This window comes from Burkholderia cenocepacia, assembly GCF_014211915.1.
GTDB lineage: Bacteria > Pseudomonadota > Gammaproteobacteria > Burkholderiales > Burkholderiaceae > Burkholderia > Burkholderia orbicola.
Genome location: NZ_CP060040.1, coordinates 57,672 through 288,357 on the forward strand (window position 1 = coordinate 57,672; position 230,686 = coordinate 288,357).

Annotated in this window: 195 protein-coding genes, 1 tRNA gene, 7 pseudogenes and 1 riboswitch (1 of these 204 running past the window's edge); of the genes and pseudogenes, 121 read left to right on the plus strand and 82 right to left on the minus strand. The window is 65.8% G+C overall.

The features are described from left to right. Positions 1-264: the beginning of a TetR/AcrR family transcriptional regulator gene (locus tag SY91_RS16855; RefSeq protein WP_023475010.1), read on the minus strand. 357 nt of this gene lie to the left of the window's left edge; only the first 264 of its 621 coding nucleotides appear in the window; the start codon lies at positions 262-264; its stop codon lies off the left edge, out of view. Between the two features lie 95 nt (positions 265-359). Between SY91_RS16855 and SY91_RS16860 the strand changes: the two genes are divergently transcribed. After that, positions 360-1,601 carry a glycosyltransferase gene (locus SY91_RS16860; RefSeq protein WP_023475009.1) on the plus strand — a complete coding sequence of 414 codons (1,242 nt, stop codon included), beginning with the start codon at positions 360-362 and terminating at the stop codon, positions 1,599-1,601. Between the two features lie 20 nt (positions 1,602-1,621). On the opposite strand, the gene hutC is transcribed toward SY91_RS16860, so the two are convergent. The 3 genes from hutC to SY91_RS16875 all read right to left on the minus strand — a co-directional run bounded on the left by hutC (position 1,622) and on the right by SY91_RS16875 (position 4,077). Next, positions 1,622-2,317, minus strand: coding sequence for a histidine utilization repressor (gene hutC, locus SY91_RS16865; RefSeq protein ID WP_012338557.1), 696 nt, complete (start codon positions 2,315-2,317; stop codon positions 1,622-1,624). Positions 2,318-2,498: 181 nt separating this feature from the next. Beyond that, positions 2,499-3,626, minus strand: a complete 1,128-nt coding sequence (locus SY91_RS16870; RefSeq protein WP_043886658.1) for a porin — start codon at positions 3,624-3,626, stop codon at positions 2,499-2,501. Between the two features lie 136 nt (positions 3,627-3,762). Beyond that, positions 3,763-4,077 (minus strand): hypothetical protein, encoded by a 315-nt coding sequence (locus SY91_RS16875; RefSeq protein WP_012338555.1) that lies wholly within the window; start codon positions 4,075-4,077, stop codon positions 3,763-3,765. Positions 4,078-4,747: 670 nt separating this feature from the next. On the opposite strand from SY91_RS16875, the gene SY91_RS16880 reads away from it, so the two are divergent. The 6 genes from SY91_RS16880 to SY91_RS16905 all read left to right on the plus strand — a co-directional run bounded on the left by SY91_RS16880 (position 4,748) and on the right by SY91_RS16905 (position 8,424). Next, positions 4,748-5,437, plus strand: a complete 690-nt coding sequence (locus SY91_RS16880) for an ABC transporter permease (RefSeq protein ID WP_043886656.1) — start codon at positions 4,748-4,750, stop codon at positions 5,435-5,437. Then, complete coding sequence (locus SY91_RS16885) at positions 5,434-6,147, plus strand: ABC transporter permease (protein WP_023475008.1); 714 nt, start codon at positions 5,434-5,436, stop codon at positions 6,145-6,147. The genes SY91_RS16880 and SY91_RS16885 overlap by 4 nt, the downstream gene beginning before the upstream one ends. Positions 6,148-6,179: 32 nt before the next feature. Continuing rightward, on the plus strand, positions 6,180-6,947 hold the full coding sequence (locus tag SY91_RS16890; RefSeq protein ID WP_043886654.1) for an ABC transporter ATP-binding protein: 768 nt from the start codon (positions 6,180-6,182) through the stop codon (positions 6,945-6,947). An 83-nt stretch (positions 6,948-7,030) separates the two neighbouring features. Continuing rightward, positions 7,031-7,465, plus strand: a complete 435-nt coding sequence (locus SY91_RS16895; RefSeq protein WP_006479584.1) for a cupin domain-containing protein — start codon at positions 7,031-7,033, stop codon at positions 7,463-7,465. Positions 7,466-7,759: 294 nt separating this feature from the next. Beyond that, positions 7,760-7,897 (plus strand): HHHH-motif protein, encoded by a 138-nt coding sequence (locus SY91_RS16900; protein ID WP_185921271.1) that lies wholly within the window; start codon positions 7,760-7,762, stop codon positions 7,895-7,897. 62 nt (positions 7,898-7,959) lie between these two features. Next, positions 7,960-8,424, plus strand: coding sequence for a DUF3761 domain-containing protein (locus SY91_RS16905; RefSeq protein WP_011548278.1), 465 nt, complete (start codon positions 7,960-7,962; stop codon positions 8,422-8,424). 106 nt (positions 8,425-8,530) lie between these two features. Here SY91_RS16905 and SY91_RS16910 read toward each other — a convergent pair whose 3' ends face one another. Next, a complete protein-coding gene (locus SY91_RS16910; RefSeq protein WP_012338549.1) occupies positions 8,531-9,886 on the minus strand; it encodes a polyhydroxyalkanoate depolymerase in 1,356 nt (451 codons plus the stop codon). A gap of 287 nt (positions 9,887-10,173) precedes the next feature. On the opposite strand from SY91_RS16910, the gene SY91_RS16915 reads away from it, so the two are divergent. From SY91_RS16915 to SY91_RS16975, 13 genes and pseudogenes are all read left to right on the plus strand, one after another. Then, positions 10,174-10,836: a glutathione S-transferase family protein gene (locus tag SY91_RS16915; protein WP_006479581.1), complete on the plus strand. Its 663-nt coding sequence runs from the start codon at positions 10,174-10,176 to the stop codon at positions 10,834-10,836. 241 nt (positions 10,837-11,077) lie between these two features. Then, on the plus strand, positions 11,078-12,328 hold the full coding sequence (locus SY91_RS16920) for a cyclic nucleotide-binding domain-containing protein (RefSeq protein WP_023475006.1): 1,251 nt from the start codon (positions 11,078-11,080) through the stop codon (positions 12,326-12,328). Between the two features lie 14 nt (positions 12,329-12,342). Then, on the plus strand, positions 12,343-13,107 hold the full coding sequence (locus SY91_RS16925; RefSeq protein ID WP_023475005.1) for a flagellar motor protein: 765 nt from the start codon (positions 12,343-12,345) through the stop codon (positions 13,105-13,107). A 70-nt stretch (positions 13,108-13,177) separates the two neighbouring features. Further along, positions 13,178-13,849, plus strand: a complete 672-nt coding sequence (locus tag SY91_RS16930; protein WP_023475004.1) for a flagellar motor protein MotB — start codon at positions 13,178-13,180, stop codon at positions 13,847-13,849. Positions 13,850-14,021: 172 nt separating this feature from the next. Further along, positions 14,022-15,884 carry a methyl-accepting chemotaxis protein gene (locus SY91_RS16935; protein WP_023475003.1) on the plus strand — a complete coding sequence of 621 codons (1,863 nt, stop codon included), beginning with the start codon at positions 14,022-14,024 and terminating at the stop codon, positions 15,882-15,884. Between the two features lie 482 nt (positions 15,885-16,366). Then, positions 16,367-18,873: pseudogene (locus SY91_RS16940) on the plus strand (type VI secretion system Vgr family protein). 194 nt (positions 18,874-19,067) lie between these two features. Further along, positions 19,068-19,565, plus strand: coding sequence for a hypothetical protein (locus SY91_RS16945; protein ID WP_185921272.1), 498 nt, complete (start codon positions 19,068-19,070; stop codon positions 19,563-19,565). Between the two features lie 17 nt (positions 19,566-19,582). Further along, entirely contained in the window at positions 19,583-21,325 is a 1,743-nt protein-coding gene (locus tag SY91_RS16950; protein ID WP_185921273.1) for a hypothetical protein, read from the plus strand. A 20-nt stretch (positions 21,326-21,345) separates the two neighbouring features. After that, entirely contained in the window at positions 21,346-22,215 is an 870-nt protein-coding gene (locus SY91_RS16955) for a hypothetical protein (protein ID WP_185921274.1), read from the plus strand. Between the two features lie 173 nt (positions 22,216-22,388). Beyond that, entirely contained in the window at positions 22,389-23,255 is an 867-nt protein-coding gene (locus SY91_RS16960; RefSeq protein ID WP_185921275.1) for a hypothetical protein, read from the plus strand. A 157-nt stretch (positions 23,256-23,412) separates the two neighbouring features. Beyond that, positions 23,413-23,664 (plus strand): PAAR domain-containing protein, encoded by a 252-nt coding sequence (locus SY91_RS16965; RefSeq protein ID WP_185921276.1) that lies wholly within the window; start codon positions 23,413-23,415, stop codon positions 23,662-23,664. A 273-nt stretch (positions 23,665-23,937) separates the two neighbouring features. Beyond that, a complete protein-coding gene (locus tag SY91_RS16970) occupies positions 23,938-26,190 on the plus strand; it encodes an AAA family ATPase (protein ID WP_043886644.1) in 2,253 nt (750 codons plus the stop codon). Beyond that, entirely contained in the window at positions 26,187-28,142 is a 1,956-nt protein-coding gene (locus tag SY91_RS16975) for a UvrD-helicase domain-containing protein (RefSeq protein ID WP_023474999.1), read from the plus strand. Before SY91_RS16970 ends, SY91_RS16975 begins: the two co-directional genes overlap by 4 nt. Before the next feature lie 196 nt (positions 28,143-28,338). On the opposite strand, the gene SY91_RS16980 is transcribed toward SY91_RS16975, so the two are convergent. Beyond that, entirely contained in the window at positions 28,339-29,352 is a 1,014-nt protein-coding gene (locus SY91_RS16980) for a hypothetical protein (RefSeq protein WP_185921421.1), read from the minus strand. Positions 29,353-29,768: 416 nt separating this feature from the next. Between SY91_RS16980 and SY91_RS16985 the strand changes: the two genes are divergently transcribed. Then, positions 29,769-30,065: a hypothetical protein gene (locus tag SY91_RS16985; protein WP_043886642.1), complete on the plus strand. Its 297-nt coding sequence runs from the start codon at positions 29,769-29,771 to the stop codon at positions 30,063-30,065. Positions 30,066-30,265: 200 nt separating this feature from the next. Here the strand turns inward: SY91_RS16985 and SY91_RS16990 are convergent, their stop codons facing one another. The 3 genes from SY91_RS16990 to SY91_RS17000 all read right to left on the minus strand — a co-directional run bounded on the left by SY91_RS16990 (position 30,266) and on the right by SY91_RS17000 (position 33,887). Further along, entirely contained in the window at positions 30,266-31,507 is a 1,242-nt protein-coding gene (locus tag SY91_RS16990) for a metal-dependent hydrolase family protein (protein ID WP_023474997.1), read from the minus strand. 12 nt (positions 31,508-31,519) lie between these two features. Beyond that, the gene (locus tag SY91_RS16995; protein WP_023474996.1) at positions 31,520-32,836 is read right to left on the minus strand and encodes an MFS transporter; all 1,317 of its coding nucleotides are present in this window, start codon (positions 32,834-32,836) and stop codon (positions 31,520-31,522) included. 139 nt (positions 32,837-32,975) lie between these two features. Beyond that, positions 32,976-33,887 carry a LysR substrate-binding domain-containing protein gene (locus SY91_RS17000; protein ID WP_034174917.1) on the minus strand — a complete coding sequence of 304 codons (912 nt, stop codon included), beginning with the start codon at positions 33,885-33,887 and terminating at the stop codon, positions 32,976-32,978. A 192-nt stretch (positions 33,888-34,079) separates the two neighbouring features. On the opposite strand from SY91_RS17000, the gene SY91_RS17005 reads away from it, so the two are divergent. From SY91_RS17005 to SY91_RS17030, 7 genes are all read left to right on the plus strand, one after another. Continuing rightward, positions 34,080-34,490 (plus strand): TIGR02594 family protein, encoded by a 411-nt coding sequence (locus SY91_RS17005; RefSeq protein WP_006496036.1) that lies wholly within the window; start codon positions 34,080-34,082, stop codon positions 34,488-34,490. Positions 34,491-35,029: 539 nt separating this feature from the next. Further along, on the plus strand, positions 35,030-37,582 hold the full coding sequence (locus tag SY91_RS17010; protein WP_043886632.1) for a type VI secretion system Vgr family protein: 2,553 nt from the start codon (positions 35,030-35,032) through the stop codon (positions 37,580-37,582). Between the two features lie 10 nt (positions 37,583-37,592). Next, positions 37,593-38,396 (plus strand): DUF4123 domain-containing protein, encoded by an 804-nt coding sequence (locus SY91_RS17015; RefSeq protein ID WP_043886630.1) that lies wholly within the window; start codon positions 37,593-37,595, stop codon positions 38,394-38,396. A gap of 30 nt (positions 38,397-38,426) precedes the next feature. Next, a complete protein-coding gene (locus SY91_RS35065) occupies positions 38,427-40,028 on the plus strand; it encodes a T6SS effector BTH_I2691 family protein (protein WP_260632467.1) in 1,602 nt (533 codons plus the stop codon). Continuing rightward, a complete protein-coding gene (locus tag SY91_RS35070) occupies positions 40,001-41,002 on the plus strand; it encodes a hypothetical protein (RefSeq protein ID WP_260632468.1) in 1,002 nt (333 codons plus the stop codon). The genes SY91_RS35065 and SY91_RS35070 overlap by 28 nt, the downstream gene beginning before the upstream one ends. A 12-nt stretch (positions 41,003-41,014) precedes the next feature. Continuing rightward, positions 41,015-41,983, plus strand: coding sequence for a DUF6708 domain-containing protein (locus tag SY91_RS35075; protein ID WP_011694664.1), 969 nt, complete (start codon positions 41,015-41,017; stop codon positions 41,981-41,983). Further along, complete coding sequence (locus SY91_RS17030) at positions 41,980-42,264, plus strand: PAAR domain-containing protein (protein WP_012338534.1); 285 nt, start codon at positions 41,980-41,982, stop codon at positions 42,262-42,264. The genes SY91_RS35075 and SY91_RS17030 overlap by 4 nt, the downstream gene beginning before the upstream one ends. 361 nt (positions 42,265-42,625) lie before the next feature. Here SY91_RS17030 and SY91_RS17040 read toward each other — a convergent pair. The 6 genes and pseudogenes from SY91_RS17040 to SY91_RS17065 form a co-directional block, all read right to left on the minus strand. Next, a pseudogene (locus SY91_RS17040) lies at positions 42,626-43,062 on the minus strand (transposase); the annotation flags it as partial. Between the two features lie 75 nt (positions 43,063-43,137). Next, positions 43,138-44,580, minus strand: a complete 1,443-nt coding sequence (locus SY91_RS17045; protein ID WP_023474992.1) for an efflux transporter outer membrane subunit — start codon at positions 44,578-44,580, stop codon at positions 43,138-43,140. An 18-nt stretch (positions 44,581-44,598) separates the two neighbouring features. Continuing rightward, positions 44,599-46,173 (minus strand): DHA2 family efflux MFS transporter permease subunit, encoded by a 1,575-nt coding sequence (locus SY91_RS17050; protein ID WP_023474991.1) that lies wholly within the window; start codon positions 46,171-46,173, stop codon positions 44,599-44,601. A gap of 13 nt (positions 46,174-46,186) precedes the next feature. Next, the gene (locus SY91_RS17055; protein ID WP_023474990.1) at positions 46,187-47,281 is read right to left on the minus strand and encodes an HlyD family secretion protein; all 1,095 of its coding nucleotides are present in this window, start codon (positions 47,279-47,281) and stop codon (positions 46,187-46,189) included. Positions 47,282-47,345: 64 nt separating this feature from the next. Further along, positions 47,346-47,777, minus strand: a complete 432-nt coding sequence (locus SY91_RS17060; RefSeq protein WP_043886629.1) for a MarR family winged helix-turn-helix transcriptional regulator — start codon at positions 47,775-47,777, stop codon at positions 47,346-47,348. A gap of 109 nt (positions 47,778-47,886) precedes the next feature. Beyond that, entirely contained in the window at positions 47,887-48,807 is a 921-nt protein-coding gene (locus SY91_RS17065; protein WP_023474988.1) for a LysR family transcriptional regulator, read from the minus strand. Positions 48,808-48,899: 92 nt separating this feature from the next. Between SY91_RS17065 and SY91_RS17070 the strand changes: the two genes are divergently transcribed. The 3 genes from SY91_RS17070 (at position 48,900) to SY91_RS17080 (ending at position 51,228) form a co-directional block, all read left to right on the plus strand. Further along, entirely contained in the window at positions 48,900-49,328 is a 429-nt protein-coding gene (locus SY91_RS17070) for a MarR family winged helix-turn-helix transcriptional regulator (protein ID WP_027809052.1), read from the plus strand. A 210-nt stretch (positions 49,329-49,538) separates the two neighbouring features. After that, positions 49,539-50,786, plus strand: a complete 1,248-nt coding sequence (locus SY91_RS17075) for an aconitase X (protein ID WP_023474986.1) — start codon at positions 49,539-49,541, stop codon at positions 50,784-50,786. After that, positions 50,779-51,228 carry an aconitase X swivel domain-containing protein gene (locus SY91_RS17080; RefSeq protein ID WP_006479561.1) on the plus strand — a complete coding sequence of 150 codons (450 nt, stop codon included), beginning with the start codon at positions 50,779-50,781 and terminating at the stop codon, positions 51,226-51,228. Before SY91_RS17075 ends, SY91_RS17080 begins: the two co-directional genes overlap by 8 nt. Positions 51,229-51,252: 24 nt before the next feature. Here the strand turns inward: SY91_RS17080 and SY91_RS17085 are convergent, their stop codons facing one another. The 3 genes from SY91_RS17085 to SY91_RS17095 form a co-directional block, all read right to left on the minus strand. Next, the gene (locus SY91_RS17085; protein ID WP_023474984.1) at positions 51,253-51,855 is read right to left on the minus strand and encodes a hypothetical protein; all 603 of its coding nucleotides are present in this window, start codon (positions 51,853-51,855) and stop codon (positions 51,253-51,255) included. Next, positions 51,852-52,313, minus strand: coding sequence for a hypothetical protein (locus SY91_RS17090; protein WP_260632469.1), 462 nt, complete (start codon positions 52,311-52,313; stop codon positions 51,852-51,854). The genes SY91_RS17085 and SY91_RS17090 overlap by 4 nt, the downstream gene beginning before the upstream one ends. Before the next feature lie 181 nt (positions 52,314-52,494). Beyond that, complete coding sequence (locus tag SY91_RS17095; RefSeq protein WP_023474982.1) at positions 52,495-53,577, minus strand: AraC family transcriptional regulator; 1,083 nt, start codon at positions 53,575-53,577, stop codon at positions 52,495-52,497. Positions 53,578-53,652: 75 nt separating this feature from the next. On the opposite strand from SY91_RS17095, the gene SY91_RS17100 reads away from it, so the two are divergent. Continuing rightward, on the plus strand, positions 53,653-55,686 hold the full coding sequence (locus tag SY91_RS17100) for an NADPH-dependent 2,4-dienoyl-CoA reductase (RefSeq protein ID WP_023474981.1): 2,034 nt from the start codon (positions 53,653-53,655) through the stop codon (positions 55,684-55,686). Between the two features lie 187 nt (positions 55,687-55,873). Here the strand turns inward: SY91_RS17100 and SY91_RS17105 are convergent, their stop codons facing one another. Beyond that, positions 55,874-56,278: a DUF2471 family protein gene (locus SY91_RS17105; RefSeq protein WP_006479558.1), complete on the minus strand. Its 405-nt coding sequence runs from the start codon at positions 56,276-56,278 to the stop codon at positions 55,874-55,876. A 171-nt stretch (positions 56,279-56,449) separates the two neighbouring features. Beyond that, the gene (locus tag SY91_RS17110; protein WP_006479557.1) at positions 56,450-57,343 is read right to left on the minus strand and encodes a LysR family transcriptional regulator; all 894 of its coding nucleotides are present in this window, start codon (positions 57,341-57,343) and stop codon (positions 56,450-56,452) included. Positions 57,344-57,429: 86 nt separating this feature from the next. Here SY91_RS17110 and SY91_RS17115 point away from each other — a divergent pair, with 86 nt between their 5' ends. Continuing rightward, positions 57,430-58,215, plus strand: coding sequence for an NAD(P)H-dependent oxidoreductase (locus tag SY91_RS17115; RefSeq protein ID WP_023474980.1), 786 nt, complete (start codon positions 57,430-57,432; stop codon positions 58,213-58,215). A gap of 10 nt (positions 58,216-58,225) precedes the next feature. Here the strand turns inward: SY91_RS17115 and tssE are convergent, their stop codons facing one another. The 6 genes from tssE to tssK form a co-directional block, all read right to left on the minus strand. Beyond that, a complete protein-coding gene (tssE, locus tag SY91_RS17120; protein ID WP_023474979.1) occupies positions 58,226-58,648 on the minus strand; it encodes a type VI secretion system baseplate subunit TssE in 423 nt (140 codons plus the stop codon). Next, positions 58,645-61,359, minus strand: a complete 2,715-nt coding sequence (gene tssH / locus SY91_RS17125) for a type VI secretion system ATPase TssH (protein ID WP_023474978.1) — start codon at positions 61,357-61,359, stop codon at positions 58,645-58,647. Before tssH ends, tssE begins: the two co-directional genes overlap by 4 nt. 137 nt (positions 61,360-61,496) lie before the next feature. After that, positions 61,497-61,982, minus strand: coding sequence for an Hcp family type VI secretion system effector (locus SY91_RS17130; protein WP_006479553.1), 486 nt, complete (start codon positions 61,980-61,982; stop codon positions 61,497-61,499). A 94-nt stretch (positions 61,983-62,076) separates the two neighbouring features. Further along, complete coding sequence (locus SY91_RS17135; RefSeq protein WP_023474977.1) at positions 62,077-63,825, minus strand: OmpA family protein; 1,749 nt, start codon at positions 63,823-63,825, stop codon at positions 62,077-62,079. Further along, positions 63,822-64,562 carry a DotU family type IV/VI secretion system protein gene (locus SY91_RS17140; protein ID WP_043886626.1) on the minus strand — a complete coding sequence of 247 codons (741 nt, stop codon included), beginning with the start codon at positions 64,560-64,562 and terminating at the stop codon, positions 63,822-63,824. The genes SY91_RS17135 and SY91_RS17140 overlap by 4 nt, the downstream gene beginning before the upstream one ends. Then, positions 64,559-65,911 (minus strand): type VI secretion system baseplate subunit TssK, encoded by a 1,353-nt coding sequence (tssK, locus tag SY91_RS17145; RefSeq protein WP_006479551.1) that lies wholly within the window; start codon positions 65,909-65,911, stop codon positions 64,559-64,561. Before tssK ends, SY91_RS17140 begins: the two co-directional genes overlap by 4 nt. A 198-nt stretch (positions 65,912-66,109) precedes the next feature. Here tssK and SY91_RS17150 point away from each other — a divergent pair, with 198 nt between their 5' ends. The 16 genes and pseudogenes from SY91_RS17150 to tssJ all read left to right on the plus strand — a co-directional run bounded on the left by SY91_RS17150 (position 66,110) and on the right by tssJ (position 86,970). Continuing rightward, the gene (locus tag SY91_RS17150) at positions 66,110-66,256 is read left to right on the plus strand and encodes a hypothetical protein (protein WP_185714660.1); all 147 of its coding nucleotides are present in this window, start codon (positions 66,110-66,112) and stop codon (positions 66,254-66,256) included. A gap of 218 nt (positions 66,257-66,474) precedes the next feature. After that, the gene (gene tssB / locus SY91_RS17155; protein WP_043886624.1) at positions 66,475-66,987 is read left to right on the plus strand and encodes a type VI secretion system contractile sheath small subunit; all 513 of its coding nucleotides are present in this window, start codon (positions 66,475-66,477) and stop codon (positions 66,985-66,987) included. A 73-nt stretch (positions 66,988-67,060) separates the two neighbouring features. After that, complete coding sequence (gene tssC / locus SY91_RS17160) at positions 67,061-68,593, plus strand: type VI secretion system contractile sheath large subunit (protein ID WP_006479549.1); 1,533 nt, start codon at positions 67,061-67,063, stop codon at positions 68,591-68,593. A gap of 83 nt (positions 68,594-68,676) precedes the next feature. Beyond that, positions 68,677-71,346 (plus strand): type VI secretion system Vgr family protein, encoded by a 2,670-nt coding sequence (locus SY91_RS17165; RefSeq protein ID WP_023474972.1) that lies wholly within the window; start codon positions 68,677-68,679, stop codon positions 71,344-71,346. Then, positions 71,343-73,358: a phospholipase D-like domain-containing protein gene (locus tag SY91_RS17170; protein WP_023474971.1), complete on the plus strand. Its 2,016-nt coding sequence runs from the start codon at positions 71,343-71,345 to the stop codon at positions 73,356-73,358. The genes SY91_RS17165 and SY91_RS17170 overlap by 4 nt, the downstream gene beginning before the upstream one ends. A gap of 3 nt (positions 73,359-73,361) precedes the next feature. Next, complete coding sequence (locus SY91_RS17175) at positions 73,362-74,657, plus strand: DUF6396 domain-containing protein (RefSeq protein WP_221902381.1); 1,296 nt, start codon at positions 73,362-73,364, stop codon at positions 74,655-74,657. 716 nt (positions 74,658-75,373) lie between these two features. Further along, a pseudogene (locus SY91_RS35485) lies at positions 75,374-75,624 on the plus strand (DUF6396 domain-containing protein); the annotation flags it as partial. Between the two features lie 6 nt (positions 75,625-75,630). Further along, a complete protein-coding gene (locus tag SY91_RS35490) occupies positions 75,631-75,978 on the plus strand; it encodes a hypothetical protein (RefSeq protein ID WP_313771545.1) in 348 nt (115 codons plus the stop codon). Positions 75,979-76,126: 148 nt separating this feature from the next. Next, positions 76,127-76,375, plus strand: coding sequence for a PAAR domain-containing protein (locus tag SY91_RS17185; protein WP_034174908.1), 249 nt, complete (start codon positions 76,127-76,129; stop codon positions 76,373-76,375). Positions 76,376-76,586: 211 nt separating this feature from the next. After that, entirely contained in the window at positions 76,587-77,600 is a 1,014-nt protein-coding gene (locus SY91_RS17190) for a hypothetical protein (protein WP_023474967.1), read from the plus strand. 20 nt (positions 77,601-77,620) lie between these two features. Next, positions 77,621-81,115, plus strand: a pseudogene (locus tag SY91_RS17195) (ImcF-related family protein); the annotation flags it as partial. Positions 81,116-81,346: 231 nt separating this feature from the next. Further along, positions 81,347-82,867 (plus strand): type VI secretion system protein TssA, encoded by a 1,521-nt coding sequence (gene tssA, locus SY91_RS17200; RefSeq protein WP_313771544.1) that lies wholly within the window; start codon positions 81,347-81,349, stop codon positions 82,865-82,867. An 88-nt stretch (positions 82,868-82,955) separates the two neighbouring features. Continuing rightward, entirely contained in the window at positions 82,956-83,324 is a 369-nt protein-coding gene (locus tag SY91_RS17205; RefSeq protein WP_185921277.1) for a DUF805 domain-containing protein, read from the plus strand. Positions 83,325-83,364: 40 nt separating this feature from the next. Next, entirely contained in the window at positions 83,365-85,179 is a 1,815-nt protein-coding gene (tssF, locus tag SY91_RS17210; RefSeq protein WP_006479539.1) for a type VI secretion system baseplate subunit TssF, read from the plus strand. Then, entirely contained in the window at positions 85,176-86,321 is a 1,146-nt protein-coding gene (gene tssG, locus SY91_RS17215) for a type VI secretion system baseplate subunit TssG (RefSeq protein WP_043886636.1), read from the plus strand. Before tssF ends, tssG begins: the two co-directional genes overlap by 4 nt. A 118-nt stretch (positions 86,322-86,439) precedes the next feature. Further along, positions 86,440-86,970 carry a type VI secretion system lipoprotein TssJ gene (gene tssJ, locus SY91_RS17220; protein ID WP_185921278.1) on the plus strand — a complete coding sequence of 177 codons (531 nt, stop codon included), beginning with the start codon at positions 86,440-86,442 and terminating at the stop codon, positions 86,968-86,970. A 149-nt stretch (positions 86,971-87,119) separates the two neighbouring features. On the opposite strand, the gene catC is transcribed toward tssJ, so the two are convergent. Genes catC through SY91_RS17235 form a run of 3 tightly spaced genes read right to left on the minus strand, consistent with a single transcriptional unit; the run spans position 87,120 to position 89,522 of the window. Next, complete coding sequence (gene catC, locus SY91_RS17225; protein WP_006479534.1) at positions 87,120-87,410, minus strand: muconolactone Delta-isomerase; 291 nt, start codon at positions 87,408-87,410, stop codon at positions 87,120-87,122. Positions 87,411-87,453: 43 nt separating this feature from the next. Then, on the minus strand, positions 87,454-88,356 hold the full coding sequence (gene catA, locus SY91_RS17230; RefSeq protein WP_023474963.1) for a catechol 1,2-dioxygenase: 903 nt from the start codon (positions 88,354-88,356) through the stop codon (positions 87,454-87,456). A 32-nt stretch (positions 88,357-88,388) separates the two neighbouring features. After that, complete coding sequence (locus SY91_RS17235; RefSeq protein WP_023474962.1) at positions 88,389-89,522, minus strand: muconate/chloromuconate family cycloisomerase; 1,134 nt, start codon at positions 89,520-89,522, stop codon at positions 88,389-88,391. Positions 89,523-89,613: 91 nt separating this feature from the next. On the opposite strand from SY91_RS17235, the gene SY91_RS17240 reads away from it, so the two are divergent. Further along, on the plus strand, positions 89,614-90,504 hold the full coding sequence (locus SY91_RS17240; protein WP_023474961.1) for a LysR family transcriptional regulator: 891 nt from the start codon (positions 89,614-89,616) through the stop codon (positions 90,502-90,504). A 167-nt stretch (positions 90,505-90,671) separates the two neighbouring features. Here SY91_RS17240 and andR read toward each other — a convergent pair whose 3' ends face one another. Then, positions 90,672-91,637 (minus strand): anthranilate 1,2-dioxygenase regulatory protein AndR, encoded by a 966-nt coding sequence (andR, locus tag SY91_RS17245; RefSeq protein WP_023474960.1) that lies wholly within the window; start codon positions 91,635-91,637, stop codon positions 90,672-90,674. 212 nt (positions 91,638-91,849) lie between these two features. On the opposite strand from andR, the gene andAc reads away from it, so the two are divergent. The 5 genes from andAc (at position 91,850) to SY91_RS17270 (ending at position 96,622) form a co-directional block, all read left to right on the plus strand. Next, a complete protein-coding gene (gene andAc / locus SY91_RS17250; protein WP_023474959.1) occupies positions 91,850-93,121 on the plus strand; it encodes an anthranilate 1,2-dioxygenase large subunit AndAc in 1,272 nt (423 codons plus the stop codon). A gap of 14 nt (positions 93,122-93,135) precedes the next feature. After that, complete coding sequence (gene andAd, locus SY91_RS17255) at positions 93,136-93,612, plus strand: anthranilate 1,2-dioxygenase small subunit AndAd (RefSeq protein WP_023474958.1); 477 nt, start codon at positions 93,136-93,138, stop codon at positions 93,610-93,612. 35 nt (positions 93,613-93,647) lie between these two features. Further along, a complete protein-coding gene (gene andAb / locus SY91_RS17260; RefSeq protein WP_006479527.1) occupies positions 93,648-93,974 on the plus strand; it encodes an anthranilate 1,2-dioxygenase ferredoxin subunit AndAb in 327 nt (108 codons plus the stop codon). Further along, a complete protein-coding gene (andAa, locus tag SY91_RS17265) occupies positions 93,964-95,184 on the plus strand; it encodes an anthranilate 1,2-dioxygenase system ferredoxin--NAD(+) reductase (RefSeq protein ID WP_023474957.1) in 1,221 nt (406 codons plus the stop codon). The genes andAb and andAa overlap by 11 nt, the downstream gene beginning before the upstream one ends. Before the next feature lie 151 nt (positions 95,185-95,335). Then, the gene (locus SY91_RS17270; RefSeq protein ID WP_043886619.1) at positions 95,336-96,622 is read left to right on the plus strand and encodes a DUF445 domain-containing protein; all 1,287 of its coding nucleotides are present in this window, start codon (positions 95,336-95,338) and stop codon (positions 96,620-96,622) included. Between the two features lie 48 nt (positions 96,623-96,670). On the opposite strand, the gene SY91_RS17275 is transcribed toward SY91_RS17270, so the two are convergent. Both SY91_RS17275 and SY91_RS17280 read right to left on the minus strand, forming a co-directional pair. Continuing rightward, positions 96,671-96,970, minus strand: a complete 300-nt coding sequence (locus tag SY91_RS17275) for an addiction module antidote protein (protein WP_006479525.1) — start codon at positions 96,968-96,970, stop codon at positions 96,671-96,673. A gap of 3 nt (positions 96,971-96,973) precedes the next feature. Further along, positions 96,974-97,312: a type II toxin-antitoxin system RelE/ParE family toxin gene (locus SY91_RS17280; RefSeq protein ID WP_023474955.1), complete on the minus strand. Its 339-nt coding sequence runs from the start codon at positions 97,310-97,312 to the stop codon at positions 96,974-96,976. Positions 97,313-97,690: 378 nt separating this feature from the next. On the opposite strand from SY91_RS17280, the gene SY91_RS17285 reads away from it, so the two are divergent. The 7 genes from SY91_RS17285 to SY91_RS17315 all read left to right on the plus strand — a co-directional run bounded on the left by SY91_RS17285 (position 97,691) and on the right by SY91_RS17315 (position 107,928). After that, positions 97,691-99,331: an acetolactate synthase large subunit gene (locus SY91_RS17285; RefSeq protein ID WP_023474953.1), complete on the plus strand. Its 1,641-nt coding sequence runs from the start codon at positions 97,691-97,693 to the stop codon at positions 99,329-99,331. A 28-nt stretch (positions 99,332-99,359) separates the two neighbouring features. Then, complete coding sequence (locus SY91_RS17290; RefSeq protein ID WP_006479522.1) at positions 99,360-100,793, plus strand: aldehyde dehydrogenase family protein; 1,434 nt, start codon at positions 99,360-99,362, stop codon at positions 100,791-100,793. 231 nt (positions 100,794-101,024) lie between these two features. Further along, complete coding sequence (locus SY91_RS17295; protein WP_006479521.1) at positions 101,025-102,608, plus strand: Na+/H+ antiporter; 1,584 nt, start codon at positions 101,025-101,027, stop codon at positions 102,606-102,608. 477 nt (positions 102,609-103,085) lie between these two features. Next, positions 103,086-104,219, plus strand: coding sequence for a hybrid sensor histidine kinase/response regulator (locus tag SY91_RS17300; RefSeq protein ID WP_006479520.1), 1,134 nt, complete (start codon positions 103,086-103,088; stop codon positions 104,217-104,219). Between the two features lie 123 nt (positions 104,220-104,342). Beyond that, positions 104,343-106,019 carry a methyl-accepting chemotaxis protein gene (locus SY91_RS17305; RefSeq protein WP_034174901.1) on the plus strand — a complete coding sequence of 559 codons (1,677 nt, stop codon included), beginning with the start codon at positions 104,343-104,345 and terminating at the stop codon, positions 106,017-106,019. Further along, positions 106,016-106,528, plus strand: a complete 513-nt coding sequence (locus SY91_RS17310) for a chemotaxis protein CheW (protein ID WP_023474950.1) — start codon at positions 106,016-106,018, stop codon at positions 106,526-106,528. Before SY91_RS17305 ends, SY91_RS17310 begins: the two co-directional genes overlap by 4 nt. Further along, complete coding sequence (locus SY91_RS17315) at positions 106,525-107,928, plus strand: CheR family methyltransferase (RefSeq protein ID WP_124478327.1); 1,404 nt, start codon at positions 106,525-106,527, stop codon at positions 107,926-107,928. Before SY91_RS17310 ends, SY91_RS17315 begins: the two co-directional genes overlap by 4 nt. Before the next feature lie 63 nt (positions 107,929-107,991). Here SY91_RS17315 and SY91_RS17320 read toward each other — a convergent pair whose 3' ends face one another. Next, a complete protein-coding gene (locus SY91_RS17320; protein WP_185921279.1) occupies positions 107,992-109,044 on the minus strand; it encodes an RNA-guided endonuclease TnpB family protein in 1,053 nt (350 codons plus the stop codon). 92 nt (positions 109,045-109,136) lie between these two features. Between SY91_RS17320 and SY91_RS17325 the strand changes: the two genes are divergently transcribed. The 4 genes and pseudogenes from SY91_RS17325 to SY91_RS17340 all read left to right on the plus strand — a co-directional run. Further along, positions 109,137-109,832 (plus strand): chemotaxis protein CheW, encoded by a 696-nt coding sequence (locus SY91_RS17325; protein WP_185921280.1) that lies wholly within the window; start codon positions 109,137-109,139, stop codon positions 109,830-109,832. After that, positions 109,829-112,138 carry a hybrid sensor histidine kinase/response regulator gene (locus tag SY91_RS17330; RefSeq protein ID WP_108725677.1) on the plus strand — a complete coding sequence of 770 codons (2,310 nt, stop codon included), beginning with the start codon at positions 109,829-109,831 and terminating at the stop codon, positions 112,136-112,138. Before SY91_RS17325 ends, SY91_RS17330 begins: the two co-directional genes overlap by 4 nt. Beyond that, the gene (locus SY91_RS17335; RefSeq protein ID WP_006479514.1) at positions 112,135-113,154 is read left to right on the plus strand and encodes a chemotaxis response regulator protein-glutamate methylesterase; all 1,020 of its coding nucleotides are present in this window, start codon (positions 112,135-112,137) and stop codon (positions 113,152-113,154) included. The genes SY91_RS17330 and SY91_RS17335 overlap by 4 nt, the downstream gene beginning before the upstream one ends. Positions 113,155-113,233: 79 nt before the next feature. Continuing rightward, positions 113,234-113,338: riboswitch (Fluoride riboswitch) on the plus strand. Between the two features lie 79 nt (positions 113,339-113,417). Next, positions 113,418-114,638 (plus strand): annotated as a pseudogene (locus SY91_RS17340) (voltage-gated chloride channel family protein); the annotation flags it as partial. Positions 114,639-115,334: 696 nt separating this feature from the next. Here the strand turns inward: SY91_RS17340 and SY91_RS17345 are convergent. After that, entirely contained in the window at positions 115,335-116,048 is a 714-nt protein-coding gene (locus tag SY91_RS17345; protein WP_023475403.1) for a riboflavin synthase, read from the minus strand. 227 nt (positions 116,049-116,275) lie between these two features. Next, positions 116,276-118,120 (minus strand): annotated as a pseudogene (locus SY91_RS17350) (ABC transporter ATP-binding protein); the annotation flags it as partial. Positions 118,121-118,604: 484 nt separating this feature from the next. Here SY91_RS17350 and SY91_RS17355 point away from each other — a divergent pair. Then, positions 118,605-119,486: a Dyp-type peroxidase gene (locus SY91_RS17355; protein ID WP_043886979.1), complete on the plus strand. Its 882-nt coding sequence runs from the start codon at positions 118,605-118,607 to the stop codon at positions 119,484-119,486. Between the two features lie 104 nt (positions 119,487-119,590). Here SY91_RS17355 and SY91_RS17360 read toward each other — a convergent pair whose 3' ends face one another. Both SY91_RS17360 and SY91_RS17365 read right to left on the minus strand, forming a co-directional pair. Next, positions 119,591-119,992 (minus strand): OsmC family protein, encoded by a 402-nt coding sequence (locus SY91_RS17360; RefSeq protein WP_006479508.1) that lies wholly within the window; start codon positions 119,990-119,992, stop codon positions 119,591-119,593. Positions 119,993-120,089: 97 nt separating this feature from the next. Further along, positions 120,090-121,013, minus strand: a complete 924-nt coding sequence (locus tag SY91_RS17365; RefSeq protein WP_023475407.1) for a LysR family transcriptional regulator — start codon at positions 121,011-121,013, stop codon at positions 120,090-120,092. Between the two features lie 485 nt (positions 121,014-121,498). Here SY91_RS17365 and SY91_RS17370 point away from each other — a divergent pair, with 485 nt between their 5' ends. From SY91_RS17370 to SY91_RS17395, 6 genes are all read left to right on the plus strand, one after another. Continuing rightward, the gene (locus tag SY91_RS17370) at positions 121,499-122,563 is read left to right on the plus strand and encodes a helix-turn-helix domain-containing protein (RefSeq protein WP_023475409.1); all 1,065 of its coding nucleotides are present in this window, start codon (positions 121,499-121,501) and stop codon (positions 122,561-122,563) included. Continuing rightward, complete coding sequence (locus SY91_RS17375; protein WP_043886980.1) at positions 122,512-123,828, plus strand: Nramp family divalent metal transporter; 1,317 nt, start codon at positions 122,512-122,514, stop codon at positions 123,826-123,828. The genes SY91_RS17370 and SY91_RS17375 overlap by 52 nt, the downstream gene beginning before the upstream one ends. Before the next feature lie 80 nt (positions 123,829-123,908). After that, a complete protein-coding gene (locus SY91_RS17380; protein WP_006479504.1) occupies positions 123,909-124,499 on the plus strand; it encodes a phosphatase PAP2 family protein in 591 nt (196 codons plus the stop codon). 482 nt (positions 124,500-124,981) lie between these two features. Next, on the plus strand, positions 124,982-125,770 hold the full coding sequence (locus SY91_RS17385; protein ID WP_023475411.1) for an SDR family oxidoreductase: 789 nt from the start codon (positions 124,982-124,984) through the stop codon (positions 125,768-125,770). 37 nt (positions 125,771-125,807) lie between these two features. After that, complete coding sequence (locus SY91_RS17390) at positions 125,808-126,824, plus strand: NADP-dependent oxidoreductase (protein ID WP_023475412.1); 1,017 nt, start codon at positions 125,808-125,810, stop codon at positions 126,822-126,824. A 195-nt stretch (positions 126,825-127,019) separates the two neighbouring features. Beyond that, a complete protein-coding gene (locus tag SY91_RS17395) occupies positions 127,020-127,532 on the plus strand; it encodes a hypothetical protein (protein WP_043886982.1) in 513 nt (170 codons plus the stop codon). Between the two features lie 46 nt (positions 127,533-127,578). On the opposite strand, the gene SY91_RS17400 is transcribed toward SY91_RS17395, so the two are convergent. The 4 genes from SY91_RS17400 to SY91_RS17415 all read right to left on the minus strand — a co-directional run bounded on the left by SY91_RS17400 (position 127,579) and on the right by SY91_RS17415 (position 132,054). Further along, a complete protein-coding gene (locus SY91_RS17400) occupies positions 127,579-128,631 on the minus strand; it encodes an AI-2E family transporter (RefSeq protein WP_023475414.1) in 1,053 nt (350 codons plus the stop codon). Between the two features lie 235 nt (positions 128,632-128,866). Beyond that, a complete protein-coding gene (locus tag SY91_RS17405) occupies positions 128,867-129,451 on the minus strand; it encodes a YSC84-related protein (protein WP_006479499.1) in 585 nt (194 codons plus the stop codon). A gap of 59 nt (positions 129,452-129,510) precedes the next feature. Next, positions 129,511-129,897, minus strand: coding sequence for a YqjD family protein (locus SY91_RS17410; protein ID WP_011548207.1), 387 nt, complete (start codon positions 129,895-129,897; stop codon positions 129,511-129,513). A 297-nt stretch (positions 129,898-130,194) separates the two neighbouring features. Continuing rightward, positions 130,195-132,054: an ExeM/NucH family extracellular endonuclease gene (locus SY91_RS17415; protein WP_043886983.1), complete on the minus strand. Its 1,860-nt coding sequence runs from the start codon at positions 132,052-132,054 to the stop codon at positions 130,195-130,197. 206 nt (positions 132,055-132,260) lie between these two features. Here SY91_RS17415 and SY91_RS17420 point away from each other — a divergent pair, with 206 nt between their 5' ends. From SY91_RS17420 to SY91_RS17445, 6 genes are all read left to right on the plus strand, one after another. After that, the gene (locus SY91_RS17420; protein WP_023475416.1) at positions 132,261-132,614 is read left to right on the plus strand and encodes a YciI family protein; all 354 of its coding nucleotides are present in this window, start codon (positions 132,261-132,263) and stop codon (positions 132,612-132,614) included. 125 nt (positions 132,615-132,739) lie between these two features. Then, positions 132,740-133,159 carry a YciI family protein gene (locus SY91_RS17425; protein WP_006479495.1) on the plus strand — a complete coding sequence of 140 codons (420 nt, stop codon included), beginning with the start codon at positions 132,740-132,742 and terminating at the stop codon, positions 133,157-133,159. 26 nt (positions 133,160-133,185) lie between these two features. Then, positions 133,186-133,602 (plus strand): VOC family protein, encoded by a 417-nt coding sequence (locus tag SY91_RS17430; protein ID WP_006479494.1) that lies wholly within the window; start codon positions 133,186-133,188, stop codon positions 133,600-133,602. Next, entirely contained in the window at positions 133,599-134,867 is a 1,269-nt protein-coding gene (locus SY91_RS17435; protein WP_011548203.1) for an RNA polymerase sigma factor, read from the plus strand. The genes SY91_RS17430 and SY91_RS17435 overlap by 4 nt, the downstream gene beginning before the upstream one ends. Before the next feature lie 253 nt (positions 134,868-135,120). After that, the gene (locus SY91_RS17440) at positions 135,121-135,543 is read left to right on the plus strand and encodes a rubrerythrin family protein (protein WP_006497294.1); all 423 of its coding nucleotides are present in this window, start codon (positions 135,121-135,123) and stop codon (positions 135,541-135,543) included. Between the two features lie 124 nt (positions 135,544-135,667). Then, positions 135,668-137,005 (plus strand): heterodisulfide reductase-related iron-sulfur binding cluster, encoded by a 1,338-nt coding sequence (locus tag SY91_RS17445; RefSeq protein WP_023475417.1) that lies wholly within the window; start codon positions 135,668-135,670, stop codon positions 137,003-137,005. 46 nt (positions 137,006-137,051) lie between these two features. Here SY91_RS17445 and SY91_RS17450 read toward each other — a convergent pair whose 3' ends face one another. Next, entirely contained in the window at positions 137,052-138,104 is a 1,053-nt protein-coding gene (locus SY91_RS17450) for an RNA-guided endonuclease InsQ/TnpB family protein (RefSeq protein ID WP_185921281.1), read from the minus strand. Positions 138,105-138,193: 89 nt separating this feature from the next. On the opposite strand from SY91_RS17450, the gene SY91_RS17455 reads away from it, so the two are divergent. Both SY91_RS17455 and SY91_RS17460 read left to right on the plus strand, forming a co-directional pair. Continuing rightward, positions 138,194-138,775 carry a DUF3501 family protein gene (locus tag SY91_RS17455; RefSeq protein ID WP_124591511.1) on the plus strand — a complete coding sequence of 194 codons (582 nt, stop codon included), beginning with the start codon at positions 138,194-138,196 and terminating at the stop codon, positions 138,773-138,775. Between the two features lie 734 nt (positions 138,776-139,509). Continuing rightward, positions 139,510-140,451, plus strand: a complete 942-nt coding sequence (locus SY91_RS17460) for an IS5/IS1182 family transposase (protein WP_027812635.1) — start codon at positions 139,510-139,512, stop codon at positions 140,449-140,451. A gap of 118 nt (positions 140,452-140,569) precedes the next feature. On the opposite strand, the gene SY91_RS17465 is transcribed toward SY91_RS17460, so the two are convergent. Then, a complete protein-coding gene (locus tag SY91_RS17465; protein WP_185921282.1) occupies positions 140,570-142,126 on the minus strand; it encodes a mannose-1-phosphate guanylyltransferase/mannose-6-phosphate isomerase in 1,557 nt (518 codons plus the stop codon). Positions 142,127-142,557: 431 nt separating this feature from the next. On the opposite strand from SY91_RS17465, the gene SY91_RS17470 reads away from it, so the two are divergent. From SY91_RS17470 to SY91_RS17515, 10 genes are all read left to right on the plus strand, one after another. Then, positions 142,558-143,931, plus strand: a complete 1,374-nt coding sequence (locus SY91_RS17470; RefSeq protein WP_027808973.1) for an undecaprenyl-phosphate glucose phosphotransferase — start codon at positions 142,558-142,560, stop codon at positions 143,929-143,931. A 74-nt stretch (positions 143,932-144,005) separates the two neighbouring features. Then, on the plus strand, positions 144,006-145,418 hold the full coding sequence (locus SY91_RS17475) for a UDP-glucose dehydrogenase family protein (protein WP_006479486.1): 1,413 nt from the start codon (positions 144,006-144,008) through the stop codon (positions 145,416-145,418). 30 nt (positions 145,419-145,448) lie between these two features. Continuing rightward, on the plus strand, positions 145,449-145,892 hold the full coding sequence (locus SY91_RS17480) for a low molecular weight protein-tyrosine-phosphatase (RefSeq protein ID WP_011548197.1): 444 nt from the start codon (positions 145,449-145,451) through the stop codon (positions 145,890-145,892). Then, a complete protein-coding gene (locus SY91_RS17485; protein ID WP_012338500.1) occupies positions 145,886-147,064 on the plus strand; it encodes a polysaccharide biosynthesis/export family protein in 1,179 nt (392 codons plus the stop codon). The genes SY91_RS17480 and SY91_RS17485 overlap by 7 nt, the downstream gene beginning before the upstream one ends. 50 nt (positions 147,065-147,114) lie before the next feature. Next, on the plus strand, positions 147,115-149,340 hold the full coding sequence (locus tag SY91_RS17490; RefSeq protein WP_034174887.1) for a polysaccharide biosynthesis tyrosine autokinase: 2,226 nt from the start codon (positions 147,115-147,117) through the stop codon (positions 149,338-149,340). A 59-nt stretch (positions 149,341-149,399) separates the two neighbouring features. Beyond that, positions 149,400-150,350, plus strand: a complete 951-nt coding sequence (locus tag SY91_RS17495) for a glycosyltransferase family 2 protein (protein ID WP_185921283.1) — start codon at positions 149,400-149,402, stop codon at positions 150,348-150,350. Positions 150,351-150,401: 51 nt separating this feature from the next. Beyond that, positions 150,402-151,547 (plus strand): glycosyltransferase family 4 protein, encoded by a 1,146-nt coding sequence (locus SY91_RS17500; RefSeq protein WP_185921284.1) that lies wholly within the window; start codon positions 150,402-150,404, stop codon positions 151,545-151,547. A 10-nt stretch (positions 151,548-151,557) separates the two neighbouring features. After that, on the plus strand, positions 151,558-153,024 hold the full coding sequence (locus SY91_RS17505) for an O-antigen ligase family protein (RefSeq protein ID WP_006479479.1): 1,467 nt from the start codon (positions 151,558-151,560) through the stop codon (positions 153,022-153,024). After that, positions 153,021-154,205 carry a glycosyltransferase family 4 protein gene (locus SY91_RS17510; RefSeq protein ID WP_074803970.1) on the plus strand — a complete coding sequence of 395 codons (1,185 nt, stop codon included), beginning with the start codon at positions 153,021-153,023 and terminating at the stop codon, positions 154,203-154,205. The genes SY91_RS17505 and SY91_RS17510 overlap by 4 nt, the downstream gene beginning before the upstream one ends. Then, the gene (locus SY91_RS17515; RefSeq protein ID WP_027808979.1) at positions 154,205-155,371 is read left to right on the plus strand and encodes a glycosyltransferase family 4 protein; all 1,167 of its coding nucleotides are present in this window, start codon (positions 154,205-154,207) and stop codon (positions 155,369-155,371) included. The genes SY91_RS17510 and SY91_RS17515 overlap by 1 nt, the downstream gene beginning before the upstream one ends. Before the next feature lie 246 nt (positions 155,372-155,617). Here the strand turns inward: SY91_RS17515 and SY91_RS17520 are convergent, their stop codons facing one another. Continuing rightward, on the minus strand, positions 155,618-156,853 hold the full coding sequence (locus tag SY91_RS17520; protein ID WP_185921285.1) for an MFS transporter: 1,236 nt from the start codon (positions 156,851-156,853) through the stop codon (positions 155,618-155,620). 153 nt (positions 156,854-157,006) lie between these two features. On the opposite strand from SY91_RS17520, the gene SY91_RS17525 reads away from it, so the two are divergent. After that, positions 157,007-157,477 carry a winged helix-turn-helix transcriptional regulator gene (locus SY91_RS17525; RefSeq protein WP_185921286.1) on the plus strand — a complete coding sequence of 157 codons (471 nt, stop codon included), beginning with the start codon at positions 157,007-157,009 and terminating at the stop codon, positions 157,475-157,477. Here SY91_RS17525 and SY91_RS17530 read toward each other — a convergent pair. From SY91_RS17530 to SY91_RS17540, 3 genes are all read right to left on the minus strand, one after another. Continuing rightward, a complete protein-coding gene (locus SY91_RS17530) occupies positions 157,466-157,663 on the minus strand; it encodes a hypothetical protein (protein ID WP_185921422.1) in 198 nt (65 codons plus the stop codon). The two genes, SY91_RS17525 and SY91_RS17530, sit on opposite strands and share 12 nt — an antisense overlap. A gap of 74 nt (positions 157,664-157,737) precedes the next feature. Then, complete coding sequence (locus SY91_RS17535) at positions 157,738-158,511, minus strand: helix-turn-helix transcriptional regulator (RefSeq protein WP_006479475.1); 774 nt, start codon at positions 158,509-158,511, stop codon at positions 157,738-157,740. Between the two features lie 25 nt (positions 158,512-158,536). Continuing rightward, positions 158,537-158,878: an FKBP-type peptidyl-prolyl cis-trans isomerase gene (locus tag SY91_RS17540; RefSeq protein WP_006479474.1), complete on the minus strand. Its 342-nt coding sequence runs from the start codon at positions 158,876-158,878 to the stop codon at positions 158,537-158,539. 580 nt (positions 158,879-159,458) lie between these two features. Here SY91_RS17540 and SY91_RS17545 point away from each other — a divergent pair. Together SY91_RS17545 and SY91_RS17550 are read left to right on the plus strand one after the other, a co-directional pair. Next, the gene (locus SY91_RS17545; protein WP_006479473.1) at positions 159,459-160,376 is read left to right on the plus strand and encodes a metal-dependent hydrolase; all 918 of its coding nucleotides are present in this window, start codon (positions 159,459-159,461) and stop codon (positions 160,374-160,376) included. Positions 160,377-160,829: 453 nt separating this feature from the next. Continuing rightward, on the plus strand, positions 160,830-162,320 hold the full coding sequence (locus SY91_RS17550) for a sigma-54 dependent transcriptional regulator (RefSeq protein WP_011548183.1): 1,491 nt from the start codon (positions 160,830-160,832) through the stop codon (positions 162,318-162,320). A gap of 37 nt (positions 162,321-162,357) precedes the next feature. On the opposite strand, the gene SY91_RS17555 is transcribed toward SY91_RS17550, so the two are convergent. Beyond that, complete coding sequence (locus tag SY91_RS17555) at positions 162,358-162,744, minus strand: GtrA family protein (protein ID WP_011548182.1); 387 nt, start codon at positions 162,742-162,744, stop codon at positions 162,358-162,360. A gap of 608 nt (positions 162,745-163,352) precedes the next feature. On the opposite strand from SY91_RS17555, the gene SY91_RS17560 reads away from it, so the two are divergent. Further along, positions 163,353-163,601, plus strand: a complete 249-nt coding sequence (locus tag SY91_RS17560; protein WP_074803957.1) for a hypothetical protein — start codon at positions 163,353-163,355, stop codon at positions 163,599-163,601. A gap of 227 nt (positions 163,602-163,828) precedes the next feature. Here SY91_RS17560 and SY91_RS17565 read toward each other — a convergent pair whose 3' ends face one another. Continuing rightward, positions 163,829-164,611: an ABC transporter substrate-binding protein gene (locus SY91_RS17565; RefSeq protein ID WP_034175296.1), complete on the minus strand. Its 783-nt coding sequence runs from the start codon at positions 164,609-164,611 to the stop codon at positions 163,829-163,831. Positions 164,612-164,845: 234 nt separating this feature from the next. Between SY91_RS17565 and SY91_RS17570 the strand changes: the two genes are divergently transcribed. Further along, the gene (locus SY91_RS17570) at positions 164,846-165,265 is read left to right on the plus strand and encodes an MbcA/ParS/Xre antitoxin family protein (RefSeq protein ID WP_006490694.1); all 420 of its coding nucleotides are present in this window, start codon (positions 164,846-164,848) and stop codon (positions 165,263-165,265) included. Further along, complete coding sequence (locus tag SY91_RS17575; RefSeq protein ID WP_011548178.1) at positions 165,262-165,963, plus strand: RES family NAD+ phosphorylase; 702 nt, start codon at positions 165,262-165,264, stop codon at positions 165,961-165,963. Before SY91_RS17570 ends, SY91_RS17575 begins: the two co-directional genes overlap by 4 nt. A 74-nt stretch (positions 165,964-166,037) precedes the next feature. On the opposite strand, the gene SY91_RS17580 is transcribed toward SY91_RS17575, so the two are convergent. Then, on the minus strand, positions 166,038-166,769 hold the full coding sequence (locus SY91_RS17580) for a metallophosphoesterase (protein ID WP_006479468.1): 732 nt from the start codon (positions 166,767-166,769) through the stop codon (positions 166,038-166,040). Between the two features lie 133 nt (positions 166,770-166,902). Here SY91_RS17580 and SY91_RS17585 point away from each other — a divergent pair, with 133 nt between their 5' ends. Next, the gene (locus SY91_RS17585) at positions 166,903-167,556 is read left to right on the plus strand and encodes a DUF1345 domain-containing protein (RefSeq protein ID WP_034174884.1); all 654 of its coding nucleotides are present in this window, start codon (positions 166,903-166,905) and stop codon (positions 167,554-167,556) included. A gap of 6 nt (positions 167,557-167,562) precedes the next feature. Here the strand turns inward: SY91_RS17585 and SY91_RS17590 are convergent, their stop codons facing one another. Together SY91_RS17590 and SY91_RS17595 are read right to left on the minus strand one after the other, a co-directional pair. After that, positions 167,563-168,231 carry a glutathione S-transferase gene (locus SY91_RS17590; RefSeq protein ID WP_185921399.1) on the minus strand — a complete coding sequence of 223 codons (669 nt, stop codon included), beginning with the start codon at positions 168,229-168,231 and terminating at the stop codon, positions 167,563-167,565. A 97-nt stretch (positions 168,232-168,328) separates the two neighbouring features. After that, positions 168,329-169,036, minus strand: coding sequence for a class I SAM-dependent methyltransferase (locus tag SY91_RS17595; protein ID WP_185921287.1), 708 nt, complete (start codon positions 169,034-169,036; stop codon positions 168,329-168,331). Between the two features lie 315 nt (positions 169,037-169,351). Here SY91_RS17595 and SY91_RS17600 point away from each other — a divergent pair, with 315 nt between their 5' ends. Continuing rightward, positions 169,352-171,004 carry a DUF3459 domain-containing protein gene (locus SY91_RS17600; protein WP_185921400.1) on the plus strand — a complete coding sequence of 551 codons (1,653 nt, stop codon included), beginning with the start codon at positions 169,352-169,354 and terminating at the stop codon, positions 171,002-171,004. Between the two features lie 72 nt (positions 171,005-171,076). Here SY91_RS17600 and SY91_RS17605 read toward each other — a convergent pair whose 3' ends face one another. The 5 genes from SY91_RS17605 to SY91_RS17625 form a co-directional block, all read right to left on the minus strand. Beyond that, the gene (locus SY91_RS17605) at positions 171,077-171,661 is read right to left on the minus strand and encodes a thiamine phosphate synthase (protein WP_124591521.1); all 585 of its coding nucleotides are present in this window, start codon (positions 171,659-171,661) and stop codon (positions 171,077-171,079) included. 22 nt (positions 171,662-171,683) lie between these two features. Next, entirely contained in the window at positions 171,684-173,027 is a 1,344-nt protein-coding gene (locus SY91_RS17610; RefSeq protein WP_006479462.1) for a hemolysin family protein, read from the minus strand. A gap of 76 nt (positions 173,028-173,103) precedes the next feature. Then, positions 173,104-173,883 (minus strand): sensor histidine kinase, encoded by a 780-nt coding sequence (locus tag SY91_RS17615; protein WP_105798255.1) that lies wholly within the window; start codon positions 173,881-173,883, stop codon positions 173,104-173,106. 67 nt (positions 173,884-173,950) lie between these two features. Further along, positions 173,951-174,874: a DMT family transporter gene (locus SY91_RS17620; protein WP_006479461.1), complete on the minus strand. Its 924-nt coding sequence runs from the start codon at positions 174,872-174,874 to the stop codon at positions 173,951-173,953. Between the two features lie 40 nt (positions 174,875-174,914). Next, positions 174,915-175,772 carry a LysR family transcriptional regulator gene (locus tag SY91_RS17625; protein ID WP_011548168.1) on the minus strand — a complete coding sequence of 286 codons (858 nt, stop codon included), beginning with the start codon at positions 175,770-175,772 and terminating at the stop codon, positions 174,915-174,917. A gap of 113 nt (positions 175,773-175,885) precedes the next feature. Between SY91_RS17625 and SY91_RS17630 the strand changes: the two genes are divergently transcribed. From SY91_RS17630 to SY91_RS17640, 3 genes are all read left to right on the plus strand, one after another. Beyond that, entirely contained in the window at positions 175,886-176,269 is a 384-nt protein-coding gene (locus tag SY91_RS17630; RefSeq protein WP_006479459.1) for a tautomerase family protein, read from the plus strand. Positions 176,270-176,408: 139 nt separating this feature from the next. Next, positions 176,409-178,031 (plus strand): CHAD domain-containing protein, encoded by a 1,623-nt coding sequence (locus tag SY91_RS17635; protein ID WP_006479458.1) that lies wholly within the window; start codon positions 176,409-176,411, stop codon positions 178,029-178,031. Positions 178,032-178,084: 53 nt separating this feature from the next. Next, entirely contained in the window at positions 178,085-178,921 is an 837-nt protein-coding gene (locus tag SY91_RS17640) for a TOBE domain-containing protein (protein WP_034175294.1), read from the plus strand. A 181-nt stretch (positions 178,922-179,102) separates the two neighbouring features. Here SY91_RS17640 and SY91_RS17645 read toward each other — a convergent pair whose 3' ends face one another. From SY91_RS17645 to SY91_RS17660, 4 genes are all read right to left on the minus strand, one after another. Further along, positions 179,103-179,804, minus strand: coding sequence for a sulfate/molybdate ABC transporter ATP-binding protein (locus SY91_RS17645; protein WP_006479456.1), 702 nt, complete (start codon positions 179,802-179,804; stop codon positions 179,103-179,105). 64 nt (positions 179,805-179,868) lie between these two features. Next, positions 179,869-180,546, minus strand: a complete 678-nt coding sequence (gene modB, locus SY91_RS17650; protein WP_023474414.1) for a molybdate ABC transporter permease subunit — start codon at positions 180,544-180,546, stop codon at positions 179,869-179,871. 10 nt (positions 180,547-180,556) lie between these two features. Then, positions 180,557-181,351, minus strand: a complete 795-nt coding sequence (modA, locus tag SY91_RS17655) for a molybdate ABC transporter substrate-binding protein (RefSeq protein ID WP_023474415.1) — start codon at positions 181,349-181,351, stop codon at positions 180,557-180,559. A 128-nt stretch (positions 181,352-181,479) separates the two neighbouring features. Continuing rightward, positions 181,480-182,178 carry a phosphatase PAP2 family protein gene (locus tag SY91_RS17660; RefSeq protein ID WP_006479453.1) on the minus strand — a complete coding sequence of 233 codons (699 nt, stop codon included), beginning with the start codon at positions 182,176-182,178 and terminating at the stop codon, positions 181,480-181,482. Positions 182,179-182,436: 258 nt separating this feature from the next. On the opposite strand from SY91_RS17660, the gene SY91_RS17665 reads away from it, so the two are divergent. Both SY91_RS17665 and SY91_RS17670 read left to right on the plus strand, forming a co-directional pair. Beyond that, complete coding sequence (locus tag SY91_RS17665; RefSeq protein WP_023474416.1) at positions 182,437-183,534, plus strand: PHB depolymerase family esterase; 1,098 nt, start codon at positions 182,437-182,439, stop codon at positions 183,532-183,534. A gap of 80 nt (positions 183,535-183,614) precedes the next feature. Further along, entirely contained in the window at positions 183,615-183,791 is a 177-nt protein-coding gene (locus SY91_RS17670) for a DUF3563 family protein (RefSeq protein ID WP_011548159.1), read from the plus strand. A 115-nt stretch (positions 183,792-183,906) separates the two neighbouring features. Here the strand turns inward: SY91_RS17670 and SY91_RS17675 are convergent, their stop codons facing one another. The 5 genes from SY91_RS17675 to SY91_RS17695 all read right to left on the minus strand — a co-directional run bounded on the left by SY91_RS17675 (position 183,907) and on the right by SY91_RS17695 (position 187,411). Beyond that, positions 183,907-184,326 carry an organic hydroperoxide resistance protein gene (locus SY91_RS17675; protein WP_006479451.1) on the minus strand — a complete coding sequence of 140 codons (420 nt, stop codon included), beginning with the start codon at positions 184,324-184,326 and terminating at the stop codon, positions 183,907-183,909. Positions 184,327-184,482: 156 nt separating this feature from the next. Continuing rightward, positions 184,483-184,935 carry a MarR family winged helix-turn-helix transcriptional regulator gene (locus tag SY91_RS17680; protein WP_006479449.1) on the minus strand — a complete coding sequence of 151 codons (453 nt, stop codon included), beginning with the start codon at positions 184,933-184,935 and terminating at the stop codon, positions 184,483-184,485. Positions 184,936-185,122: 187 nt separating this feature from the next. Continuing rightward, positions 185,123-185,932 (minus strand): BPSS1780 family membrane protein, encoded by an 810-nt coding sequence (locus SY91_RS17685; protein WP_006479448.1) that lies wholly within the window; start codon positions 185,930-185,932, stop codon positions 185,123-185,125. Beyond that, positions 185,923-186,921, minus strand: a complete 999-nt coding sequence (locus tag SY91_RS17690; protein WP_023474417.1) for a homoserine kinase — start codon at positions 186,919-186,921, stop codon at positions 185,923-185,925. The genes SY91_RS17685 and SY91_RS17690 overlap by 10 nt, the downstream gene beginning before the upstream one ends. 94 nt (positions 186,922-187,015) lie before the next feature. Beyond that, complete coding sequence (locus SY91_RS17695; RefSeq protein WP_006479446.1) at positions 187,016-187,411, minus strand: hypothetical protein; 396 nt, start codon at positions 187,409-187,411, stop codon at positions 187,016-187,018. 129 nt (positions 187,412-187,540) lie between these two features. Here SY91_RS17695 and SY91_RS17700 point away from each other — a divergent pair, with 129 nt between their 5' ends. After that, the gene (locus SY91_RS17700) at positions 187,541-189,067 is read left to right on the plus strand and encodes an AMP nucleosidase (RefSeq protein WP_011548157.1); all 1,527 of its coding nucleotides are present in this window, start codon (positions 187,541-187,543) and stop codon (positions 189,065-189,067) included. Positions 189,068-189,112: 45 nt separating this feature from the next. On the opposite strand, the gene SY91_RS17705 is transcribed toward SY91_RS17700, so the two are convergent. From SY91_RS17705 to SY91_RS17715, 3 genes are read right to left on the minus strand one after another with little or no spacing between them, the layout of a single operon-like run. Continuing rightward, a complete protein-coding gene (locus SY91_RS17705; protein WP_023474419.1) occupies positions 189,113-190,084 on the minus strand; it encodes an aldo/keto reductase in 972 nt (323 codons plus the stop codon). A gap of 26 nt (positions 190,085-190,110) precedes the next feature. Beyond that, positions 190,111-190,914 (minus strand): SDR family NAD(P)-dependent oxidoreductase, encoded by an 804-nt coding sequence (locus SY91_RS17710; RefSeq protein WP_023474420.1) that lies wholly within the window; start codon positions 190,912-190,914, stop codon positions 190,111-190,113. 41 nt (positions 190,915-190,955) lie between these two features. Further along, positions 190,956-191,417, minus strand: coding sequence for a cupin domain-containing protein (locus tag SY91_RS17715; RefSeq protein WP_034175293.1), 462 nt, complete (start codon positions 191,415-191,417; stop codon positions 190,956-190,958). Between the two features lie 164 nt (positions 191,418-191,581). On the opposite strand from SY91_RS17715, the gene SY91_RS17720 reads away from it, so the two are divergent. Next, complete coding sequence (locus tag SY91_RS17720) at positions 191,582-192,514, plus strand: LysR family transcriptional regulator (RefSeq protein ID WP_023474421.1); 933 nt, start codon at positions 191,582-191,584, stop codon at positions 192,512-192,514. A gap of 170 nt (positions 192,515-192,684) precedes the next feature. On the opposite strand, the pseudogene SY91_RS35495 reads toward SY91_RS17720, so the two are convergent. After that, a pseudogene (locus tag SY91_RS35495) lies at positions 192,685-192,971 on the minus strand (hypothetical protein). Between the two features lie 380 nt (positions 192,972-193,351). Beyond that, the gene (locus SY91_RS17730) at positions 193,352-194,110 is read right to left on the minus strand and encodes a TIGR00730 family Rossman fold protein (protein WP_006479437.1); all 759 of its coding nucleotides are present in this window, start codon (positions 194,108-194,110) and stop codon (positions 193,352-193,354) included. Position 194,111: 1 nt separating this feature from the next. On the opposite strand from SY91_RS17730, the gene polA reads away from it, so the two are divergent. From polA to SY91_RS17745, 3 genes are all read left to right on the plus strand, one after another. Next, the gene (gene polA, locus SY91_RS17735) at positions 194,112-196,865 is read left to right on the plus strand and encodes a DNA polymerase I (protein ID WP_043886231.1); all 2,754 of its coding nucleotides are present in this window, start codon (positions 194,112-194,114) and stop codon (positions 196,863-196,865) included. 277 nt (positions 196,866-197,142) lie between these two features. Then, entirely contained in the window at positions 197,143-198,477 is a 1,335-nt protein-coding gene (locus SY91_RS17740; protein WP_006479436.1) for an NAD(P)/FAD-dependent oxidoreductase, read from the plus strand. A gap of 368 nt (positions 198,478-198,845) precedes the next feature. Beyond that, on the plus strand, positions 198,846-199,721 hold the full coding sequence (locus SY91_RS17745) for a dienelactone hydrolase family protein (protein ID WP_011548153.1): 876 nt from the start codon (positions 198,846-198,848) through the stop codon (positions 199,719-199,721). 84 nt (positions 199,722-199,805) lie between these two features. On the opposite strand, the gene SY91_RS17750 is transcribed toward SY91_RS17745, so the two are convergent. Both SY91_RS17750 and SY91_RS17755 read right to left on the minus strand, forming a co-directional pair. Continuing rightward, on the minus strand, positions 199,806-200,675 hold the full coding sequence (locus tag SY91_RS17750) for a sulfurtransferase (RefSeq protein ID WP_023474424.1): 870 nt from the start codon (positions 200,673-200,675) through the stop codon (positions 199,806-199,808). Between the two features lie 117 nt (positions 200,676-200,792). Continuing rightward, the gene (locus SY91_RS17755; RefSeq protein ID WP_011548151.1) at positions 200,793-201,899 is read right to left on the minus strand and encodes an aromatic ring-hydroxylating oxygenase subunit alpha; all 1,107 of its coding nucleotides are present in this window, start codon (positions 201,897-201,899) and stop codon (positions 200,793-200,795) included. A 269-nt stretch (positions 201,900-202,168) separates the two neighbouring features. On the opposite strand from SY91_RS17755, the gene SY91_RS17760 reads away from it, so the two are divergent. From SY91_RS17760 to folE2, 4 genes are all read left to right on the plus strand, one after another. Continuing rightward, positions 202,169-202,462: an exodeoxyribonuclease VII small subunit gene (locus SY91_RS17760; protein ID WP_006479428.1), complete on the plus strand. Its 294-nt coding sequence runs from the start codon at positions 202,169-202,171 to the stop codon at positions 202,460-202,462. Continuing rightward, complete coding sequence (locus tag SY91_RS17765; RefSeq protein ID WP_006479426.1) at positions 202,459-203,343, plus strand: polyprenyl synthetase family protein; 885 nt, start codon at positions 202,459-202,461, stop codon at positions 203,341-203,343. Before SY91_RS17760 ends, SY91_RS17765 begins: the two co-directional genes overlap by 4 nt. Positions 203,344-203,424: 81 nt before the next feature. Continuing rightward, a complete protein-coding gene (dxs, locus tag SY91_RS17770; RefSeq protein WP_023474426.1) occupies positions 203,425-205,329 on the plus strand; it encodes a 1-deoxy-D-xylulose-5-phosphate synthase in 1,905 nt (634 codons plus the stop codon). A gap of 154 nt (positions 205,330-205,483) precedes the next feature. Then, positions 205,484-206,293, plus strand: coding sequence for a GTP cyclohydrolase FolE2 (gene folE2, locus SY91_RS17775; RefSeq protein ID WP_006479422.1), 810 nt, complete (start codon positions 205,484-205,486; stop codon positions 206,291-206,293). A gap of 94 nt (positions 206,294-206,387) precedes the next feature. Here folE2 and tsaD read toward each other — a convergent pair whose 3' ends face one another. Beyond that, entirely contained in the window at positions 206,388-207,428 is a 1,041-nt protein-coding gene (tsaD, locus tag SY91_RS17780) for a tRNA (adenosine(37)-N6)-threonylcarbamoyltransferase complex transferase subunit TsaD (protein WP_006479420.1), read from the minus strand. 130 nt (positions 207,429-207,558) lie between these two features. On the opposite strand from tsaD, the gene SY91_RS17785 reads away from it, so the two are divergent. From SY91_RS17785 to SY91_RS17815, 7 genes are all read left to right on the plus strand, one after another. Continuing rightward, positions 207,559-208,779, plus strand: a complete 1,221-nt coding sequence (locus SY91_RS17785; RefSeq protein ID WP_023474428.1) for an NAD(P)/FAD-dependent oxidoreductase — start codon at positions 207,559-207,561, stop codon at positions 208,777-208,779. A gap of 104 nt (positions 208,780-208,883) precedes the next feature. Then, positions 208,884-209,096, plus strand: coding sequence for a 30S ribosomal protein S21 (rpsU, locus tag SY91_RS17790; RefSeq protein WP_006479415.1), 213 nt, complete (start codon positions 208,884-208,886; stop codon positions 209,094-209,096). Positions 209,097-209,290: 194 nt separating this feature from the next. Then, the gene (locus SY91_RS17795; protein ID WP_006479409.1) at positions 209,291-209,737 is read left to right on the plus strand and encodes a GatB/YqeY domain-containing protein; all 447 of its coding nucleotides are present in this window, start codon (positions 209,291-209,293) and stop codon (positions 209,735-209,737) included. 70 nt (positions 209,738-209,807) lie between these two features. Next, positions 209,808-211,700, plus strand: a complete 1,893-nt coding sequence (dnaG, locus tag SY91_RS17800) for a DNA primase (RefSeq protein WP_043886277.1) — start codon at positions 209,808-209,810, stop codon at positions 211,698-211,700. Positions 211,701-211,788: 88 nt separating this feature from the next. After that, complete coding sequence (rpoD, locus tag SY91_RS17805) at positions 211,789-214,206, plus strand: RNA polymerase sigma factor RpoD (RefSeq protein WP_074803934.1); 2,418 nt, start codon at positions 211,789-211,791, stop codon at positions 214,204-214,206. Positions 214,207-214,344: 138 nt separating this feature from the next. Continuing rightward, positions 214,345-214,423 (plus strand) — tRNA-Ile (locus SY91_RS17810). Positions 214,424-214,680: 257 nt separating this feature from the next. After that, positions 214,681-216,231 (plus strand): phospholipase D family protein, encoded by a 1,551-nt coding sequence (locus SY91_RS17815; RefSeq protein WP_006479403.1) that lies wholly within the window; start codon positions 214,681-214,683, stop codon positions 216,229-216,231. A gap of 7 nt (positions 216,232-216,238) precedes the next feature. Here the strand turns inward: SY91_RS17815 and SY91_RS17820 are convergent, their stop codons facing one another. After that, the gene (locus SY91_RS17820) at positions 216,239-217,705 is read right to left on the minus strand and encodes a PLP-dependent aminotransferase family protein (protein ID WP_006479401.1); all 1,467 of its coding nucleotides are present in this window, start codon (positions 217,703-217,705) and stop codon (positions 216,239-216,241) included. A gap of 234 nt (positions 217,706-217,939) precedes the next feature. On the opposite strand from SY91_RS17820, the gene SY91_RS17825 reads away from it, so the two are divergent. Continuing rightward, complete coding sequence (locus tag SY91_RS17825; RefSeq protein ID WP_006479400.1) at positions 217,940-218,590, plus strand: pyridoxamine 5'-phosphate oxidase family protein; 651 nt, start codon at positions 217,940-217,942, stop codon at positions 218,588-218,590. Between the two features lie 69 nt (positions 218,591-218,659). On the opposite strand, the gene SY91_RS17830 is transcribed toward SY91_RS17825, so the two are convergent. From SY91_RS17830 to SY91_RS17860, 7 genes are all read right to left on the minus strand, one after another. Beyond that, on the minus strand, positions 218,660-220,339 hold the full coding sequence (locus SY91_RS17830; protein WP_043886318.1) for a DUF3300 domain-containing protein: 1,680 nt from the start codon (positions 220,337-220,339) through the stop codon (positions 218,660-218,662). A gap of 456 nt (positions 220,340-220,795) precedes the next feature. Then, positions 220,796-222,628: a protease pro-enzyme activation domain-containing protein gene (locus SY91_RS17835; RefSeq protein ID WP_006479398.1), complete on the minus strand. Its 1,833-nt coding sequence runs from the start codon at positions 222,626-222,628 to the stop codon at positions 220,796-220,798. Positions 222,629-223,257: 629 nt separating this feature from the next. After that, entirely contained in the window at positions 223,258-223,818 is a 561-nt protein-coding gene (locus SY91_RS17840) for a histidine kinase (RefSeq protein WP_234621162.1), read from the minus strand. 62 nt (positions 223,819-223,880) lie between these two features. Further along, on the minus strand, positions 223,881-224,573 hold the full coding sequence (locus SY91_RS17845; RefSeq protein ID WP_043886321.1) for a response regulator: 693 nt from the start codon (positions 224,571-224,573) through the stop codon (positions 223,881-223,883). A gap of 101 nt (positions 224,574-224,674) precedes the next feature. Further along, entirely contained in the window at positions 224,675-226,105 is a 1,431-nt protein-coding gene (locus tag SY91_RS17850; RefSeq protein ID WP_043886323.1) for an efflux transporter outer membrane subunit, read from the minus strand. Positions 226,106-226,109: 4 nt separating this feature from the next. Further along, positions 226,110-229,253 (minus strand): efflux RND transporter permease subunit, encoded by a 3,144-nt coding sequence (locus SY91_RS17855; protein WP_023474437.1) that lies wholly within the window; start codon positions 229,251-229,253, stop codon positions 226,110-226,112. Positions 229,254-229,273: 20 nt separating this feature from the next. Next, entirely contained in the window at positions 229,274-230,434 is a 1,161-nt protein-coding gene (locus tag SY91_RS17860; RefSeq protein WP_023474438.1) for an efflux RND transporter periplasmic adaptor subunit, read from the minus strand. Between the last annotated feature and the right edge of the window lie 252 nt (positions 230,435-230,686).

Genomic DNA, 230,686 nt, shown 5'->3' on the forward strand with positions numbered 1-230,686 from the left:
CTTGCGCCGCGCGACGTCGCGCTGCAGATGCGCGAGATCGCGCGCGAGTTCGCCTTCGAGCCAGTGCGCGAGCACGGCTTCCTTCGTCGGAAAGTGGTTGTACAGCGTGCGTTTCGCGACATCGGCCTCGGCGGCGATCTGCTCCATCGTGACGGCCTCGTAGCCGTGCGCATCGAACAGGCGGGCGCCGGTCGCGGCGAGATGCGCGAGCATCTGGATGCGTTTGCGCGCGCGGCGGCCCGGATCGTCGGTCGGAATCGTCATGGCAGGGCGGTTTACGGAAAGTGCACGAATTGCATTAGTATACGACGTGCATTTTTACGAAACCATTCTTTTCCGTCGTGCACCAGGAGCCCCGCATGAAACTCGTCATCGCCACCTACGGCACCGAAGGCGACACGCGTCCGCTCGCGGCGCTCGGCCGCGCGCTGCTGGATGCCGGGCACGAGGTCCGACTGCTGGCCGATGCGGCGACGCTTGGGTCGGCCGCCGCGCTCGGCGTGCCGTCGGCGCCGCTGTCCGGCGATATCCGTCGTGCGATTGCGCCGGAGGGCGCGTTGGCCGATGCGGTGCGCGGGCGCGGCGGCTTCAACGACACCTCCAAGGCGCTCGCGGCAATCGCGAATGCGAACACGGCCGCGTGGATGCGCGAAGTGGCGGACGCGTCGGCCGGCTGTGACGCGCTGCTCGTGTCGGGGCTCGTGTCGTTCGTCGGCTTGTCGGTGGCAGAATATCGCGGCATCCCGGCAATCGGCACGGGCATGATCCCGATCACGCCGACCGCCGAATTCGCGTCGCCGTTCCTGCCGCCGGGGAAGCTGCCGCGCTGGCTGAATCGCGCGAGCCATCGGCTAGTGAATGCGCTGCTGTGGCAGGCGTTCAGGAAGTCGACGAATGCCGCGCGCGCCGGCGTATGCGGATTGCCACCGCGCCAGCACGTGTGGACCGATCATCCGATGCTGTATGGCGTGTCGCCGGCGCTGCTGTCCGGCCCGGCCGACTGGCCGGCGAACGTGCAGGCTTGCGGCCAGTGGCGGATCGATGCGCGTGCGTGGGCGCCGTCGCCCGAACTCGCGGCGTTTCTCGACGCGGGCGAGCCGCCCGTGTACATCGGTTTCGGCAGCATGGCCGGCTTCGATCGCGCGGCGATGGCCGCGGCGCTGACGCAGGCGCTGGCTGGCCGGCGCGCGTTGTTCTATCCGGGCTGGAGCGGCATCGACGCGTCGCTGCTGCCCGCGCACGTTCGCGTGATCGGCGACACGCCGCACGACTGGCTGTTCCCGCGCGTCGCGATGGCGGTGCATCACGGCGGCTCGGGCACCACGCATTCGGCCGCGCGGGCCGGTATTGCGTCGGTGGTCGTGCCGTTTGCGGGCGATCAGTTCTTCTGGGCGAACCGGCTGCAACGGCTCGGTGTCGCGGCTGCGCCGGTCGCGGGGCGGCGTATGGAAGCCGTCGCGCTGGCGCGGGCCATCGCGTTTGCCGAACGGGGCGAGACGAAGGCGCGGGCGACGGCACTCGGTGCGCGCCTCGCGCAGGAAGATGGCTTGAAGCGGGCCGTCAGTGCGATCGAACGATGGGTACGACCGCGCGCGAGGTGAGCCCGCGCATCGGCATCGGATCAGAAATGCCCGGTGAACCGGTAGCGGCTGCCCGGGTGCCACAGATTGGCGACCGATGCGACCAGCCCCTGCGACCACGTGCGCCGATGCAGCAGCAGGCACGGCTCGCGATCGTCCATCGTCAGGTGACGGCGCGTTTCGGTGTCGGGCATCGCGGCCTCGATCCGGTATTCGACGCGCTGCAGCGGCGCGACGCGCGTCAGGTACTGGTTCGGCGTCGTCGTCGTGAAGTCCTGCAATGCATATTCGGGCGCGCAGGCCGGGTTGACCCAGCGTTCCTCGAGTTGCACCGGCGTGTCGTTCTCGAAATGCAGCACGCGCGAATGGAAGATCGGGCTGCCGGTGTCGAGCTGCAGTTCGTCGGCGAGCTTCGCATCGGCGACGGCCGCGCCGACCTGCAGCACCTGCGCGCGATAGCCGTGGCCGCGCGCGGCGACTTCATCGGAGATGCTGCGGATCGCGACGAGCGTCGATTCGTATTTCGGCGACGCGACATACGTGCCGGAGCCGCGCGTGCGCGTGAGCACCTGTTCGGCCGTCAACTCGCGCAGCGCGCGATTGACGGTCATCCGCGCGACGTTGAATTCGCGCGCGAGCTCGTTCTCCGACGGCACCTGGTCGCCTTCCGCCCACTCGCCGGCATGAATGCGCGCGAGGATGAAGTCCTTGATTTCCTGATAGATCGGTGTGGTCATGGGATCACGATTCAGAGTCGGCAGCGGGCCGCCGCCGAATGCCGATCCGGCGCGCGCCCGGCGCCGAGTGTACCGGTTTCGCGGGCGCGCCGGCCCGGATTCCCTGAATGATCCCCGTTCGGCCGGTGCGCGTCCATGCGGGATTGCACAGAGCGGCCGGCCTTCCGCGGCCCGCTTGCGCTCAGAACCGATGCCGGATGCCGGCCGTTGCGACCACCTGCGTACGCGTCGACGAAGCCGCGAGCCCCGTGACGTTCGCGAACCCGAGCGTCGCGCCCGACGGCACGCCGAACGCGTGCTGGTACACGGTTTCCGCATACACGTCGGTGCGCTTGCTCAGCGCGTAGTCGGCCATCAGCGTCGCCTGGTGCCACTTCGGCCGGTGGCTGCCGGTTGCGTCGTCGTAGCGGCCGTCGGTGAACGTATAGGCGCCCGTGAACGAAACCGCCGGCGTCAGCGCATAGCGCGCATTGACCTCGTAGTTGTCGAAACGCAGCGCATTCAGTGCGCCGGGCAGCGACGACGCGGCCGTTTCGTCGAACATCGCATGCGTCCACAACGCGCCGATCGTCAGCCGGTCGAACGCATAGCTGCCGCCGGCGCCCATCACGCGCTGCCTCGCGGCCGGGAAGTTCGGCGCGTCGTTCGCCGACAGTGCGCCGCCCGTCGTCAAGCCGCCGCGATTGAGTTGCAGGTACGCGGCGCCGACGCTGACCGGCCCGTTCGCATACGACACGCCCGCACTGTATGCGCGATTGTTCGCGAAGCCGCCGGCCGCGTTGCCGAACCCGTACAGGCCGCCGAACTGCCAGCCGGCGAGCGTCGGGCTCGTGTATTTCACCGCGTTGTCGATATAGAACGAATCGTCGAGGTTGTCGTTGTCGAATGGATGCGACGCGAGGTTGTTGCCGTCGCCGTTGTTCGCCATCGCGAGCGGGCCGAGATAATCGACCACGGCATCGTACTGGCGGCCGAGCGTCAGCGTGCCATATTGATCGCTCTGCAGGCCGACGTACGCACGGCGGCCAAACAGCGTGTTTCGATAGGACTGCGTGCCGTTGTTCAGGTTGAAACCGCTTTCGAGGCGGAACAGCGCATGCAGGCCGCCGCCGAGATCCTCGTTGCCGCTCAGCCCGAAGACCGTATTCGACAGCAGGCCGCTGCCTTGCTGCCACGCGCTTTTGCCTGACTGGTTGTTCGTATAGGCGATACCGGCATCCAGCATCCCGTAGAGCGTGACGCTGCTTTGCGCATGCGCGACGGCGCTGACGAAGGCGAGCGAGAGGGTACCGACGACTGCTTTTTTCATTACGTGTGTTTCCTGGAAAGACCCGTTGCGACGGGAACGGCGATCCGCCGCGCGTGGCCGTGCGGACATGCGCGTTCGAATCGATGAAAAGGGGAAGCGCGTGACGCGTGTCGCGCGCGGCGGCGGCGAACGCCGGCTAGTGCTGCAACAGGCGGATCGTGCCGAACTCGGCGGCCGGCAGCACGCGCAGGATCGACAGGATCGCGCGCGATGCCTGCGAACGCGGGACTTCGAACTCGATGCACGCGCACCCGGTGTGGTGGTCGAGCGCGGCCGTATAGAAGTTGAGCGCCGCGCCGACAGCCTGATGCAACCGGCGTCGCACGAGCGCGAGGTCGTCCGCTTCGATGCGGATCGACAGCAGCACGAGCGCGTCCGCGGAGGAGCGGCGCCGCGAGCGATCGGGCAGCAGATCGCATGAAGCGGCAAGTTCCGTTCTGGTCGGTGTCATGTGCTCATCCCCGTCACGTCGTGCTCCGCACTGCGGAGGCCTCGTCTTGGACATGAAGCCCATTCTAGGAATCGCCGCGGCGAAACGGTGTATAGACTCGCCGCGCGTCTGCAAAGGGGGCGTAAACGCCCCGTGCGGTACCGGCGCTCGAGGGCGAGGGGCATGACGAGCGCGCGGCGGCCACGCCGTCGTGGGATGACCGGCTGGCCGGCGTGGAAAATTCGTCGCAGCCGGGGGAAGTCTAGACAGCCGCCGCGCGTCGCTCGGCGGCTTCCGTACGCCGCAAGAAAGCCGTCATGCAGCTTCGCGTAACCAATAATTAATTGAAAATTAAGGAAAATCATGCGCGCAGCCCTAATCCGCCGACAATTAGAGATAAACACGGATTGCTGACCCTATCCCGGAAAAGGCAAAGTTGTATGTACAACTCGGGCGTCGCCGAAGGAGCCGATTCCACGGTTGGAAGGGCGGGTAGCCCGACCGGAACCCGCCCCGGTTCGCCTCTGACAGGAACGCCATGAAGAAACTCGCACTCGGTATTGCCCTCGCCGCGCCGTTCGCGTGATACGTCCGGCTTGATGAGCCGGCAGCATCACGTCGTGCGTAGAACTCGTTTGATGCGCCGTTAATGGCTATCGACAATCCAGTCACCTCGTTCTGGGTCCCTCATATGATCTTCCAAGGATTTGGCCCGCTGCTGTGGGCCGGCACGGTCGAGACCGTGAAGCTCGCGGTGCTGTCGCTCGCCGCGTCGCTGATACTGGGCCTTGCAGGCGCGGCCGCGAAACTGTCGGCCAACGGCGTGCTCAAGTCGGTCGGCACGTTCTACACGACGCTGATCCGCGCGGTGCCCGATCTCGTGCTGATGCTGCTGCTGTTCTACGGGATCCAGATCCTGCTGAACGACGTGACCGACCTGCTCGGCTGGGACCAGATCGACATCGACCCGTTCGCGGCCGGCGTCGTCACACTGGGCTTCATCTACGGCGCGTACTTCACCGAGACGTTCCGCGGCGCGTTCCTGTCGGTGCCGCGCGGCCAGCTCGAAGCCGGCTTCGCATACGGGATGAGCGGCTGGCGCGTATTTCACCGCATCCTGTTCCCGCAGATGATGCGCTTCGCGCTGCCGGGCATCGGCAACAACTGGCAGGTGCTCGTGAAAGCCACCGCGCTCGTGTCGATCATCGGCCTCGCCGACGTCGTGAAGGCGTCGCAGGACGCGGGCAAGAGCACGCTCGATTTCTTCTTCTTCACGCTGGCGGCAGGCGCGATCTACCTCGCGATCACGACGGTGTCCAACGTCGTGCTGCATCACCTCGAGAAGCGTTATTCCATCGGTGTCCGGAGGCTCGCACTGTGATCGAACTCGTCGGCCAGTACTGGCAAAGCTATCTCTATTCCGACGGCTACCGTTTCAGCGGCCTCGCGATCACGCTGTGGCTGCTGGTCGTGTCGATCGCGCTCGGTTTCGCGCTTGCGGTGCCGCTCGCGATCGCGCGGGCATCGTCGAACCGCTGGATCTCCGGCCCCGTGTGGCTCTATACGTACGTGTTCCGCGGCACGCCGCTCTACGTGCAGTTGCTGATGTGCTACACGGGCATCTACAGCCTGCAGGTCGTGCACGACCACGTGCTGCTCGACACGTTCTTCCGCAATGCGATGAACTGCACGCTGCTCGCGTTCGTGCTGAACGAATGCGCGTATGCGACGGAGATCTTCGCAGGCGCGATCAAGGCGACGTCGGCCGGCGAGGTCGAGGCCGGGATGGCCTACGGGATGTCGCGCTTCAAGCTCCATACGCGCATCATCCTGCCGTCCGCGCTGCGTCGCTCGCTGCCGAGCTACAGCAATGAAGTGATCCTGATGCTGCACGCGACGACGCTCGCGTTCACCGCGACCGTGCCCGACATCCTGAAGGTCACGCGCGATGTCAATTCGGCGACGTACATGTCGTTCCAGGCCTACGGCATCGCGGCCGTGCTGTACGCCGTCGTCGTGTTCGCGCTCATCTGGGCGTTCCGCAAGCTGGAGACGCGCTGGCTTGCGTATCTCTCGCCGCGCGGCCACTAACGTATTCGCACGATCCGCAACGAAGGACCCGCATGTACAAGCTTACCGTTGACAACCTGCACAAGAAATTCGGCGACAACGAGGTGTTGAAGGGCGTGTCGATGAAGGCGAAGGCCGGCGACGTGATCAGCATCATCGGCTCGAGCGGCTCCGGCAAGAGCACGTTCCTGCGCTGCATCAACTTCCTCGAACAACCGTGCTCGGGGCAGATCACGATCGGCAGCGAGCCGATCCAGACCACGCGCGACCGCAACGGTTCGCTGCGCGTGGCCGACCAGAAGCAGCTGCAGCGCATGCGCACGAAGCTGTCGATGGTGTTCCAGCACTTCAACCTGTGGGCGCACATGACGGTGCTGGAGAACGTGATCGAGGCGCCGATGGCCGTGCTCGGCGTCGGCAAGGACGGGGCGATCGACCGGGCGCGCAAGTATCTGGAGAAGGTCGGCCTCGCGCCGCGCGTCGAGGGCATGTATCCGTCGCACCTGTCGGGCGGCCAGCAGCAGCGCGTGGCGATTGCGCGTGCACTCGCGATGGAGCCCGAAGTGATGCTGTTCGACGAACCGACGTCGGCGCTCGACCCGGAACTGGTGGGCGAAGTGTTGAAGGTGATGCAGAAGCTCGCGGAGGAAGGCCGCACGATGGTCGTCGTCACGCACGAGATGGGCTTCGCGCGCAACGTGTCGAACCACGTGATCTTCCTGCATCAGGGGAAGATCGAGGAAGAGGGCGATCCGCAACAGATCCTCGTGAATCCGAAGAGCGAGCGGCTCGGGCAGTTTCTGTCGGGGCGGTTGAAGTAAGTACGCACACGGTTTCGCACCGCCGCAAAACTGGAACGCTTAATGCTTGTCTCGCGTGATCCTTTCGATGAAGGAGCACCGCGATGAGCACGCCGACCACCACCGCTTTTTCCCATGTGAAGCCGCAGGACACCGTCTTTCAAGGCGAGGGCCTGCGCGACTTCTTCCTGTACCGCGATCTCGGTATCGCGGCCGCGACGAACGGCAAGGTCGTCGCGCAACTCGTCAGGGCGAATCATGCACCGGAGGCGGGCACCGGCTGGCACCGTCACGAGGCCGAGTTCCATATCGTGATCATGCTGAAAGGCTGGGCGCGCTTCATGTACGGCGAACAGGAAACGCTGGTGGCGGCCGGCGACTGCGTGCACCAGGCGCCGGGGATCGTCCACTACCTGTTCGACTACTCGCCGGATATGGAATACCTGGAGATCGTCGGGCCTGCCGACTTCAAATCGATCGACGTCGACGGCCCGTGCGCTGTGCCGGAGCCGACGCCGTGGGGCGAAGCTGGTGCGTAGCGTGCCGGTTGGGTGTGCGTTTTCGACGAACCGCCTGCATTCAGGCGGTTTTTTCTTGCTCCGCTGACTTTCGCGAACGGCCTTTCGCTTAGACACATTCCTTCGAATTCCAAACGATCGCGAAGCTGAAGAACCAGAAAGAAAAGAAAGACATTCGTCAGCTTCGAGCATCGATTGACGAGGCGATGTCAAAGATCGTCAATTGCACACGGGTGCGGTGCACGGCCCGTCGACGACCGGCGTTAAGGAGGTACCAGCCGGATCGCCGGCTGACCTGTCCGGGAGAGTTTCACCATGAACCGCATCGCGAAGATCCTGACGGCCACCGCACTGGCTTGCGCCGTGCTCGTGCCGGCACTGGCCGAAGCGCATTCGCACCGCGTGTGCCACCTCGATCATCACCATCACCGCGTGTGCCGCTGGGTGCGGTAACCGTCGCTGTTGCCGGGAAGGCCCCGGAAGTTTTCGTCATTCAGGCAAATCAGGAGAGGACCATGAAAAAAACGATGTTGATCGCCGCGCTGGTCGCCGGCATGGGTGTGTCGATCGGTGCGTTCGCGCAGGTTCCGGCCAGCGCGCCGGCCGGCACGACCGGGCTGTGCAAGGACGGTTCGTTCTACTCGGGCGCATCGAAGAAGGGCGCGTGTGCTGGTCACAAGGGCGTGAAGACGTGGTACGGCGCATCGGCCGCCGCCGCGGCGAGCGCACCGGCCGCCGCGCCCGCAACGGCGGCTTCCGCCGCGCCGGCATCGGGCACCGCACCCGCGAAGAGTGCGGCCGCGACGACTGCCGCAGCGCCGGGCGGCGGCGCGGGCAAGGTGTGGGCGAATGATGCCTCGAAGGTCTATCACTGCTCGACCGACAAGTACTACGGCAAGACGAAGCACGGCAGCTACATGTCGGAAGCCGACGCGAAGGCGAAGGGCTACCACGCGTCGCACGGCAAGGCCTGCTCGTAACGAGCCGGCCGGCGCGCGGGTGGTTTCGCTCGCGCGCCGTCCTGATGCCGCAGCAAACATCGCCCCGCCTCTCCGGCGGGGCGATTCGCTGTGTCGCTAACCGCGTTCAGTGCGCGTGATCCGATTGCGCTTCGGTCGCCGCATCGATCGCGGCTGCGCGCGCATCGAGCAGCGCACGCAGCGTGACGTAGTGAGTGCCGCTGGTGTCGCCTTGCGCATCCGCGGTGCGATCGTACGGCTCGTTGTCGTGGATCGTCGCCCGCACGATCGGATAGATCTGCGTTTCCCACCGGCTACCGTTGAACACGCCGTAGTGCCCCACACCCGTCTGTACATGGTGCGTCTTCAGGTACGACGGCAACCCCGAACACAGTTCCTGCGCCGCCACCGTCTGGCCCACCGCGCAGATGTCGTCCTTCTCGCCTTCGATCGTCAACAACGCGGTGCGATGGATCGCCGCCGGTTCGACGAGCGTGTCGCCCACCGCCAGCTCGCCGCGCGCGAGCGCGTACTGCTGGAACACCTTCTCGACCGTTTCCAGATAGAACTCCGCGGTGAGATCAGCCGTCGCGAAATATTCGTCGTAGAAGTGCCGCAACGTGTCGGCTTTCGCGGGGTCGCCTTTCGCGCGTTCGTAGTACAGATCGGCGAACGACGCCGCATGCCGGTCCGGGTTCATCGACATGAACGCGCCGACTTGCACGAAACCCGGATACACGCAGCGCTGCGCGCCGACGAAACCCGTCGGCACGACGCTGATCAGGTTGCGCGCGAACCATTCGATCGGCTGGCTCGTCGCGAGCTCGTTGACCTTCGTCGGATTCACGCGGCAGTCGATCGGGCCGGCCATCAGCGTGAGGCTCGCGGGCTGCGCCGGATCGCCGCCGGCCGCCATCAGCGAGACTGCCGCCAGCGACGCGACGGTCGGCTGGCAGATCGCCAGCACGTGCGCGTCCGGGCCGATGTGGCGGATGAAGTCGATCACGTGCGTGACGTACTCGTCGAAACCGAAACGCCCGGCCGCCAGCGGGATGTCGCGCGGGTTGTGCCAGTCGGTGATGTATACGTCGTGGTCGGCCAGCATCGTGCGTACCGTGCCGCGCAGCAGCGTCGCGAAGTGCCCGGACATCGGCGCGACGATCAGCACGCGCGGCTGGCGCGCGACCGGCCGGGCCTTGCGGAAATGCAGCAGCGTCCCGAACGGCGTGGTCGTCGCGGCTTCCTCGACGATCGGCACCGTTTCGCCGTCGACGACGACCGACGCGATGCCGAACGGCGGCCGCCGGTGCGAGAACGCGCAGCATTCGAGCAGTTCGCACAGCGCGTCGACCATGCGGCCCGTCGGCGTCGAAGTCGCCGGCGGCCACAGCGACATCGTCGCGCGCGTCGCGGCCGCCCAGGCACGCGCCGGGCGCAGGCATTCCGCAGACCATTGATAAAACGGATAGGCAAGCAGATTCATGACCGTCGCTCGTGACGCCGCAGTGAAGGGAACGAGGCAAGCCGTATGCCAGCATGCTCGCTGGCACGCGCGTTGCACGTGGTTCCGGACCGCGGCGGCGCGCGGTACGTGATCGCGGCAGGGCAAAGGCCGTGCATAGCCGCGCTGGTCGGCGTGCGATACGTGCCGCGATGCCGTGCCGCGTTGCGCCAGTTCGGCGAACGGACCGCACAGGCGTGGTGCGGCCGGTCATGCGGCGCGTCCGTTTACGGTGCAGGGGCACGAACGACATTCAGCAGGGGAGCAACATGGAATCCAACGCACGGACGACGCTGACCATCAGCAGCCGCAATTATTCGTCGTGGTCGATGCGCGGCTGGTTGCTCGCGAAGCTGAGCGGGCTCACGTTCGAGACGATCAGCGTGCCGATCGATGCGACGTCGCGCGCGGAGCTGCTGCTGCTGTCGCCATCGATTCTCGTGCCGTGCCTGACGCATGACGGCAACGCGGTGTGGGACACGCTCGCGATCGCCGAATATCTGAACGAGATCCGCCCGCAGGCGCGGCTGCTGCCCGACGACCGGCATGCACGCGCGCATTGCCGGTCGATCTGCGGCGAGATGCATTCCGGTTTCAGCGCGTTGCGATCCGCGCTGCCGATGAACCTGCGCGGGCATTTCCCCGGCTTCCGGATCTGGTCGCGCGCGCAGCACGACATCGAGCGGATCGTGACGATCTGGCGCGAGTGCCTGGCCGAGTACGGCGGCCCCTGGCTGTTCGGTGCGGAGATCGGCATCGCCGACGCGATGTATGCGCCGGTCGTCACGCGCTTCCTGACCTATGACGTGAAGCTCGAACCGGACGTCGCCGAGTACTGCATGCGCGTCCTCGCGCATCCGTTCGTCGCCGAGTGGATCGAGGAGGCGAAGGCCGAGCACGAAGACATCGACGAGCTCGACATGGAGTTCTGACCTGGCGCGGTCGATCGCGGCAGGCTTTCAATTTCACTACTTGCGCAAGCGGCGAAACGAACGATCGTTGTGCCCGCGCAATCCGCAAACGTTTCACCTTGATTTCGGTTCGAAACGAGTACGAATGCCCTAAAGGATGTTGCGCACGATGACGTAAACGAGTCACGGGGACGACTCGTGATCGCATGCTGCAGACGTGCGACGCGCGGTCCGCAATAACCAGCGCAGCAGGGGAATCGACTTGAATCGTCAGCAATCGTGGACGCGTACCGCGGCGCCCGGAGAAATCATCTATTCGGAGGGCTTCGCGGGCGAGCCCGTCCTCTTCCTCATTACCGACGGCAAGGTCGAGCTGTCCACGCGCTGCGACGACAAGCGCGTGATCATCGCGACGCTTGGCCGCGGCGAGTTCTTCGGCGAATCGGCGCTGCTCGCCGCCGAACCGCGTGCGCATACCGCGAAGGCGCTGTCGTTCTGTCAGCTCACGGTCGTACCGGCCGGCGTGCTCGATGAAGAAATCGAGCGCGTGTCCGCGCTGCTGCGCCATATCGTGCGAACGATGATCCGCCGCGTGAAGCGCAAGGACGATCAGCTCGCGACCTATACGCATGCGGACTTCATGCCGGGCGTGCTGTCGTATGCGCACGTGCTGTCGCTGATGGCCGGCGCCGACGCGCGCGAATCGGGTGATACGTGGGCGCGCCGGCCGATGCAGGCGCATGCGGCCGAAACGTCCGTGCCGCTGGCCGAAGTGATCCGCAAATGCCGCGCGATTGCCGGCCATTCCCGGCCGCACGTGCTCGCGATGCTGCGACGCATGGAGAAGCTCAACCTCGTCACGATCGAAGCCGCGCAGGCCGACGGCCCCGGCGGCGCAAGCGACTACGCGGCTTCGTCGGATGCGCGCCAGGTCGTCACGTTCGACGCCGCGCGCTTGATCGACCGCGCGCAACAGGTCGCCGATCACGATCTCGACGTGTCCATCAACAGCGAACTCGAACTCATCGAACTGGCCGATCTCGAATCGCTGATCGGCGTCGACAAGACGCTGCTGCTCAACAAGCTGTCGAATGGCGAGATCGCGGAAGAAGTGTTCGCGTTCCGCAAATCGAAGGTGCTCAACTACGTCGAACAGAAGGGCGTGGCGTACTTCTCGCGCCGCAACGGGCGCCGCGGCGGCGACGTGCGCGCGCTCGAGGATCTTGTCTGGATCGACCAGCGCACGCTGTTCGACGTGATCAGCGCGTTCGATACCTATGACCTCGCGAAGCTGATCGCGAACCTCGACGATCGCGCGGTGGCCGACAAGCTGTTTTCCGTGATGACCGAGGCGCGGCGCAACGAGGTGTCGTGGGTGATGCGTCGCGAACTCAAGCTCGATCCGGTCGAGATCGACGAGATTGAACAGCGCGTGCTGGAGGCCGTACGTGTGGCGAAGGCGCCTGCCGCGGGTGCGACGGCCGTCGCATCGGCTTCAGCGTCGGATGCGTGATACGGAGAACGCATATGGATCTGTTGACCCTGGTCGGCGTGGTGCTGGGCGGCGCGGCGATCGTGTTCGGGTTCGCGCTGGAAGGCGGGCACTTCTCGATGCTGTTCCAGTTCGAGGCGCTCGTGATCGTGCTCGGGGGCACGCTCGGCGCGGTGATGATCCAGAACACGTGGGCGCGCTTCTTCGACGCGGTGAAGCAGTTGCGGCTCGCGTTTGTGCGGGCGCGCGAAGTCGATCGCAAGAACCTGTCCGACCTGCTCGAATGGGGCGATCGCGCGAAGCTCGACGGGCTGCTCGCGTTCGAATCGATGGACGTGAGCGGCATTCATCCGTTCGCGCGACGCGGGCTCGAACTGCTGGCGAACGGCGTGTCGACCGCGGTGCTCGAAGATGCGTTGCAGCGCGAACTCGACGCGTACGAACGCAGCCGCCTCGCCGCCGTGCGCGTGTGGCAGCAGGCCGGCGGCTATGCGCCGACGTTCGGCATTCTCGGCTCGGTGCTCGGGCTCGTGCAGGTGACGAGCCATATTCTCGAACCGGCGCAGCTTGGGCCGGGCATCGCGGTGGCGTTCATCGCGACGCTGTACGGGCTCGCGTTCGCGAACCTCGTGTTCCTGCCGCTGTACGGCAAGCTGCGCGCGCAGATCGATAGCGAGATGCGCTTCCGCAAGCTGTATCTCGATGGCTTGCTCGCGATCTCGCGCAAGGAATCGCCGCATACGATCGAAACGCGGTTGACCGGCGATGTGCGCGGCCGGGCGGCGGAAACGCTGGCGTGATGTGCGTGTGCTTCGTGCTTGCGCCTGGGCCTGTATCTGTATCGCATGACGAACCCGGATTCCCGACAGCATGACTGCTCGAACTGACGGCGCATCGGCTGCCGATCGCGACGATGACGAACTCGAAGGCGCGCAGTCCGGACGCTGGCTGATTTCGTACGCGGATCTCATCACGACGCTGATGGTGCTGTTTCTCGCACTGTATGTGCTTCAGCTCGCGAAATACAACGCGCTCGATGCGCGGTATCAGACGCTTGCGCGGCAGGCTGGGGGTGCTGCGACTGCTTCCGTCGATGCTGCCAAGTCCGATCCTGCGCCGCCGTGGCTCGCGTTGCTCGATTCGTTGAAGTCGAATGGACGCATTTCGCTGGTGAAGGCGCCGCATGGCGTCGAGATCGGTATCGACGCGAAGATACTGTTCAACGTCGGCGATGCACGCTTGCTGCCCGATTCGTCGCCGGTGCTGAACCAGATCGCGCAGGCATTGAGCGCGCATACAACCGGCGACATCCTCGTCGAAGGCCACACGGACAGCGTGCCGATCGCGAACGCGAAATACGAATCGAACTGGGAGCTATCGTCGGCGCGGGCGGGGAGTGTGGTGCGCTACCTGGCCGAGCGCGGTGTCGCGCCGCATCGGCTGGCGGCGATCGGGCGAGCCGATACGCAGCCGCTTGTCGCGGGGGACGATGCGGCTTCAAGGGCGCGAAATCGACGGGTGACGATCTTCGTTGCGTATTGATCAGTGCCTCGTATTTGCGCTGTTCCTCGTGCATATAGGCGGCCGCGTATGCCTGCCCATCAATAACATAACGAATCTCGAATGATCGCTATCTGAAATCAGCGATGCGTTTCTGCGCCCGCCTGCCGATAACCCAATCTGGCTCAGACCGAGCGGTTATCGAGGGTTCCCCATGCATTTCTGGCGAAAGCTTTCCATTCAGAACAAGCTGATTCTCAGCATGACGAGTTGCCTGCTCGTGTTCGTCGCGATTTCGAGCGGGCTCAGCGTTCGTCTGATCGGCAACGCGGTGCGCGATCGCGTCGTCCGCGAAGAGCTGCCGACCGCCGTCAACGGCATTCGCGCCGACGTGCAGCGCCAGATGGCCGGCCCGATCGCCGCGTCGCGCATTCTGGCGCGCGATGCGTTCCTGCTGCAATGGGAAGCCGACGGCGAACCCGATGCCGGCACGCGCAACTGGATTCAACTCGCGAAGAACGTGAAGGACGAGCAGAAGGCCGCGTCCGTGCAGTGGGTGTCGGTGAAGAGCGGCAACTACTACAACGAAGCCGGCCTGCAGCGGAAGGTGACCGACAAGGATCAGTGGCTGACCAGTTTCCTGTCGTCCGGCAAGGCGTACGACGTGAACATGGATCGCGAGGTGACCGTCGGCGGCTACATGATGTTCATCAACAGCCGCGTGGAACTCGACGGCGTGCCGATCGGCGCGGCGTGCATGAGCCTGTCCGTCGATGCGCTCGCGAAGGGTTTTTCGGCTTATCGGATCGGCGAGACCGGGTTTGCTTACCTCGTGCGACCCGACGGCGCGATCATGATGCATCGCGATATGTCGCTGATCGACGGCAAGCATTTTATGAAGGACGAGCCGGGACTGCCGGGCGAGGCGTCGTCGACGTTGCTTGCGGGCAAGCCGTATGCGTACCTGAGCTACGAGGGTGATGGCGGCGCGCGGTTTATCGCGACGTCGTTCATTCCGGAACTGAATGCGTATGTGGTCGTTCAGGTGCCGCAGGCCGAACTGCTCGGGCCGGTAACGCGCGCGATCCGCAGCGCGGCGCTGGTGGCGGCGGTGGTGGGGCTTGGAGTTGCGTTGCTCGTGATCTGGCTGGTGGGGCGCGCGATTGCCGCGCCGATTCGTCGGGCGGCTACGTTGTTGTCGGAGATTGCCAGCGGGCAGGGGGATTTGACGCGCCGCATGACGGTGGAGAGCGAGGACGAGATCGGGCAGTTGTCGGATGCGTTCAATCGGTTCGTGTCGTCGCTGTCGACGCTCGTTCATCGGATTCGGGCGGCTTCGGCTTCGATCGCGACCGGATCGGCGCAGATTGCGTCAGGGAATGCGGATCTGAGCGAGCGCACCGAAGGGCAGTCGAGCAACCTGGAGCGAACGGCTTCGTCGATGGAAGAGATCACGGCCGTGGTGCGCAACAACACCGAGACGGCGACGACGGCCGCGAAGATGATCAATGGCGCGGCGGATACGGCGGCGCGTGGTGGGCAGGTGGTGGGCGAGGTCGTGACGACGATGGAGCAGATCAGTGACGCTTCGCAACGGATTTCCGAGATCATCGTGATGATCGACAGTATTTCGTTTCAGACGAATATTCTGGCGTTGAATGCCGCGGTGGAGGCGGCGCGGGCGGGAGAGCAGGGGCGTGGGTTTGCTGTTGTTGCTTCGGAGGTGCGGAATCTGGCGCAGCGTAGTGCGCAGGCGGCGAAGGAGATTAAAGCGCTGATCGAGCACAGCGCGGGGACGGTGGGTGCCGGGTCGCGGCTCGTTAGTGAGGCGGGGAAGGTGATGAGTGATGTGGTGTCGCAGGTTCAGGGCGTTAGCGCGATGATGAGCGAGATTGCAGAGGCTAGCCTGGAGCAGAGTGCTGGCATTGATCAGATCGGGGATGCGGTGCAGTCGCTCGATCAGATGACGCAGCAGAATGCGGCTTTGGTCGAGGAAAGTGCGGCGGCAGCGGAGAGTTTGAAGCAGCAGGCGGCGGAATTGACCAAGTTGGTTTCGGCTTTTAAGGTGGATGAGTAAGGGCTGGTTGGTGGTTTGAGTTTGGGGCGTTTCTGAGGGACGGCTGCCGTGGGGTCACGGCGGCCGTTTTTGCTTGTTGGCGACGGATTCTGTGACGTTCTTTAACGATGAGCTTCGTTTCCAACTCGAAGATCGGGGAGGGGCGTGGTACTTCTCGCGACCGCTCCGACAGAGTGGTTAAAGGTGGAGCGGTACTAGAGAAGTGCGGTCACAGGTGAATGGGGCTTAACAATCGCTGATATTCCGTCTGATGGGTCACTCTACGATGGAATACACGTATTATCATATGATTCTAGTGGGGCTTCGTCGAAGGATGATTTGAAATAGCGCATTATCCGAGACGAATTTAATTAGCGCCTGATTCGTATGGTAATTGAAGGAATAGAAAGTTACATTACAAAGGCGTCGAATTTAATATTTGCAAGTGCGGCTCTGAGAGGGTAGTGACAGCCGGACTTGTCGACACGTGACGGGGTATCCTCATGGGCGGGGGAGTATTACTGAAGGCCCTGCGTGGTGGGCACACGCAGTTCGATCGCATAATCAAGCTCGACACGCCGCTCGGCGAGGATTGGCTCGTTCCGTTGTACGTTAAGCTCCATGCTCGTCTGGGACGCAATTTCGAGGTGGTTGTCGACGCCTCATCGATCATGGGTGACAAGATCAAGCTCAATGAGCTGATCCTGAAGCCCGTCACGCTTTGGATTCGACAGACGGACGGCAGTTACTTGCCAATTCATGGCTATGTGCAACGGGCTCGTCGGTTGGGATACGACGGAACCGTGTCCTACTTTCAGCTTCAGTTCTCGTCCTGGTTGAGCTTTTTGAAGCTCAGCAGCGATCGGCGCGACTGGCAGGAAGCCAGCGGCTGGCAGATCCTGACAGATGTATTGAACAAGCACCCGCAGGCCTCTGGTAATTACGGGCAGGAGCTGCGCGGGGTGATGCGCTCGTATTCGCATCGCGTGCAGTGGGAGACCGACTGGAATTTCGTGCACCGGAGTCTGGAGGAAGTCGGGGTATTTATGCGCTTCGATTTCGCGAGCGATGGTCAATCGCACAAGGTCGTCATGATGGACGATCTTTATTTCGGCCCTCCCTTGCCGAATTCCGAGATGAAATTCAGTCATGCCGGTACGGATGAAGATTTTGACGGACTCACTCAGTTGAGTGAGCAGCAAGACGCACAAAGCGAGACCCTGACCATTGGTACAGCCGACTACAAACGGCCCGATCTCGACAAACAAGTCAGCATGCCGGCGGCGAGCCTGGAGGAATTTCCAGGTCAAGGCGAAGACTACCTCTATACCGGCTCACAGACTTGGGCTGCTTCCGACGTTGGCGAACAACAGGCCCGAATCCGCACCGAGGAGTGGGCGTCCCGATCGAAGCGCTATTTCGCGATCGGTAGTCCGCGCTATGCGCTGCCCGGTTACTGGTTCAAGGTGTCGGGGCATCCGGTTTTGGACATGCAGCCGGAGGAAGAGCGCGAGTTGTCGATCATTGCGAGCGACTGGCTAATTCAGAACAACCTTCCGGGCATGGACGCGCTCACGCGGTTTCCGCGCAGCTTGCGCAGCGAAATAGAGCAGGTCCAGGCGACCGGGACCGGTGCGACCGTGAGCCACCGCGATGGAGGTGTCGGATTCTTCCATGTTGAGATTGAAGCGCAACGCCGTAAGACGCCGTTCCGCAGTCCGTTTGAGCACGAGAAGCCGGAAATGCACCTGCAGACGGCGATCGTAGTGACGGACAGCGATGAGGAAATCCTGACCGACGACGGTAACCGTGTGCGGGTCCGCACATCGAACAGCCGGAACGATCGCAATACGAAGTCCACGTCGTGGATTCGTGCGGCGATGCCGGACGCCGGTGCAAAGCGTGGCGGCTACTTCCCATTGCGCAAGGGTGACCAGGTACTCCTAGGGTTCGTGAACGGTGATTGTGACCGGCCGGTAATCATATCGAGACTGCATGGGGGCGCAACAATGCCGGTCTGGCATACGCACGGCCTGCTGTCTGGATTCCGGTCCCGTGAATACGGCGGCGACGGTTTCAACCAGTTAGTCCTGGACGACGCGAGCGGTCAGAACCGAGTTCACCTTTACTCGTCAAGCTACAGCTCGCATCTGCATTTGGGTTACCTGATTGAGCAGTCCGACAACACGCGCGGGTCGTTCGTCGGTAGCGGCTTCGATCTCAAGTCGGAGGCGCATGGTGCGATTCGGGCGGTGCAAGGCCTGTCGATCTCGACCCACGCGGCTGCCGTGCAACCGATGAACGTGTCGGCAGCAACGGATCAGCTTGCGGCCGCGGAAGCCGTGTTCGAGACCGTCTCGCAGGCGAGCGAAACGAACCGCGCTGAGAGCCTGCAGGACGGAAGTGATGCGCTGAAGGCCTTTACGGAGATGACGCAGGGTAGCGTTCCGGGCGTCACCAAAGGGGGCGAACGGCCGGTGGTGGTACGGGCAATGCCAACGGCTTTGCGAAGCCGGCCATGCTGCTGTCGAGTCCGGCCGGCGTCGGTATTTCAAGCCAGCAATCCCTTCACGCTTCGGCGAATCAACAGGTCAATCTGGTATCGGGAAAGAATGTCAACCTCGCGGCCGGGAAGTCGCTTCTCGCGAGCGTCATGGACAAGATCAGTCTGTATGCTCAAAACCTTGGAATCAAGATATTCGCCACCAAAGGTCCTGTCGAAATCCAAGCTCAGAACGATGCGCTGACGATGCTTGCACAACAGGACATCATGATCGAGAGCGCGTCCGGAAGGGTGGTTCTACGCGCGGAAAAGGAGCTGATTCTCAACGTCGGTGGGTCGTATATCAAGATCACGCCGAGCCTGATCGAGAACGGAACATCTGGTCAGATTCTCGAAAAATGCGCGTCATGGGACAAGCCGGGAGCTTCGACCATGACGTTACGCGATCCGCTGAACGGCACGCCGGTGTCTAAGCACGGCGGTTACGCGGACGATTTTTCAGGCTGACCGGGATTCAACCTGTTCCCTAAACGCGATCACGAATTGCTATTCCAACTGCGATGACGAACAAGCACGCCCCCCATTATCCTCCCAAGAAATCCGCACCAGAAGGGAAGCCCGCGTCCGACTCCGCCAAGCCTGCATCTGGACCGCTAGCGTGGAGCTACCCGTTCTCGCCGACTGCGACGGCCGATGCCGCGATGGACGCGACGAGCTCGGCGAACGCGACCGATCCGACGGATTCGATGACCTACATGAAGGTGCTTGCAAACGCCGAGGACGGGTTCTATCCGCTTGGAGCGAGCGGCATCTGGCACGGTGGCATTCACTTCGGGCAGAAAACTGCCGAGAGCCTGAAACAGGACGAGGGCGTACACGCGATTGCAACCGGTGAGGTGGTTGCGTATCGGCTCGACAAGAAATATCCAGAGCTGAATTACCAGGATAAGCGCCGCGCACTTTACTCGACGGGCTTTGTACTGGTCCGGCACACCCTGACGCTTCCTCCCGCGCCGAAAAAGCAGGATCCTGCGCCGACGCCTTCAAATGGAGCACCCGCATCGCCGGCGTCGACTTCACCGAACGGTGCGTCCGCGCCAACTGCGGCACCGGGGGCCAACGGCACGCCCCCTGCATCAGCGGCACCCGCTCCAGCGCCGGCCCCAGCACCATCGAGCCCACCCCCGATGAAACGCTGACGTTTTTCAGCTTGTACATGCACACGCTTGATTGGGAAAGCTATAAGGCGGCCCTCGATAAGGCTAAAGCGCCGGGCGCGGATCCCAAGGCCCCCAAGCTTACGCCGCCAGCGTATTGGCAAGCTGACCGCACGTATAAGGCGCTGAAGCCGAACCAGCAAGACTTACCTAAACCGAAGTCGGACGATTCGGACAAGCTCCGTGGGCAGCAATGTGACGCAAATACGCCGCTGCCGGGCCCAGTATCGGGTGTTCGGGTGCGCATTACTCCAGGTAAGGGCAAGATTCTTGGCTTGCTGCCGGAGGGCACAGAGCTCTCGGTGAACGAATCCGACAATGGGGGCGTGCACGGTTGGGTCAAGATCACGAAGATCATAGCGGGCACGCCGGTAGGCCCGATGGTAGGGCAGCAGCCCGACCAGCAACTGCCGTGGGGTTACGTATTCAAGTCCGAACTTGAGGCTATTCCCCAGCCAGGCCCGCTCGATCAGGTAGTCGTGCTGCAGAAGCCCTTCCGCGTGAATGCCGGCGATGTCATTGCCCATATCGGTCAATATCAGCGCTATCGGGAAGCGAAGCTCAGCCCTCCGCAGCCGAGCCGACCGTTGCTGCATCTGGAAGTATTTGCAGGGCCGGATTTGCCAGCATTCGTCACGAAGAGTCAGGCGCGTGCGAAGGAGTTGCCGGATACGGATTCCGATAAGCCGTTTCTGGAAATCCTTACTGGCGCGAAGCTTGTCACGAAGATTCCAGATCCGGACTACACGCTCGAGCAGACGAATTTGAAGTTGGTGCCGGTCAGTGATCCGAAATCACGATGGGTCAAGGTACAGCCCAAGACCGTCACCATTCCTGCTGCCCAGCCGGCGCCGGCTGTTCCTGCTGGCAAGGGGAAGAAGTCCAACGCGAAGCCGCCGTCAAAACCGGAGCCGCTCGAGACGCCGACCGGTGATCCGTTCTGGGTCGAAAGCAGCCTGGTCAATAAGACTACGACGGCGCCCGTCAAGGGCTGGAAAAACTTTCCGTTGAAAGTGAGCCTTGCGGACGGTCCAGAAACGGACTTCCGTGACGTCTTCCGGGTGGCCGATCTCAATAAAAAGGCACCGCAAGATGTAGCCCGCGAGGACAAGGATGCGAGCGGAAAAGTGAAGCGCTGGTGGAACGTGATCGTTGGTACGAAGGATGGAAAGTCACTTCAAGGCTGGGTGCGTGAGAAGGATCATCCCAAAGTAAATTTGTGCAGCCCTTGGGATTGGCCGGGGTTCGAGTTCGTCGACAACAGTTCGGTGACAATGGCCGATATGTCGAAGCGATATCTGTTTGTCGCAGGGCTGGCAATGGAGGATGATCTGGCAGAGTTCAAGCCTAGCGCTGACAAACTGGCTACTTCCGATCTCATTCAGAAGCTCGAAAAAGCCATTGACGCGAATCATGACGGCACGGTTACCGCTACAGAGCTCGCTGACGCACAGAGAACGCCGTGGTTGGCGGAGGCGATCTCTCACATGGTCGTCAAATGTGAGAGCGAATGGGGCGGCAACATGGGGAAGTGGGAAGAAATCACCCCGCTCGTGAAAGCCGTCCCTTGGAAGTGGCAGAACGAAATGGAGCGAATCAAAAAGCTGCAATGGTGGGAGGACGTTCAATGTACGGACATAAAGATCCTTCCGAAGGACCCAAAACCGTGGCATTTCCATCCGATCGGTTTGATCGGGAATTTCATTCAGAGCGGGGGGAGTGCGATTGCGGCTGCTGCATGACCGTCACGGGAACGCGCTACATGCATACCAAGACTGATCCTTGGTATGGGCCACAGCACTCAGGCAAAATCTCGCTAGGTAGTTGCCCAGCGCTAGCAACAATGCGTGCCAAAGGAACTTTAGGCGACGTAGAAGAGAAGATTCTGCGCGCCATGTCTCAGAATGAAGGCTGTGTGGATACCGTTCAGGCGATCGATATCGCTATCATCAGCGCGGGTGCGATGCAGAAGACTATTCGAGGTGACGCTAGTGGGGGCGAGTTAGCCGTTCAGATCGCGGTGTTTCGCGACACGCACCCTGACGCGTATCAGCAATACTTTGCTAATTGCGGCTGGACCGTGACCGGTTCTGGTAGCGACGCACAGTTGGGTTATTCGCATCCCACATTCACGAATGGCGTTCGGCTAATCGGCCCCGAACTTTACAAGGCACTCCGACGTGACTGTTCCAAGGACACCATGGGTAAACCGGTGAAGTGCCCACCAGTTGCATCGATGGCTCACGGAGTATCATCTCCGCTATATCAGGAACTGCAGATTAAGGATTTCGTCGATCGTCTCAATCAGGCTATCAGTAAGTATCCAAACGGTTATCCTTATCGGATCAAGGATTATCTACAGTCTGCGCTCGGGCGCGCCACCGTCTTGGATCAGGATGTGAATTGGCCCGGTGAGACGGCGGAGAGCATGAGAGGATCGTTAGAGCGGTTTTTTAGTCACAATCCACAAGTGTCGCGGAATCCAGCGGATTGGGGGGCGAACAGGGGGGCGTACGAATCCAGTATTTTGCAGGATTATGGGCCGACTCGCGCTATGGCGAAGGTAAATGGCGCGTCCGTTGCGCCGGGACGTTATCAACGTTTGGTCCAAGCTTTGGGAATGCCATCTTGAAAAAATCAGCGTTAAAACTTACGACTACGCGTGTTCCGTTGTTTCGGGAAGGTACCCCGTGCATACTTATCACGCATGCCGCAACTATGCTTGCGATGACGATGCTTTGGTCGGGTCTAGCAAGCGCAGCACCACAGTCCACTCTGCGCTTTGCATTGCCTGGCGGAGCTGCAGTGATCTATAGCAACGCGGCGAACCCTCAAGATCCATTGCCCCGTCGGGCCTGGAAGAAAGCAGTTTTCTCCTTTCCCAATGGAACGACGTTTGGCTTGCTGCCACGAGCAGGTGAGCCGAACACCGACGGTGGAACGCAGATGGAGCCGCCCAACAAATGGAATATCTCCCCTTCAGGTCAATATGTAATCGTTATGCGTAACGACCAGGGGACAGTGTCCACGGGGCAAGGGCAACCGGAAACGGTACTAAACCGGGAGTACTGTTCCATGATTGAGATAAAGACAGGTTGCATTACGGCCGAGCAAACCGGAGAGATTTGCGGAGCGGGATGGCAACCGAGTCAAGGTGCACAGTGGGGAACAGATTCCCAAACCTCGATGATGCTCACGCACGATCGTCCGTCGGCAAGCAACAAGTTAGCGTCCATCGATGCAGGACAGCCCCCGCATTTGCTGATGCGCAATGCTTCAGGGGCCGACAATCTCTTGCGGTGTGACCCACCTTCATCGACGAATCGCGAGGCCTATCGGAAAATTGCTGCGGCTCTGAAGGCGGATGGGGCGCGCTTCGATGCGCAACTGATCGATACCGCACTTTCGAAAGGCTCTAGTAGCTCTGCAGGTACGGCAGTAGCGCAAGAAGCGGTGGCTGATGGCCTGACCGCCACGGTGTCGGTAGCAAAAGCGACTCTGTTTACGGCTCCCGATGACGGGAACGCTAGTCGAGCCTATCTCGTCCAGAATGATGTGGTAACCGTATTGAGGCAGTCTCCGAATGGGTGGGCCTACGTGGACTACGTTAGCGCATCGGGTAAGCATTTGCTTCGTTGGATTAAAGCCGATCAGATATTGATAAAGCAATGATGAAAGTTACCAAGCTCTAATCCTGAATATGAATTTCGTTCAGGACCGTCGACTTGGAATTTCGAACGGGATAGTGCATTGAGCGGTTTTGGGGTATGACGTTAATGATGGACAACCGGGGTAGTTCCTTCGGAGATCAACGATTTGAGGAGGCTGAGTGATTAATCTGATTCGAATTGGGGATGCCACTGACCACGGTGGCAAGGTAGAAACCGGCTCAACGAAGATGCGCTTCGATGGGCGCTTTGTAGCTCGCAAAGGCGACCTTGTCTCTTGTCCGCAGCACCCCGGTGTCTCACCGAATGTCATCGAGGAGGGCGATGCTTCGATGACGGATGACGGTATCCCGATTGCGCGGCACGGGCATCGGGCCACGTGTGGGTGTCACGTGCTCTCGAGCCTAATCTGACTTTGATTATGGAAGGTTGCTGTTACTGAGAGAGTAGTTCTAGCGGTAAAGTGACAGTATTCTTTATCTATTGACCACCCGGTTATCGCACCAGGGCGATCTCGCAACTACTACAACAATCGCCGCCAACAAGCGCGGCGTCCGCAAAGGGGTGCCATGTTTCCGCACGAGATTTCTGCTTCGTCTCCCGCTGTCAACTCGGCCGCGGACTCCCCGCAGATCGCGCCTGCGGCACCGTCCGCCGAAGCAGCGGCACCTCGGAGTACTTCACCAATCCGACTCGCCTGCGTCGAGGTCTGCAACTTCCGGCGTTTGTCAAAGACCCGTCTTGAGCTCGATCAGGCCACTACTATCTTGGTAGGTGCCAACAATAGCGGCAAGACTTCCCTTCTTACGGTTCTTCGCAATTTTCTTAGCGAGTCGCCCGGCTTCCGTGCTTTCGACATCAGCCTTTCGCAGTGGGCGAAACTGCGCGAGTTAAGCCAACTCTGGGAGGCGCTCGACGAGGACCCCACTACAGATTCGAAGGATGCAGAGAAATGGGACGAGCAGTTTCGGCAACTCCTCGCATGCATGCCGTTTATCGACCTTTGGTTCGATGCAAAGGAGGGTGCGTACAACCATGTTGCTCCCTTCATCACGTCGCTGAAGTGGTCGGGTGGCGCGGTTGGCGTGCGAGTTCGGCTTGAACCCGTTGCAGACGCGAATGAGCTTCGTAAGTTGGCGTGGCGCTACCGCGAAGCGCGTGCGCATGTGCGAAAGCTTCCGAAGGATGGCCACGCCTGGCCAATGGACCTGCTTGATTACTGGCTCAGGCATTCAGCGGACCTGCGCCGCATCGCCGCATACCGCCTTGACCCAGCGAAGGGGCTTCCTCCAGCCAAGAAGCATTGCGATCCGCAGGAACTGCCGCTTGGCTCGCAGCCCGTCGAGCTGCAGTTTCTGCGCAAGCTTATTCGCGTGGATTTTGTGCCCGCTCAACGAGGGCTCGGTGCCGAAGAGGACGAAGCGCGGTCGGAGTCGGCGAATGCGCGTCCTGGACTGTTCTCGAGCCAGCTTCTCAAGTTCGCCCGACAGCACCTGAACGTCGCTCCATCTGGTCACGGGCACCGCGAAGACTTGGTGACCGCCATCGCCAAGGCCCAGGCTGAGCTTGACGAATCAATTTACAAGGCGCTCCAGCCGGCGATGGAGGACGTGGAGGTTCTGGGGTATCCGGGATTGCATGACCCACAGCAATTTCACTTCCGCACGCGTATTCAGACCGCGGACCTCCTTGCTCACAGCACCGCGGTCCAATACAGCCTAGACAAGACTGCCGTCGACGAGTCCTTGCCTGAGCACTCTATCGGACTCGGATATCAGAATCTGCAGTCGCTAAGTTTCATGCTCGTGTCGTTCCGCGCCGCGCGCCTCAATCCGCCACAGGGCACTCCAGCCGCAGTTCATCTTGTGATGGTCGAGGAGCCTGAGGCCCATCTGCACGTTCAGGTCCAACGCAACTTTTCGTCGAATGCTCACGAGCTCATTCGTCCGAAGGAGCCTGTACATAGTAATCTTCGAAGCCAGATGCTCATCAGCACGCATTCAAGCCATCTGGCCCACGGAGACAGTTTCACACGACTGAGATATGTGAAGCGCGTAGCAAGTACCGGAGTGGCCGTTAAGCCTAGTACTGAGGTCGTCAATCTGGGTGATGCCTTCGGCGACGACAATGAAACCAGGATATTCGCAGAGCGATATTTCCAGGTTCAACACACTGATCTCCTCTTTGCTGATGCGGCCATATTCGTGGAGGGCACCGCAGAACGAATGCTGGTGCCACTTTTCATTGAGCGGGACTTTCCCAAGCTTGCGAAGAAGTATGTGTCCTTCCTTGATGTTGGAGGCAGTCATGCTCACCGCCTCCGGCCGTTGGTAGAGCGGTTGGGGATCCCAACGGCCGTTATCACTGACTTGGACCCGGTGGTACCAACGAAAAACAAAAAGGGGCGCATTGTGCGTGCGGCGGTGCACATCGCGGATCAAGCGGACCTTGAGTGCGGGAATGACACGCTGACCTCGTGGCACCCCCAACTGCCGGACTTCCCTGCTTATGGGAAACCGACACCCGCTCAATTGGAGTGGACGTCGGATTCAGGAGTCAAAGTCCGTTTTGCATGGCAGCTTCCCGTTGCAGTCGCAAGTGATCAATGGCCCAGCTCGTTCGAGGACGCTCTCGTCCTTTCCAACATTGATTGGTTCAAGGCGTTGGATGAAGAAAAGAACCCTGTTTCCGGAAAGAAGAAGGACCACCGTGGTGCACTAGGGAAGGTGATAGGTCTCGTGCTTGACTACCCTGACCACGCCGAGCTACTTAGGGAGCTGCATGCGATGCTGCGCGGGAATTTCAGCAAGGGCGATTTTGCGGCGACACTGTTCGAACGGCTGAACGCAGGCGAGCCTTTGGCATGCCCCGCATACATCGCTGACGCGCTCGCCTGGCTGAGCTGCCAACTCAATGTCGCGGCCGGAGAGACCCCTTGAGCGCCGCACTGGATTCCCTTGGAAACGATCGCGATGCTCATGTTGTTGAAGACATCTGCGGCTACATCACTGCGACCCCGCCTCGCTGCTTCTTCCTTTTCGCTGGCGCAGGGTCCGGGAAGACTCGCACGTTAGTCGAGGTCCTGCGTCGCATCACAGGAGTGGTCAAGCATGAAACGGGTGGCGGGTATGCAGAGCGGCTCCGGTCCCGTGGACAGTCGGTTCGAGTCATCACGTATACCAAGAACGCGACCGCCGTCGTAAACGGTCGACTCGGAGAGAACTACCTAACCGCAGTATCGACCATCCATTCCTTCTGCTGGGAACTCATCCAGGATTTCAACGAGGACATCAGAGACGCTCTGCTCGCTCGCAATGCCAAGAGGCTTGCTGCAGCAAAGGCCTATGCGATGGGCAAGGTAAAGGGAGAGTCAGACAAGGACCGGGAGAAATACGCCGAAATCGAGGCGGAGGCCGAGGAAATCCGGAAGATCGACGCGTTTATCTACCACCCAGACCGGAACACTTACGGCCTCGGCGCGTTGTCACATGCCGAAGTTCTGGAAGTAACGGCGTGGCTTATTCGCGAGCGCCCGACGTTGCAGCGCATCTTGGAGGACCGACACCCCTTGATCCTCATCGATGAGTCGCAAGACACGATGAAAGGAGTGCTTGACGCGCTGTTTGAGCTCTCGAAGAATCGCTCAGGTCACATCACGCTAGGACTCGTGGGCGACCATCGACAGCGCATCTACCCGGACGGTCACGACGACCTTCCCTCGCATGTGCCCGTAGACTGGGCACGCCCCGCGCTGCAGATGAACCATCGCAGTCAGGAGCGCATCGTAAAGCTGATCAATAAGATTTGGGATGCGGATATTGACGGCCGCACTCAACCCAAGAATGGTGTCGCCCAGCACGCTCGGACGGAGAAGAACGGTGGATTCGTTCGCATCTTTGTAGGCGATACCAATACGAGTACCGCCGAGAAGATTCAGAAGGAGACTGAGTGCGCGCTGGCTATGGCGCGCGGGACAGCTATTGCGGCGTGGCAGGATGGAGCGCGGGGCTACAAAACGCTAGCCCTTGAGCACAAGCTTGCCGCTAAGCGAGGCAACTTCTTTGAGGCATACAGCGCGATGGACCTACTGGACAAGGACTCCGCGATGCCCAAGAGCAACGGGGAGCGGACCGGTCCTGCCATGGTTCGGCCGCTCCTCGGCCCAATGCTTGAACTTGCTGAGTGCCGGCAGCCGGATGGCTCACTGAACGAGTTTGCCGCCACTGACATATTGCGCTTGCACGGCGCGCTTGCAAGGGTGCCGCAGGCCAGCGCCGAGCGCCAAGCAGCGTTGGAAAATATTCACGCTGCAGTCATGCGGTTCATCGACGCCACTTCCAAGCCGGGAGCAACCGTGCGGGAGGTTTTGGTACCGGTCCTTGAAGGCGGGCTCTTCGAAGCAGACTTCCGATTGATCCAAGCATTTGGCGATACGTCACCTCCACCGCCCGAACCAAAGGCAAGAGGTAAGGAAGCCAAGGAGGACCGACGCAAACGCGGATGGCACGCCCTCTTCAATACGCCGTGGCGAGAGATTGCTCGGTATCGCGCCTACCTTGGTGGAGAAGCGGAACTTGCGACTCATCAAGTCGTCAAGGGTTCTGAATTCAAGCATGTCATGGTTGTCATGGACGATGACGAGGCCGGCGGCACGCAGTTCTCCTACGACAAACTCTTCGGTGCTGAGGACCTGAGTCCGACAGATCGGAAAAATGTTGATGATGGAAATGAGACCATCATTGATCGAACCCTAAGGCTTCTGTACGTTACTTGCAGTCGCGCTGAGGAAAGCCTCGCTCTAGTTCTTTGGGCTAAGAACCCAAATGCGGTGCTCAATTCAATCAAGCGGTCCGAATGGTTCTCCGTGGACGAGGTGACCGTTTTGAAGTAGCTATCGATCAGATTATTTCAGCAGTCGAACAGAGGGTGACAACGACCGCTACTGTTGCATTGGTGTAAGTCACGACATAGATGAGGGGCGACACGTGGTCGTTAGAGCCGGTTATGGCAAGCTGAGGTACGTCGGTGTCGAAGGATTGCCCGAAAGTCAAACTAAACGCCGTAGTGGGGGGATAAATCGTGGTGCTTTAATCAACAAGCTTGCAATCTCTGTCGATTGCGATCGCTTTTGGTGTGATGGCAGCATAGTCTTCTGGTTGCCATTTAATGATGGGATTTGGGATGCGCGGCCGAGCTGCGTTGACATGGTTGCTTGGGGCGGTAGGAAGAGCAAATACGATTGCCTGCTCTCGATCGTCGCTTCGAAATAAGATCTTATTGCCATTGCCATTGCCATTGCCATTGCCATTGCCATTGCCATTGCCATTGCCATTGGGTTTTTCTTTGGATCGTCCGGTGCACGCGGACTCTGGGAGAAGGTCGGTTTCGAATCCTACGCGTGCGACGCTGGAACGAACTGGTTGGTCGTTAAAGGCTAGAACTGACGCTGCGCTAAGAGAAAGACCCGCGGAGAGCATCACTGCAAATGTGTTGAATAGTGCAATCCATCCACGGGCACGCGATGTTTCATTTTCGGGTACAGATTTCCCGAATATTTGTTCGAATCCAAAATAAAGGAGAATGGCGGAACCTTCGGCAAGAAGCATTACCGCGGCCATCGCTAACGATACGTGTCCGAAGGCGCGTAGGAACACACCTACATTGGAAGCCAAGGGTAGTTTGTCAGATACCGCACCGAATGTTGTCGCAAGGTCGATTTGGGTGCGTGCGCGACCAAACCAAATTGCAACAAGTACGAGGAGACCCCAGAGCCACTGACACCCAGGACAAGTGGCGAGCGAGCTATCGGACAGCACACGGCAACCAAAGTAAAGAGACACCGCTACGCCGACAAATGACACGATGAACAACGATTGAATACCGTCCTCGACCGTGATGGCATGGCGCCAGCTGATGGTACTTATGCCCTGTATAAACAATACGAATACGACGGCTACCGTGATTCTTCCAGACGATGCATTGGTCGCATGTTCACGTAGGTGAGAGATTGCTTTTTCTCTGGCCTTTACCGTTGCGCTCCACTTTGGAATTCCGGCGACCGCGAACCACGATGCAATGATCGGAATCGCTATAACGAGCACTGCAGCCCAAAATATCTTAATAATTGTAAGAATTTGAATGGACGTGACTCTTCATGGAGCAGGCACTAGTATATGGTTTATGTACTGTCGAAGCTGAGACGATATGGGAACATAACCTGACGAATTCTCAACATCCGTCTTGAGTTGGTACGCCCTATGCCTAACGGCCAATCTCCCTCATTTCCCCGTTTCTGAGATGCCAGCCCGACTACACTGGTCATGAAGCGATGCTTGTCACCATCGGAAGCTGAACGCAGCCCTCTCCGAACCGATGGTCGAAAGAAAGCCGTCTTGCCCAACAAGACACAGCGAAGAGGGGGAGAAGGGGAAATCCGAAGGACCAAAGAAGCGCGGGCCGCATGGGCGGCAACCCACACGACCCGCTGACCACCACCAACTCATCTCAGGAGTCGGAAATGGCTGACGCCAATACTAAGCCACGTCGTAGAAAGAACAAACCCGTCAACATGCAAAAGACGTTTGAGCTGGTCCTGCGTAACTACCCGGACCTTCCCAAGCGTGGCTGGCCGTACCTGCCGTGGATGCAGGCGATCGACATTGATTTCAAGATCTTCGGATTCAAGCCTGGCGACCGCGTATACCTGAACACCAACTACGTGACTCGGCAGATCACGATCACGCCGGACTACAGCCAGTTGGCGCTGCGAGAGCAGCCGTACCACGATCCTGACCGGGGACCATCGCCGCTCTAACACCTGCAAGGGCCGCTTGTTGCGGCTCTAACGGGCGGAGCGCAAGCGTTTCCGGAACGCGATTGAAAGCCGGGGCGACACCGCCCCGGCCATTGCCGCAAACGCCGTGACCCGCACCTAAAGCGACCTTCAACAACTGTCACGACCGCAAGGCCCGTGAGGCCGCACCGCGCCTGCTGAAATAACCGAATGGCGTCAAATCACCGCCCGCCAGCCCGCCGCTTCACAACCGCCCCCCGCTGCAACACATACTCGACCCGCGCGCTTTCATCGGCCACGACGCCAATATCCTCGAGCGGATTCCCATCCACCACGACGAGATCAGCGATCGCTCCCACCGCAACGACCCCAAGCTCCCCCGTCATATTCACAATCTCCGCCGCCACCGTCGTCGCCGACCTAAGCGCTTCCAAATTCCCAAGCACCTCCGCCCGAATCCGAAACTCCCCGGACTGAAACGCATGCATCTCGCCGAGCAGGTCCGATCCGAACCCCATCTTCACCCCGGCCTTTGCATAGATCTCAAGCGATTCACGTCCTTTCTGCTGCACAGAAGCCACCTTCGCGATGGAGTCCGCCGGCATCCCGAATTCCGCCCCATATTTCGCCAGCGCGTCATAAGTCACCAGCGTAGGCACCACAAACGCCCCCCGCTCATGCATCAGCGCCGCGGCTGTTTCATCCACAAGATTCCCATGCTCGATCGTCCGCACGCCGCACCTCACAGCCCGCGCAATCGCCCGCCCCGTATACGCATGCGCCATCACATAAGTATTCGCGGCCTCGGCCTCATCAACAATCGCCCGAATCTCGTCCTCCGAATACTGCGTGTTCGCAATCGGATCGGTCGGCGAAGCCACGCCGCCTGAAGCCATGATCTTGATCTGCGTCGCGCCTTTCTGAATTTCCTCACGCACGGCGAGCCGCACCCCTTCGACGCCATCGACGACGCGCGCAATCGCCCCCGTCCTGAAACAACAGGAGCAGGGCTCCAGCACATCGCCCCGAGGCCGGAAATCCCCATGCCCACCAGTCTGCGACAGCGCTTTCCCCGACGGAAAAATCCGCGGCCCCGGAATCAGTCCCGTCTCAACGGCCTGCATCAAACTCCAATCCGCGCCCCCCGCATCCCGCACACTGGTAAACCCACGCGACAACATCGCATCGAGAATCGGCAGCGACCGAATCGCCGCGAGAATATTCGGCTGCGTCGCATTCGCGCCCAGGTTCGCATTTGACGCCAGCACATGCACATGGCAATCGATGAACCCCGGCATCACGGTCTTGCCGCACACATCGATCACCTGCGCATTCGGCAAATCCACCGGCCGATCGGTGACTTCGACGATCCGCTCGCCTTCGATCACGACATGATGATGTTCGAGCAACACGCCTCGTTCGAGGTCAAGCACGTTGCCGCCTTGAAGCACGGTAATGGTCATGAGCAAAAATCCTTATCGAGTCGTTGCGGCCGCACGCTTCGCATCTTTCACGAAGCGCGTGCCGACGAAACTGACGGCCGCCGCGAGCATCACGTAGAACGCGGGCGCCATGTTGCTGCCGGTGCGGGCGATGAGCCACGTGATCAGGAACGGCGCGAACCCGCCGAAGATCGTCACCGCGAAGTTGTACGCAACGGATAACCCGGTCGACAGCACCTTGGTCGGAAACAGCTCCGCGAACGCTGCGAGAATCGGCCCCGTATAGGTCGCGATCAGCACGCCGAACACGGCCTGGAACACGATCAGCGACGCGAACCCGGGCGCATGGTTGATCCACGAGAACATCGGCCACGCGAGCACGAGGATCGCGAGCGCCGAGCCGGACAGGAACACGCGCCGTCCCCACGCGTCGGCGAGTCGCCCGACGATCGGCGAGCAGCACATGATCATCAGCCCGCCGACCATGCCGGCCGTGAAGCCGGTCGATTGCGGCAGATGCAGCGTGCGCACGGAATAGGTCGGCATGTAGAACAGCAGCACGTAGGTGCAGACGGTCCACAGGATCACCATCGAGAAACTCGCGAACGTCTCGCGCGGGTAGGTGTGCAGCACTTCCTTCAGCGGCGAGCTTTCCTTCGCCTGCGATTCGACGGCGCTGAACGCGGGCGTCTCGTCGATGTGGCTACGAATGAAGTAACCGACCGGCCCGACGATGATCCCGAGCAGGAACGGCAGCCGCCAGCCCCAGCTATGCAGCGCCTGCGTGTCGAGGGACGTCGTGACGAACGTGCCGGTCGCCGCACCGAGCAGCACCGCGAAGCCGATGCTCGACTGGATCCAGCTCGAGTAATACGCGCGCTTCTCCGGCGGCGCGTATTCGGTGAGGAACGCGGTGGCGCCGCCCATTTCGCCGCCGGCCGAGAAGCCTTGCAGCAGCCGCGCGACGACGATCATCAGCGGCGCGGCGATGCCGGCCTGTTCGTAGGTGGGTGCGATCCCGATCAGCGCGGTGCCGGCCGCCATCAGCAGGATCGTGAGCGACAGCGCGGCCTTGCGTCCGACCTTGTCGGCATAGACGCCCAGCACGATGCCGCCCACCGGCCGCATGAAGAAGCCCACGCCGAACGTCGCGACGGTGAGCAGCACGGACGTGAGTTCGTTGCCGGTCGGGAAGAACAGCTTCGCGATGATCACCGCGAAGAAGCTGTAGACGGTGAAGTCGAACCATTCGAGGCCGTTGCCGATCACGGTCGCGACGATGGCGCGGCGGCGCTGTTGCACCGCCGCATCGACGGAAGGCGCGGCGCGCGGGGAAAGCGTTCCTTGCATGGTCTCTTCCTTTGTCAGAAGTCCGGAGACGGGACGGCTGCCCCGCGTGAATCCCATGCTAAGGACAGCCGGATTTTTTTCTGAAACGAAAGATTCGCATGCCTGCATGCGCTGCACGCATGCGTCGCGCGCAGGGCATTCAGGCCCCGGTTTGCTGCTCCGCCTGTTCGAACAGCCAGCGGGTGAACAGGCGGGCGGCCTGGTTTTGCGCACGGTCGTTCGGCGAGATCACGTAATAGCCGCCGCCGTGGCTCGCGGACGCTTCCGTCACGCGCACGAGCAGGCCGGCTTCGATGCAGGCGTCGATCATGTAGCGCCAGCCGAGCGACACGCCCTGACCGAGAATCGTCATCTGCACGATCTGCGGATAGGAGTTGATCGTGATGTCCTGCGGCTGCGCCTTCTGCCGGTCGACGTCGTTCAGGTCGAACCATTCGGACCACGACATCCATTGGCGCTGGCCGTCTTCGAGGCGCAGCAGCGTTTCGTTCGCGAGATCGGCCGCGTCGAGCGTGCGACCGGCCAGATAGCCGGGCGCGCAGACGGGGAACACTTCCTCGTCGAACAGCCGGCGCGCGGTGTATTCGGCCGGCGCCTGCTGGCGCACGTAGTAGACGCCGACGTCGAATTCCGCGGGCGACATCGACGCAAGGCCGTCGCGCACGATCAGGCGCAGCTTGATGTTGGGATACGCGGCGCGAAAACTCGGCAGCCGCGGCGTGAGCCACAGCACCGCGACGCCGGACGAGCACGCGATCGTCAGTTCGAGATCGCCGTACGGTTTCATCACGTCGTGCGTGGCTTCCGCGCATTGCGTGAGCAGATGGTGGACCTGCGCCGCGTATTGCTCGCCGGCGATCGTCAGCCGCAGCGAACGGTGTTCGCGCACGAACAGCGAGCGGCCGAGGAATTCCTCGAGTTGCTGGATCTGGCGGCTGATCGCGCTTTGGGTCAGGTGCAGTTCGGCGGCGGCTTTCGTGAAACTCGCGTGTCGCACGGCGGCTTCGAACGCGACGAGGCACTGCAGGGGCGGGAGAGGCGTGATGCGCATGGCGGGCAGGGGAATCAAGGGAACTCCATGATACGGGCGGACCCGGCGAAAATCGCCACTCGTGACGGGGCTGTGGATTCGCCCTATTCGTGCGAAGATTGCGCGAAACAACACCAACACCGACACGTACCCGAGAACGACGTGGCCCTATCGAACCCTGAGAGCAAAGTGAAAGCCGTCCACCCACCCTGGATGCCCGTCGCGCTGGCCGAACTCGGCATCCGCCGCCATCCGCCGGGCAGCATCAACCCGCGCATCGTCGAATACAACAACCAGACGAACCTGGTCGGCTACGACGACAAGATTTCCTGGTGCTCGTCCTTCGTGAACTGGTGCATGGCGCACGCCGGCTTCCGCGGCACCGGCTCCGCGCTCGCGCGCTCGTGGCTGGAATGGGGCAAACCGCTGGAGCGCCCGGTCTACGGCTGCATCGCGATCCTGACGCGCGATGATCCGACGAGCTGGAAAGGGCACGTGGGTTTCTACTTGCGTCACGACGCCGAACACGTTCACCTGTTCGGCGGCAACCAGCTGGAAGAGGTTCGGGAACTTGCGTATCCGTTGCATGAGGTGATCGGCTATCGTTGGCCGGCCACCGAATGACCGTGCAGCGGTAACACACAACAATCCAAAACAAGGAGCCCGCAGCGCAAACCGGCAATCTCCGCCTCTATGCGGATGCGCAATACACGAGCCCTTATGCGATGTCGGTCTTCGTCGCGCTCGAGGTTGCAATGCTCCATAACATTTGCCTGGCCTGTTATTTCTAGCAGGTCTTTCGTCTCAGTGGAAACGTTTATCTACAAAATCGAGTAACTCAACACGGTTGCTCGGAGGCCGATTTAGCGTGCATTTTGTAGAATTGCACATGCTCCTGAAGGAGGCGAAGCGATCGGGCGTTTCAATCCAGGATAGTGCAGGAGTCGGTCCGCTGCTTGTTTAGGCGTTAATTGATGTAAGAAATGCCCTTGTTGTCGAGGTGAAAGATTAGAAAGCATTGAAACATAAAATGATGTCGGTTGTCGGGAGATTGTTTTTACGTTTGTTATCAAAGCGGATAGGTCGTTGTGGCAAAATCTCTTTCGACCTTTAGCGCCGCCTCCGATGCGCGTTCATTTTTCCCTCCAGAGGAGATATTCGAAATGGGTAGGTTGCCCAATTCGTTGATGCTTGATGCGGGTATCGAGCAAACGAACCGAGCGCTCGTCCTGGAAACGCCCCTCGGGGCGAGGGTACTGTTGCCGCAACGCGCCATGGGCGAATCGCGCGTGGGCCGGGATTTCGAGCTCACAGTGGACATCGTGTCCCGGGAGCGCGCGCTTCATTTGAAGAAGCTGATGGCGCAACCTGTCACATTATGGGTGCGTCAAGCCGACGAGTCGTACCTGCCTTGGCATGGCTACGTCCATGCAACGCGACGCCTCGGAGCGGACGGAGGACTCATTTACTATCAGCTTTCGTTTTCGTCGTGGATGCGCTTTCTGCAGTACCGCAAGGACGCGCGCATTTTCCAGGACCTAACGACCGCCGACATCCTGACTAAAGTGTTCAGCGGCCATTCGCAGGCGCGCGGTCATTTCCGGCTCGATGTGAAAGACCCGGGCGCGGTTCGCTCGTACTGTACTCAGTATGAAACCGACCACAATTTCGTCCATCGGTTGATGGAGTCGGAGGGATGGTTCACGTATGTCGAGCATGCAGAGGACGGTAAGTCGCATACGATTGTCGTGACCGACGACCTCTTCAATTGCAAAGCGCTCGCTACCCAGCGAGTACCGTTCTATCGCGGCGACCGAGACGGCCAGGCTGGCACACTCGTCGAATGGAGCGGCGAGCGTACGACGCAAAGCGTCGGATATGCGTTCAGCACGGCGGATTACAAACGTCCAGCACGCACGTTGCAGCGGGCGGACCGGTCCACGGTTGACCAGGGCGATATCCCGCAGGAGTTGGAAGTCTACGAATACGCGGGCCACTATAGCTTTCCGGTCACCGGCGAGTCCTACGACCGTGGCGAGCGCGCTATGCGAATTCGGCTTGAAGAGATGGCGTCGCGCAGCAAACGGTTTTTCGGCGTGGGCAGTGTTTCATGCATGGACGCCGGTCGATGGTTCACGCTCGAAGACCATCCCGAGCACGACGCAGACAAGCCTGAGGACCGCGAGTTCGCGATTCTTGGCGTGCGTTGGGCTATCCAGAACAATCTGCCGCTGGGCAACAGCCGCCCCTTTCCGGGTAGCCTGCAGCGACGCCTGTCGCGTCTGCGTGCCGAATACAAGGACCGGCAGGCCGCATTCGTATCGAAGGACCCGTTAGGCAATGAAAGTTTCGTGCTGGCCGAAATCGAGGTCCAGCGCCGCTCGGTGCCATTCCGCAGCCCGTTCGAGCACAGAAAGCCGGTCATGCACATGCAGACGGCCACTATCGTGGGACCGGCGGGTGAGGAGGTGTACACGGACGAGTTGAACCGGGTGAAGGCTCAGATGCACTGGGACCGTCTGGGGAGCAATAACGAGACGTCATCGTGCTGGATGCGGGTAATACTGCCGCACGCCGGCAAGGGATTCGGCGGTGTGTTCGTCCCTCGAATCGGACAGGAAGTGGCCGTCAATTACCTCGACGGGGATTGCGACCGGCCGGTCGTCAGTGGCGTGCTCTTTCACTCTGTCAACACGCCACATTGGCATTCGAACGGCCTGCTGTCCGGTTTCAAGTCGCAGGAGTACAGCGGTCAGGGTTTCAATCAACTCGTCTTCGACGACTCCACGTCGCAGAACCGGGCGCAGCTTTTCAGCTCGACGGCGAATTCGTATCTTCATATCGGCTATCTCATCGACCACAGCGGCAATACGCGCGGCAACTACCTTGGCACTGGCTTCGAACTGAAGACCGAGGCGTCAGGTGCACTGCGGGCCGGACGCGGGCTCTACGTATCGACCTACGCCCGTGGCGGCACGTCGAGTCAGCCGCTGGATGTGAAGGAAGCCACGCAACACCTTATCGATTCGAGCGGCGTGATTCAGCATCGCTCACTCGCGGCAGCTGACGGCCAGGCCGAGACCCTGGACGGTGCACAGGACGCCATCAAGGACTTCGCTGCGACGACGCAGAGCGATACACAGGGCTCTATGGCGGGTGGCAGAACAGCGGGTGGCGGCACCGGAAGCGCCAATGCGTTTTCACAACCTGTCATGTTGCTTGCGAGTCCGGCTGACATGGGCCTGTCGACGCAGAAGTCGCTCCACGCAGCAGCTACCCAGCACGTCAATTTGGTTAGCGGAGAGAGCACCTACGTTTCGGTGGCGAGGTCGTGGATTGCCAGTATTGGCGAGAAATTAAGCTTCTTCGTGCAGAATGCCGGTATCAAGCTGTTTGCCGGCAAAGGCAAGGTCGAAGTGCAGGCGCAGTCGGACAACATCGAACTTACGGCAGACAAGACTGTAAAGGTCGTGTCCACTTCCGATTCGGTGAACGTTACAGCCCAGAAGGAAATCACCGTTACCGCCGGCGGCGCATCGATTCGCATCGCCGAAGGTAAAATCTTCATCCATGCGCCGGGGCTGGTCGAGGTCAAGGGCAGTCCGCTCATCTTCGATGGCCCGGCGGGCGATAGCGCGTCGGCGCAGCTTGCGCCTTCAAAGTCGTGCGCCCAGCAGTTCGCAGCCGCGGCCCAGGCCGGCTCGGCACTCGTGTAGGGCGGTCGGCATGGTTCACTACGTTATCGTCGAAGTCGTGAACGGGAAGCCCGAGTTGCCTGGTGTGCCGCCGGTCTATGAAGTCGGTGAGTTGGTTCCCGCTGCGCGTCCCGAACTCGAGGGCGTGGCGCCCGTGCTGTACTGTGCGGAGCATCCCGAACTGCAATTGCCAGCGTTGAGAGAACGTGCCGAATCGGACCTTGAGAATGGCTTGCCGCCAGTCGTTTGCGCCATTCTCGAATGCGGAAAGGCGACGGGCCGGCTTCTGCAACATCTGTCGAACCGGTTGATACTGCAGGCGCCGATTTCGGGCGATGCGGTCTTCCGCTACTACGACCCGCGCGTGTTTCCGCACTTGGGTCGCATCTTGAAGACCGAGCAGATGGATGCGCTTCTGGGGCCGGTTGCAACGTGGACGTACCTCGACCCCGTGAGCGGCTGGACGGTGGTCAACGGCGCGGCCGAACCGGAAGCCGCCTTCGCGGTTACTGCGGACCAGCACGCACGAATTGCGCGCATCGAGTTGGTTCAGCGCGGGCTTGACCTACTCCGTTGCAATGGTACGGCGCCTCGTCCCGATATGTCGGCGCTGCTCGACGCGCAACTTGCAAAAGGAGAGGCTCATGGGCTCGCCGGTGGGGACCTGCTTGCTTTTGCACTTCACGGCACACTCGTTTCCCCCTGCTTTGACCGTCACCCGCGTGTTCGGGCCATTCTGCAGGCGCCGCGGAAAGGCCCGTATGCTGAAGCGGTAGCGAACTGGAGCGCGGCAGACTGGGAAGCGATTGCTCGCGAGAGCATCCAATATCAATGAGCCCGGGTGGCGGCACGAGAGAGATAAAGAATGGCACTCGACACGAATTTTGCGAGTATTTCGCAGCTCACGCAGTCCGCGATGCAGACCAGCTCGCGTGCGCCGAATTCATGCAACATGTGCAAGAAGAAGGGATTGCCGATTCTGCCTGTCCGCTACGGGGTCGTGGCCAACTCCAAGGCTCACAGCTCTGCTGGCGCGATGTCGCTCATGGGCGGAAAGTTTGGCGACGGCGTCGTCGGCATCGCGCTCAAAAAGGCAAAGTACACGCTGCGCACCCTGCGCTACGGCTACGTGTATATCTTCTATCCAAAGACACAGCGATGGCAGATATACGCGGTTACGGCGGAAGGATACTTGTACGACTATCCGGTCGGCATCAAGCTCGACCGTAGTTTCGAGAAACCGTTCAGTTGCCACCAACCTGGGCATGCGCAACTGGCTCAATGCATCACCGTTGAAGACGCCGAACATGCCGGAACCGTGTATCTTGCGTTCAGCGATGAGCTTTGGACACAGAAAGTCCGCGACACCTACGCGAAGAACTTCATGGGTTGTCGTGACAAGCGGATGCAGAAGTTCGATGCAACCGCCTGGTATAACGGCAGCATGAACCAGCCGCACGCGGATAGCCTGGACCATCTCGAGGGGCTACTGAGCGAATACAAGGGCGGTCGTCCCGATGCGCTCGTTACCGGTTGCTTTCCGTACCATGACCGTGCCGGGCAGCAGCCGGCCCTCAAAAAGGCGATGGACTCCATACTGCCGGACAAGGGGCTGTTCTTCGCGTTGTGGGACCCGGTTGGCATCACGCAGGAGCTCAACTTCGAGCAGCGCGTTGCTTTCGGCGCAGCGCTGGCGCCGTATGAACACGGAATATGGGCCTCCAGCGCAATCGACGCGCTGCAAAAGGCGGTCGCGGTTTCGGCGAAAGAGGACGTGGAACGTGCCGCCGGCATGCTGGAAGCCAATACTTATGAGGGCATGGGCCTTGGGGCTCTGTTCGATGGTGGCAAGGCGCTCGAGAAGCGGCTCAAAAGCATTGAGGCGCAGAAGGAGTCTGAACTTGCAACAGCCGGACCGGAAGCATGGAAGCCCTACACGACCCACTATCGGCAGCAGGCTATCGTCGACTTTCGGCAACAGATGGCGAACGCGATGAAGTCGGAGCAGGCGAGCACGCTTATACCGCTGTCGCAAGACCATCAGGCGTGGCTGTCCAGTTCCGCATTGTTGAACGTGTTCGAGTCGGATTACGAGCCGGGAAGTTGGCGATGCGGGCTGAACTATACCAACACATTTACGCGATGCATCGAAGGCTCGGCTGACCGCAAGAATGCCGTCGATGTGCTCGTCAAATGGGCTAAAGGCAGCGTATCTGATACTCGCAATCCATTGTTGCGGGCGTTCGTTCTGAATAGTCCAGTGTTGGCCGAGAAGGTCAAAGAAGTCTCTGGTTATCCGTATATGGAGCTGAGGGAGTTTGTGGCGAAGCTCATCGAGTCATATAGCAAGATAGAGCAGGTGGAAGAGTCTAAGGATAAGGGCATCAAGGTTGCTGTTGCGAAGGCGTTGGCCTGGCTGCTCCATGAGACGGGGGGCCCGTGGCTGAAGCTATCAGCGCGAGTGTAGATACGGCTGCAACCAAAGTGCTGTATGCGACTCTGTGCATGCGAACGAAACAGCTGTTCGAGTTTAAGGTCGTATACGGTTCGGTAAACCAATGGGTGAACTACATCGCCCGTCAGATGCAGGAAGTGATGCCGGGCCGGCAGAAAATCAGTGTCCAGGACCTGAAAAAGCAGCTTCAGGACAAAGCCAATGCAGGCGGAGGCGCCGACCCGCAAATTAAGGCGAAGCAGTTCGTGCCAGTCGAAAGCCCGGCGACAGAGGCAGCTGCCCTGGCTGGCGTCAAAGCCAAACCCGGCTTCGAGAAATTGGCCAGTGCGACGTTGACACCCGACGTGGTCGAGACGATTTACATGCCGAAATTTAGGCTCATGACGAAGGGGGAGCCTGGGTTTGCGGGCATCGGGGCGATATTCAGTGCTATCAATCTTCGCTTTGCTCGGGAAGAATTGAAGAAGGCGAATCGGTTCAATCAATCGGAGGCCGGCATCAAGTTCAACAACGCCATTGGTGGACTCGTGGCGAGTGTTGCGCAATATGGTTCGGCTGCAATTGACACCGTCGGAAAGGCTGGGGCTCAGTTGGGTACAGGCTGGCTTCGACTAGAACGTTTCCTCAACGTCGCGGGGAGGTACGGCGGCGCGGTGGTTGGGCTCGTGTCTGCTGCGATTGACATCTATCATGCCGTGCAGGATTTCAAGGAAGGTAATGTGACGATGTTTATCCTGGATGCCGCATCAGCGGTTGTCGGTCTTGCTCTCGCTTACTCTGTCATATTCCTTTCGGCATCCGCTGCAGCGGTCGTGGCCCTGCCGCTTCTGCTTATCGCTGCCCTTATTGGTATCCTCATCAACTACTTCAAGGGTAAGGAAGTGGATGAGTGGCTTGAGCGATGTTTTTTGGGGCTGAAAGAGGCCAAAGAGCGGTTCCCCACTCTGGCCGAAGACCAAAAGGCATTTACGGCAATGCTTTCGTGATGGAGAAAAGAGATGGCATTTGACGGACTCTCGTGGTACCGCCTGAACCGGCCGGTCAGCGAGGAGGAGCAGGCTGCCCGCCTCGCAATCGGACAGCCTGCGTCTGACACGGCTAAGGATGAGCGTTCAGTATTCTCGATGAGCGATACTTGCCTAGAGGTCCGAGACGGAAACTATTCGGAGAAGGGCTGGGGGGTCTTTGCGTTTATGTTACCGGGGCTCGGTTCGTTGGCATTCACGGCGGCCCTTCTTTGGATGATGACTCATGTACCTCCTATCTACGAGCAGCGGGGACAACTGGGGCTCATTTATGGAGTGCTTTCGTTTTTCTTGTTTGTCGCGCTCGGTTTCTCGGGAATTGGCATTTGGGCATTGACACGCGACTGTTTCAATTACACCTGCAAGCCCGTCCGGTTTAACCGGCGTGACCGGATGATTTACGCGTTCAAGCACAATGGCCCTGGCGGGGTTGTATCGGTACCCTGGGATAGCGCCTTCCTGTACGTCGAACGCAAGCCCAGAAGCGGCCCCACGCGCACGGCGCCGCGCGTGGTTCGTTGCCTGGTTCTTGACGACAAGGGGATGGTCAAGGATACATTCTCGATGGGAACGCGAGTTGTCCTGTCGTCCGATGAGGGAAGCGTCGGGGGACAGGAGGTCATGAAAGTCCTCTACCAGGACTTTGAGTTCTACCGGCGATTTATGGAAGAAGGCCCCGCTTCGCTGCCCCCGGTGACCGAGTTCCTGCCGAAGGGAGCCTCCCTGCGCAATTCGCTGAGGTTGAATTTCGACGGAACCTCGGGCCTACTTAAGTCGGGCAATCCGATAGTGTGGCTGGTGGTGGCGGTCGGGGCACTTCCCGCATTCTCTCAATCCCTATTGCATTGGCTCGCCCAACTGACTTGCCGCGAACCGGTATGGCCGGACGATATCGAGCGGGCGTGCAATGCTGCGACGCCGTCCAACGGCCTTACAGCATGAGCCGACGGTTCATTCGTCAGGGCGATAAGACCGATCGCAACGGTGTTGTGGTCGACGGTATCGCCGGGACCTCATTGCAAGGCCAACCTTTCGCTTATCTGGGCGCCCCGGTTCAATGTCCCGCCTGTGGAACGACGGGTGTCATCATAAGCGACGGCTCGCCACGCGCGATGACGATGATGGGTAAGCAGGTCGCATTAGAGAACGATTTGTGCCAATGTAAATGTGAGCCACTGCCGAAGCTGATGTCGTCCCAGACTCTCGGTTCAATAAAGACATGACGGTGCGTCGCTGCCTGTTGCAGGGCAACGGGCGCGGTTGTTGAAACGTATCAGCCACGGGCTCGTTGCCGCTCGCGATGAGTTGTCCGGTCATTTCCTATCATGATGCGGACGATTGCAGGGGTGGCGTGCGAAAGATGCACGATCCGCCTGATAGCCATATAGCCGATGGCGCGCCAAGGCGACGGCGCATGACCGTGATGGCCACCTTCGCAGTGGATGACCATCGATACGATTTCTATCGGTAGGGCTTCGACAAAGGAGTGAATCGCCTGAGCCTGCTCCGCGGTGAACGTGCGGGCGAGTTTGTCCCGCGGCCTCTTCGATAGATTCGGGTTCAGGAAATCGACGTCCGCAAAGCTCAGTCGCAGCAGATGGCCCTGAATCATGCGTGCGTTCATGCCGCGCGCATACATGCTGATGACGTGATCGTAGAAGCCGGGCAGCCGGCATTGATACTTGCCGGCCAATTGCCGTTCGAACGTTGCCTGCCGGTCATGCGGAATATCCAGCTTCAGTTCGCCGCTGGGGCGTGAGGAACGTCTTGGTGCGCGTGCCATAGCGGTGGTTGCCGGCCTTGCCTTGCTCGGTCCCGGCTTCCGGATGGTGGCTCATCTCAGCCGTGAGCATGCGCTTGGCCAACTGCTTCCTGAGCTGGCCGGCCAAGCCCCGATTCGCCCAGGATCGACTCGGCGTTCTTGCCCTGAACCTGGGCAAGCAACTGATCGTCAGTTCGTCGGGAAACACCTTCGGTGTCTTCGGATTCTTGCTCTTCTTGATCACTGTTGCATCGGTCATAGGACGTTAGTTCCGTTATCGTTTCATGACCTCGGCACACTAAAAGTCTGACAGGTTCCCGCATCGTGATCCCGCCTAGTTTTTCGCCACAGCGTCAGTTTCCGTCTGTGTTCCCCCCGCCGCCTCATTCCTGCTCCACCCACCCCCAAGCGACCGATACAACGCCACCGCGGCCAGCGCATGCTCGCGCTTGACCTGATTGAGCGAATCCGAATCCCGAAGATAAACCTCCTGCGCCGACAGCACATCCAGAAAATCCGTCGCGCCGCCCTTGTAAAGCTGATTCGCCAGCCCAAGCGCTTTATCGGAAGCCGCCAATGCGCTATCGAGTCGCCGCGTCGCCTCATCGGAACTGACGAGATTCGCACGCGCATCCTCGACTTCCCGCAGCGCCTGCAGCATCGTCTGCCGTAACCCGAGTTCCGACTCGCGCATCCGGCTTTCGCTCTGCGAGATATCGGCGGTAATCCGCCCCGCGTTGAAGATCGGGCTCGTCGCGCTCAGCGCCGCGCTGAACAGGTTATCGGTCAACGTCGGCAGCCCGAGATACGAAGCCGCGAGAATCCCGTCCGTCAGGTTCAACGAAAACTTCGGATACCGCTCAGCCTTCGCCACGCCGACTTGCGCCGCACGCCGTTCGACCTGCGCATAGGCAGTCAGCACGTCCGGCCGCCGCAACAACGCCTGGGAAGGCAACGTCCCAGGCGCGCCAATCGGCGGCGCGGGAATCTCCCCGGCCTGCGCCAACACGAGCCGATCGACCGATTCCGGCGTCCGCCCCGAATACACGGCGATCAGATTGAGCTGATGCGAAATCTGCGCCTGCGTCGGCGGAATCCGCGCTTCGAGCGCGTCGAGCTGGTTCTGCGCACGCGTCACGTCGAGTTCCGTCGACAGCCCGAACGCCTGCCGCTTGCGCGTGAGTTCGAGCGCATGCTGCCGGATCTTCGCGTTGCCCTGCAGGATCTTCAATTCCTGCTGCGCCCAGCGCAGATCGACATACGCGGATGCCGCATCGGCCGCGAGCGCGAGGCGCATCGCATCTTCCGCATGCTTTTGGCCGACCAACTCCGCTTGAGCGGCCAGCAGATCGAGCCGTTCACCGCCGAACACATCGGGCGACCAGCTCAGCGCAAGTCCCGCACCAGCCTGCCGCACATAACCGAGCGGCGGCGGCGTGTTCTGCCGCGCGTCGGCCGCGTGCGCAGTTGCGTCGAGTTCAGGGAGCAGCACCGCGCGCTTCTGCACGGTCAGCGCCTGCGCCTGCTTCACGCGTTCGGTGGCAGCCTGCAGATCGAGGTTGCCGTCGAGCACGGTCGCGATCAGCCGGTCGAGCACGGGGTCGTGGAATTGCGCCCACCAGGCGGCGGCGTCGATGTCCGCGCGCGGCACGTCGGTATCCCACGCGGTGGGCGCGAGCGTCTGAACGGAGTCGTTCAGCGCCGGATGCTGCGCGGGCTGCACCGCACACCCGGCGGCGAATGCGCTGACGGCCAGCGCGACGAGTAGCTTCTTCATGATGATGATCCCTGGGCCTCAGTGCGCGTCCGGTGGCGGCGCGTTCAACGTAATGGGTTTGGAAAACACGACTGCAAGCAGCGCGACGACGAAGCACAACGACAGCGCGTAGTACGCATCCGCATAGGTCAACGTGAGCGCTTCGCGATAGATCAGCCGATGCAGGTTCGCGAGCCCGGCCTGCGCGGTGTTCAGCGTATTGCCGGCCACCGATCCCCAGTACGCGGCCTGGCGATCGAGCAGCGATGCGACCTGCGGTTCGCCGGCGCTCACGTGCTCGTTCAGCCGCAAGTAATGAAAATTCAGCCGGTCGTTGAGCATCGTCGCGCTCACCGCGATACCGATCGCGCCGCCGAGGTTGCGCATCAGGTTGAACAACCCGCTCGCCGATTTCAGGCGCGACTGCGGCAGCGAACCGAGCGCCATCGTCACGATCGGCGGCACGCTGAACTGCTGGCCGATGCCGCGCAGCGCCTGCGGCAGCAGCAGTTCCCGCCAGCCCCAGTCGTGCGTGATCGGCGTGTACAGGTAGCAGCCGAGGCCGAAGCAGACCAGCCCGAACACGAGCAGCGCACGCATGCTGACGTAGCGCGCGGCGAACGCATACGCACACAGCGCGATCAACTGGAACGCGCCAACCGACAGCAGCGCGATACCGATCTGCAGCGAGCTGAACGCACGCACCTGCGCGAGAAACAGCGGCGTCAGGAACACGGTCACGAAGATGCCGATGCCGGTCACGAACGACAGCAGGCTGCCGATCCCGAAGTTGCGCACAGCCAGCGCGCGCAGGTCGACGATCGGGTCTTCCGCGGTCAGCGCATGCACGATGAACAGGAAGCCGCAGATGCCGGAGATCCACGCGCAGATCACGATCGCATCGTCGCCGAACCAGTTCTTGCGCGGGCCTTCCTCGAGCACGTATTCGAGGCAGCCGAGGAAGCCGGACATCAGCAGGATGCCGAGATAGTCGCCGCGCTTGATCAGGCTGAGGTCGGGCGCGTCGATATGCACGTAGCGCGGCACCAGCACGGCGACCGCGATGCCCGGCACGAGGTTCAGGTAGAACAGCCAGTGCCATGACCATTGGTCGGTGATCCAGCCGCCGATTACGGGGCCGATCGCCGGCGCGAGCGACGCGAGCGCGCCGATGGTCGTCGACGCGATCAGCCGCTGCTTGCCGGGGAACAGCACGAACGCGGTGGTGAACACGGTCGGGATCATCGCGGCGCCGAGCGCGCCCTGCAGCCCGCGAAACAGGATCATCGAGTTGATGTCCCACGCGAGCCCGCACAGCATGCTGGTGATCGTGAAGCCGACGGCCGACGCGGCGAACAGCCAGCGGGTCGACATCACCTTCGACAGCCAGCCCGACATCGGGATCACGATGATCTCGGCGATCAGGTACGCGGTCTGCACCCACGACAGTTCGTCCTGGCTCGCGGACAGCCCGCCGCCGATGTCGCGCAGCGACGACGCGACGATCTGGATGTCGAGTGTCGCCATGAAGAAGCCGACGCACATCAGCGCGAACGCGAACACGCGCTGTCTGGTCGGTTGCGACGCGGGGTCGCCGGAAAACGCGGTGGTCATCGTCTGCTCCCGCTCAGTTCTTGTGATCGGTATGCACGGTCACAACCGCGGACAGGCCGGGACGCAGCACGTGCTCGATGCCGGGCTGCGGATCGAGATGCACGCGCACCGGCACGCGCTGGACGATCTTCGTGAAGTTGCCGGTCGCGTTCTCGGGCGGCAGCACGCTGAAGGTTGCGCCGGTCGCGGGCGCCAGGCTGTCGACGCGGCCGTGCAGGCGCGTGCTCGACGCGTCGAGCGCGACGTCGACGCGGTCTCCCGCGCGCATCTTGCGCAGCTGGTCTTCCTTGAAGTTCGCGTCGATCCACAGGCCGGAGGCCGGCACGACCGTCAGCAGCGGTGCGCCGACGTTCGCGAGCATCCCGACGCGGCCCGTGCGGTTGCCGACGTAACCGTCGACCGGCGAGCGGATCGTCGTGTATTCGACGTTGAGCGCCGCGACGCGCTGCGCGGCGAGCGCGGTATTCACGCGGGCCCGCGCATCGGCGAGCTGCGCGCCGAGCACGTCGAGCTGGCGCTTCGACGCGAGCAGCGCGGCGTCGCTGCGTTCGACGGCCGCGCCGGCCTTCGAGTAATCGGCATCCGCGCGCTCGACGATCTGGTTCGATACGGCGTCCGACTTCACCAATTCGCGGTAGCGCACGCGGTCCGACGCGGCGCGCGTCAGTTCGGCCGACGACGCGTTCTTGTCGGCCGCGTGCTGGCCGATCACCGCGAATTGCAGTTGCTGCTTCGCTTCGAGTTCGGTCACGGCGGAGCGCGCGCTGTCGACTTCGGCGCTGGCCTGCGCGAGCTTCGCGTCGTAGTCGCGCGCATCGAGCTGCACGAGCACGTCGCCGGCCTTCACGCGCTGATTGTCGGTCACGAGGATCTTGTCGACGAAGCCGTTGACCTTCGGCGCGAGCACGGTCACGTCGCCGCCGACATACGCGTCGTCGGTGCTTTCCTGAAAGCGCAGCACGAACAGCCAGTCGAGCGCGGCAGCCGCGACCACGACGACGACGGCGCCCACCGCGATGCGCATCCACGGCACGCGGCGTTGCTGCTTCGCGGGCCGCTCGGTTGTAGCTGCTTCGCGTGACGAGGCAGCGTCTTGGGTCGTATCCATCGATTCACCTATGTATATGCACTTATCAAAACGATCGACAGCACGACGTCGATCGGGGAAGGGGTCAGCGTTCCGGCAGGTTGTGCGTGATCCGGAACAATTCGTCTCTGAGGCGGGCCGCCTGCGCCGACCCGAAGCACCGCTCGAACGCTTCCTGCGCGGCGAGCCAGTGCACGTGCGCATCGGCCACCTTCGTTTCGCCGTGCGCGGTCAGCGCGAACGTCTGACCGCGGCACGGCGGCTCGATCCGCCCCGTCACCAGCGCCGCGCCGACCAGCGGCTTGAGCGCGCGCAGCAGCGCGGTGCGTTCGATCACCAGCACGTTCGACAGCGTCGCCATCGTCAGGCCGGGCCGCTCGCGCAGCAGCGCAAGGATGCTGTACTGCGACGGCGTGACGCCCGCGCGCGACAGGTAGCGCTCATAGAACTGCGAGATCCGCCGGGCGGCTTGCCGGACCGCGAAGCAATCGTCATCGGTGAGCGTGGTCTTGTGCATGTGCACATGTTAGGGAGCGAGGCGGCGCGAAGCGAGGGGCGCGGCGGGATCAGATTGGTGTCGTGGTTGTATCAATCGGCGTCGGAAACGCGCATTCGCGCGCCCGGCGTCACGCCGCTGCCGGAACGATCCAGCCTTCGCGGTCGCAGTACGCGGCCGTGTAGTCGATGAACGCCTTCACCTTCGCGGGCAGCAGCGCGCGGTTCGCGTACGCGAGCTTGATTTCGACGAACGTGTCGACGAGATCGGCGTCTTCCAGCAACTGCACGAGCGCGCCCGACGCGAGTTCAGTCTGGACGAGCGTTTTCGGGACGACGCCGATGCCGAAGTCGTGCATGACCATTTCGCGGTTGAACACGGGGCTGTTCGACGAGATGTCGAAACGGAACGGCACGGTGAGCAGGTTGCCGTCGACCCGGAACGACAGCGCGGGGCGGCGCAGCGACGGCGAGATCGGCACGAACGGATGATTGGCGAGGTCGGCCGGCGTCTCGGGGCGCGCATGTGCTCGCAAATATGCAGGCGTCGCGACGATCACGACCGGAATGCGTTCGACCAGCCTCACGACGGTCGATTCGCTCGTCAGCATGTACGGCACGACGATGCCGATGTCGTAGCCTTCGCCGACCAGATCGACCGGGCGCTCGGTCAGCGTGACGTCGAGGCGCACGTTCGGATGCGCGCGCTTGAAGCCGGCGATCAGCGGCACGAGCCGGTTCAGCGCGGCCGTCGTATGCGCGACGAGGCGCAGCAGGCCTTCGGGCTCGCGCGTGTGCGTCTGCGCTTCCACTTCCAGCGCGTCGAGCTCGTCGAGCACGGCCGCGCAACGCTCGTAGATGCGCTCGGCCGTTTCGGTCAGCGATACCTGGCGGGTCGTCCGGTGCAGCAGCCGGCTGCCGAAACGCGCCTCCAGATCCGCGACCGCACGCGATACGACCGGTCGCGCGAGGCCGTGCATGTCGGCGGCGCGCGTGAAGCTGCGCATTTCCACCACGGACCGGAAGATGCGCAGCTTGTCGATGTAGTCCATGTCCGTCTCCTTGACGCGATGGCCGGCCGCCGGCCGCTGTTACGGCGGAGTGTACATTGACTTTATGCATATGCACATATAGATTGCCGAACATGAACGACACCTCGATTGCCCAGGCGTGCAACTGTCTCGCGCTGCGTCAGGCGGCGCGCTTCGTCACGCAACTGTACGAGCGCCATCTGGCCCCGGTCGGCGTTACGCCCGCCCAGTTCTCGATCATGGCGAACCTCACGCGCCACCCCGGCCTGCTGATGAGCGAACTCGCCGAGATGCTGGTGATGGATCGCACGACCTTGCTGCGTGCGCTGAAGCCGTTGCAGCGCGACGGTTTCGTCTCGACGGCGGCGTCGGAGCACGATGCGCGTGCGCATGCGCTGCACCTCACGAAGCTCGGCGAACGCACGTTCGCGCAGGCAAAAGTCGCGTGGCAGGCCGCGCAGGACGAATTCGACACGCAGTTCGGCCGCGAGCGGGCGAAGGCGTTGCGCAATGAGTTGTTCAGCCTGACGGCGGAACGCTAGGCGAGGGGCGGACGGTTCGGTGGGACGACCAATTGGTGCGGAATTCGAGCCATTGGTCGCCGTCGAAGCATCAGGTCGTGAAAATTGGTTCTATTGACATCCGATTGGATCAAAATCTGGACAGTTTTTATTTCCAGTCGTAAAGTCCTCTGACTGAGTTCATGAGCCGGCGCCGCCGCGCCGGTCGGTACGCGTCACGAGGAGCAACCGATGCTGCAGTTGAGCGACCGCGACGACGCGATGTTGCGCGGGGATTTCGGCGACGGCGTCGCCCGCGCGATGCGGATCGTCGCGCGCACCGCGCAAGTAATGTCCGCGCCGCACCTGATCGACATTACGTCTGCCCATATCGACGGCTGTCTGTATCACGGCCAGACGAGCCTCGACTTCGTCGACTATTTCGTCGACACGGGCGCGAAGGTCGCGGTGCCGACTACCTTGAACGTCGGGTCGCTCGACCTGATCCATCCCGAGCTGTACCACGGCGACCGTACGATCCAGCGCGATGCGCAACGCCTGATGGACGCGCATTTGCTGCTCGGTTGCGAATCGAGCTTCACATGCGCGCCGTATCAACTGAAGAATCGTCCCGCGCTGGGCGAGCAGATCGCGTGGGCCGAATCGAATGCGATCGTGTTCGCGAATTCGGTGCTGGGTGCGCGCACGAGCCGCTACGGCGATTTTCTCGACCTGGCCGCCGCGATCACCGGGCGCGCGCCGTATGCAGGGCTGCATGTCGACGCGAACCGCGCCGCGCGGATCGTGTTCAATGCGCCGGATTTCAGCCGCCTGCCGTCGCGCGACATCTATTTCGCCGCGCTTGGCCTGGCGGTCGGCAAGATCGCGGGCGCGGTCGTGCCGGCGATCGTCGGGCTGCCGGCCGACACCACCGAGGACGAACTCAAGGCGCTCGGCGCGGCCGCCGCGTCGAGCGGGGCCGTCGCGCTGTTCCATGCGGTCGGCGTGACGCCCGAGGCGCCGACGCTCGACGCCGCGTTGCACGGCCGCGCCGCGCAGCGCACGGTCGATATCACGAGGGCCGATCTCGACGAGATTCGCCGTACGCTGAATCACGGCGCGGCCGGCGACGCGCTCGTCGCGGTCGCGCTCGGCACGCCGCATTTTTCGCTGGCCGAATTCCGCACGCTCGACACGTTGCTCGACGCGTTCGACGGCAAGCCGGCCTGCGATTTCTACGTGAACACGAGCCGCTTCATTCTGTGGGAACTGGAGGAAGCCGGGCTCGCGGAGAAATTCGCCGCGCGCGGCATCCAGATCGTCGTCGATACCTGCACGTACATCACGCCGGTGATGAAGCAGTTGTCGGGACTGGTGATGACCAACTCGGGGAAATGGGCGTCGTATGCGCCCGCGAACATCGGCGTGACCGTCGCGTACGGCAGCATGCGCGAATGCGTGCGGTCCGCGTACGAAGGCAAGGTGCGATTCGATGACTGAAGCGACGGACACATTCTTGACGGGCGACACGCTCGTGCCGGGCAGCGCGTGTGCGCGGCCTTTCGTGCTCGACAAGCCGCTCAGCTTCTGGGGCGGCTACGACTCGGGCGCGGGCAGGATCGTCGATCGCGGGCATCCGCAGGCCGGCGCGAGCCTCGCCGGCAAGGTGATGGTGATGCCGCACGCGAAGGGTTCGAGCTCGAGCAGCAGCGTGCTCGCGGAAGCGGTGCGCAACGGCACGGGGCCGGTCGGGATCGTGCTGAAGGAACGCGATTTGATCATCTCGATCGGTGCGATCGTGGCTGCCGAGTTGTATGCGATCGCGGTGCCGGTGGTGTGCGTGAGCGATGTGGTGTACGACGCGATCGTCGCCGCGACGGGCGACGTACGGATCGAAGCGGGCGAGGGGGACGGCGGCGCGCGGATCGAGATCGGCCGCTGACGCGACAGTCGCGTACCGGTCGCGTCAGAGGAAGCGTATGTTCCGCGTCTCGGCGCTCGCGAGCGACAGCGCACGGCGGGCGGCATTCATGTCGCGCCTGCCGCCGGGCTGCTTGAGCCGGCGGATTTCGGGCCATACGACGATGCCGAACACGGCGCGCAGGATCGCGCTCAGCACGAAAAAGCCGATTGCGGTTGCGCCGAACGCCATCGCTATGCCGAGCATGCCGTCCGTGCTGCGTTGCACCGCGGACAGGATGCCGGTGACGCAGAGGATGACGCATAGCATGCCGATCGTCACGAACGTATCGGTGCGTGCACCGGCGACTTGCGCGGTTCGAACGAGATACACGGAGCCGTCGGTGACGTTCCGGATGCCGTAGAGGGGAGCGTGATCCCCGCTTCGCGCGTACGCCACGGTCAGCCGGTCGCCGGCGACGATGAACAGGCTTCGCGTGCTGTCCGTCCTGACGGTGAGCGGCGCGTCGAACGTGTCGAGTTGCAGCGCGATTTCCTCGATGCTTTGCGTGGTCCAGCCGAGGTTGTTGCTCCAGACCTTCGTACTGATCGTCGTCTGGCTGACGGACGTCACGCAGCCGGATGCGATCTGCATGGTGCGATCGGTCATGCGTTGCTCCGTTCCGCGGTGAAACGGGCTGGTTCGGATTGCCATTTCTCGTAGGCCTCGCGCCGCTGCGGCTGAAAAGCCAGTTCGGACAGGCCGGCAATCGCGAGCAAAGTACCCGTCATGCTGATGATGCTCACGAACACGTTGATGGCGCCGACGAGTGCCCAGCCCTGTTTGAATATGGCGGCCCCGCTCAGCAGGCTCAGTATGAAGATGCATGACGCCCACGTGAGCAGTGACAGATTGCTGTTCCGTTGTCTGACCGCGTCGTAAGGCGCGATTGCCACGTCATCGCTTCTGATCCATGCGATCCGGCGACGCCCGCGATCGTCGAAGATGCACGCGCGCACGGCCATCCCGGGCTTCAGTTGATCGACCTGCTTGAACGCCTCCGCGTCGGTATCGTAGGCGGCGATGAAGTAGCAGACGTTCTGCATCGTCACGCGATAAAGCGGCACCTTCTTGATGTCGGCGCCGATCCGAACGAGGTTCGTATCGATACGGTCGATCGTCGATTCGATCAGCGTGGTGTGATTGGGCATGGGACGGGAGAGTGGGCCGGCCGGCGCCGCTTTGGCGTCGGATTGATCATACCGATTAAATGGCGGCTCGACACTTCGTACCGGCTGCTGGTGTGCATCATTCGCGTGCCGCTCCCGCAGCCGCTTCCCGGAACGCGCTCGGCGTCTGCCCGGCCCAGCGCCGGAACGCGCGCGTGAAGTTCGCCGGGTCGGTGAACTGCAGCCGCTCGGCGATCGTCTTCAGGTCGAGATCCGACGCGGCGAGCAACTGCCTTGCATCGCGAAACCGCGCTTCGTCGAGCAATTGCCGATAGCTCGATCCGGCTTCTTCCAGCCGGCGCCGCAGCGTGCGCGTCGACACGAGCAGCGCGTCGGCGAGCATGTCCGGCCCCGGATAATCGCCGGCCGCGCGCGCCAGCTCCGCCCGCACGCGCTCGACCAGATCGCCTTCCTCCTGCCGCACCTGCGCATATTCGCGTTCCACCTGCACGAGCGCCTGCCGGTGCGCGACTTCGTCGGCGAGCGGCAGCGGCCAATCGAGCACGTCGCGCGCGATCCAAAGCGCATTGGCCGCGCAGCCGAATGCCACCGGCGGCAACTGGTCGCGATAGCGTGCGAAATACATGGGCTCCGGCCACGCGAATTGCAGCCTGATCGGCGGGGACGTGCGGCCCGACCATTGCGAGATGTTCTGCGCGAGCCCCGTCAGCACGAATTCGAACATCACGTGATGCTGCAGCACGGGGTTCGCCTGCACGCCGTGCAGTTCGAGCGTCGCGCCGCGCGCGTCTTCCGCGTAAGTCAGCCGGTATTGGCGATTGCGCATCCGGAAGTAGCGCTGCGTGACCGACAGCGCTTCGCGGATGTCCCGCGCGGTCAGCGTCGCGTAGCCGAGAAAGCCGTGCACGGTCGGTTTCAGCAGCAGCCCGAACGCGAGCCCGATGCCCGGATCGCCGCCGATTTCGATCGCATTGAGCACCAGCCGCCCCCATTGCGACGGCGCGACGCGCGCGTCCGGTTCGGCCAGCACCGCGTCGCGCAGGCCCGTGCCGGCCCGCACGGCGGCCAGGTCGACGCCGCGTGCGGCCAGCGCCTGCAGCAGCAGGCGCGTATAGGCGACCGGAATGGTCGGCCGGCGCAGCCCGAGGCGATCCTTGCGAGACGGGGATGTCATGTCAATTTGGCCGGAAATGACAAGCATTATGGCTGTTTGCCCCCTCACGTTCAAGGCGGCGCGCGCCTACGATGGCAGGCATCGCTTATTGGCCGAATCATCATGACGACACCCTTTCCCCACCTGCTCGCACCGCTCGATCTCGGCTTCACGACGCTGAAAAATCGCGTGCTGATGGGCTCGATGCACACCGGCCTCGAGGACAGCCGCAAGACGCTGCCGCGCCTCGCCGACTATTTCGCCGAGCGTGTGCGCGGCGGGGTCGGCCTGATCGTGACGGGCGGCTTCGCGCCGAACGTGGCCGGCTGGACCAAGCCGTTCGGCGGCACGCTGATGACGTCGGCCGCCGCACGCCGGCATCGCGAGATCACCGGCGCCGTGCACGCGGAGGACGGCAAGATCGCGCTGCAGATCCTGCATACGGGGCGCTACGGTTATCATCCGTTCGCGGTCGCGCCGTCGAAGATCAAGTCGCCGATTTCGCCGTTCGCGCCGCACGAACTGAGCGCGCGCGGCGTCGAGCGGCAGATCCGCGCGTTCGTGCGCTGCGCGACGCTGGCACGCGAAGCCGGTTACGACGGCGTCGAGATCATGGGCTCCGAGGGTTACCTGATCAACCAGTTCATCTCGATGCATACGAACAAGCGCACCGACCGGTGGGGCGGTTCGTACGAGAACCGCATCCGCCTGCCGATCGAGATCGTCGAGCGCACGCGCGCAGCGGTCGGCCGCGACTTCATCCTGATCTACCGGCTGTCGATGCTGGACCTGATTCCGGACGGCAGCGACTGGAGCGAAACCGTGCAGCTCGCGAAAGCGGTCGAGCGCGCGGGCGCGACGATCATCAACACGGGGATCGGCTGGCACGAGGCGCGCGTGCCGACGATCGCGACGTCGGTGCCGCGCGGCGCGTTCGCGTGGGTGACGAAGAAGATGAAGGGAGAGGTCGGCATCCCGCTCGTGACGACCAACCGGATCAACCGGCCCGAAGTGGCCGAGCAGATTCTCGCGGACGGCTGCGCGGACATGGTGTCGATGGCGCGCCCGCTGCTCGCGGATGCCGAGTTCGTCGTCAAGGCCGCGCAGGGCCGGGCCGACGAGATCAACACCTGCATCGGCTGCAATCAGGCGTGCCTCGATCATGCGTTCAAGAACAAGATTGCGTCGTGCCTGCTGAATCCGCGTGCATGCCACGAGACCGAGCTGAAATACACGCCCGCGCCGCAGCCGAAGCGTATCGCGGTGGTCGGTGCGGGGCCGGCCGGGCTCGCGTGCTCGACGGTGCTCGCGCAGCGCGGCCATCAGGTCGACCTGTTCGACGGCGCGACCGAGATCGGCGGCCAGTTCAACATGGCGAAGCGGATTCCGGGCAAGGAGGAGTTTCACGAAGCGCTGAGCTACTTCGGCCGGCAAGTCGAGCTGACCGGCGTGAAGCTGCACTTGAACCGCCGCGTCGATGCGAGCGACCTGATCGCGGGCGGCTACGACGAGATCGTGCTCGCGACCGGCGTCGCGCCGCGCGACCCGAAGATTCCGGGGCAGGACGGGCCGAACGTGCTCAGCTATATCGACGTGCTCGCGGGCAAGCAGCCGGTCGGCCGGCGGGTCGCGGTGGTGGGGGCGGGCGGGATCGGCTTCGATGTTGCCGAGTATCTGGTGCAGGACGGCGAGTCGCCGGCACTCGATCTGGATGAATGGAAAGCCGAGTGGGGCGTGACCGACCCGGCCACGACGCGCGGCGGCGTGACGCGTGCGCAGGTGTCGGCGCCCGCGCGGGAAGTGACGTTGCTGCAGCGCAAGGCCGCGCCGCTCGGCAAGGGGCTCGGCAAGACGACCGGCTGGATTCACCGTGCGACGCTGAAGATGAAGCAGGTGAAGATGATCGGCGGCGTGAACTACGAACGGATCGACGCGCGCGGGCTGCATGTGTCGTACGGCGAGCAGCGCACCGACCACGAACTGATCGAAGCCGACACGATCGTGCTCTGCACGGGGCAGGAGCCGCAGCGCGCGTTGCTCGCGCCGCTGCGGGCGGCCGGGCGCTCGGTGCACCTGATCGGCGGCGCCGAACTGGCCGCCGAACTCGATGCGAAGCGCGCGATCGATCAGGGTGCGCGGCTGGCGGCGCGGCTGTAACGGGCGGGTGCTGCGGCGGTCGTTTCGGATGATCGTCGCGTGGCGATGATCAGTGTGCGCGACGGTTGGCGGACTGATGCGCCCATTCGCGGGCGCGGCAACCATAACGAACCGCGGCGCCGATGGCGCCACCACGCAACGTGGCGGCGCGCACCCGCAGACCGTGCCCGCGACCGACCGGCGCGACTCAGGCCGCTTCCGCCCGCTCTTCCTCTTCCGCTTCGAGCATCGCCTTCACGATCAGGTAGATGGCCGGCAGGTCATCATCGTCGCGGCGCCAGTCGACCGGCTCCTCGACGTCTGCGGCAACCAGCCGGCTGCCACGCAGCCGGATGAATGCGTCGACGACGGCCGGATCGTTGCGGTTCAGGAAGCCGGGATTCGAGAACGCCAGCTCCTCGACGTTCAGCAGCGCCTGCCAGCTCATCGTGCGAACGGCCGCCGGGTGGGTGCGGCGGCGCAGACCGAGCGCTCGCTGCGCGGGGCCGCCCGCGACACGCTGCAGATCGACGACCGCCCGCTGCGCGGCGCGCTCGAAGTGGACGGGATTGAAACCGGGTTGCTCGGGATCGAATGCGGAAGCCTGGAACATGGTCGCCTCACAAAAGTCCGTTCGTCTGTGGATGACGGAATTCGGGTCAAATGGTGCAAAAGCACTGTAAATATATACAGCGTTCGGCGTGGTTTCAAGTCCCGAATGCAGAATTTCGTGTGTCGGCGCTCAACGCTCGACGCGGGCGATCGCATCGATCGGGCGGACGATCTACACCGCCGCCGCGATCGTTTCCCGCAGCCACCGATGCGCCGGATCGCGATGCACGCGCTCGTGCCACAGCATCGACATTTCATAGCCGGGCACCTCGACCGGTGCGTCCACCACGCGCAGCGCCGGCACGTCGCGCACCAGCCGCTCGGGCAGCATCGCGACGAGATCGGTGCTCGCGACGGCCGACATCACGAACAGGAAGTGCGGCACCGACAGCACGACGCGCCGCGTGGCCCCGGCCTTCGCGAGCGCTTCGTCCGTCACGCCGAAGAAGCCGCCGCCGTCGGGCGACACGATCACGTGCTCGAGCGTGGCGAACTGCGCGAGCGTGGGGCGCCGCTTCAGCTTCGGATGACCGGCACGGCCGATCAGCACGTAACGCTCGACGAACAGCGGCAGCCGTCGCATGCCGGGGGGCGACCCTTCGGTCGTATGAAAAGCCAGGTCGATGCCGTTTCGTTCGGCATCCTGCTCGATGCGCGGCGGCACGAGCTCGACGACGGCCAGCCGCGTGCCGGGCGCGGCCGAACGCAGCGTGCGCAGCGCGGGCAGCACGATCGTCGATTCGCCGTAGTCGGTCGCGGCCACGCGCCACGTGTGCGTCGCGGTCGCGGGATCGAACGGCGTGGCCGGAATCACCGCGCGCTCGACCGCTTCGAGCGCATCGCGCAACGGCTCGCGCAGCGCTTCCGCGCGGGCGGTCGGCCGCATCCCGCGCGGGCCGGGCAACAGCAGCGGATCGCCGAACACGTCGCGCAGTTTCTGCAGCTGCACGCTGACCGACGGCTGCGACATGTTCAGCTTCTCGGCCGCGCGCGTGACGTTGTGCTCGGCGAGCAGCACGTCCAGCGTGACGAGCAGGTTCAGATCGAGCCGTCTGAGATTATTCATGGCTATACCTGGAATATCAGGAATTCATTTCAAATATACCGTCGGAGGCCACATCCTGCAGTCATTCAATCCACGGAGTGACGAAGATGAATGTGCTGATCGTGTATGCCCATCCCGAACCGCGTTCGCTGAACGGCGCGCTGCGCGATTTCGCCGTCGCGCATCTCGAAGCGGCCGGCCACGCGGTGCAGGTGAGCGACCTGTATGCGATGAACTGGAAGGCGGTGCTGGACGCGAAAGACGTGACCGATCGCGCGCCCGATGCGCGGTTCGATCCGTCGCTCGATTCGAAGCGCGCGTTCGCAGCGGGTACGCAAAGCGAAGACATCGCACGCGAGCAGGACAAGCTGAAGTGGGCCGACGCGGTGATCCTGCAGTTTCCGCTGTGGTGGTTCTCGATGCCGGCGATCATGAAAGGCTGGTTCGAGCGCGTGTACGCGTACGGTTTTGCGTACGGCGTCGGCGAGCATTCCGATACGCACTGGGGCGATCGCTACGGTGAAGGTTCGCTGGCCGGCAAGCGGGCGATGATCGTCGTCACGACGGGCGGATGGGAGTCGCACTACAGCCCGCGCGGCATTAACGGGCCGATCGACGACCTGCTGTTCCCGATCCAGCACGGCGTGCTGTATTACCCGGGATTCGACGTGCTGCCGCCGTTCGTGATCTATCAGACGGGCAAGATGAACGCCGCGCGCTTCGACAAAACCTGTACGGCGCTCGGCCAGCGTCTCGACGAGCTGTGGACCACGCCGCCGATTCCGTTTCGCCGGCAGAACGCGGGCGATTACGAAATTCCGGCGCTGACGTTGAAAGAGGAGATCGCGCCGGGGAAGGTGGGGTTCGCCGCGCATCTGGCGAGCGATCGGTGATCGTGCGCGATCATGATCGATCGAGACCCCGTTCGACGCGCAGGCGACCCGGCGGCTCGAAGTAGGTGCCGAAGCGGACGAGCCCTGCGTTCTTCAGATGGCAGGTCATTTCGAAGCTCGCCAGGATGCCGGGATCGCGGTTGTCGACGATTCCGATGTCGATCGAGCGAATGCGTGGCTCGTACTTCAGCAGCGTTGCTTCCATCTGCTGCTTGAGCAAGTGTGACGACGCAGGCAGTGCCTTGTAGATGTTCGTCAGGTCGGGCAAACCATAGTCGGGCAGGTGCTTGAGCGCACCGGCCCGCGTATTGAGAATGCGGCGCACGTTCTGTTGCACGCTCAGGCATTCGAGCGTCCGGTCGTCGTAAGCGCCGATCGGCTCACCGCCGATCTGGCCGAGCAGCATGTCGTAGAGCGACGGGCCGGCGGTCATCGGTTGCCCGCTCGCGTCGTGTCGGTGTCGCCGGGCGCCGGCGCGTCGATGAAGTCGATCGTCACCGATCCTTCGGCGGTGACGGACAACAGGATTTGCCGTGGCGCCGTGCCGGATGCCATCCGTTCGAGCAGTTCGCGGGACACGACCGGCAGCACGCGCTGGTTCAGGAACGCATCGACGCTGCGTGCGCCGGATTCGCGCGACATGCAGTGCCGCGCGATCGATTCGATCGGATCGTCCGTGCACGTCAAGGTCACCGCGTGTTGCCGAAGGAGGCGCTCGGCGATCTTGTCCAGCTTGATCCGCACGATCGACGCGAGCGCCGCCGCGTCGAGCGGCCGATAGACGAGTGTCTGAAAGCGCGCAAGCAGCGCGGGCTGGAAGTGCGCGACCAGTCGAGGATGAACGGTTTCGCGCAGCGCCGCGTGCGTGATCGCCGGATCCTCGGCCGTTGCATCGTCGATTTGCGCGCTGCCGAGATTGGACGTCATCACGATCACGCAATGGCGAAAATCGATCTCGCGTCCCTCGCCGTCGCGCATCGTGCCGCGGTCGAACACCTGATAGAAAATGTCGAGCACGTCCCGATGCGCTTTCTCGACCTCGTCGAGCAACACGACGCTATACGGGCGCTGACGCACGGCTTCGGTCAGGACGCCGCCGCGTCCGTAACCGACGTAGCCGGGCGGTGAGCCCTTGAGCTGCGATACCGTATGCGCTTCCTGGTACTCGGACAGGTTGATCGTCGTCAGCGCGGCTTCGCCGCCGAACAGCAGGTCGGCGAGCGCCAGCGCGGTTTCGGTCTTGCCGACGCCGGACGGCCCGGTGAGCAGGAACACGCCGAGCGGTGCATGCTCGCTCTTCAGGCCGGCCTTGGCGGTACGCAGGCTCTCCGCCAGCGCACCGATCGCGTCGTCCTGCGCAACCACGCGCGCGGCGAGCGTCGCTTCGAGCGTGAGCAGGCTTCGTAGTTCGTCGTCGACGAGATTGCCCACCGGCACACCCGTCCATTCGGCGACGACGCGCGCGATGGCCTGAGCATCAACGTCGGCGGCGATCATCGGCGACTTGCCCTGAGCGGTCCGCAGCGCATCGATGGCACTGGAAATGGCCGCCGGATCCGACGTGGGGCCGGCCGCGCCGCGATGGGTGCGCAAGATGTCGACGAGTTCGCGTTCTCGCGTGTACTGGCCGAGCAGCACGTCGGCGGTGTCGCGCACGGCGTCGTGTTTGATGTCGATCGTGGCACGGCGCTCGGCGACGTCGCCGATTCCGGCACGGGAATCCGCGTCGAGCGCGGCGCGTTCCAGTTCGAGCGCCGTCAGTGTCGCGCGTGCCTGCTGCAGTTCCACGGGCGGCACGTCGAGCGCCATGCGCACGCGCGCGGCAGCCGTGTCGAGCAGATCGACGGCCTTGTCCGGCAGTTGCCGGGCTGGAATGTAGCGGCGCGACAACCGCACGGCCGCGACGATCGCTTCGTCGCGGATATGGACGTCGTGATGCTTCGCGTAGCGGCTTGCGAGCCCGCGCAGCATCAGGCAGGCCGTGTCGTCGTCGGGCTCGTCGACCTTGATGATCTGGAAGCGCCGTTCGAGCGCGGCATCGCGTTCGAAATATTCCTTGTACTCGGCCCACGTGGTTGCCGCGATCGTACGCAACTCGCCGCGCGCGAGCGCCGGCTTGAGCAGGTTGGCCGCGTCGGCGCCGCCCGCCGCGTTGCCCGCGCCGATCAACGTATGCGCTTCGTCGACGAACAGCAGGATGGGGGTCGTCGATGTCCGCACCTCGTCGATCACGTTCTTCAGCCGTTGTTCGAATTCGCCCTTCACGCCCGCGCCGGCCTGCAGCAAGCCGAGATCGAGCGTCAGGATGCGCGTGCCGCGGATCGTTTCCGGCACGCTGCCGTCGACCACGCGCAATGCGAGCCCTTCGACGAGCGCGGTCTTGCCGACGCCCGGTTCGCCGACCAGGATCGGGTTGTTCTTGCGGCGGCGCGCCAGCACGTCGATCATCTGCCGGATCTCCCGGTCGCGTCCGAAGACGGGATCGATCTCGCCACGACGGGCCTTTTCGGTCAGGTCGAGTGCAAAGCGCGCGAGGGCGTTGTCGCCGGTGGCGCGAGACGGTGCGTGCGTGGCGTGACGATCGATGGAGGCTTCCGTCGCTGTATTGCCGGGCTGAGCGACGGTTGGCGACGTATTCGGCTGCCCCATCGTTTCATCGGACGCGTGTTCGGACGAGCGCCGCCCGATCCGGGGCAGCACGCGCCGGATCTGCGCGCTCGAAACCGACAAGAGCGGCCACGCACGTTGCGTGCGCAGGACGTGCGGCGCGTCGACGATCGCCTGCAGTAGATGGCCCGAGCGAATGGTGCCGTCGGCATCGTCCGACACCGCATGCGTCCATGCATCCTCGATCACCGTGGCGAGCTGCCGCGACAGCGCCGGCATGCCGCGCAGCGTGCGAGGCATGCGGTCGATCACGTCGATCAACGCATCCCACACCGCATCGATATCGAGATCGTAGTGGCGCAGGATCGCCGGAATGTCGCCGTCGTCCGCTTCGATCAGTTTCAGCACCCAGTGCTCGACCGCGATTTCGTCCGCGAGTCGGGTCTGGCACAGGCTCGCGGCGGCTTCGAGCGCACGCGTGCAATGGGGGTTGAGGCGGCGAATGAGATGGGAGGCGTCCCGGAGAGGCGGCGTCATGTCGATGGCGGATCAGGAAGGGAGGAGCGCGTGCAATCGTCGATGCCCATGCGAACCGAGGGGCGCGACTGCGCATGGGCGACTGGCGGAGCGGAACCCGGAGCGGGCATGCCGGTTTCCGCCAGTCGGTCAGTGCGTCAGGAACGTTCGTTCCACGTATCCTTGTGGATAATGTTGCCGTCCTTGTACGACCACGTGATCGTCTCGTAGCGCAGTTCGACGTCTTCGAGATGGTTGTGTTTCTCGTAGTCGGGGTTCTTGATGTCGAGCATCTTCGGTTTCACGGCGACGATCTTCACGTTGTCGAGCTTCGTGTTGAAGTACTCCTTTTCCTTGCCCGCGTCGTCGATCTTGTACCACTTGATCTCGACCGACTTCAGTGTTTGCCCGCTCGTCACCGCCTTGTACAGATACGGCGTCGACGCGTCCGTCTCCTTCGTCAGCGTGATCGGCTTGTGCACGCGCGTGCCGGTCAGCTTGCCCGTATTGCCGTCGGTCGGGATGTGCACGCCGTGATCGAACGCAACCAGTTCGACGCTGCCTTCGCGATCCTGGACGGTCACCGAACCCTTGATGTCCGCACCGCCGTCGTCCTTGAGCCACATGTAGGCCGGAATTGCCATTGGTCCACTCCTTCTTCTTCGTACTGCGAATCGCCGGAACCGGATTCCGGCGCTGACAAACCCGGGGCGGATGCCCCGGGAACCCAAACGCGTGTTACATCGCGGCACGGATCGAAGCAGCCGGCGCCGGCATGTCGGGCACCAGCGTGATTTCGACCCGGCGATTCTTCGCCCGTCCTTCGGGTGTGGCGTTGTCCGCCACCGGCCGCGTATCGCCGTAACCCTGAATCGCGAATTGCGTGGTCGGCAAGCCCGATGCATCGACGAGCCAGTCGCGCACGGCGGTCGCGCGGTCGAGCGACAGCTTCAGGTTGCGGTCCGGGCGGCCCTGGTCGTCCGCATGGCCGGCCACGAGGATGCGCTTGCCGGGATGTGCGTTGATCAGTTCGAGTGCACCAACCATCGCGCGTGTGGTGCCCGGCTTGAGCTGTGCTTTGCCGCTGTCGAACAGCGACATGCTGTCCAGCGTGACGACGGCGGGCGGCGGCGCGGGCGGTTCGTAGGACGCGATTGCGTCGTCGAGAACCGGCATCACCTGTGCGCCCCGGTACATGCCGAACGACAGGCGCAGCGGAACGCCCGTGCGCGCATACCGGTCGAGCCGGTCGCGACTGGCGACGAGCGCCTGCAGCGCGTCGCGTTTCGCGGCATCGTGCGCGGCCGGGATCGCCGAATACCGACGGAGATCGGCGCCGATGCGGGCCAGTTGCGCCTCGTTGTTCCTGGCGGCGCCCCAGAAGGCGGCGGCGGCCGCACAGGCCAGCAGCGCGAGCGCATGGGCGAGAGCCGCCATGCGCGGCGACATCCAGCGCCGGCGGGGCATCGCCTCGATCAGCGGTTGCGGCAGCGGCCACGGCAGCGGCGAGGCGCCGGCGTCTGCTCGCGTCACGCGGGTCTGCATCTCGACGTCGCGCTCCCACGGGCTCGCCGCGCCGCTCGCGGGGCCGCAGTCGATCCAGCCGGCGCCGAACAGCGCCCAGGGCGCAGCCGGATGCTGCCGGTCCGTCAGCGTGTCGACGACGACCCGTTGCGTCCATCCAGCGATCGAGCCGAGAGCCGCGGCACGAACCGCCGGGGCCTGATCTCCGGCCGCGTGCTGCACTTCGCTTTCGGCGGCACGGATCACCGGTTCGAAACGCCCGGCGTCCATCATGCGGGTCGCGGACGACACGCCGTACCATTGCATTCCGGCGAGACCGGCAGCGCCGGTCGTCAGTCGCTGGTAGACCGCGACATACCCAGGCAGTCGCGTGCCGAGCATACGTGCCGCATCGGCGACGGCCTGACGCACGACACACAGCCGTTGCGTCAGCATGTCCGTCCCCGTATGCAGGGCGGGCGCGACGGACAGCACGACGCCGTCCGGCGCGCGCCCGTCGCGCCACTGCCTGACCGCCACGGCCAGTCGCGGCAGATCCTGGGCTCGGTCGACGCGCAGCCAGATCGCGCCATCGCCCACGTGCACATGCCGCGCTTCGGCAGCTCGGTCGAACAGCGCCGGCAAGCCGTCGCCCATGACGAGCACCAGCGGCATGCGCGTGCGCAGCTTCACGGGGATGTCGGCGGTCGCCGTACCCAGCGCGGCCAGCACGCGCACGTTTTGCTCACGCGCGCGGGACAACTGATGGGTACGCCGTCCGATGAGCGCGATTGCAACGAGCCCGGCGATCGCCGTGATCGCCGCGGCCGCGCCGCGTCCGAGCGGCAGGACGAGCCAGATCACTGCGAGCGCCAGCGCGGTCGCGAACACGATCATCACGCGAAACGGGTAGCCCAGCCCCTCGTGAGCACGACCGGGGGCCGGCGCCGACATCGCGGACAGGGCAGGCAGGTCGGATTTCACGGCTGGAGGACCTTTGCCGAGACGAGATCCGCGACCTGCATGTCTAGCCCCGCGGCCCAGGCTGCCCATACGATTGCGGCGGCGACGCAGCCGAGCGCCGCGATCGCCCACGGTGACAGCCGGTAAAACCGGTCGGACAGGCGGCGGCCCGCACGATCGGCATGGAACGGCCGCTCCGACGACGGGCGCAGCTTGTTCAACCGCGCATCCAGTGAAGCGATCAGTGCGGTGCGTTCCGCTTCCCCTTCGCGCGCGTCACGGGCGTAGCGGCCGACGAAGCCGCACCCGAGGATGGCCGAGTAGCACTCGAGCAGATCGATTTGCGGCGGCGTCTCGCGCATGCGGACCTCGAGCCGGTCGAACACGCGCTCGCCGGCGTCGTGCAGGTTGAAGCGCTCGACCTGCAACGGCTTTTCGGCCCATCCGGACCGGCTGTCGGCGGGCAGATACCGCAGCGCTGCCTCGTCGAGCAGGCCGCACTGCGCGACCAGCGCCTCGTTGCGCACGTCGTCCGTATAGCCACGCTGTATCAGCACGCTCGAAAAATGGTCGATGAGCTGCCTGCAGTGCTCGCGCAACGCGCCCGCATCACGTGCCGTCCCGCCTGCCGAGAGCGTCGTGACGAGTAGCGCCGTGTTGTTGAGCAGGTCGCGAATACCGACGCCGGACACGCGCCCGGCGGCCGTCGCCCCCTGCAGGAGAGTCGCTTCGTCAAGGCTGGGAGTCAGGGCGTTCATGAGCGCAGCACCGCATAGAGTTCGAGCGAGGCGTCGGGCACCGACGCCGGCAGATAGATCTGGCAGGCACGCGCGGCGAGCATCCGGGCGTGCGCCGGATCATTCGAATCGAGCGCGAAATACTGGTTGTCGAGTCGCACCGGAATCGCGGCCGGCACCCGCTGTACGGCCTTGAGCGGAATGCCCAGCAGCGCGGAATTGACGATGTGCTCGACGTCGTCCGGTGCACCGATCTTGCAGAGTCTCGGGAACTGCTCGACGAGCGTGAAGGCGGACATCGGCGCATTGACCGACAGGTACCAGTCCGCCGCATCGTCGACGATCCGGGTGTCGAGAAATTGGCCGGTCCACGTTGTCGGACCTTGGCGCGTGAGGCCGATCGACACGACACGCGACGGAATGATCGCGTCGAGCAGGTCGCGAATCATCGACTCGAGTTTGGCGAACACTTCGTCGGCGCGTGCATGGTCGTACGCCGGAATGTCGGTGAGCCGGGACGAAGTCGAGAAGGTCATCAGCGCGCTGGCCAGCTGCGCGAGCGTCGCGTACAGATGCTCCGGCGATCGGCTCGGATGCGTGGCGAACAGCCGCAATTGCGGCCATGCCGCGTGAATGCAGTGAAGCAGCCAGAACAGCTGCACGTCGGCCACGCCATATTCGGCGACCTGCTCCAGGCGCTCGCTGCGGCGCGCGCCGAGCGCAAGGCTCTTCGCGTGCAGGATGTCCGCCAGGCGATCGATCCGCTCGATGTGCAGCGGATGACTGCCGAGTGTCAGACACGGGGGCACGAACTGTCGATCGACCTGGAACTGGCCGTTCGTTCCTCGCGTGAGCCGTGCGATCGCGCAAACCGTATCGTCCGCATGCGATTCGAAGTCGAACAGCAGACGCATCGCATGACGCTCGGCCGCGATCTCCGCTTCTCCCGTCCCGTTCAGATCCATCACCTTCACGAACTCCCGGTACGAGCGGCGCGGACGCGCGAGCGTCGTCTCGTCGAAGCGGCAGTTGTTACCGTTGGCATCGGGCAGGGCGAGCGCGGCGAACACGACGACGTTCTGCCGATCGGTCGGTACGCCTTGGGTCAGATCGCGCGCGGACGGCAGCGCATCGGCGAGTGTCGTGTCGATCGGCGTGCCGTCCGGAAACCGCAGCTTCAGGAGCGTGAGCTTCAGGCGGCCCGTGGCCAGCGCTTCCTCGTCGACCTCGACACCCAGCGTGCCCCACGGCTGGGCGAGCGCGGCCGTGGCGAATTGATGGAGCGCAAATCCAGCCCAACGCGCCTGCTGCTGGAAGTGCTGCTGCGTCAGGATGAGCCCCTCGTGGAACAGCGGTTTGTCGATCCGCATGAGTATGGTCTGTTTGTTCGTTATCGGTTCAAGGGCGTAAACCTATATATGATTTTCTTCGCACAGTGTAATAGCCAAGTAGTTTGGTTTGCTAATTTGATCAAGGAAAATGTTTATGAATGTAAAAATCAGGTCGACACATTTTTATTCGGATTTTCATTATTGAGATAAATGCGGATTGAGGTGAGGAAGGCGTACATGAAGCCTGTCATTGGCCGTTGTGGCGTCAGGAGGGACGATCTATCGCCCGTGTCGCCGTTTTTGATGGCGGTAGGACTTGTCCGAATCGACATTGAAAAACGTCAAATATCAAAAAATAAATCTAAATATTTAACATTTGATTGACGTTTGAATGCGCGACGTGCTTTGACGCATGACGGGTTTACCGTGTATAAGTGCCGTGCGATTTCGTTTTACGAACGGAGACCACACGATGAAGCATCGATCGGAACATTGCTGCGCGTCACGTGCCGGGCGCACGTGCGCAAGGTGCCGAGCGGACTGACGTCGTGCCGGATGCGTTGCGCATTTGCCCGTGCTTGACCTCTAAATAAGGACTACAAATGGATAGCTTCCAGAGAGAAATTCCGAAAAGTCGTGTCTCGATTACCTTGGATCTGCATACGGGCGGGGCCCGGAAGAAGGTCGAGCTGCCGTTGAAGCTGCTCGTCGCGGGAGACTTCAGCGCGGGCCGCGAGCAGGCGCCGCTGGCCGAGCGCAAGAAGGTCAACATCGACAAGAACAACTTCGATGCGGTCCTGGCGGACCATGCGCCCGATCTCGATATCGCCGCGGAGAACACGCTGGCCGGCGACGGTTCGGAGCTGCCGGTGAATCTGTCGTTCCGCTCGATGAAGGACTTCGAGCCGGAGCAGGTGGCGCGTCAGATTCCGGAACTGCAGGCGATGCTCGCGATGCGCAATCTGCTGCGCGATCTGAAGAGCAACTTGCTCGACAACGGCACGTTTCGCCGTGAGTTCGAGAAGATTCTGAAGGATAAGCGCCTGTCCGACAGGCTGCGCGGCGAACTGTCGGAGATCGTGACGGCGGCGACGCAACCGGAAGGCCATGCCTGAACGCGGCCAGCTCGAGCGGGCCTTTACCGCATTCCGCAACCAGATAGCGTGACGAACGCAGACAGGACACGAAATGAAGCAGAACGAATCCCGTCAGGGCGCAACCGAGACCGTTGTGCTCGAGAACGACAGCGTGTACGCATCGCTGTGCAGCAAGATCAACCTCAAGCCCGTCGCCGAGGCGCGACCGCTCGAAGCGTTTCGCGACAATGACGCGCTGTCGGAGGCATCGGCCGACGAACGCGTGGCGCGCGGCATGGACGCGCTGCTCAACCTGATCGCGCAGGAAAGCAGGCCGGTCGACCGTCTCGACAAGTCGTTGCTCGACTTTTACATCGGCCAGCTCGACCGGCAGATCGGCCGGCAGCTCGATGCCGTCATGCATACGCCGGAATTCCAGGCGCTCGAAGGCCGCTGGCGTGGCCTGAAGATGCTCGTGTCGCGCACCGACTTCCGCAAGAACGCGCGCATCGAGGTGCTGGACGTGTCGAAGGACGCGCTGCAGCGCGACTTCGAGGATACGCCCGAGCTGATCCAGAGCGGCCTGTACCGGCTGACCTACATCGAGGAATACGACACGCCGGGCGGCCAGCCGATCAGCGCGATGATCGGCGATTTCGAGTTCACGAATTCGCCGCAGGACGTGGCGTTGCTGCGCAACGTGTCGAAGGTCGCGGCCGCCGCGCACATGCCGTTCATCGGCTCGGTCGGCGCGGCGTTCTTCGGCAAGCAGTCGATGGAGGAAGTGTCGGCCATTCAGGACATCGGCAACTACTTCGACCGCGCCGAATACATCAAGTGGAAGAGCTTCCGCGACACGGACGACGCGCGCTACGTCGGCCTGACGATGCCGCGCGTGCTCGGTCGCCTGCCGTACGGCAAGGACACGACGCCCGTGCGCGCGTTCAACTATGAAGAGGCGGTGAAGGGCCCGGATCACGACAAGTACCTGTGGGTCAACGCGTCGTTCGCGTTCGCGGCCAACATGGTGCGCAGCTTCGTGAACAACGGCTGGTGCGTGCAGATTCGCGGCCCGCAGGCCGGCGGCAAGGTCGAGGATCTGCCGGTGCATCTGTACGACCTCGGTACCGGCGTGCAGCCGAAGATTCCGACCGAGGTGCTGATTCCGGAAACGCGCGAATTCGAGTTCGCGAATCTCGGCTTCATTCCGCTGTCGTTCTACAAGAACCACGACTTCGCGTGCTTCTTCTCGGCCAGCTCGACGCAGAAGCCCGCGCTGTACGAGACCAAGGAGGCGACGGCCAACAGCCGCATCAACGCGCGCCTGCCGTACATCTTCCTGCTGTCGCGGATTGCCCACTATCTGAAGCTGATCCAGCGAGAGAACATCGGCACGACCAAGGACCGGCGGCTGCTCGAGCTCGAGCTGAACAACTGGATCAAGGGCCTCGTGACCGAGATGAAGGATCCGGGCGACGAGCTGCAGGCATCGCACCCGCTGCGCGACGCGAAGGTCACGGTCGAGGACATCGAGGATAACCCGGGCTTCTTCCGCATCAAGCTGTTCATCGTCCCGCACTTCCAGGTCGAGGGGATGGACATCGGCCTGTCGCTGGTGTCGCAGATGCCGAAGGCCAAGAGCTGATTTGACGTTTGTCGCATGACCCGCCGGGGCGCCGATGGCTGCTTCGGCGGTGCCGTCGCGTTCGCGCACCTGAGAGAAAACCCATGTCGTCGATCCTGCCTACTCAGGCTTACGAGCTGAAACTCGCGCCGCATCCGGCGCCGACATCCGTCCTCAAGTTCACGGGGCGGGACGCGGTGAGCGAGTTGTACCGCTACGACATCGAATTCACGAGCCCCGCGGCCGGACTTGCGATGGACCAGGTGGTCGGGCGGCCCGCGAAATTCATCATTGCTCCGGTCGATCCGGGCATGGACTACCTGCGCAGGATGTTCGGCGAGCGGGCCGCGCAGTTCAGCAAGATGCCGCCGGCGTACACGATTCACGGCGTCATCACGGAATTCGACGAACTGGGTACCTCGGCCGACGAGACGCATTATCGGGTCCGGCTCAAGCCGACGCTCGCCGATCTGAACCGGGGTGTCACGAGCCGACTGTTCCAGAAGCAGTCGGTCGAGGAGATCGTGACCGACACGCTGCGGCATTACGGCTACCGCGCCGGCGTCGACTTCCAGTTCAATTTGCGCGGGAAGTACAAGCGGCACGAGTACATCACCCAGTATCACGAGACCACATTTGCCTTCATTCAGCGCATGTGCGCGGAGGAAGGGATCTGGTTCCGCTGGGAGCAGAAGAAGGAGCATGCGGTGCTGGTGTTCGGCGACGATCTGGACGCCTATGCGCGCAAGCAGCGTACCGTGTCGTACCGACGCGACGCGGGGCTCGAGAGTGCCGGCCGGGACGCGATCAAGACGCTCGAGAAGCGCACCCGACGCGTGCCGGAAGCGGTGCGGCTGCACGACTACAACCATCGCGAGGCGGGCGTATCGCTCCTCGTCGACGAAAACGCCGCGCGCGCCGACAAGTCGACGAACGGTATCGACTATCGCTGGGGCGAGCATTACGAAACGCCGGAGGAGGGCAAGCAGATCGCCCGTCTGCGGCACGAGGGCCATCTGGCCGGACAGATTACCTTCAAGGGCACCGGCAACCCGTTCTGGCTCGAAGCGGGCGAGGTGATGAGAGTCGACCCGGCGCAGGCGGACGCGAAACACGGGATCTTCATCACGTCGGTCGAATTGCGCGGCGGGCGCGGTGACTCGTACTGGGTGAGCTTCGACGGAATTCCGTCGGACCGGGTGTGGCGCACGCCGATGGCCTCGATCCGGCGCCCGACCATCGATGGCATCCTGCCGGCGCGTATTACGTCGCCGGGCAACTACAAGTATGCGTACCTGACCGAGCAGGGCTGGTACGTGATCAAGCTGCCGTTCGATCTCGACGAGTGGAGCCCGGGCGGCACGAGCCGGCCGGTGCGGTTCGCGAAGCCGTACAGCGGTGACAACTATGGGCACCACTTCCCGCTGATCGACGGGGCCGAGGTGGCGATCGTCTTTACCGATGGTCATCCGGACCGGCCCGTGATCATCGGTGCGATGCACGACAGCCTGCATCCGGATCTGGTCAACAACCTCAACCACACCCGGAATCTCGTCCGCACGGCCGCGCAGAACGAGTTGCGGATGGAGGACAAGGAAGGTGTCGAGCATATTCATCTGACGACGCCGTTTCAGGCGAGTGAGCTGAACCTCGGCCACATGGTCGACGAGAGTCGAAAGGAGCGTGGCAGGGGCGCGGAGCTTCGTACCGACGAACACGTTGCGGTACGGGGAGGAAGGGGTGTTTTCATCTCTGCCGACATGCAGTCGGTGCCGAATGGCCAGCAGCTCGACATGCGACCGGCCCAGGGTCTGCTCGAGCTTGCATTGCAACAGATGCAGTCGCTTGCCGATGCGGCACAAGCTGCTGAAGCGGTCGCTGCGGATTACTCGAAGCAGAAGATCCTGCTGGACGAGACCTTGACCGAGCTGAAGAAGGCCGGTGTGCTGATCAGTGCTCCGGCGGGCGTCGGGATCGTGTCGGGCGACCATTTGCAACTCGTGGCCAGCAAGAACCTGATTGCGACCGCAGGCGGCAGTGCCGACATTGGCGTTGTCAAGCGATTCACGGTGGCCGCGGGCGAAACCGTCTCGATGTTCGCTGCAAAACTCGGCATCAAATTATTTGCCGCGAAGGGAAAGGTCGCCATTCAGGCCCAAACCGATGACATGGCGTTGGCCGCGTTGAAGGACGTCACCATCACCAGCTCGGAGGGAAGGCTCGTCCTGTCCGCCGCGAAGGAAGTATGGATCGGCGCCGGCGGATCGTATATCAAGATCGACGCGAATCGAATTGAAAACGGCACGCCGGGAGACATTCTGGAGAAGTGCGCGTCGTGGAACAAGCCTGGGGCGGCCGCGGCGCAGATCAGCCCGGCGCTGCCGAACAGTTTGCCGGCAGAGCGTTTGATGCTGAACTTGGGCGCCTCGCCTTCGGCCTTGGCTGCCATTCCGCAAGACGTCCCATACAAGCTGTATGCGCAAGGCGCCTTGGTCGCGCAAGGCGTGACGGATGCGACGGGGCGAATCGCGGTCGATCATCGTCCTGGCACGCAATCGTATCGGGTCGAGTTCGCCAACGGCGTGGCATACCACATTCCGGTCAGCGAGGACTTCCGCGGTGATGTGACCAATGGTCAGTTGGCTAATCAGGGCTTCCATTTCTTCGAACAAGGCGCAGGCGGCGACGGCGCCGATCGCGCAGCCCATCGTCTCCACTACTACCGCCTGATGAATCCAGAAACCGACACTGACAGCACGGGGACCCCGTCATGAGCCAATCCGCACCCATCAACGTACCGATCGCGCGATCGTGTGGCAATACGGCGACGTTGACGTTGCCGCATTACGTGCAAGACGCGGAATACGGGCCGAGGTATGCGACGCACTACCCGCTGGTCAACGGCGAGGAGGCGTTCGGTGCTGTCTACGATGCGATTTCCGCGGCACAACATACCGTCGACATGGTTTGCTGGGGGTTCCAGCCGTCCATGTATTTCAAGCGCGGGGCGTCGGGCCAAGGCTCGCTTTCGATCGGAGAGCTGCTGCTCGAAAGGGCGCGGCACAATGTAAAGATCCGGTTGCTGGTGTGGGGCGATAAAGCGCACGTCGCGCAATTTCTGGAAAACATGATGCCCGGCGGTCGGTTCTCGCACAAACCGGATAATCGGAACTCGGCGCAGCGGGAGTTCGATGCGTGGTGGTACGAAATGGTGAAGATGGACAAAAAGAATCAGATGGGGACCGAGTGGACAGGCGTTAGCATTGCGCCCGTCCCCGTGCTTACGCAGAAAGCGATTCGACGGCTCTTACGTGACAAGCGTGATCCGGCATTCAAGAATATCGAATTCGCAACCCGTGATTTCAGCATGGCCGAGCGCGCCGAAATTGCATGGCGCACGGTGACGGATAGTCAGTACAGCAAGCGTAATGTGAATTCGAAAATACAAAATGGCTTTGCAATGGGGTTGGGACCTTCACATCACCAAAAAATGGTGCTGATCGACTACGAGGATCCGGAACTGGCGACCGGCTTCGTGATGGGCCACAACACGCTTGATGAATACTGGGATACCAGCCGCCATAGCCATGTGCGCATGCACTCGAAAATGGGGCGTAACGGCTTCTTGCCGCGACAGGATATTTCGGCTCGTGTCACAGGGCAAATCCTGATCGATTTGAACGAGAACTTCTGTCAGGCATGGGATGCGACGACTGGGCAACGACTGGAAAAGCAAAGGAAATCGGCGAAAACCCCGGTACTCCGCTGCAGCAAAGACGATCTGCCGGTGATGGCGCAGATCCTGCGCACTCAACCCCAAGTCGAGAAACGCGACCCCGAGAAACGCGAACCCGAGAAGAAGGGCGTTAAAGACATCGAACGACTATATCTGCAGGCCGTCAACAATGCGACCAATTTCATTTATATCGAAAATCAGTATTTCCGGTTTCCGCCACTCGCCGAAAAGCTGACGGAACTAGTGAAGTCGTATCAGGCTGGCGGGCGCAAAACACCGCTATATCTGTTCGTCGTGACCAATTCGAGCGACGACGGGATTGGCGTCGGCACGGTGAGTACTTATCACATGCTCAACGCACTGGGGCGGGCGGATGTCTTGCCCGGCGTGGCGAAGCTGGAACGCGCGGACGAATTGGAGAAGCAATACAAAGAAGCTTTGAAAGTAAAGGAGCGGGCTGACAAAGCGTTTGAGAGCGCAAAGCGCGTACCGGTCGATCCGTTCACGAGTTCGGTGCAGTATGCGATGAACAACATCACCGCGGCCCACCTGGATGCCGTGGAGGCCGCTCAGCGAGTGAGCGAGTTGAAGGTCCAGCTAGAAAAAGCCAGAACCGAGAACCCGGAGAAGCTCAACATTCCGGGCCTCAAGGTGCATATCTGCACGCTTGTCCCGCCGGATACGCCGAAAGGAAAACCGTGGGACGAGGTGTATATCCACTCCAAGCTGATGGTCATCGATGACGTGTTCGTTACGCATGGTTCGGCGAACGTCAACCTGCGCAGTATGGAGGTCGATAGTGAGTTGAATATTTGTCACGAGTCGATGCGGGTTACGCAGCCGCTTCGCGAGAAGCTGTGGCGGATTCATGCAGGGGATGGTGGGGTAGGATCGAAAGATATGAACGGCAGGCTGAACGCGGATGTGGCATTTGAGGGCTGGGACAAAATTATTTCTAGAAACAATGACTCTAAAAGCGAAGGATGGGTGCCCTGCGCATCACTGGTCGAGTTTTATCGGGACGATCCAAGCCGCTCCTATCTGGATTAACGAATGCGCATCCTCATTTCAATATGCCTGGCAATTGCCAGCTTATCCGCCTGCTCGAAGGAGAGCGCTTTGCCTGGATCGTCTGACCTTGCCAATGTGCGCGCGAATCTGGCGTTCACCTGCACCCACGAAGCGGATCGTCTGCCAGCTCTGGACCCGGACGCGGAGGCGTTGTTCCGCTATGGCCGCTATCTGCAAACGCGCGATGGTCCGAAAGACTACGACGAGGTCGCGCGCTACTACCGGGTCGCCGCAGCGCATGGCCATTACAAGGCGAACCACAACGTGCAGCAACTGGTGTCGCAGGGGCTGGCCAGTTCCCCGAACGCAGCGCACGAGGCAGTCGAGTGGGCAAGCCAACTGGTGAATCAGGGAGTGCCGATGGGTTACTACGACATTGGCTACTACCTGAAGTCCGGGTATGGACTGAAGCAGAACCAGGAACTGGCGCTGAAGTATATCCGGAAGGCGGCTGACCTCGGCAATCCCGATGCCCAGTATTACGTCGCCAGATTATTGGCGCCTCATGACCGAGCGCCGGATATCGCACGACAGATGCGTCGGTGTGCAGCTGATCAAGGACATGGGCGTGCAGCTTACGAGTTGGCAATTAATCTCGCGGGCCGCGGTGATTCCCATGGCGCGGTGCTTGCCTATCAAAAAGGGGTGGCCGCAGGGGTCAGTGGGGCCGCCACGAGTCTTGAGGAGGCCTTCCTTGCGCCCGAATCAGAAGATAAGCGATTCGCTCTCGACGTGACAAAAGATTCTGAGCGCTCGCGTCGCTATCAGTTAATCGGTCAATTTTTGAGGGACAACACACTGGCCAACCCGAAAGTACCGGACGTCGACCAGATCGTCCCGCTGCCGCCAGCGAAGCTTCCGCCATGGGACGGCACCTTCGAATGGGAAAAGCAACGGGCTCAGGTGCCGCCCAAGCCATCGGAAGAATTGATCGACCGGTTGGCAAAGGAAAAGCACCTGGATCCAGCAACTGGGTGGCCGCTATCAGCCGGCGCTCAGACTTCGCAGACGTCAGCGCGGGACGAGGTGATCGCTCGACTGCCGCTGGGCTCCACGGCGCGAACCGGGATGCGCTGCCCCGAAGGCGGGGTCTGGTGTGCGCAGCTTCGCCCGGGTGTTCAGGCCGAGGCGACCCGGACTTTCGCAAAGGGCGAAGTGTTGCCGATGATCGACTTCTACGAGCCGCGTGCGCTGGCCTGGCTCGATCGCGTGATGGGCGAGCGCCGCTATACGACCGAGGTCGTGTGGAAGCTGGTTGCTTACGAGGACAAGGCTTGATGACCGTCATTCGGTACGGGCACACCATGAACAAGATGCTGCTCGGGTTACTGGTACTCGCTGGGCTAAGCGCGTGCTCGAAGGAGAGCGCTTTGCCTGGATCGTCTGACCTTGCCAATGTACGCGCGAATCTGGCGTTCACCTGCACCCACGAAGCGGATCGGCTGCCCGCCATAGATCCGGACGTGGAGATGTTGTTCCGCTACGGCCGCTATCTGCAAACGCGCGATGGCCCGAAGAATTTGGACGAGGTTGCGCGCTACTTCCGGATCGCCGCGGCGCATGGCCATTACAAGGCGAACCACAACGTGCAGCAACTGGTGTCGCAGGGGTTGGCCAGTTCCCCAAACGCGGCGCACGAGGCAGTCGAGTGGGCAAGCCAGCTGGTTAATCAGGGGGTGCCGATGGGCTACTACGACATCGGCTACTACTTGAAGTCCGGGTATGGACTGAAGCAGAACACGGAACTAGCACTGAAGTACATCCGGAAGGCGGCCGACCTGGGTAATCCCGACGCCCAGTATTACGTCGCCAAATTATTGGCGCCTCACGACAAGGCGCCCGATATCGCTCGACTGATGCGCCAGTGTGCCGCTGATCAAGGGCACGGCCGCGCTGCTTACGAGTTAGCGATTCACCTATCGTATATAGGGAGGTCCCACGACGCAGTGCTAGCGTATCAGAAGGGGGTGGCCGCAGGGGTCAGTGGGACGGCCATGAATCTTGAGCGCGCATTCCTTGCGCCCGAATCACTAGATAAGCGATTCGCGCTCGACGTGCCAAAAGATCCCGAGCGCTCACGTCGCTATCAGTTAATCGGTGAATTTCTGGACAACAACACGCTGGCCAACCCGAAAGTCCCGGACGTTGACCAGATTGTCCCGCTGCCACCGGCGAAGCTCCCCCGTGGGACGGCACGTTCGAATGGGAAAAGCAACGCGCTCAAGTGCCACCCAAGCCGTCGGACGAACTGATGAACCGATTGGCAAAGGAAAAGCATCTGGATCCAGCAACGGGATGGCCGCTATCGGCAGACACCAAGACTTCACAGACATCGGCGCCGGACGAAGTGGTCGCTCGACTGCTGCTGGGCGCCACGGCGCGAACCGGGACGCGCTGCCCCGAAGGCGGGGTCTGGTGTGCGCAGCTTCGCCCGGGTGTTCAGGCCGAGGCGACCCGGACTTTCGCAAAGGGCGAAGTGTTGCCGATGATCGATTTCTACGAGCCGCGTGCGCTGGCCTGGCTTGATCGCGTGATGGGCGAGCGTCGCCTGACGACCGAGGTCGTATGGAAGCTCGCGGCCTACGAGGACAAAGTATGAAAACGCGAGTTCGAACAGGCAATGTCCACGACGAAATGTCGATCCGCTTACCTATGCGGCTGTCTCGTGCGGGTTTCAACGCCCTGCATCCAGCCTTCGAAAGACGATGCCGTCTCGCATATTTTTCCAACTACAAGATAGTCAGGCCATGATCGATCTTATACGTCTCGGCGACGCGACGGACCACGGCGGAGCAGTCATCACCGCGTCGAATTCGATGCACTTCGACGGCAGGCGCGTCGCCCGAAAAGGCGACGAAGTGTCGTGCCCGAAGCACGATATCCGCCCCAATCTCATCATCGAAGGCGACGACACGATGCTGGACGATGGCGTGCCGATCGCACGGCATGGCTATCGCGCGATGTGTGGATGCCGTCTGATTTCGAGTCTGGTGTGAGAGGGCGTCGATGCCGGTGGAACTTCCCGAACTCGACCCTCCCGACGTCCCGCCGAGGCCACCGCGCGCAAGCGTCTGGATCGGCTTGTTGGTCGTGGTCATGATCGTAGGCGCAGCCCTGGCTTTGTGGACATGGCCTAAAGGCGAGCCCTCCGATTCCGCCTGGTTTTGGGTGCGTGTATTCGGATTGCCCGCGTTGACGTGGTGCGCAATGTTCGGCCTGCGCCTGCACTACTACGACGAGCAGATGCAGCGGCGCCAGGCCGAACGCGATGTCCGCGCTGTCGAGCGGGAAAAGAAGCTGCGGTTTGCGCGCGAGCCGCTCGCTGTGCTGGCCTGCACGTATCTGATTGCGCCGGGCAGTACTGCGGTCGCCAGCAAGATTGCGGGCGGGAAGCTTGCGTTGAGTGCGCGCACGTCCGCTGCGGGCATCGCCGCGATTCGTCACACCGCATTGGAACTGAACGAGAGCAAAGAAATGCCCGGGCGCTACCAGGCGTGTTTTAACGCATTGCTGGAACAAATTGCCGGTGCCGTGATGGCCGTGCCGACGAGGGTGCCGTTCAGTGTTCAATTGCTCTTGCCCGCCGATGCCGACCACGACGATCTCCTCGATACGTGGCATTCGTGCTGGGTTGCAAACAACCTTCGGCCGGCACCGGCGAAGCGGCTTTCCATTGAACAGGGCGTGATGATTGTCGATGAATGGCTGGACATCCGGGGTGGGCCCTCCCTCGAATGCGCGACGTTGTTCGTTTCCGTGCAACTGCACGACAACCCGCCACAGTCGAGCGCCGAGGCTGCGGTCGGCATGCTGCTTGCGTGGGCGCCGCTTGCCGAGCGATATGGCCTGACGGCCCGTGCGCTCCTCCATCGGCCGGTGGAAATGGGCGCGTCCGGACTGGATGCAGCGCTGTCCGAGGTATTGCTCTGGGGTGAAACGACCGCGGCCGAAATCAACGACCTCTGGCAGGCCGGCGTGCCCGGTCGGGACCAGCGGGCATTGCTTCAGGCCGCCTCGGACGCGAAGCTGGGTGTTTCGCAAACGGCAGGACTGTCGGGTGTGCACGACGTCGATCTGGCTATCGGCCATTCCGGCGTGAGCGCGGGCTGGCTCGATCTCGCGCTCGGAATCGAGCACGCGATACAAACCGGCGCCCCTCAACTCATGGCATGGCACGAAGGTGCGCTGCGATTCGCGGTCGCCCGTATTCCACGCGCATAAATAGCAACGGTAGCTTACGCATGTTCATTCGCAAGATTCTGGGGTACTGGATTCTCGTACCGGCGATCACCGGGTTCATCGCGCTCCTCGTGTACTTCAAGGGAGCGGATCTTCATCCGTTGCCGTCTTACCGTGTCGGCGTCGTCGTCTTGATCGGCCTGGTTGTGCTGTTGGCGCGGGCTCCGCTAACCTGGGCGTGGAGACTGGTCGCACGGCAAGCGTCCGACCGGTCGGCGAACCGGCATGATCGCGACCCGGCTGCCCGGGTCGGCGCGGAACGTACCGAAGCGTCGGCGGATCTCGGGTCGTATCGCGCCCGGAGCCTTCGGGAGTCCTTGCGTGATCGCCACGGCTGGCGTTGGCGCTACCGGGATCGCTGGGTACTCGTGGCCGGGGACGAACCGATCGTCAATCGCCTGGCGCCAGGTCTCTCGGATGCCGGGTATGTCGTCCGTGGCGACACGGTGTTGCTGTATGCCAGACAAAGCGGCAATGCGCTCGATACCAGCTGGCTCGACCAAATCCGCCGCCTGCGCCGCCGTCGCCCGATCGATGCAATCGTCGCCGTGACGCGTAACCGCAGCTCGGCCCATGCGCCGTTCGACGCCGACACGCTCTCGCAGCGGCTCGCCCGTCACGCGCGCGCGCTGCGCTGGGCCGCACCCGCGTATCTGCTCAACGTCACCGACTTCGGCGACGAAACGTCGAGTCCCGACGAGGCGATCGGCTTCACGTGGGCGAACGCGCGCGTCAAGGCCGACGAGATCGACGCGTCGTTGCACGACCTCGCTTTCAACCTCGCGGACGCCGGCGTCGTCCGTTTGACGAAGAACGCTCGCGACCGCTATCCCGCCGAGCTGTCGCGGCATATTTCCGATCTGCGCGGCGCCTTGTCGGGACTGGTGCTGCAAACCGCCCGGTCCCGCGTCTGGCGGCATGCGGTTCACGGCCTGCTGTTCGCCCCGCTGTTCAAGGAGCGAGAGCTGACGCCGCCGGCGTCCGGCAACGCGGATGACGACGCTTCACCGCTCGGCCCGCAACACCGGACCATCTGGCAGATGGTCGCCGAGCACAGCCACAAGATCCACGGCCGCCGGGTCGGCTTCTCGCTGTCGACGACGGCCGCATGGCTGGCCACGACCCTGATTGGTTTGTGGATCGTCGGCACGATGGTGTCGGGCTTCACGAACCGCGCGACGATTCAGGCCGCCGGCGATACGCTCACGAAACTGGCGGGCGCGCAGGACCGCACCCAGGCGATGCTGACGCTGGACAGTCTCGACAAGCAGATCGACACGCTCGAAGCGCATCGACGCGACGGCGCACCCTGGTCGACCCGCTTCGGCCTGAACCGGGACGGCGCGCTGCTCGACGCGCTGTGGCCCGGCTATGCCCACGCCGCGAGCCGCATCCTCGTCGCTCCCATTCGGCAGAAGCTCGAGGAACGTCTGCACGAGCTCGGGTCCCTGTCGGACGCGGAAATCGCCAGCGGCGGCAACACCCGGGTACAGGCCGCCTACGACACCCTCAAGGCCTACCTGATGCTCGCGAAGCCCGAGCGTGCGGTCGCGGCATTCCTGACGCCGCAACTCGTCGCAACGGCGGCGCCCGCGCGACCGCTCAACTCGCCGTTGCCGTCGGGCGCCTGGGAGGACCTGCGCCAGCACACGCTCGCCTTCTTTGCGAGCCATCTTGGCCGCGGTGTGTTGCCGGCGGTCGCCCCGAATCCCGGCCTCGTCGCCGCGACCCGCCAGACGGTCATTGGCGTGCGCGGCATCCAGAACTCGACCGACGCCGTGTACCAGCAGATCCTCGACGACGCGAAGGCCAAATATCCGCCCGTGTCGCTCGCGACACTGCTCGGCGACACCACGAGCCGCGGCCTGTTCAACACGGCGGCCACCGTGCCGGGCGTGTTCACGCGCGCCGCATGGGACGAACGCATCGCGAAGGCGATCGACGAAGCGAGCGAGCGGCACGATGCGGCAGGCGACTGGGTACTCTCCGACGTGAAGGCGGACAACCAGGCTTCATCGACGCTGAAAGCCGACCTGCGCCAACGCTATTTCGACGATTACGCGCGTGCCTGGGCGCTGTTCCTGAACAGCGTGCGCTGGCAACCCGCCGCGACGCTGTCGGCCACGGCCGACCAGCTGACGTTGCTCGGCGACCCGCAACGCTCGCCGCTCGTCGCGCTGATGAATGCGATCGTCTATCAGGCGAGCACGGGCGGGAATGTGCAGTCGCTTGCGGACGATCTGATCAACAAGGCGCAGCAACTGGTCGGTGCGAACGAGCAGGACCCGTCGAAGCAGGCCCCGCCGCCGCTTGCGCCGCTCGCCGCTGCCTTCGGCCCGATCCTGCGCCTGACCGGTAGCGATCTCGTTTCCGCCGCCCCCGCCAACGGCAAAGCCGCCGCGCAGCTTGCCGCCACGGGCGACCTCAGCCTTGCGCGCTACCTCGAGCGGGTCACGGCCATGCGCCTGAAGGCGTCGCAGATCGCTTCCGGTGTCGATCCGGACGCGATGGCACGTCTGGCTGCGCAGTCGGTGCTGCAGGGCAAGACATCCGACATCGCCGACAGCCGCGACTACGCGAGCCGGCTGGCCGCGAGCCTCGGCGAGCAATGGTCGGGTTTCGGCGAACTGTTCCGCGCGCCGTTCGACCAGTCCTGGCAGGTCGTCGTGCGGCCGGCGGCCGCGAGCCTGAACGAGATCTGGCGCACCGCGATCGTGGCCGACTGGAACAAGGCGTTCGGCGGCCGCTATCCGTTCGCCGATTCCGACAACGACGCGTCGCTGCCGGAAATGGCGCGCTTCATGCGCCCGGACAACGGCGTGATCACGCAGTTCGTCGCGACGCAGCTGGCCGGCGTCGTCGAACGGCAGGGCGACCGTTGGGTGGCGGCGCAGGGCGCCGACCACGGCGCGCTGACGATCGATCCGGGCTTCCTCGCCAGCCTGAACAAGCTCACGCGCGTCTCGACGGTGCTGTTCCCGTCCGGCGACGCGCGTGTGCGCTACGAGTTGCAGGCGGCGCCGACGCCGGGTGTCACCGACATGCGGTTCGTATTGTCCGGGCGTGAACTGCACTACTTCAACCAGAAGCAGGAGTGGACGCCGTTCGAGTGGCCGGGCCAGTCGCTGGAAAACCTGTCGCGCATCGAATGGCAGACGGAGCAGGGCGGCTTGCGTACCGCGCTGGATGCGCAGGGCCGGTTCGGCCTGATCCGGCTGCTCGAGCGCGCGAAGGTGGCGCAGCAGGACGGTGCGCGCTATCTGCTGACGTGGACGCCCGATACGAGCCAGGGGATTCCGCTGAAGGTGCAGTTGCGCAGCGAGGCGGGCGCGGGGCCGCTGGACGTGCTGCAGTTGCGCAACTTTGCATTGCCGACGCGGGTTTTCGTGACGAGCGCGGCAAGCGGTGGTCCCAGGCTCTCCACCGTGAATCCGCCGCCATTGCCGCCGTCGGCGATCGCGGCGGCGAAACATGCCGCGACGCCGTTGCCGCCGGGACTGCCTGACGGATTGACGGTATCGGATGAAACGCCGCCGGCTGCTGCGGCAAACGCGGTCGATCGACCCGCCGCACGCGGTGCCGCCATGGGCAGCGCGTCATCCGGGCATGTACCGCCGCGGGCCACCGCATCGCTGGCGACAACGTCCGCGTCCGCGGAGTCCCGATCCGCGCCGTTAAATTTCGTCAAAACGCTCGTCGGCGGAAATCGCGACGCGTCGCTCACAAAGGTGCGTGGCGACACGTGGGATGCTTGGCTGCAACCGCTCGCGGGCGATTCCGGTGTCGGTCGCGACCCCGGCTACGAGGACGCGTTCTTCGAATTGCGGGATGAAACGCAAAAGCTGTCCGGCATCGATGATGGGCTGATCGTTCGCTCCTGCGAGCAACTGATCAAGGAAACCGGCAAGGATCTGCGTCTGGCGGGCTACTTCGCATTCGCTCGACTTCGGCAAGACGGCCCCGCCGGCTTCGCGGACGGGCTCGAGTTGGCGGCCACGCTCGTCGACCGATTCGGCGAGGCGATGCTGCCCGCGCGCGCCGAGGCGAAGAAGGGCGCGCTCGAGATGCTGGCGACCACCCGCATGATCGAGCTGCTGGACAGTCGCGGCGAATTCGCGCCCGCCGATCTCGAACGCTCGCTTGCCGCGCTCGACGTGCTGGTGGCCGGCACGAGCGCGTGGCCGGAAGCGGCGCGCCCGAACCTGCAGCCGCTGATCGCCCGTTTCGCGCGCAAAGACGAACCGACTCGTGGGAGCGAACCCGAGATCGCCATGCCGTCCTCGTCGGCGGCCGCATCCGGTACGCCGGGCGCGATTGCTTCCACGCGCGATCTGCTGGATCAGGCGCGCGCGATGGCGGTGTGGCTTCGCGATCAGGAAAACGGCTATCTGCCGTCGGTGCGGATCGTGCGCAGCGCCCGCTGGGACACGCTGCACGAGGTGCCGCCGGCGGACGCGGCATCGCATACGCGCCTCGTGCCGCCGCGCGGGGAATTGCGCCAGCAGATGAAGCGGCTCGTACTGCAGAAGCAGTGGCACGAACTGCTCGAACGCGTCGAAGGCGCGTTCATGGAAGGCGCCAATCACTTGTGGTTCGACCTGCAGTACTTCCAGCATGTCGCACTCGACCACGTCGGCGCGCCGTATCACACATGGCGCGAACTGCTGCGCGCGGATTTCGCGTTGTTCCTCGAACGCTTGCCGGGCATCGAGCGGCTGGCGTTCAACGACGGCACGCCGTTCGCCGACGATACGACGCTCGAATGGATCGCGCGGCACGCGGTCGTACGCGACCTCGAAGCGGGCGAAGCCGTTGCGCCGCTGCCCGTGTCGGCCGGGAGCGTTGGCGATATCGCCGGCGACTGGCCGGAAATCGAGGCGCAGGCGCGCGACGTGGCCGCGCGCGAAGGCATCGAAGCCGCATTCGCGTGGCTCGAAGCGCTGCCGGGCATGAGGACCGATCGTCACCGCTATCTGCAACGGCTGGTGATGGCGCGTCTCGCCGATCACGCGGGGCGTCCCGATACGGCGCTCGCGCTGCTTGCCGAGCTCGACACGTCATCCCGGTCGCTGCCGCTGATGCGCTGGGAGCCTGCGCTGGCGTTCGAGGTCAAGCAGCAACTGGTCCGTTCGTTGAAAGCGATGAGCAACCGCAAGGACGCCGACAAACCGGCGCTTGCACGCCGCATCGGCGAATTGCGGGCGGAACTGACAGCGCTGGACCCGTCCCGGGCTATCACGCTCTCATGAAGTGCTTGACTTGGGAAGTCGACGCGCGAGAAAGCACTCCCTTACGGGAGCACACGACCTGAAGGTCGCACTATTGGAGGTAATACACGTGATTGAATGGATTAAAAGGCGATCTACCCCTCGGGGGCGGGCCACTCGGCGCGAATATGCGGCAACCATGTTTGCAATCGCATTCATGCTTTTCGTAATCAAGATATTCAGGCTGAATTGGCTCGGTTATGAATTCCTGCCGAACTTTATCGGATTCACGGCCATTTGCTTTGTGATCTGGGTTGGAGTCGCAACGCAGGTCCGTCGACTGCATGACGCCGGTTTGAGCGGAAACTGGGCATGGCCAATTTTCTTCGTCCCGTTTGGCGCAGTAGTCGGCATGGTGTTTTCATTGATTGCGAAGCCAGATCAATTTAAAAAGAGTTCTATGGTCCAGAGTCACGTGGCAACAAATCCGCGTGAGTGATGATCGGATGGCGACGTTATCGAGTTTATTGCGAGTAAAGATGGAAAAAGACGACCCGATCCTGCGCTATTACGAAGCGGAGATGCGCTATCTGCGCGAGTCCGGCAAGGAATTCGCGAAGGCGCATCCCGACCGCGCGCGCCTGCTCAACCTCGATCGCGTCGGCGATCGCGATCCCTACGTCGAGCGGCTGTTCGAAGGCTTCGCGTTCCTGACCGGCCGGCTTCGGCAGAAGCTCGACGACGAACTGCCGGAACTCACCGAAGGGCTCGTCAGCCTGCTGTGGCCGCACTATCTGCGGATGATCCCGTCGCTGGCGGTGGTCGAGCTGATCCCGCTCGCGGAAAAACTGCAGAAGACCGAAGTGGTGCCGGCCGGCGTGCCCGTGCGTTCCGCGCCGATTGCCGTGCCGCCTGCGGCCGGCGCCGAAGGCACGACACCGAAAACCGTGCAGTGCCTGTACCGGACCACGCAGGCTGTCACGCTGCAGCCGCTCTCGATCACGCATGCAGGGCCGACCGTGCGGCATGACGGCCGTTCCGTGATCCGGCTCGGTTTCGCGCTTCATGGATCGGCGCTGCGCAACGAAACGGATCTGTCGCGGGTGCGCCTGCACCTGAACGCGGACCTGCCGACCGCGTTCGCGATGCATCTCGCGCTCACACGACAGGTGGACGCGGTCCACTGGCGGATACCGGAAATCCGCGACGGCGAAGCGGTGCCGCTCGCCGGCGTGACGATCGAGCCAGCCGGCTTCTCGACCGAGGAGCGGCTGTGGCCGAAGCCCGACGCGGCGTTCTCGGGCTACCAGCTGCTGCTCGAGTACTTCACGTTCCGCGAAAAATTCCTGTTCGTCGACCTGTGCGGACTGGACATCGCGAAACTGCCCGAAGGGTCGACCCGCTTCGAGCTGGAGCTCGTGCTGAAGCAGGCTTATCCGTCGGACCAGCGGTTCGGCGCCGAGAACGTGCGCCTTTTCTGCAGCCCGGTGATCAACCTGTTCGAGCTGGATGCGGAGCCGATCGAGATCGACCATCACGATACCGAATATCGCGTGGTGCCGGCCGGCCATCAGGGCGAGCACGTCGAAACCTATTCGGTCGATGCGATCGCGACGTTCGATCACGACTCGGCCGAGCGTTACGAATACGTGCCGTTCGCGACGTTCCGGCACCGCGGCGGCATGCTGCGGCACGAGGCGCCGGAGCGTTATTTCCATACGCGTGTGCGGCCGGGTGTGTCGGGCCTGCACGAAACCTGGGTGATTCTCGGCGGTCACGCGTGGGAGACGATGGACACGCTGCCCGAGGAAAGCCTGTCGCTGCGCGTGACGGGCACGAACGGCCTGTTGCCGCGCAAGGGGCTGCGGGAAGCGAGTCTCGACGAGCTGGCGGCCAGCACGCCGAACGTCGCGGGCGTGCGCAATCTCGTGTCGCCGACGTTGCCGCTGTATCCGCCAACCGAAGACCGTTTCCAGTGGCGCGTGCTGTCGCACCTCGCGCCGAACTTCCTGTCGATGATGAACGCAGAAGTGTTGCGCGGGGCGCTCGCGCTGTACGACTGGACCGACGACGAGCTGAACCGCCGGCGGCTGGCGGGCATTCTGTGGGTCTCACAGGAATTGCTCGAGGAAGTAACCGGTGGCTCGGTCGAGCGGGGCGTGCTGATCGAGGTGACGCTCGATTCGCATGCGTTCGCGGGCGAGGGTGACGTGATGCTGTTCGGCGAGTTGCTGCATCGCTTCTTCGCGCAATACGCAGAGATCAACCTGTTCACGAAGCTGTCGATCATCAGCCTGCCGTCGCAGGCCCGGACCGTGTGGCCGCGCAGCAAGGCGCAACGGGCGCCGCTATGAAGCCGTACGCCCCGCAAGATGTCCCCTCGGGGGACGCGTTGCCGAATCTCGAGCCGCTGGTCGCGTCGCTGCTCGCGCGCGCGCCGCGCATGAACTTCATGCAGCTTTGCAGGTTGCTCGAGGTGCGTGTGCCTGACTCGCCGGGCCTGGGTACGCGGGATACGGCCGAGCACGAGCCCGTGCGCTTTCGACCGCGTCCGCGCGTCGGCTTTCCGGCGGGAGAAATCTCGGCGGTAGAGTTTGACGACGAGCGCCCCGATGTGCCGCCGACCGTACGCACGACGTTCATGGGCCTGTATGGCGTCGACGCGGCGATGCCGCCGCACATGATCGACGAGATCGTGTTGCGCGAGGAGGGGCATGAGGTCGTCGAAGCGTTTCTCGACCCGTTCAATCACCGGTACGTCACGCTGCTGTACCGCGCGTGGAAGAAATACCGCTACCCGGAAAGCTTCCGCCCGGGCGGCAGCGACGTGCATTCGCGCAACCTGCTGTGCCTGGCCGGCTTCGGGTGGGGCGACAAGCCGCGGCGCGCCGGCCTGCCGGATTCGCGGTTGCTCGCGCTGCTGGGGCTGCTGATCCAGCACACGCGCACGCCCGAAGGCCTGGCGGGCGTCGTCGCGCTCGCCGTACCCGGCATCGGGGTGCGCGTCGACGAGTTCTTTCCAGTCGGCACGCGTGCCGGACAGCCGCAGCCGCTGACGTCATCCGGCAGGTTTGCCGGTTCATCGGAAGCGGGCATGCGGCGGGGCCTCGGAGGCGGCTACGTGCTGGGCAAGCGGATGGCCTATCGCAGCCGCGCGGTGCGCTTGACGCTGCGACCGGTGGATGCGCAGCAGGCCCACGATCTCCTGCCTGGCGCATGGCTGCATCGTGAGCTGATGGCGTTCGTGCAGCTGTATGTCGGTGTCAAGGCCGACGTACACCTGCGCATGGAGCTGTCGTCGCGTCACGCGCCGAAACCGGCGATCGGTCCGACGCAGGCCGATCAGGCGCCGCGCCTAGGATGGACGACCGTGCTGCCCGCCGACGAGGCGCGTCAGATCAACATTGCGCTCGGCGTGTACGAAGCGTTTCCGGCGCCCGGGCCCAATCCACACCTTACTGCCCTGCATGTGCGAACGGAGAACATGGGCTGCTAGCTGAAGGCCGACGTTCTTTCCCTGGCGCAATCATCGAGAGCATTTATCCCGGATTCGCATAGGTCTACCGACGCAAGACTCGAAGGTTATTCGTTACATGACTATTTCAGGAACGTTGATGACACGCCGTTTCGTTACTTCAACCCTCGCATCCGTCACGCTGCTGTCGGGCTGCGGCGCTTGGCAGACTGTCTCGGATGCATCGTCGGACGCCTATCGCGCTGTTTTCTTCAAGCAGGTCAAGGTGCTCAACATCGACCTGTCCGCGCGTGAGGCGCTGAATCCGGACGATGCCGGCCGCCCGACGTCGGTCGCGGTGCGCGTGTACCAGCTCAAGGACCGCAAGATGTTCGATGGCGCCTCCTACGACGACTTGCTGAAGCACGACCGGACCGTGCTCGCGCAGGATCTGCGGGCCGACATGGCGACGGCCCTGAACCCGGGCGCCGCCGCCAGCCTCTCGCAGCCGATGCAGCCTGATACGAAGTATGTCGCGATCGTCGCTTTCTACCGCAATCCCGGTAGCGGCGACGGCTGGAAGGTCGTGATCGAGAAAAAGAAGCTCGACGCGGACAAGCCGTTGAAACTCGAGCTGGTCGACCAGCTTCTGCTCGCGGCCGGCGGCGCGTCCGCGAAGGCGTCCCGATGATGCCGGCAGGCTGAACGCGCGACGGCCCCGACGATGCGATTCGATTTCGCGGCCGTCAACGTGAAACAGGGCGGCCCGGGATGAAACCGCGGGCCGCCCGTACAGCGCGCTGCCGAGGCGGCAACATGGCGGCCTCGGCGACGTCTCGCCTACCGATCGTCGTCCCGCACCGAAGACGGATGCCGGCACAGCGCCCGCACCTCCATCTCCATATACGGAAACAGCGGCAACTGGCTCAGCACGTCATGCAGCTGCTGCACGCTTTCGACGTCGAAGATGCTGACGTTCGCATACTGCCCGGCGATTCGCCACAGATGGCGCCAGACGCCTTCGTTCATCAGCCGCTGGCACATCGCCTTTTCTTCGGCCTTCAGCGTGGCCGCCTTCACCGGGTCCATGTCCGCCGGCAGGCGAACGGTCATTTCCACATGAAACAGCATCCTGCACTCCTTGCGTTGTCGATTCGTCGAACGGGAAGGGCGCTCACGCCTGCGCGCGGGCCCGCTCGACTTCGCTGCCCGGCACGTCCTGCTTGTCCTTGAGCAGCGAGAAGTCGAAGTCGATCAGCGCGAACTGCCCGTCGACGCCGTACGGCTTGCCTTCCGCGCCCTCCGCCTGCCTGACCGGCGGGATCAGCCCGTCGCGCGTCGCGAATGCGAAGTCGTCCCACAGATGCGGATCGCCATCGATGTTGATCTGCGTCGTCAGCTTACGATAACCGTCCGCCGAAACGAAGAAGTGGATGTGCGCCGGACGATGGCCGTGGCGGCCGAGCTGGTCGAGCAGTTGCTCGGTCTTGCTGCCCGGCGGCACGCTGTAGCCGACCGGCAGCACGCTGCGGAAGCTGTAGCGGCCTTCGGCATCGGTGCGGATCGAGCGGCGCAGGTTGAACGCGGGCTGCGACGGGTCGAAGTACGAGTAATTGCCCAGATGGTTCGCATGCCACACCTCGACCAGCGCGTTCGCGAGCGGTGCGCCGTCCTGGCCGAGCACCCGGCCGCGCATGACCAGCGTCTGGCCCGGATCGGTGCCGTCGTCGAGCCGCGCGTGGCCGACCGATTCCGGCGCGCCGGCGACGTACAGCGGACCTTCGATCGTGCGCGGCGTGCCGCCCTGGATACCGGCCTTTGCCTCGGCTTCGTCCATCCGCACGTCGAGGAAGCGTTCGAGGCCGAGGCCCGCGGCGATCAGCCCGAATTCGCGGCCGGCTTCGTTCAGGTAGTTCAGGGCCGTCCAGAATTCGCTCGGCTGCACGTCGAAGTCCTCGATCGTGTAGCAGATGTCCTTCACGATCCGGTTGACGATCGCGCGCACGCGCGGGTTGCCGGGCTTCTCGGCGGCGTCGTCGAAGGTCTTCAGCAGGGCGTCGATGGCTTGCTTGTTCATCTGTGTCTCCGGTGTCGGTTGTCGTGTGGGGATCAGCGGGCGCCGCGTCGCATCCGTTCGATGCGGGCCCAGTCGAAGGTGATGCCGAGGCCGGGCGTCGCCGGCAGATGCAGCTTGAAATCCTCGTAACGCAGCGGCTCGACGAGGATTTCTTCGGTGAGCAGCAGCGGGCCGAACAGTTCGGTGCCCCATTTCAGCGAGTCGAACGTGCTGAACAGTTGCGCGGACGCCATCGTGCCGGCCGCGCCTTCGAGCATCGTGCCGCCGTACAGTTCGATGCCGGCCGCCGCCGCGATCGACGCGACGCTCGCCGCGCCCTGCAGGCCGCCCGACTGCGCGATCTTCACCGCGAACACGTCGGCCGCGCGATCCTGCGCGAGCGCGAACGCATCGACGGGGCCGTGCAGCGCCTCGTCGGCCATGATCGGCACCTGCGCAAGCTGCGTGAGGCGTTTGAGCCCCGCGTGGTTGGTCGCGGCGATCGGCTGCTCGACGAGACTCACGCCCGCGTCGGCCAGCCGCGCGCCGGCCCAGATCGCGTCGGTTTCGCTCCAGGCCTGGTTCACGTCGACCCGCACGTCGCCGCGCTCGCCGAGCGCGCGCTTGATCGCGACCACGTGGGCCACGTCGTCCGCGACCGCGTTCGAGCCGATCTTCAGCTTGAACGCGCGATGGCGGCGGGCGTCGAGCATCGCTTCGGCTTCCGCGATGTCGCGCTGCGTGTCGCCGCTCGCGAGCGTCCACGCGACATCGACCGCATCGGTCCGCCGGCCGCCGAACAGCTCGGACAGCGGCACGCCCAGGCGCCGCGCCTGCGCGTCGAACAGCGCGGTCTCGATCGCGCACTTCGCGAAGCGGTTGCCCTGGAACAGCTTGCGCGCCAGCGCCAGCGCGGCGCCCGGGCGCGTCGCGTCCATGCCTTGCAGCAGCGGCGCGAAGTAGGTGTCGATGTTGACCTTGATGCTTTCGGGGCTCTCCTCGCCATACGCGAGACCGCCGATGGTCGTCGCCTCGCCGACGCCTTCGATACCGTCCGTGCATCGAACGCGGACCAGCACGAGGGTCTGGCAATTCATCGTCGCGACCGACAATTTGTGGGGCCGAATCGTCGGCACGTCGACCAGCAGCGTGTCGATGCGTTCGATGGTGGCGGCAGTTGCTATCATGCGATTCCTCCTGTTGGTGCACATGGTAGGAATTCCCGCCCCGCGTCGTCCAACACTCTTTCCGACTACTTCCATACCTTTGAGGCATGAAATGGAATTGCGTCAGCTCCGTTACTTCATCGCCGTCGCCGAGGAAATGAACATCACGCGGGCGGCGGAGCGGCTGCACATGACGCAGCCGCCGCTGAGCCGCCAGCTCCAGGCGATCGAGGAGGAGATCGGGCTGCCGCTGTTCGAGCGCGGCGCGCGGCCGCTGAAACTGACCGATGCCGGGCGCGTGTTCTATGCGCAGGCGAAACGTCTGGTCGACCAGGCCGACGAACTGGGGCCGCTCACGCGACGGCTCGCGCAACTGTCGGAGCGGATCGTGATCGGCTTCGTCCCGTCGGCGCTGTACGGCGCGCTGCCGGACGTGATCCGTGCGTTTCGCGAGGCGCAGCCGGACGTCGAGCTGTCGCTGATCGAAATGTTCACGCTCGAACAGCTCGGCGCGCTGAAGGGCGGGCGGATCGACGTGGGATTCGGCCGCCTGCGCTTCGACGACGACCAGCTGGTGCGCGAGGCGCTGATCGAGGAAAAGCTGATCGCGGCGCTGCCGGCCGGGCATCGGCTCGCCGATCCGGCCCGGCCGCTGACGCTCGCGGATCTCGCGAACGAGACGGTGATCGTCTACCCGAGCACGCCGCGGCCGAGCTTCGCCGATCAGCAGTTGTCGGCGCTGCGCGACGGCGCGGTCGTGCCGGCGGCCGTGCACGAGGTGCGCGAGCTGCAGACGGCGCTCGGGCTCGTCGCCGCGCAGGTGGGCGTGTCGCTGGTGCCGGAGAGCGTGGAGGGCGTGCGCGTGAAGGGCGTCGTCTACCGGCGGCTGCCGGAGCCGGGCGCGACGTCGCCGATCATCATGAGCCGCCGGCTGCACGGCGAAAGCGCGGCCACGGCGGCGTTCTGCGCGATTGCGCGGGAGATGATCGTGCCGGCGGCGTGACAGTCGGCGTTCACGTTATAAATTGCAACTAACGGCCGGGTCCGGGGCGCGCCGCCGAATTCGGAACGGGCAGTGCGACGAGATGTCGTTCCGGCACCGTCAAGGCTGGCTGGCAAGCCGTCGTGTGGTGAGCGCGGTGCGCAAAAGCGCAGGGCGCCGACGGACGGTCAAGCCTGACGCTTCGCGTCGAGCGTTTCCGACGGCGATTCGCCGAACTTCTCCCGATACGCGATCGCGAACCGGCCCAGGTGGGTAAACCCGCAATCGAGCGCGATATCGGCGATCCGCCGCTCGGATGTCGACCCACGCAGCAACTCCCTCGCATGGTCGAGCCGCGTCGCGCGCAGATATTGCATCGGGCTCATCCCGCGGAATTGCAGGAACGCGTCGCGCAGCGTCCGTTCGGGCACGTTGGCGGCCTGGACGATATCGGCGAGCTGCAGCGGCTGCGCGTAGTGCGCATCGACGAACTCCTGCGCGCGCCGCACGAAGCCCGGCGCCGGGTCGCGATGCGACGCCTGCGGTATGGACGGCGGATGGCCTTCGATCAGCAGGTCGATCAGCAGATGCTCGAGCTGCGATGCGACCCGCGGGTTCGCATTCGCGCGTTCGAGCAGCTCGGGCGACCGCGCGACGAGCATCAGTTGCTGGCGCCACGCGGCGAGCGCGGTGTCGCTCACGTGCAGCACCGGGTCGAGCATCGCGCGCGGGTCGCCGGTCAGCGCGCCGACGGTCGCCGCGTCGATGCGCAGCACGAACTGCTCGCAATCGGCCGACAGCACCGCGTCGAAGCGCTCGCCAGGTGCGCACAGCACGCCGGTCTGGCCATCGACGCCGAGTTGCCGCCCCATCGCGCGCACTTCGGCCTGGCCGGACAGGCAGAACATCAGCAGGTAGTAGCCGTCGACGGCATCGACCTGCACGCGCATCGCGTCGCCGAACGCGATCGTGCCGATCCCGAGCCCGCCCAGCCTGACGAAATCCATGTGCGACGCACCCTGCACACGGCCGCTCGGCAGCAGCGCGTGCGGTTGCATCACGCGCGAGATCCGCTCGCGCGTCTCGTCGAGATCGCGGGATTCGAACAGCCGGTGCGCGCGCAGCGCGAGCGGCTCGAACGACGTTGGGGACATGGGCCTGTGCCTTGGTATGGACGACGCGCGCTTCGATCCGACGAATAGGTCGCGATCGTGCGGCGGCCGCGTGTGCCGCCATGCTAGCGCAGAAATCCGCCGAAAGTGGATATTGCGCCGCCGCAATCGCACTTTCCGGATAGACGCCGAATATTAGCTTTTCAAAAATCGGCTCCATGCATTCAACGCAACGGAACCACAAGGAGTCCGACATGGAGCAGACAGAATCGCCCGTCGTTTTTGCCACGCGCGGCGACGCGTCCGACGTGACCTTCCCGCACGACGACGGCTCGCGCGTGCCGTACAAGGTGTTCAGCTCGCGGGCGGTCTACGATCGCGAGCAGGAACGCATCTTCCGCGGGCCGACGTGGAACTTCGTCGCGCTCGAAGCGGAAATCCCGAACGCCGGCGACTTCAAGAGCACGTTCGTCGGCGACACGCCGGTGGTCGTCACGCGCACCGAGGACGGCGCGCTGTCCGCGTGGGTGAACCGCTGCGCGCACCGCGGCGCGCAGGTATGCCGCAAGTCGCGCGGCAACGCGAGTTCGCACACGTGCGTCTATCACCAGTGGAGCTTCGACAACCAGGGCAACCTGCTCGGCGTGCCGTTCCGGCGCGGCCAGAAGGGGATGACCGGGATGCCGGCCGATTTCGATCCGAAGCAGCACGGGCTGCGCAAGCTGCGCGTGGACAGCTATCGCGGGCTCGTATTCGCGACCTTCAGCGACGAAGTGGCGCCGCTGCCCGAGTATCTCGGCGAGCAGATGCGCCCGTGGATCGACCGGATCTTCCACAAGCCGATCGAGTATCTCGGCTGCACGCGCCAGTATTCGAAGTCGAACTGGAAGCTGTACATGGAGAACGTGAAGGACCCGTATCACGCGAGCATGCTGCATCTGTTCCATACGACCTTCAACATCTTCCGCGTCGGCATGAAGGCGCGCTCGATTCCGGATGCGAATCACGGGCTGCACAGCATCATCACGGTGACGAAGACGGGCGACGATACGTCGGCCGCGTACAAGCAGCAGAACATCCGTTCGTTCGACGAAGGTTTCCATCTGGAGGACGAATCGATCCTCGATCTCGTGTCGGAATACGACGAGGACTGCACGAACCATATCCAGCCGATCTTTCCGCAGCTCGTGATCCAGCAGATCCACAACACGCTGGTCGCGCGGCAGATCCTGCCGAAGGGCCCGGACAACTTCGAGCTGATCTTCCACTTCTTCGGCTATGCGGACGACACGCCCGAGCTGCGCGCGCTGCGCATCAAGCAGGCGAACCTCGTCGGGCCGGCCGGCTACATCTCGATGGAAGACACGGAGGCGACCGAGCTCGTGCAGCGCGGGACGGTGCGCGATGCCGACGCGACGTCGGTGATCGAGATGTCGCGCGGCAATCCGGAACAGCAGGACACGGTGATCACCGAGAGCCTGATCCGCAAGTTCTGGGTCGGCTACCAGAAGCTGATGGGCTATTGAGGCGGGAGCAAAAAATGACGGAAGACATGACGACGTGGTTCGAGATTTACATGCTCCAGAACCGCTACATCGGGCACCTCGACAACGACCGGCTCGAACACTGGCCGGAGATGTTCACCGAGGACTGCACGTACGAAATCGTGCCGAAGGAGAACGCCGATCTCGGGCTGCCGGTCGGGATCGTCCACTGCACGAACCAGCGGATGCTGCGCGACCGCGTGGTGTCGCTGCGGCACGCGAACATCTACGAGGAGCACACGTACCGGCACATGACGTCGGGCCTGACGATCGTCGCCGAACGCGACGGCGAGTTCGATACCGAGAGCAATTACGTGGTCGTGCAGACGCGCAGCAACGGCGAATCGAACGTGTACCAGGCCGGCAAGTACTACGACACGGTCGTGCGCACGCCCGACGGCTTGCGCTACAAGACCAAGCGCGTGATCTACGACACGTCCCGCGTGCAGACGCTGCTCGCGACGCCGATCTGATCGATCTGACCGCTCTGACGAAGCAAGGAACCGACATGACCGAAGCAACGCTGGCCGAGTGGCATCCGCTCGGCGCTTTCGACGAATTCTCCGAAGACGAACCGGCGGCACGCGTCGCCGGCCAGAAGCCGATCGCCGTGTTCCGGATCGGCGACGAACTGTTCGCGATGCACGACCTCTGCACGCACGGCCATGCGCGGCTGTCCGAAGGCTATGTGGAGGACGGCTGCGTCGAATGCCCGCTGCACCAGGGGCTGATCGACATTCGCACCGGCGCGCCGAAATGCGCGCCGATCACCGAGCCGGTGCGGACCTATCCGATCCGGATCGTCGACGGGCAGGTGGAAGTCAATGTCGGCTGATCCGTTCGTGATCGTCGGCGCCGGCCACGCGGCGCGGCGTACGGCAGAAGCACTGCGCGAACGCGATGCAACGGCGCGCATCGTGATGATCGGCGCGGAGCGCGAGCTGCCGTACGACCGGCCGGCGCTGTCGAAGGACGCGCTGCTGACGGACGGCGGCGAACGGCGCGCGTTCATCCGCGATGCCGCGTGGTACGACACGCAGCGCATCGAGCTGCGGCTCGGCACGCGAGTCGACGCGATCGAGCGCGACGCGCGGCGGGTGCGGCTCGACGACGGCGCGACGGTGCCGTACGGCAGGCTCGTGCTCGCGACGGGCTCGCGCGTGCGCCCGTTCGGCGGGGCGATCGACGAAGGTGTCGCCGTGCACTACGTCCGCACGGTCGACGATGCGCGTGCGTTGCGTGCGCGACTGGCGCCCGGGCGCCGCGTGGCGGTGCTCGGCGGCGGCTTCATCGGCCTCGAGGTCGCGGCGGCGGCACGCCAGCTCGGTTGCGACGTGACGGTGATCGACCCGGCGCCGCGGTTGCTGCAGCGCGCGTTGCCGGAAGTGGTCGGTGCGTACGCGCGCCGGTTGCACGAGGCGCGCGGCGTGATTTTCCAGTTGGCGACGCTGCCGCGCGCGATTCGGCGCGCGCCGGGCGGCGGCGCAGTCGTCGAGACCGATCAGGGCGACGTGCCGGCCGACATCGTCGTGGTCGGCATCGGCGTGGTGCCCAACGTCGAGCTGGCGCAGGCGGCCGGGCTCGACGTCGACAACGGGATACGCGTCGACGCGGGCTGCCGCACGGCCGATGCCGCGATCTTCGCGGCCGGCGAGGTGACGATGCACTTCAACCCGCTGCTCGGGCGGCATGTGCGGATCGAATCGTGGCAGGTGGCCGAAAACCAGCCGGCCGTCGCGGCCGCGAACCTGCTCGGCGCCGACGAGACCTATGCCGAGCTGCCGTGGCTGTGGTCCGATCAGTACGACTGCAACGTGCAGATGCTCGGGCTGTTCGGCAGCGAGCGCACGATCGTCGTGCGCGGCGATCCGGCGAGCGGGCCGTTCACGGTGTTCGGGCTCGGCGACGACGGCAGGATCGTCGCAGTGGCCGCGGCGAACCTGGGGCGCGACATCGGCGCGTCGCGCCGGCTGATCGCGGCAGGGGCGGTGCCCGATCCGGCGAAGCTGGCCGATCCGGCGGTGAACCTGAAAACGTTTCTGTGACACGGTGGGCGAACGCGGCCGGCGTGGCCGCGTTCGCACCGGCAACGGGCACGTGGACGAAGCCCGTGCCGGGCGGCATGCCCGGCGTGCGGGTTTGTCGTCGGTCGGCGATCGGTGCATATTAGCGGCATTGCCGTTTCACCGGTCGCCCATGACGCCAGACAAAGCTCTCGAACTGAAACGCAGCAAGCGCCGCGCGCTATGGCTGCTCCTGGCCGCCGTCGCGGTGTTCGTCACCACCATCCTGCTGCCGCGCGGCCCGTGGGTCGACGGTTTCAAGGCCGTCGCCGAAGCCGCGATGATCGGTGCGCTCGCCGACTGGTTCGCGGTCGTCGCGCTGTTCCGTCGCGTACCGATCCCGTTCGTGTCGCGCCATACCGAGATCATTCCGAAGAACAAGGACAAGATCGCCGACAACCTCGCGGTATTCGTGCGCGAGAAATTCCTCGGCCCCGACGCGCTCGCCGCGCAGATCCGCCAGCACGATCCCGCGCGGAAGCTCGGCGCGTGGCTCGGCGAGCCGGCGAACACCGACGCGCTCGGCGGCTACGTGACGAAGCTGATGAGCTTCGCGCTCGACATGACCGACGACGCGCGGATCCAGTCGTTCGTCCACGATGCATTCCGCGCGGTGATCGACCGGGTCGACCTGTCGCAATCGGCCGGCGCGATCCTCGACACGCTGACGAAGGACGGCCGCCACCAGGCGCTGCTCGACGACGCGATCGAACAGGTGGTCGACGTGCTCGACAAGGAGGAGAACCGCGAGGTGATCGCGGGCTTCATCGTCGAATGGCTGAAGACGCAATACCCGAAGGTCGAGAAGATCATGCCGACGCAGTGGTTCGGCGAGAACGGCGCGCGCATGCTCGCGAGCGCGGTGAGCCGCGTGCTCGAAGGCGTGGCGGCCGACCCCGAGCACGAGCTGCGGCAACGCTTCGACCGGACGGTCGTGCGGCTGACCGAGCGGCTGAAGCACGACCCCGCGTTCATCGCGAAGGGCGAGGAGATCAAGCGCTATATTCGCGACGGCGACGCGTTCAACGAGTATGCGCGCGACTTGTGGGACCAGTTGCGTGCGTGGCTGAAGGCCGATCTCGCCCGCCCCGATTCGGCGCTGCACCGGCAGGCCGCGACGCTGGGCGGCTGGCTCGGTGCGCGGCTCGCCGGGAGCCCGGCGCTGCGTGCGTCGCTGAACGAGCATGTGGAGCGGGCCGTGCACGAGATGGCGCCCGATTTCGCCGATTTCCTGATGCGCCACATTCGCGACACGGTGCGCAACTGGGATGCGCGCGAGATGTCGCGGCAGATCGAGCTGAACATCGGCAAGGATCTGCAATACATCCGGATCAACGGCACGCTGGTCGGCGGGCTGATCGGGCTCGGGTTGTATCTGGTGTCGCTGGTGCCGCGCTGGGCGGCCGGGTGGCTGCACTGACGCGGGTACGGGCATTGCACCCGCGGCGCGGCGCCGTGCACCGCCGGCTCATGCGGCAGCCCTGGCGCCGTGCAATTGCAGGCCGAGCGCCTTGATGACCTTCAGGATCGTGCCGAAGCTCGGATTGCCGTCGTGCGACAGCGCCTTGTACAGCCCTTCGCGCGACAGGCCCGCATCGCGTGCGACCTGCGACATGCCGCGGGCACGGGCGATCACGCCGAGCGCATGCGCGATGAAGGCCGGATCGTCGCCGGCCTCCTGCAGGCAGGCGTCGAAGTAGTCGGCCATGTCGTCTTCGGTTTTCAGGTGTTCGGCCGAATCCCACGGCCGCGTCTTGATCTTGTCCATCGATCACTCCATGTCGAGGTGCGCGAGCATTGCGTGCGCGGCGCGGATGTCGGCCTGTTGCGTCGACTTATCGCCGCCGCAGAGCAGGATGACCCATATCGTTCCGCGCCTCACGTAATAGACGCGATAGCCGGGGCCGTGGTCGATACGCATTTCGACGACGGGGGAGCCGGCGGATTTCCAGTCGCCCGGATTGCCCATCGACAGACGGTCGATGCGCGCCTGGATGCGCCGCCGCGCGACGCGATCCGGCAGGCCGGCGAACCACGCTTCGAAGACGTCGGTGGTCCGGATGCTGAACGTAGGCGCACTGTAGGGCACGGATTGCAGGGTGTCAACCATGGTTCACATGTTCGATGAATGGAATTCGGTTGCGCCTACGGTAGCGCCGCGCGCGTCGTTCGAGGTGGAATTGGCCGTCAGGCCGATCCCGTCGCGCGGCGGGAGCCGGCCATCCGGTCGAAGTCGGAATCTCGCGAATCCGTCTACAATCAAAAACGTCTTTGCCGCCCGCGCGTGCTTGCCGCGTGCGGGCGGGTCCGTTCGTCCTCCGGTATCCGGAGGCGCCGCCGCGCATCCCGCATCGAGCATCGCGTGTTGCGCGGCGAGCAGTGCCGTGGTCTGTGTCCAGTAGGTAAGGCGTCCGCGTGCCGTAGGCCGGCGCGCGTCCTGAACGCCGCGTGTCCGTAGGCCGGGCAGGCGGCATAACCGAGAGTCCCCATGAAAGCATCGGATCTGTTCGTGAAGGCGCTGGAAGCCGAAGGCGTCGAGTATGTGTTCGGCATTCCCGGCGAGGAAAACCTCGATCTGCTCGAATCGCTGCGGCGGTCGCGGATCAAGCTCGTGCTGACCCGGCACGAGCAGGCGGCCGGTTTCATGGCCGCCACCTACGGGCGCCTGACGGGCCGCACGGGCGTCTGCCTGGCGACGCTCGGCCCGGGCGCGACCAACTTCGTGACGGCGGCCGCGTATGCGCAGCTCGGCGGGATGCCGATGCTGATGATCACCGGGCAGAAGCCGATCAAGTCCAGCAAGCAGGGCCACTTCCAGATCGTCGACGTCGTCGACATGATGCAGCCGCTCACGAAGTTCACGCGGCAGATCGTGTCGATCGGCAATATCCCGTCGGCGGTGCGCGAGGCGTTCCGGCGCGCGGAGGAAGAGCGCCCCGGCGCCGCGCACCTCGAACTGCCCGAGGACATCGCGCACGAGGAGGGCGACGGCAAGCCGATTCCGCGCAGCTACAGCCGACGGCCCGTGGCCGAGGAGAAGGCGGTCGCGCACGCGGTCGACGCAATCAAGGCCGCGCGACATCCGCTGCTGATGATCGGCGCAGGCGGCAATCGCAAGACCACCTGCAAGATGCTGCTCGAATTCGTCGACAAGACGGGCATCCCGTTCTTCACGACGCAGATGGGCAAGGGCGTGATCGACGAGACGCACCCGCTGTGGCTCGGCAACGCGACGCTGTCCGACGGCGACTTCGTGCATCGCGCGATCGAGCAGGCGGATTGCATCATCAACGTCGGCCACGACGTGATCGAGAAGCCGCCGTTCTTCATGCGCACCGACGACAAGACCGTGATCCACGTGAACTTCCTCGGCGCGCAGGTCGATCCCGTCTATTTCCCGCAGATCGAGGTGGTCGGCGACATCGCGAATGCGGTGTGGCAGATGAAGGAGGCGCTGACGCCGCAATCGCACTGGGATTTCGAGCGCTTCAAGATGATCAAGGCCCATTTCGACGCGCACCTGGAAAAGGGCCAGCACGACCCGCGGTTCCCGATGTACCCGGTGCGGATCGTCAACGACCTGTACAAAGCGCTGCCGGTCGACGGCATCGTCTGTCTCGACAACGGGATGTACAAGATCTGGTTCGCGCGCTACTGGCGTGCGCACGAGCCGAACTCGCTGCTGCTCGACAACGCGCTCGCGTCGATGGGCGCGGGCCTGCCGTCGGCGATCGCGACGAAGATCGTGCATCCGCAGCGCAAGGTGATCGCCGTGTGCGGCGACGGCGGTTTCATGATGAATTCGCAGGAGCTCGAAACGGCGGTGCGGCTGAAGCTCGACATCGTCGTGATGATCCTGCGCGACGATGCATTCGGGATGATCCGCTGGAAGCAGGAGAACATGAATTTCCCCGATTTCGCGATGACGCTGCAGAACCCCGATTTCGTGTCGTACGCGCAAAGCTACGGCGCGCACGGGCATCGCGTCGAGTCGGCCGACGATCTCGAGCCGTTGCTGCGCGAGTGCTTTTCGTCGCCGGGCGTGCACGTGATCGACGTGCCGATCGACTACTCGGACAACGAGCGCGTGCTCAATCGCGAGATCAAGCGCCTGTCGGCGCAACTTTGAATTCCCGTTCACAGGAAGGAGTCGTTCCATGTTGAAGGAAACCTATCCGTACTACCTCGCCAACGAAGCCGTCTACGCGAACACCGATCTGGAGGTGACCGACAAGTTCAGCGGCAAGGTCGCCACGCGCGTCGCGCTGGCCGACGCGAAGGCGATCGATGCGGCGATCGCCGCGGCCGTCGACGCCACCAAGCCGATGCGCGAGATGCCGGCCTACCAGCGGCAGGCCGTGCTCGATCATTGCGTCGCACGCTTTCGCGAGCGTTTCGACGAGCTGGCCGAGGCGCTGTGCATCGAGGCCGGCAAGCCGATCAACGATTCGAAGGGCGAAGTCACGCGGCTGATCGACACGTTCCGTGTCGCGTCCGAGGAATCGGTGCGCATCGACGGCGAGATCGTCAATCTCGAGATCTCCGCGCGGGCGCAGGGCTATACGGGCTACACGAAGCGCGTGCCGGTCGGCCCGTGCTCGTTCATCTCGCCGTTCAACTTCCCGCTGAACCTGGCCGCGCACAAGGTCGCCCCCGCGCTCGCGGCCGGCTGCCCGTTCGTGCTGAAGCCCGCGAGCCGCACGCCGATCGGCGCGCTGATCATCGGCGAGGTGCTCGCGGAAACCGATCTGCCGAAGGGCGCGTTCTCGGTGCTGCCCGCGCATCGCGACGGCGCCGACCTGTTCACGACCGACGAGCGCTTCAAGCTGCTGTCGTTCACCGGCTCGCCGGCCGTCGGCTGGGCGCTGAAGGAGAAGGCCGGCAAGAAGAAAGTCGTGCTGGAGCTCGGCGGCAACGCGGCCGCGATCGTCGATGCGGACCAGCGCGACCGGCTCGACTACGTGGTCGAGCGGCTCGCGTTCGGCGCGTACTACCAGTCGGGCCAGAGCTGCATCGGCGTGCAGCGGATTCTCGTCCATGCGGATCTTTACGACGCGCTGCGCGAGAAGCTGATCGCGAAGACGCGTTCGCTGAAGATGGGCGATCCGAAGGACCCGTCGACCTTCGTCGGCCCGATGATCTCCGAATCCGAGTCGCGCCGGCTGTCGGGCTGGATGGACGCGGCCGTCGCGGCGGGCGCGAAGATCGTCGCGGGCGGCAAGGTCGACGGCGCGATGTTCGAGGCGACGCTGCTGGAGAACGTCGGGCGCGAGCAGGACCTGTACCGCAAGGAGGCGTTCGGCCCGGTCGCGATCCTCGAGAAGTTCGACCGTTTCGACGACGCGCTCGCCCGCGTGAACGACAGCGACTTCGGGCTGCAGGCCGGCGTGTTCACCGATTCGCTCACGCATGCGCACCGCGCATGGGACGAACTGGAGGTCGGCGGGGTGGTGATCAACGACGTCCCGTCGTTCCGCGTCGACAACATGCCGTACGGCGGCGTGAAGGATTCGGGCCTCGGCCGCGAAGGCATCCGCTACGCGATCGAGGACATGACCGAGCCGCGGCTGATGGTCGTGCGGCGCCGGTAACGCACGGCAAACGGCGCGGTGCCATGACGGCACGCGGGCGGGCGATCGTGCCGGCCCGCGTGCCGTTTTTCATGGTGGCGCGCGCAGCGGCACGGCGCCGCGCGTGCACCACGCGGCAGGCCGCCCGAAACAGGCTCGACTACGAGCCTCGCCTCGTGATGTAATCGCGCGAAACTGCCGACCGGGGTACGACGCCGGAAAGCGCGAATTCATTCTTCACGAGGTCGATTCATGTCCCCCGTCTCGGCATTCAAGCTGGTTCTGCTGTCATTCCTCGCGATCGTCGCGCTCGAATGCATCGCCAAGCGGCTGCGGCTGCCGCCCGCGGCCGCGCTGCTGATCGGCGGCATCGGCATCGCGTTCATCCCCGGGCTGCCGCCGATCAACCTCGATCCCGAGCTGGTGCTGCTGGTGTTCCTGCCGCCGCTGCTGATGGACGGTGCGTACTTCTCCGTGTGGGAAGAATTCAAGCGCAACGTCGGCGGCATCCTGATGCTGGCGATCGGTGCGGTGGTATTCACGACGTTCGCGGTCGGCTTCGCCGTGCACTGGGTGGTGCCGGCGCTGCCGTGGGCCGCGTGCTTCGCGCTCGGTGCGATCGTGTCGCCGCCCGATGCGGTCGCCGCGAAGGCCGTGCTCGAACGCGTCGCGCTGCCGCGCCGGTTGATGGTGCTGCTCGAAGGCGAGAGCCTGCTGAACGACGCGGCCGGCCTCGTGCTGTTCCGTTTCGCGGTCGCGGCCGCGCTCACGGGCGCGTTCAGCCTCGAGCACGCGGTCGTGCGTTTCGCGGAGCTGGGGCTCGGCGGCGTGGTGGTCGGCTTCGTGGTCGGCAAGCTCGTCGTGTGGTTCCTGAAGCTGCTCGACGACGACTATCTCGTGATCACCGTCGCGGTGATCGCCGGCTGGATCGCGTACATCGCGGGCGAAATGGTCGAGGTGTCGGGCGTGATCTCGACCGTCACGGCCGGCATGATCATCGGCTGGCATCAGCACGAGGTGTTCTCGGCGGCCGTGCGCACGCGCGGCACCGCGTTCTGGCAGGTCATCGTGTTCCTGCTCGAGGCGATGGTGTTCGTGCTGATCGGGCTGTCGCTGCGCGGCGCGATCCATCGGCTCGGCGGCTTCGAGCAGGTGCTCGGCACGATGGTGCCGCCCGTGCTCGCGGTGCTGGCGGCGGTGGTCCTGTCGCGCTTCGTGTGGATCTACGCGGTCGAGGCGCTGAAGTGGCCGGTGCGCGGCCTCGTGCGGCGCGGTGAGGCGCCCGACTGGAAGGCCGCGACGATCATGAGCTGGGCCGGCATGCGCGGCGTGGTGACGCTGGCGATCGCGCTGTCGCTGCCCGAGGCGCTGCCCGGCCGCGACGTGATCCTGGTCGCGTCGTTCGCGGTGATCCTCGTCACCGTGCTGCTGCAGGGCACGACGATCGGGCCGCTGATCCGGCTGCTGCGCCTGCCGCAGCGCGAAGAGCGCGCCGCGCACCACCTGACCGAGCCGCAGACGTGGGCGTACGTCGAAGCCGCGCAGCTCGCGGCGATCCAGCCGCTCGTGCGCGACGAGAACGGCGTCGTGATCCATCCGCGCCTGCTCGAGCAATACACGTATCGCGCCGAGCTGACCGAACGGGCGAAGAACGAGCCGGCGTATCCGGCGGAAGTGCGCACCGCGCACTACGACGTGGTGCTGGCCGCGATCCGGGCCGGGCGTGCCGAACTGTTGCGCCTGCACCGGTCGGGGCGCATTCACGACGAGATGCTGCACGCGCTCGAACGCGACCTCGACCTGCAGGAAGTATCCGCGCAGCACGCGCGAGGGTGAGCGGGCGCGTAGCTCACGAATCGCACCACGGGCCGGCGTCCTGCCGGCCCTGCCGCGCGCGGGGCGAGCGCCCGTTGCGCGATTGTCTCTTTTCCGCCTGCCGATTCGGGTTATTCGAATCCGGCCCTTAATAAGATCGGCCGCCAGCCTTGCAACGCATGCAAACCTCGTGGCGGCGGTCTCGCAAACGTTATCGTCTTTCGAATCCGGAAATGATCCGATTTATCTGTTTCCGTCTCTTTCTGCATATTTGGCAAAACTAAACCGGAAGGAGATAGATGCTGTGTTCTAATTTCATTTAGAATCAGCCGGTTATGTTTATTGAGAGAAAGAATGCGGAGGTAATGCGGTCGCCGACGGGGAAACAAGCGGCGTCCGAGGCCCCGCAAGGCAGTGCCGACAGGCCAAATCGGCGGAATCAGGCGGGTTTTTCAACTGCCAATATAAGATAGCGTCCAAGTCGGATAAACAACTCCTATGAAAGAATCGATTGGAGATTCGGCGTTTGAAACTGTATTTATGAAAGAATCGAGCAGTGATAATGCCTCGGATTGCCTCGAATCGGGGTTATCGGTCCTCCTCGTCGACGACCAGCCGTTCGTCGGCGAGGTGATCCGCCGCGCGTTGCGCAGCGAGCACGACATCGACCTGCACGTGTGCACCGACGCACACCGGGCGATGGCGGTCGCGCGCGACGTGAAGCCGACGGTCATCCTGCAGGATCTCGTGATGCCGGAGATCGACGGCCTCGATCTCGTGCGCGCCTGGCGCGCGGACGCCGGCACCGCACGCGTGCCGATCATCGTGCTGTCCGCGAAGGAGGAGCCGATCGTCAAGCGCGAGGCGTTCATCGCCGGCGCGAACGACTATCTGGTGAAGCTTCCCGACGCGATGGAGCTCACCGCGCGCATCCGCTATCACTCGAATTCGTACCTGATGTCGCGCCAGCGCGACGAGGCGCTCGATTTCCTGTCGCACGACATGCGTTCGCCGCAGACGTCGATCCTCGCGCTACTCGACGTCTACCGGACCGAACACGGCGACATGCCCGCGATCATGGAGCGCATCGCCGGCCATGCGCGGCGCGCGCTCGCGCTCGCCGACGGCTTCATCCACCTGACCCGCGCGCAATCCGAGCGCCGTGCGCACGAGGTCGTGAGTCTCAACGAGATCGTGCTCGATGCCGTCGACCAGCTGTGGGAGAAGGCGGCCGGGCTCGGCTGCCGGGTGATCGCGCACGTGCCGGATACCGAGTGCGTGACGATGGGCGACCGCATGATGTTGACGCGCGCGGTCGCGAACCTGGTCGACAACGGGCTGAAGTACGGCCCGGCCGGGATGGACGTTCATTGCACGCTGACCGGCGAGGGCGGCGCCTGGCTGATCGGCGTCGAGGATGCCGGCACCGGCATCGCGCCGGAACAGCGCACGGCCGCGACCGAGTCGTTCGTGCAGCTCGAATCCGCGCACGGCGCGGCGCGCGGCGGCTTCGGCCTCGGGCTCGCGTTCGTCCGCGCGACGGCGGCGCGGCATCGCGGCCAGATCCTGATGCGCAATACGGCGCGCGGCTTCATGGTCGCGCTTCGGCTGCCGGCGCAAGCGGAGCGGTGATTTCGCGGCGCGGCCTGCCGGCGCCGCGCCGCCCGCGAGACCCCGATGCGCTCGTGGCGCGCCCTCCGGCGCGCAGGCGGGCGTGGATTTTTCAACGCTGAATATAGAAAGCCCATAACGAACATGGCCACCGTGACGCCCCGCGCGACCAATGAAAGCCTGCATCCGACGATCGGCGCTGCCCGGCTGACGCTCGGCAATCGCATCCTGCTCAGCTTCGGCGTGCTGTTCGTGCTGATGCTGGTGACAGCCGGCGTGTCGTACGAGCGACTGCGCGCGATCAACGCCGAAGCCGTCAGCATCGAGCGCGACTCGTTGCCCGGCGTCTACCTCGCGTCATCGCTGCGCGCGGCGGTCAACGAAACGTTCGTCATGCTGCAGCAGGCGACTTTCGTCGAGACCGACCCCGACGCCGTGCAGCGCGATCTCGCGAAGATCGCGGACGCGATGAAGCAGGTCGAGTCGCTGTCGGTCGACTACCAGGCGTCGATCTTCCGCGACGACGACCGCGCGCGTTTTGCGACGTTTCGCGGCGCATACGATCGCTACCTGCCGCTGTTGACCGACGCGGTACAGCGGCACCGCGGCTCGCGCGACGAAGCGGTCGCCGCCTACGCGAAGGTGTTGCCGGGGTGGGCCGAGGTCGTGCAGGACGCGAACATCATGGTCCAGGAGAACCGCAAGTTCGCGGACCAGTCCGCGAGGGTGATCCGCGAATCCGTGCAGGACACGGAAGTCGTGCTCGTCGGCGCGCTGACGATCATGCTGCTGTCCGCGCTCGGGCTCGGCTACATGCTGTACCGCTCGGTCACCGTGCCGATGGCGCGGCTCGTCGAGGTACACGACGTGATGCGCACCGGCAACCTGACCCATCGCCTCGATCTGCGCCGCCGCGACGAATTCGGCACGCTCGAGACCGGCTTCAACCGGATGGCCGACGAATTGACCGAGCTGGTCGCGCGCGCGCAGCAGTCGTCGATGCAGGTGACGACGTCGGTGGCCGAGATCGCGGCGACGTCGCGCGAGCAGCAGGCGACCGCGAACGAGACCGCGGCGACGACGACCGAGATCGGCGCGACCTCGCGCGAGATCTTCGCGACGTCGCGCGACCTGCTGCGCACGATGAACGAAGTGGCCGGCGTGGCCGAGCAGTCGGCGACGCTCGCGGGCGTGAGCCAGAGCGGGCTCACGCGGATGGGCGAGACGATGCGCAGCGTGATGGACGCGGCCGGCTCGGTGAACGCGAAGCTCGCGATCCTCAACGAGAAGGCGCTGAACATCAACCAGGTGGTCGCGACGATCACCAAGGTGGCCGACCAGACCAACCTGCTGTCGCTGAACGCGGCGATCGAGGCCGAGAAGGCCGGCGAGTACGGCCGCGGCTTCGCGGTCGTCGCGACCGAGATCCGCCGCCTGGCCGACCAGACGGCGGTGGCGACCTACGACATCGAGCAGACGGTCAAGGAAATCCAGTCGGCCGTGTCGGCGGGCGTGATGGGGATGGACAAGTTCTCCGAGGAAGTGCGCCGCGGGATGCTCGACGTGCAGCAGGTCGGCGGGCAGCTGTCGCAGATCATCGCCGAGGTGCAGACCCTCGCGCCGCGCTTCCAGATGGTCAACGAAGGGATGCAGACGCAGGCGAACGGCGCCGAGCAGATCACGCAGGCGCTGTCGCAACTGTCGGAAGCCGCGCAGCAGACGGCCGAGTCGCTGCGCCAGTCGTCGCAGGCGATCGACGACCTGACGCTCGTCGCGAACCAGTTGCGCACCAGCGTGTCGCGCTTCAAGGTCGACGCGTGACGCGCGCCGATCCGCAGAACGGCGCCCAAGCGCTGTTCCTGATGTTCGAGCTCGACGGCGAGCGTTATGCGCTCGACGCGGCCGGCATCGACGAGGTGCTGCCGCTCGCCGTCATGAAGGCGGTGCCCGGCGCGCCCGACTGGATCGCCGGGCTGCTGATGCGCGGCGGCCAGCCGGTGCCGGTGATCGACGTGCCGATGCTGGCGCTCGGGCGGCGCGCGCAGGTGCTGCGCTCGACGCGGCTCGTGATGGTGCGCCATCGCGCCGGTCACGCCGATGGCGAGCGCACGATCGGCCTGATCGTGGAGCGCGCGACGCAGACGATGCGGATCGACCGCGCGGCGTTCCGCGCCAGCGGCATCTCGACCGCGCGCACGCGCTGGCTCGGGCGGGTCGCGAACACGCCCGACGGCGTCGTGCAGCAGGTGTCGGTGCCCGACCTGGTCGACGACGTTGCACGCCTGTATCTGTTCGACGGCCTGCCGGGCCACGGGGAGGAGTCCGCATGAACGTGTCCGAATCGCGATTTCGCGGCTGGTTGCTGCGCGAGACCGGCATCGACCCCGATTCGCTCGGCAACGATTTCCTGATGCGGGCGCTGGCGGATCGCGTGCATGCGTTGCAGGCGGACGGCGAGCGCGTGCCGTCGGCCGCGCGGCCGCCCGTGACGCCGGAAGCGCTCGACGCGTACTGGCAGCAGCTCAACGCGTCGGCCGACGAACGGCGTGCGCTGATCGAGCTGTTCGTCGTCCCCGAGACGTGGTTCTTCCGCGACCGCGAGGCCTTCGCGACGCTCGCGCGGCTGGCCGCCGAACGGCTCGCCGCGATGCCGGGCCGCGTGATCCGCGTACTGAGCGCGCCGTGTTCGACGGGCGAGGAACCGTATTCGGCGGCGATGGCATTGCTGGATGCGGGGCTCGAGCCGGCCAGCTTCACGATCGACGCGATCGACCTCAGCGCGCGTGCGATCGAGCAGGCGCGGCTCGGCTGTTACGGGCGCAATGCGTTCCGCGGGACTGCGACGGAGTTTCGTACGCGGTATTTCACGCCGACCCGCGACGGCTGGCTGCTCGACGAGCGCGTGCGCGCGTGCGTGCAGTTCAGTCATGCGAACCTCGTCGAACCGGTGGCCGATACCGGCATTCGCTACGACTTCGTGTTCTGCCGCAACGTACTGATCTATTTCGACCGCGATGCGCAGGATCGCGTGATCCGTTCGCTCGACGCGCGTCTCGTCGACGACGGCATGCTGTTCGTCGGGCCGGCGGAGACGGGCGTCGCGATGCGGCACGGGATGCGCTCGGCGCGCGTGCCGCTGGCGTTCGCGTTCCATCGCGAGCCGGCCGGCGCGGCGGCCGATTCATGCGCGGCGTGGCCGGCGGCGCCGCTGTCCGCGGCGGCGGCGCACCGGGGAGCGGAGCGCCTCACGGTCGCACCGCTCGCCGCGCCGCGGCCGGTGCTGGCCGTCGCGCCGCCGGCCTGGCTCGGCGACGTGCGTCAGCCATTCTCGGCGCCACGGCCGGTCGTGCAGACCGCCGCGATCGACGCACGGGCCGCCGCCGCGGCGGCCGCACCGGCCAACGACGGTATCGCGCCGACGCTCGACGAGGCGCCGACGCTGGAAGATGCGCAGGCGCTGGCGAACGCGGGCGCGCTCGACGAGGCCGAGCGCGTGCTCGCGCAGTTCTCGGCGCGCGTCGGCCCGCATGCCGATGCGTTCTACCTGAACGGACTGATCGCGGATGCGCGCGGGCGCGCCGCGGAAGCGAGCGACTTCTACCGCAAGGCGCTGTACCTGCGCCCCACGCATCACGAGGCGCTGACGCATCTCGCGACGCTGCTCGACGTCGGCGGCGATCGTGCGGGCGCGCAATGGCTGCTCGAACGCGCCCGGCGTTCGGCCGGCTGACACGACGACGGGAATGGGACCGACAACGCGATGACCAGAGGAACGCTTGACGTCCTCCACCGCCTAAAGGCGGAGGATTCCCACACCTGGCGATGCACGTCCGCATCGGAGAATGTTCAGCGCAGCGTTGAGATCACGATCATGCTCGACACCACAGTCACTGCAGGCCCATTCTCTTATTCGCAGTCCCGCGATACCTTTCGGCCGCGTCGTGCTGTCTCTCGATCCGCACGACGAACAGGACTGGGTCGAACCGCTTTCGTCGACTTCCTCAAACGTGGCTCCGTGCGCGATCGCCTTGTAACGGAGCTTGTCCCGGAAGGACGACCAGGATGCGTCGTAGACGCTCTTCGCCATCCTGGTTCTGGCAAGTTTCGCGGCCGACACGTTGCCGACCGCGATGTAATCGAAGCGCCGCACGAGATCGAGCGCGAGCTTGTGTTGAAAATCGGCACGGGCATTTGCCACCTTGGCGTGCAGCTTCGCGATATGCCGCTTGTGCTTTCGTGCTCGCTGCGCTTTCGCGAGCCTTTCCGCCGCTCGTCGACCGAACTGGTCATTGGGCAGCTTCTCGCCGGTCGAAAGGGTGGCGAAGTCTTTCAGGCCGAGATCGATGCCCACACCGGAGCGGATCGGGCGGGCCTGAACGTCGGGTACTTCGATCACGATGTTGAGAAACCAATTGCCGCGCGCATCCTGCGCAAAGTTGGTGCCGTCCTTGATCTTGCCTTCGGGAAGCGGTCGACTGTTGAACACGCGAAACGTGTTGCCGGCGAAACGGAACGCGTCACCTTCGCGCTTCAGGTCACGTCCCTTCAGCGGCACCCAGCCCAGCGATTTCCTGCCGCGATAGCGCAGGTAGGGCCGTCGGTGCTGACTGCGCGACTTCGCATATTGCTCGCACGTCGCGTTGATCGTGCCGGAGTGGATGCCGAGCGCCTTGCTGCTGCCGGTCGTGAGCACGTTCAGATCGAATCCCGTCGGCCACTTCTTGCTCCACTTGAGCGCGTGCTTCTGCGTGTCATTGCAGAAGTTCCAGACGTAGTTCACCGCACGGCTCTGCTTGTTGAGCAGTCCGTTGAGCGATTTCACCCGGTAGCGGTAGACAAGGATCATGCCGGTGATCCTAACCCGTGGAAGAAGCTGTCTGTCAACAGCACGCCTTTCCTTCCCGCCATCAATGGCGGAGTTTCTCGGAGCAAATTCTGATGAACCGCGCCGCCACTGACGACGCGACGCTCGACGTCGACGATTGCTGGAACCGGATCGGCACGCGCGGCGACCGCTCGTGCGAGCGGCTGAACGACTGCCTGCGCTGCCTGAACTGCCCGGTCTACGCGTCGAACGCGGCCAAGCTGCTCGAGCGTCCGCTCGACGTGGCCGAGATGACCGACGTCACGCGCCGGATGAGCGCGTTCGACACGGCACACGCGAGCGACGACGACGGCGTGGCGCGCCATGCGGCGCTTGCGTTCCGGGTGGCCGACGAATGGCTCGCGCTGCCGATCGGCGTGCTGCGCGAGATCGCCGGCACGCGCCCGATCCATTCGCTGCCGCATCGCCGCAATTCGGCCGTGCGCGGCGTGGTCAACATCCGCGGCACGCTGCGCATCGCGATCTCGATCGGCGCGCTGCTCGGCCTCGATGCCGGCAAGGCCGGCAGCGACGACGGCCGTTTCACGCGGCTGCTGGTGGCCGCGCACCAGGGCGAACCGGTCGTGTTTCCGGTGGACGAAGTCGAGGGCGTGCTGCGCTTCGGCGCCTCCGACTGGGTGCCGGTGCCGGCGACGGTCGGGCGCGCGAGCGCCGGCCTGTCGCGCGGCGTGCTGTCGTGGCGCGGCAAGTCGGTGGGGCTGCTCGACGACGATCGTCTGTTCGACGCCGTGACAAGGAGCATGCGATGAGCGGCGATGACGACCTGAGCCACCTGTCGCTGCTCGAACTGTATCGCGAGGAGACGCGCACGCAGACCCAGGCGCTGTCGGAGCGGCTGCTCGCGCTCGAATCGGGCGAGCCCGATGCCGTCGCGCTCGAAGCGTGCATGCGCGCCGCGCATTCGCTGAAGGGCGCCGCGCGTATCGTCGGCGTGCCGCTCGGCGTCGAGATCGCCGGGCGGATGGAAGAATGCTTCGTCGCCGCGCAGGCCGGCACGATCGCGCTGACGGCCACGCACGTCGACGTGCTGCTGGCCGGCGTCGATTTGCTGGTGCGGGTCGGCGATCCGCAGGGGCAGCCCGTGTCGCAGACCGAGATCGACGTGTTCGCGGCGGCGCTGACGGGCGCCGACGGCGCGCAGACGATGCAGGCGCCGGCCGCCGCGCCACCGCCCGTGCCGCCGTCGTTCGCGCCGTATCGCGATCACGACGGCGCCGCGAACGAGCCGGTCGGGGCGAGCGCCGCGGTGCCGCCGCTCGCCGTGTCGGGCGCGGTGCCCCATCCGGCCCAGGCCGGACGCGTGGCGGGCGCCGGCGCGATGCGCCGCGTGCGCGCCGATACGCTGAACCGGCTGCTGAGCCTGTCCGGCGAATCGCTGGTGGAATCGCGCTGGCTCAAGCCGTTCGCCGAATCGATGCTGCGCGTGAAGCGCGCGCAGCGCGACGCGGCCCGTTCGCTCGACCTGATGGTCGAGCAGTTCGCCGACGATCTCGACGCCGGCATGCTCGCGTCGATGAACGAAGTGCGGCACATGCTCAACGACCTGCAGCGCTCGCTCGCGGAGCGCATGGACGAATTCGACCGCTTCGAGCGGCGCAGCACGCATATCGCCGAGCAGCTGTACGACGAGGCGCTGCAATGCCGGATGCGGCCGTTCGGCGATGCGACGCGCGCGTATCCGCGCATCGTCCGCGATCTCGCGCGCTCGCTCGGCAAGCAGGTGCGTTTCTCGATCGTCGGTGAAGGTACGCAGGTCGATCGCGACATCCTCGACCTGCTCGACGCGCCGCTCGGCCACCTGCTGCGCAACGCGATCGACCACGGCGTCGATTCGCCCGACGCGCGCCACGCGCGCGGCAAGCCGGCCGAGGCGAGCGTCACGCTCGAGGCGCGCCACAGCGCAGGCTCGCTGCTCGTCAGCGTGATCGACGACGGGCCGGGGGTCGACATGGATGCGCTGCGCGCGGCCGTCGTGCGCCAGCGCCTGACCGACGACGAGACGGCCGCGCGGCTGTCCGATCCGGAATTGCTCGAATTCCTGCTGCTGCCGGGTTTCTCGATGCGCGATGCGGTAACCGACGTATCGGGCCGCGGCGTCGGTCTCGACGCGGTGCAGGAGATGGTGCGCGGCGTGCGTGGCGCGGTGCGGATCTTCAACGAGCCGGGGGCCGGCATGCGCTTCGTGCTGCAGTTGCCGCTCACGCTGTCGGTGATCCGCAGCCTGCTCGTCGAAGTGGGCGGCGAGCCCTATGCATTCCCGCTCGCGCACGTGCGCCGCACGCTCGAACTCGCGCACGACGACATCGACGTGCTCGAAGGGCAGCCGCATTTTCCGTTCGACGGCCGGCGCGTGGGCCTCGTCGCCGCGCACCAGCTGCTCGATGCGGGCGAACCGGACGTGGCGCGCGCGAGCACGGCGGTCGTGGTCGTCGGCGGCGAACCGGAGCTGTACGGCGTCGCGGTCGACCGCTTCCTCGGCGAGCGGATGCTCGTCGTGCAGCCGCTCGACAGCCGCCTGCACAAGATCCAGAACATCGCGGCCGGCGCGTTGCTCGAGAACGGCGACCCGGTGCTGATCGTCGACGTCGAGGACCTGATCCGCTCGGTCGACAAGCTCGTGCGCGGCGGCCAGCTCGCGCGGCTCACGCGCGATCCGCAGCTCGCGCTCGCCGACCGGCGCCGCCGCGTGCTCGTCGTCGACGATTCGCTGACGGTGCGCGAGCTCGAACGCAAGCTGCTGGAAAAGCGCGGCTACGACGTGACGGTCGCGGTCGACGGGATGGAAGGGTGGAATGCCGTGCGCAGCGATGCGTTCGATCTCGTCGTGACCGACGTCGACATGCCGCGCATGGACGGCATCGAACTCGTCACGCTGATCAAGGGCGACCCGATGCTCAAGCGCGTGCCGGTGATGATCGTGTCGTACAAGGATCGTGACGAGGATCGCCGCCGCGGGCTCGACGCCGGCGCCGATTACTACCTCGCGAAGAGCAGCTTCCACGACGAGGCGCTGCTCGATGCCGTGCACGACCTGATCGGAGATGCGCGCGGATGAACATCGGTATCGTCAATGATCTGCCGCTGGCCGTGGAGGCACTGCGCCGCGTGATCGCGCTGCGCGCGGATCATCGCGTGCTGTGGGTCGCGACCGATGGCGACGAGGCGGTGGATTTCTGCGTCGCGCATCCGCCCGACGTCGTGCTGATGGACCTCGTGATGCCGAAGGTCGATGGCGTCGCCGCGACGCGCCGGATCATGGCGCGCGCGCCGTGCGCGATCCTGATCGTGACGGCGAGCGTCAGCGCGAACACGTCGTCGGTGTACGAGGCGATGGGCGCCGGCGCGCTCGACGCGGTTGACACGCCGACGCTCGCGCTCGGACTGTCGACCGACGCATCGCCGCAGGCGCTGCTCGCGAAGATCGACCAGATCGGCCGGCTGCTCGAAAGCCGCACCACGGCGCTCGTGCCGCCGGGGCCGGCCCCCACGCGCGGACAGCCGACGCTCGTCGCGATCGGTGCGTCGGCGGGCGGGCCGACCGCGCTCACCGCGCTGCTGCGCGCGCTGCCGGCCGACTTTCCGGCGGCGATCGTGATCGTCCAGCACGTCGACCAGGCATTCGCGTACGGCATGGCCGAATGGCTCGACGGCTATACGCGGCTGCCGGTGCGCGTCGCGCGGCAGGGCAGCGTGCCCGAGGCCGGCGCGGTGCTGCTCGCGGCGACCAACGACCATCTGATGCTGTCGCCGCGCGGCGTGCTCGGCTATACGCGGCATCCGGCCGAAACGCCGTACCGGCCGTCGATCGACGTCTTCTTCAACAGCGTCGCGGACGGCTGGCAGGGCGATGCGCTCGGCGTGCTGCTGACCGGCATGGGACGCGACGGCGCGCTCGGCCTGAAGGCGATGCGGGCGAAGGGCTGCTACACGATCGCGCAGGATCAGGCGACCAGCGCCGTGTACGGGATGCCGAAGGCCGCGGCAGCGATCGGCGCTGCGTCGGCGATCCTGCCGCTCGACCAGATCGCGCCCCAGTTGATCGCGCGGATCGCATTGACATCGCGCGACTGACCGCGCGTCGGGCAGACGCCGTCGTTTCGGGGTGTGCCGGCGGCTGCATTGCATGCGTGGCGAGGCGTCGCGTACAATTGCCGCCTGCGGAGATGGCATGCCTCCCTGCGGTCGTTCCGGCGCATGGCGCGCGCGGTGCGGCCCTCAACCGCCGGTTTGCCCGGCTGATGATGCCTGCGTGTTCCTGGGTCGTCAGGAGGTCGCAGGCCGTCCACGCGGTATTCTGCCGCCCAGGTTTTGATATCCCGTCGAATCTGGAAATCATGTTTTTCACCACTTCTGCCGATCTTTTCGCGACCGTGCGCTACGTGTGCCGCTGGCTCGCGCTTTCAGCCCTGCTCGGTGCGCTCGCCGGCACGGCTTCCGCGCTGTTCCTGATCGCGCTCGACTGGGCGACCGGCACGCGCGTCGCGCATCCGTGGCTGCTGTGGGGGCTGCCGGTCGCCGGGTTCGCCACCGGCTGGGTCTACCATCGGTTCGGCCAGTCGGTCGCGCGCGGCAACAACCTGCTGATCGACGAGATTCACGACCCGAAGGCGCTCGTGCCGAAGCGGATGGCGCCGCTCGTGCTCGTCGCGACCGTCGTCACGCACCTGTTCGGCGGCTCGGCCGGCCGCGAGGGCACGGCCGTGCAGATGGGCGGCGCGCTCGCCGATCGCATCACGCACGTGCTCCGCCTCGATCGCGAGCATCGCCGCGTGCTGCTGATGGGCGGCATCGCGGCCGGCTTCGCGTCGGTGTTCGGCACGCCGCTCGCGGGTGCCGTGTTCGGGCTCGAGGTGCTCGCGATCGGACGCCTGCGGTACGACGCGCTGCTGACCTGCGTTGCGTCGGCGATCGTCGCGGACGTCGTGTGCCGCGCGTGGGGCGTCCATCACACGGCCTATGCGATTCCGTTCGTGCCGGCCGTATCGGCGACGGGGCTCGCCGTGACGGTCGTCGCGGGCATCGCGTTCGGCGTGGTCGGGCGGCTGTTCGCGTTTGCGACGCATGCGCTGACCGCGTGGTTTCGTCGCGTGATCCGCCATGCGCCGCTGCAGCCGGTGGTCGGCGGCCTGCTGGTCGCGGTGGCCGCGACCGTGCTGAACGTGCCGCAGTACCTCGGCCTCGGCATCCCGACGATCGAGGCCGCGTTTCACGGCCCGCTGCCGCTTTACGATTTCGCGGGCAAGTTCGCGTTCACCGTCGTCACGCTCGCGTCGGGGTTCAAGGGCGGCGAAGTGACGCCGCTGTTCTACATCGGCGCGACGCTCGGCAATGCGCTCGGCCAGGTGCTGGCGTTGCCGGTGCCCGTGCTCGCGGGGCTCGGCTTCGTCGCGGTGTTCGCGGGCGCGGCGAACACGCCGATCGCATCGACGATCATGGCGATCGAACTGTTCGGCGCGGATATCGGCGTGTATGCGATCGTCGCCTGTGTCGTCGCGTATCTGTTTTCCGGGCACGCGGGGATTTATCGCGCGCAGCGCGTGGCGGTGGGGAAGGGGCGCAGGGGGAGGCGGAGTGAGGGGCGTGCGGCCGCGGCTGGTGTCGCTCGACCGCGCGGCTCCATGCGATACCCAGGATGCAAAACGACTGACGGACATCCAATGACACTGGACGATTTCCTGACCGAAGCAAAGCGGCTTGCGAGGCCGTGCCGTCAGTACCGCTTCGCGGACGACGGCGAACCCGTCACCGGCTACTGGCACGGTATCGACGACGGCGCGTTGTGCATTTCCGTCGAGCGCGACGGCGTCTGGCTGAACGTGTATCTCGACGAAAGCGGCACAGGCCGCGTGGAGACTGCCACGCAACCCGTCCGTTCCGCCCGCCCGCTGTGCCGATCCGATGCGATGTCGCTTCCGCCCGTCGACGCGGTGTTCCGCTTCGGCTCCGCCGCGATCGGCGCGTACCTCGACGCACACGGCTGGCAGCGCGACTGGGGATTCAACGACAACTTCAAGGGCGCTGCCGCGCACGACTACGAGCGCGCATGGATGGCGCAATGCCCGCTCTACACGGGCGGCGTGGTGGCCGTCGCGGGCGGATGGAACATGCCGTGGCCCGAGGACGACGAACTCGACGATCGCGAGCTCCTTCTCTGGACGTTCGAGGAATCGGAACCGTGGGTCGAGGTGTTCTTCGACGGCGCCCGGTATTCGTTGATCCAGCGGATCACCTAGCGCGCGGTCATTCAGCCGTTACTGCTTCGGCAGCCGCGCGACGTTGCGCGCCAGCAGTTCCTCGATATCGATGCCTTTTTCCGCCAGCAGCGCGGTGACGACACCATTCAATTCGCCGAGCGTTTCCTTGACCGATTCGCGAATCGTGTCCACGACGACCTGCGTGCTGCGCTCGATCTCGATGTTGACCTTGTCGTCGACGCCCTTCGCATCGAACGTGGTCGCGCGGCGCGTTTCGGGAATCAGCCAGACGTCGAACCAGCCTTCGTCGCGATTGACGTCCGACACGGTGAGGCTGCAGCCGTTGATCGCGATGTAGCCCTTCGCGAACACATAACGCTTGAACTCGGCCGGCACGCCGATGCGGATCATCCGGTTGTGCTCGGACGACGCGATGTGCGCGATGGTCCCCGTGAAATCGACGTGACCGGACAGCGGATGCCCGCCGATCTCCGCGCCGTCCTTCGCGGCCCGCTCGACGTTGACCCGCGCGCCGGTCGCGAGGTCGGCCAGCGTCGTGATCCGCAGGCTCGGCAGCATCACGTCGAAGTCGATCAGCGTCGGCGAATGGATGGTCGTGACCGTCAGGCATACGCCGTCGACCGACACGCTCGCGCCGATCTCGATATCGTCGGTGAACCGCTCGGGGAATGCGATGCTGAACGTTCTCAGCTCGCCGTGATCCTTGATGGCGTCGATGGTGCCGACACCCTGAACAATGCCTGTAAACATGGTCTGCCTTTCGTCGCGAATTGCCTGGCCGACATGATAAGTGATCCCGGCGGCGGACACCCGGCGGCGCGCGGCTCGGCGCCGGCGAGCCCGTGCCGCGTGCACAAAAAAGGCCGTGCGCGTGGCACGGCCTCGATCCGGAACCGATTGTCGTCGACACGGCCCGGCGGCGATGACCGCGCCGCGGGGCCGCATCGCGATGCGCTGGCATCAAACCTCCGCCGGCTCCCCAGCGCCCCGGCATCGCGATCCGCCACGCGTCGCGGCGAATCGGCGAGTCCCTTCGCCAGCTCCAGCGCCTGCCGCTCGAACAGCCGGCGGTAGATGCCGCCGTCGATACGGATCAGCGCATCGTGGTGGCCTTCCTCGATCACCTTGCCGCGATCGAGCACCAGCAGCCGGTCGAGCGCACGCACGGTCGACAGCCGGTGCGCGACGACGAGCGTCGTGCGGCCGACCATCAGCCGCTCCATCGCCTGCTGGATCAGCAGCTCGCTTTCGCTGTCGAGGCTCGACGTCGCTTCGTCGAGGATCAGGATCGGCGCATCGGCGAGGAACGCGCGCGCGATCGCGACGCGCTGGCGCTCGCCGCCCGACAGCTTGATCCCGCGTTCGCCGACGAGCGTGTCATACCCGTCCGGCAGCGCGGCGATGAAGTCGTGCGCGCTGGCCAGCCGCGCGGCGCGCTCGATGTCGGCGCGGCTCGCGCCGGGCCGTGCATACGCGATGTTCTCCGCCAGCGTACGGTGGAACAGCACGGGCTCCTGCTGGACGATCGCGATCTGGCTGCGCAGCGAATCCTGCCGCACCTGCGCGATGTCCTGGCCGTCGATCGTGATGCGGCCGCCCGACACGTCGTACAGGCGCTGGATCAGCTTGATGAACGTCGTCTTGCCCGACCCCGAATGACCGACGAGGCCCACGCGTTCGCCGGGCGCGATCCGCATCGAGAAATCGTCGTACAGCGGCACCGGATGGTTGCCGTAGCGGAACGTCACGTGCTCGAAGCGGATCTCGCCTTGCCCGATCCGGATCGCCGGCGCGCCGGGGCGATCGTCGATGCCGAGGGGCTGGCGTTCGAGCGCGACGAGTTCCTCCATGTCGTTCACCGAGCGCTGCAGGTTACGGATGTGCATGCCGACGTCGCGCAGGTAACCCTGCAGCATGAAGAACATCGTCAGCGCGAACGCGATGTCGCCGACGCTCGCTTCGTCGTTCATCCACAGCCGCAGCGCGACGCCGATCATCGCGGCCTGCATCGCGACCAGCATCGCCCCCTGCAGCCCGCCGTTGAACGTGCCGCGCACCCACGTGCGGCGCGTGCGCTGCCGCCACTTGTCGATCACGCGTGCGAGCCGCGCTTCCTCGCGCGTTTCCGCGCCGAACGCCTTGACGACCGCGTTGCAGCTCACGGCGTCGGCGAGCGCGCCGCCCATGCGCGTATCCCACAGATTGCCGAGCCGCGCGGCCGGCGCGACGATGCCGAGCGACACCGCGACCGTCACCGCGATGTACAGCAGCGAACCCGCGCCGACGACGAGCCCCATCGCGGGCCAGTGGGTGCCGAGCAGCACGGTCGCGCCGACCAGCATCGCGACCGACGGCAGCAGCGCGATCAGCACGGTGTCGTTGAGCAGGTCGAGCGCCCAGATCCCGCGCGTGATCTTGCGCACGGTCGAGCCCGCGAAGCTGTTCGCGTGCCAGTCGGTCGAGAAGCGTTGCACGCGATGGAACGACGCGGCGGCGATCTCGCTCATCATCTTCAGCGTGAGCGTGATGATGTTCAGGTAGACGCCCTGGCGCAGCACCGTCGCGCCGATGCCGAGCGCGGCGAGCGTGCCGAACGCGACGAGGGCCGAGTGCCACGCGGCGGCGCGGTCGGTCAGGCCGGTCGACAGCGCGTCGACGAGGCGGCCGGCGAACAGCGGCGTGAGGACGTCGGCGAGCGCGGCGAGCAGCGCGAGGCTCGCGACCGTGGCGATGCGCGCCGGCTGCTTGCGCCAGTAACGAATGGTGAAGCCGAAGACGGCCTGGAATGCCTGGCCGCCCAGATGGGAGGTTTTTCTGGTCATGTATCGTTGCCCGGCGCATCGCGCGACGGGACTTTCCGGTTCGGAGAACGTCGAAAACGCAACAGCCGGGCCGCGCGAAATACGCGGGCGGAGCGAAACGGGCTGTCGGGAAAAGCGCGGCTGACGGGTTAGCGGAAAACTCGGGAGCCGGCGCGGACGGCGGGCTGGATCAGCTGCGCCGCGAGACCACGTTCGGGAAGGTGGCTGGCATTCGGAACATCTGCACCTCCCTGAAGTGAACGGTTGAATGAAAGGACGCCGAAAAGACGTGCTGCGATTTTATCAGGAGTGTCGCGCGCGCCGCAACGTCTGACGAATGCGGCGTTGCAGCGTCGATACGGTTAGTATTCAGGGTTTTGGCCCCTTTTCGCGTACGTTCGACGTGGCGGCTGGGGCCGGTCGGCGCATCGATTACACTTCCGCGTCCGCGGCGCGCGACGATGCGGCCCGCACAGATTCACTCCGAACCATTCCCGAGGAAACGATGAGCGACGTTCAGCAAGGCATCCTGGCTCCGATCGATACGGCAGCCCGATACCTCACTTTCACGATGTCGAATGACGGCAATATCGCCGCGGCGCTGGCCGCGCTGCGCGAGATCGTCGACGGACGCGACACGGTCGTCGGGTTCGGACACGCGCTGGCCGCCTGGCTCGGGCATCCGGTGCCGGGCCTGACCGAGTACCCGGCGTTCGCGGTGAACGACCGTACGCTGCCGAGGACGCCGGCCGACGTGTGGGTCTGGCTGCGCTCGGACGACCGCGGCGAGATCGTGCTGCGCGCGCGGGCGATCGAACGTGCGCTCGCGCCGGCGTTCGCGCTGCAGGAGGCCGTCGACGGCTTTCGCTATTCGAACGACCGCGACCTGTCCGGCTACGAGGACGGTACCGAGAATCCGGAAGGCGACGACGCGGTGGCCGCGGCGATCGTGACGGGGCAGGGCGCGGGGCTCGACGGCGCGAGCTTCGTCGCGGTGCAGCAGTGGGTACACGACTTCGACCAGATGGAGCGCATTCCGTCGGGCGAGATGGACAACATCATCGGGCGCCGCCGTTCGGACAACGAGGAACTCGACGACGCACCCGAATTCGCGCACGTGAAGCGCACCGCGCAGGAAAGCTTCGAGCCCGAGGCGTTCATGCTGCGCCGTTCGTCGCCGTGGTCGGACACGCGCCGTGCGGGCCTGTACTTCGTTGCGTTCGGTTGCTCGTTCCGCGCGTTCGACGTGCAGATGCGCCGGATGAGCGGCGCGGAAGACGGCATCGTCGACGGCCTGTTCCGCTTCACGCGGCCGCTGACGGGCGCGTATTTCTGGTGCCCGCCGATGAAGGACGGCAAGCTGGACCTCGCCGCGCTCGGACTGTAAGCGCCGGGCGGGATCGATGAACGGGCGGGTCGCGCCGGATGCGCGGCCCGCCCGTTTCGTTTTTCAAGCTTTCAAGTGGCAGTGCGTATGGCCTGCCGCGGGCGTCAGTTCAACGTCGTTTCGATCCGCGTGCCGCGCTTGATGAATTGCGTCACCGGGGTTTTCTCGCAGATTTCCGCGAGACGCTGGCGTTGTGCGTCGTCGAGCGGGCCGTCGAGCGTCACGACGCGGCGCACGTACTGCACGCCTTCGCGATCGGCGTGCAGCTCGGTGCGCACCGAGATGCGCGCGGCCGGCCACGTCTTGCGCTGCATGTACATGCGCAGCGTCGCGGCCGTGCATTGCGCGAGCCCGGCGAGCACGAACTCGTACGGCGCCGGCCCGCGATCCTGGCCGCCTTCGCGCGGCGCTTCGTCGCCGGTCAGCGTGTGCGTGCCGGCCTGTAACTGGACGACGTAGTCGGGCGCCTCGGCATCGAGGACGGCGGCGGCGTGGATGAGCGACATGGCGAGTCTCCGGTAAGCGGACCAGGGAAAGCGGGCGCCGGGTGGCGGCGTGCAGCCGTCAGCATACCGTCCCGGCCGTGGGGGCGTGCGCTGCGTGCTACGCGTCGGCGATGCCGGCGCTGCTGCGCACGAGGGCGGCAATGCGCTCGCGTACCCACTGATGCGCGCGGTCGGTATCGCGCGACTCGTGCCAGTACGCGAGCAGCGGGAACGGCTTGAGCCGCAGCGGCAGCGGCCGCACGACGATCGGCAGCAGCGCGGCCATGCGCAGCGCATAGGTGTGCGGCAGCGTGACGAGCAGGTTGCCGGCCGCGGCGATCTGGCAGGCGGCGAAATAGTGCTGGCAGGTGAGCCGGATGTCGCGGAAGCGCCCGTCGTTGCCGAGCAGGACGTCGAGCGATTGCGGCTCGCCGAGCGACGACACGGCGATATGCTGCGCCGCGAAATAGTCGCCGCGTCGCAGCGGGTCGTGCGCGAGCGGATGATCGCGGCGCAGCGCGACGACGAGCGAATCGTCGAGCAGGTGTTCGGTGGCGATGCGCGGGCCCGTCTGCACGCGACGGTCGACGACGAGATCGAGGTTGCCCGACGCGAGTTCGCGCTCGATGTCCGGTACCGCGATGCGGCGGCTGACGAGCCGCAGGCCCGGCGCTTCGTCGGCGAACGCGGCGACGATGCGCGGCAATGCGATGGATTCGAGCACGTCGCGAATGCCGACCGCGATGCCCAGGTCGAGCGTCGCGGGATCGAAGGCGGACGGATCGCGCGCGGTACCTTGCAAGCCTTTCAGATGCAGTTGCACGTCCGCGATGATCGACCGCGTGCGCTCCGTCGGCACGACGCGGTTGCCCTGACGTACGAACAGCGGATCGTCGAAATGCGTGCGCAGCCGGTTGAGCGCATGCGTGACGGCCGGCTGCGTGAGATGCAGCGCGCGGGCGGCCGCGCCGATGCCGCCGTGCACGTAGACGGCGTCGAGCACGCGAAACAGGTTCAGGTCGAGACGGTGATCGGCGGGCACGGAGCGCGGGCGGCGAGGTGAAGGACGGCTCGATTCTAAAGGATGCGTGGGCAACCGATGCGCCGGTTGGCATGCGTGGCGATCGTGCGCGTTCGATGCGGGTCGATGCCGTTCGCGCCAATACGCGAGCGTCCGTTTGACCGATGCGCAACGCAATCGAACACGCATGTCATTACGCATGACGGCCGCAATAATCGGCCGCATCGCCCATGCATTTCCGTGCCGGCATACCAGCGGCGCACGCCAGCCTGTAGTAATCCGCCATCATGCTGTCCCGGTCGGCCATTTCGCGCCAAAGGCGCTACCCGTTCGGCTAAGATGCCGTCGCTTCATATTTCGGGATAGCCGTCCTGTCGCACGCATTCAAACCAAATATAAGCCTGACAGTTCGACGGTATTAGAAGAAGTCGAACGAGTCGGGGGCTTGGCCAGTGAATGCAGCAGATCAGCGGTGGGTCGTTATCTATTTGAGTACGGGGTTTTCGTTGGCCCAGGCCGCGCGCCTCGGCGAAGCCTTCAACCTGGCGAATCGCCTGCATGCGTACAGCGCGGATTACCAGCTCAAGTACGTCTCCGAAAGCGGGGGACTGTTGCAGTCGTCGTCCGGCGTGCGCATCGCGGCCGAGCCGTTCGGCGACGAACATAGCCGCCGTGCGCGCGCGTTCTTTCATCTTCATGGCGAGCGTGCGGCCGTCAATTGGGACGACGCATTGCAGCGGCGCCTGTCCGACATTCGCCAGCATGCGCGCTGGATCGTCGACGCGATGGAACTGCCCGCGCTCGCCGCCACGCGGCGGCCGTCGTCGTCAATCGACGTGCGGCCCGGCCGGGCCGGGCGCCGCGCCACCACGACGATCGAATTGCAGGCCGGCGAGACCGACGTGTTCGCCGCCGCGCTCGACATGTTTCGCGTCGACCTCGGCGACGGCGCCGCGCAGGAGATCGCCAGCAACATGATGCGGCCGGTCGAGCAGCGCTACGCGCAGTCGATGTGGGCGTTTCGCGAACTGAGCGCGAGCCCGTCGATCCGGATGTCCGCGCAGCGGCTGCGTGCGCAGAGCGTGAACCGCATCTCGATCGCGAACGCCGCGCAGGCGGCCGCGATGAGCGAGCGCAATTTCCTGCGGCGCTTCAAGAAGGAGATCGGCGTGACGCCGACCGAGTTCGTCCAGCACGTGCGGCTCGAGCGGGCGTGTCACATGCTGATCCATACGACGCTGCCGGCCGACAAGGTCGCGCGCCGCACCGGCTTCGGCAGTGGCGAGCGGCTCGCGAAGCTGTTTCGGCAGCGGCTGCTGATGTCGCCGACCGAGTTTCGCGTCGCCGAGCGGGAAAAAATCCTCGCGCACGGCGCGGCGTCGCCCGATCCTGACGAACGGCTTGCCGCCGCGTGTTGCGACGGCGACGGGGCGGATTGCGACGCCTGCGTGGCCGCGCGCGGGAAAACGGGACGGATACCCGTAAAATCGACGGATCGCGATCTCGATTCCCGGTTTCCATGCCCTTCCTCCCCACTACCGCTACCGCCCCTTTCTGCCCGTCGGAAGTAAAGGGCAGCATCACGATCGACGCCGCCGCGCCGCGCTGGCAAAAGCTCAGGCGTTTCTTCGGCCCCGGCCTGCTGGTCGCGATCGGCTACATGGACCCCGGCAACTGGGCGACGGATATCCAGGCCGGCTCGCAGTTCGGCTATTCGCTGCTGTGGGTCGTCGCGTTCTCGAGCCTCGCGGCGATCTTCCTGCAGATGCTCGCGGCGCGGCTCGGCCTCGTCGCGGGCAAGGATCTCGCGCAGGCAAGCTACGAGCGCTACGGCCGGTTCGGCCGCGTCGTGCAGTGGATCACCGCCGAAGTGTCGATCATCGCGTGCGACATCGCGGAAGTGCTCGGTTGCGCGCTCGCATTCAAGCTGCTGCTCGGCGTGCCGCTCGCGTGGGGCGTCGTGCTCACCGCGCTCGACACGGTGATCGTGCTCGGCCTGCAGGGCAAGGGCTTCCGGCAGATCGAGGCGATCGTGCTCGGGCTGATCGCGACGATGGCGTTCTGCTTCGTCGCGCAGGTGGCGATCACGCCGCCCGACTGGCATGCGGTGGCGGGCGGCCTCGTGCCGGGCGACCCGGGCCACGACCGCAAGGATGCGATCGTGCTCGCGCTCGGCATCGTCGGCGCGACGATCATGCCGCACAACCTGTACCTGCATTCGTCGGTCGTGCAGACGCGGCACGTCGTCGGCGGCGCGCGCGGCGTGATCCGCGACACGCTGGCGCTCGTGCGCATCGATACCTGCGTGTCGCTGTTCGTCGCGATGCTCGTCAATGCGGCGATCCTCGTCGTCGCGGGCGCGGCATTCCACGCGACGGGCCAGCACGACGTGACCGACATCGAGCAGGCGTACCGGCTGATCACGCCGATCGCGGGCGGCGCGGCCGCGCTGTTGTTCGGCATCGCGTTGCTCGCGTCGGGGCAAAGCTCGACGCTGACCGGCACGATCGCCGGCCAGGTGATCATGGACGGCTTCCTGCATACGAAGATCCCGTGCTACCAGCGCCGGCTGATCACGCGCGGGCTCGCGCTCGTGCCGGCGCTGATCGGCGTGCTGTGGCTCGGCGACGGCTCGGTCGGGCAACTGCTCGTGTGGAGCCAGGTGCTGCTGAGCCTGCAGTTGCCGTTCGCGATGTGGCCGCTGATCCGCTCGGTCAGCGATCGCCGCACGATGGGCGAGCACGCGATCGGGCGCGGGATGCAGGTGGCCGCGTGGGCGCTGTTCGCCGTGATCACCGGCACGAACCTGCTGTTGATTACCGGTGTCGCGGGCTGATACAGCCTGTCACAGGCTGACACAGGCACACTGCGTGCCTGCGGTAAACTGCGGTCTTTCGATCGTCTCCGAAGTCCATCATGTGGAGTGAAATCAGCAACATCGGCGATGCCGCGCTGACCCTGCCGATCGCGGTGACTTGCGCGGCATGGCTCGCGCTGACCGACTGGCGCCTCGCCGCCCGCTGGGGCGTGCTGCTGGCCGCCGGCATGGGCGTCGTCGGCGCCACGAAGATCCTGTATGCCGGCTGCGGCATCGAGCTTGCGCAGTTCGATTTCCGCGTGATCAGCGGCCATACGATGCTGTCGACGTCCGTGTGGACGGTCGCGCTGTCGATGCTGTGGCAGGCGTTCCGGCCCGGCAAGGCGCCCGGCGTCGCGGCCGGGCTGGCCATCGGCGCGATCACGGCCGTTGCCCGCGTATTCGATCACTCGCACACCGTGCCGGAAGTCGTCGTCGGCTGGCTGCTCGGCGCGCTGGTCGCGCTGGTGTTCCTGCGCGGCTACGACGGCGTGCGGCAGCGCGCGTTCTCGCCGCGCGTCGCCGCGGTCTGCCTGCTGCTCGTGTCGGGTATCGCGTACGGGCACCGCGCGCCGTTCCAGCAGATGATCGACACGCATTCGCCGCAGCTCTGCGCGTTCGTGCGGGCGCCGTCGGGCGAAGGGTTCTGACTGGTGTCGATGGCGGGTGCTCCGGCACCGCCTTCCTGCCGCCGGCGTTCGGTCCGGCGGTTCCCGGGTTTTTCCGGCGGGGCGCACGAGGTCACGCCGGTTCATCTTCCCGATTGCGTTCTCTTCCGTGCGGGGACGCCACACTTCCGTTATCCCGATAATCGAGTCGTCTGCCCGGCCATCCGGCTGGTCGTGCTTACCTGTTTGCGCACCGTCGCCGGTACGCGCAAGTCATGAACGAGGTCTATGACCGGGCATAACGAATATTCATTTCATCGATTGGCGGCATTCGCGTACGCTGGCTGTCGTTCAACCGCGGGCAGACTGTACGGCCGGTTCCGCGCGCGCCGCATTCATCTCGATATACTCGCGGAAAACCCGTGCGATGCGTCGCCATGCCGGCGCACGTCGGCTGGAAGATGCACGGGAAACCCCATCGCGGCAGCGTTCCGCGACGACGATTCACGACAGGAGCAGGTCACATGACAATCCTTTCTCCGCGCCTCGCGGGCAAGTGCGCATACATCACGGGCGCCGCGGGCGGTCTCGGCCGCGCGATCGCGCGCCGCATGGTCGAGCAGGGCGCGCGCGTGTTCGTGACCGACATCGCGGAAGCGGCGGTGCTCGACGCGTTCGCGCAGGAACTCAACGCCGGTCACGCGACGCCGGTCGCGTTCGCCGCGACCCAGGACGTGCGCGACGAAGCGCGCTGGCAGGCGCTGCTCGCGCAGGCGACCGATGCGATGGGCGGCCTGTCGGTGCTCGTCAACAACGCGGGCGTCGGCTCGATCGGTTCGCCCGCGCAAATCGAGCTGGACGAATGGCGGCGCGTGATGGCGATCAACGTCGAAAGCATCGTGCTCGGCTGCAAGCATGCGCTGTCGTATCTGGCCGAGAGCCATCCCGCGTCGATCATCAACATCTCGTCGGTCGCCGCGTTCAAGGTCGAGCCGGATTTCACCGCGTACAACGCATCGAAGGCGGCGGTCGCGTCGCTGACGAAGTCGGTCGCGATCGACTGCGCGCGCCGAGAGATCGACGTGCGCTGCAATTCGATTCACCCGGCATTCATTCGCACGGGGATCGTCGAGCCGCTGTTCCAGTCGCTCGGCGAACGCGACGCGACCCGCAAGCTCGCGCGCGGCATTCCGCTGCGCCGGCTCGGCGAGCCGGACGACGTCGCGCATGCGGCCGTGTATCTCGCGTCCGACGAGAGCCGCTTCGTGACGGCCGCCGAACTCGTGATCGACGGCGGCATGTGCGCGGTCTGACGCGTATCCCGAACCACAACGATTGGAGGAGAACATCATGCCGACACCCGTGAACCGCCAACTGCTGCTGAAGACGCGCCCGGAAGGGCGGGTCGGCCGCGAACATTTTTCGCTCGTCGAGACGCCGGTACCGGCGCTCGCCGACGGCGAGGTACTCGTGCGCGTGCTGTATCTGTCGATGGACCCGACCAACCGCGTATGGATGAGCGACGTGCCGCAGTACCTGCCGCCCGTCGCGATCGGCGAGGTGATGCGCGCGCTCGGGATCGGCCGCGTGGTCGCGTCGCGCCATGCGGGTTTCGCGGAAGGCGATCTCGTGCAGGGGCTGGTCGGTTGGCAGGACTACGCGGTCGTGCCGGCCGAGCAGGTCGCGCAACTCGTGAAGCTGCCCGCGCAGTCGGGCCTGCCGCTGCCCACGCTGCTCGGCGCGTGCGGGATGAGCGGGCTGACCGCGTACTACGGGCTGACCGACATCGCGCCGGTGCAGCCGGGCGAAACGCTCGTCGTGTCGGCGGCGGCCGGCTCGGTCGGCTCGATCGCCGGGCAGATCGGCAAGATTCATGGCGCGCGGGTGGTCGGCATCGCGGGCGGCGCGGACAAGTGCCGCTACCTGACCGAGACGCTCGGCTTCGACGCGGCCGTCGACTACAAGTCCGACGATTTCCGCCAGCAACTGAAGGCGGCGACGCCGGACGGCGTGCACGTGAACTTCGAGAACGTCGGCGGCGAGGTGATGCGCGCGGTGCTGTCGCGGATGGTGATCGGCGGGCGCGTCGCGTTGTGCGGCGTGATCTCGAACTACAACAGCGGCCGCGCGGCCGACGACGTCGGCGTGCTGATCTCGAAGCGGTTGACGATGCGCGGCTTCCTGATCCTCGACTACCGCAAGAGCCGCGAAGCCGTGCAGACGCTCGCGGGCTGGCTGCGCGACGGCCGGCTCAAGGCCGAGGAGACCGTGGCCGACGGTCTCGAAAACGCGCCGGACGTGTTGAATCGCCTGTTCGACGGCGACCATCGCGGCAAGCTCGTGTTGCGCGTCGATCCGGACGCGTGACGGGCGTGTCACGCCTGTCGGATCGGGCCGCGGGCGCGTATCGACCGCGCTGAGTTCGATCAACCCGGCTGCAGTTTAGGACTTGTCCCATATATTGTCCGAGCCGCTCTCCCTACAGTGATTGCCAGCACACAGGCGGCGTGACGACGCGTCACGCCGCCTGTTTTTCTGGTGACGCGGCAGAGGAGAGGGAACATGCGGAACAACGCGAAGCGATCGGTATCGGTAACGGCAATGAGCGCCGGGGCCGTGCGGAAGAGGGTGTTCGGGCTCGGTATCGTGCTCGCGATGTCGACTGTCATGTCGAGTGCGATGGCGGCCGGACAGCCCGCATCGGATGGCGTCGTGCGGTTCACCGGCTCGCTCGTCGATCTGTACGACGTGACGCTCGATGCCCCGGTGGGCGCGCTCGTCGACGCGGGACAGGTGGCCGCTGGCGGGGCAACGGCCACGGTCCGGTTCGATGCGCATGGCCGGCGCTTGCCGGGTGCGCAGGTCGCGCTGGTGAAGCCCGACGGCGCGCCGTTCGCGCCGGATGACGGCACGGCGGTGCGGGTCACGTGGCGCGATGCGCACATCGAGCGAAGCGAGCGGCTGGCGCCGGGCCGGGTTCATCGCGTCGGCCCGTATGGCGGCGTGATGACGGTCGCGGCGGATGAAGCAACGGGCGCCGTGGCGCCCGTCGTGATCCATATCCGTCATCCTTGACCGCCGCTCTCCGCACGCGTGCGGATCGCCGGCGGCCGGACAGGCGTCAATCGCCCTGTTCGGAGCGTGCGTAGATGTCCCAACTGGCCATGAACAGCGCGGCGACGAGCGGCCCGATCACGAAGCCGTTGATGCCGAACAGCGCCATCCCGCCGAGCGTCGAGATCAGCACGACCCAGTCGGGCATCTTCGTGTCCTTGCCGACGAGGATCGGGCGCAGCAGGTTGTCGACGAGGCCGATCACGCCGACGCAGAACGCGACGAGGATCACGCACTTCCAGACCGCACCGATCATCAGGAAGTAGAGCGCGGCCGGCACCCAGACGAGGCTCGCGCCGATCGCGGGCAGCAGCGACAGGAACGCCATCAGCGCGCCCCACAGCACCACGCCCTCGATCCCGAGGATCCAGAAGATCAGCCCGCCGAGCGCGCCTTGCACGAGCGCGACCGCGATGTTGCCCTTCACCGTCGCGCGCACGACCGTCGTGAATTTCGCGAGCAGCAGGTTCTTGTGCTCTTCGTCGAGCGGCAGCGCACGGCGCACGCGGCGGCCGATCTCGCCGCCGTCGCGCAGCAGGAAGAACACCATGTACAGCATCACGCCGAAGCTCACGACGAACTGGAACGTGTTCTGACCGATGCTGAGCGCCTGGGTGGCCGCGAACTGGCTGATCTGCGCGGCGCCGTCGGTCAGCTTCTTCTGGATGCCCGGGATGTTGGTCAGCCCGTATTTCTGCAGCAGGTTCTGGATCGACGTCGGCAGTGCGTGAATGATGTCGTGGAAGTACTGCGAATAATTCGGCTGCGCGTCCTTGAGCTCCTGGTACACGTAGGCGATTTCCTGCACGAGCGTGGCCGTGACGAACACGAGCGGCAGGATCACGATCAGGATGATGAGCGACATCGTGACGAGCGCGGCCAGGTTGCGCCGCTTGCCGAAGCGCGCGGCGAGCCAGCGTTGCACGGGCTGGAACAGGATCGCGAGAATGGTGCCCCAGAAGACGGCGCCGGAAAACGGCGCGAGGATCCAGCACAGTCCGAAGGTGACCGCGAACAGCAGGAAGTAGAAGAATTTTTGGTGGTCTTGTCCGCTATCCATGGGTGGCATTCGCGCAGATTGATGCGTGGTTGGATTGAATCTCGTTGTCCCGCGCGCGATCGGTTCGCGAACGTCACGGGTTCGCGGCGCAACACGCCGCCGGGCGGCCCATGCGGAGTATGCCCGCAAAGGTGCCGCCATCATAGCCGCTGCGAGAGACGCATGCGAAAACGCCGCGGCCGGGGCCGCGGCGCTGCCGGGAAGCGAACGCGGCGCGAAGCCGCGTGCCGCATCGTCAGATGTTGAGCTTGGTGACCTTCGTGCCGTTCACCGACAGGTCGCCCATCAGGCCCGCGTTGGTCAGGACCAGCACTTCCACCGGTGCGGTAGCCGTGTTGGAATCGACCGCGCCGTTCGCGCCGACCTTCACGACCGCGACCGACGCGTCGGCGCCGGCCGACCAGCCGTCCGACTTGCGGAACGAGTCGAGTGCATCCTGCGTCATGAACAGGAACACGACCGCCTTCGACTGCGCGCCGGCCTGCAGGCCGACCGACAGCGACGACGTGTTGTAGTAGCCGACGGTGCTGCCGCCGACACGCAGCGCGCCGTTGCCGGACTGGGCGCCGACGATGAAGCCGGCCTGCAGCACGTTCGGGAACACGAGGACGCCGCGTGCTTTCGAGACGAGGTCGCGCGAACCCGGCACCGTCGAATACAGGCGCGACAGCGTTGCGTTCACGCTGGCGTCGATCGACTGGCGCTTCGATGCACTGGCCGCGGCGCTATCGGGTTTGCCGGACGTGGTCGTGCAACCGGCGAGAGCGAGGCTGCCGAGCATCACGGCGGCGGCGGCTTTCATGGCGAGGGACTTCTGCATGGCGGTTCTCCTTCGTTGTCTGATGGATGACGGGCGGGCGGCGGTGTACGCCGCCCCGTTCAACGGCGGGAAAGGAGCAGGCCCGCAACGAACGCAAGGCCCGCGACGACGCCGGCGGTTTGCCACGGGTTCTCGTGCACGACCTGCGATACGCGCTCGGCCGAATCGCGCAGTCGGGCGGCCGCGCTGCCCGACGCATAGTCGAGCGCGCCGCGCGCTTCATCGAGCCGGGATTGCACGCGCTTGCGCAGCGCGGCGATATCGCCATCGCCATCGTTTTTCAGCAGATCTTCCAGTTCGTCGACCAGCCCGCGCAGATCGTCGGTCACGTCGGCATGCAGGTCGCGGGCAGCCGCGCGCGTCGTGCGGCCCACGCGCCGGCCGGTGCGACGGATGTCGGACAGGCCGCGGTCCAGCTTGTGTTCGATCGAGTCGGTAAGCGCCATGGTGTTTATCCTCCTTTGATTCCAGGCAATTTGAAGATAAGACGAATCCCAGCAACTGATGTGATTCACTTGATCCGATTGAGTTTCGAGACAAATTTTCAATTCGTCGGCAGGATCGCCGGGAAGCCCCGCCGCACGGGGCGACGCAGCGGTTGAAAAAATTTCGCGTTTCGCGGCGATACAGCGTGTCGAGCAGCAGGTCGCAGTGAAGGTCCGGTAAATATGGCGTCGCCAGGGGCGTCAGGTAAATAGTGCCATTGCAGGTTGGATGCTGATGCAAATGCACTACTCGACGCGTCATCGATGCGCACGATTTGTGCCCGGTGCCGGTTGCGTGGCGGCGTCGTCCAGCGCGAGGTCGATGACGACGGGATCGTGGTCCGACGAGCGGTAGGCGTCGGGTGCGTAATAAGCCGATCGTTGCGCGGACGTTTTGTAATCGGGCACGGGTTGCAAGACCACCGGTTCGTCCGCGTTGATGTGCCAGAACCGCACGGCCTTCACGCGCGCGGCGAGCGCCGGCGTGGCAAGCGCATGGTCGAGATTGCCGGCTTCGCCGCGAAATACGTAGCTGTACGCAGCATCGCCGACGAAGCGCACAACCAGGTTCGCGTAGCCGCGTGCTTCGAGCGTGCGAAGCGGGTCTTCCTTCGCATAACTGTTCAGATCGCCGATCAGCAGCACGCCGTCGGCCGCGATGCCCGTCGGCGAGGTGGCGAGCCAGTCGGCGACGCGTGCGGCCGCCCGCGTGCGCGCCGCGTTCCAGCAGCCCTGGCCGTCGGACTGATCGAGATTGGCGCCGCTCGCATGCGGGCAGTTCTTCGACTTCAGGTGATTGACCGCGACGGTGAACGTGCGTATGCCGTCGATGCGCCGGAACGTCTGCGCGAGCGGCGGGCGGTGGCGGCCGCCGAGTGCGACGGTGACGGCGCGCCCGACCGGCTCGACCGTGCGGCTGTCGTACAGCAGCGCGACCGCGATCGCGTCGCGGCCCAGCCGCGCCGTGCCGGGATCGACTGCGCGCCAGCCGCCGCCGAGTTGCGCGGCGAGCCGGCGGATGGCGCTCGCGTCGCCGTGGCCGTTGTTCGCGATTTCCATCAGCCCGATCACGTCAGCGCGTAGCGCGCGCAACGCCGCGACGATCTTCGCTTCCTGCCGCGCGAACGCGGCGGGCGTTTTCGCGCCGCGGTTGTCCGGCGCGTCGAATCCGCCGCCATGGCCGTCGCCGTTGAAATAATTGAAGACATTGAACGACACGATGCGCACGTCGGCATCGGGATGCCGGGCCGGTGGCGCGGGACGCGGGTTCGCCGCGGCATCGAACACGGGCGCCGCGCCGGCCACCGGTTGCAACCGCCATGCGCCGTAACGCCATTCGAGCACGCCTTCGACGCCGCGTACAGTGGTGCCCGCGCGCAGCGTGTTGGCGGCGCTCAGCGCGGGCGGCGGATAGCGGACGGTCGCAGGGTCGCGACGGCTCGAGCCGTCGTCGAGCACGATGCGGTTCAGTGCGTTGGCCGCGGCGTGCGCGGCAGCGTCGGCCGGCGGCGCGACCTGGGTCGGCACGCGCAGCCGGCCGTTGCTCAGCACGATGCTGCCGTAGCGACCGAGTGCGTAGGTATCGCTGACAGTCAGCGTTTGCGGCAGGCGTACGCGCATGGCTTCGTGCGCGGCCAGGACGGCGGGCGACGCGACGGGCAGCGTGAGCGTCGCCGGCGTGACCGTCTGCCCGCGTGCGCAAACGGCCATGCGGCCCGTCAGCGTAAATTGCGTCCGGCCATATTTCTCGTCGACCTTGCCGGTCAGATGCACGAGATCGCCGGGCGCCGCGTGCGCGTTCGGTGCGTAGACGAACAACCCTTCCGGGACGCCCGGCCGGCGCTGCCGCTGCGCGTCGGCCTGCTGGACGAAGAAGCCGCCCAGGCCGTCGGCGCCGCCGAACGCCGCGGTGACGACCGCTTCGATCGACGTCGTTTGCCCGGCGAACGGCGACGGCCCGCTCCCGCGCCGGAGCTCGGCAATCGCCGTGGCTGCACCGCCGCAGCCGCTGCTGACCGGCAGCGCGGCGGCGGCCGGCCAAGCGAGGAGCGCCACGGACAGCACGGCGGACAACACCACGAACAGTGCAGCGGCAGAGAGGGGAAGCGGGCGTGACATGAGACGGTCCACAGGATGAAAATCCGACAGTTCGGGACCGCATCTTGAAGGCAAAATGTCAGGCTGCGGCCGAAATGGCCGTCCGGCCAGTGCCGGTTGGCCAACGATGCGGCAAGCCGCCCCGCGGCTGTTACGCTTTCGCACCGGGCGTCGTGTGCCGCTCGCCCGGCGCATGTCGCCGCGCCCCGTCCCCACAGGAGAAATCCATGTCTTACATGCTGTTGATTGTCGAACCGACCGAACAGCGCGCCGAGCGCGCGCTCGACGAAGGCCAGGCGCTTTATGCGCGGATGGTCGATTTCGCCGAGTCGCTGAAGGCGCGCGGCGTGCTGCGCGGCGTCGAGTCGCTGGAGCGCTCCGAACGCGGCACGCGCGTGCAGGTGCGCGACGGCGAGACGCGGCTGCTCGACGGCCCGTTCGCCGAGGCGAAGGAGATGGTCGGCGGCTTCTTCCTCGTCGACGTCCCCACGCGCGAGGAAGCAATCGAGATCGCGCGCCAGTGCCCGGCCGCGCAATGGTGCACGGTCGAGGTGCGCGCGGTCGGCCCGTGCTTCCTGTGAACGTCGCGACTCGGTATTTACCCTGATTTGTCGTGGCGTGTGTCGATCCGGCCGTCTTTCGTCCGTCGTCCGGATAAGGCGCCGCGGAACGGGCGCCGTCTTCCACCGACGACATGGAGTAAACGATGCGATTCATGATCATGATCCGGGCGAACGCCGTCAGCGAATCCGACGCGTTGCCGGACAACCGGCTGGTCGAGGCCATGACGGTCTATCACGAGGAACTGGCGAAGGCCGGCGTGCTGCTCGACGCCAACGGCCTGAGGCCGAGCGCCCACGGCTGGCGGGTACGCTACACCGGCGGCAAGGGCACGGTGATCGATGGCCCGTTCGCCGAAACGAAGGAACTGATCGCCGGCTATACGCTGATCCAGGTGCGCTCGCGCGACGAGGCGCTCGCATGGACGCGCCGGTTCCCCGCGCCGTTCGGCGCCGAGCTCGATTGCGAGATCGAGGTGCGGCCGCTGTTCGAGCTCGACGACCTCACGCCGAGCGACGCGGTCGAGCGGTTCCGCGATCTCCACGTCGGCCGCAGCCACGCCTGAATCCAACCTCACCGGGAGCACCCGTCATGCACAAGATGGTTTTCATCAACCTGCCGGTAGCCGACCTGCCGCGCGCGAAGACGTTCTACCAGGCGCTCGGCTTCGAGGTCGTGCCGGCCTATACCAACGAGCAGGCCGCGTGCATCCAGATCAGCGACACGATCTTCGCGATGCTGCTCGTGCGGCCGTTTTTCCAGACCTTCACCGACAAGACCATCATCGATCCGGCGACGCACATCCAGGTGCTGTCGTGCCTGTCGTGCGACAGCCGCGCCGAAGTCGACACGCTCGTCGCGAAGGCGCTGGCGGCCGGCGGGGCTGCGCCGCAGGCGCCGCGCGAGTACCCGAACATGTACGGCCACGGGTTCACCGATCCGGACGGCCATACGTGGGAGCTGATGGCCATGCCGCTGGATGCGTCGGCCCAGGGGCAGGCGTCGTGACGCATGAGGCGACGCATCGTGCGATCGAAGCGGTCTGGCGAATCGAGGCGCCGAAAATCATCGCGCGGGCCGCGCGCGTGGTGCGCGACGTCGGCGTGGCCGAGGAACTGGCGCAGGACACGCTCGTCGCGGCGCTCGAGCACTGGCCCGTCGACGGCGTGCCCGACAACCCGGCCGCCTGGCTGATGACGGCCGTGAAGCGGCGCGCGCTCGACCGGGTCCGGCAGGAGTCGCTTCATGCGGCGAAGCGCGACCAGCTCGGCCACGAGATGGACGCGCTCGAGGCGCACGTCGTCCCCGACATCGCGGACGCGATCGCCGATGCGGGCGACGACGACATCGGCGACGACCTGCTGCGGCTGATCTTCACGTCGTGCCACCCGGTGCTGTCGACCGACGCGCGCGTCGCGCTGACGCTGCGGCTGCTCGGCGGGCTGACGACGGGCGAGATCGCGCGCGCGTTCCTGACGCCGGAGCCGACGATCGCGCAGCGGATCGTGCGCGCGAAGCGCACGCTCGCGGCGGCCCACGTGCCGTTCGAGGTGCCGGCCGCCGACGCGCGGCCGGCGCGGCTCGCGTCCGTGCTCGAAGTGATCTACCTCGTGTTCAACGAAGGCCATGCGGCGACGGCGGGCGACGACTGGATGCGTCCGGCGCTGTGCGACGAGGCGTTGCGCCTCGGCCGCGTGCTGGCCGGGCTCGCGCCGGACGAAAGCGAAGTGCTCGGGCTCGTCGCGCTGATGGAACTGCAGGCGTCGCGCATGCATGCCCGCGTCGACGCGCAGGGCCGGCCCGTGCTGCTGCTCGACCAGGACCGCAGCCGCTGGGATCCGTTGCTGATCCGGCGCGGCCTCGCGGCGCTGGAGCGGGCGACGAAGCTCGGCGGCGTGCGCGGGCCGTATGCGCTGCAGGCCGCGCTCGCCGCGTGCCATGCGCGTGCGCGGCAGGCGGCGGACACGGACTGGGCGCAGATCGTCGCGCTGTATGACGCGCTCGCCGAAGTCGCGCCGTCGCCGGTCGTCGAACTCAATCGCGCGGTGGCGGTGGGGATGGCGTTCGGGCCGGCCGCGGCGCTCGAACTTGTCGACGTGCTGCGCGACGATCCGGCGCTCGCGCGCTATCACTGGCTGCCGAGCGTGCGCGGCGATCTGCTCGCGAAGCTCGGCCGTGCCGACGAGGCGAAGCTGGAGTTCCGCCGCGCGGCGGAGTTGACGCGCAACGAACGCGAGCGCGAATTGCTGCTCAAGCGTGCGATGGATGCGTGACGCGGCGCCGTATGCCGTATCCCATGCCGCACGCCGCACCACGCATGACGATCGCGCCCAGCCCATCTTCTCGACCGTCCGCTCACCGCCCCGCGCAGCACGCTATCGCCCGCATTGAAAAAGCCTATTGGGGGATGCGAACTTGAGCGCCTAGATTGAAGAGCACGATGCGCGCCCGGCGCAAGCATCGTTCCCCACATATCTGATCGGCCCGGCGTCGCACGCGGCCGCGCCGACTCGAACGGAGGCGCAAATGGCTCAGCTCAAGGGCAGCAAAACCGAAGAGAACCTGAAGGCCGCATTCGCGGGCGAATCGCAGGCGAACCGGCGCTATCTGTATTTCGCTTCGAAGGCCGACGTCGAGGGGCAGAACGATGTCGCCGCGCTGTTCCGCTCGACCGCCGAAGGCGAAACCGGCCATGCGCACGGCCATCTCGAATACCTGGAAGCCGTCGGCGATCCGGCCACGGGCTTGCCGTTCGGTTCGTCGCGGCTGAATCTCGAATCGGCGATCGCCGGCGAAACGCACGAATACACCGACATGTATCCGGGCATGGCGAAGACCGCGCGCGACGAAGGGTTCGACGAAATCGCGAACTGGTTCGAGACGCTCGCGAAGGCCGAACGCAGCCACGCGAACCGCTACACGAAGGCGCTGGACAGTCTCGTCGACTGACGGGCCGCCGCGGGCCGCACGGCAGCCCCGTGCGACCGGCACGCGGCCGGCTGTTCGTTCCGTCGCCGCCCGCACCGTGCGGGCGGTGCGCTTGCGCACATGCGCGCCACGCGGGAGCGCCCCCATGCCCCACAAGGAAGGCAGTCTCGAAGCGCCGACCCGGCATCCGCTCGACTGGCAGTCCGAAGCGTTCTACGACCAGGCGGCGATCGATGCGGAGATGACGCGCGTATTCGACATATGCGCCGGCTGCCGGCGCTGCGTGTCGCTGTGCGGCGCGTTTCCGGCGCTGTTCGATCTGGTCGACGACACGCCGACGGGCGACATCGAGGAAGTGCCGAAGGCCGCGTTCGGCAAGATCGTCGACCAGTGCTATCTGTGCGACCTCTGCTACATGACGAAATGCCCGTACGTGCCGCCGCACGCGTGGAACGTCGATTTCCCGCACCTGATGCTGCGCGGCAAGGCCGCGCGTTACAAACGCGGCGAAGCGACGTTGCGCGACAAGGTGCTGTCGAATACCGATGCGCTCGGCCATTTCGCGGGCATTCCGGTCGTCACGCAGGCGGTCAACGCGGTGAACCGCACGCCGCCCGCGCGCCACGCGCTCGAAGCGGCGCTCGGTGTCGATCGTCATGCGTGGCTGCCGGAATTCGCGCCGCGCAAGTTCCGGCGCGCCGCCAGACGTTCGGACAACCCGCCCGTGCGCGACGGCGAACGCACGCCCGGCAAGGTCGCGATCTATGCGACCTGCTACGTGAATTTCAACGAGCCGGGAATCGGCCACGACCTGCTCGCGATCCTCGCGCACAACGAGATCCCGTACGAACTCGTCTCGCGCGAAGCGTGCTGCGGGATGCCGCTGCTCGAGCAAGGCAATCTCGACGGCGTCGCCGCGAAGCAGGCCATCAACATCCCGGTGCTCGAGCGCTACGCGCGCGAAGGCTATGCGTTGATCGGCGCGATTCCGAGCTGCGTGCTGATGTACAAGAGCGAGCTGCCGCTGATGTTCCCCGGCGACGCAGCCGTGCGCGCGGTGGCCGACGCGTTCTGGGACCCGTTCGAATACGTGATCGCGCGGCATCGCGACGGGTTGCTCAAGACCGATTTCAAGACCGGCCTCGGCACCGTGTCGTATCACGTGCCGTGCCATGCGCGCGTGCAGAACATCGGCCGCAAGACGGCCGATGCGCTGTCGCTCGTGCCCGATACGCGGGTGAACGTCGTCGAGCGTTGCTCGGGCCACGCGGGCACGTTCGGCGTGAAGAAGGAATTTCATGCGGATGCGATGCGGATCGGCGCGCCGGTGTTCAAGGCGATGGCCGAGCCGCGGCCGGATGTGGTGTCGTCCGACTGCGCGCTCGCCGGGCATCACATCGTGCAGGGCATCGACGAGAAGGGGCTGCCGCAAGCGCCGCTCGCGCATCCGCTGACGCTGCTGCGCCGCGCGTACGGCATCTGAGCCGCTGCCGGCCATCCACGAGGACATCCTTGACGTTCTCCTCTCCCTAAAGGGAGAGGATTCCCACACCTGGCGATGCACGTCCGCATCGGAGAATGTTCAACGCAGCGTTGGTATCTCGATCATGCTCGACACCACAGTCACTGCAGGTCCACTCTCTTATTCGCAGTCCCGCGATACCTTTCGGCCGCGTCGTGCTGTCTTGCGACCCGCACGACGAACAGGACTGGGTCGAACCGCTTTCGTCGACTTCCTCGAACATGGCCCTGTGCGCGATCGCTTTGTAGCGGAGCTTGTTTCGGAAGGACGACCAGGATGCGTCGTAGACGCTTTTCGCCATCCTGGTTCTGGCGAGTTTGACGGCAGATACGTTGCCGACCGCGATGTAATCGAAGCGCCGCACCAGATCGAGCGCGAGCTTGTGCTGGAAATCGGAACGGGCATTGGCGACCTTGGCGTGCAACTTCGCGATATGCCTTTTGTGCTTGCTCGCCCGTTGCGCTTTCGCCAGCTTCTCGGCCGCTCGTCGGCCGAACCGGTCATTGGGCAGCTTCTCGCCGGTCGAAAGTGTGGCGAAGTCTTTCAGGCCGAGATCGATGCCGACGCCGGAACGGATCGGACGAGCCTGAACATCTGGCATCTCGATTACGACGTTCAAGAACCAGTTGCCGCGTGCATCCTGAGCAAAGTTGGTCCCGTCCTTGATCTTGCCTTCGGGAAGCGGTCGGCTGTTGAACACGCGAAACGTGTTGCCGGCGAAACGGAACGCGTCACCCTCGCGCTTCAGGTCACGCCCCTTCAGCGGCACCCAGCCCAGCGATTTCCTGCCGCGATAGCGCAGGTAGGGCCGACGGCGCTGACTGCGCGACTTCGCGTATTGCTCGCACGTCGCGTTGACCGTGCCGGAGTGAATACCGAGTTCCTTGCTGCTACCGGTCGTCAGCACGTTCAGATCGAATCCCGTCGGCCACTTCTTGCCCCACTTGAGCGCGTGCTTCTGCGTGTCGTTGCAGAAGTTCCAGACGTAGTTCACCGCGCGGCTCTGCTTGTTAAGCAGTCCGTTGAGCGACTTCACGCGGTAGCGGTAGACAAGAATCATGCCGATGATCCTAACCCGTGGAAGAAGCTGCCTGTCAACAGCACGCCTTTCCTCCTCGTCCGGAAGGACGGGGTTTCTCGGAGCAACTGATGACGCTGACCCGCGACTCCCTGCTGACGCTCGAAGCGTACGCGAAAATCCGCAAGGCCGAACACGCGCGGCTCGTCGCGTACAAGCGCCGCCGCGCGGTGGCACTCGGCAACCACCTGCGTTTCCTGTTCGAGGACGAGACGACGATCCGCTACCAGATCCACGAGATGCTGCACATCGAGAAGCTCTTCGACGAAGCCGGCATCGAAGGGGAGCTGGAAGCGTATCTGCCGCTGGTGCCCGACGGCACCAACCTGAAGGCGACGATGCAGATCGAGTACGAGCACGAGATCGAACGGCGCGCGGCGCTCGCGCGGCTGATCGGTGTCGAGGATCGCGTGTACCTGCAGGTCGACGGATACGCGAGCGTCTACGCGATCGCCGACGAGGATCTCGAGCGCGACAACGCGGAGAAAACCTCGGCCGTGCACTTCGTCCGCTTCGAGTTCGATGCGCCGATGCGCGCGGCGCTCAAGGGCGGGGCGGCACTGTCGATCGGCTGCGATCACCCGGCCTACACGATGCCGCCGCAGCGGGTGGACGCGGACGTGACCGCGTCACTGGCCGGCGATCTGCGCTAGCGCCACTGCTACCTCCACCGCGTGCCACGCACGCGGGCTTGCGCTTTTCCGTTCCGACCCGAAGAAACCCGCGCCCCACGCCCTGCGGCGCGGCCGCGTGGCGCTCGCCGCGAAGTTGTAACAAGCGTGACGGATTTGCATGCGGGGACACATTGGGCACGCTGCGTCAGCGTGTTTTCATCACTCGCAGGGAAACAATAAAGAGATTGTGCATGAAGATAATTTGATTCAGCTCAATTTGAACGATTTACCGATTCGTGAATATCTTGTTACGAATTTTCCCCTGATTTACCGATTTTCGGAGGCTATTCCGGGTGGTGTCGCCGGCAGGGGCCGGAGCAGCCCGAAACCGCCTGCTTAAGCGCATTCCTCAGACGCTGCGGAGCCCCGCTGGACGGGCCTTTGCAGTCATCGGCATAAAGATCTCGCAAAAAAATTCAAGCATAAATGGTTTGCCCGCCCATGGCAGGTTGTTTCAGTGCGTAACATTAAGTCATTGTCATATTGAGATAAACCCTAGGGATGGTATGCTTCGTGCACAAAAATTCCCACATTGGAGTGAGACCGCGATTTGTGCGCCATTGCCGGGAATCGCGGCACCGAGAAAGTGCGGTGTCGCCCGGTATGCACAACGCCGGATAACCATAATGTGCAACCTGGCCGCCCCGCGACGCGAAGTGTCGCGACGGCGCCGCCAATCGCAGCCCCGGCCTGGCTGCGTGGAGAGATCGACTATGTTCTTCGATGAGCTTAACGATGAAGAGTGGTTTCGCCTTTCAGCGCTGATCGCCGATGAACCCATCCGGCTGAACCGTCGCGGGCGTCCACGCGCCGAACCGCGTGTCGTCGCCAACGCGGTGCTGTGGATCCTGACGACCGGGGAAGCCTGGTCAAAGCTGCCCGGCCGCTATCCGTCCGGGCCGACGTGCCGTCGTCGCTACGAGGAGTGGCTCGCGAACGGCACGCTGCTGAAGATGATCGACGTGCTGACCCAGTTCAGCGGGCGCACGTTCGCGTATATTCCGCCGCCGCCGGAGGCGGTCGTGCCGGCTCGCCGTGCGGAACCGGTGCCCGACAACGACCGTCTGCGCGGCGTGTTCTGGCAGAACCCCGAGTCGTGGCAATTGCCGGTTGCGCAGGCAAACGTTTGGGAGGGCGAAGGCGCGTCGTTGAGCACGCTGTCGGCCGACCAGGTGGACGGCCGCGCCGACGTGTCGTTCGCGGTGCCCGGCGCGCCGGCCGCGGAGCTGCGCCATGCGCGCGCGTCGGCGGCGAGCTTCGCCGCGGCCGAGCCGCAGGTCGACGAGTATCGCGGCTATACGATCAGCGGCATCGCACAGCCCGTGCAGAACCTGATGTATCGCGCGTGGGCCGAGATCTCGCAGGACGACCGGCGCGTCGAACGCTCGGGCCTGATCGGCCCGCGCTTCACCGACGCCGAGGCAGCGGAGCAGTACGCGCTCGAGTGGGCACGCCAGTGGATCGATCGCCACGGTGCAAGCGACGCGCCGGCGCGCGAGCCGCAAGGCGAGGTGCTGGCCGGTTTGTCGGCGCTGGCGCGCGCGGAATCGGACATCAAGCGCTTCATCGCCGAGCGTCGCGCGGGCGTGTTGTCGGAAAGCCGCAACGATCCCGTGCAGTCGGAGCGTCGCGAATACGCGTACCGCGTGGGCTGATCGCCGTTGCCGTGCAACGCGCGGGCCGTCGTGTGCCACGACGCCCGCGCGGAAATCCCGTGTCTCCATGTCTGCCCGGGCGCCGCTGTCGAAGCGGCGCCCTTTGTCGCATGACGCGTTACTGCCGGCCGTAGGTATCGTCGAAGCGGACGATGTCGTCCTCGCCGAGATACGCACCCGACTGCACTTCGATCAGCTCGAGCGGCATCTTGCCCGGGTTCTCCAGGCGGTGCGAGACGCCGAGCGGAATGTACGTCGATTCGTTTTCGGACAGCAGGAACGTTTCGTCGCCGCGCGTGATGCGTGCCGTGCCGCGCACGACGATCCAGTGTTCGGCGCGGTGATGGTGCATCTGCAGCGACAGTTGCGCGCCCGGCTTCACGACGATGCGCTTCACCTGGAAGCGCTCGCCGGTGTCGACCGAGTCGTAGTGGCCCCACGGACGATGCACCTTGCGGTGATCGGTCGCTTCGGTGCCTTGTCGCGCCTTGATGTGCCCGACGATCTTCTTCACGTCCTGCACGCGTGATTTATCCGCGACGAGCACGGCGTCGGGCGTTTCGACGACGACCAGGTTCTGCGTGCCGACGCAGGCGACGAGCCGGCTTTCCGAATGCGCGAACGTCGAGTCGGCGCCTTCGAACAGCACGTGGCCGCGGCCGACGTTGCCGCTCTCGTCCTTCGGCGAGATCTGCCAGATCGCGTCCCACGAGCCGACGTCGGACCAGCCCGCGTCGAGCGGCACGACGACGCTTTCGCACAGTTGCGGCTGGCTCGCGAGCGGCTCCATCACCGCGTAGTCGATCGAGTTCGACGGCGACGCGGCGAATGCGTCGCGATCGACGCGGAAGAAATCGCCGTCTTCCTTGCCCTGTGCGACGGCCTGTTCGCAGGCCGCGTAGATTGCCGGTTCGAGCTGCCGGATCGCGTTCAGCCAGACCGACGCGCGCACGATGAAGATCCCGCTGTTCCACCAGTATTCGCCCGACGCGACGTACTGCTGCGCGAGCTCGAGGTGCGGCTTCTCGACGAAACGGTCGAGGCGGCGCACGTCGAGGGTGCCCGTTCCGGCGTCGCCGAGCGGTGCGCCGACGCGAATGTAGCCGTAGCCGGTTTCCGCGTGCTTGGGCACGATGCCCATCGTCGCGATCTTGCCTTGCGCCGCGCAGTGCACGCCGGCCGCGACGGCCGCGTGAAAGCGCGGCAGGTCCGCGACCGCATGGTCGGCCGGCATCACGGTCATCACCGCGTCGGTGCCGTTCGCGACGAGTCGCAGCGCGGCGAGCGTCAGCGCCGGCGCGGTGTCGCGGCCGAGCGGCTCGAGCATGATGGTCGCGTTCCTGGCCGTCAGGCGCAGCTGTTCGGCGGTCGTGAAGCGATGATCCTCGCCGCATACGATCAGCACGTCGTCGTTCAGCGGGTAGTCGGCCGTCAGGCCGTCGAGGCGCAGCGCGGTGGATTGCAGCAGCGAGTGATCGCCGAGCAGTCCGATCAGCTGTTTCGGAAAACGCTCGCGCGACATCGGCCACAGGCGCGTGCCGGAACCGCCGGCGAGAATCACGGGCTGCACGGCGAGACGTGTGCCGACGGCGGGCATACCGGCTGCGGGTGTGCCAGCTGCGGGTGCGGCGGAAGAAGAATGGCGCGTTTCGGCGACCACTGCCGGAGCATTCATGATGACACTCTCCACGGTTGAAGTCAGTGCCTGTCGTTGTAGCATGAAGTAAATCGACAATAAAACCGGACCCAATGGCGGATATCCGCCACGCATTCATCCGGGAGAATTTTCCGCGGTAGCATTGGCCGGAAATAAAAAAGTAAAAAATAATTCCGGGCGCCGGCCGGACGCGACCGCCCGCAAAGGGTGAGCGGAAGGCGTAACGACTCATAAAAAATCTCCATTTCCCGCCCATTCGGGAAAACCTGCCGATTTAATTAAAAAAGATCGCGGCAAGAATTTCCGATTATTTTTCGAAATACTTGTGCGCTTGAGGATGAATTTTCTTGTCGCTTCAATAGCGTCATGCAACGTTTGATTCGAATGTGCGGCACGGGCTGCACAAGGCGCTGTTCGGCAAACGCCTGTTCAAAGAAGAGGAAACAGACATGTTGAGCGTGCTGGCGAGAGTCATCGATATCGCGATGGTCGTGACGGGCGCGCTGATCGCGGCCGCGCTGCACGGCGGCAGCATCGGGCTCAGCGACCTGCAGCGCACGACGGTGCTGTTCGACTGCCTGCTGGTCGTCGTGTTCTTTCCGGCCTTCGGCATCTACCAGTCGTGGCGCGGCAAGCGCCTCGTCGGGCTGATGGGGCGGGTCGTGTTCGCGTGGCTCGCGGTCGAGCTCGCGGGCATCCTGATGAGTTTCAGCTTTCACCAGTCGGGCGACCTGTCGCGGCTGTGGCTGGGTTACTGGGCGCTCGCGACGACGGTGCTGCTCGCCGGCTCGAAGGCCTGCGTGCACGTCGTGCTGCGGCAATTGCGCCGCGGCGGCTACAACCTGAAGGCGGTGGCGATCGTCGGCGGCACGCCGGCGGCGCGGCGGCTGATCGCGCAGATGCGGGCGCGGCCGGAAGCCGGCTTCAATCCGGTGTGCGTGTACGACGAAAGCGAGGCGCCGGGCGAAGTCGCGCTCGACGACGTGCGGATCGAGCGGCAGTTCGAATCGCTGGTGTGGCTGGTGCGCAGCCGCGCGATCAGCGAGCTGTGGCTCACGCTGCCGATCACGGAGGAGCGCCGGATTCACCAGATCGTGACGGTGTTTCGCCACGACTTCGTGAACATCCGCTTCATTCCGGACGTGCGCACGCTGTCGTTCTTCAACCAGGAAGTGGTCGAGGTGCTCGGCGTGCCGGCGATCAACCTCGCGGCGTCGCCGATCACCGACGTGCGGATCTTGCCGAAGTTCGTGTTCGACCGGCTGTTCGCGCTGGCGGCGCTCACCGCGCTCGCGCCGGTGATGGTGCTGATCGCGGCGCTGATCAAGCTGACCTCGCGCGGGCCGGTGTTCTTTCGGCAGAAGCGCAAGGGCATCGACGGGCACGAGTTCGAGATCTACAAGTTTCGCTCGATGAAGGTGCACCAGGAAGTGGCCGGCCAGGTCACGCAGGCGACCAGGAACGACTCGCGCGTGACGCCGGTCGGCCGGTTCCTGCGCCGCACGAGCCTCGACGAACTGCCGCAGTTCATCAACGTGCTGAAGGGCGAGATGTCGGTGGTGGGGCCGCGCCCGCATGCGCTCGCGCACGACGACATCTACAAGGATCTGGTCAAGGGCTACATGTTCCGCTACCGGATCAAGCCCGGCATCACCGGATGGGCGCAGATCAACGGCTATCGCGGCGAGACCGACCAGATCGAGAAGATGATGGGCCGCGTGAAGCTCGACCTGTACTACATGCAGAACTGGTCGTTCTGGCTCGACATCAAGATCGTCGTGCTGACGCTGTGGAAAGGCTTCACCGGCAGCAACGCGTACTGACACCGACGCGCCGCGTCACGCGGGCATTCCGGTTTTACGAATTTCGAATCATTGGTCAAGGGGTCCGACACATCATGAATCTGACTATCATCGGCAGCGGTTACGTAGGGCTCGTCACCGGCGCCTGTCTCGCCGACATCGGGCACGACGTGTTCTGTCTCGACGTCGACCAGGCAAAGATCGATATCCTGAACAACGGCGGCGTACCGATCCACGAGCCGGGCCTGAAGGAAGTCATCGCGCGCAACCGCTCGGCCGGCCGCCTGCGCTTCTCGACCGACATCGAGGCCGCGGTCGCGCACGGCGACGTGCAGTTCATCGCGGTCGGCACGCCGCCCGACGAGGACGGCTCGGCCGACCTGCAGTACGTGCTCGCGGCGGCGCGCAACATCGGCCGCTACATGACCGGCTTCAAGGTGATCGTCGACAAGTCGACGGTGCCGGTCGGCACGGCCGAGCGCGTGCGCGCGGCGGTCGCCGAGGAGCTCGCGAAGCGCGGCGGCGACCAGATGTTCTCGGTCGTGTCGAATCCGGAATTCCTGAAGGAAGGCGCGGCCGTCGACGATTTCACGCGGCCGGACCGCATCGTGATCGGCTGCGACGACGACGTGCCGGGCGAGCGCGCCCGCGAGCTGATGAAGAAGCTCTATGCGCCGTTCAACCGCAATCACGAGCGCACGCTGTACATGGACGTGCGCTCGGCCGAGTTCACGAAATACGCGGCGAACGCGATGCTCGCGACGCGTATCTCGTTCATGAACGAGCTGGCGAACCTCGCCGACCGCTTCGGCGCCGACATCGAGGCCGTGCGCCGCGGGATCGGTTCCGATCCGCGCATCGGCTACCACTTCCTGTACGCCGGCTGCGGCTACGGCGGCTCGTGCTTCCCGAAGGACGTCGAGGCGCTGATCCGCACGGCCGACGAGCACGGTCAGTCGCTGCAGATCCTGAAGGCCGTGTCGTCGGTCAACGCGACGCAAAAGCGCGTGCTCGCCGAGAAGATCGTCGCGCGTTTCGGCGAGGACCTGAGCGGCCGCACGTTCGCGCTGTGGGGCCTGGCGTTCAAGCCGAACACCGACGACATGCGCGAGGCGCCGAGCCGTGAGCTGATCGCCGAGCTGCTGTCGCGCGGCGCGCGCGTCGCCGCGTACGACCCGGTCGCGCAGCAGGAAGCGCGCCGCGTGATCGCGCTCGATCTCGCCGATCACCCGAGCTGGCTCGAGCGCCTCTCCTTCGTCGACGACGAGGCGCAAGCCGCGCGCGACGCCGACGCGCTCGTGATCGTCACCGAATGGAAGGCGTTCAAGAGCCCGGACTTCGTCGCGCTCGGCCGCCTGTGGAAGACGCCCGTGATCTTCGACGGCCGCAACCTGTACGAGCCGGAGACGATGAGCGAGCAGGGCATCGAGTACCACCCGATCGGCCGGCCGGGCTCGCGCCAGGCGGTCGCCGCTCGCGTGCCGGGCGCCGCGCGCGCCAGCGCGTAACCCGTTTTTCGTCACTCGTTACGAGACGCCATGTTCCGGAACATCCTGATCGTCTGCCACGCGAACGTCTGCCGCAGCCCGGCGGCGGAAATGCTGTTCAAGTCGCACGCCGCGTCGCGCGGCGGCCCGCGCCCGACGTTTCATTCGGCCGGCGTGCACGCGAACGACGGCGACGGCATCGATCCGGTGATGCGGCGACTGCTGGCCGAGCGGGGTGTCGATGCGACGACCCATCGCTCGCGGCGGCTGTCGCGCCGGATCGTGCGCGACGCCGACCTGATTCTCGTCAGCGAGCGCGAACAGATCAAGGCCGTCGAAGCGGTCGATCCGTTCGCGCGCGGCAAGGTTCACCTGCTCGGCAAGTGGGAAGGGGCCGAGATCGCGGACCCGCACGGCGGCCCCGAGGCCGACTACCGCGAGAGCTACTCACTGATCGAACGTCTGGTTCAAGGATGGCTACAGAAACTATGCTGAAACGCCCGATGCGCCCGGTGGCGCTTGCCGTCGCGCTGACGACTTTCCTGTCAGCCTGTGCAACCGCGCCCGGCAACTACCTCGACTCGTCGAACCTGAAGGACGAAGGCCGGCAGGAAGCGGCCGAAACCTATCCGGTTCATTACATCGACGCCAAAGTGGTGATGGACCAGCTGCAGAAAGCGCAGGTCGATCATCCGCTGCCGCCCGGGCGCTATACCGATCCGTCGCAGTACACGTATCGCGTCGGCCCGCAGGACATCCTCGGCGTCACCGTGTGGGACCACCCGGAGCTGACGACGCCGCAGGGCCAGTCGTTCTCGAGCGGCGGCAACACGACGCAATCGGTCGCGGGCGCGCTGCAGCAGCCGTATACGACCGCGCTGCCGGGCCAGGCCGATCCGTACGGCCAGACGGTCGCCGCCGACGGCACGATCTTCTTCCCGTTCGTCGGCCGCATCCGCGTGGCGGGCAAGACGGTCGCGCAGATCCGCGACGAGATGGCGTCCAGCCTGTCGCGCTACGTGAAGAATCCGCAGCTCGACGTGCGCGTGCTGTCGTTCCGCAGCCAGAAGGTGCAGGTGACGGGCGAGGTCAAGCAGCCGGGCCCGCTCGCGGTGAGCGACGTGCCGCTCACGCTCGTCGACGCGATCTCGCGTTCCGGCGGTTCGACCGCCGAGGCCGACCTGCAGCGCGTGCGTCTGACGCGCGACGGCAAGCTCTACACGCTCGACGCGAACGGCGTGCTCGATCGCGGCGAAGTGAAGCAGAACGTGATGCTGCAGCCGGGCGACATCGTCAACGTGCCGGACCGCAGCGACAGCCGCGTGTTCATCATGGGCGAGGTCAAGACGCCGGTCACGGTGCCGATGCTCAAGGGCAAGCTGACCATCGCCGATGCGCTGACCGCGGGCGGCGGGATTCTCGACACCGACGCGAACCCGCGCAAGATCTATGTGATGCGCGGGATGCGCGACAACCCGACGAAGCCCGAGGTGTACCGCCTCGACATGACGCAGCCCGATGCGCTGATGCTGTCGAGCCGCTTCCCGCTTCAACCGCTCGACGTCGTCTACGTCAGCACGGCCGGTTCGGTGCAGTTCAACCGTGTGCTGCAGCAGGTGCTGCCGACGATCCAGACGATCTTCTACATGCGGCAAATCACGCGCTGATAGTCCGCCGGGGCGGCGCCCGCCCCCCGGCACCACTCAAGCGGGAACGAATGGTGAACACGCAAGCGAAACACTCCTACGCGGACCTGACCGCGAAAACCGAGGAAGAGGACGTCGTCCTCGGCCAGTTGCTCCAGGTCATCATGGACGACATCTGGCTGCTGCTCGGCATCGCGGTGACGGTCGTCGCGCTCGCCGGCCTCTACTGCTTCATCGCGAAGCCGGTCTACCAGGCGGACGTGCACGTGCGGGTCGAGGGCAACGACAACACGTCGCAGGCGCTCACGCAGACGCAGACGGGCGCGTCGATCAACAGCGGCCCGCAGCAGGCACCGACCGACGCGGAAATCGAGATCATCAAGAGCCGCGGCGTCGTCACGCCGGTCGTCGAGCAGTTCAAGCTGAACTTCTCGGTCGCGCCGAAGACGCTGCCGGTGCTCGGCAGCCTCGCCGCGCGTCTCGCGACGCCCGGCGAGCCGTCGCGGCCGTGGCTCGGCCTGAAGTCGTATGCGTGGGGCGGCGAAGTCGCCGACGTCGACTCGATCAGCGTCGTGCCGGCGCTCGAAGGCAAGAAGCTGACGCTGACGGCCGGCCCGAACGGCACCTATTCGCTGGTCGACGAGAACGGCACGCGGCTGCTGGCGGGCCGCGTCGGCGAATCGGCGCAGGGCGGCGGCGTGACGCTGCTCGTGCAGAAGCTCGTCGCGCGTCCCGGCACGCAGTTCACGGTGGTGCGCTACAACGATCTCGACGCGATCAGCGGCTTCCAGGCCGGCATCCAGGTGAGCGAGCAGGGCAAGCAGACGGGCGTCGTGCAGATCTCGCTCGAAGGCAAGGACCCGGACCAGACCGCCGCGATCGCGAACGCGCTCGCGCAGTCGTACCTGAACCAGCACGTGGTCGCGAAGCAGGCGGAAGCGACCAAGATGCTCGACTTCCTGAAGGGCGAGGAGCCGCGCCTGAAGGCCGACCTCGAACGCGCGGAAGCCGCGCTCACGCAATACCAGCGCACGTCGGGCTCGATCAACGCGAGCGACGAGGCGAAGGTCTACCTCGAAGGCAGCGTGCAGTACGAACAGCAGATCGCCGCGCAGCGGCTGCAGCTTGCGTCGCTCGCGCAGCGCTTCACCGATTCGCATCCGATGGTGATCGCCGCGAAGCAGCAGCTCGCGGAGCTGCAGGGCGAGAAGGACAAGTTCAGCAACCGCTTCCGCAGCCTGCCGGCGACCGAGGTGAAGGCGGTCCAGCTCCAGCGCGACGCGAAGGTCGCCGAGGACATCTACGTGCTGCTGCTGAACCGCGTGCAGGAACTGTCGGTGCAGAAGGCCGGCACGGGCGGCAACATCCACCTGATCGATTCGGCGCTGCGTCCGGGCGCGCCGGTCAAGCCGAAGAAGGTGCTGATCCTGTCGGCCGCCGTGTTCCTCGGGCTGATCCTCGGCACGGGCGTCGTGTTCCTGCGCCGCAACCTGTTCCAGGGCATCGAGGACCCGGACCGCATCGAGCGCGCGTTCAACCTGCCGCTGTACGGGCTGGTGCCGCAAAGCGCCGAGCAGGTGAAGCTCGACGCGGCGGCGGAGAAGGGCGGCAGCCGTGCGCGGCCGATCCTCGCGAGCCTGCGTCCGAAGGACCTCAGCGTCGAGAGCATGCGCAGCCTGCGCACCGCGATGCAGTTCGCGATGATGGACGCGAAGAACCGCGTGATCGTGCTGACCGGCCCGACGCCGGGCATCGGCAAGAGCTTCCTGACGGTCAACCTCGCGGTGCTGCTCGCGCATTCGGGCAAGCGCGTGCTGCTGATCGACGCCGACATGCGCCGCGGGATGCTCGACCGCTATTTCGGTCTCACCGTGCAGCCGGGCCTGTCCGAGCTGCTGAGCGATCAGTCGCCGCTCGAGGAAGCGGTCCGCGAGACGCCGGTGCAGGGCCTGTCGTTCATCGCGGCCGGCACGCGCCCGCCGAACCCGTCGGAGCTGCTGATGTCGACGCGCCTGCCGCAATACCTCGAAGGGCTTGGCAAGCGCTACGACGTCGTGCTGATCGATTCGCCGCCGGTGCTGGCGGTGACCGACGCGACCATCATCGGCCGCATGGCCGGCTCGACGTTCCTCGTGTTGCGCTCGGGCATGCATACCGAAGGCGAGATCGCCGACGCGATCAAGCGCTTGCGTACCGCGGGCGTCGATCTGGAGGGCGGGATCTTCAATGGCGTGCCGCCGAAGGCGCGCGGCTACGGCCGCGGCTATGCGGCCGTGCACGAATACCTGAGCGCTTGACCGCATTTCACGACACCGGGCCGGCGCGAGCGCCTGCCCGGCCGACTGGAGAATCCTTGATGAAAATTTCCGTGCTCGTTCCGACCTACCGGCGTCCCGCCGACCTCGCGCGCTGCCTGCTGGCGCTGCAGCGGCAGCAGCGGCTGCCCGACGAGGTGATCGTCGTCGCGCGCCCGGAGGACGACGCCACGCACGAACGACTCGCCGATCCGGCGGTCGGCGGCGCGCTGCCGCTGCGCATCGTGCCGGTCGACGTGGGAGGGCAGGTCGCCGCGCTGAACAAGGGGCTCGACTCGGCGAACGGCGACATCGTCGCGATCACCGACGACGATGCGGCGCCGCGCCCCGACTGGCTCGCGCGCATCGAAGCCGTATTCCAGGCCGATCCGCGCGTGGGCGCGGTCGGCGGACGCGACTGGGTGCACGAGAAGGGCCGCCTGCTCGACGAATCGCGCGAGCTCGTCGGCCAGCTCACGCTGTCCGGCAAGATCATCGGCAATCATCACCTCGGCGTGGGCGGCGCGCGCGAAGTCGACATGCTCAAGGGCGCAAACATGAGCTATCGCCGCGCGGCGATCGAACGGCTGCGCTTCGACACGCGGCTGCGCGGCGCCGGCGCGCAGATGCACAACGACATGGGCTTCAGCATGCAGGTGCAGCGCGAAGGCTGGAAGCTCGTCTACGACCCGGCGATCGCGGTCGATCATTTTCCGGCCGAGCGCTTCGACGACGACCGGCGCGATGCCGCGTCGCTGAACGCGATCAGCAACGGCGCGCACAACCTGCACCTGATCCTGCGCGAGCATCTGGCGCCGCTGCGGCGCGAGATCGCGTGGTGGTGGTGGGCGCTGGTCGGCACGCGCGTCTACCCGGGCTTCGCGCACCTGCTGCTGGCGCTGCCGACCGCGCGGCGCGCCCGCGTGCTCGCGCACTGGCGCGCGGTGCGCCGCGGCGCCCGCGATGCCCGTCGCACCAACCTTGCCCCCACCGTGCGGCGATGCCGCCGGTGACGTCTTGAACGGCCTGCGCGCACCGCGCGCGGCCACATCCGGAGGGCTCGCATGACCACGAAGGCTGCAACCAAAGTCCACGTCCATCTGTTCTATGGCGCCGATCCGCGTACCTACCGGAAGGGCGACGACATCGGCTGCCTGTACGGCTATCACCACGCCGAATCCGACGAATTCCGGTTGACCTATTCGCAGGACGTCGGCGAGAACCGCGTCGTGAGCGTCGCGCGCCGCGCGCTGAAGGCGGCGCTCGGCTTCGACGTCGTGCATGCGTGGCGCAATCGCGCGGCGCTGCTCAATACCGACGTGATCTGGACGCACACCGAGCAGGAGCATCTGGCCGCCGCGCTGATCCTCAAGCTCGCCGGCGCGCAGGGCAAGCGCCCGCTGCTGCTTGCGCAGAGCGTGTGGCTGTTCGACAAGTGGGGCAGCTTCGGCGGCCCGCGCCGCTGGCTGTACCGCAAGCTGCTCGCGCGCGCCGACGCGCTGACCACGCTCGCCCGCGACAACGCCGACCTGTGCCGACGCTATCTCGGGCGCGAAGCCGAATTCGTCTATTACGGGCTCAACACGCAGGATTTCCCGCCGGTCGAGCCGCGGCAATGGCAACCGAACCGGCCGCTGCGGATCGCGGCGATCGGCAACGACCGCGACCGCGACTGGCGCACGTTCCTCGCCGCGTTCGGCGGCGACGCACGCTACGAGGTGCGGCTCGCGACGCGCCGCCGCGTGCCGCGCGAGTGGCATGCGCCGAACGTGAAGATCGGCCCGGCGTCGGGGCTCGCGAAGCAGCACGAGCTGTACGTGTGGGCCGACGTGATCGTCGTGCCGCTGCGGCCGAATTTCCATGCATCGGGCATCACCGTGATGCTCGAGGCGGCGGCCGTCGGCAAGCCAATGATCGTGTCCGACGTGGGCGGCCTGAGCGACTATTTCCCGCACGATACGGCTGCCTATGTGCCGGCGTTCGACGCGCAGGCGATGCGCCAGGCCGCCGACCGCTTCGTCGCCGATCCGGCGGCGGCGCTCGACTGCGCGCGGGCCGCGGCTGCGTGCCTGCGCGAACGCGACCTGACCACGCAGGCGTTCGCCGAGCAGCACGTGCGGATCACGCGCGACATGCTGCGCCGGCGCCGCACGCCCGCGGCGGCAGGCATGGCGATGCCGCTCGCCGATTCGCGTCCGTCGTCGCAGTGAGCGCGGATCGATGAGTACGATTGCCGCCGAACGCGCGCCGTCGCGCGCCCGCAGCTGGTTCGCCGAGCCGAAGCACTGGGCCGGGCAGGCCGGGCTGTGGGCATTGACCGCCGCGCTGATCGCCATCCACCAGGGCAAGGTGCTGACGCTCGCGTTCCCGGTGCTGGCCATCGGGGTCGGCGTCTGGCTGTATTTCAAGAGCCCGGCGCGCTACGTGGGCTTCATGTGGTGGGTGTGGTTCCTGAGCCCGGAAGTGCGGCGCCTGGCCGACTGGTCGAAGGGCGCGTTCACGCCGACGAGTTTGATCCAGGTCGCGCCGCTCGCGGTGACGATGATCGCCGGCCTGGGGCTCGTCAGGCATTACCGCGTGCTCGCGCAGCGGCGCGGGATTCCGGTGCTGCTGATCCTGTTCGGGCTCGTGTATGCGTACCTGGTCGGGATCGTGTCGAGCGGCGTGATGGCCGCGACCTACGACCTCGCGAACTGGCTGTACCCGATCCTGATCGGCTTTCACATCATGGTGAACGCGCGCAACTATCCGGAGTATCGCGACGTGCTGCTGTCCACCTTCATGTGGGGCATGCTGGTGATGGGTCTGTACGGCGTCGTGCAGTATTTCGTGATGCCGCAGTGGGACGTGCTGTGGATGGTCGGCTCGCAGATGGGCTCGCAGGGCGAGCCGGTGCCGTACGGCGTGCGCGTGTTCAGCACGATGAATTCGTCCGGGCCGTTCGCGTTCGCGATGATGGGCGCGCTGGTGTTCGTGCTGGTCGCGCCGCAGAAGATCCGCTGGTTCGCGGGCGCGGCCGGTTTCGTGTCGTTCGCGCTGTGTCTCGTGCGCTCGACCTGGGGCGGCTGGGTGATCGCGCTCGCGATCCAGCTCGTGCAATCGAGCAACCGCGTGCGGATGCGGATTCTGATCAGCGGCGTCGTGCTGGTCGGGCTGTGCGTGCCGCTCCTGACCGTCGGGCCGGTGGCCGACCGGCTCGGCGCGCGCCTGCAGTCGATCACGAACCTGAAGGACGACCGCAGCTACGACGACCGCAACAAGTTCTACGCGACCTTCGCGCAGACGGCGTTTACCGACGTCGCCGGCGAAGGAATGGGCGCGACCGGCGCGTCCACGAAGCTGTCGAGCGACAGCGGCGAGCTCGGCAAGTACGGCAGCTTCGACAGCGGCGTGATGAACGTGCCGTTCGTGCTCGGCTGGCCCGGCACGCTGCTGTATCTCGCCGGCGTCGTGATGCTGTTCGGCCGCACGCTGCGCGCGGCGTTCAAGCTGCGCAAGGACAAGTTCGTCGGCGCGTGCCTGAGCCTGTGCCTGTCGACCTTCGCGATGCTCGTGTTCACGAACTCGCTGATCGGCACCGGCGGCCTGCTGATGTTCACAGCCATTTTTTCGATACTTGCCGCGGCGCACTGGCAGAAGGCGCAACGCCTGCTGGCCGCCGCGCGTTCACGGGGAGGCGACCATTGAGAATCGCGATCGTCACGCACGTCGTGCGACATAACGACGGGCAGGGCCGCGTCAATTACGAAATTGCGCGCGCGGCGCTGGCCGAGAACTACGAGGTCACGCTGGTCGCGTCGCATGTCGCGCCCGAACTGCTGGCCGACCCGCGCGTGCGCTGGGTGCCGGTGAAGGTCGGCGGCTTCTGGCCGTCGAATCTCGTCAAGCAGCAGGTGTTCGCGCTGAAAAGCGCGGCGTGGCTGCGCGCGCACCGTAGCGAATACGACGTACTGCACGTGAACGGCTTCATCTCGTGGATCAAGGCCGACGTCAATACCGCGCACTTCGTGCACGGTGGCTGGTTCAAGAGTCCGTACTATCCGTTCGGGCCCACCAAGGGGCTGTGGTCGGCTTACCAGTACGTCTACACGCGCGTGAATACCGTGCTCGAGCGCTGGGCGTACAAGCGTTCGCGCGCGATCACCGCCGTGTCGCAGAAGGTGGCCGACGAGATCGCCGGGCTCGGCATCGACAGCCGCAAGATCAGCGTGATCTACAACGGCGTCGACGGCAGCGCGTTCGCCGGCGCGCAGGCCGATCGCGCGGCGTTCAAGCTGCCGGACGACGCGTTCCTGCTGCTGTTCGTCGGCGACCTGCGCACGCCGCGCAAGAACCTCGGCACCGTGCTGAAGGCGCTGACGAAGCTGCCCGCCAACGTGCATCTGGCGGTGGCAGGCTACTTGCCCGGCAGCCCGTATCCGGAAGAGGCGCGCGCGCTCGGCATCGATTCGCGCGTGCATTTCCTCGGGCTCGTGAAGAACATGCCGACGCTGATGCGCTCGGTCGACGCGTATGTCTTTCCGTCGCGCTACGAAGCGATGAGCCTGTCGCTGCTGGAGGCGATGGCGGCCGGGCTGCCGGTCGTCACCGCGCGCACGGCGGGCGGCGCGGAAATCATCACGCGCGAATGCGGGATCGTGCTGGAGGACCCGGACGATCCGGCCGCACTCGCGCAGGCGATCGGCGCGCTCGCGGCGTCGCGCGACACCTGTCGCGCGATGGGCGACGCGGCCCGCGAACTGATGACCCGTTTCGGCTGGGCGCACATGGGCGCCCAGTACGTCGCGCTTTACCGGCGCATCGGCCAACCCACGCAGCCGTCCGCCTTCGAGCGGGTCGAGCATGCAATCACGCAGGAGCAACCGTGATGTCCCACTCTTCCCGGCCGATCAAATCGTTGCAGATCGGCATGCACTGGTTTCCCGAACGCGCGGGCGGCCTCGACCGGATGTACTACTCGCTCGTCGGCGCGCTGCCCGGCGCGGGCGTCGAGGTGCGCGGGCTCGTGGCCGGTTCGCCGAAGGTCGCCGACGACACGGGCGGGGCGATCCAGGGTTTCGGTCCCGCGTCGGAGCCGCTCGCGCGCCGGATGCTCGCCGCGCGGCGCGCGTTGCGCGACGAGATTCGCAGCGCGCGGCCGGACGTGATTTCGTCGCACTTCGCGCTGTACACGTTCCCGGGCCTCGACGTGACGCGCGGGATTCCGCAGGTGTCGCACTTCCAGGGGCCGTGGGCCGACGAAAGCCAGGTCGAGGGCGCCGCGTCGCTCGGGCAGCGCGCGAAGCGCTATCTCGAACAAGCGGTGTATACGCGCTCGTCGCGGCTGATCGTGCTGTCGCAGGCGTTCGGCCAGATCCTGACGAACCGGTACGGGATCGATCCGTCGCGCGTGCGCGTGATTCCCGGCTGCGTCGATACCGCGCAGTTCGACACGCCGCTCACGCCCGCCGAGGCGCGGCACAAGCTGCAACTGCCGCAGGACCGGCCGATCGTGCTGGCCGTGCGCCGGCTCGTGCGGCGCATGGGACTGGAGGACCTGATCGATGCGATCGGCGTCGTCAAGCGCCGTCACCCGGACGTGCTGCTGCTGATCGCCGGCAAGGGCAAGATCGGCGAGGAACTGCAGCAGCGCATCGACGAAGCCGGGCTGCAGGACAACGTGAAGCTGCTCGGCTTCGTGCCCGACCATCATCTCGCGGCGCTGTACCGCGCGGCGACGGTCAGTGTCGTGCCGACGGTCGCGCTCGAGGGCTTCGGCTTGATCACCGTCGAATCGCTGGCGTCCGGCACGCCGGTGCTGGTCACGCCGGTCGGCGGGTTGCCGGAGGCGGTCGCCGGGTTGTCGAGCGATCTCGTGCTGCCGTCGACGGGCGCCGATGCAATTGCCGAAGGGCTCGGCGGCGCGCTGTCGGGTGCGATCGCGCTGCCCGACGAGGCCGCATGCAAGCGCTATGCGCGCGAGCATTTCGACAATGCGGTGATCGCGCGGCGCGTGGCCGGCGTGTACGAAGAGGCGATTCAGGCGGCAGGCTGAACGTTCGCGGCGCGCACCGTGTGCGTCGAACCGCAGCGGGACCGCAGTGGAACCGAAAGCCCGATCGGCGCGCGTGCGTGGCCGGTTCGCGGGCCGGCCGCCAGCAGAGGGCGGCCTGGCGTTTCCCGTTCGATCTGCACGGCCGACGCGTCTCATGCGCGCCGCAGTCGCGGCCCGCGCCCCGAACGCGGCCACGCTCGCCCCCGCGCGGAGCACGCAGACGCTCGACCCGCATGGCCGCGCGCCTCATGCACGCCGCAGCGTCGCGGCCCACACCCCGAACGCGGCCACGCTTACCCCCGCGCCGAGCACGCAGACGCCGGTCCAGCCGGCGCGCGCATACATCATCGTCGCCGCGATCGCACCGAGCCCGCTGCCGGCCGAATAGAACAGCATGTAGCAGCCGACGAGGCGCGCATGCGCATCGGGCCGCGCGCCGAGAATCATGCTCTGGTTGACGACGTGCACGGCCTGCCCGCCGACGTCGAGCAGCACGATGCCGACGATCAGCCATGCAATCGACGTATTGCCGAACGCGAGCGGCAGCCACGCGCACGCGAGCAGCGCGAGTGCCGCTCCGGTCGTCGCTTCGCCGCGCCCGCGATCCGCGAGCCGGCCCGCGCGGGCCGCCGCCGCCGCACCCAGCGCGCCGACAAGGCCGAATGCGCCGATCTGCGTGTGCGACATCGCGTGCGGCGGCGCGCTCAGCGGCAGCACGAGCGCGCTCCAGAAGATGCTGAACGCCGAGAACATCAGCAGTGCGATCGCGCCGCGCACACGCAGCACGCGTTCGTCGCGCAGCAGCGACACCATCGAGCGCAGCAGCGCCGCGTAGCCGATGCGTGCGCGCGGTTCGCGCATATCGGGCAGCAGCCGCGACAGCACGACGAGCATCGCGATCGCGAGCGCACCCGACACGAGATAGACGGCCCGCCACCCCGCGATGTCGGTGACGACGCCCGCCAGCGAGCGCGCGGCCAATAGTCCGACCACGACGCCGCCTTGCGCGGCGCCCACCACGCGCCCGCGTTCGCCCGCGCCGGCGAGGGCGGCCGAGCACGCGATCAGCCCTTGCGTCATCGCGGTGCCGAGCAGCCCGACCGCGACCATTCCGGCCAGCAGCGCGCCACGCGTCGGTGCAGTGGCCACGCCGATGCAGGCCGCGCTCAGCAGCACAAGCTGCACGGCGATCAGGCGCTTGCGGTTCAGCAGGTCGCCGAGCGGCACGACGAACAGCAGCGCGAGCGCGCAGCCGAGCTGCGTCGCGGTGATGACGCCGCCGACGGCGGCCTGCGACACGCCGAAATCCCGTGCGATCGAATCGAGCAGCGGCTGCGCGTAGTAGACGTTCGCGACGCTCGCCGCGCAGCAGACGGCCAGCAGCGCGACGCTTGCCGACGACAGGCGGCCGTCCTCGGCCGGATGGATCGCGTCGGTCGACGCGTTCGATGCAACGGTGCCGGAATGACAGGACGATTCCATGGATTCCTCGCGCAATGTGGTTGCAATTTGAAACTGGATTGGAGTGTAGGGAAAGTAGTTTTAAAATGCAACTTGTTGGGTGGCGGGCCTGAGGCCCGTGCACGGATGGCCGGCATGCCCGCGAAGGCGGCCGGCACGATTGCGGAGAGAAAGATGGCCAGGCAGAAAAGTCTTGCGAATTCGCCGTGCCCGGTGGCACGCGCGACCGATATCGTCGGCGATCGCTGGGCGTTGCTGATCGTGCGCGATGCGTTCGACGGCGTGCGCCGCTTCGGCGATTTCCGCGCGAGTCTCGGCGTCGCGAGCAACATCCTGTCCGACCGGCTGAAGATGCTGGTGGACGCGGGCGTATTCGACGTCGTGCCGGCGTCGGACGGCACCGCGTATCAGGAGTACGTGCTGACGAAAAAGGGCGAAGGGCTGTTTCCGGTCATCGTGATGCTGCGGCAGTGGGGCGAGGCCAACCTGTTCGCGCGCGGCGAGCGGCATTCGGTGCTGGTCGATCGCGGCACCGGGCGTGCGATCCGCAAGCTCGCGCTGCGGCACGACGACGGCCGGCCCGTGAGGGCGGCCGACACGGTCGTCAGGAAGGTCGACGACGAGGCGAGCGCGTCACGGCGATGAGCGCGCGATGCGTGGCGAAGGGGCTGTCGACTGGGCAGACGCGACGCTCGTCGCGCCACCGGCCTGCCGCGCGGCATTCGGCACGGCCGACGCGATGCCGGCCCGCTCGGGCGTGGCCTTGCGCGATTCGACCGCGACGAACGCGGGCGTGGTCGGGAAAGCGGGGCGCGGTGTGGTCGTAACCATGCGTCCATCGTAGGCGCTGGCCGACGTGCAATATTTCAGCGGGACGTGAAGCGTTGGGACGGATGCCGATGCGTTCAGTGCCGTTCGCCGCGCCAGCGTCCCGGCGCCACGCCGAAGCGCTTCGTGAACGCATGCGTGAACGTGCTTTGATCCGCGAAGCCGACGCTGCCCGCGATGTCGACGAGCGCATGCCGGCCGTCGGCGAGCAGCACCACTGCTGCGTCAAGCCGCAGCCGCTGCAGGTAGCGATGCGGGGTTTCGCCGAAGGCGTCGACGAACAGTTGATGAAACCGGCGCATCCCGTAGCCGCAGTGCGCGGCGAGATCGGCGATGCGCAGCGGGTCGGCGAGCCGGGCGCGCAGCCAGCGGTCGATGCGCGCGAAATCGAGGCCCGGCGCGGGCGCGGCGATGCCCGCGTCGTCGAGCAGCGCGTCGCACAGGCGCGCGGCGGCCTGCCACTGGAAACGGTGCGCGGCGGCCTGCCGCGCGTCGCCGTCCGGTGCATCGTGTTGCGCGGCCGCCGCCGCGACCTGCGCGACGAGCGACGTGAGCGCCGGGTCGATCGACACGGCGCGCGCATGGTCGAACAGTCGCTGAGGCACCGCGAGCGACGCGGCGGGCAGGTCGATCACGAGCTGGCGATTGTCGCCGAGGCCCGCGTAGTCATGGCGCGCGCCGGCCGGAATCAGCCAGGCCGCGTGCCGGTCGATGCGCCGGCCGATGCCGTCCACCGCCATCACCATCGCGCCATCGACGCCGAGCACGACCTGGTGGAAGTCGTGCACGTCCGACGCTTCGCAGGTGTCGTAGCGGCGCAGCGCGATGGCGGGGGAGGCGATGCGTTCCATCGGAAGGAAACGGCCGGATGCGGGGTCAGACGTCGAGCAGTTCGACTTCGAACACGAGCGTCGCATTCGGCGGAATCACGCCGCCTGCGCCGCGCGGGCCGTAGCCGAGTTGCGGCGGGATCGTCAGGCGACGCACGCCGCCGACCTTCATGCCCTGCACGCCTTCGTCCCAGCCCTTGATGACCATGCCGCCGCCGAGCACGAACGCGAACGGGTCGTTGCGATCCTTGCTCGAATCGAATTTCTGACCGTCGGTCAGCCAGCCCGTGTAGTGGACGCTGACGGTCTTGCCGGCTTGCGCTTCCGCGCCGGTGCCTTCGGTCAGGTCCTCGTACTTGAGGCCCGATTCGGTCGTGATGACGGACATGATTTCTCCTGAAAGAGGTTGCGTGAAACCGCTATTGTAGGCGAGCGCGCAACGGGCCGGCGCGCGTGGATTTCGTGCCGCCGTACGCGTATCGGCAAGCGTGGCGGAGCGCCGCGCGCGGGATCGCTCGACACGCAATTGGAACGCGCGTTTGAATTTTTCGCGAGCCGCGGGCCCAAGGTTGCACCACGGCAGTGCGCTGCGCGTATGAATCGATGTGGCCGGCTCACGTACAGCCTGCTGCACGATCATTTGCCCGATCCCGCGAAAGGCCCGCCACACGGTGCTTGCGGGCCGATCGCCGGGCGCCGCACTGCATCCGGCGCCTCGCCCTGACGCGCACTCCCGCGTTCGAATTCCGACCCGTCGGCGCGTCGCTCGAGCGCCGTTTTTTCCGCGTTGCCGACCGTGCCCTGTTTGGAAGCGCGCATCTACCGCACGGCTTGCGTGTGCCGGCGCGCGCGGCCTATCTTTACATCTGTCGATGTCATGATTTTGGCGGCGCGCGCTGCGCCGCCCGGGCTGGCGCCGGCCGCGTCGGACGATGCGCCGGGCCGCGCCGCAACAGGAGAACGATGCAATGAAGTCAGCCGCTTCCGCCACCGCGGCCGGGATCATGCCGGTGCGCCGCGACCTGCGCTTCGACCTGCCGGTCGAACGCGCGAAGGACTGGCATGGCCTCGGGTCGCACGTGACCCATTTCTTCAACGCGCTGTCGCTGCTGTTTCCGGCCGGCGAGCGCTTCTTCATGGATTCGGTGCGCAACTATCGCGACCGGATCGAAGATCCGGTGCTGAAGCAGCAGGTGCTCGGCTTCATCGGCCAGGAGGCGATGCACACGCGCGAGCACATCGAATACAACGAGCTGATGCAGGCGAACCGGCTGCCCGCGCGCAAGCTGGACCAGCGCGTGTGGACGGTGCTCGGCTACATGAAGCGCAAGCTGCCGCATTCGGTGCAGCTCGCGCACACGGTGGCCGCCGAGCACTACACGGCGATGCTCGCCGACTGGCTGCTGCGCGACCCGACGCGCCTCGACGGTTCGGTCGAAGGCTACCGACAGATGTGGATCTGGCACGCGCTGGAGGAAACCGAGCACAAGGCCGTGTCGTTCGACGTGTGGAATGCCGCGATGAAGCCGGGGCTGCGCCGTTACCTGATCCGCATCGGCGTGTATCTGCTGACGACCTTGACGTTCTGGCCGACCGTGTTCCTGATGCATGCGACGCTGCTGTGGCGCGATCGCGGCGCCGACCATCACGTGCGCGGCATGCTGCGGATGATCGCGTTCCTGTACGGGCCGCGCCGCGGGCTGTTTCCGCGCATCGCCGGCGAATGGCTGAGCTTTTTCCGGCCGGGCTTCCACCCGTGGGATCACGACAATCACCATCATCTCGCGCGGGTCGACGCACTGGCCGCCACCTACGGCGAACACGGCGGCACGCCGGCCGGCCGCGGTCGCGCCAACGCGCCGGCGCCGCTCGCATCGGGCCGCTGACCCGGCCGTCCCTCGCCCCACCCACGCGGCGGGGCGCCGCGCATGTTGCGTGCGTGCATCAGCCCGCTTCTTCCGACGATTGACGAAAATCAACCGGAACCGGTTGCACGGGCGCCCGCGTGCCCGGCCGACCGGTTGCACGCGCACGCGCCGCCGCGCCGGTCATGCGTGCGCCGCGTCGTTCGCCATCGCCGTGCGCCAGTACCGGCGCGGCTTTGCGCGCTCGGCGCCGGTCCTTGCCGGTCGCGCACGGCGCCCGCTACGGGATAACACCCATCTAGCCGCGGGCCTGCCGCATCGATATACCGTTCATGGCAACGTCGACCTCCGGCGCGATTCATGCGAAGGGGGATTTTATTCGGACGGAAATACGGCCAATATGTTGGTTCGATCGTGTCCGTCGTACGCGGCGGCGAGCCGGCGCGCGATACCAACGCCAAGCGGGGAACAACGATGGTTGCAAGGTCACCCGACGCAAACGGGCCGGCGGCGCCCGAGATGACGGACGTGTCCGTCACCGCTCCCGAGGCCGGCCGCAAGCTGTTCGTGATCATGCGCACGCCGGACGAGCCGTTGTTGGCGCAACTGCGCGGGCTCGGCTGGGAGATCACGGTCGCGAAGACGGCCGGCGCCGCGCAGAACATGACCTGCGGCGTGAGCGTGGCCGCCGGGCTGGTCGATTTCACCGGGTTCACGTCGCGCGACTATCCCGCGCTGAAGATGTGCCTGAGCCAGCCGGCGATCGGCTGGATTTCCATCGCGCAGGCCGGCATCACGATCGGCCCCGCCGTGCGCGAGTTGATCCGCAGCTATTGCTTCGATTACGTGACGCTGCCGCTGCCGTACGAATGGATTTCGCACGTGCTCGGCCATGCGCGCGGGATGGCCGCGCTCGATCGCGTCGACGGCGCCGCCTATGCGGCGTCGATCGGCGAACACGGGATGATCGGCAACTGCGAGGCGATGCAGCAGTTGTTCAGCACGATCCGCAAGGTCGCGAAGACCGACGCGAGCGTGTTCATCTCGGGCGAGTCGGGCACCGGCAAGGAGCTGACGGCGCTCGCGATTCACGAGCGCTCCGGCCGTGGCAAGGGGCCGTTCGTCGCGATCAATTGCGGTGCGATTCCGCATCACCTGCTGCAGTCGGAACTGTTCGGCTATGAGCGCGGCGCGTTCACCGGCGCGAACCAGCGGCGCGCGGGCCGGATCGAATCGGCGAACGGCGGCACGCTGTTTCTCGACGAGATCGGCGACATGCCGGTCGAAAGCCAGGCGAGCCTGCTGCGCTTCCTGCAGGAAGGCAAGATCGAACGGCTCGGCGGCCAGGAATCGATCGTGGTCGACGTGCGGATCATCTCGGCCACGCACGTCGATCTCGACGGCGCGGTCGAGGCCGGGCGCTTCCGCGCGGATCTCTATCACCGGCTGTGCGTGCTGCGCATTCACGAGCCGCCGCTGCGCGCGCGCGGCAAGGACATCGACATCCTCGCGCACTACGTGCTGCAGAAATTCAAGGCCGACAGCGGCCGCAAGATCAGCGGCTTCACGTCGGCCGCGCTCGACGCGATGCGGCGCTACGAGTGGCCCGGCAACGTGCGCGAACTGATCAACCGCGTGCGGCGCGCGATCGTGATGGCCGAGAGCCGGCTGCTGACGCCGCACGATCTCGGGCTCGATACGCCCGGCGAAACCGAACCGGTGACGCTCGAGCAGGCGCGGGCGCTGGCGGAACGCACCGCGATCGAGAACGCGCTGCTGCGCAACGACCACCGGATCAACAAGGCCGCCGCCGAACTCGGCATTTCACGCGTGACGCTCTACCGGATGATGATCGAGCACGGGCTGAACGATCACGACAACAACGGCGGCAACGGCGGGAATGGCGACAGCGGCGGGCACGACGGCGCGCCGTCGGGCGACGCGGGGCATCAGCGCGTCGGCTGAGCGGCGGGTGCGAGGCGTGTGATGCGTGCGGACCGGTTCAGCGATAGGTCCACAGCCGGTGCAGCACGAACGTGACGGGCGGCACGCACAGCACGACCGCGACGATGCTCCACGCGCGGGCGAGCCCGAGCGCGTCGGTGCCGTGCGCCAGCAGCATCGTCACGGCCAGGCCGGCCATCGCGACCGCGAGAAAGCGCACGAAGTTGCCCCACGTCACCGGCGACGAAAAACTCCACAGCGTATTGGCGAGATACGAGAACGCGGTCGAGCAGACGAACGCGGTCGCGTTCGCGATGACGGGCGTCGCGTCGAACAGCGCGAACATCGCGGCGGCGATCAGCGCATGCAATGCGGTCGAGCCGACGCCGGACACGCCGAAGCGGATCAGCCTGGCGCGCTCGGCGGCATGGAAGGTACGGATCATCGTGGGCGGTTGTTTGCGTGAAGTCGCGTGAGATCGCGTGAAGCGGTGTCGCAGTATAGCCATGCGATCGGCGGCCGCGTCCACCTCCCGGCAGCGACGTGCGGTGCGCGTTGTCGCCGGCGTCGGCATGTAAAGCGCATGAAACATTTCGTGTGGATCGCCGGGCGGATTGCCGCGGCGAAACGGGTCGATCGGCCATCCCGCCGCCGGTAAAAATTCCGCGCTCCATTGTTCAGCCTTATTCCGCAAGGCCCCGCCGTCACGGGGCCGGCGCCCGCCGTTGCGCCGACGTTTCAGTTTCGTAACTTCCCGCATGCCATGCCCGTTCCGGCCGCCAGCCGGCCCGGCCGCCGCCTTGTCCGGCCGGGCTCGCGCCGCGCTGGCCCGGTCCTTGCGAAGAGAGACGTGCGAGAGTCGACGACGCGAGGTCCTCCGGTCAGGCAGCGAAAGCTTTCCGTACCGGCCAGGACGCGGTCCGCGGGATGCGGCGGTCGGACGCGGTGCAGCAGCCGCGTCACGGCGAGCACGGAACGTCGTCGGCTGATCGCCGGAGCATCGGCATCGTCCGGTTGCCGGAACCAACATCAGACAGCAAACGGGGTAGAAAAATGATCGATCATCACACGCCGCGGTCCGCAGGCCGCGATCGCAGTGATTCGGGACATCGCCGTTCGAGCATCGCGCTTGCAGCGGACCGGCATGCCTCGACAGGCCATCTCTCCGCGCCCGGTGCGAGGCGGATCCGGCTGGTTGCCGGTCATCCGCGCCGGGTCGGCACTTTCCTGCACGCGAACCCGATCCGCATGGGCATGTGCGCACGGGCGCCCGTGCCGCGCCGCCCGGTTTTCGCCTATTGAATCGATCCGCACGACATCCGTTCGCGTCGCATGTCGTTGCCGCGAACGATCGATATGCAATCCGAACGATGACGCGAAGCGTCGTGCCGCGCGCTGCGGACGACGCAAGAAGACAGGCATTCGATGCAACGGCGAACCGCGCGATGCCGTTGCCATCCGGTTGAAGGGGAGGGGCGGTCGGACGCGCGCGACGGAAGCAGTCATCCGTACGCGCGCGACGCCGTTTTTCAACCGCCGTAGATGTCGAAGTCGAAGTACTTCGATGCGAGCCGCTTGTAGGTGCCGTCCTTGACCATGTCGTGGATCGCGCGGTCGATTTTTGCCTTCAGGTCGGTGTCCTCCTGGCGCAAGCCGATGCCGGCGCCGATGCCGAGCATCTTCTCGTCGACGAGCTCGGGCCCGACGAACGTGTAGTTCGCGCCGCGCGGAGATTTCAGGAACCCGATCGCGGCCTGCACTTCGTCCTGGAGGGCCGCGTCGAGGCGGCCGGCGATCAGGTCGGCATACACGCCGTCCTGGTTCTGGTACGACACGACGTTCGCGCCTTGCTTGCCCCAGTACGCCTTCGCATACGTTTCCTGCGTCGTGCCCTGCTCGACGCCGATCGATTTGCCCTTCAGCGATTCGGCCGTCGGCAGCAGCGACGAGCCCTTCTTCACGACGAGCCGCGTCGGCTGGTTGTAGATCTTCGTCGTGAAGCCGATCTGCTGCGCGCGCTGCGGCGTGATCGACATCGACGACAGCACCGCGTCGAACTTCTTCGCCTTCAGCGCCGGAATCATTCCGTCGAAATCGTTCTCGAGCCACACGCATTTGGCCTTCAGGCGCGCGCAGATCTCGTTGCCGAGATCGATGTCGAAGCCGACGAGCTTGCCGTCCGGCGCCTTCGACTCGAACGGCGCGTAGCTGGCATCGGTGCCGAAGCGGATCGTGGTCCAGTCCTTCGCGACGGCGGGGCCTGCGGATACCGCGAGCAGGGCGATCGAAACAGCGGCAATCAGTCTCTTCATGGTGCGTTCCTTGGCATGGTGCATCCGGTTTCCGTGCGACATGGTCTCCACGGACACGACCCGCGCCGTGACGCGGTGTCCGCCCGGCCATTAACGCAGAAAATAAAATAAGAGTCCAGAATGGACAAAAAATATCGATTTATCAGATGCGTGGACGTAATCGCTGGTGCGACCCTTGCAAAAATACAAGAATGGACTAATCTTGTTAGTAAATTCGTTTCGAGACTAACCGTCATGTCACAGCCCGCCTACGATTCGCATTCCGCCTTGCCGCACGCTTCGGTCGCGCAGATGTCGGCGGCCGGCCTGCGTGCGTTTTTCAACATCGCGCGCGACTGGGAACTGACGATCGACGAGCAGATCGTGCTGCTCGGGTCGCCCGGCCGCTCGACGTTCTTCAAGTGGAAGGCCGCGCCGGAATCGGCGCGCCTGCCGCGCGATACGCTCGAGCGGCTGTCGCTCTTGCTCGGTATCTACAAGGGCTTGCAGATCCTGCTGCCGCAGCCCGCCGCGGCCGATGCGTGGGTCAAGCGGCCCAACGATGCGGCGCCGTTCGGCGGCAAGCGCGCGCTCGACCGGATGCTGGCCGGCAACGTCGGCGACCTGGTGGCCGTGCGGCAATATCTCGATGCGATGCGGGGTGGCTGGGCGTGACGACACCGATCGAAGTCACCCGGTGGCCCACGACCACCGTCGACTGGGCGCCCGCCTATCGCGTGATTCCCACCCGTTTTCCGGCCATCAACCTGTTCGACCGCGTCGCGTCGGCGGACGATTTCGACGCGCTCTACGCGCTCGAATCGCTGACCAACGACCGCATCCGCAACGAAGTCGGCACGCTCGAGCTCGTGCCGCCCGCCGAGCGCCGCTACGGGCAGGGCTGGGGGCCGATCATGGCCGCGTTCACGCACCTGAATCCGCTGGGCAGCCGCTTTTCGGACGGCAGCTACGGCGTGTTCTACTGCACGCGCTCGCGCGATACGGCGATCGCGGAAACGCGCTATCACAGCGGGCTGTTCCTCGCCGCGACCAAGGAGCCGCCGATGCGCCAGCAGATGCGGCTCTATACCGTGCTCGCGCACGGCGACGTTGCCGACGTGCGCACGTGGCCGCAGCGCGATCCCGCGTTGCTGGACCCGGTCGACTACAGCGCGGGGCAGGCATTCGGCCGCGCGGTGCGCCAGGCCGGCGGCGCGGGGATCGTCTATCCGTCGGTGCGCGACCCGCGCGGCGAATGTCTCGCCGCATTCCGCACGACGCTGCTGCGCGACTGCCAGCATGCGGCCTATCTCGAATACAACTGGAACGGCTCGGCCGTCGATGCGGTGTTCGAACTGAATCAGGTCGGCTAGCGTTCGCCTGGCCGGGCGCGGCGGGCGTTGCATGGCGCGGAGCGGACACTGGCCACCGGCCACCGACCGGCCCGTCACGGCAGCGGCCAGTCGCCCGCGTGGCGTTCGCGCGCCTCGGCCTGCGTCATCGACCACGTGCGGCCGGTGCGCGGCTCGGCGAGCGTGAGGCGCCCGGCCGGCGCGAACGCACCCGTGTCGATGAACCATTGCGCGCCGAGCCGTTGCGGTTCACGCACCGGCGTGTGCCCCGTGCAGGTCAGCGACAGTCCGGCCTGCCGCGCCGGATCGGCGAGCCCCTGGATCAGATCGCGGCCCCAGATCAGCCGCTCGCGCACGTCGTGCGGATAGCTGCCGGTATCGAGATCCGCATCCGAGCCGAAGAATTCCGCATGCAGCACGTTGAAGCGCGCCGGGCCGTCGCCGATCACACGCACGAGCGGCAGCGCGTCGACGCGTACCGCATGCGCGTGCAGCCGTTCCGGCGGCAGGTCGGCGCCCCAGTCGCCGCCGATCCCGCGCCACGCGTCGGGCGGCAGCTTGCCGCGCGCGACGAGGCTCAGCACTTCCTCGTGATTGCCGCGCACGACGTGGCACCACGGCCGGTCGAGCAGGTCCAGCGCGGCTTCGGAGGCCGGGCCGCGGTCGACGAGATCGCCGACCGAGAACAGCCGGTCGCGGGCCGGATCGAAGCGGACGTCGTGCAGCAGCGCGCGCAGCACGTCCACGCAGCCGTGCAGGTCGCCGACGACGAAGTCGCGGCCGGCCGGGTTCGCGGGATGGCGGCAGAGCAGGGCGGTGGCGGTCATCCCCTTATCTTAGGCGCTCGTGCCCATCGCCACGTCACGACGGAATGGCGATAATCGGGGCGCGTTACCCGCCGGCGCGGCGGCTTTCCAGTGCACCGGCCGAACCCTTTCCATCCGCTTTCGGAATCACACGATGACGCTTTATCCGCAGGTATTACGCAACCGGCCGCGCATGGTCGCGGCGTTCGTCGCCGGCGTGCTGTGCGCGGTGCTGCTGCCGTTTCCGCTGCGCCCGACCGCGCGGGTGCTGATCGGCTGGGATTGCGCGGTCTGGCTGTACCTCGTGCTGATGTGGGTTCGCATGGTGACCGCGCATCATCACAAGGTGCGCGAAGTCGCGATTCGCGAGGACGAAAACGCGACGACCGTGCTGACCGTCGTGTGCCTCGCGACCGTCGCGAGCGTGGCGGCGATCGCGATCGAACTCGCGACCGCCAAGAGCGTCGGCTTCAGCGCGGGGCTCAGCCACTACGCGATTACGGGCGCGACGCTGTTCGGCGCGTGGTTCCTGATCCCGACGATCTTCACGCTGCACTATGCGCGGCTCTATTACGGCTCGCCGAGCAACGATCGCGCGCTCCGTTTCCCCGACCGGAACCCGGAGCCCGATTACTGGGATTTCCTGTATTTCGCATTCACGCTCGCGGTCGCGTCGCAGACGGCCGACGTGTCGCTCGCGAACCGCTCCGCGCGGCGCTCGGTGCTCGCGCAGTCGATCCTGTCGTTCTACTTCAACATGGCCGTGCTCGGCTTGTCGATCAACGTCGCGGCGGGGCTGCTGAGCTGACGCCGGTTACTTGAGCAGGTCGTACCGGCCGCCGCGCTCCAGCGCGCGCTGGTACGCGGGCCGCGCATGGATCGTGTCGAGAAAGTGCGCGATCGCCGGATACCGGCTGCCGCCGCCGCGTGCGGTCGCGGCTTCGAGCGGAAAGCTCATCTGGATGTCGGCCGCGCTGAAGCCGTCGCCGACGAACCAGCCGCTGCGCGTCAGCGCACCGTCGACGTGGCCGAGATGCAGGTCGATCTGCGGATCGACGAAACCCGACTGCAGCGTGGCGGCGATCTTGCGTGCGATCGGCCGCGCGAAGAACGGCATCGGCGCATGCGCGATCCGCAGCGCGACGAGCTTGAGCAGCAGCGGCGGCATCGCCGACCCTTCCGCGTAGTGCAGCCAGTACGTGTAGTCGTGCCGCTCGGGCGAGCCGGGCGGCGGCGCGAGGCGCCCGTTGCCGTAGCGTGCGACCAGGTATTCGATGATCGCGCCCGATTCGGCGAAGGTGCGGCCGTCGTCGGTCACGACGGGCGACTTGCCGAGCGGATGGATCGCGCGCAATTCGGCGGGCGCGAGCATCGTTTTCGGATCGCGTTCGTAGCGCACGATCTCGTACGGCACATCCAGTTCTTCGAGCAGCCAGAGCACGCGCTGCGAACGCGAGTTGTTCAGGTGATGGACGGTGAGCATGTCGAGGCCGGAAGGGGGCGGGAACGACATCATACCGAGCGCACGCGGCGCGTTCGCGAATCGTGTGGTGCGCGTCGTGGCGCACCGCATCGAACCGTCATGCGCGCCGCACCGCGATCCACGCACCCCAGAACAGGCTCGCGAAAAAACGCAGCGGCGCATCGAAGCCCGCGTCGCGCAGCAGCGCGAATACGGCTTCCTCGGACGCGGGCGGATCGGCGCCCTGCAGGATCTTCGCGAGTTGCGCGCGCACGGCGTCGGGCGTGGCGCCCTTCATGCGCCAGCGCTGCTGCCAGGCGTCGAGCAGCCGAGGGTGGTCCGCGTAGCGGCGATGGTTGCCGGCGAGCACGAGCGGCGCGCCGGGCTTCAGTCGCCGCGCGATCGCGTGCAGCAGCGCGGCTTTCGCGTCGTCGCCCGGCACGTGATGCAGCACGCCGATCAGCGTCGCGCCGTCGAACGCGGGCGTATCGGGCAACGCGTCGACGCCGTCCTCGACGAACGCGGTACGCGCGCCGAAACCCGCGGCCTCGACATTCGAGCGCGCGAGCGCGAGCATCGGCGCGGACGGGTCGACGGCCGTGAAGTGCCAGCCCGGTTCGAGCGCGGCCGTCACGCAGATTTCCTGCCCCGTACCGCCCGCGCCGGCCACGAGAATCCGGGCATCGGTCGCACCGATTGCCGACGCGAGCATGCAGGCGGCGAGTTCATGGCAGGCGTCGTAGCCGGCGAGCGCGATGCGCGATTGTTCGGCGTATTCGTGCGCGCGTGACGGATCGAATTTCGCGGCGCTGGCGGGAAGCGACATGGCGGGTTCCTCTTGACGGGCGCGGACGACGTGTCCGCGAGCATGACGGGCAGCGTATGCGCGCGCGGCCGGCGCAACAAGACGAGCAATCATTCCGGTATGCCGACTACCCGACTCGCGGGTGCATGCCGCTTCGTTTCCGGCGGCGGTTTCCCGGGGTCGATTCGCATTTAAAAATGTCTGACCACACCGCATCGCGGTGGCGAATCCGGCGCATACTCGTTTCTCTCCCCCCGCCTGGCCGTCGCATGCCGGGCTCCGATGCGCTGCGCCAGTGGCGCGGCCATGCCGCTCGGTACGCACGAGGAGCGCATGATGTCCGATTGTCCGCATGATCCGTACGCGCAACACTACATCCATTGTTTGCCGTTTGGCGCGCAGCCCTGCGGCGCGCTCAGCACGACGCCGCGCACGCATTTCCGCGTGTGGGCGCCCGGCAGCACCCACGTCCAGCTCGAACTGGATACCGGCTACGGCCCGATGCTCGTGCCGATGACGAGCGCCGGCCCGAACTGGTTCGAAGTCTTCGTCGACTGCGGCGCGGGCGCGCGTTACCGCTATCGTCTCGACGATACCGTGTCGATTCCCGACCCCGCGTCGCGTTCGCAACCCGAGGGGCTCAACGGGCCGAGCGAGGTCGTCGATCCACGCGCATTCACGTGGCGCAATACGTTCTGGCACGGGCGCGCATGGGAGGACGTCGCGCTCTACGCGATCCGCCCGCACGCGGTGGGCGGCTTCGACGCCGTGCGCCGCCGCCTGCCGCAGCTCGCGCGCCTCGGGGTGACCGCGCTGGAGCTGCTCGCATCGCCGCACGACAGCCTGCCGTTCGCGCCGCTCGCGGCCGAAGGCGGCCCCGACGCGCTCAAGGCGCTGATCGACGCCGCGCACGGCTACGGTCTCGCGGTGCTGCTGGAGCTCGACTACGCGCGCTTCGGCAGCGGCACCGATGCGTTGCGCCACTACGCGGGGCCGTTCTTCCATACGCGCGACGATCCGCTGCAGGCCGCGCCGCTCGCGCTCGATCATCCGGAAGTCTGCGATTTCTTCTGCGACAACGCGCTGTACTGGCTCGACGAATACCGTTGCGACGGGCTGCGCCTGCGCGAAGCCGACCGGATCGGCGTGTCGTGGCTGCGCGAGATCGCGGATCGCGTGCGCGCCGCCGTGCCGGCCGACCGGCTGATCCACCTCGTGCTCGGCAGCGAGCGGCATCCGGCGCATCTGGCCGATACCCATTTCGACGCGCAGTGGAACGGCTGCGGCGAACGCGCGCTGCACCGGCTCACGGGGCGCGACACGTCGGCGCGCGAGCGCATTTCCACGCACCAGTCGATCCACACGCTCGCCCGCGCGCTGACCGCGGCCGGCGCGGCGTACCAGCCGGCCGCGTCGGCGGACGGGATGGCCTTCGACGGCGGCCTGTCGCTGACGTCGCTCGTGCTGTCCGATGGCGCATGGCGCGACGGCGGCCCCGGCGATCCCGGGCAGGCGGCCGGTCTGGCCGCGCTCGCGCTGTCGCTGCTTACGCCGCAGATCCCGCTGATCTTCGACGAGACCGCGCGCGACATCGATCGCGCGCATTTCGTGCAGTCGGCGCTCGCGGTGCGCGCGAAGCTGATCGCGCCGCGGCTGTCCGATTGCCGGCCGCAGGAAGCCCATGCGCTGAAGGCGGACGGCGACGGCGATGCCGACGCGCTGTGCGCATCATGGCGGCTCGCCGACGACGAGACGTTGACGATCGCGTTGAACCTGTCGCCGGATGCGGTGCCGTTCGATGCGCCGGGCGGACGGGTGGTGTTCGAGACGCCGGCACGCGCCCGCGATCGGGTCGATGAAGGGGAATTGCCGCCGTATTCGCTCGTCGCGTGGCTGACCGGCGACGTCAATCGTTACGCGCTGACGCACGACGTGCGTCGCATCGACGACGGTTCGTGGCGCGGCATGCGTCCGAACCTGAACGCATGAGCCGGTGAACGCGTGAAGCGGTGCGGCCGGCCGCGGTCGTACGCAGCCGACCGCCTGCCGGAAAGCACCGAATTACCAGAACCCGCGAATGCCCGCGATGCCGTACGCGCCGTGACGGCGCGCGTCGTCGAGATGCGCGCGCGTCATGCCGCCGAGTGCGAACACGGGCATCGCGGCCTGTGCGGCCAGCGTGTCGAATCGCGCCCAGCCGAGCGCCGGCGCGCCGGGGTGGCTGAGCGTCGGCAGCACCGGCGACAGCGTGACGAAATCCGCGCCGGCGCCCGCGGCCAGCAGCAGGTCGTCTTGCGTGTGGCACGCGGCGGATACCCATCGATCGGCCGGCAGCGGCCGTTGCGCGGCGGCGCGCAACGCGGCGCCGTCGAGATGCCAGCCGGCGCCGTCGAGCCGTATCACGCCGGTTGCATCGATCGGGCCGTTCAGCATCAGGTGCGCGCCGGCCGCGTCGCAGCGCGCGAGCGCCGCGGCGGCCAGCGACGCGAACGCGGCCGCGTCGAGCGATTTCACGCGTAGTTGCACGAGCGTTTCGCCGCGGGCGAGCACGGCCGACAGCCGGTCGAGGAACGCCGCCCGATCGGCCGCCGACGCGGACGCCGGTTCCGGCGTGATCACGCAGCAGCGCGGCAGCGGCGCGTTCATCGTGCGATGCGACGCCGGGCCGTCATTCGTCGGCCTCTTTCGCGATCTTCGGATAGACGCGCACGAGCACGATGCGCGGCCCGTTCATCTTCTTCACGACGACGTCGAAGCGGTCGAACGACACGCGCTGCCCTTCGGTCGGCAGGTCGCTCAACGCCTGGATCACGAGGCCGCCGACCGATTCCGCGCGGCCTTCGTCGATGTCGATGCCGAGCGCCTGCTCGAGCGACACGACGGGCAGGCTGCCCTTGCCCATCAGCGTGCCGTCGTCGAGGCGGCTCCAGTCGGCGTCGCCCTGGCGGAATTCGTCGTGGATCTGGCCGACCAGCGCGCCGAGCAGGTTGTCGAGCGTCAGGAAGCCGATCGGCTTCTCGCCCTTGTTGCCGACCAGCGCGAAGTGCGGGGCGCCCTTGCGGAAGCGGCGGAACAGCTCCAGCGCCGGCGTATCGGGCTTCACGTACTGGACCGGGCGCACGTAGTCGGAGAGATCCTCGAGCGCGGCGCCCGCGTGACGCGCGAGCAGCAGGTCCTTCAGGTGGATCAGCCCGCTCACCTGTTCGCGCGACGCATCCTCGAACAGCGGATAGCGGCTGAAGCGGTGCCGCGCGACGATCTCCATGTTGTCGGGCAGCGGCAGGTCGCGCCGCAGGCCGATCATTTCATGGGCCGGCCGCATCAGGTCCGACACGGTCATCGACGAAAAATCGAGCGAATGCGCGAGCGTGTTCCACTCGTCGTTGGTGTACGTGCCGCGCGCCGGCTGGGCCGCATTGCCGGCCGCGCTGCGGCGGCTGCGCAGGATCAGCTTCAGCTCGTCGGTCGAATAGTGCGCGTCGCCGCCGTGGTCGGCCGACAGCCCTGCGAGCCGCAGCACCGCGTTGGCGCTGGTGTTGAGCACCCAGATCGCCGGATACATCGCCCAGTAGAACGCGTAGAGCGGCAGCGCGACCCACAGGCCGACCTTCTCCGGCTGCCGGATCGCCATCGACTTCGGCGCCAGTTCGCCGACGACGATGTGCAGGAACGAGATCAGCGAGAACGCGAACACCAGCGAGATCAGGTGCACGACGCGCTCGGACTGGACGCCGATCAGGTCGAGCAGCGGGCCGAGCAGTTGCGCGAACGCCGGTTCGCCGACCCAGCCGAGGCCGAGCGATGCGAGCGTGATGCCGAGCTGGCACGCGGAAAGATACGCGTCGAGCCGGCCGTGCACGATGCCGAGGATGCGCCCGCGCAGGCCGTGCTTGCGGGCGAGGGTCTTGACGCGCGTCGCGCGGAGTTTGACGAGGCCGAATTCGGCCGCAACGAAGAACCCGTTCAGGGCCACCAGGAACAACGCGCCGATGAGCGCGAAGATCTGTAACAAAGAATCGCTCCGGTTATGACAGGCCCATCAGTATAGAGCCAGAAAGGAATTTGTAATGCGTCGGGCGACCGCTTGCTTACACCGGCGCCTCGCAGGGAATCGAGAAGGTGAGGGTGGCGGCCGCGCCGTCGGCGAACGCGTCGTGCGTGAACGTGCCGCCGTGCGCGAGGGCGACGCGCTGGCATAGCGCGAGCGTCCACGCGCTGCGTTTCGCATCGCGCTCGTGCAGCATCTCGCGCCGCGCGAACGATTCGAACGCATGCGGCTGCGCGGGGTCCACGAGAACGCCGGCATTCACGGTGCAGGTGGCGCGCGCGGTGAACTGCGCGCCGTCGCGCGTGCAGGCGAACGCGACCCGGCTGCCCGCGGCGCTGGCTTCGACGGCCGTCGTCAGCAGGGTCCACAGCGCCTGTGCGACGCGTTCGCGATCGACGGTGAGCGACGGCTCGCCGTCCGGCAGCGTCGTGTCGAGCGCGACCTGGCGTGCGTCGGCGAGCGCGAACCGGACGAGCGCGATCGTTTCGTCGAGCAGCGCGCGCAGCGCGAACGGCTGCGGCGCGAGCACGAGCGTGCGCGTTTCCGCGCGTGGCGCGTCGAGCACGCCATCGATCAGCGCGACCTGCTGGTCGATGCCCGTGCGGATGCCCGCGAGCGCGCGCTGGAGATTGGGATCGGCATTGGCGAGCTGGCGCTCGAGCACGTAGGCCCAGCTGTGCATCGCATTCAGCGGGCTGCGCAGGTCGTGCGACGCGGTGGAGAGCGCCTGGTCGCGCAGGAACAGCGCCGCCTGGGCGGCGTAGTGCGCTGCGCGTTCGCGCAGCAGGTCGGCGGCGGGATCGACGGAAGTGGACGTCACGGAGCTGGCCTGTCGGAAGCGGTTGGCGTGGAAGTCACGCGAATCGCCATTATAGGGACGGTGGGCGTCACGCCGGCAGCGCGTCCTCGTCCTTTTTCCGTGCGTCGCCGTTCGGCAGCAACTGGCACGCGAGCAGGCCGGCGAGCATCAGCGCGCAGCCGACGAGCGCGCGCAGCGTCAGCGTTTCGCCGAGCGCGGCCCAGCCGGCGATCGCCGCGAACACGCCTTCCATGCTGAAGATCACGGCCGCGTGTGCGGGCGCCGCGTCGCGTTGCGCGACGACCTGCAGCGTATAGCCGACCCCGACCGACAGCAGCCCGCCGTACAGCAGCGTCGGCAGCGCGCCGCGCAGCATCGCGGCGCTGACCGGTTCGACCGCCAGGCCGACCGCGAGACACGCCACGCCGCACACGGCGAACTGCAGGAACGCGAGCACGAGCGGATCGTGGCGCTTCGCGAGATGGCCGACCGCCATCACGTGCGCGGCGATGATGACGGCGCCCGCGAGCTGGAACCAGTCGCCGTAGAGCACCGAGAAATGCTCGTCGATGCTGAGGAAATACAGGCCGATCGCTGCCAGCAACGCGCCGAACCACGTGCCCGCGCCGATCCGGTGGCGCGCGAGCGCGCCCATCAGCGGCACGATCACGACGTACAGCGAGCTGATGAAGCCGGCGTTCGCGATCCGCGTGTATTGCAGGCCGACCTGCTGCAGCGAGATCGATACGGCGAGCAGCCCGCCGAGCGCGAGGCCCGGCAGCAGCAGCGCCGGTTCGCGCCGGATCGCCGCGAGTTGCGCGCGCGACGCCGCATTCACCATCAGCAGCGGCACCAGCACGAGCGCGCCGAGCAGGAAGCGCAGCCCGGTGAACAGGAACGGCCCGATCACGTCGAGGCTCAGGCGTTGCGCGACGAAAGCGGAGCCCCAGATCGCGGCGGCGCCGAGCATCAGCAGGTTGGCGCGGAGGTGCTTGCGGGCGTCGGGCTTCATCGGCATTCGTCTGGAGATTAGGGGCGGCGGGCCCGCCAGTTTACGCCGAGATTGCAAGGCTGTCGGCAAACCTGCGCAGCGCGGCGGCGGCCCGGGCGTCGCGGACGCGCGAATACAGCACGACCTGCGATTGCGGCAGCGGCGGCAACCCGAATTTCGCGCCGACGTCGACCAGCGTGCGCGGGGCGACGCGCCGCGCGAGCGGGCAGACGGCCAACCCGGCCGCGGCGGCCGCCGTGACCGCCGCGACCCCGCCGCCCGTGAAGCGCTCGCGCCACGGCAACCCCGCGCGATCGAGCGCGCGCAGTGCGGCGGCCCGCACCCCGCAGGGGCCGGCCAGCACCGCGAGCGGCAGCGGCTCGCCCGCCCGCGGCGCCCAGTCGGGCGCGGCGAGCCATGCCAGCGGCTCGGTGAACAGCGGCGTGGCGTCGTCGCGCGGTGGGTCCTCGCCGGGCTCGTGCCGCGCGATCACCGCGTCGAACCGCCGTTCGTCGTATTGCGGGAGCAGGCTCGTCGACGCCCCGAGATGCATTTCCAGCGACAGCCCGGGGTCCTGCCGGTGCAGGCTCGTCAGCACGGCCGGCAGGTCGGGCACCGCGACGTGCTCGCTGACGCCGAGCGACAGGCGCACCGTGCCGGTCGAGATCGCGCCGAGCGCACGCTCGTGCGCGTCGAGCAGCGCACGGGCGGCCGGCAGGAAATTCTCGCCGTCGGCGGCCAGCTTGACGACGCGCGGCGTGCGCGCCAGCAGCGGCTTGCCGAGATGGGCCTCCAGTCGCTTCAGCTTCAGACTGACGGCCGATTGCGTGGTGCCGAGCGCATCGGCGGCGCGCGTGAAACTGGCGAGGTCGGCGACCAGCACGAACGCGCGGACGGCATCGAGATCGAGTACTTTCATTTCAAATGAAAATAAATGAAATATTCATCAATGACTGTTCATTATAGGTGGGCGCGCCTAACCTGACGCTGTGTTTTCGTTCTTCAACGTCACTCACCGACAGGAGCATGACCATGCCATTCACCCGTATCGCCGTACGCGAAGGCAAGCCGGCCGCCTACCGCAGGGCCCTCGTCGACGGCGTGCAACGCGCGCTGATCCAGACGTTCAACGTTCCCGAGGACGACATCTTCATGGTTGTAACCGAGCATACGGCCGAGAACTTCGTGTTCGGTCGCCACTACCTCGATATCGAACGCAGCGACGATCTCGTGATCATCCAGATCACCGCGAACAACACCCGCACGCTCGAGCAGAAGCGCTCGCTGTACCGGGCGATCGCCGACAACCTCGCGCAGCAGCCCGGCGTGCGGCAGGAAGACGTATTCATCGGTCTCGTCGAAGTGCTGAAGGAGAACTGGTCGTTCGGCAACGGCATCGCGCAATACGCCGTCTGACGCGCCGGCTTGACCTGCCACAGGGCGGCGGGGCCGGATCGATGCCCGCGCGTTTGGGCGGCGTGTACTATGGAAGCTGCTTCACGAGCGACGCCGGCGCGGTCGATGCGCCGGCGATCCTTCATGTGCAGGAGCCTCCATGTCGCGTGTGCTGGAAATCGTGTTGTCGTTGTCGCTGGAAGGATGGCCGGTCAAGGGCGCAAGCCGTGCCCGTGGCGCGCAACGCGACTTCGGCGCCGAACTCGTGCGCGCGTGGCGGATCTGCCCGCAGGTCCGGATGCGGCGCGGCCACGAGCGCGTGACGGTCGAGCCGTGCCAGATCGAGGAGGCCGAGCGGAGCCCCGGTGCGAGCTGGTGGACCTGGGTCGAATCGAACGCGCATGGCACGCGGGTCGTCGCATCGCGCACCCAGACGTTCGCCCCCGGCATCACGCAGCGCGAACTGTTCGACGCGGAACACGCGGGCATCGTCGTCGCGACGCCGCTGCCGGTGCCCGCGACGGCTGGCGCGACCGATGCCGACGCACCACCGGCCGCCGAAATCGACGGCGTTGCACCGAATACCGACGAAGCGCGGGCCCAGGCGTCGGCGCTGCGCCTCGTCAGCGAACGGCGGCGCGGGCGCTGGGCTGACGACAGCGGCGTCGTGGTCGAGATGACGCTCGACGACATCACGCTGCACGGCGGCGGCGAGCCGCCGCGCCGCTACGTCGAGCTGCGTCTGGCCGCGCCCGACTGGGAAACCGTCGCCGCGCGCACGGCCGCGCTGCACGCGCTGTTTGCCGCGGCGCGCGAACTGAGCGGCGCGTGGCCGGCCTTCGTGCAACTGACGAGCGTGATCGACCGCGCCTGTGCCGGCGGGCCGGTGGCCGCCACGCTGGTCAAGGCGCAGCCCGTCGACCTGACCGGCATCCGCACGCAGCGCGCCGCGCTGTTCGCGCTGTCCGGCGACATCACCGCGCAATGGCTCGGCAACGAGTGCGGCGTGCTTGATCGCGACGATCCCGAATTCGTGCACCAGATGCGCGTCGCGCTGCGCCGCCTGCGTACGCTGATGCGCTTCTTCCCGCGCTTCGCCGACCGTCAATGGAAGGACACGCTCGGCGCCGATCTGCGCTGGCTCGCCAAGCTGCTCGGCACGGTGCGTGACTGGGACGTGTTCGCGACCGAGAGCCTGCCTGCGCTGATCGCGGCCGATGGCGGCGGTAGCGATTGGGACGGCACGCTCGATGCCGCCCGCGCGCAGTCGATGGCCGCGCGCGTCGAGCTGCGGCAGGCGCTGCATTCGGCGCGCTATGCGCGGCTGACGCTCGGCTGGCTCGAATGGCTGAGCGCGCTCGCGCTGCCGGCGGCCGACGGCGACGACGCGCCGTCGCTGCGGCGTCACGCGACCAAGCGCGTACGGCGGCTGTTCGGGCATCTCTACGGATCGCCGTCGCTCACGTCGCTCGACACGGCGGCACGCCACCAGGTGCGGATCGATGCGAAGCGGCTGCGCTACGCGCTCGAATTCTTCGCGTCGCTGGCGTCGCGCCGCACGCGCACCGAGACGGTCAAGACGCTGGCGCGCGTGCAGAGCGTGCTCGGCGAAGCGAACGACGCGATGGTCGCGCTGCATCATCTCGAGCAACTGGCGGCGCCGCCGTATCAGCTTGGTTTCGTGCGCGGTTACGGCGCCGCGCTCGAACAGCGGGCGGCGCGCGACGCCGAGACGCTGCTGGCCAGCCTGCGGCCGCCGAAGCTCGACGGCAAGCCACGTTGAGCGCCGTGCGCCGCCCCTATAATGGCCGCCCGTTTCCCGCACGCATGCCGATGATGACCGACGTCCCGCCTTCTTCCTCGTCCGCCGGACCGCTCGAACTGGGCGGCGAGCTGTGGCTGCGCGCCGGCGAACAGACCCTCGGCGGCGCGACGCGCATCGCGCTGCTCGCGGCGATCGGCGACACCGGTTCGATCACGCGCGCGGCGAAGGCCGTCGGCCTCAGCTACAAGGCCGCGTGGGACGCGGTCGACACGATGAACAATCTCGCCGGCGAACCGCTCGTCGCGCGTTCGACGGGCGGCAAGGGCGGCGGCGGCACGACGCTGACGCCGCGCGCGACGTCGCTGATCGCCGCGTTCCGCACGATCGAGCGCGAGCATCGCCGCTTCATCGAGGCCGCGAGCGCGGCCGTTGCCGGCTTCGACGTCGACTGGGCGCTGATCGGCCGGATCGGGATGAAGACGAGCGCGCGCAACCAGTTGTTCGGCAAGGTCGCGTCGCTCGTGCGCGGCACCGTCAACGACGAGGTGACGCTTGCGCTGCCGGGCGGGCAAGCCGTCGTCGCCGTGGTGACGCACGACAGCGCCGAGGCGCTCGGGCTGCGGGAAGGCGCACACGCGTGCGCGCTGGTGAAGGCGTCGTGGGTCGTGCTTGCCGTCGACGATGGCGGGCCCGACCTGAAGGTGTCCGCGCGCAACCGGCTGCACGGCAGCGTCGACGCCGTTGCGGCGGGCGCGGTGAACAGCGAGGTGACGCTGGCGCTCGACGGCGGCGGGACGCTGACGGCCGTCGTGACCAACGACAGCGTCGATGCGCTGCAGCTCGCCGCCGGCCGGCGCGCGATCGCGCTGTTCAAGGCGTCGAGCGTGATTCTGGCGGTGACGGGCTGACCTGGCCGGCAGCGCGGCTCGCGTTGGCCGGCGGCCCTCGTGCGAGGCGGGGCGAAGCCGGTGCCGCACGCGTATGCATCGCACCGGCTTCGTTTCCGCTTGCAGCATGCGCCGCGCCGCGGCGTCTCTCAGGCTCCAACGTGGTAGCCGGCGCCACGCTCACGACCACGGCGTCGCGCGCTCAGGTGACGCGCGTCGGCCACTCGGCGTGCGGCGGGCTCGCCTGCACGCGTCCTTCGCTCAACTGCACGACCTGGTCGCCGAACGCGGCGACGTCGTCGGGGTCGTGCGAGATCAGCACCATCGGGATGTCGAGCCGCGCCTGCAATTCGGCGAGCTCATGGCGCATGCGCTGGCGCATCGCGCCGTCGAGCGCCGCGAAGGGTTCGTCGAGCAGCAGGATGCGCGGCTGCGCGACCAGCGCGCGCGCGAGCGCCACGCGCTGCTTCTGCCCGCCCGACAGTTGCGACGGATATTGCCCCGCGAGCGATTCGAGGTCGAATGCGCGGAGCCAGTACGCGACCTCCGGCGGCACCGTCTTCGCGCGCGGGTTGCGCAGGCCGGACGTGAGCCCGAACGCGATGTTCTGCCGCACGTTCAGGTGCGGAAACAGCGCGTAGTCCTGGAACAGGTACGCGACACGGCGTTCGCGAGTCGGCACGTCGATGCGGCGCGCGGCGTCGAACAGCGGCTCGCCGTTCAGCGTGATCGTGCCTGCGTCGGGCGTCAGCAGCCCGGCGATCGCCTGCAGCGTCATGCTCTTGCCCGCGCCCGACGGCCCGAACAGCACGACGCGCTGCGTCGTCGCCGTGAACGACATGTCGAGCGTGAAGCGGCGCTCGGCGCTCGCGCAGGTCTTGCGGATGTCGACGACGAGGCTCATGCGGGCCTCCGTCGAAGGAGGCCGGCCGCCGGACGGCTCCGGCGATGCGGACAGGACAGGCGCTTCATGTCAGCTGGCTCCGCCGGGCGCGCGACGGCACGAGCCAGCCGGTCGCGAGCAGCACCAGCACGCAGGTGATCGACGTCACCAGCACGAGGAAGTTGGCCGTGCTGTCGTCGCCGGCCTGCACGGCCGCGTAGATCGCGACCGACAGCGTCTGCGTGCGGCCGGGCAGATTGCCGGCGATCATCAGCGTCGCGCCGAATTCGCCGAGCGCGCGCGCGAACGCGAGCAGCGCGCCGGCGAGAATCCCGCGCGTGGCGAGCGGCAGCGTCACGCGGAAGAACACCGCGGCTTCGCCGAGCCCGAGCGTGCGCGCGGCGCGCTCGAGATGCGGATCGACGCCCTCGAACGCTGCCCGCGCCGATTTCAGGATCAGCGGAAACGCGACGACCATCGACGCGATCACCGCGCCTTGCCACGTAAACACCAGCTCGATACCGAACTTGTCGAGCCACGCGCCGAACACGCCGCGCCGGCCGAGCAGCACGAGCAGGTAATAGCCGAGCACCGTCGGCGGCAGCACGAGCGGCAGCGTCAGCACGGAATCGACCACGTCGCGCAGCGGCGAGCGCCAGCGTGCGAGCACGAACGCGGCCGCGACGCCGAGCACGATGTCGAGCGCGGTCGCCCAGCCGGCAACCTTCAGCGACAGCAGCAGCGGGACCCAGGCGTCTTGCATCGCGATAAGCTCACTTGACGGGCTTGAAGCCGAACGTCGACAGCACGGCCTGGCCCTGCGGCGACGCGACGAAATCGATGAACGACTGGGCCTGCGCGGCGTGGCGGCTGTCCTTGACCACGGCGATCGGGTAGGTGATGACCGTCTGCGTCGGCACCGTCAGCGCGACCTTCACGCGGCCCGGCATGATCGCGGCGTCGGTGCCGAACACGAAGCCCGCGTCGACCTCGCCGCGCGCGACGTAGTCGAGGCTCTGGCGTACGTTGGCAGCCAGCACGCCCTTCGCGCTGACGGCGTCCCACACGCCGGCCGCGCGCAGCGCACCCTCGGTGTAGCGGCCGACCGGCACCGAGGCCGGGTCGCCGTACGCGATGCGCTTCACGCCGGGCGCGGTCAGGTCGTTCAGCGACGTCGGCGCGGCCGCGCGGCTGTCCGCCGGCACGATCAGCACCAGCGAATTCGCGGCGAAATCGCGGCGCGTGCCGGGCACGATCACCTTTTCGCTCACCGCGCGATCCATCGCCTTCTGGTCGGCCGACGCGAACACGTCGGCCGGCGCGCCCTTGGCGATCTGCTGCATCAGCACGTCCGATGCGCCGAAGTTGAACAGCACCTTGGTGTCCGGATGCTGCTTCTCGTACGCGTCGCCGACGGCCTTGAATGCGTTCGTCAGGCTGGCGGCGGCCGACACGACCAGTTCGTCGGCGGCGGAAGCGGGCGCGCTGAACGCGAACCCGGCGGCAAGCGTGGCGATCGGCAGCAGGCGAAGCAGGGTGCGGCGAAGCGGACGGACGGTTGAGCGCATGGTGGATTCGTTTTGAACGGGTAGAAACCGTAATCGTAATATAGGGCGGGTTATAACGCTCGGCATACTGCGCATGCGACGGTGCGCATGAAATGGTCAGACGTGGGAAGGGCTGGCCGGGCGGGCCGTCACGCGTGAAGCGTAGGCGGCGCCGACTCGGTGCGCTGCAGCGACGACGGCTGCGACGCGGGATGGTAGTTCGGGTTGGCCTTCCAGCGCGCCCGGACGAACGGACGCTCGTGTCCCGACAGTTCCAGCGCGACCTTGGTGACCCAGCGGTGCGACGGCACCGTGAGGCCGTGCAGCGCCACGGTGACGAGCGCGAGGCTCGCGACGACCGCCGGCACCGACCAGCGGTGCGGCACCGCCCGCCACGAGCCGGCGATGAACGCGAGCGCGGCGATTGCCCCGACGATGCAGCCGGTGATCGATTCCGACGGCGAATGCGCGTCGAGCGCGACGCGCGACACGCCGACCGCGACGCCGGCCGCCAGCCCGAGCGCGATGCCGGCGATCCGCACCGGCGTGCGCGTGCGGATCAGCGCGAGGAAAATCGCGACCGGATACACCGATGTCGACAGCATCGCATGCCCGCTGAAGCCGGTGAAATCCCACGCGCGAATGCCGATGCCCCAGCCGAGGAACGCGATCTTCGTTAGCGCCACCACGCCGATCGCGGCCGCGAGCACGCCGAGCCACGCGGCCGCGCGCCGCCACGAGTAGCCGAGCGCGAGCCAGACGGCAATCGTGATCGCGAGCGGCAAGGTCAGCCCGGCGCCGCCGAACGCGGTGATCATGATCCACAGGTGAGAAGGCAGGTCGAACATCGGGAAGGGGACGAACGAAGGCGGGAGAATGCTTAAATCAACGCGCGAGCCGGGAAGAACGACTACAACGGATACAAGCGGCGAAGCCCCAGTATAGCGCCGCGTCCGCATGAGGCCCGTTTTTTGCGCCGCCGGCCACGACCGGCGTGCAGGAAAAATCCTGGAAACAATGTTATGGTGCATTGCACAAAGTCGAACGATGCATCCGTTGTGGCGCTCTCATGGCGCCCCTATTTTTCCTGACTGCGAGCCCGATCGATGACCAAAAGTCTGACCAAAGTGTGGCTGGGCGGCATGAAACGCATGCTGTCCCCGACCGCCAAGCGCGCGGCGCGCGATGCCCAGCGCATCACACGCGACGCACTCGAGGCCGCGGCCTCAGATCTGTCCCCGCCGCGCGAATCGCGCGTGCGGCCGCGCGCCGCCGCATGGGCGGCAGGCGAGTGGACGCGGGGCGAACATCCGATGACACCCGCGCTCGGCCGCCTCGTCCAGAATCTCGCATACGGGCTCTACATACCGCCCGGCCGCCGGCGTGGCGCGATGCCGCTGGTCGTGATGCTGCACGGCTGCCAGCAGTCCGTCGACGAATTCGCGCAGGGCACCCGGATGAACCTGCTGGCCGACAAGCACGGTTTCGCGGTGCTGTATCCGGAACAGTCGCTGCGCGCGCATACGCACGGTTGCTGGCACTGGTATGAAGACACCGATCGCGCGGGGCGCGGCGAGGCGGACACGGTGGCGTCCCTGGTCGACGCGCTGGTCGACGAACATGGCTTCGACGCGTCGCGTGTTTACGTCGCGGGGCTGTCGGCCGGTGCGGGGCTTGCGTCGCTTCTTGCACTGCACCATCCGGACCGCTTCGCCGCGGTCGCGCTGCACTCGGGCCCCGCGCTCGGCGAGGCGAATTCCGGCATCACCGCGATGGACGTGATGCGGCGGGGCTTGAGGCAGAACCCGGCCGCGGCGGTCGATGCGCTGGTCGATGCCGGCGCCTATCCGGGCATGCCCGCGCTGATCGTCCAGGGTGACGGCGATCATGTCGTCGCGCCGAAGAATGCCGATCAGCTGACCGTGCAGTTCATGCGCCTGAACGGGCTCGCCGACAGCCGAGGCGCGCTGCGCGGCGGCGAGCGGGTCGAGACGCGCGAAACGGGCGCACAGATCACCGACGTGTGCCGCGACGGCGAGCCGGTGGTGCGGCTGTGTCACGTGAAGGGGCTCGATCATGCGTGGGCCGGCGGCGACGAAGCCGTGCCGTTTCACGCGGCGGTCGGCCCCGACGCCAGCGCGATGATCTGGGCTTTTTTCGAAACCCGTCGCCGCACTGTGGCGACCGAACGACGCATCGTCTGATCGACACTGGTCAAAGCCTAGGGTTTTCCCTATAATTCGGGAAAACCCTAGTCCAGAACCTTTGAATAGCGAGATCGATCATGTACCTGCTGAGCCACCTCTTCCTGATGCTGACCAAGAACGCTGACAAGGCCGCGAAAGAGCGCGCCGACGCGTATCTGGCCGAAGCCACCGACATCTACGACCTCGAATTCCGCATGCGCAAGATCGATCGCGACGCGGCAATGAACCGCCCGTATTCGATCGGCGCGCGCTAAGCGGCGCACGCGGGCCTGCCGGCCCGCCATTTCGATGCATCGCGCAAAAGGGCGCGTGCGGCACCATGCCGCACGCGCCCTTTTTGTATTTCCTGAGCCCTGAACCTGTGCCGCGTCAGACGACCGTCAGGCGCACCGGCACGTTGTTGCGCGTGGCGTTCGAATACGGGCACACGTGGTGCGCCTTGTCGACCAGCACTTGCGCGTCGTTCTTGTCGAGCCCCGGCAGCGACACGCGCAGCTCGATGTCGAGCCCGAAGCCGCCTGCGTCGTTCGGGCCGATGCCCACTTCCGCCGTGACTTGCGTATCGGCCGGCAGCGTCTGCTTGTTCTGGCCCGCGACGAATTTCATCGCACTCAGGAAACAGGCCGAGTAACCTGCGGCGAACAGTTGCTCCGGATTCGTGCCTTCCGCGCCCGTGCCACCGAGTTCACGCGGCGCGGCCAGTTTCACTTCCAGCTTGTTGTCAGCGGATACCGCGCGGCCGTCGCGGCCGCCCGTGCTCGTGGCGCTGGTCTTGTACAGAATGTTCATCGTGCAGCTCCTGTCGGGAAGAGAGGGGAACAGCGGTCCGGTCGGACGGAATGTCGCCGGCCATGGACAAAATATAGAACACAAATCATTAGTGTGCAAATGAAATTTTGAAGAAAAACCCGGCAGCAGCGGGCAGGTCGGTTCATGCCGGGCGTGTCAGCGTTCGTTGGCCACCGACAGCGCATCGCGCAGCTGCTGGAGATCGGCGCGCAGCCTGATCAGGAATTCGGGTGTCTGTTGCATCGCGCAAAAGAGGTCGGCGGGCACCGAGCGCGCGCGATCCTTCAGCGCCCGGCCTTCCGGCGTCACGCGAACGTTGACGACGCGTTCGTCGGCCGCGCTGCGTACGCGCTCCACGTAGCCGAGCGCTTCCAGCCGCTTGAGCAGCGGCGTGACCGTGGCCGGGTCCAGGTCGAGCCGCGCGGCGATGTCCTTCACGGCCATGTCGTCGCGCTCCCACAGCACGAGCATCGCGAGATATTGGGGATAGGTCAGCGACAGCTTGTCGAGCAGCGGCTTGTACGCCTTCGTCATCGCGTGCGAAGTCGAATAAAGCGCGAAGCACAGTTGCTCGTCGAGCGTCTGGGGCAGCGGAGGCAGGCGGTCCATGGTTCGGGAGGCGCGGCAATGCGCGAACGATTTGTACGCAAATTATTTTGCGCGCAAAAGATCGGGTTGAACAGGGCCGACCCGAGGCGGTCGATACGAGAAAGGGGAGAGATCAGGTGCGCGCCGGGGGACGACCCGGCGCGGAAACTGCGTGACGGCCGGCGCCATGCGCCGGTCAGGAGACGGTTCAGCGGCCCGACATCGTCGTCGTCGCGCCCGGTTCCTGCACGCCGAAGCAGCCGCGATAGGTCGCGTAGAACGAGCAGTACAGCATCGTGACGATGATGATCGTCACCGGCATCATGATCGTCAGCGCGTACGCGCCGGCGCCGAGCGCCTGCAGCAGCAGCGACAGCGCGAGCGACGTGCCGAGCGCGACGGCGAACCACAGCACGCCGTATACGGCGAACGCGCCGCGATTGCGCCAGCAGCTGACGACGCTGAAGAACAGCGCCTTCGCCGGCGGGACGTCATGCCATGCGACCAGTACCGGCGCGAACCAGAACAGCATCGCGACCGGCAGATAGAGCAGCGTCGCGAAGAACAGCGCGCCGAGCGTGCCTTGCGCGGCGAGCGTCTCGGGCGTCGTGTTCGCTTCGTCGGCTGCGCCCATCATCACGTGGAACAGCGCGCCGCCGTCGACGAACGACGAAGCGGCGAACACGAGCACCATCGACGCGACGTAGATCACGCCGAGCACGAGCAGCCGCTGGGTCGCGACGGTGCCGTACGAGCGAAAGCCGTCGACGAGGATCGTCGGCATCACCGTCTTGCCGGCCACCGTGTCGCGGCACGCTGCCATGAAGCCGACCGCGATGCCGGGAATGAACACCAGCGGCAGCGCGGAGCCGATCACCGGCACCATCGACACCAGCGTGATCGCGAGCAGGTACGTGAAGAACAGCGTGATGAACGCGAGCGGATTCCGGCGGAACAGCCAGATGCCTTGACGGAACCAGACATAGCCCGTTTTCGCGGGCACTTCGATCAGTTGCATGCGGTTTGGATCTCGGGAAGCGCGGGCGTATGCGCGATACGCTCACGCAGGATGCGTTCGAAATGGCCGGGGTCGTGCGGCTTGAGCATCTCGGCCGCGCGCGGCAGGTAGAAGTCGTACAGGCGCGACACCCAGAAGCGGTACGCGCCGGCGCGCAGCATGTCGCTCCAGTGGCGGCGCTCTGCGGCCGTGAACGGCCGCACGGTCTGGTACGCGCGCAGCAGCGCATCGGCGCGCGCGACGTCGAGCACACCGGTCGCGAGGTCGACGCACCAGTCGTTGACGGTGACCGCGACGTCGAACAGCCACTTGTCGCAGCCCGCGAAATAGAAGTCGAAGAAGCCGCCGAGCCGCACGTCGTGGCCGGTGCCGGGCGCCGCATGGGCGAACAGCACGTTATCGCGGAACAGGTCGCAATGGCATGGGCCGGCCGGCAGCGCTGCGTAGTCGTCCGACGCGAAGAAACCGGCCTGGTGCGCGAGCTCGCCTTCGAGCAGCGCGCGTTGCGCGTCCGTGATGAACGGCACGATCGCCGGCACGTTCTCCTGCCACCACGGCAGGCTGCGCAGGTTCGGCTGGTTGCGCGGATAGTCGCGGCCCGCGAGGTGCAGGCGCGCGAGCATCTGTCCGACCTCGATGCAGTGTTCGACCCCAGGCGCGAGTTCGGCCGCGCCGTCGAGCTTCGTGACGAGCGCGGCAGGCTTGCCGTGCAGCTCGCCGAACAGCGCGCCGTCGTCGCGCGGGATCGGGTCCGGCACCGGCACGCCGTGGGCGGCCAGATGACGCATCAGGTCGAGGTAGAACGGCAGCTGCTGCGCGGTGAGCTTTTCGAAGATCGTGAGGACGTATTCGCCGCGCGTCGTCGTCAGGAAGAAATTGCTGTTTTCGATACCGGACGGAATGCCGCGGAACGCAAGCACGTCGCCCAGTTCGTAGTGGCGCATCCATTGCGCGAGATCGGAGTCGGAAACAGCGGTGAAAACGGCCATGCGGGATGCGTCAGGTCAGGGTGTCGGCACGCGGGCGGCGTGCAGCGCGACAGCAGGTGAAGGGGCGGCGCGGTTGGTGTGCCGCGCCACGGAATCAGTAGCGCAGGTTCAGCGACGGCAGGCGCGTGATCGGGATGCCCGCGTCATGCGGCTTCGGCGACGTGTCGGGCGTGGAGCTCATCTGGTAGCGCGTGCCGAAGTTCGACTTCACGTCGATCTCGACCGGCTTGCCGCGGTCGCGGTACTCGGTGACTTCGGTGCCGTTCTTGCTCTTTTCGTGGAAGCTCGGCGTGCGGCGGATGTCGGCGAAGTCCACTTTCGACGTGACTTCGGCGCCCGGCCGGTTGATCTTGCGGAGATCGGGCAGGCCGGCGGCTTCGTTGGCCTCGGCCCGGGCCTGCGCGTCGGCGTCAGGCGTGCCGCCGGCGGCGTGAGCGACGCTGGCGGCGGCAAACGCGACGGCAGCGGCGACGAAAATGAGCGGCTTCATGATGAGTCTCCAGTGAACCCACCGATTTTAGCAAATACTGCGCGCCATCCGGCCCCTCCGTGCGCAGGGGCGGCCATAAAGGCGACCGGGTTCCGTGGTAATGTCGTCGGATCAGACGAGGTGATGAAAATGAAGAACGATTTGAGCCGCCGGCACCGTGTGCTGTCGCCCGAAAGCCCGTCGGTCGAGGCTTTCGACGATCCGATCGCCGCCGTCGCGCGGTTGTCCGCCATTTACGACACGAATACGGGCTTCCTGCGCGACGCGTTCGCGCGCTATCGCCGCCACGAAGCGATTACCGAGCACGTGCGCGCATGCTATCCGTTCGTGCGGATTCGCACCGACGTCAACACGCACGTCGATTCGCGCCGCTCGTACGGCTTCGTCGCGGGCCCCGGCGTATTCGAGACGACGGTCACGCGCCCCGATCTCTTCGCGAACTACTACCGAGAGCAACTGCGTTTGCTGGCGAAGAACCACCATGTCAAGATCGAGATCGGCGTGTCGTCGCAGCCGATTCCGATTCATTTCGCGTTTCCGGAAGGCATCCATCTCGAGGGCGAGCTCGATCGCGACCGCCTGCTCGCGATGCGCGACATCTTCGATACGCCCGACCTGTCGTATCTCGACGACCGCATCGTCAACGGCACGTTCGAGCCGGCGCCGGGCGAGCCGCATCCGCTCGCGCTGTTCACGGCCGCGCGCGTCGACTTCTCGCTGCATCGGCTGCGCCACTACACGGCGACGTCGCCCACGCATTTCCAGAACTACGTGCTCTACACGAACTACCAGTTCTACATCGACGAGTTCGTGAAGCTCGGCCGCACGATGATGACGGAAAGCGACGATCCCGAGGTGCGCGCGTATCGCAGCGAGTACAGCGCGTTCGTCGAGCCGGGCGACGTCGTCACGTACAACGCGAACCTCGGCGGCGAGCCGGCCGAGGGCACCGCGCCGCCGCGCCTGCCGCAGATGCCCGCGTATCACCTGAAGCGCGCGGACGGCAGCGGGATCACGATGGTCAACATCGGCGTCGGCCCGTCGAACGCGAAGACGATCACCGATCACATCGCGGTGCTGCGTCCGCACGCGTGGGTGATGCTCGGTCACTGCGCGGGGCTGCGCAACACGCAGCGCCTCGGCGACTACGTGCTCGCGCACGGTTACGTGCGGGAAGATCACGTGCTCGACGCCGACCTGCCGCTGTGGGTGCCGATCCCGGCGCTGGCCGAAGTGCAGCTCGCGCTCGAGCGCGGCGTGGCCGAGGTCACTCGGCTGGAGGGCGTGGAGCTGAAGCGCGTGATGCGCACGGGCACCGTCGCGAGCGTCGACAACCGCAACTGGGAGCTGCGCGACCATCGCGAGCCCGTGCAGCGGCTGTCGCAGAGCCGCGCGATTGCGCTCGACATGGAAAGCGCGACGATCGCCGCGAACGGCTTCCGCTTCCGGGTGCCGTACGGCACGCTGCTGTGCGTATCGGACAAGCCGCTGCACGGCGAGTTGAAGCTGCCGGGCATGGCCGACACGTTCTATCGCGGGCAGGTCGACCAGCATCTGCAGATCGGCGTGAAGGCGATGGAGATCCTGCGCACGAACGGGCTCGACAAGCTGCATAGCCGGAAGCTGCGGAGTTTTGCGGAAGTGGCGTTTCAGTGACGTGATCGCCGGCCCGGTTGCGAAACCGGGCCGGCGGCGCCACGCTTACCATTGCGCCGGTTCGATCGTCCGGTCGAACGCCGCTTCGAGCGACGTGGTTTCGTGCGCGTCGAGCGTCAGGTCGAGTGCCGCGAGCGCATCGGTCATGTGATGCGGTTTCGACAATCCGATGATCGGCGCGGTGACGCCGGCGCGCCGCAACGCCCAGGCGAGCGCGACGCGGGCGGGAGGCATGCCGCGCGCCTGCGCTGCCAGCCGGACTGCTTCGACGGTCGCGGCGACCGCGTCGCGGCCGTCGTACCAGGACACCATCTGCTGATCGGTCGCGGCCCGCGTCGTCTGCTCGCCGCGCGAGCCAGCCAGCAATCCGCGGCCGAGCGGAGACCACGGCGTGTACGCGATGCCTTCGTCGATGCACAGCGGCAGCATGTCGCGCTCGTCCTCCCGGCAGATCAGACTGTACTGGCTCTGCGTCGACACGAACCGTGCGAGACCGTGATGCTGCTGGAAGGCGAGCATCTTCATGAATTGCCACGCGTGCATCGACGATGCCCCGAGATAGCGGACCTTGCCGCTCCTCACGATGGTGTCGAGCGCATCGAGCGTTTCTTCGATTGGCGTATCCGGATCGAACCGATGGACGATGTAAAGATCGACGTAATCGGTCCCGAGGCGCTGCAGCGACGCGTCGATGCTTGCGAGCAGATGCTTGCGCGACAGCCCGCGCGCATTCGGCCCGTCGCCGGTCGGAAAGAATGCCTTGGGTCCGATCACCACGTCGTCGCGCGTCGCGAAGTCGCGCAGCGCGCGGCCGAGAATGCGTTCGCTTTCCCCGCCCGAATAGATGTCGGCCGTATCGAAGAACGTCACGCCTGCGTCGAGCGCCGCGCGGATGGACGGGCGCGCCACGTCCTCGGTCACGACCCACGGCCGCCACGACGGATGGCCGTAGGTCATGCAGCCCAAGCACAGCTTCGATACCTTCAGCCCGGACGTTCCCAGTCTCACGTACTCCATCGGTTCGATCTCCGTTGGGGCGCCGGTCAGCGCATGCCGCCAATCGTGTAGCCGCCGTCGACGAGGATCGATTCGCCGGTCACGAAGCGTGCTTCGTCGCTGCAGAGCCAGACGACTGCATCCGCAACGTCTTCCGGGGTACCGATCCGCCGGGCCGGCGTGAACGCGGCGAACGGGCGAAACATCTCGTCGTCGCCGAAGCGGCGCGCCATCGGCGTATCGATGATGCCCGGGTTCACATTGTTGATCCGGATGCCGTGCGGGCCGCCTTCGAGCGCGACCGCGCGCACCAGCGCATCGAGCGCGCCCTTGCTCGCGGAATAGGTCGACGAGCCGGCCAGCGCGCCTTTCGCGAGCCATGACGACGTGTTGACGATCGCGCCGTCGCCGTGCGCGAGCATCGCCTCCATTTCGTATTTGATCGACAGCCACGTGCCCTTGAGATTGGTGGCGATCACGTGGTCGAAGTCGGCCTCGGTCTGTTCCACGATCGGTGCGAACGTGCCTTCGGTGCCGGCATTGTTGAAGGCCGCATGCAACGCGCCGTAGCGCCCGATCGTCGTGTCGACGAGTGCGCGCACGCCATCGGCTGAGCCGACGTCGACGGTCACCGCGAACGCTTCGCCGCCGCGTTCGACAATCGCCCGGACGGTTTCGTCGAGCGGCGCCGCACGCCGCCCGGCGACGACGACGCGGGCGCCGTCCCGCGCGAACGCGAGCGCGGCCGCCCGGCCGATACCGGTGCCGCCGCCGGTGACGAGCGCGACGCGACCGTCGAGCCGGGGCCGCATGGTGGCGGACGGGGTTGATAAGATGAGCGAATCGGACATGATGTGCAGTGCTCCGTGTGAAGATGAAATGCGCCGGCCGCTCAGTCTTCGCCGTCCGCAACCGTCAGCGGTGTGCCGGGCGTGCCCGCATAGAACACGATCAGCTCGGCGGTTTCGTCGCCGGTCTCGCCGCGATGGGCGCCGCCGACCATTTCCGGCACCACGTCGCCGGGGCCGAGCTTCAGCCGCTTGCCGTCGCTTCGGCGCACGGCGGTCAGGTGGCCCGACAGCACGTAGCCGATGTTGATCGACGGATGCGTATGCCACGGCAGGACGGCGTGCGGCGGGATGCGGTAGCGTACGACCGTCACCTCCGGTCGAGCCGTCGGATAGGCGCGGTAGGGCGAGCCGTCCCACGCGCGCATCGTTTGCAGCAGCACCGTCTCGACGGCGCGGGCGGGTGCACCGGTCTGCTGCGCGAGCGCGGGCGTCGTCGTACCGACGACGATCGATGCGGCCGCGACGGCGGCCCGGAAGGTGACGGAAACCCAACGCAGTTTCATGATGAGCGGCCCGTACGGGCTGATCGTTGAAGACGGCGCCATTGTGCGAAGCGGAACGGCACGCGACTAGCGCCGGACCGGTTGAAACCGATTCAACTTGACGGCGCGGCAGCGCGGCGCCATGGACGAATGCCCGGGCAGGCCCGGCTCGACAGGAGCATCGAATGGATCGTTTGAAGGCGCTGACGGTGTTCGTCCGCGTCGCGGTCGCGGGCGGCATCAGCGCGGGCGCTCGCGAACTCGGCATGACGCCGCAGGCGGCCAGCAAGCAGGTCGCTGCGCTGGAGGCGTTGCTGAATGTTCGGTTGTTCCAGCGTTCGACGCACCGGATTGCGCTGACGGTCGAGGGCGAGCGCCTGCTCGCGCAGTGCCGCGGTGCTGTCGGCGAACTGGAAACCGCGCTGCGCATGCTCGACGACGATCGCGTGCACGCGGTCGGCACGCTGCGCGTCGCGGCACCTTACTCGCTGGCGCGGCGGTTTCTCGCGCCGTTGCTCGGCGAGTTCTGCGACCAGCATCCGGGCATGACCGCCGAGCTGGTCGTCAGCGACGACATGGCCGACATCGTCGAGCAGCGAATAGACCTCGCCGTGCGGACCGGCGATCTGCCCGACAGCGGGCTGATCGCGCGGCGCATCGCCGAGCTGCAACTGGTCGTTTGCGCGGCGCCCGCGTATTTGCGCCGCCATGGCGCGCCGCAGACGATCGACGCATTGCGCGACCATCGTTGCACCGCGTTCCTGTACCCGCGCACGGGCAAGCCGTTTCCGTGGGAATTCCTCGTCGACGGTCGGGTCGACACCCGCCAGATCGACCCGTTCATCGCGACCAACGACATCGACGCGGAGCTCGATACGGTGCTCAGCGGTGCCGCGATCGGCCAGTTTTTCGGCTATTCGGTTCACGAGCACGTCCGTGAAGGGCGGCTCGTGCCGCTGCTGACCCGGCACGTCACCTGTCGATACGGTCTCTACCTGTGCATGCCACAGCGCGAGCATCTGCCGCGCAGAAACCGTTTGCTGATGGATTTCCTGGTCGCCCGGCTAGGCGCGCATCCCGACCTCGCGCCGCTTTCGTTCGCTCACGCGCATGCGTGACGGGTGCTTCGTCGACCGCGAGCGTGGCGGCTGACGCCGGTTTCGTCCGGCCGGGGCGCTTCGGCGTAGAGGCAGCGTTCGTGGTGCGTTGTGCAAAGCGGCAAGGCCGCCCGGCACCGAAGTGCGCGGGCGGCCTTGCGGGTCGAACGGCCGTGCTGTGTTTGGGGCACTCAGCACTCGCCCTTCTTCGCGTGCCCCGGCGGGCAGTGATAGCCGCCATGACCGTGATGACGCTCGCGATCTTCCCACTCGCGGCGTTCCCAGTAGCGGCGGCCGTCCCAGTAGCGGTCGCCGTGCCAGCCGACGATCACCGGCGCGGGGGCGACCACGACGGGCGCGGGGCGACGACGACCGGTGCGGGCGTGCCGATGTTGACGTCGACGTTGACGGCGTGAGCGAGGCCGGACAGCGAAAGGCCGAGGCCGGCGAAAGCGAGGGCGATCAGCGAGCGTTGCATGTTCTTTTCCGTGGTGTGGTGATGAATGGGCCGACGCGACGCGATGGAAGCGAGGGGACCGTTCCACCGGGGGAACGCCGCGCCGACACGATGCAGTGTGCTGCGGCACGACGGAAAAGGCGAGTCGTGATTATTACGGAGGATTGGCGGCGCGCAGGCACGCGAGGGGCCACCCATTTGACATTGGCGGGCCGCTGGTGCGGCCGATTCCGCCGCATCGTGCAGCGCCGGCTGCGGGCATTTGACATTCGACCGCGCACGGCGGCGAACAGGTATTAACAGCGCGTTACAAAGTCACGCCCGGCGAGCCGCCGGAGCGCACTGTCCGTTGCATGAAAAGCACGACAGCGGGCGCTCGGCCGGCTGTCGTCACTGACCGGTTACAGATAGAACATCCGGTCTTCTTCCGGGCGCGGCGGATGATCGTCCTCGTCCGAACCTTCTTCCTCGCCGCTGTCCTCGTAGAACGCGAGCACCGCGTCGAGCACCTGGTCGGGATCGTCGATCACCTGCATCAGATCCATGTCTTCCGGATTGATCAGGCCCATCGGAATCAGTTGATCGCGGAACCATTGCAGCAGCCCCTGCCAGAACTCGCTGCCGACGAGGATGATCGGCACGAGGCGCGATTTCTTCGTCTGGATCAGCGTGAGTACTTCGGACAGTTCGTCGAGCGTGCCGAAGCCGCCCGGCATCACGATCACCGCATCCGAGTTCTTCACGAACGTGACCTTGCGCGTGAAGAAGTGGCGGAAGCGCAGCGAGATGTCCTGGTAGTGGTTGCCGGCCTGTTCGTGCGGCAGCTCGATGTTCAGGCCGACCGACGGCGCCTTGCCGGCGTGCGCGCCCTTGTTCGCGGCTTCCATGATGCCGGGGCCGCCGCCGGAGATCACCGCGAAGCCGGCGTCCGACAGCTTGCGCGCGATCTGCACGGCCAGCTTGTAGTGCGGCGTGTCGGGTTTGAGGCGGGCAGAACCGTAGATGCTGACAGCCGGGCGGATCTCCGACAGGTACTCGGTCGCCTCGATAAACTCTGCCATAATCGTGAACATCTGCCACGATGCGCGCGCCTTCTTGGCCGTCGCGCGCTCTTGATCTGCGAGCGAACGCAGACTCGGAATCACTTTTCTCTTGTTCATAATGCCTGAAGAACGAAATCTGGAAGGTAAGACCCTGCTATTGGTTGACGGTTCGAGCTATCTGTATCGGGCTTACCATGCGATGCCTGATTTGCGTGGCCCTGGCGGGGAGCCGACCGGAGCGCTCTACGGAATCATCAACATGCTGCGCCGTATGCGCAAGGAAGTCAGTGCAGAGTATAGCGCTTGCGTGTTCGATGCAAAGGGCAAGACGTTCCGCGACGACCTTTATGCCGACTATAAGGCAAACCGTCCGTCGATGCCGCCCGATCTCGCCTTGCAGGTCGAGCCGATCCACGGCGCCGTGCGCGCGCTCGGCTGGCCGCTGCTGATGGTCGAGGGCGTCGAGGCCGACGACGTGATCGGCACGCTCGCGCGCGAAGCGGAGCGGCACGGGATGAACGTGATCGTGTCGACCGGCGACAAGGATCTCGCGCAGCTCGTGACCGAGCGCGTCACGCTCGTCAACACGATGACCAACGAGACGCTCGACCGCGACGGCGTGATCGCGAAGTTCGGCGTGCCGCCCGAGCGCATCATCGACTATCTCGCGCTGATCGGCGACACCGTCGACAACGTGCCGGGCGTCGAGAAGTGCGGGCCGAAGACGGCCGTGAAATGGCTGACGCAATACGACACCCTCGACGGCGTGATCGAACACGCGGCCGACATCAAGGGCGTGGTCGGCGACAACCTGCGCCGCGCGCTCGATTTCCTGCCGCTCGGCCGCCAGCTCGTGACCGTCGATACGTCGTGCGATCTCACGCCGCATCTCGAATCGATCGAAGCCTCGCTGAAGAGCGACGGCGAGGCGCGCGACCTGTTGCGCGACATCTTCGCGCGCTACGGCTTCAAGACCTGGCTGCGCGAAGTCGACAGCGCGCCTGCGGAAGGCGGGGGCGCCGATGCGCCGGAAGGCGAGCCGGCTCCAGTGATCGCAGCCGACGTCGTGCGCGAATACGAAACGATCCAGACCTGGGAACAGTTCGACGCGTGGTTCGCGAAAATCGACGCGGCCGCGCTGACCGCGTTCGACACCGAGACCACCGCGCTCGATCCGATGCTCGCGCGGCTCGTCGGCCTGTCGTTCTCGGTCGAGCCGGGCAAGGCAGCCTACCTGCCGGTCGCGCACCGCGGCCCCGACATGCCCGAGCAGCTTCCGCTCGACGAAGTGCTCGCGCGCCTGAAACCGTGGCTCGAATCGGCCGATCGCAAGAAGGTCGGCCAGCACCTGAAGTACGACGCGCAGGTGCTCGCGAACTACGACATCGCGCTGAACGGCATCGAGCACGACACGCTGCTCGAATCGTACGTGGTCGAATCGCACCGCACGCACGACATGGACAGCCTCGCGTTGCGTCATCTGGGCGTCAAGACGATCAAGTACGAGGACGTGGCGGGCAAGGGCGCGAAGCAGATCGGTTTCGACGAAGTGGCGCTCGCGCAGGCCGCCGAATACGCAGCCGAAGATGCCGACATCACGCTGCAGCTTCACCACGCGCTGTATCCGCAGGTCGCACGCGAGCCGGGCCTCGAGCGCGTGTACCGCGAGATCGAGATGCCGGTGTCGCTCGTGCTGCGCAAGATGGAGCGCACGGGCGTGCTGATCGACGATGCGCGTCTGCACGCGCAGAGCACCGAAATCGCGACGCGCCTGATCGAGCTCGAGGGCGAGGCGTACGAACTGGCGGGCGGCGAATTCAATCTCGGCTCGCCGAAGCAGATCGGGCAGATCTTCTTCGAGAAGCTGCAGTTGCCGGTCGTGAAGAAGACGCCGAGCGGCGCGCCGTCGACCGACGAGGAAGTGCTGCAGAAGCTGGCCGAGGACTACCCGCTGCCGAAGCTGCTGCTCGAGCATCGCGGGCTGTCGAAGCTGAAGTCGACCTATACCGACAAGCTGCCACGCATGGTGAACCCCGCCACCGGCCGCGTGCACACGAACTATGCGCAGGCCGTCGCGGTCACGGGGCGTCTCGCCTCGAACGATCCCAATCTTCAGAACATTCCGGTGCGCACGGCCGAAGGGCGGCGCATCCGCGAGGCGTTCATCGCGTCGCCGGGCCACCGGATCGTGTCGGCCGACTATTCGCAGATCGAACTGCGGATCATGGCGCACATCTCGGGCGACGCGTCGCTGCTGCGCGCGTTCTCGCAGGGCGAGGATATCCACCGCGCGACGGCTGCCGAGGTGTTCGGCGTGACGCCGCTGGAGGTCAATTCCGACCAGCGCCGGATCGCGAAGGTGATCAACTTCGGGCTCATCTACGGGATGAGCGCGTTCGGGCTCGCATCGAATCTCGGCATCACGCGCGATGCGGCGAAGCTCTATATCGACCGCTATTTCGCCCGCTATCCGGGCGTCGCGCAGTACATGGAAGATACGCGCGCGACCGCGAAGGAGAAGGGCTACGTCGAAACCGTTTTCGGTCGCCGTCTCTGGCTGCCCGAGATCAACGGCGGCAACGGTCCGCGCCGTCAGGCGGCCGAGCGCGCGGCCATCAATGCACCGATGCAGGGCACGGCGGCCGACCTGATCAAGCTGTCGATGATCGCGGTGGACGACTGGCTCACGCGCGACCGGCTCGCATCGCGAATGATCATGCAGGTGCACGATGAACTGGTGCTCGAGGTGCCCGAAGGCGAGCTGTCGCTCGTGCGCGAGAAACTGCCGGAAATGATGTGCGGCGTCGCGAAGCTGAAGGTGCCGCTGGTCGCCGAAGTGGGTGCCGGCGCGAACTGGGAAGAGGCACACTGACGCACCCCCGGCCAGTTCCCCGTTCCCGCGGCATATTGTTGCAGGGATGCTGAATATCGAGATGGTTTGCTTGTGGTCAACGCGCAAGCTCCCGGACAATGCATGTCAGTCATGTCATTGACGTGGGGCGCGCGCCCCGCGTTCCGGATCGGACGCATCGAAGTGCTTCGAACTGCACATCGATGATGTCCGAACCGGTTAATCCACCGGGCGGCGCGGGTGCATCGCGTTTGCTTCATCCGGCGGCAGCAGTTTCGAATCGCAAAGGGGGAATCAGATGCATCGGATCATCATCGTAGGCGGAGGTGCCGGCGGCCTGGAACTGGCGACGCGGCTCGGCGACCGTTACGGCGCGCGCGGCAATCGTCCCGCGCGTGCGCTCGTCACGCTCGTCGACCGCAATCCGACGCACATCTGGAAACCATTGCTGCACGAGGTCGCAGCCGGCAGCATGGACCCGTTCACGCAGGAGCTCGAATATGCGGCGCAGGCGCGCTGGCACGGCTTCGAGTTCCAGCAGGGCGAGCTGACCGGGCTCGACCGTGCGGCGAAGCGCGTCACGCTGTCACCCCTCAACGACAGCGACGGCGCGGAGCTGCTGCCGGCGCGCGAGCTGGAATACGACACGCTCGTGATCGCGATCGGCAGCACGACGCACTTCTTCGGCGTGCAGGGCGCACCGGAAAACGCGATCGCGCTCGATACGGTCGGGGAGGCCGAACGCTTCCGCAAGCGCTTGATCGCGGCATGCATGCGCGCCGAGCATCAGGCGCCGGCGCCGAGCGTGCCAGGCGAGTCGGCCGAGCCGCGCATCCAGGTCGTGATCGTCGGCGGCGGCGCGACGGGCGTCGAATTGTCCGCGGAACTGCGCAATACCGCACAGGTGCTGTCCGTGTACGGGCTGCACAAGCTCGATCCCCGCCATGACGTCGGCATCGTGCTGATCGAATCAGGGCCGCGGATACTGCCGGCACTGCAGGAGCGCGTGTCGGCGGCGACGGCCGAACTGCTCGAGAAGCTCGGCGTGCGGCTGATGCTCAGCGAGCGCGTGACCGAGGTGGCGCCCGGGTTCGTGCATACCGCGAGCGGCAAGGCAGTGCGCGCCGACCTGACGGTCTGGGCGGCCGGCATCAAGGCGCCGTCCGTGCTCTCGCATCTCGACGGCCTCCAGGTCAACAAGCTCGGTCAGCTCGACGTGCGCCGCACGCTGCAGACCTTCACCGACGACAACGTGTTCGCACTCGGCGATTGCGCGGCCTGCGCATGGCCGGGCAATGAACGCAACGTGCCGCCGCGTGCGCAGGCGGCGCACCAGCAGGCGAGCTTCCTGCTGAAGGCGATCAGCTGCCGGCTCGAAGGGCGCCCGCTGCCCGAGTTCACGTATCGCGATTTCGGTTCGCTCGTGTCGCTCGGCCACTTCAGCGCGGTCGGCAACCTGATGGGCGGGCTGATCGGCGGCAACATGCTGATCGAAGGGCTGTTCGCACGCTTCATGTACATGTCGCTGTACCGGCTGCACATCGCGGCGCTGCACGGTTATCCGCGGATGATGCTCGACACGGTCGCGCACTGGCTGCGGCGCACGACGCTGCCGCGCGTCAAGCTGCACTGATCGCGTACTCGCATACTTGCGTGTGGAGCGGGCGGGAATGCGCATGTCGTGCGTGTTCGCCGCCCGTTTTTCTTTTCGGTTCGCAACGATTCGGTCGCGCGACGATTCTCGATACGCGCCACCGCACGCGGACTCGGCAGGCGGCCGGCGGGCTGTCGCGCGATGATCGATTCGATTGCCGCCACGCGTCGTAATCGAGTCTTACACATCTGACAGTTGACGCGACAACGGATTATTGGGCATCTTGTCCGGGTTTTCGTTTGCGGCGGGGTGCCAACCGCCGCGACATCCGCGCCGCGTGCCGGTGCGATGCCCCGTCATGCCGTATCCGCGAGCGTGACGGCGGCGCCCAATCGAGGAGTGCATTCATGTTGAAACCCGAAGTCGACAGCCTGGTCCCCCATGTCCCGTTCTCGCGCCGCAAGTTCATGCAGGCCGCGCTGGGCGGCACCTTCGCGGCAGCCGTGCTGCCCGTGTCGGCGCAGACGGTCACGACCGACAGCACCGGGCTGGACGTCGATACCATCGAGATCCGCTCCGGCGATGCAAGCGTGCCGGCTTATCGCGCCCAGCCGGTCGACAAGACGAACCTGCCGGTCGTCATCGTGATTCACGAGATCTTCGGCGTGCACGCGCATATCGCGGATGTCTGCCGGCGCTTCGCGAAGCTCGGCTATCTTGCGATCGCGCCCGACCTGTTCGCCCGGCAGGGCAACGCGGCGAAGTATCCGACGATGAAGGAACTGTACGACCACATCATCAGCAAGGTGCCGGACCGCCAGGTCACCGAGGATCTCGATGCGACCGTCGCCTGGGCCGGCAAGAACGGCGGCGACCTGACGCGCCTCGGCGTGACCGGGTTCTGCTGGGGCGGTCGCCAGGCGTGGCTGTATGCGGAGCACAATCCGCACGTGCGGGCCGCCGTGGCGTGGTACGGGTTCGTCGAAGGCAAGACCGACGAGATGACGCCGTTCAACCCGGTCGATCATGCATCGTCGTTGAAGGTGCCCGTGCTCGGGCTGTACGGCGAGAAGGATCAGAACATCACGCAGGCGTCGCTCGCGGACATGCGCAAGGCGATCCAGACGAGCGATTCGAAGCTCGCGCGCGAATCGGAAATCGTCGTGTATCCGGATGCCGGCCACGCGTTCTTTGCCGACTACCGGCCGAGCTACGTGAAAGGCGATGCGGAGGACGGCTGGAAGCGCGCGATCGAGTGGTTCCACAAGTACGGCGTGATGTAAACGACGGGCGGCGGCAACTACCGCCGCGGCACCGGCCGCCGCGGCATCGGCCGCCGTTTCATCGTCGTCGCGCCGCGCGGGTGCTCAAGGATTCGGGCCGGTCGCGATCGGTCGCGACGGATCGGCGCTCCATTCGCTCCACGAGCCGGGGTACAGCGACGCGCCGTGCAGGCCCGCCACTTCCAGCGCCAGTGCGTTGTGGCAGGCAGTGACGCCGGAGCCGCATTGCAGGATCACGCGATTCGGCTCGGTGCCGACCAGCACGGTGGCGAATGCCTCGCGCAATTCATGGCCGGTCTTGAAGCGGCCGTCGGCAGTCAGGTTGTCCTTGAAGAAGCGGTTGCGCGCACCGGGAATGTGGCCGCCCACCCGATCGATCGTTTCATTCTCGCCGCGATAGCGGTCCGGTGCGCGTGCATCGATCACGACGCGCGCAGGCGACGACACGTTCGCGAGCACGGCCGCTGCATCGACCGTCGATTCGAGCGGCGTGGCCGAGCGGAAGTCGCCGGCGACCGGTTGCGGCACGTCGGTCGTCAGCGGCTGGCCGGCCGCTTCCCAGGCCTGCAGGCCGCCGTCGAGCACCGCAACCGAATCGTGACCGAGCCAGCGCAACAGCCACCACAGGCGTGCCGCATAGGCGCCGCCTTGCGCGTCGTACGCGACGACCTGCTGGCCCTGCTTGAGGCCGCGGCTGGCGAGTAGCGTCGCGAGCGCGTCGCGGGTCGGCAGCGGATGGCGGCCGTTGGTGCCCGTCTTGCGGCCCGACAGGTCGCGGTCGAGATGAAGATATTGCGCGCCGGGGAGGTGGCCGGCCGCGTACGCGGCTTCGCCGGCGCCGGGATCGGCGAGATCGAAGCGGCAGTCGAACAATGCCACGCTGCCGGGCGCCGCGGCCAGGCGCTCGGCAAGATTGGCGGCGGAAATGAGCGTGGTGTAATGAGTGTGTGGCATGACGGCTCCCTCGAGTGCAAATGGCCTGACACTCCAAGTCTAAACAAAAAAAGACGGGCCGAAGCCCGTCTTTTCGTTTGCCGGAGGCCGGGCGGCGTCAAAGCGCCGCATCCGCCGTCAGAGGTCGCCGAGGTGGCGGCGCAGGAACTCGTGGAAGTGCTGCATCCCGTCTTCCATCGGGCTCTGATACGGGCCGACCTGCGACTCGCCGCGCGCCATCAGCGCACGGCGGCCCGCGTCCATCCGCATCGCGATCTCGTCGTCCTCGACGGCCGTTTCCATATAGGCGGCGCGCTCGGCCTCGACGAATTCGCGCTCGAACAGCGCGATTTCCTCGGGGTAATAGAACTCGACGATGTTGGTCGTCTTCTGCGGCCCGCGCGGGATCAGCCACGACACGACCAGCACGTGCGGATACCACTCGATCATCAGGCCCGGGTAGTAGACCATCCAGATCGCGCCGAACTCCGGCGGCACGCCGTTGCGGAATTTCAGCACCTGCTCGTGCCATTTCTGGTAAGTCGCGCTGCCCGGCTTCGCGAGGGCGTTGTGCACGCCGACCGTCTGCACGCTGTACCAGTCGCCGAACTCCCATTTGAGATCGTCGCACGACACGAAGCTGCCGAGGCCCGGGTGGAACGGGACGACGTGGTAATCCTCGAGGTAGACCTCGATGAACGTCTTCCAGTTGTAATCGCACTCGTGCACTTCGACGTGATCGAACTGGTACTCGGAGAAGTCGAAGTGATGCTTCGTACCGAGGTTGGCGAGGTCGCGCGCGACGTTGCGGCCCTCGGCCTCGAACAGCAGCCCCTGCCAGTTCTGCAGCGGGCTCTTGCCGAGGTTCAGGCACGGTTTGTCGGGGAAGTGCGGTGCGCCGAGCAGCTCGCCTTCGAGGTCGTACGTCCAGCGGTGCAGCGGGCACACGATGTTCTGCGTGCGGCCGCGCCCGTTGAGCATGATCGCCTGCCGGTGGCGGCACACGTTCGACAGCAGCTCGATCTGGTTCGTCTGGTTACGGACCAGCACGCGGCCTTCCTGCTCGGACGGCAGCGCGAAATAATCCCCCGCCTCGGGCACCATCAACTCGTGCCCGACGTAACGAGGTCCTTTCTTGAAGAGGGTTTCGATCTCGCGCTCGAGTAGCGCCTCATCGAAATATGCAGTGACTGGAAGCTGGCTGTGGGCCGACTTCAACTGAAGCGCATCGCTCAGATTGGACATTCCCACTCCCGGTGTTAGCGTGAAAGCAGTGAACAACCCAACCATCGAAAAATCGATTTAGGGAAACGGAGAATTATACCCGGTTCGCCTCGCAAGGCTAGGATTAAGTGCCTGATTTGTGTCAATTTTTTGTCGGGCTGTCCTCGAAAGGCGCACACTGTGCGCTGGAGATGGGGCCGGAATTGTGCGCGGGCGCCCAAGACGGCAGGTCGGAAAATTCTCTTTTGCCGTAGAATGTCCGACTTGTTTTGAAATTTGACACCTCGTCCATGGCGAAAACCGCATCCCCAGGCGCCACGCCGCCCGGCAATGGCACCGAACCGTTGCCGGACAATTACGAGATGGCGCTCGCGGAACTCGAGACGCTGGTTGCCCGGATGGAAGGCGGCGCGTTGAGCCTCGAGGATTCACTGGCGGCGTATCGCCGCGGTGCGACCCTCGTTGCGTTTTGCCAACAGCAGCTCGAGAAAGTGGAGCAGCAGGTTCGCGTGCTCGACGGCGCGACGCTGAAGCCGCTTTCGTCCGGAACGGCCGCCACGGACGGCGAAGACGACGATCTATGACATTCGAACAATGGATGCGGTCCGTGCTTGACCGTGTCGAGGACGCACTCGGCCACTATCTGCCGGCTGAAACCGCGATGCCCGCGAAACTTCACGAGGCGATGCGCTACGCGGTCCTCGGTGGCGGCAAGCGCGTTCGCCCGCTGCTGTGCCATGCAGCAGGCGAGCTGACCGGTGCGACGGAGGCGGCACGCAACGCCGCGGCGGCGGCGCTGGAGATGATCCACGTCTACTCGCTCGTGCACGACGACATGCCGTGCATGGACGACGACGCGCTGCGTCGCGGCAAGCCGACCGTGCACGTGCAGTACGACGAACCGACGGCGCTGCTGGTCGGTGACGCGCTGCAGTCGCAGGCGTTCGTGGCGTTGACCGACGCCGATGCGCTGTCGCCGGTGCAGCAGGCGGCGCTCGTGCGCGAGCTGGCGCTGGCGAGCGGCTCGATCGGCATGGCCGGCGGGCAGGCGATCGACCTGGCGAGCGTCGGCCTGAAGCTGACGCGCGAACAACTCGAGACGATGCACCGGATGAAGACGGGCGCATTGCTGCGCGCGGCCGTGCGGATGGGCGCGCTGGCCGGCGAGACGCCGTCGGCGGAAACGATGGCCGCGCTGGATGTTTACGCGGGGGCCGTGGGTCTGGCCTTCCAGGTCGTCGACGACATTCTCGACGTCACGACCGATTCGGCGACGCTCGGCAAGACGGCCGGCAAGGACGCGGCGAACGACAAGCCGACCTATGTATCGATCCTTGGTCTCGAGGCGTCGCGCGAGCTGGCAGCGCAGCTGCGCGCCGAAGCGCACGATGCGCTGAAACCGTTCGGCGCACGCGCACAGCGTCTGGCCGAACTTGCCGACCTGGTAGTGAACCGGGTCAGCTGACGCGAAAGCCCGCCGCCGCGCACACGCTACGGTGCGTGCAAAAGAATGCGGGCGCGTTTGATTTCCTACAATGGAACGACGATGTACGACTTGCTGAAAACCATCGACGACCCGGCGGATTTGCGCCGCCTCGATCGTCGCCAACTGCAACCGCTCGCGGATGAACTGCGCGCGTTCGTGCTCGACAGCGTGTCGAAGACGGGCGGCCATTTGTCGTCCAACCTCGGGACGGTCGAGCTGACGATCGCGTTGCACTACGTGTTCAACACGCCGAACGATCGCATCGTCTGGGACGTGGGTCACCAGACCTACCCGCACAAGATCCTGACGGGCCGCCGCGACCAGATGCATTCGCTGCGTCAGTACGACGGCATCTCGGGCTTCCCGCGCCGCAGCGAGTCGGAATACGACACGTTCGGCACCGCGCACTCGAGCACGTCGATCTCGGCCGCGCTCGGCATGGCGATCGGCAGCCAGCTGAACGGCGACGACCGCTTCTCGATCGCGGTGATCGGCGACGGCGCGATGACGGCCGGCATGGCGTTCGAGGCGATGAACAACGCGGGCGTATCGGAAAATGCGAAGCTGCTCGTGATCCTGAACGACAACGACATGTCGATCTCGCCGCCGGTCGGCGCGCTGAATCGCCATCTCGCCCGCCTGATGTCGGGCCGCTTCTATGCGGCTGCGCGCGCGGGCGTCGAGCGCGTGCTGAGTGTGGCGCCGCCGGTGCTCGAACTCGCGCGCAAGCTCGAGGAGCACGCGAAGGGCATGGTCGTGCCGGCCACGCTGTTCGAGGAGTTCGGCTTCAACTACATCGGCCCGATCGACGGTCACGATCTCGATTCGCTGATCCCGACGCTGCAGAACATCCGCGAACTGCGCGGCCCGCAGTTCCTGCATGTGGTGACGAAGAAAGGCCAGGGCTACAAGCTCGCCGAAGCCGATCCGGTGCTCTATCACGGCCCCGGCAAGTTCAACCCCGCCGAAGGCATCAAGCCGTCGACGACGCCCGCGAAGAAGACCTACACGCAGGTGTTCGGCGAGTGGCTGTGCGACGAAGCCGAGCGCGATACGCGCGTGGTCGGCATCACGCCCGCGATGCGCGAAGGCTCGGGCATGGTCGAGTTCGAGAAGCGCTTCAAGGATCGCTACTACGACGTCGGCATCGCCGAGCAGCACGCGGTGACGTTCGCGGGCGGTCTCGCGACCGAAGGGCTGAAGCCCGTCGTCGCGATCTACTCGACGTTCCTGCAACGTGCGTACGACCAGTTGATCCACGATGTCGCGCTGCAGAACCTGCCGGTCGTGTTCGCGATCGATCGCGCGGGCCTCGTCGGCGCGGACGGCGCGACGCATGCGGGCGCATACGATCTCGCGTTCATGCGCTGCATCCCGAACATGACGATCATGGCCGCGTCCGACGAGAACGAATGCCGCCAGATGCTGCACACGGCGCTGCAGCAGCCGAACCCGACCGCGGTGCGTTATCCGCGCGGCGCGGGCACGGGCGTGGCGACGGTGAAGGAATTCACCGAGATCCCGCTCGGCAAGGGTGAAGTGCGTCGCCGCACGTCGCAGCCGGAAGGCAAGCGCGTCGCGATCCTCGCGTTCGGCACGATGGTCGCACCGTCGCTCGCCGCTGCCGAGGAGCTCGATGCAACGGTCGCGAACATGCGCTTCGTGAAGCCGGTCGATGCGGCGCTCGTGCGCGAGCTGGCCGAAACGCACGACTACCTCGTCACGGTCGAGGAAGGCTGCGTGATGGGGGGCGCGGGTTCGGCCTGCGTGGAAGCCCTGATGGAGAGTGGGGTTATCCGACTCGTACTACAATTGGGCCTCCCTGACCAGTTCGTCGACCACGGCGACCACGCGAAGCTGCTGGCGCAATGCGGCCTCGACGGCGCGGGCATCGCGAAGTCGATTCGCGAACGCTTCCTGAGCCCTGCGGCCGATGTCGCCGGCCACGCGAAGCGCGTCGCATAAGCTGGCGCCGCCTGCGGGCGGCGTCGGTGCGACTGGCGCAACCGGTCTTCATTGATGCGGAAAACATGGGCCTGCGGGCCCATGTTGCTTTTCCGGCTGCCGCATGATGCGGCGTGCGCGTCGTCGAACGCGCGGCTTACAAGGATTGAACAAGATGAACCAGATGAATCCCGCCTTCGTGATGCCCGACGTGCAGAGCACGGTGGATACCCGTCAGATCCCGATTCAGCGCGTGGGCGTGAAGGCGGTCCGGCATCCGTTGACGGTGTGTACCGAAAGCGGCGACGTGCAACCGACCGTCGGTGTCTGGAATCTCGACGTCCGTCTGCCGGCCGATCAGAAGGGCACGCACATGTCGCGCTTCGTCGCGCTGCTCGAGGAGAACCGCGCGCCGCTGACGGTCGAGCGCTTCCGCGCGATGCTCGCGTCGATGCTCGTGAAGCTCGAAGCCGAGGCCGGCCGCATCGAAGTCACGTTCCCGTATTTCGTGAACAAGACCGCGCCGGTGTCCGGCGTGCAGAGCCTGCTCGACTATGAAGTGACGCTCGCCGGCGAAAGCCGCAACGGCGACACGCGCCTGTTCCTGAAGGTGCTCGTGCCGGTCACGAGCCTGTGCCCGTGCTCGAAGAAGATCTCGCAGTACGGCGCGCACAACCAGCGCTCGCACGTGACGATCGATGCCGAACTGGCCGCCGATCTGCCGGTCGAGGCGCTGATCCGCATCGCGGAAGAGGAAGCGTCGTGCGAACTGTGGGGGCTGTTGAAGCGTCCGGACGAGAAGTTCGTCACCGAGCGCGCATACGAGAACCCGAAGTTCGTCGAGGATCTGGTGCGCGACGTCGCACAACGTCTCGATGCGGACGAGCGGGTGGTTGCTTACGTGCTCGAAGCCGAGAACTTCGAATCGATCCACAATCACAGCGCGTATGCGTTGATCGAACGCGACAAGCGCCACGCTGCATAACGCTGCGACCGCGGCATTTTGTCCTGCCAATGAGAAAAGCCGCTCGAACGAGCGGCTTTTTCGTTTTCCGGCTGGCGGTGTCGCGTGGCGCGATTCAGCCCGCGAGCGACGCGAGGTCCCAGCGCGGCTTCACCGTGAACGCATAGTCGGCATTCGCCTGTTCCGGCCAGCGGCCGAGCCGCAGCGCGCCCGCCAGCGCGATCATCGCGCCGTTGTCGGTGCAGAGCGCGAGATCGGGGTAGTGCACGTCGAAGCCGCGCTTGGCCGCGGCCGCCGACAGTGCCGCGCGCAACTGGCGGTTCGCGCCGACGCCGCCCGCGACCACGAGGCGCTTGAGCTTCGTCTTCTTCAGCGCGGCGAGCGACTTCGCGACGAGTACGTCGACGGCCGCATCGACGAAGCCGCGTGCCAGGTCGGCCTTCGCGCGTTCGAGGGCTTCGCCTTCGAGCTTCGCCGCTTCGAATTTCTTCATCTGCGTGAGCACGGCCGTCTTCAGGCCGCTGAAGCTGAAGTCGAGATCGCCCGAATGCAGCATCGGGCGCGGCAGCACGACCGCGCCCGGCGTGCCCGTTTCGGCCAGCTTCGATACTTCGGGGCCGCCCGGGTAGCCGAGGCCGATCAGTTTCGCCGTCTTGTCGAACGCTTCGCCGGCCGCGTCGTCGAGCGTTTCGCCGAGCGTCTCGTACACGCCGACGTCGGTCACGCGCATCAGTTGCGTGTGGCCGCCGGACACCAGCAGCGCGACGAACGGGAACGGCGGCGGCTCGTCGACCAGCAACGGCGACAGCAGGTGGCCTTCGAGGTGATGGATGCCGACGGTCGGCTTGTTCCACGCGAGCGCGAGTGCATTCGCGATGCTCGCGCCGACCAGCAGCGCGCCGGCGAGGCCGGGGCCCTGCGTGAAAGCGATCGCGTCGATGTCGTCGCGGCGCGTGCCGCTTTGCGCCATCACTTCCTCGAGCAGCGGCAGCGCGCGGCGGATGTGGTCGCGCGATGCGAGCTCGGGCACGACGCCGCCGTAGTCGCGGTGCATCGCGATCTGCGAATGGAGCGCGTGCGCGAGCAGGCCGCGCTGCGTGTCGTAGAGCGCGAGGCCGGTTTCGTCGCAGGAGCTTTCGATGCCGAGAACGAGCATGGGTGCGGGCGGGGCACGCCGTTTCGGGCGCGCCGCAGGTAGGTCAACGTAACCCGAAATTATAGCAGGCGGGGGCTCACGGCCCCTGCGGGCGGCCCGAGCCCGAGGCCGGGCGGGTACAATCCGCGCCATGGAAACTTATGACATCGCCGTGATCGGCGCGGGCGCCGCCGGCATGATGAGCGCCGCGGTCGCCGGCCAGCTCGGCCGCCGCGTCGTGCTGATCGATCACGCGCCGCGGCTCGCCGAGAAAATCCGCATCTCGGGCGGCGGCCGCTGCAATTTCACGAACCTGTACGCCGGGCCCGACAACTACCTGTCGTCGAATCCGCATTTCGCGCGCTCGGCGCTCGCGCGCTATACGCCGCGCGATTTCCTCGGGCTGCTCAAGCGCCATCACGTGACCTGGCACGAAAAGCACAAGGGCCAGCTCTTTTGCGACCACGGCAGCGACGCGATCATCGACGTGCTGAAGCACGAGTGCGACGCGGGCGGCATCGCGTGGCGCCGGCCCGTCGTCGTCGACGCGGTGCGCCATGCGCCGTCCGACGGCTTCACGCTCGACACGCAGCAGGCCGGCCCGATCGGGGCACGCGCATTGATCGTCGCGACCGGCGGGCTGTCGATTCCGAAGATCGGTGCGACCGATTTCGGCTACCGGCTCGCGAAGCAGTTCGGCCACAAGCTCGTCGATACGCGGCCCGCGCTCGTGCCGCTGACGTTCGCACCGCAAGACTGGGCGCCGTTCGCGCCGCTGTCCGGCGTATCGCTCGAAGTGCGCGTGTCGACCGGCGACAAGAAGCGTGGCGGCGAATTCGTCGAGGACCTGCTGCTGACCCATCGCGGGCTGTCCGGGCCCGGCATCCTGCAGATCTCGAGCTACTGGCAGCCCGGCGACCCGATCCGCGTCGACCTGCTTCCGCAGCGCGACACGGTGGCCGATCTGCTCGACGCGAAGCGCACGTCGAAGCGCCAGATCGGCTCACTGCTCGCCGACTGGGTGCCGTCGCGCCTCGCGCATGCGTGGCTCGACACGCATCGCGTCGCGGCCGACGCGCGGCTCGCGGATCTGCCCGACAAGACGCTGCGCCAGATCGGTGAAGCGCTGTCCGGCTGGACGCTGACGCCGAACGGCACCGAAGGCTACAAGAAGGCCGAGGTGACGAAGGGCGGGGTCGATACGCGCGAGCTGTCGTCAGCGACGATGATGAGCGCGCGCGTGCCGGGGCTGTTCTTCGTCGGCGAGGCGGTGGACGTGACGGGCTGGCTCGGCGGCTACAACTTCCAGTGGGCATGGGCGTCCGGCACGGCGGCCGGGCAGGCCGCGGCCGAGTATGCGCGAGGCGCCTGACGCGCCGGCCGGCGCCGTTCTGGCGGGTTGGGGTCCGTGCCTTTGAACAATCGCTCTGCTATACTCGGTAGTCTTTCCTTGCAAACCTTTATTCGTGTCGGATCATGACGATCATTCGCGTTAAAGAGAACGAGCCGTTCGAAGTTGCAATGCGTCGCTTCAAGCGCACGATCGAGAAGAACGGTCTGCTGACCGAGCTTCGTGCGCGCGAGTTTTACGAGAAGCCGACCGCAGAACGCAAGCGTAAGAAGGCCGCTGCGGTGAAGCGTCATTACAAGCGGATTCGCAGCCAGACGCTGCCGAAGAAGCTGTACTGAACGATTGGGCGCCGCGCGGTTCGCTGAGCGGCGCACCGGCGACTCCGTGCGATCGGGTGTGATCGCGCAGCCGATCAGGCGGCGAGTCGCCGATGCCGGATTCGAGCAACCCGCTTGAGACACTGTCCCAAGCGGGTTTTTGTGTTGACGCCCATTCGCGGGCGTCGGATTCACGTTTCCATCCCGGGTGAAAGATGAGTTTGAAAGAGCAGATCAGCGAAGACATGAAGGCCGCGATGCGCGCGAAGGAAAGCGAGCGCCTGGCAACGATTCGCCTGCTGATGGCCGCGATCAAGCAGCGCGAAGTCGATGATCGGGTCACGCTCGACGACGCGGGCATCACGGCCGTGATCGACAAGATGATCAAGCAGCGCAAGGATTCGATCAGCCAGTTCCAGGCGGCCGGTCGCGACGATCTGGTCGCGAAGGAGCAAGCCGAGCTGACCGTGCTGGGCGGCTACATGCCCGCGCAACTGTCGGACGCCGAAGTGGCGGCCGAGGTGCAGGCGGCCGTCGCGCAAACCGGCGCGGCAGGCCCGCAGGACATGGGCAAGGTGATGGGCGTGCTGAAGGGCAAGCTCGCCGGCCGTGCCGACATGACGGCCGTTTCCGCGCAGGTCAAGGCCGCGCTCACGAAGTAAAACCCGTTCCCGGCGCGCCCAGCGATGCGTGCGCCGGGCGTCGTATTGTCTTTTTTCGCTCGATCTCACGGTGATTCCGCATTCGTTCCTGCAGGATTTGCTGAACCGCGTCGATATCGTCGACGTGGTGGGCCGGTACGTGCAGCTCAAGAAGGGCGGCGCCAACTTCATGGGCCTGTGCCCGTTCCATAACGAGAAGAGCCCGTCGTTTACCGTGAGCCCGACCAAGCAGTTCTATCACTGCTTCGGTTGCGGCGCGCACGGCACGGCGATCGGCTTCCTGATGGAACATGCGGGGCTCACGTTCCCGGAAGCCGTGCAGGAACTCGCGCAATCCGTCGGGCTGACCGTGCCGCACGAACCGTCGATGCGCGGCGGCGGTGGGGGCGGAGGCGGTGGGGGCGGAGGCGGTGGCGGCGACTATCCGGCGCCCGTGTCGAAATCGGTCGCGACCGCGCTGTCTGATGCGATGACGGCGGCATGCGACTACTACCGCAAGCAGTTGCGCGGCGCGACCGTCGCGATCCAGTACCTGAAGAACCGGGGTCTGACCGGCGAGATCGCCGCGCGCTTCGGTCTCGGCTATGCGCCGGACGGCTGGCAGAACCTCGAAGCCGCGTTCCCGGACTATCGCGACGAGTCGCTCGTCGAGGCGGGGCTCGTGATCGTCAGCGAGAAGACCGACGCCCAGGGCGTCGCGCGCCGCTACGACCGGTTCCGCGAGCGGATCATGTTCCCGATCCGCAACGTGAAGGGGCAGGTGATCGGTTTCGGCGGCCGCGTGCTCGGCAGCGGCGAACCGAAGTACCTGAATTCGCCGGAAACGCCGCTGTTCAACAAGGGCAGCGAGCTGTACGGGCTGTTCGAGGCGCGGCTCGCGATTCGCGAGCGCAAGTACGTGCTGGTCGTCGAAGGCTACATGGACGTCGTCGCGCTCGCGCAGCTCGGGTTTCCGAACGCGGTCGCGACGCTCGGCACCGCATGCACGCCGATTCACGTGCAGAAGCTGCTGCGCCAGACCGACACGGTCATTTTCAGTTTCGACGGCGATTCGGCCGGGCGGCGCGCGGCCCGGCGCGCGCTCGAGGCCTGCCTGCCGCATGCGGGCGACAACCGCACGATCCGGTTCCTTTTTCTGCCGACCGAGCACGATCCGGACAGCTACGTGCGCGAATTCGGCGCGGACGCATTCTCCGAGCAGGTCGAACGTGCGATGCCGCTGTCGCAATTTCTGTTGAACGAAGCGATTGCCGGCAAGGCGCTCGATCAGCCGGAAGGCCGCGCGAAGGCGCTGTTCGATGCGAAGCCGCTGTTGCAGGCGCTGCCGGCGAACGCGTTGCGCGCGCAGATCATGCACATGTTCGCCGACCGCCTCGACATCCCGTTCGAAGAGGTCGCGGCGCTGTCGGACGTCGATACGCGCATCGCGACGCCGCCGCGGCAGGCGCCCGCGCGCAGCGAGCGGCGCCGCGTGACGGACAGCGAAAAGCGCGCGTTGCGTACGCTGGTGATGCATCCGCGCATTGCATCGCAGCTCGACGACGAACAGATTGCGACCCTGCGCGCGCTGCCGCGCATCGGCGAGCTGTTCGCGGAAGTCGTCGATCATGCGCGCGCGCTGGGCGACGGTGCGGAGTTCCGGCTGCTGTCGGATGTCCTCAGGACGTCCTCGAACGGGGCGACTTACGAGGAAATCTTCCGCGAAATTCTGGACTATGATGAAAACGTCCGCGATTTGCTGTTACAGAATCCGGAAGACGAGACGGTGCCCGAGCGGCAGCGTGAGCAGGAACGGATCGCGGGGGAGGAGCTGCAGGCAGCGGTGCTCAAGATGCGCTATGACGCCTGCTGCGACCGGCTGGACAGGCTGGCGCGGCAATCCACCTTCACACCCGAGGAATTGGCCGAATTGACGGAATTGAACCAGCAGCGAACCGACATGAAGCGTCGGCTCGGGCTGTAGGCGGCTGGGGCGCTTAGAGAGGGCTCCCCAGCGTGCTATAATATAAGGTTTCCAGCGGTTTGTTTTCCAAGCAGAGGCGAGAATCGCGATGGCAAAGACGACAGGCGGAAAGAAAGCAACAGGCAAGGGCTCGACGGAGCCGACCAAGAAGGTCACAGCGGCCAAGTCTGCTTCTTCCACCAGGACAACGTCTTCAGCCACGTCAGCCCCTGCAGGAAAGAAAACCGCGGCCGGCACTGCTCAGGCTGCGCCGGCGCCGGCAGCCAGAACACGGGCTGCCGCCAGACCCGACTCCGGGCCGGCCAAGCCGGCGGCGAAGCGGGCAAGTGCGAAAAGCGCAAGGGACACGACTGCCGACGCGGACGAAACGGCAGTACGTACTACTCATGCACCCACGGTTCAACCGGCTGTCGTCCAGCAGCCGCGAGTCGATATAGCCGGTACGGCGAACTCCATGACCAAAAAGCTGAACGAAGTATCCGTCGAAGACGACGCAAATCAGAGCGACGAGCAGCCCGCAGCCGCGGCTGCACCGGGCAAGTCCAAGGTGCGCGATCGTCGCGCCAAGGAAAAGGCGCTGCTGAAGGAAGCGTTCGCGACGAGCACGCCGGGCACGGCCGAGGAGCTCGAAGAGCGCCGCGTGAAACTGCGCGCGCTGATCAAGCTCGGCAAGGAGCGCGGCTTCCTCACGTACGCCGAAATCAACGACCACCTGCCGGACAACTTCACCGAGACGGAAGCCCTCGAGGGCATCATCGGCACGTTCAACGACATGGGCGTGGCGGTTTACGAGCAGGCGCCGGACGCGGAAACGCTGCTCCTGAACGACAACGCGCCCGCCGCGTCGTCGGACGATGAAGTCGAGGAGGAAGCGGAAGTCGCGCTGTCCACCGTCGATTCGGAATTCGGCCGCACGACCGATCCGGTCCGGATGTACATGCGCGAGATGGGCACGGTCGAGCTGCTCACGCGCGAAGGCGAAATCGAGATCGCGAAGCGGATCGAGGACGGCCTGCGCCATATGGTGATGGCCATCTCCGCGTGCCCGACGACGATCGCCGACATCCTCGCGATGGCCGAACGCGTCGCGAACGAAGAGATCCGCGTCGACGAGCTCGTCGACGGCCTGCTCGATCCGAATGCCGCGGACGCCGCCGATACGGACGGCTTCTCCGCGAAGGAGGCGGAAGCCATCGAGAACGAGGACGAGGAAGCCGAAGAGGAAGAGGAAGAAGAGGAAGAGGAGGAAGACGACGGTGCCGCGCAGGCATCGGCGAACGCCGCCCAGCTCGAAGCCCTCAAGCGCGCGTCGCTCGAGAAGTTCTCGCAGATCAGCGAGTGGTTCGACAAGATGCGCCGCGCGTTCGAAAAGGAAGGCTACAAGTCGAAGGCCTACCTGAAGGCGCAGGAAACGATCCAGAGCGAACTGATGACGATCCGCTTCACCGCGCGTACCGTCGAACGCCTGTGCGACACGCTGCGTGCGCAGGTGGACGAAGTGCGTCAGGTCGAGCGTCAGATCCTGCACATCGTCGTCGACAAGTGCGGCATGCCGCGCTCGGAATTCATCGCGCGCTTCCCGGGCAGCGAGACGGATCTCGACTGGGCCGAGAAGATCACCGCGGAAGGTCACCCGTACAGCGCGGTGCTGTCGCGTAACGTCCCGGCGATCCGCGAACAGCAGCAGCGCCTGCTCGACCTGCAGGCGCGCGTCGTGCTGCCGCTGAAGGACCTGAAGGAAACCAACCGTCAGATGGCGGCCGGCGAACTGAAGGCGCGTCAGGCGAAGCGCGAAATGACCGAGGCCAACCTGCGTCTCGTGATCTCGATCGCGAAGAAGTACACGAACCGCGGCCTGCAGTTCCTCGACCTGATCCAGGAAGGCAACATCGGCCTGATGAAGGCGGTGGACAAGTTCGAATACCGTCGCGGCTACAAGTTCTCGACCTATGCGACGTGGTGGATCCGTCAGGCCATCACGCGCTCGATCGCCGACCAGGCGCGCACGATCCGTATTCCGGTTCACATGATCGAAACGATCAACAAGATGAACCGCATCTCGCGGCAGATCCTGCAGGAAACCGGTCTCGAGCCGGACCCGGCAACGCTCGCCGAGAAGATGGAGATGCCGGAAGACAAGATCCGCAAGATCATGAAGATCGCGAAGGAGCCGATCTCGATGGAAACGCCGATCGGTGACGACGACGATTCCCATCTCGGCGACTTCATCGAGGACACCAACACGGTCGCGCCGGCGGATGCCGCGCTGCATGCCAGCATGCGCGACGTCGTGAAGGACGTGCTCGATTCGCTGACGCCGCGCGAGGCGAAGGTGCTGCGGATGCGTTTCGGTATCGAGATGAGCACCGATCACACGCTCGAGGAAGTCGGCAAGCAGTTCGACGTCACGCGCGAGCGGATCCGTCAGATCGAGGCCAAGGCGCTGCGCAAGCTGCGTCACCCGAGCCGTTCCGACAAGCTGAAGTCGTTCCTCGAAGGGAACTGATTTCCAGCGTCTCTCTTACGAACGCCGCCGGTATCCGCATGATGCCGGTGGCGTTCGTTCCCTCTGTCGTCTTTGTTGTTACAATGCCGGCCCGGCTTCGTTGCCGGGGTGGCGTGTAGCACCCTTTGCTTCTCGTCTGGGCCCCTAGCTCATGCTTGGTTAGAGCAGCGAACTCATAATTCGTTGGTGCCGGGTTCGACTCCCGGGGGGCCCACCAGATTTCATGCCGCGCCGCGCAGTATCGCGGCATGCCGAAAACCCGCGATCGCGTCATGCGTCGCGGGTTTTTCTTTGGGCGGCCGCGCGGTGCGATCAGGAAAACAACGAGGGGCTGCCGCGCCGAGGGCAATCGAAGTATGCTGTGGCGCGGCCGGCCTCGGTGCGATACGTGCGCACGTCAGGACCGCCGATCAGTGCCGCGTCCATTCGGCGGCCAGAACAAACGGATTTCACCCGGGAGCGGGGACGGCGATCATGATCAGGCTGCGTTCGTGGGGTGCGATTCTGTCGTTGCTGATGCTTGCCGCGTGCGCGAGCCTGCCGCCGCAGGCGGACCGCGCGCCGACGCATGCGTTCACCGATACCGACGATACGCGCCTCGGCGTGGCATTTCGTCAGCAGGCTGCCGCCCATCCGGGGCAGGACGCGTTTCATTTGCTGACCGATCCGGTCGACGCACTGGACGCGCGCGTGCTGCTCGCCGATCGCGCCGAGCGCTCGCTGGACCTTCAGTACTACATCTGGCACGACGACCTGACCGGCCACGAACTGGCCGACGCGGTCATGCGCGCGGCCGATCGCGGCGTGCGTGTGCGCGCGCTGCTCGACGATCTCGGCACCAACGCCGACGACCGCAAGCTGCTCGAGATCAGCGCGCATCCGAACATCGAGATCCGGCTGTTCAATCCGGTGGCGACGCGCCGGTTCAAGAAGCTCGGCACCCTGTTCGAGTTCTCGCGCGTCAACCGACGCATGCACAACAAGGCGATGATCGCGGACAACCAGGCTGCGATCGTCGGCGGGCGCAATATCGGCGACGAATACTTCGGCGCATCGTCGATGCTGGAGTTCGGCGATCTCGATGTCGTCGTTCACGGGCCGGTCGTGAAAGACATCTCGACGGAATTCGATACGTTCTGGAATTCGCCGTACGCATATCCGGTCGATACGCTGGTCGGGCACGATGCGGCGCCGGGCGGCCTCGAGCGCGAGCGAGAACGGTTGCGCGACTACCTGAGGGCCATGGAGGACAATCCGTACGTGCTCGAGGCCCGCCAGCGGCTCGACCGGATCGTCCACGGGCAGGGCACGGAGCTGTCGTGGGGGCATGCGACGGTGCTGTACGACGATCCGTCGAAGATCGCGCACCCGCCGAAGGACCGCGACGGCCACCTGATGCCGCAGTTGCGTGCGCTTGCGTTGCAGCCCCGGCACGACCTGCTGATCGTGTCGCCGTATTTCGTGCCCGGCAAGGAGGTGGTCGAGCGGCTGCGCGCGCTCACGGCGCGCGGCGTGCGCGTGACGGTGCTGACCAATTCGCTCGCGTCGACCGACGTGGCGGCCGTGCATGCCGGCTACCGGCGCTATCGAAGCGATCTGGTGAACGCCGGCGTGCGGCTTTACGAGCGCCGGCCCTCGGGCGACAAGAGTATTTCGAAGCAGGTGATCATCGGCTCGTCGCGCGCATCGCTGCATGCGAAGACCTACGTATTCGATCACACGAGCATCTTCATCGGGTCGATGAATCTCGATCCGCGCTCGCTGAACCTCAATACGGAGATCGGCGTTTATTGCGAGAGCCCGGCGATTGCATCGCAGGTGGCCAACGATCTGGAGGCGCGGCTCGACCAGATCGCGTGGCGTGTCGAGGCGAGAACCGATGCGGCCGGCAGCGGGCGCCTCAAGTGGGTTCAGACGGATGCGGACGGGAAGGTCACCGAGATCGATCACGAGCCGGAAGTGTCCGCCCCGCGGCGGATGGAAGTGTGGTTTCTCGGGCTGTTTCCGATCGAATCGCAACTGTGAGCGACACTCAGCGCGGCGCGCGGCGGTGCTGCTCGATGACGTCGGCAAACTGTATCGCCGCTGTCTCGATCGTCGCGTCGCTCAGCCCTGAATAGCCGAGCACGAAGCCGTTGTAGCGGCGGCCGTCGCCGATGCAGTAGCTGCTCAGCGGTTGGAGCCGCAAGCCGCGGGCGGCGGCCGTACGCGCGACGTCGGTATCGTGCAGCGGCACCGCGAGATCCGCGGAAAGATGCATGCCGCCGGGGCTTTCCCGCACGCTCAGCGACGTGCCGAGATGGCGGGCGAGCGCCGCTTCGAGGCTGCCGCGCCGGTCGGCGTAAAGCGCCCGCATCTTCCGCAGGTGCCGCGCAAAGAGGCCGGTGTCGATGAATTCGGCCATCGCCAGCTGGTCGGCCGAGTGGCCGCGATGGACGAGTTCGCGCAGCGTGCGCGTGAAGCGGTCGACCAGCACCGGCGGCACCACCATGAAGCCGAGCCGAAGGGCCGGAAACATCGTCTTGCTGAACGTGCCGAGATAGCACACCGGTGCATCCGCATGCAGGCCCTGGATTGCGGGCAGCGGCTGGCCGCCGTGACGGAATTCGCTATCGTAGTCGTCCTCGATGATCCACGCGCCGCATGCACGGGCATGCTCGACGAGCGCCGCGCGCCGCCGCGGGCTCATCAGCGCGCCGAGCGGGTACTGGTGCGACGGTGTCGTATAGATCAGCCGGGGCGGGTGGGTGCGCCACTGCGCGTCGGTCGGCGCCATGCCCTCGCGATCGATCTCGATCGGCACGGGATTCAGGCCGGTCGACCGGAACGCGGTTCTCGCGCCGTTGTAGCAAGGGTTCTCGAGCCAGCCGTATTCCCCGGGATTCGCCAGCATGCGCGCGCAGAGTTCGAGGCTGCTCTGCGTGCCGTCGGTGATGAACACCTGGCCCGTGTCGCAGCGCACACCGCGCGACACGCGGATGTACGCGGCGACCGCGCGCCGCAGTTCGGGCAGCCCTTCGACCGGGCCGTACGCCAGCCGGGCGGGCGTGATGGTCTTCCATGCGCGCTCGATGCAACGACGCCACTGGGCAACCGGGAATTCGTCGAGGGACGGCAGGCCGGGAACGAACGGCAGCATGCGTTCGGGCTCGGGATCGGCGTTCTCCAGCCCGTGCACGCGCGCCGACAAGTGAACCGGCGCGGGGTCGTCGTCATTGCCGACGTTCGAGCGGTCGCATCCGTCCCATAGTGTGATCGTGCCGTTGCGCGTGGCCGCCACGAAGCCTTCCTCGGCAAGACGCTCGTACGCATAGACCGCGGAATTGCGCGCGATGCCCAGCTCGGCCGCGAGCACGCGTGTCGACGCGAGCCGCGTGCCGGGCGGAAGGTGCCCGTCCAGCAGCATGTTGCGCAGGCTCCGGTAGAGGGCTTCCTGCTGGCTATGCGTTGTCGCGCCGTCCTGTCTGGCAAGCGACGAGATGAGCAGCGCGAGATCCATGGGCTGGTTCCAGAAATTTTCGTTGTGCTGGTTCTTTCGAAGAGGCCGCGCGCATCGTATCGTTCACGTTCTCGCGGGGCAGGCCGGCAACGCGCATTTTCGGCGATCGGCGCGACTGGCGGGATGCGCGTATTTTGCTCGATTCGACGAGCGACTGTCGATGGGCCGGGTAGTCGCGCGTTCATGCACGGATACGGCACGATGCCGATACCATTCATTTCGCAGTACAAATAGATGAACGAAAAGACCGATCTCTCTTCCACGCCGCGTACGACCATTCGCCGCCTGCCTGAACTGGCGAGCCACGATCGCACGATGCTCCACCGCATCGTGGACGACGCGTATGTCTGTCACATCGCGTTCGGCGACGGGCAGAACACGCACTGCATTCCGACCGCGCACTGGAGAAGGGGCGACGCGCTCTATATCCACGGGTCGAACGGCAGCCGCATGGTCAAGGCATTGTCGGCCGGCGCGCAGGCTTGCGTCGCGATGACGCTGCTGGACGGCCTCGTGCTGGCCAGATCCGCCTTCAATCATTCGATGAATTATCGATCCGCGGTGATCTACGGGCAGTTCGACGTGATCGAAGGCAGCGCGGAAAAACTCGCCGCGCTGGATGCGTTGATGGACAAGATCGCGCCGGGCCGCAAGCATGAAGCGCGGCCGGGAAATTCGAAGGAAATCAATGCGACCAGCGTGCTGCGGATTTCGATGGCGGAAGCGGCCGTGAAAGTCAGCGATTCGCTGCCGTCCGACAAGGAGGAGGATCTCGGGCTGGCGGTGTGGGCCGGGATCCTGCCACTGAAGACGACGCGCGGCGCGCCGGTCCATGCAGACGGCAACGTGGTGGTGCCGGACTACGTCCGGAACTGGGCCGATTGAAGGGGGCGGCGGCGCGTGGCGTGGCGGGCCGTAGCGCCCGCATGGCCATGATGCCGGCGTGTCGTGCTTTTATCCCGGCCGATGTTCGCGCGACTCGTGCGGCGGGTGCGACTCGGCCGGATGCGGCGCGTGCGCATGCTCGGGCGCTGCTTGCCGAGGCTGCGGTGCCGCGTGTTCGCGCGGCGGCGCTTCGGGGTGCGGCTGCATCTCCTTGCGTTGAGGCTGTTGTGCTGCCTCGCTCCGCTGCTGTTGCCGGGCCTCGTCACGTTGCTGCGCTTCCACGCGTTGCTGCTGTTGCGCTTCGTCGCGCTGCTGCGCCTGAGCGTGTTCCTGCTGTTGGGCGGCATTGCGTTGCTGCAGCGCTTCGCGCTGCTGGGCCGCGTCGTGTCGCTGCATTTCCGCGCGTTGCTGCTGCTGTTGCTGCGCCGCCGCGCGAGTCTCCTGCGCGGCATGTTCGCGCTGCATCGCCTGCTGCCGCGTGTCGTGCGTCGCACCGGGCGGATGCGGCACAGGCACCTCGGCATGCGGCGCATTCGCGCGATGCTGCGCGAATGCTTCGGGCGCGGGTCGTGCACCGGGGCGCGCGTCGTTTGCACCGAAATGCGGGATCGTCATCGGCGCGGCACCCGGGCGCTGCTCCAGGGCCTGGCCGCGCATCGGCTCCGCGCCCGGCCGGACCGTGTTGCGCCCGATCGCCGTGTTGTTGTTGGTGACGTTGCCGCCGTAGTTGTTCGTGATGCGTGTGTTGCGGATGTTCGTGACGTTGTTGATCACCGTGGTCGACTTCGTCACGTAGGTGGTGTGGTTGTACACCACGGCCGGACGCTGCCAGCCGCCGTGCCACGCCGGGCCTTCGGGGTGCGGTGCGCCCCAGTTCACGCCCCATGCATGCCAGCCCCAGTCGTGATGCCCGAAGATCGCCGCGCCAACGGCGATGCCGATGCCAAACGTGATCACGCCGGCCGTGACGACTTCGCCGGTGCTGTAAACGGGTGGCCGATACACATAGCCGGGATAGGACGAAACCGGCTCGCCGTAGACGACGGTCGGGTTGTACGACGGTACGTACACGACATCGGGCTGCGCGGGTTCGATCTCGATCGCCTGCTCGGGCGGCGGCACGATCGCCGGCCCGCTGTAGACCACCGGCGCGTCGGTGGCCGGCGTGTACCCCGCCGGCGCGGCTTGCGCGACTTGCGTGACCCGCAGCTGGCCGCTCGAGCGCAGATGGCCGGATTTCTGCGCGCGCTGGCGCATCACCTGGATCGCATTCATCACGTCGGTCGGGTCGTTGTAGTACGCCTGTCCGAGCGAGGTGGTCCAGGCCGGGTTCGACGCCATTTGCGACAGCACCGCGGGGAACGCGGTCAGTGCCTTGACGGACGGGTCCCACGGTTGCGCATCGGCGGCGCTCGCGAGCGCCTGGCCCTTCAACGACGGATTTTGCGTCACCCATGTATTGGCGGCCGCTATCTGGTCCGGATACGTTGCGCCCGCGAGCACCAGCGCGACCAGCTTGTCGGGGAACAGCGCGATCGGCGCGACCATCTGGTAGAGCTGGTCGGCACTCGGCGGCGTGTATGCGACGGGCGTCGACGCGGGCTGGGCCGCCGACGCGGCGCTCGCATCGCTGGCCGGCGCGGCGGTGCTGTTGTCGTCGTGCTTGCAGGCCGACAGGCCGAGCAGCGACACGATGACGGACGACGCGATCAGCGTCCTGACGGGGCGGTGTGCACGGGCGTGGTTCATGTTGTTCGTTCGATGTGGTGACAGCGTTGGCAGGCACGCGGGCCGGGCGATCGGCTCGAACACCATGTCGCGACCGTCCGCGCAGGTTCCGGTGGCATCGGCCGGAGCGGGCGGCTGGATCGTGTTCGCATGGTGGTTGTCCCGCGACGAATCGATACCTTTAGTTAAACGCACGATACGCGCGGAAGTTGTCGCGGCGTTGTGTAACAGTGTGTGTACCTTGCAGTCCGTAAGTGGACAGGCGGGCGCGCGGTAACCGACGTGAAAGTTGTTTGCGCAACGATTGCAAGGTTGGGGCGCAGGCGTGACGCTTGCTGCGCGAGGTGAGCGGGAACACGGCATGCAAAAAAACCCGCGAAGGCTGCGAGGCCTGCGCGGGTTTATTCAACGCGGTTGAGTACGGCTGCGGCGCACGCGATGTGTTGCGCAACCGCACCCGGTTCGGTCAACGGCCCATCAGCGCGCGAAATCCGACGTGCTCTGGATGAACGCGTTCAGCTTCGAGATGTTCACGCTGCCGAAGCCCGTCGTCGCATCCCAGCCGGCCTTCGCCTTGTAGCCGTAAGTGCCGCTACCGTTGTTGCCGGACGTGACGTCGTGCAGCAGCGCGGCGTTGGACGGGAAGTACTTGTAGATGCTCGACGCGGGGAACCCGAGCGCGTTGTTGTTGGCCGACTGCAGCCGCGCCCAGATGCCGGTGAAGATCGGCGCGGCGAGGCTCGTGCCGCCTTCGTTGTTCAGGTACCCCGAACCCCACAGCGTGTCCGACGTCTGGCCGTTCACGACGAGAATCGCACCCGTGCGCAGGTCGGCGTCGAAGCCGACGTCGGGCAGCGCGCGCTTGGTCGAGCCGGTGAGGGTCGACGACTGCCACGTCGGCGCGGCCTCGTACTTGCTGTACCCGCCGCCCGTCGACCACACGGTGCCCGGCTGCCAGCTCGGATCGTTCCAGACGATCTCGCTGTTGTACGCATTGGTCGACGTATTGGTGAACAGCGTCGTGCCGCCCACCGCGATCACGTACGGCGACGTGGCCGGCTCGCTCACCGTGTAGGTCGAGCGCGACGGCGTGCCGCTCGCGCATTCGTACGCGCCGTGGTCGCCGGCGGAAACGGAGAAGGTTTGCCCTTGCGCGACCGCCTGCTTGAAGATGGTGTCGTCGGTTGCCTGCGAGCCGGTGCTGTTCGCGGACGATTCGCACACGCCGAGCGACACGTTGATCACCTTCGCGACGTTGTCGGTCACGGCCTTGTTGTACGCGGCCGTGATCGCGGTGAGCGTCATCGACGGCGCGACGTAGAACACGACCTGCTTCACGCTGCCGCCGGCCGCGCCGACGATCGACTGGCTGTCGAGGTTCCATTCGACGGTGCCGTCGGTGTCGGTGTACGAACTGCCGGCCGGGCCCGTCTTCACGATGCTGCTGCTGATCGTGCCGAGGCCGTTGTTCGCGGCGAACGTATTGAGGTCGCTCACCGTCTGCGACAGGTCGCCTTCGGAGATGATGCCGACCGTGGTCTGCGAGGCCGTGGGCGTGCCGTCGCCGCCGTAGATCGACGAGAACTCGGTCGGATTGTGCGGCACCGCCGACGCGCCGGCCGGGATCGTCAGGTTGCTGGTGTTGCCTTGCGGCTTGCTGCCCGCGCCCGTATGCACGAGCTCGACGTTCTGCAGGCCGAGCACCGCGCCGACGACGTTGCCGATCGCGTTCGGCACTTGCGCGGCGTCGGTGTTCGCATAGACGCTGCGGCCGTTGCGCGTGAAGCGCTTGAGGGTCGTGCGGAACGCGGACTGGACGGTGCCCGCGGTGCCGGACGCGGAGACCAGCAGCCGGTTCGGCGCGACCACGATATTCACGAAGCCGGCCTTGCGCAGGTGGGCGACGACGGAGGCGACCTGCTGGTCGGTCGGCGCATATTGCGCGGCGAATTGCGCAGGCGTGAGGAACTGCCGGTAGTGCGGCGAGCCGGGCGTATGCAGGTCGCGCAGGTACTGGTCGAGCTGGGCTTCGTTGCGCAGGTTCAGCCCGAGCACGATGTCCACCGATTCGCCGGGCGCCATGTCGATCGCCGAGGCGGCAGCGGCTGCCGTGCTCGCCGCGGGCGCGCCGGCCGTACCGGCTTCGTTCTGCTGCACGAGCGGCAGGAAGCCCTTGGTGCGCGTTTCCGTCCAGCCGGCCGCGGGCGCGGCATGGGCGGTCGCCATGCCGAACGTCGCGGCTGCTGCGGCGGCGAATGCGAGTTTGACGACGCGAATGTGCTTTTGATTCTTGTTTGCAACCTGATTCATTTGAATTACCCCTCCGGTTGAACAACGAACGGCACGAACAACAACGGTCGACAGCGGTGCGGGTCATGCACCGCCGCTTTCTGTCGCATGCGGGCGGATGGCACGAACGCGACAGGGCCTTTCGCCCGATCCGGAAAGTGGTTTTTCTCCGGAGGCGAAATACGGAAAACGCGGTAACGGGAAAGCTGCGCCGCAGGGCGGGGCAGTCGCGCCGGAGTCGGCGCGGGCGGGATTGCTAGAGCAACAGCTTCGTTATCCTGCTCATTTGATTCGATCCTTCGGCCCGCTGCCGGATGGCAGCCGTCCATTGAAATGCATCGGGATACTGCACGCGCCGGCGGGCGAACGCATCATTCGGCGGCGCGTACTTCGGTGCAGCGGAAGCGAAAAAACGTGGAGCGGAATCGTTTGCGTGGCGGGCAATCCGTCGGATTGCTTGCATCGGACGGTATCAAGAACGAAAGCGCGGTGTCAAACTTTTTTTGATTATATGAAATAAAATTAAATAGAATAAACCGCAATGATTTTGAAAAGATCGGCAGTGTTTTGTAATGTTCGAAACCTGCAAGGCAGGTAATGCCGAAAGCGACTCGCCGATCCTTTCCGATGCGTATTGAAACGGCTGTTCGTTATCGAGGAAATGTTCGAATCGCCGGCGCCTGTCGTTCGGTTAGCTGAAGGTCTTCGACGCAGCGGAACAGCGCGTCGACCTGCTGAAGCAGCGCGTCGCGCGCGGAAGCGTCCGCATCATCGGTGGCGAGCGCCTTGATGGCGTCGAGCCGCGTTTCGAGTTCGGCGAGGTGGGTGAGCGTGACGCGACTGCTGCTGGCGACGGTGGCCGTCGCATCGGAAGGATTCGTGGATTTCATTGAGTGAGTCATCGCATTGAAGTGGTCGATGAAGCGCGCGAGGTCGGCCGGGCAGCCGTCGCGGGAAACCGTGCGCGCCGACGGATCGCCGGCCACGATCCGGCCGGCGGTGTCCGCCATGGCGTCGAGCGTCGCGAGCATGCGGCGGAGCAGCCTGAACAGGTCGAACGCGGCGGCCAGCAGGCAGACGAACAGCGCCGTCGCCAGCATCAGGCAAGTGGACGCACTGCGGAGCATCGCGTCGGCGCTCGCGTCGTGCGGCAACGCGGCCGGCGCATGCAATGCATGGACGACGAACGCAACGGTGCCGGCGAGCAACACGACGACGATCGCGGCGAGGCCGATCGTCTGCCCGATTTGCCGACCGGGCCTGACCGGCCGCATCAATGCACGCCCCGCAGCCGGTAGCCGACGCCGCGCATCACTTCGGGCATGCCCGGTGCGCCGGCCTGTTCGAGTTTCTTGCGCAGCCGGCAGATGTGGCTGTCGACCGTGCGTTCCAGCGCGCTGACGTCGGCCATGCACGCGTCGAGCAATTCGCCGCGCGTGAACACGCGGCTCGGCGATCTCGCCATGTGCGCGAGCAGCCGGAACTCCGTCAGCGTCAGTGTGATCGGCACCTCGGCGCCCGCTGTGCGCACGCGGGCCAGATAGCTGTCGGTGTCGATCTCGAGGTCGCCGACGCGCAGCATGCGCAGGGTCGGCGGCGCGGCGGACCGGCGCAGGATCGCGCGCAACCGCGCGACGACCTCGGCCGGGTTGAACGGCTTGACGATGTAGTCGTCCGCGCCGGCGTGCAGTGCCTGCAGCCGGTCGAGATCGCGATCGAACGCGGTGAGCACGACGACGGGCGTGTTGTCGCGCCGTCGCAGTTCGGCGAGCACGTCCCAGCCGTTCTTCTGCGGCATTTTCACGTCGAGCAGGATCAGGTCGGGCTTCAGGTGCGGCTGCATGTCGAGCACCGCTTGCCCGTCGGCGACGCGGTAGGTGCGAAAGCCGTCGTGTTTCAGGTAGGCATCGAGGATGTCCGAGATGTCGGGCTCGTCTTCTGCAATCAGTATCAGGGAATTCGTCATGGAGTGTGCCGTGCCGTGTCGAACAATCGGGGCGGCTCGTTGCCGGGCCGGAGCGCACCGTTCCGCCACGCTGCCGCGCGGGACGGAACGGCGCCGTTCGTTCAGTTCTGCACCACGCGCTTCGACGGTGCGACGTCCTGGTCCGTCAGGCCGCCGCCGAGCGCCTTGTACAGCGCGACGGCATTGCCGAGCTCGCTGCGGCGCAGGTCGAGCAGCGCCTGTCGTGCCGCATAGAGCTGCCGCTGCGAATCGAGCAACTCCAGCCGCCCCTCGACACCCGCGCGATAACGCAGGTTCGACAGGTCGGTGCGGCGTTCGGCCGAGCCGACCACGCGCGTTTGGGCTTCGATCTGACGGCCGAAGGTTTCACGTCCGGCGATGCCGTCGGCCACTTCGCGGAACGCGGCCTGGATCGCGCGTTCGTACTCGGCGACCGCGCTGGACTTGCGCACTTCCGCGAGACGCAGCTCGGCACGCAGCCGCCCGCCCTGGAAGATCGGCACCGTGACCTGCGGCGCGAAGCTCCATGCGCGCTGCCCGCCGTCGAACAGGCTGCCCATCGCGGGGCTGAGGAAGCCGATCGACGACGTCAGCGACAGGCGCGGGAAGAACGCGGCGCGCACGGCGCCGATGTCCGCATTCGCGGCGACGAGATTCTGTTCGGCGTGCTGGATATCCGGGCGACGGAACAGCAGTTCAGACGGCAAGCCGGCCGGCAGTTGGGTCATCACCGGTTGCTGCTGAAGCGGCAGCGGCTCGGGCAGATCCTTCGGCAGCTCGGTGCCGATCAGCAGGCGCAATGCATTGCGTGCCTGCTCGACGGCGCGCGTGCGCGCTTCGAGATCGGCCGTCGCGCTCGCGACCTGGCCTTCGGCCTGCGCGATGTCGACGCCGCTCGCCTGATGCGCTTCCTTCAGGCGGCGCGCGAGATCGAGCGACTGCTGCCAGTCGGCGAGCGTGCGTTCGGACAACTGGCGTTGCTCGTGCGCGAGGCGTTCCGCGAAGTACGCGTCCGCCACGCCGCCGACGAGCGAGATCTGCACCGCGCGGCGGCCGTGATCGGTCGCGAGGTAGCGCGCGAACGCCGCATCCGACATCGATTTCACGCGGCCGAACAGGTCGATCTCGAACGCGCTGATGCCGACGTTGACGCCGTACTGGTTCTGCGTCGCGCCGAACAGCGGCGGATTCGACTGCGTGTCGTCCGACGTACGCTGGCGCGTGAAGTTCGCGCCGGCGCTGATCGACGGCAGGCGCGCGGCACGCTGGATGCCGTACTGCGCTTCGGCGGCCTCGACGTTCAGCGCGGCCACGCGCAGGTCGCGGTTGTGCTCGAGCGCGAGCTCGATCAGGCGTTGCAGGCGGCGGTCGCCGAACATCGTGCGCCAGCCGAGGTCGGCGGCGTTCGCGTCGGGATTGGCGGCAGCGGCGGTGGTGTAGGCCGTCGGCACCGGCATCGACGGTCTGACCAGCGTGGGCGCCAGCGAGCAGGCCGACAGCGCGAGGACGAGGGGAAGAATAAGCAATCGCATGGCATCAACCTTCCTGTTCGTGAGTCGGGGAAGCCGGCTGCGTGCGGGAAGCCTGCCATGCGCCGATACGCTCCTGGATACTCATCACGAACACAAAGAAAACAGGGACGAAGAAAATAGCCAGCACCGTGGCGGTCACCATGCCGCCGAACACGCCGGTGCCGATCGCGTGCTGCGTTTCGGCGCTGGCGCCGGTCGCGATCATCAGCGGCACGACGCCGAGGCCGAACGCGAGCGAGGTCATCAGGATCGGGCGCAGGCGCAGCTTCGACGCCTGCACGGCCGCTTCGATCAAGCCCTTGCCTTCCTCGCGCAACTGCTTCGCGAACTCGACGATCAGGATCGCGTTCTTCGCGGACAGGCCGATCACGGTGATCATCCCGACCTTGAAGAACACGTCGTTCGGCATGCCGCGCAACAGCACCGCACCGATCGCGCCGATCAGGCCGAGCGGCACCACGAGCATTACCGACAGCGGGATCGACCAGCTTTCGTACAGCGCGGCGAGCACCAGGAACACGACGATCATCGACAACACCATCAGCATCGGCGCCTGCGACGCCGACTGGCGTTCCTGCAGCGACTGGCCGGTCCACTCGACCGCGAAGCCCGGCGGCAGTTGCGCGGCGAGCCGTTCCATCTCGGCCATCGCCGCGCCGCTCGACTGGCCGGGCGCCGCGTTGCCGGAAATGCGCGCGGACGGATAGCCCTTGAAGCGCACCATCTGCAGCGGCGTGTCGGTCCACACGGGGCGCACCACCTCGGACAGCGGCACCATGCCGCCGGCCGCGTTGCGCACGTACAGCTTCATCACGTTGTCGATCTGCATGCGTGCCGGCGCGTCGGCCTGGATGATCACCTGCTGCATGCGGCCCGCGTTCGGGAAGTCGTTCACGTAGGTCGAGCCCATCGCGGTCGACAGCGTGTCGCTGAGCGTCGTGAACGACACGCCGAGCGCCTGCGCTTTCGCGCGGTCGATCTCAAGGCGGATACTGGTGCCGGCCGGCAGGCTGTCGGGGTACACGCCGGTCACGACCTTGCTTTGCGCGGCGAGTTCGAGCAGCTTGACTTCCGCTGCCTTGAGCGCCGCCGCGCCCTGGTTGGCGCGGTCTTCCAGACGCATCGAGAAGCCCGAGCTGTTGCCGAGTTCGTCGATCGCCGGCGGCAGCAGGCTCATCACCGTGCCTTCGGTCACGCCGGCCATCGCCTGCTGCGCGAGCATGCCTTCCTCGATCGTCGACGCGCCGCCGCGGTTTTTCCAGTCCTTCATCACCGACCAGTTGATCGCCGCGTTCGAGCCCTGGCCCGAGAAGCCGTAGCCGATCACGGAAATGCTCGACTGGATTGCCGGACGCGAAGCAAGATGCTTCTCCAGCGTCTTGACCACGTCGTGCGTACGCTCGGCGGTAGCGTCGGCGGGCAACAGAAAGCTGGTGATGAAGTAGCCCTGGTCTTCGTCCGGCAGGAACGACGACGGCAGGCTGCGGAAACCGAGCACCAGTGCGCCCGAAATCGCGACGAACACCAGCATCACGCGGCCCGTGCGACCGACCAGGCGGCCGACGCGCGTCTCGTACCATTTCGTCATGCGATCGAAGCGGCGGTTGAACCAGCCGAAGAAGCCGCGCTTCTCGTGATGGCCCGGTGCGAGCGGCTTGAGCATCGTCGCGCACAGGGCCGGCGTGAGCGTCAGCGCCAGCAGCGCGGAGAACAGGATCGACACGGCCATCGACAGCGTGAACTGCTTGTAGATCACGCCGACCGAGCCGCTCGCCATCGCCATCGGCAGGAACACCGCGGTCAGCACCAGCGTGACGCCGATGATCGCGCCGGTGATCTCCTTCATCGCCTTCGACGTCGCGTCCTTCGGCGACAGTCCTTCCTCGGCCATCAGGCGTTCGACGTTCTCGACGACGACGATCGCGTCGTCGACGATGATGCCGATCGCGAGCACCATGCCGAACATCGTCAGCACGTTGATCGAGAAGCCGGTCAGCAGCATCACCGTGAACGTGCCGAGCATCGCGACCGGCGCGACGATGGCCGGGATCAGCGTATAGCGCACGTTCTGCAGGAACAGGTACATCACGAGGAACACGAGCACCATCGCCTCGAGCAGCGTGTGCAGCACTTTCTCGATCGAGATCTTCACGAACGGCGACGTGTCGAGCGGGATCGAGTAGCTCATGCCCGACGGCATCGACTTGCTCAGTTCGGCCATGCGGGCGCGGATCGCGTCCGCGGTCTTCACCGCGTTGGCGCCAGGCGCGAGCTGCACGCCGGCGAGGGTGGCCGGCTTGTTGTTCTCGCGGCTCACGAACGTGTAGTTCTGCGAGCCGAGTTCAACGCGGGCGACGTCGCCGAGCACGACCTTCGAGCCGTCCGCGTTCGCGCGCAGCACGACCTTCGCGAACGCCTCCGGCGTCGTGAGCTGACCTTGCGCGGTGAGCGGCACGGTCACGCGCTGGCCGGGCAGCGCGGGCAGCGCACCGAGGCTGCCCGGCGCGATCTGCACGTTCTGCTGGCCGATCGCGGTCGTCAGGTCGCTCATCGACAGGCCGAAATTGATCAGCTTCTGCGGATCGACCCAGATGCGCATCGCGCGTTCCGAACCGAACTGCAGCACACGGCCGACGCCGTCGATGCGCCGCAGTTCCTCGGAGACGCTGCGCGCCATGTAGTCGGCGAGCGCGCCTTCGTCGAAGCGGCCGTTGTCGGAGCGCAGGCTGACGATCATCAGGAAACCTGACGACGCGGATTCGACGATCAGTCCGTTCTGACGCACGGCGGCGGGCAGGCGCGGCTCGACCGACTTGATCTTGTTCTGCACGTCGACCTGTGCCATCTCTGGATGGGTGCCGGGCTTGAACGTCACGGTGATCTGCGCCTGGCCCGAGGTATCGGCCGACGATTCGAAGTACAGCAGGTTCTTGACGCCGGACAATTCGCGCTCGATGAGGCTCAGCACGCCGTCGTTCATCGTCTGCGGCGTGGCGCCCGGGTAGCTCGCGGTGATCGTGACGGACGGCGGCGCGACCGACGGGTAGCGCGCGACCGGCAGTTGCGGGATCGCGATCAGCCCGGTCAGGATGATGAAGAGCGCGATCACCCACGCAAACACCGGGCGTCGGATAAAGAATTCAGCCATGGCTGGAGGCTCCTCGTGACTCAGTGCGCGGACGCGGTGGCGACCGCGTCAGGCGACTTCCAGTCGGTCGCGGCAGCCGGTGCGCCGTCGGTCAGGCGCTCCATGCCTTCGACGACGATCTTCTGGCCGGCCTGCAGGCCCGACTTGATGCGATAGCTGCGGTTCGTCAGTTCGCCGACCTCGACCGCTTTCAGACGAGCGGTACCTTTCGCGTCGAGCACCCACACCTGCGGCTTGCCGCCGGCGCGCACGATGGCCTGTTGCGGCACCATCACGGCGTTGGCGTAGTGCGCGCGCGGAATCCGGGCACGCACGTACATGCCCGGCAGCAACTGGCGTTTCGGGTTGTCGACCAGCACGCGCAGCAGCACGTCGCCGGTGCCCGGATCGACGTTGACGCCCGAGAACAGCATGCGGCCCTTTACGTCGTAACGCGTGTCGTCGTCGCGCAGCACGTCGACCGGCAGGCCGTTGCCGTCCGACGCTTGCGGCTGCGACGCGAGCGCGTCGCGCAACGCCTCGAGCGAGGCGGCTGGTTGCCGCACGTCCACGTAAACCTGGTCGATCTGCTGGATGCGCGCCATCGGCTGGCTGTCGCTGCTCGACACCAGCGCGCCTTCGGTCACGAGCGCCTGGTCGATGCGGCCGGCGATCGGCGCTTCCACGGTCGCGAACTTCAGGTCGAGCTGGCGGCGCGCGAGCGTCGCGCGGGCCTGCGCGACGTCGGCCGCGGCCTGGTCGCGTTGCGATACGGCGTCGTCGTACACCTGGCGGCTGATCGCGTCGGCCTCGACGAGCGGCTTGAAGCGCGCCGTCTGCACCTTCGCGCGCTCGAGCGCGGCCTGCGCACGCTGCAGCGAGGCGGCGGCCGTGTCCATCTCGGCCTTGAACGGTGCCGGATTGATCTGGAACAGCGGCTGGCCGGCGCGCACTTCGGTGCCTTGTTCGAACAGCCGGCGTTGCACGATGCCGCTCACCTGCGGCCGGATCTCGGCCACCCGCACGGCCGCGACGCGGCCCGGCAGGTCTTCGGTCACGTCGACGCGCGTGGCGGCCACCGTCATGGCCGCGACCGGGGTGGCCGGTGCGGCGGCCTGCTGCTCGGACGGCCCGCACCCCGCCAGCATTGCCGCCACCAGCGCGCATACGGCGCCGTGGCAGCATCGTTTCTGATTCTTCATAGCGACTCCAGGAAGCGCAGGCAGCCCACTGCCTGCTTTGACGGGGCGGAGTGTGCTTGGATTAGTTGGGGGCTTTGATGCGGAAAGATGGAGATTCGATGGAGGCGGCGAAAGGCGCCGAAAGGAGGGGATGAGCCGAAGCGGAATGCTCGGACGAACAGGGTGCGGCGCGGTGTCGGGCGCGCGGTGTTTCGGCTCGACGCGCGTGCCGGCTCGCGCTGGTGGTTAAAGATCGAGCCGGCAGGGGGCCGG

Coding starts and splice junctions, on each gene's coding strand:
- SY91_RS17410 (WP_011548207.1), bottom strand. CDS start 129,897: ATGGCGCTTACCGACTCGATCGAACACAAGCTGGACCGCGGCCTGTCC.
- SY91_RS17395 (WP_043886982.1), top strand. CDS start 127,020: ATGCGGAACAACGCGAAGCGATCGGTATCGGTAACGGCAATGAGCGCC.
- SY91_RS17315 (WP_124478327.1), top strand. CDS start 106,525: ATGAACGTGTCCGAATCGCGATTTCGCGGCTGGTTGCTGCGCGAGACC.
- SY91_RS17475 (WP_006479486.1), top strand. CDS start 144,006: ATGAATCTGACTATCATCGGCAGCGGTTACGTAGGGCTCGTCACCGGC.
- SY91_RS17240 (WP_023474961.1), top strand. CDS start 89,614: ATGGAATTGCGTCAGCTCCGTTACTTCATCGCCGTCGCCGAGGAAATG.
- SY91_RS17360 (WP_006479508.1), bottom strand. CDS start 119,992: ATGTCGCTCATCCACGCCGCCGCCGTCCTCGATGCCGAGGCGCCCGAC.
- SY91_RS17080 (WP_006479561.1), top strand. CDS start 50,779: ATGACTGAAGCGACGGACACATTCTTGACGGGCGACACGCTCGTGCCG.
- SY91_RS17185 (WP_034174908.1), top strand. CDS start 76,127: ATGATCGATCTTATACGTCTCGGCGACGCGACGGACCACGGCGGAGCA.
- SY91_RS16895 (WP_006479584.1), top strand. CDS start 7,031: ATGAGCACGCCGACCACCACCGCTTTTTCCCATGTGAAGCCGCAGGAC.
- rpoD (WP_074803934.1), top strand. CDS start 211,789: ATGGCAAAGACGACAGGCGGAAAGAAAGCAACAGGCAAGGGCTCGACG.
- SY91_RS17295 (WP_006479521.1), top strand. CDS start 101,025: ATGTCCCCCGTCTCGGCATTCAAGCTGGTTCTGCTGTCATTCCTCGCG.
- SY91_RS17585 (WP_034174884.1), top strand. CDS start 166,903: ATGACGCTTTATCCGCAGGTATTACGCAACCGGCCGCGCATGGTCGCG.
- SY91_RS17065 (WP_023474988.1), bottom strand. CDS start 48,807: ATGGACTACATCGACAAGCTGCGCATCTTCCGGTCCGTGGTGGAAATG.
- SY91_RS17555 (WP_011548182.1), bottom strand. CDS start 162,744: ATGATCCGTACCTTCCATGCCGCCGAGCGCGCCAGGCTGATCCGCTTC.
- SY91_RS17085 (WP_023474984.1), bottom strand. CDS start 51,855: ATGACCGATCGCACCATGCAGATCGCATCCGGCTGCGTGACGTCCGTC.
- SY91_RS35075 (WP_011694664.1), top strand. CDS start 41,015: ATGGCATTTGACGGACTCTCGTGGTACCGCCTGAACCGGCCGGTCAGC.
- SY91_RS17460 (WP_027812635.1), top strand. CDS start 139,510: ATGTTCTTCGATGAGCTTAACGATGAAGAGTGGTTTCGCCTTTCAGCG.
- SY91_RS17540 (WP_006479474.1), bottom strand. CDS start 158,878: ATGTCCGTCATCACGACCGAATCGGGCCTCAAGTACGAGGACCTGACC.
- SY91_RS17705 (WP_023474419.1), bottom strand. CDS start 190,084: ATGGAGTACGTGAGACTGGGAACGTCCGGGCTGAAGGTATCGAAGCTG.
- SY91_RS17505 (WP_006479479.1), top strand. CDS start 151,558: ATGAGTACGATTGCCGCCGAACGCGCGCCGTCGCGCGCCCGCAGCTGG.
- SY91_RS17755 (WP_011548151.1), bottom strand. CDS start 201,899: ATGTCCAATCTGAGCGATGCGCTTCAGTTGAAGTCGGCCCACAGCCAG.
- SY91_RS17785 (WP_023474428.1), top strand. CDS start 207,559: ATGGAAACTTATGACATCGCCGTGATCGGCGCGGGCGCCGCCGGCATG.
- SY91_RS17765 (WP_006479426.1), top strand. CDS start 202,459: ATGACATTCGAACAATGGATGCGGTCCGTGCTTGACCGTGTCGAGGAC.
- tssC (WP_006479549.1), top strand. CDS start 67,061: ATGAAGCAGAACGAATCCCGTCAGGGCGCAACCGAGACCGTTGTGCTC.
- polA (WP_043886231.1), top strand. CDS start 194,112: ATGCCTGAAGAACGAAATCTGGAAGGTAAGACCCTGCTATTGGTTGAC.
- SY91_RS17565 (WP_034175296.1), bottom strand. CDS start 164,611: ATGAAGAGACTGATTGCCGCTGTTTCGATCGCCCTGCTCGCGGTATCC.
- SY91_RS16875 (WP_012338555.1), bottom strand. CDS start 4,077: ATGACACCGACCAGAACGGAACTTGCCGCTTCATGCGATCTGCTGCCC.
- SY91_RS16935 (WP_023475003.1), top strand. CDS start 14,022: ATGCATTTCTGGCGAAAGCTTTCCATTCAGAACAAGCTGATTCTCAGC.
- andAd (WP_023474958.1), top strand. CDS start 93,136: ATGACGGAAGACATGACGACGTGGTTCGAGATTTACATGCTCCAGAAC.
- catC (WP_006479534.1), bottom strand. CDS start 87,410: ATGCTGTTTCATGTGGAAATGACCGTTCGCCTGCCGGCGGACATGGAC.
- SY91_RS17690 (WP_023474417.1), bottom strand. CDS start 186,921: ATGGCCGTTTTCACCGCTGTTTCCGACTCCGATCTCGCGCAATGGATG.
- SY91_RS17010 (WP_043886632.1), top strand. CDS start 35,030: ATGGGTAGGTTGCCCAATTCGTTGATGCTTGATGCGGGTATCGAGCAA.
- SY91_RS16900 (WP_185921271.1), top strand. CDS start 7,760: ATGAACCGCATCGCGAAGATCCTGACGGCCACCGCACTGGCTTGCGCC.
- SY91_RS17640 (WP_034175294.1), top strand. CDS start 178,085: ATGACCGACGTCCCGCCTTCTTCCTCGTCCGCCGGACCGCTCGAACTG.
- SY91_RS17860 (WP_023474438.1), bottom strand. CDS start 230,434: ATGAAGAATCAGAAACGATGCTGCCACGGCGCCGTATGCGCGCTGGTG.
- SY91_RS17335 (WP_006479514.1), top strand. CDS start 112,135: ATGAACATCGGTATCGTCAATGATCTGCCGCTGGCCGTGGAGGCACTG.
- SY91_RS17150 (WP_185714660.1), top strand. CDS start 66,110: ATGAAGCCTGTCATTGGCCGTTGTGGCGTCAGGAGGGACGATCTATCG.
- SY91_RS17845 (WP_043886321.1), bottom strand. CDS start 224,573: ATGACGAATTCCCTGATACTGATTGCAGAAGACGAGCCCGACATCTCG.
- SY91_RS17170 (WP_023474971.1), top strand. CDS start 71,343: ATGAGCCAATCCGCACCCATCAACGTACCGATCGCGCGATCGTGTGGC.
- SY91_RS35065 (WP_260632467.1), top strand. CDS start 38,427: ATGGCACTCGACACGAATTTTGCGAGTATTTCGCAGCTCACGCAGTCC.
- SY91_RS17290 (WP_006479522.1), top strand. CDS start 99,360: ATGTTGAAGGAAACCTATCCGTACTACCTCGCCAACGAAGCCGTCTAC.
- SY91_RS17720 (WP_023474421.1), top strand. CDS start 191,582: ATGGATCGTTTGAAGGCGCTGACGGTGTTCGTCCGCGTCGCGGTCGCG.
- tssE (WP_023474979.1), bottom strand. CDS start 58,648: ATGACCGCCGGCCCGTCGCTCTACGACATGCTGCTCGGCCAGATCGGC.
- SY91_RS17140 (WP_043886626.1), bottom strand. CDS start 64,562: ATGAACGCCCTGACTCCCAGCCTTGACGAAGCGACTCTCCTGCAGGGG.
- SY91_RS17440 (WP_006497294.1), top strand. CDS start 135,121: ATGGCTCAGCTCAAGGGCAGCAAAACCGAAGAGAACCTGAAGGCCGCA.
- SY91_RS17590 (WP_185921399.1), bottom strand. CDS start 168,231: ATGCTCACCGTCCATCACCTGAACAACTCGCGTTCGCAGCGCGTGCTC.
- catA (WP_023474963.1), bottom strand. CDS start 88,356: ATGAACAAGCAAGCCATCGACGCCCTGCTGAAGACCTTCGACGACGCC.
- SY91_RS16915 (WP_006479581.1), top strand. CDS start 10,174: ATGGAATCCAACGCACGGACGACGCTGACCATCAGCAGCCGCAATTAT.
- SY91_RS17795 (WP_006479409.1), top strand. CDS start 209,291: ATGAGTTTGAAAGAGCAGATCAGCGAAGACATGAAGGCCGCGATGCGC.
- SY91_RS17190 (WP_023474967.1), top strand. CDS start 76,587: ATGTTCGGCCTGCGCCTGCACTACTACGACGAGCAGATGCAGCGGCGC.
- SY91_RS16990 (WP_023474997.1), bottom strand. CDS start 31,507: ATGACCATTACCGTGCTTCAAGGCGGCAACGTGCTTGACCTCGAACGA.
- SY91_RS16930 (WP_023475004.1), top strand. CDS start 13,178: ATGACTGCTCGAACTGACGGCGCATCGGCTGCCGATCGCGACGATGAC.
- SY91_RS17815 (WP_006479403.1), top strand. CDS start 214,681: ATGATCAGGCTGCGTTCGTGGGGTGCGATTCTGTCGTTGCTGATGCTT.
- SY91_RS17015 (WP_043886630.1), top strand. CDS start 37,593: ATGGTTCACTACGTTATCGTCGAAGTCGTGAACGGGAAGCCCGAGTTG.
- SY91_RS17405 (WP_006479499.1), bottom strand. CDS start 129,451: ATGCAGAAGTCCCTCGCCATGAAAGCCGCCGCCGCCGTGATGCTCGGC.
- SY91_RS16925 (WP_023475005.1), top strand. CDS start 12,343: ATGGATCTGTTGACCCTGGTCGGCGTGGTGCTGGGCGGCGCGGCGATC.
- SY91_RS17715 (WP_034175293.1), bottom strand. CDS start 191,417: ATGAAACTGCGTTGGGTTTCCGTCACCTTCCGGGCCGCCGTCGCGGCC.
- SY91_RS17345 (WP_023475403.1), bottom strand. CDS start 116,048: ATGTTTACAGGCATTGTTCAGGGTGTCGGCACCATCGACGCCATCAAG.
- SY91_RS17645 (WP_006479456.1), bottom strand. CDS start 179,804: ATGAGCCTCGTCGTCGACATCCGCAAGACCTGCGCGAGCGCCGAGCGC.
- SY91_RS17850 (WP_043886323.1), bottom strand. CDS start 226,105: ATGCGATTGCTTATTCTTCCCCTCGTCCTCGCGCTGTCGGCCTGCTCG.
- tssK (WP_006479551.1), bottom strand. CDS start 65,911: ATGCGGATCGACAAACCGCTGTTCCACGAGGGGCTCATCCTGACGCAG.
- SY91_RS17455 (WP_124591511.1), top strand. CDS start 138,194: ATGACGCTGACCCGCGACTCCCTGCTGACGCTCGAAGCGTACGCGAAA.
- SY91_RS17390 (WP_023475412.1), top strand. CDS start 125,808: ATGCCGACACCCGTGAACCGCCAACTGCTGCTGAAGACGCGCCCGGAA.
- SY91_RS17450 (WP_185921281.1), bottom strand. CDS start 138,104: ATGATTCTTGTCTACCGCTACCGCGTGAAGTCGCTCAACGGACTGCTT.
- SY91_RS17700 (WP_011548157.1), top strand. CDS start 187,541: ATGAAGAACGATTTGAGCCGCCGGCACCGTGTGCTGTCGCCCGAAAGC.
- SY91_RS16870 (WP_043886658.1), bottom strand. CDS start 3,626: ATGAAAAAAGCAGTCGTCGGTACCCTCTCGCTCGCCTTCGTCAGCGCC.
- folE2 (WP_006479422.1), top strand. CDS start 205,484: ATGAACCAGATGAATCCCGCCTTCGTGATGCCCGACGTGCAGAGCACG.
- andAb (WP_006479527.1), top strand. CDS start 93,648: ATGACCGAAGCAACGCTGGCCGAGTGGCATCCGCTCGGCGCTTTCGAC.
- SY91_RS17045 (WP_023474992.1), bottom strand. CDS start 44,580: ATGAAGAAGCTACTCGTCGCGCTGGCCGTCAGCGCATTCGCCGCCGGG.
- SY91_RS17600 (WP_185921400.1), top strand. CDS start 169,352: ATGTCCGATTGTCCGCATGATCCGTACGCGCAACACTACATCCATTGT.
- SY91_RS17625 (WP_011548168.1), bottom strand. CDS start 175,772: ATGAAAGTACTCGATCTCGATGCCGTCCGCGCGTTCGTGCTGGTCGCC.
- tssG (WP_043886636.1), top strand. CDS start 85,176: ATGAAGCCGTACGCCCCGCAAGATGTCCCCTCGGGGGACGCGTTGCCG.
- SY91_RS17055 (WP_023474990.1), bottom strand. CDS start 47,281: ATGGATACGACCCAAGACGCTGCCTCGTCACGCGAAGCAGCTACAACC.
- SY91_RS17730 (WP_006479437.1), bottom strand. CDS start 194,110: ATGAACAAGAGAAAAGTGATTCCGAGTCTGCGTTCGCTCGCAGATCAA.
- SY91_RS17480 (WP_011548197.1), top strand. CDS start 145,449: ATGTTCCGGAACATCCTGATCGTCTGCCACGCGAACGTCTGCCGCAGC.
- SY91_RS35490 (WP_313771545.1), top strand. CDS start 75,631: ATGAACCGATTGGCAAAGGAAAAGCATCTGGATCCAGCAACGGGATGG.
- SY91_RS17535 (WP_006479475.1), bottom strand. CDS start 158,511: ATGGAACGCATCGCCTCCCCCGCCATCGCGCTGCGCCGCTACGACACC.
- tsaD (WP_006479420.1), bottom strand. CDS start 207,428: ATGCTCGTTCTCGGCATCGAAAGCTCCTGCGACGAAACCGGCCTCGCG.
- SY91_RS17545 (WP_006479473.1), top strand. CDS start 159,459: ATGAAGTCAGCCGCTTCCGCCACCGCGGCCGGGATCATGCCGGTGCGC.
- andAc (WP_023474959.1), top strand. CDS start 91,850: ATGGAGCAGACAGAATCGCCCGTCGTTTTTGCCACGCGCGGCGACGCG.
- SY91_RS17630 (WP_006479459.1), top strand. CDS start 175,886: ATGCCATTCACCCGTATCGCCGTACGCGAAGGCAAGCCGGCCGCCTAC.
- SY91_RS17420 (WP_023475416.1), top strand. CDS start 132,261: ATGTCTTACATGCTGTTGATTGTCGAACCGACCGAACAGCGCGCCGAG.
- SY91_RS16905 (WP_011548278.1), top strand. CDS start 7,960: ATGAAAAAAACGATGTTGATCGCCGCGCTGGTCGCCGGCATGGGTGTG.
- SY91_RS17060 (WP_043886629.1), bottom strand. CDS start 47,777: ATGCACAAGACCACGCTCACCGATGACGATTGCTTCGCGGTCCGGCAA.
- dxs (WP_023474426.1), top strand. CDS start 203,425: ATGTACGACTTGCTGAAAACCATCGACGACCCGGCGGATTTGCGCCGC.
- SY91_RS17165 (WP_023474972.1), top strand. CDS start 68,677: ATGTCGTCGATCCTGCCTACTCAGGCTTACGAGCTGAAACTCGCGCCG.
- SY91_RS17820 (WP_006479401.1), bottom strand. CDS start 217,705: ATGGATCTCGCGCTGCTCATCTCGTCGCTTGCCAGACAGGACGGCGCG.
- SY91_RS17825 (WP_006479400.1), top strand. CDS start 217,940: ATGAACGAAAAGACCGATCTCTCTTCCACGCCGCGTACGACCATTCGC.
- SY91_RS17560 (WP_074803957.1), top strand. CDS start 163,353: ATGATCGATCATCACACGCCGCGGTCCGCAGGCCGCGATCGCAGTGAT.
- SY91_RS17515 (WP_027808979.1), top strand. CDS start 154,205: ATGTCCCACTCTTCCCGGCCGATCAAATCGTTGCAGATCGGCATGCAC.
- SY91_RS17110 (WP_006479557.1), bottom strand. CDS start 57,343: ATGAATAATCTCAGACGGCTCGATCTGAACCTGCTCGTCACGCTGGAC.
- SY91_RS16955 (WP_185921274.1), top strand. CDS start 21,346: ATGCATACCAAGACTGATCCTTGGTATGGGCCACAGCACTCAGGCAAA.
- SY91_RS17710 (WP_023474420.1), bottom strand. CDS start 190,914: ATGTCCGATTCGCTCATCTTATCAACCCCGTCCGCCACCATGCGGCCC.
- SY91_RS17270 (WP_043886619.1), top strand. CDS start 95,336: ATGACGCCAGACAAAGCTCTCGAACTGAAACGCAGCAAGCGCCGCGCG.
- hutC (WP_012338557.1), bottom strand. CDS start 2,317: ATGACCACACCGATCTATCAGGAAATCAAGGACTTCATCCTCGCGCGC.
- SY91_RS17570 (WP_006490694.1), top strand. CDS start 164,846: ATGTCACAGCCCGCCTACGATTCGCATTCCGCCTTGCCGCACGCTTCG.
- SY91_RS16985 (WP_043886642.1), top strand. CDS start 29,769: ATGGCTGACGCCAATACTAAGCCACGTCGTAGAAAGAACAAACCCGTC.
- SY91_RS17660 (WP_006479453.1), bottom strand. CDS start 182,178: ATGTTCGACCTGCCTTCTCACCTGTGGATCATGATCACCGCGTTCGGC.
- SY91_RS17500 (WP_185921284.1), top strand. CDS start 150,402: ATGACCACGAAGGCTGCAACCAAAGTCCACGTCCATCTGTTCTATGGC.
- SY91_RS17305 (WP_034174901.1), top strand. CDS start 104,343: ATGGCCACCGTGACGCCCCGCGCGACCAATGAAAGCCTGCATCCGACG.
- SY91_RS17400 (WP_023475414.1), bottom strand. CDS start 128,631: ATGGATAGCGGACAAGACCACCAAAAATTCTTCTACTTCCTGCTGTTC.
- SY91_RS17175 (WP_221902381.1), top strand. CDS start 73,362: ATGCGCATCCTCATTTCAATATGCCTGGCAATTGCCAGCTTATCCGCC.
- SY91_RS17745 (WP_011548153.1), top strand. CDS start 198,846: ATGTTGAAACCCGAAGTCGACAGCCTGGTCCCCCATGTCCCGTTCTCG.
- SY91_RS17300 (WP_006479520.1), top strand. CDS start 103,086: ATGAAAGAATCGATTGGAGATTCGGCGTTTGAAACTGTATTTATGAAA.
- SY91_RS17490 (WP_034174887.1), top strand. CDS start 147,115: ATGGTGAACACGCAAGCGAAACACTCCTACGCGGACCTGACCGCGAAA.
- SY91_RS17830 (WP_043886318.1), bottom strand. CDS start 220,339: ATGAACCACGCCCGTGCACACCGCCCCGTCAGGACGCTGATCGCGTCG.
- tssB (WP_043886624.1), top strand. CDS start 66,475: ATGGATAGCTTCCAGAGAGAAATTCCGAAAAGTCGTGTCTCGATTACC.
- SY91_RS17760 (WP_006479428.1), top strand. CDS start 202,169: ATGGCGAAAACCGCATCCCCAGGCGCCACGCCGCCCGGCAATGGCACC.
- SY91_RS17835 (WP_006479398.1), bottom strand. CDS start 222,628: ATGAATCAGGTTGCAAACAAGAATCAAAAGCACATTCGCGTCGTCAAA.
- SY91_RS17595 (WP_185921287.1), bottom strand. CDS start 169,036: ATGTCGCTTCCCGCCAGCGCCGCGAAATTCGATCCGTCACGCGCGCAC.
- SY91_RS17105 (WP_006479558.1), bottom strand. CDS start 56,278: ATGTTCCAGGCTTCCGCATTCGATCCCGAGCAACCCGGTTTCAATCCC.
- SY91_RS17000 (WP_034174917.1), bottom strand. CDS start 33,887: ATGCGCATCACGCCTCTCCCGCCCCTGCAGTGCCTCGTCGCGTTCGAA.
- SY91_RS17495 (WP_185921283.1), top strand. CDS start 149,400: ATGAAAATTTCCGTGCTCGTTCCGACCTACCGGCGTCCCGCCGACCTC.
- SY91_RS17380 (WP_006479504.1), top strand. CDS start 123,909: ATGTGGAGTGAAATCAGCAACATCGGCGATGCCGCGCTGACCCTGCCG.
- SY91_RS17005 (WP_006496036.1), top strand. CDS start 34,080: ATGCCCGTCGCGCTGGCCGAACTCGGCATCCGCCGCCATCCGCCGGGC.
- tssF (WP_006479539.1), top strand. CDS start 83,365: ATGGAAAAAGACGACCCGATCCTGCGCTATTACGAAGCGGAGATGCGC.
- SY91_RS17685 (WP_006479448.1), bottom strand. CDS start 185,932: ATGCAACTGATCGAAGTGCCCGCGAAAACGGGCTATGTCTGGTTCCGT.
- SY91_RS17525 (WP_185921286.1), top strand. CDS start 157,007: ATGGCCAGGCAGAAAAGTCTTGCGAATTCGCCGTGCCCGGTGGCACGC.
- SY91_RS17695 (WP_006479446.1), bottom strand. CDS start 187,411: ATGAAGCCGCTCATTTTCGTCGCCGCTGCCGTCGCGTTTGCCGCCGCC.
- SY91_RS17530 (WP_185921422.1), bottom strand. CDS start 157,663: ATGGTTACGACCACACCGCGCCCCGCTTTCCCGACCACGCCCGCGTTC.
- andAa (WP_023474957.1), top strand. CDS start 93,964: ATGTCGGCTGATCCGTTCGTGATCGTCGGCGCCGGCCACGCGGCGCGG.
- SY91_RS17130 (WP_006479553.1), bottom strand. CDS start 61,982: ATGGCAATTCCGGCCTACATGTGGCTCAAGGACGACGGCGGTGCGGAC.
- SY91_RS17445 (WP_023475417.1), top strand. CDS start 135,668: ATGCCCCACAAGGAAGGCAGTCTCGAAGCGCCGACCCGGCATCCGCTC.
- SY91_RS17285 (WP_023474953.1), top strand. CDS start 97,691: ATGAAAGCATCGGATCTGTTCGTGAAGGCGCTGGAAGCCGAAGGCGTC.
- SY91_RS17665 (WP_023474416.1), top strand. CDS start 182,437: ATGACCAAAAGTCTGACCAAAGTGTGGCTGGGCGGCATGAAACGCATG.
- SY91_RS17465 (WP_185921282.1), bottom strand. CDS start 142,126: ATGAATGCTCCGGCAGTGGTCGCCGAAACGCGCCATTCTTCTTCCGCC.
- SY91_RS17320 (WP_185921279.1), bottom strand. CDS start 109,044: ATGATCCTTGTCTACCGCTACCGGGTGAAATCGCTCAACGGACTGCTC.
- SY91_RS17115 (WP_023474980.1), top strand. CDS start 57,430: ATGAATGTGCTGATCGTGTATGCCCATCCCGAACCGCGTTCGCTGAAC.
- SY91_RS17275 (WP_006479525.1), bottom strand. CDS start 96,970: ATGGACAAGATCAAGACGCGGCCGTGGGATTCGGCCGAACACCTGAAA.
- SY91_RS17355 (WP_043886979.1), top strand. CDS start 118,605: ATGAGCGACGTTCAGCAAGGCATCCTGGCTCCGATCGATACGGCAGCC.
- SY91_RS17385 (WP_023475411.1), top strand. CDS start 124,982: ATGACAATCCTTTCTCCGCGCCTCGCGGGCAAGTGCGCATACATCACG.
- SY91_RS16945 (WP_185921272.1), top strand. CDS start 19,068: ATGGACGCGACGAGCTCGGCGAACGCGACCGATCCGACGGATTCGATG.
- SY91_RS17485 (WP_012338500.1), top strand. CDS start 145,886: ATGCTGAAACGCCCGATGCGCCCGGTGGCGCTTGCCGTCGCGCTGACG.
- SY91_RS17520 (WP_185921285.1), bottom strand. CDS start 156,853: ATGGAATCGTCCTGTCATTCCGGCACCGTTGCATCGAACGCGTCGACC.
- andR (WP_023474960.1), bottom strand. CDS start 91,637: ATGTCCCCAACGTCGTTCGAGCCGCTCGCGCTGCGCGCGCACCGGCTG.
- modB (WP_023474414.1), bottom strand. CDS start 180,546: ATGCAAGACGCCTGGGTCCCGCTGCTGCTGTCGCTGAAGGTTGCCGGC.
- SY91_RS17635 (WP_006479458.1), top strand. CDS start 176,409: ATGTCGCGTGTGCTGGAAATCGTGTTGTCGTTGTCGCTGGAAGGATGG.
- rpsU (WP_006479415.1), top strand. CDS start 208,884: ATGACGATCATTCGCGTTAAAGAGAACGAGCCGTTCGAAGTTGCAATG.
- SY91_RS17620 (WP_006479461.1), bottom strand. CDS start 174,874: ATGAAGCCCGACGCCCGCAAGCACCTCCGCGCCAACCTGCTGATGCTC.
- SY91_RS17375 (WP_043886980.1), top strand. CDS start 122,512: ATGCCCTTCCTCCCCACTACCGCTACCGCCCCTTTCTGCCCGTCGGAA.
- SY91_RS17470 (WP_027808973.1), top strand. CDS start 142,558: ATGTTGAGCGTGCTGGCGAGAGTCATCGATATCGCGATGGTCGTGACG.
- SY91_RS16910 (WP_012338549.1), bottom strand. CDS start 9,886: ATGAATCTGCTTGCCTATCCGTTTTATCAATGGTCTGCGGAATGCCTG.
- SY91_RS17415 (WP_043886983.1), bottom strand. CDS start 132,054: ATGTCACGCCCGCTTCCCCTCTCTGCCGCTGCACTGTTCGTGGTGTTG.
- SY91_RS17100 (WP_023474981.1), top strand. CDS start 53,653: ATGACGACACCCTTTCCCCACCTGCTCGCACCGCTCGATCTCGGCTTC.
- SY91_RS17050 (WP_023474991.1), bottom strand. CDS start 46,173: ATGACCACCGCGTTTTCCGGCGACCCCGCGTCGCAACCGACCAGACAG.
- SY91_RS16880 (WP_043886656.1), top strand. CDS start 4,748: ATGATCTTCCAAGGATTTGGCCCGCTGCTGTGGGCCGGCACGGTCGAG.
- SY91_RS17675 (WP_006479451.1), bottom strand. CDS start 184,326: ATGAACATTCTGTACAAGACCAGCGCCACGAGCACGGGCGGCCGCGAC.
- SY91_RS17030 (WP_012338534.1), top strand. CDS start 41,980: ATGAGCCGACGGTTCATTCGTCAGGGCGATAAGACCGATCGCAACGGT.
- SY91_RS16890 (WP_043886654.1), top strand. CDS start 6,180: ATGTACAAGCTTACCGTTGACAACCTGCACAAGAAATTCGGCGACAAC.
- SY91_RS17740 (WP_006479436.1), top strand. CDS start 197,143: ATGCATCGGATCATCATCGTAGGCGGAGGTGCCGGCGGCCTGGAACTG.
- SY91_RS17095 (WP_023474982.1), bottom strand. CDS start 53,577: ATGCTTGTCATTTCCGGCCAAATTGACATGACATCCCCGTCTCGCAAG.
- SY91_RS16950 (WP_185921273.1), top strand. CDS start 19,583: ATGCACACGCTTGATTGGGAAAGCTATAAGGCGGCCCTCGATAAGGCT.
- SY91_RS17330 (WP_108725677.1), top strand. CDS start 109,829: ATGAGCGGCGATGACGACCTGAGCCACCTGTCGCTGCTCGAACTGTAT.
- SY91_RS17425 (WP_006479495.1), top strand. CDS start 132,740: ATGCGATTCATGATCATGATCCGGGCGAACGCCGTCAGCGAATCCGAC.
- SY91_RS16995 (WP_023474996.1), bottom strand. CDS start 32,836: ATGCAAGGAACGCTTTCCCCGCGCGCCGCGCCTTCCGTCGATGCGGCG.
- SY91_RS17280 (WP_023474955.1), bottom strand. CDS start 97,312: ATGGTTGACACCCTGCAATCCGTGCCCTACAGTGCGCCTACGTTCAGC.
- SY91_RS17855 (WP_023474437.1), bottom strand. CDS start 229,253: ATGGCTGAATTCTTTATCCGACGCCCGGTGTTTGCGTGGGTGATCGCG.
- modA (WP_023474415.1), bottom strand. CDS start 181,351: ATGCGCTCAACCGTCCGTCCGCTTCGCCGCACCCTGCTTCGCCTGCTG.
- tssJ (WP_185921278.1), top strand. CDS start 86,440: ATGACACGCCGTTTCGTTACTTCAACCCTCGCATCCGTCACGCTGCTG.
- SY91_RS17670 (WP_011548159.1), top strand. CDS start 183,615: ATGTACCTGCTGAGCCACCTCTTCCTGATGCTGACCAAGAACGCTGAC.
- SY91_RS17750 (WP_023474424.1), bottom strand. CDS start 200,675: ATGCCACACACTCATTACACCACGCTCATTTCCGCCGCCAATCTTGCC.
- SY91_RS17605 (WP_124591521.1), bottom strand. CDS start 171,661: ATGAACGCGCCGCTGCCGCGCTGCTGCGTGATCACGCCGGAACCGGCG.
- SY91_RS17070 (WP_027809052.1), top strand. CDS start 48,900: ATGAACGACACCTCGATTGCCCAGGCGTGCAACTGTCTCGCGCTGCGT.
- SY91_RS17580 (WP_006479468.1), bottom strand. CDS start 166,769: ATGACCGCCACCGCCCTGCTCTGCCGCCATCCCGCGAACCCGGCCGGC.
- SY91_RS17075 (WP_023474986.1), top strand. CDS start 49,539: ATGCTGCAGTTGAGCGACCGCGACGACGCGATGTTGCGCGGGGATTTC.
- SY91_RS17325 (WP_185921280.1), top strand. CDS start 109,137: ATGAACCGCGCCGCCACTGACGACGCGACGCTCGACGTCGACGATTGC.
- tssH (WP_023474978.1), bottom strand. CDS start 61,359: ATGACGCCGCCTCTCCGGGACGCCTCCCATCTCATTCGCCGCCTCAAC.
- SY91_RS17680 (WP_006479449.1), bottom strand. CDS start 184,935: ATGGACCGCCTGCCTCCGCTGCCCCAGACGCTCGACGAGCAACTGTGC.
- SY91_RS17235 (WP_023474962.1), bottom strand. CDS start 89,522: ATGATAGCAACTGCCGCCACCATCGAACGCATCGACACGCTGCTGGTC.
- SY91_RS16860 (WP_023475009.1), top strand. CDS start 360: ATGAAACTCGTCATCGCCACCTACGGCACCGAAGGCGACACGCGTCCG.
- SY91_RS17430 (WP_006479494.1), top strand. CDS start 133,186: ATGCACAAGATGGTTTTCATCAACCTGCCGGTAGCCGACCTGCCGCGC.
- SY91_RS17550 (WP_011548183.1), top strand. CDS start 160,830: ATGGTTGCAAGGTCACCCGACGCAAACGGGCCGGCGGCGCCCGAGATG.